The organism is Mesorhizobium sp. WSM4809 (assembly GCF_055811655.1).
This window is the reverse complement of record NZ_JBVVQW010000006.1, coordinates 121,162-343,388: the sequence shown is the minus strand read 5'-3', so window position 1 is coordinate 343,388 and position 222,227 is coordinate 121,162. Positions and strand designations below refer to the sequence as shown.

The window sequence follows — 222,227 nt, the reverse complement described above, 5'->3', positions numbered from 1 at the left end:
TCCGGACGAATATCTCGAAGGCCTCTCCGACAAGCTGCTGACGGCCAACGTCTCTCATCTGCCCGTCGTCACTCGCGAAGGCTCCTTGCTGGTCGGCTATGTCGGCTGGAAGGATTTGATGCGCGTGCGGTCCAGGAAACAGGCCGAGGAGCGCGAGCGTTCGACCTTGCTTGGCTTCGGCACCAGACGCAGGAAGAAGGAAGCGGCGGTCGAAGGCCTCTAGAAATCCGTTCCGCGCTTCGCCCACTCCAGGACATGGAGCCTCAACGCAGAGGACAGGTTGGTGTCGCGGGGCCTTGTCTCGTCGACTTCGGCAACAAGCGCGGCAAGCGTCAGCTTTCTGGTCGCCGCGATCGCGACGAGGTCGTCATAGAAGGGTTTTTCGAGCGAGTAGCTGGTGCGGTGACCGCGAATGGTCACAGAACGCTTTTCGACCGGGCTCATTGACGGTCGGGGTCGCCGGGCTTTTCACGACGATGCCCGGCAACGAATTTTTCGCTCTTGTCGGCGGCGATGCGGTCGCGTTCTTTTTCGGCCTTGGAGCGGCCGTGCAGCGCGCGATTCTGTTCGGCGGCGCGCAGCTTTTCGTCCCGCGCCTTCTGCTTGCGGGCCTGGCGGAGATTGACGATCTCGGCCATGCCGTCGGCCTATTTCTTGCGGAAGGCGTCGAGCGAAACCACTTCGGCGCCCTTGGTGGCGGCGTCCGCGGCAGCGGGCTTCTTCTCCGCCTCGGCGGCGGCCTTCTTCTCGGCCTTCGGCTTTTTCTCGGAGACGATGGTCAACGGCTCCGGAGTTGGCGCAGCCGGTTCCTCGGCTGCCGCGCCATCCGTCTTGACGTCGAATTCGAGCTCGAAATTGACCGAGGGATCATAGAAGCCGCGCACGGCCGAGAACGGGATTTCGAGTTTTTCCGGCACATCGGAAAAGGACAGGCCGACCTCGAAGCCGGTGTCGGTCACCTTCAGGTCCCAATACTGGAACTGGATGACGATGGTCATCTGCTCGGGATAGCGCTCGCGCAGCCGCGAAGACACGCGTACGCCCGGCGCGCCGGTCAGGAAGGTGATGAAGAAGTGGTGGTTGCCGGGGAGGCCGGTGCGCGCGACCTCGGCCAGGACCTTGCGCATGACGCCGCGCAACGCCTCCTGGGCCAGAATGTCGTAGCGGATGTGGTCGTCGGCCATGTGGCGGTCGGGTTCCGTTGAATCGTCCGCATAGCTGTAATCAAGCTTGAGGGCGGCGTAAACCGCATATAGATCACCCGCGCGCGGAAGCGAAGACTATTGCCAGCGATTTGATCGCTCAGGCGCTGGCGAGCGCGCTTTGCTTTTCGGACGATGCCGCGGACCGGCGCTTGCCGAAGGCGCGCAGGAAGGTGCGCACGCCATTGGTCGCGGATTGCAGCACCTCGTCCTCGCGCGGCGAGCCGCCAAGCATGAAGGTGGTCTGCAGTTCGGCATTGACGAGACCGAGGAACTGACGTGCCGCCACGTCGGGATCCTCGATCGTGAGATAGCCGCCATAGGCGAGGCGGGCGAAGCGGGCCGCGATTGCCGGCCATGTCCTGCCCGGACCCTGTTCGCGCCATTCGGCAAACAGTTCGGGATAGCGCTCGCCTTCGGTCTGGATCAGCTTGCGCAGGAATTTTCCGTCGCGGTTGCAGATGCAGTTCTGGTTCAGGCGCACGGCAAAGCCGATCAGGTCGGCTTCGAGATCCCCCGGCTGGTCGGGGAAGGTGGCAATGGTGGCGAAGATGCCGGCATTGCAGCGTTCGGTGAGGTCGCGGACCACAGCGACGAACAGTCTCTCCTTGTCGCCATGATGGTTGTAGATCGTCTGACGCGAAACGCCGGCTTCGGCCGCGATCAGATCGATGTTGGCGCCGGCGAAACCTTCGCGGCAAAACACGGTGGCGGCGGAGTCGACGATCGAGAGGCGCTTGGCCTCATGGCCGCGTGGCGGGAAAATGTCAGGAGAAACGTGCAGCTTCATAAAAAACTATATAGGGGTGATTGACGATTTAGACAAGAGTGTCTAAATTTGTGGACACAGGATAAAGAGATTTCGCGCGAGAGAGACGAATGGAATTCGCTCTTGAGGTGTCGGAATCTCACGGGATGGAACGTCCTAGGTTAGACGTCGCCTGCGGCGGCAACCAGATTTGAAAGAAGCCTTTATCATGAGTCCCAAATTCCTCCGCATCGCGGTCGTGCTCGGCTTGTTGTCCGCCATCGGCCCGTTCGCCATCGACATGTATCTGCCCGCGCTGCCGTCGATCGGCGCGGATCTGCATGCCAGCACCGCTGCCGTGCAGATGAGCCTGTTGATCTTCTTCCTGTCGATGGGTTTCGGCCAGATCGTCGTCGGGCCGATCTCCGACATGGTCGGCCGCAAGCTGCCGCTTTATGGCGGCCTTGCGCTGTTCATGGTTGGCGGCATCGGTTCGGCAATGGCGCCGACCATCGAATGGCTGATCGCTTTCCGTTTCCTGCAAGGGCTTGGCGCCAGCGCCGGCATGGCCGTTCCGCGCGCCATCGTGCGTGACCTGCACACCGGCAATGAGGCCGCCAAGCTGATGTCCTTGCTGATGCTGGTGTTCTCGGTGTCGCCTATCCTGGCGCCGCTGACCGGCAGCGTGATCATCGAGAGTTTCGGCTGGCGCGCCGTGTTCTGGACGGTGACGGGTGCGGCTCTGCTGGCCACCATCCTTCTGGCGACATCGCTCAAGGAGACGCGGCCGGTGGAAGACCGCGCCGGTTCCTCCTTCGGCACCGCGCTGTCGGCCTACCGCTTCCTGATGGGCGACCGCAATTTCCTTGGCCTGACGGCGATCGCCGGCTTCGGCATTGCCAGCTTCTTCGTCTATCTGTCGAGTTCGTCGTTCATCCTGATCGACCATTACGGGCTGTCGCCTTCGGTCTACAGCGTGTTCTTCTCGATCAACGCGGTCGCCTTCATCGGCATGTCGCAGATGACGGGGCTGCTGGCCGAGCGCTTCGGCCTGAGGCGCGTGGTGCGTGTCGCGGTGACCGGCTATGCGACGACGATGGTGGTGCTGTTGGCGGTGATGGCGACGGGGATCGATCGGCTCGACGTGATGGCGGCGCTGCTGTTCGTCGGCTACGGCTTCCTTGGCCTGATCATTCCGACCACCTCGGTGCTGGCCATGGAAGAGCATGGCGAGATCGCCGGCACGGCGTCGGCGCTGATGGGCACGCTGCATTTCGCCATCGGCGCACTCGCCATGGGTGTTGCCGGCGTGTTCTTCGACGGCACGCCGCTGCCGATGGTGGCCGGCATCACGCTCTGTGCGGTGATTTCCTTCACGCTGGCCAAGGTCACGCTCGGCCGCTCGCGCGAGGCCGTCGAGGCGCCGGCGGAATAAGCAACCAAAACAAATGAAAAAGGCCGGGGTTCATCCCGGCCTTTTTCACGCCAATCCTGTCTCGGCCAGCACGAAGCGCAGCCGCGCCTCGACGGGTGCCAGCGGCAACGGAATCATCTCATAGCCCAGTTCCGTGTAGATGCCGACCAGCGCATGGTGGGTACGCTCGGCCTCGTCGAGCGTCTGCTTGCGCTCTTCGTCCTGCGCGAAGATCTCCGGCCAAAGCGGGGCGACGAAGATGCGGGGGTTGTAGCGGAAACGCTTGGCGGCGGCGTTGATGTGTTCGGGTAGCGGCAGGCCGCTCAGCCTGAGGTAGCCAAGCGTGTCCGGAACGCCCCGATCGAAGAAAACAGGACGCCCGGTCTGTTCTTGCGCGATTTGATACGAGCGCATCTCCCATGACAGCATCAACTCCGCAAACAGCGCGCGATCGCGCCAGGGCAAAGCGGGTCCGCCTATATCGGACTGGTGGCGGATGATGCCGCGGCCGGCTTCGATCGAGGTGGCAAAGCCTGCCCGGCGCAGGGCTTCGATCAGGGTGGTCTTGCCGGAGCCGGGACCGCCGGTCAGCACGAAGAATCGATCGGAATCGTTTTGCATGTTTGTCCGTGGAGAGGTGGCACGCGGCAGGGCGGCTTCGCGGCCGAGGGCGTGCGAAGTTGGCCGGCGGGAGCTGCCGTTGTGCGTAACGCATGTTGAGGAGGAGGGGAGAAGTGGAGGTTTCTGTTGCCAGGTACCTCCGAACCCCGCCTAGAAGTGCGAACCTCTAGGGCTTGATTTGAAGCTATCGCACCGCTTACGCGGCGAGACGTGCTTCCGCATAGTTGTCATTTGCAACTACAGGTTTAGCCCGATGACGGTGGTACCATGCCGGGCAAAAGTACGATCTTTACACCTTCGTCGATCCTATTTCGCCCCCAGCAAAAACCGCTCTGTCATCAGCAGCGGCTTTTGGTGGAGGCGCCGGGTACCGCCCCCGGGTCCGAACGGCTTATTTCATCGCCCATTTATCGCCATAGTCGGTCAAGCCGACAAACCGAATATAGGGGGCCATCGCAAGAAATGGAAGGCCGCAATGGCACTTTGTCCCCCTGACAAAACCGCAAGTCCAAAGGGTTGACTTGGGCGCGGTCTCAACCGAAGCTTTGCCCCGGTGAGGAGTTACCGACCTAGCGCACATGTTGCAGCAGCGCGCCACAGCCCTCATCGATCGGATCCGTGGCGCCGACGAGGGGAATTTTGATGGCCGACTATCTTGCAGACGTGAAGAAATACGATGCCTCGGCGAGTGCCGACGTGGTCGACAAAATCGTGAAGCATCTTGGCATTGCGCTCCGGAACCGCGATTCCTCGCTGGTGTCCTGCACCGATCCGAAGGAGCTAGAGCGCGTCAAGGCTGGCTGGGTTGCGAAGAAGCTCGGCCTATCGGACGACAACAAGGCCGACGCTTCGATCGAGAAGGTCTGCAAGGCGATGGCCGCCGACAGTACCAAGAACCGGGTTACCTTCTACTATCTGGTTGCCAAGGACCTGGGTAAACTCGGCTCCCTCTGACGACCGCACGTCAATTTGCAGGGGCTGGCGCGGTCCATGCGTTAGCCCTGATGTTGTTGGGGACTGGCAGCCTTCGGGCAGGGCTTGCGCTGCTTTGTGGTGTTCGATTGCCTGTCCGTCAGCTATGATGGCTGGACAACCGAATCGAGCCGGAACCGATGCGCCAGTATCTCGACCTCCTGCAGCACGTACTGGACAACGGCGCCGATCGCGGCGACCGCACCGGCACCGGAACGCGCTCCGTCTTCGGCTACCAGATGCGTTTCGACCTGGCGCGCGGCTTTCCCGTCACCACGACCAAGAAGCTGCATCTCAAGTCGATCATCCATGAGCTTCTGTGGTTCCTGGCCGGCGACACCAACATCAAATACCTCACCGATAACGGCGTTTCGATCTGGGACGAATGGGCCGACGAGAATGGCGATCTCGGCCCGGTCTACGGCAAGCAATGGCGCTCCTGGCCGGATGGCCATGGCGGCTCGATCGACCAGATCGCGAATCTTCTCAAGGAGATACGCAAAAATCCTCAATCGCGGCGGCTGATCGTTTCGGCGTGGAATCCGGCCGAAGTGGAAGCGATGGCGCTGCCGCCCTGCCACTGCCTGTTCCAATTCTATGTTTCGGAAGGGCGGCTTTCCTGCCAACTCTACCAGCGTTCCGCCGATATCTTCCTTGGCGTGCCGTTCAACATCGCGTCCTATGCCCTGCTGACCTTGATGGTGGCGCAGGTCACCGGGCTGAAACCCGGCGATTTCGTCCACACGCTCGGTGATGCGCATCTCTACTCGAACCATTTCGAGCAAGCACGCGAACAACTGCGGCGCACGCCGAAGGTGCTGCCGACGATGTGGATCAATCCGGAGGTGAAGGATCTGTTCGCCTTCCGCTTCGAGGATTTCCGGCTGGAAAACTACGTCGCCGATGCGTCGATCAAGGCGCCGATCGCGGTCTAAGGCCGCAAATTTCAGTCGATGCCGACCATCACGTCCGAGGCCTTGACCACGGCATAGGCCTGCTTGCCCTTTTCGAGCTTGAGATCGGCGACGGCCTCGTTGGTGATCGAGGCGGTGACGATGGCGCCGCCACCGATGTCGATCCTGACATGCGAGGTGGTGGCTCCCTTGACGATCTCGGCGATCGTTCCCTTGAGGACGTTGCGGGCGCTGATCTTCATCGGAGTTTCCTTTCCAGGGTTTCTTTGCCGGTCTCACCATAACAATCGGTGTCGTACAGACGCTTTCATGGGGCGCCGGGCCTTCCCTTGTTATATTCATACGGATATATCGGTTAGCGGGCTTCGAGCCGGCCGGATTTCAAACCAGGGAGAGTCTTCCATGACGCGCATAGGTTTTGGATCGAGGGCGATCACCATTGGGGGTTTTGCGGCGATGTTGATGGCGGCGGTGCCGGCAGCACATGCGGAAGACAAGGTGGTGGTGTTTGCCGCGGCCAGCCTCAAGGATGCGCTCGACGCCGTGAACAAGGCCTGCGAGGCCGATGTCGGCGAGGCGGCGACCGTCTCTTATGCCGCGAGCTCGGCGCTGGCCAAACAGATCGAGGGCGGGGCGCCTGCCGACGTCTTCATCTCGGCCGACCTCGACTGGATGAAATATCTCTCCGACAAGAAGCTGACCAAGCCGGACACCGAAGTGAAGCTGCTCGGCAATGAGATCGTGCTGGTGGCGCCGAAGGACTCGGCGGTCGACACCAGGATCGAGAAGGGTTTTGACCTCGCCAAGCTGATCGGCGACGGCAAGCTCGCCATGGGCGATTTCAAGGCGGTGCCGGCCGGCAAATACGGCAAGGCCGCACTTGAATCGCTCGGCGTCTGGTCCTCGGTCGAGGGCAAGGTGGCGCAGGCCGAAAACGTGCGCGCGGCGCTGAAGCTGGTTTCGACGGGCGAAGCCGCCCTGGGCATTGTCTATGCCACCGACGCGCATGCCGAAAAGGGCGTCAAGGTGGTCGGCACCTTCCCGGAGGATTCGCATCCGCCGATCATCTATCCGGTTGCCCAGACCGCCGATTCGAAGGACAAGGATACGCGGGCTTTCCTGAAATGCCTGCAGTCGGCCAAGGCGGCCGTGCTGTTCAAGGATCAGGGATTTACCGTACTCGCGCCGAGCAACTGAGTTCCAAGGGGCACAATGAACTGGCTGCTGGACCTCACTCCCGACGAATGGAATGCGGTTCGGCTGTCCATCAAGGTGGCAATGGTGGCGATGCTCGCCAGCCTGCCGCCGGGCATCTTGATTGCGCTGCTGCTTGCCCGGGGACAGTTCTGGGGCAAGACCGTTCTCAACGGGCTGGTGCATCTGCCGCTGATCTTGCCGCCCGTGGTGACCGGCTACCTGCTGCTGCTGACCTTCGGCCGGCGCGGCCCGGCCGGCGCCTTCCTGGCCGAGCATTTCGGCATTGTCTTCTCCTTCCGCTGGACAGGTGCGGCGCTGGCCTGCGGCGTCATGGGCTTTCCCCTGATGGTGCGGGCGATCCGGCTGTCGATCGAGGCGGTGGACCGCAAGATGGAAGCGGCGGCGGGAACGCTCGGCGCCAATCCGCTCTGGGTGTTCGCCACCATCACGCTGCCCCTGATCCTGCCCGGGCTGATCGCCGGCGCCATCCTGGCCTTCGCCAAGGCGATGGGCGAGTTCGGCGCCACCATCACCTTCGTCTCCAACATTCCCAATGAGACGCAGACATTGCCGTCGGCGATCTACACCTTCACGCAGATGCCGGGTGGCGATGAAGGGGCGCTCCGCCTGACGCTGATCTCGATCGTCATCTCCATGGCAGCACTTGTGGCTTCGGAGGTGCTGGCGCGGCGTGTCGGCCGGCGACTGGACATCGAATGAGCGTTCTCGTCGACATCAGTCATCGGCTGGGTGGTTTCGCCATCGACGCCCGCTTCGAAAGCGCCGGGCGGCTGACGGCGCTGTTCGGCGCGTCTGGGTCGGGCAAGACGACACTGATCAACATGATTGCCGGGCTGATCCGGCCCGACAGGGGACGCATCGAGGTCGACGGCCGTGTGCTGGTCGATACCGGTGCCGGCATTTTCGTGCCGAAGCACAAGCGCCGCATCGGCATGGTGTTCCAGGACGCACGGCTGTTTCCGCATTTGAGCGTTTCCGGCAATCTTCGTTACGGCCGCTGGTTCACGCCGCCGGCGGAGCGCTACGCCGATATCGATGCCGTCGTCGACCTGCTCGGCATCGGGCCGCTCATGAACAGGCGGCCGGCAAAGCTCTCGGGCGGCGAGAAACAGCGCGTGGCGATCGGCCGGGCATTGCTTGCCAGCCCCAGACTGCTGCTCATGGACGAACCGCTGGCCTCGCTCGACGAAGCGCGCAAGGCCGAAATCCTGCCCTATGTCGAAAGGCTGCGCGACGAGACGAAAATCCCGATCGTCTATGTCAGTCATTCGGTCGCCGAAGTGGCGAGGCTGGCCAGCGATGTGGTGATGCTGGCGCAGGGCAATGTCGTTGCCAGCGGGCCGACCGAGGCGGTGATGCAAAGGCTCGACCTGTTGCCGGCGGAGGAGCGCGGCGAGGGCGGCGCCGTGCTGGACACCAGGGTGCTGCGTCACGACGAGACTTTCGGCATGACCGTGCTCGGCTCGGCCGCGGGCGAGCTCCGGGTGCCACAGCTGGCGATGAAGACAGGTACGCCGGTGCGCATCCGTATTCGCGCCCGCGATGTGATGATCGCCACCGAAAAGCCGACGGGTCTCAGCGCGCTCAACATCCTACCGGGGACCATTACCGCGATGAGCCCCGGCGAAGGGCCCGCGGTCGAGGTCGGTATCGACTGCAATGGCGCAACCGTGCTTGCCCGCATCACCGAACAGTCGCGGCAGGCGCTGAGGCTTCATCTTGGCGGCAAGGTTTTCGCGGTGATCAAGACGGTGAGCTTCGATCGGGCGAACACCGGTGCCGGCCTGCCCGCCGAGGCGGATGGATGATCCCGCTATGCCTTTTTGGAATAGCGGTTTCGCCAGGGAGCTTCTAGTATGGGGTTGGGTTGTGACCGCGGAGAGCAAAGATGCCGTCGCTGAGCTTGCGGATAAATCTCGATCCCGACGGGCGCGTCGGGCCGGGCAAGATCGAACTCCTGGAACAGATCGCCGCCTTCGGCTCCATCTCGGCCGCCGCTCGCGGCATGGAGATGTCCTATAAGCACGCCTGGGACCTGGTCGAGGACATGAACCGGGTGTTCGGCAAGCCGCTGGTGGCGGCACAGACCGGCGGCCGCAAGGGCGGCGGCGCACAGTTGACGGCGGTCGGCCTGGCAGTGGTCAGCCGCTTCCGCGCCATCGAGCGCGCAGCCTCGGCCGCGGCGGCGGCGCATATGGAGGCATTGCAGGCGGAGATTGATGCTGGGTGAGGGCAGTAGGGCAGTAGGGCAGTAGGGCAGTAGGGCCTAATCCTCTGCGCTTGGCTTGCGAAGCAGGTAAGTGTCCATGATCCAGCCCTTTTTCCGGCGCGCTTCTTCACGGGTTCTCTCGATCTCGGCGCCGACATCACTGAGACGGCCAGAGATGAGAATCTCGTCTTCCGTGCCGAGATAGGCGCCCCAGTGGATGACGACATCCTTGTCGACAAGCGTGTTGAAGGCGCATTTGCCGTCCAGCAGCACGACCGCGCTGCCGGCATTGTCCGGCATGCCTTCCTCGGTGAGGCGGCGGCCGGTGGTGATGAGGACGGAATCGCCGATGCGGTTCAGCGCCATCTTGTGGCTGGCGGCAAGCGCCTGGACAGCGGTGATGCCGGGGATCACCTCAAGCTCGAACGCCACATTTCCTCGCAGGCGCACGCGCTCGAGGATGCGTAACGCGCTGTCATAGAGCGAAGGATCGCCCCAGATCAGGAAGGCGCCGCAGCCGTCGCCTGCAATCTCATCGCGGATCAGGCCTTCGTAAATGGCGGCGATGGCTTCGTGCCAGTCATCGACGGTCGCGCGGTAGGAGGGCTCCGGCCCATCTTCTACTGGCATGTCGCGCACCGGCACGTCGAATTCGACGCGGCGCGACTTCGGATTGGTGACGAAGCGGTCGCATATCCGGCGGCGCAGTTCGGCTAGTTCATTTTTTTTCGCACCCTTGTCGGGAATGAACAGCACATCCGCCTGGTTCAGGCCTGATATGGCCTGGACGGTCATGTGGTCGGGATTGCCGGCGCCGATGCCGATGACGAGAAGCTTGCGCATGGGCGAACTCCTGCCCGATCGGAACCTGTTAGTCCAGACCGCGCTGGCGCGCGTCCGCGGATGCGGAAGGGCTTTGAACGCCACATTGAAACCGCTAGGGTCCTGCAAGCATTCTGGCCGAGGTTGTTTCCATGTTGCGATATATTCTGACCGCCGTGCTGGCCCTGTCGTCCGCGCCCGCCTTCGCCAATGATTCGGTTGCCGAACTTGGCACCGGCGGCCTGATCCTGTCGCGCAGCGACGCCGTGTCGATGCAAAGCGAGGACCTCTTCATCTCGCCGGAAAAGGTGACGGTCGACTATGTCTTCCATAACAACACCGACAAGGATGTCGACGCAATCGTCGCCTTCCCGATGCCCGAAATATCGGGCAATCCCGAAGAAATCCCGGCGATTCCCGAAAACCAGAGCGACAATTTCCTCGGCTTCGAGGTGACGATCGACGGTGTTGCCGTCAAGCCGCAGTTGGAGCAGAAGGTGTTTGCGCTCGGCATCGACATCAGCGCCGAGTTGAAGGCGCAAAACGTGCCGTTCTATCCATTCGGCGATGCGGCGAAGGCGGCGCTGGCCAAGCTGCCGCAAGCGGTTGTCGATGACTGGGTCAACCGCGGCATCATCATCGAGGACACCGGCAGCGACGGCACCGAGACCACCAAGGTCTACACGCCGTTCTGGCAACTGCGTTCGACCTACTGGTGGCGCTCGACCTTTCCGGCCAACAAGGACGTCCATGTTTCCCACCACTATAAGCCGAGCGTCGGCGGCACGTCTTCAGTCAGCTTCTTCTACGACGGCAAATTCCAGGGACAGTATGCGGCCTACAAGGCCCGCTATTGCATGGATGGCACATTCGAAAATGCGGTGCGCAAGGCTGCCAAGGACGACCCTGACGGCTACCCCAAATATTTCGAGAACCGCATCGCCTATATCCTGACCACCGGCGGCAACTGGGCCACTGGCACGATCGGCAAGTTCAAGCTGACGATCGACAAGGGCAATCCGAAAGCCCTGGTCTCGTTCTGCGGCGACAATGTCAAAAAGACCGGACCGACGACATTCGAGATGACGGCGGATGATTTATACCCCGAGCGCGACATCGACATCCTGATCCTCGAGCCAACGGACGGCAATTGATGCACGTCGCAATCTACGTTGCCATCGCCGAGAACGGCGTGATCGGGCGGGACGGCGGGCTCCCGTGGCGGCTCTCCACCGATCTCAAGCGCTTCAGAGCCGATACGATGGGCAAGCCCATCATCATGGGCCGCAAGACCTATGAGGGCATCGGCCGGCCGCTGCCGGGCAGGTTGAACATCGTCGTCACCCGCGACAAGACCTGGCGCGCCGAGGGCGTCGAGGCGGCACATTCGCTCGAGGCCGCGATCCAACTGGCGACGGAGCGCGGGCGCCGCATGGCCGATGTGGACGAGGTGTGCGTCATCGGCGGCGGCGAAATCTATGCTCAGGCCATGCTGCTGGCCGATCGCCTGCATGTCACCCATGTGCTGGCAGCGGTCGACGGCGACGCGTATTTCCCGCCGATCGATCCTGATTCCTGGCACATTGTCAGCTCGCACGACGTCCCAGCCGGGGAAAAGGACAGCCACCCGACGCGTTATTCGGTCTACGAGCGGCGTCGAGAGAGACATTGAATGAAAAAAGGGGCATTGAAGGAAGACAAAGGGTCGCGACCGGACAAATCGGACGAAGTCGGCAGCGCATCGCGTTGAAAGCGCCTCGTGGCGTCCCTATAGAAGAACAATACTGGATTTTGCGCCGTAATACCGGCGCTTGAGGGAATTCCAAGCGAAAGGACATTCATGCCCTGGAACGACAAAAGCGGCGGTGGCGGCGGCCCATGGGGTGGCGGCGGCAACAATCAAGGACCCTGGGGGCAGGGTCCAAAGGGACCCAGCGGGCCACAGGGCTCGCCTCCCGATCTCGAAGACATCATCCGCCGCGGCCAGGACCGGCTGCGGCGCGCTCTTCCGGGTGGCGGCGGCGCGAGCCCGGCTATCTTCGCGCTGATCGCGGCTGCACTTGTCGTGCTGTGGGCGTTCAAGGCGGTTTATACCGTGCAGCCCGACGAGGTCGCGGTCGAATTGCGCTTCGGCAAGCCGAAGACCGAACTGTCGCAGCCTGGCCTGCATTTCCATTGGTGGCCGCTCGAAACCGTCGAGACGGCCAAGATTTCCGAGCAGCTCGTCGATATCGGCGGCGGCGGCGCGACGAGTGGCAACACGTCCGGGCTGATGCTTACCGGCGACCAGAACATCGTCAACGTCCAGTTCTCGGTGGCCTATCAAGTCTCCGACCCGAGCGCGTATCTGTTCGATGTGTCCGATCCCGACGGTATGCTGCGGCAGGTAGCCGAAAGCGCCATGCGTGAAGCCGTCGGCCGCCGGCCGGCGCAGGACATCTTCCGCGACGACCGCCAGGGCATTGCCGCCTCGGTGCGTGAAATCATCCAGACGACGCTGGACGGCTACAAGGCCGGTCTCAACGTCAACGCCGTCTCGATTGAGGATGCGGCACCGCCACGCGAAGTGGCCGATGCGTTCGACGAAGTGCAGCGCGCCGAGCAGGACGAGGACAAGTTCGTCGAGCAGGCCAACCAGTACTCCAACCAGAAGCTCGGGCAGGCGCGCGGCGAGGCCGCACAGATCCGCGAAGACGCGGCCGCCTACAAGAACCGGGTCGTGCAGGAAGCCGAGGGTGAGGCGCAGCGCTTCATCTCGGTCTATGACGAATATGCCAAGGCGCCCGATGTAACGCGCAAGCGCCTCTACCTGGAAACCATGGAGAAGGTTCTGAAGGATTCGAGCAAGGTCATCGTCGAGCAGGGCAACGGGCAAGGGGTCGTTCCCTATCTGCCGCTGCCGGCATTGCAACCGAAAGCGCCGGCACCCGCTGCGCCCAGTGGCGTTACGGGAGGTAACCAGTGATGGCCAACCGTCTTCCCATCATCGTCGTCGCAGCAGCGGTTATCCTGTTCCTGCTCTATTCGTCGGTCTTCGTGGTCAATGCGCGCCAGCAGGCGCTGGTGCTCAGGTTCGGTGAGATCGTCGACGTCAAGAGCGAACCCGGCATCTACTTCAAGGCGCCGTTCTCGTTCTTCGACGCCGACACCGTGCAGCTGATCGAGAACCGGGTGCTGCGCTTCGACCTCGACAACATCCGCGTCCAGGTGTCAGGCGGCAAGTTCTATGAGGTCGACGCCTTCATCGCCTACCGCATCTCGGATCCGCGGGTCTTCCGCTCCACCGTGTCGGGTCAGATCGAACTGGCAGAAGCCCGGCTCAGGACGCGTCTCGACGCTGCCTTGCGCCGTGTCTACGGTCTGCGTGATTTCGAGGCCGCACTTTCCGAACAGCGCACCGTGATGATGCGCGAAGTCCGCGACCAGCTCAGGCCCGACGCCACATCGCTCGGCCTGCAGATCGAGGATGTCCGTATCCGCCGCACGGATCTCACGGCCGAAGTCTCGCAGCAGACCTTCGACCGCATGAAGGCGGAACGCCTGGCGGAAGCTGCGCGGCTGAGGGCGCGCGGCAATGAAGCGGCACAGCGCATCACCGCCCGCGCCGATCGCGAAGTGGTCGAGATCGTCGCCGAAGCGCAGAAAGAGTCGGAAATCCTGCGCGGCGAGGGCGAAGCCCAGCGCAGCGCCACCTTCGCGGGAGCCTATCAGCGCGATCCGGCCTTCTTCGACTTCTACCGGTCGATGAATGCCTATGGCACGGCGCTGGACAACACCGGAACGACGATGGTGCTGTCGCCGAACTCGGAGTTCTTCCGCTTCTTCCGCAATCCTGACGGCGGCGAGGGGCCGGCAAAGCCGGCTTCGCCTGCGCCAAACGCTCCGGCGACGGCACCCGCCGCGCCGGCGGCACAGCCCAGCACCGGCCAGTAGCGGCCGGTGCAGGATTTTCTTGCCGCCATGGGCCTGGTCCTTGTCATAGAGGGTCTGGTCTATGGCGGTTTTCCCGGCCTGGCCAGGAAACTTGCCACCGAAGTGCTGTCTCTGCCCGAGAACGCGCTGCGGATCGCCGGACTGGCGGCGATCGTGATCGGCGTGGGCATCGTCTGGCTGGTACGGGGCGCATGACGGCGGCGATGATTTATCCTCTGCCGATAGTCATAGCCGCAAACGTGCCGTATTTTTTGCCAACATGGCGTGACGCGGCGTTTTCGTCGAAGCGCTTTTCTTTTCAAGGATACCGGGAGGCTTCTCGATGACATCCAATACAATTCTGTGCGCGGCTCGGCGGACATTCATCGCCGGCGCGGCGGCACTTCTTGTCAGCGCAGTCGCTGTCCCGTCCTTCGTGACGCCGACATTTGCCGCCGATGGACCCGCTTCGGTCGCCGATCTGGCGCAAGGCCTGCTCGGCGCAGTGGTCAACATATCGACCTCGCAGACGGTCAAGGGCACCGAAGGCCCGGGCGCGGTGCCGATGCCGCAATTGCCCGAGGGGTCGCCCTTCCAGGATTTCTTCGACGATTTCTTCAAGAACCGCGGCGGTGACAAGGACAACGGCTCGCAGAAGGTGCAGTCGCTGGGCTCCGGCTTCGTCATCGATGCCGAGCAAGGCATCGTCGTCACCAACAACCATGTCATTGCCGATGCCGACGACATCGAGGTCAATTTCTCCGATGGTGTCACCTTGAAGGCGACGCTGGTCGGCACCGACACCAAGACCGATGTCGCCGTGCTCAAGGTCGATCCGAAAGGCCACAAGCTGACGGCGGTGAAGTTCGGCGATTCCACCAAGATGCGCGTCGGCGACTGGGTGATGGCGATCGGCAATCCGTTCGGCCTCGGCGGCACGGTCACGGTCGGCATCGTCTCTGCCCGCAACCGCGACATCAATTCCGGCCCCTATGATGACTTCATCCAGACCGATGCCGCGATCAACCGTGGCAATTCCGGCGGACCGCTGTTCAACAGCGCCGGCGAAGTCATCGGCATCAACACGGCGATCATTTCGCCTTCCGGCGGTTCGATCGGCATCGGCTTTTCCATCCCCGCCCAGCTCGCGTCCGGCGTCGTCGACCAGTTGCGCCAGTTCGGCGAGACGCGGCGCGGCTGGCTGGGCGTGCGCATCCAGCCGGTGACCGACGACATCGCCGAAAGCCTCGGCATGGCGACCGCCAGGGGCGCGCTGGTCGCCGGCGTGATCAAGGGCGGCCCGGTCGACAATGGCACCATCCAGGCGGGCGATGTCGTCATCAAGTTCGACGGCAAGGACATCCATGAGATGCGCGATCTGCCGCGCGTTGTCGCCGAAAGCCCGGTTGGCAAGGCGGTCGATGTGCTCATCGTGCGCAAGGGTGTCGAGCAGACCGTGAAAGTGACGCTCGGCCGGCTCGAGGATGGCGAGAAGCTCGCCAGCAGCGAGGAGGGCAGCAACACCGATCAGGACAAGGGCGACAAGGCTCCGGCCGTTTCCACTGCTTCGGTGCTCGGCATGACGGTCGGCGAACTGAACGACGAGACACGCAAGAAGTTCAGCATTGCGGCCGATGTTTCGGGCGTCGTCATCACCGACGTCACCAAGGACTCGGCAGCCGCCGAACGCGGCATCCAGCCCGGCGAGGTGATCACCGAGATCGCACAGGAATCGGTTGCCACGCCCAAGGATGTCATGGACCGCATCGGCGCCTTGAAGGAACAGGGGCGCAAGAATGCGCTGCTGATGCTGGCCTCGAAGACCGGCGAGCTCAGGTTCGTGACGATCCGGATGGACTGATATCCGGAAGATCCGGCGAAAAAATCCTCATCTTGAATGGAAAGGGCGGCTAGCGGGCCGCCCTTTTTCTTGCCTGCCAGTCTTGGCGCGACAGTCTGTACAGGACATGGCGCTTGAGCGCGGGATGGCTGTCGGGAATGCTGGGGTGGTCGAAATCGCCGGACGGATCCGCGCTCATGCCGAGGCGTTGCATGACGGCGGTGGAGCGGCGGTTGGCCGCGACGGCGAATGATACGATTTCATCGAGGCCAAGCGTCTCGAAGCCGTAGGCCAGCCACGCTTCGGCTGCCTCGGTGACATAGCCCTTGCCCCAGAACTCAGGTGCCAGCCGCCAGCCGATCTCGATGGTGCCGGCTGGCAGGGATGGCACATGATCGGTGTCGAGGAGACCGATGAAGCCGATGCATTCACCGGTGGCGGTGATCTCGGCGGCCGCAAAACCGTATCCGTCCTTCGTGGTCCAGGCCCTGAGCTCGTCCATCTTGGCATCCGCCTCGGCGCGGTCGCGGCGGAATGGAAAGAACTCCATGACCCGGTCGTCGGAGTTGATGCGGTGGAACAGGTCGCGGTCGCGATCTTCCCAGTTGCGCAGGATCAGGCGCTCGGTACGCATTGGTTTCATTGCATAAACTCCTCCTGCCTGTAGCCCTGCACATAGAGCAGCGCGGTCAGGTCGCCATGATCGATGCGGACCTTGGCCTGTGCCGCCACCGTCGGCTTGGCGTGGAGCGCGACACCGGTACCGGCAAGGCGGATCATGTCGAGATCATTGGCGCCGTCACCGACGGCGATGGCGTCGGCGGGCGTCAGACCAAGGCGCGCTGAAATTTCGATCAGCGCGTCGGCCTTGGCGGCGCGGCCGAGGATCGGTTCGCCGACCAGCCCGGTGAAGCGGCCGTCCTGCTCGAGCAGGCGATTGGCGCGGTTCTCCTGGAAACCGAGCATGGCGGCGATGCGCGTCGTGAAGACCTCGAAGCCGCCAGACACGAGTGCCGTCCAGGCGCCGTTGGCGCGCATGGTCCGGACCAGAACACGGCCGCCCGCTGCCAGCGTCAGGCGATTGGCGACGATGCGATCGACCACGGCGGCGTCGAGGCCCTTGAGCAACGCCACCCGTTCACGCAAAGCCGGTTCGAAGGCGATCTCACCATTCATGGATCGCGCGGTGATGGCCGCAACATGATCCTTGACGCCGATCTCGTCGGCCAGCTCGTCGATGCATTCCTGGTCGATCATGGTTGAATCCATGTCGGCGATCAGGATTTTCTTGCGGCGGGTTTCCGCCTGCTGGACGATCACGTCGACGGCCTCGCTGGCAAGTGCCGTGCGCAAGACGGCACTCGTGACGGCGTCGTCGGCTGCCTCAGGCAGGACGAGATCGCAGGCAATACCTTCGGCCAGCCAGACAACAGCGCTTGCGCCGACCGACCGTGAGGCCATATTCGCAAGCGACAGCGACAAAGCGCGCTCAGTGGGACGGGAAACAAGCGTGGCGATGAGCGGCATGAAACATTCCGGCGGGGAGGCGGGCGAGGGCCGCGTGAAGAACGCGATCCTGATAGCCGGGCCGACCGCCAGCGGCAAGTCGGCGCTTGCGCTCGATCTGGCCGAGCGCAGGGGTGGCGTGGTCGTCAACACCGATTCCATGCAGGGCTATTCGGTGCTCGACGTGCTGACCGCCCGGCCGGAGGCGGCCGACCTCGCCCGCGCACCGCATTATCTTTATGGCCATGTCCACCCGGCCACCGCCTATTCCACCGGCGCCTGGCTGCGCGACGTGATGAAGCTGATCGAGGACGGCACATTCTCCGAACGGCCAGTGATTTTTGTCGGCGGCACCGGGCTCTACTTTCGCGCGCTGGCCGAGGGCATTTCGGAAATGCCCGACATTCCGCAGCGGGTCCGCGACCGCTGGCGCTATGAGTTGAAGGAGCAGGGCGCCGTCAAGCTGCACAGCCTGCTGCTGCGCGAGGATTCGGCGGCGGCCATGATGCTCAAGCCAACCGACAGCCAGCGCGTCGTGCGGGCATTGGAGGTTCTCGATGCGTCTGGCCGTTCGATCCTGGAATGGCAGGCAGAACGCGGCCAGCCGCTCATCGACAGGGAAAGCGCACGTTTCTTCGTGATCGAGCCGGATCGGGCGGCGTTGGTCGCTCGGATCGACAAACGCTTCGACCAGATGCTGGACAAGGGCGCGCTGGACGAGGTCAAGCGGCTTGCAGCACTTGGCCTCGATCCCGAATTGCCGGCGATGAAAGCGATCGGCGTTCGCGAACTGCAGGCAGCGATGGCCGGAGAGATTGGCTTTCCCGAGGCAATCGAACGCGCCAAGATCGCGACCAGGCAATATTCCAAGCGGCAAACCACCTGGTTCAGGCATCAATTGGGGCCGGAATGGCTGAGATTGCGCCCCGGTGATGATCTGGAAACCACGATCTCAGCGCTTGCTTCCGATACAACCTGAAAAGGTTACATGCAAGGAAAGGTTCCCGTGGTGGTTGTCCAAATTAACCCTCCGTAAGCCCGCCCATGCCATAAGATCAGTGGGCACTTTTCCAACGGGGAGCAGATGCGTTTCCACAAGGCGGAATCAGCATTTTTCGTCTTTATATTCGTGATCCTGGCCGCCGGCCTGGTGACGCTGCATGCTTACGGACTTCTGCAATCCTTCGCCGACGAGTTGCATACGGCTTCGGGTCTGGACAAGGTCATCTATCTCAACAAGCTCTTGTTCGCGACCGGCGTGCTCCTGGCCACCGCGCTGTTCTTCGGCATCTTCTTCATCTATCCGCTGATCCGCAAACAGGCGATGGAGGAAGGCAAGCTACGCGCCATGACGGTCTCGCTCAGCGCGCGCTCGGAAACATTCGAGCATGCGGCGCTGACCGATGGCCTGACCGGCATGCAGAACCGGCGCTATTTCGATGATGCGCTGAAGGAGTATCTCGAGGAATTCCGGCGCATCGAAAAGCCCGTCGGGCTGATGATCCTCGATCTCGACCATTTCAAGCAGGTCAACGACACCCACGGCCATGACGTCGGCGACGAAGTGCTCAAGGCCGTCGCGAACTGTCTCAAGGACATGACGCGCTACCACGATGTGGTGGCGCGATTGGGCGGCGAGGAGTTCGCCGTGGTCACGCCCAACATGGACGCCGAGCTTCTGGGCAAGTTTGCCGAGCGCATCCGCAAGGCGATCGCCAACATGTCGGTGCTGTCGGGCAATGTCCGCCTCAAGATCACCACCAGCGTCGGGCTCGCCGTCTGGGACCGCAAGGAAACAGCGGAAGAGTTCTATCGCCGCGCCGACCGCCAGCTTTACGAGGCGAAGAGGCAGGGCCGTAACCGCGTCTGCGCCTGAAATCGCATCACTGAATTCGTGAGGCTGGCCGTCTGGCGCCGTTTTCTGCGCTTCCGGTGCTCACGGACTCAAACGTCCGCTCCGCTTCGGTTCTCGAAAACAGCACCACCCGACTCAGCCTGACGAATTCCCTGACGGGATTTATCCGAGCGGGCTGGGCAAGGGCGCAAGCTTGGCGCGGCTTCTCGGTCAGAAGGCAGAGGATTTGGCGCTGCTGACCTAATCGTTTTGCGGGCGCAGGCCGAAGGTTGCGGGCTTGAGGCCGTAGCGCATGTCGAAATCGTCGTCCGATGGCGCGCGTGCGGCGGGTGGCTTGCGGTAGTCGGGGTCGCCGGCCTGGCGGCCTGAATCGACGACCTCGGCGAAGGCCATCGCCTGCTGCGTTGATTTAGGCACGTTGCGCAGTCGTTCCACGATCGCCACCAGATCGACATCGTCGCCCGGCTTCGACGTGGCCTCTTCGCGTTTTGCGGTGCCGGGGAGCAGGTCGCTCAGCAGTTTTTCGAACTTCAGCCGCATGGTCGTTGCCACGCCTTCGCCGAAGGCGATGGCTTCGCGCTGGCCCATGGAGGACAGGAAGGCAAGCGTCGAGGCGGAAGAGTCGGCAATCGCGGAGCGGATGATCGCCTGGTCCTGCTCATTGGCAAGCCGCATGGCGAAGAAGGTCGAGCATTGCGAAAGGATGGTCGGGTCGAGCTCGCCCGGGCGCTGGGTGACGACGCCGAGATAGCAGCCATATTTGCGGCCTTCCTTGGCAATGCGCGACAGCGCGTGCCTTGTCGGCGCGAAGCCGAGGCGCGGATCGGCCGGCATATAGCGGTGCGCTTCTTCGCATAAAAACAGGAGCTGCAGCTTGCCCTCGCTCCACAGAGCGAGGTCGAAGGCCAGGCGCGCCAGCACCGAGCAGACCGAATTGACCACTTCCGACGGCATGCCGGCCATCTCGAAGCAGGTTACCGGGCGGCCATGATGCGGCACGCGGAAGATGTTGCCGATCGTCTCGTGGATGGTGTCCTCGATCAGGCGCGAGTTGAACATGAAGCGGTAGCGTGGATCGGCGGCCGCCGATTCGATGCGCGTCTTCAGCGATTTGAGTGTCGGGCGATCGGTCTTGCTTTCGAGCATGCCCATGCGCTCATCGATCTGCTTGAGCAGGTCGGCGATGCGGTAAGGCACCGGCGTATCGGCGGTCAACGCATCGCTGCCGCGCCTGATATAGGAGCCCGAATTCGGGTTGCGGTAGAGATTCTTGGCGGCCGGGATAAGGTCGCGCAAGGCGTCGATTTCTTCCGGCTCGGTCTCGCGGCCCCGGAACAGCACCTCGGCGAATTCCTCGAGCTTGAACATCCAGAACGGCAGATCCAAGGTTTTGGAATCGACCCTGACGCAGTATTCGGGCAGCGATGCAGCGAACTCGTTGTGCGGATCGAGGATCAAGATGCGCAGATCCGGCCGTGCCGCTATCGACTTGCGCAGCAGCAGCGAGACGGCGGTGGATTTGCCGACGCCGGTCGTGCCGACAATGGCGAAGTGACGCGCCAGCGTATCGTCGATGGCGATGTTGGCGGCGATCGTCTCGTCCTGCGCGAGCGTGCCGATCGTGATCGAATGACGCCCGGCGAGGTCATAGACCGCCTGCAGGTCGCGGGTGCGGATCCGATGCGCAACGGCGCCGATATGCGGATAGGTGGTGATGCCCCGATCGAAGACCGGTTTGGCGCCGGGCTCTGCTCCGTCACGGACTTCGCCGATCAGCTCGATGCTGACCTCGATGGCGTTCTGGCCCTCATTGCTCCAGGCGCGGTCCGACTTGCCGATTGCGTAGACCAGGCCGACGGTTCGCGTCGATCCGAGATTGATGGAAATCATCTTGCCGACCGTCCACAGGCCGGTCACCGCGCCGTCGGCGTCATTCGCATAGGCGCTGATGGTGGCGCGTGCGCCATCGCATTGCACGACATTGCCGAGGATGCGCTTGTCGTTCTGCTCTGCGTCGCGGCGCTCCTGCGATGTCGGTTCTCCAACGGAGGCTTCGCGTTCGACATACATGGACAGGCCAATCCCCATTTCCCTGGAGCATCGATCCTACCCGAATGGGGTTAAAGCCCGATGAGGTCGGATGGTGTAGAGAGCGTTAAGGGGCTCGTGAAAATTGTCGCAAGGCGGCTCTTCTCCGGCGTCTATTTTTCGCTATAATAGACATATGGATGATATAGCGAACGACATTTCCTCGACGATCGGCCGCAGGATACACGCCGAAAGAATCGTGCGCGACTGGTCCCTGGCCGAACTCGCGGAGCGTTCCGGCGTCTCGAAGGCGATGCTCAGCACGATCGAGCGTGGCAAGACCAGCCCGACGGCGGCGCTTCTGGTGCGCATCGCGTCGGCCTTCGGCATGACGCTGTCGACCTTGATCGCACGCGCGGAGCTGCAGGGCGGCGGGATATTGCGCGAGGCCGACCAGCCGGTGTGGCGCGATCCCGACACCGGCTATGTCAGGCGGCATCTTTCGCCGGCTGGCGATATGCCGCTGGAACTGATCAAGGTGCATCTGCCGGCGGGCGCCAAGGTCAGTTTTCCGGCCGCTTCATACGCCTTCATCAAGCAGCAGATATGGCTGATTTCCGGGCGGCTCGAATTCGTCGAAGGTGAGACAGTGCACAGGCTTGTATCAGGCGACTGCCTGGCGCTCGGGGCGCCGTCGGACTGCACCTTCCATGCCCTGGAGCCTGGCGCCGACTATCTCGTCGCGCTGGTCAGGGGCTGACACAATGGCAAGAAGACCAAAGCGCTCCCACAATGGGGGGCCGCCTCTCGATGAGTACAAGGGTCCGCCATGGGGCAAGGGCGATCCCTACATCTTCCTTGCCTGGCAGGCCGCCCATGCCAAGGCGTGGAAGGCGCCCAGCCACGAGGTGATGCTGCTGCGCATGGACAGAGCCGAGCGGCTTGGCCTGACCTATGAGGAGTACACGCTCGAGATCCTCGAGCGCGGGCGGCATCTCGGGCACGAAGACGCCGACCGCATCAGCGCCATCAAGGCGGCGCGAAAGCGACGCCGCGCGCACCGTCTGGACTGACAGCAATGCGCCCGCTTCTATTGCAATCACAGGATATCCTGCACATGAACTCGATCGAGATCGCACCCCTGAACCCGACTGCCGAGACGCAGGACATGTTGGCCGAATTGCTGGTCGCAACGGTGGCGACCGGCGGTTCGGTCAGCTTCATGCATCCGTTGGCGCCGCAGGCGGCAAGGACGTTCTGGGAGAAATCGCTGGCCGCGGCGGCAAGGGGCGAAAGAGCGGTGCTTGGCGCCTGGGACGGCAAAAACCTGGTCGGCACAGTGACCTTGCTGCTCGATTGTCCGCCCAACCAGCCGCACCGGGCCGAGATCGCCAAGCTGATGACATCAGTCGATTGCCGGGGCAGGGGTGTGGGAACGCGCCTGATGCGAGCCGCCGAGAGCCTCGCCGTTGAGAAGGGCCGCACGCTGCTGGTTCTGGACACGGCGACCGAGGAGGGCGCCTCAGGCCTCTATGAGCGGTTGGGCTTCACGCTGGCCGGAGAGATACCGGACTATGCCCTGAAGCCGCATGGCGGGCTGACCGGCACGTTGATCTACTGGAAGCGGATCGGGCCAATCTCATAACCAGTCATGCCGGCGCGGAGAGGCGCAGGAGCAGCCATTGGCGGAAATCCTGTTCGGCTCCGGTCAGGCGTGCTGTCGACGCCTTGGTCAGGAAATGCCCCGATGTGCTGGAAAGTTCATAGTCGGAAAGCCTGACCAGCGTCTTGCTGTCGAGCGCCGCATCGACCAGCGGCCGCGAGCCCAAGAGCACGCCGGCGCCGGCGCTCGCCGCCTCCATGGCGGTGACGAAACTATCGAAGCGGTGTGATCGTCTGGGATGGCCAGCCAGTCCAGCGGCGGCGAACCATTCCGCCCACATCTCGCGCGCGCCGGCGACCAGAAGCAGCGGCAGGGAAGGCCAGTCGTCGTCGCCGGCGAGCGCAGGTGCGGCCACCGGCACGAGCCGCTCGGCGGTCAGCCTGTCGGCTTCGCGTCCGGGGAAGGATCCGCTGCCGAAGCGGATGTCGAGCACCGAGCCCGGCAGATCGTAGTCGGCAGGGCGATGGATCGTCACCAGATCGAGTTGGATGCGCGGCAGTGCCTTGGCGAGATCTGGCAGCGCCGGAACCAGCATGAGCAAGGCAAAGGAGATCGGCGCCCGGATGGTCACGGTCTGGACGGCACGCGGCTCGAACAGTTCCGCGGTGCTGTTGCCGATGGTGGCGAAGGCCGACTGGATGTGAGGCAGGTAGGCTGCCCCCTCCGGCGACAGTGCAACGCCCCGCGCCAGCCGCGAAAACAAACGTGTCTTGAGCCGCTCCTCGAGAAACCGGATGTGCTGGCTGACGGCTGCCTGGGTGAGACCGAGCTCGGCTGCCGCCGCGGTGAAATTCGACAGCCGCGCCGCCGCCTCGAAACTGCGCAGCCAGTCCAGAGGCGGCACGGGTGTATTTGTACGAGCCATAAGTATTCTGCGGTCATTGGCTAAAAAATGATAATTTGAGTTATGCCTGTCGCGCGATCAACATGCAATCGAAACCCTGCGGATCAGGCTGCGGGGGACGCAACGAACAGGAACGGATCTCCATGCTCACCCACGCGCTGATCGGCGACGAAGGCAGAACAATCGACCTTGGCTGGCAGGACGGGTCGCGCAGCCGTTTTCATGCCATGTGGCTGCGCGACAATGCGCTGGACGACAAGACGCGCAGCGCCGGCAATGGTCAACGGCTCATCACCATTCTCGACATTCCCGCCAACACCAGGATCGGCGCCGCGTCGATCAAAGGCGGCGCCCTGGAAGTCAGCTTCGTGCCCGAGCAGAAGACGGTCAGCTTTCCCGCGGCATGGCTGAGCGCCAATGCCTATGATCGTGACGCAGGCCGCCAGCCGGGCTGGACAGGCGAGGCCACCGTGCGATGGACCAAGGCCTCGATGCAGAATTCGGTACCGCGCGCCGGCTATGTTGCGGCCAGCCGCGATCGTGCTGTGCTGGGGCAATGGCTGTCGGCGGTGAAAACCTATGGCTTCGCGGTGATGGACGATCTGCCGTCCGAATCCGGGGCGCTGTGCAAAGTGTCCGATCTGTTCGGCTACATCAGGGAGACCAATTACGGGCGCTGGTTCGAAGTGCGCGCCGAGGTCAATCCGAACAATCTCGCCTACACGAATCTCGGCCTCCAGGCGCACACCGACAACCCCTATCGCGACCCTGTGCCGACGCTGCAGATTCTGTCCTGCATCGAAAATACGGTTGAGGGCGGCGAGTCCAGTGTCGTCGATGGGTTTGCCGTCGCGGCTGCGCTGCAGGCTGAGAACCCGGAAGGCTTCCGGCTGCTGAGCTCATGCCCGGCGCGCTTCGAATATGCCGGCTCTTCCGGCGTGCGGCTGCAGGCGAAGCGGCCGATGATCGAGCTCGGGCCCGATGGCGAGCTGATTTGCATCCGCTTCAACAACCGCTCCCTGGCGCCGACGGTCGACGTGCCGTTCAGCGATATGGAAGCGTACTACGCCGCCTATCGCCGGTTTGCGGAACTGATCGAGAATCCATCCTTCGAGGTGACGTTCAAGCTCGAAGCGGGGCAGGCGTTCATCGTCGACAACACGCGCGTCATGCATGCCCGCAAAGCGTTTTCCGGTACCGGCAAGCGCTGGCTGCAGGGCTGTTACGCAGACAAGGACGGTCTGCTGTCGACGCTGGCCGCAATCGAGCATGGGTTCAAGGAGGCGGCGGAATGAGCGGCCAGGATTTGAACGCGGACACCATCGTCGAGTTCATCGCCGACATCTTCGAGCGCCGGGGTGCCGAATCCTATCTCGGCGAACCAGTCACCATGTCTGAGCACATGCTGCAGGGCGCCTGGTTCGCCGAAAAGGACGGTGCGCCCGACGAACTGGTGGCGGCGGCGCTGCTGCACGACATCGGCCATTACACCAGCGAGTTCGGCACCTATTCGCCCGAGGATGTCGAGGACAAGCATCATGACGAAGCCGGCGGCGAGGTGCTGGCGCCGTTCTTTCCGCCGGTCATCGTCGAATGCGTGAGGCTGCATGTCGCGGCCAAGCGCTATCTCTGCGCCACCGACCCGACCTATTTCGGCAGGCTTTCGCAGGCCTCAGTGCATACGCTGTCGCTGCAGGGCGGGCCGATGAGCGCCGATGAAGTGGCCGAGTTCCGCAAGAACCCGTTCCACGAGGAAGCGGTCCGGGTCCGCATCTGGGACGAGAGCGGCAAGATCGCCAACATGAAGACACGGGCGTTTCGCGATTACGTGCCGCTGCTGCAGCGGGTGGTGACGCAGTTCGCCGCGGGTAAGCCGGCGTAATTCCCTCGAAGGAAGGAGGCAGGGTGCAAGCCATGCCTCCTTCCGTTTTTTCTCCGCAGGAATGGCGCTCGCCTATCCCTTGTGGTGCACCTGCTGCAGCCCGTAGACCGGCGTCGCCAAGCCGGCCTGCCTGGCTTTCAACTGCAGCGCCAGGAACTGCGAATAGTGTCGTGACTGGTGCAGATTGCCGCCGTGGAACCACAGCGCCTCCTGTTGCGTCGGCTTCCACATGTTGCGCAACTCGCCTTCCCAGGGGCCGGGATCCTTGGTGGTGTTCGAGCCGAGGCCCCAGCATTTGCCGACCTTGTCGGCGGTTTCGCGGGATATCAGATCGGCGGCCCAGCCGTTCATCGAGCCGTAGCCCGTGGCATAGACGATGAGGTCCGCAGGCAGTTCCGACCCGTCGCCGAGCAGAACAGAGTGCTGCTTGATCTCTTCGACGTCGACGCCGCTCTTCAGCTTGATCGAGCCATCGATAACCAGCTGCGAGGCGCCAACATCGATGTAATAGCCAGAGCCGCGCCTGAGGTACTTCATGAACAGGCCGGACTCGTCGTCGCCCCAGTCGAGCATGAAACCCGCCTTTTCCAATCCCTTGTAGAACGCCGCATCGCGTTTCTTCATCTCGGCATAGGCCGGGATCTGGAACTCGTGCAGGATCTTGTAAGGCAGCGAAGCGAAGATGAGATCGGCCTTGGCGGTGGTGATGCCATTCTGCAGCGCCTGCTCCGAATAGAGCGAACCCAGTCCGATTTCCATCAACGTGTCGGACCTGGAGATATGGGTACTCGAGCGCTGCACCATGGTCACGTCGGCACCAGCTTCACAAAGTGCGGCAGCGATGTCATGGGCGGAATTGTTGGATCCGATGACAACGGCCTTTTTGCCGGCATAGGCGTCGGGACCCGGATGCTTCGACGAGTGGTGCTGGTCACCCTTGAAGGTTTCCATGCCCTTGAATTTCGGCAGATTGGCCTTGCCGGACTGTCCGGTCGCCAGCACCAGCTGCTTGGGCTTCAGCGTAATGTCCCTGCCGTCGCGGTGGACGACAACCGTCCATTCCTTGGTCTTGTCGTCATAGGAGGCGCTTTTGGCCTCGGTCGAGGACCAGTAATTCAGCTCCATCACCTTGGTGTACATTTCCAGCCAGTCGCCGATCTTGTCCTTGGGCGAGAAGACCGGCCAGTTCTTGGGGAAATCGATGTAGGGCAGATGGTCGTACCAGACCGGGTCATGCAGGCAGAGCGACTTGTAGCGCTTGCGCCAGCTGTCGCCGGCCCGCTCGTTTTTCTCGATGATGATCGTCGGCACGCCAAGCTGCCGCAGCCGCGCGCCGAGCGCGATGCCGCCCTGGCCGCCGCCGATGATGACCGTATAGGGCTGGGTCTTGAAGCCGAGCTCGGCGGCTTCCCTCTCGCGTTCTTCCTTCCATGTCGGACGGTTCTTGCCCGAGCCGTGCCTGGCGCCCATCGGCCGCGCAAAGCCTGCCGGCTCCTCGTGGCCTTTCAGTTCGGCCATGGTGGTCAGCAGCGTCCAGATCTTGCCGTTCTTCAGCCTGACATGGCCGAAGCCGCGTGCCACCTCCGTCTCGAAGCTGATCCAGCCCTCGATCAGTTCGCCGCTCTCGGTCGCGTCCTCGCCCTTGGCGATGGCGAAGTGCGACGGCCTGGTGTTCGACAATTGGCTTTTCAGCATGTCGCGGACCTGGTCGCGGCCTTCCATGGTCTTGATGTTCCAGGTGAAGGTAACGAGGTCGCGCCAGTAGCAATCCTCTTGAAAGCAATCGACCGCCTTCTCGATGTCATTGGCAGCCAGCGCGGCGCCGAATTGATCGAGCAGGTCAGACAGTTTCTTGCTAGGGGCCGTGTTCTTGCTAGAGGGCTTGTCGAGCATCAGGTTTCCTCCCGTGAAATCCAGATCGTCATGGTGGTGGCTCCGCCGGGCTTGCCGCCGGACGATCAAGTATCGTCAGAGATGGCGGCCCTCGTCACGCCCCACCATAGTTTCCAGCGATTTCAATGGTCTATCCTAGAAATGAGATCGCCAGGCGGTTTCGGAATCGCTCCGGCGCCGGAAACGAACGTTCCATTTGTGAATGCCGCGCCGGTCGCGCAAAATTGATGGTCAAATGCCGCAATGCGGTCACCGGGGCCGATGACAACCGATCGGTGAGAAGCCGGGAAGCGGTGGCGGGCAACAGGGCGGTTCCCGGGATTTTCTGGATGCGGAACTCTGGAGCCCGTTATGATCATCATACCTTTTATCCAAGCGTCTTCATGTCGCTCCCTTGGCCGGCGTGGACGCGCAGCAGCAATGGCCGCGGTCATGGCCTTGAGCGCGACCCTGACCGGCCCGCTGGTGCTGCCCGGAACGCAGGCGCATGCGGCGGAAATTGCCGTCACCGTCCGCGAAAGGCTTTCGAATTATGGCGGATGGCGAACCTCGGCCCGATTCGGCGATGTCTGGGTTCCCTCGGTCCGTACCGAATGGCGGCCGTACACCGAAGGCAGGTGGGTCTGGACCGACGATGGCTGGTACTGGCAGTCCACCGAGCCATTCGGCGATGTCGTCTATCACTATGGCCGCTGGGCGTATGATCCCGATTTCGGCTGGGTGTGGATCGCCGGCGATCAATGGGCGCCAGCCTGGGTGGTGTGGCGTCAGGGCGGCAATGATGTCGGCTGGGCTCCAGCGCCGCCCGACGTCGGTGTCGCCTTCGACGACGCCTGGTGGTGTTTCGTGCCTGTGGCGGCGATCGGCGCGGTCGATCTGGTCAGGGTGGTGCGGCCGGTGCAGGAGAACGTCGTCATCATGCGCAACACGACGATCATCAACCAGACGGTCGTGGTCAACAATGCACCGCGCGTGCGACTTGGCAATCAGGTCGTTGCAATCAATGCCGGACCCCGGCTGCAGCAACTCCCGAAGCCCGTCATCGAATCGATCAAGGCGGCAAAACTGGTTCCGCCTCGCAAAGGCGTGTTTGCCAGTGCACGGCTCGATGTTTCCAGGGGCGCCGAGATCAAGAGGCTTGCCGGCAATACAAAGGGGAACGGGCAAATCCTGGCGGGTCCCAAGACTGCGACCGGCGACAAGGCCAATTCCCTTGGCGCGGTGACTGCCAGCAATCCGGTGGTCGTGAAGCCGGTGAGCAAGCGGATGGTCGCCGGCAACGGCGCGAAGGCCGATGCGCTCAAGCTGCATGCCGACAGGACCACAGGCGACGGACGCATCGTTGTCAAATCGTCGCTCAACCGGGGGTCGCCCAAGCCGGTTTCGTCCAGGCCGGTTTCGGGGCAGCGTCTTGCACGCGGAGCCGGGCAACAAAAGCCGCATCAGCAAGCGTTGGCAATGCGCATGCCCCAGCACCATGCCCCGGCAAGGGTGGCACCCCACCATCCGCCAGCGAAGATGCAGGCCAGGAAGGCGTCCAAATGCGATCCACGCGTTTCCCGCTGCAAGGCGCCGGGCTGACACCGCAGTCGCGTCGGCACGCTGCGCGCGCCGGCGCGATTTTTCCCGTTGACAGGCCGCCTTTCCCGCCCTTAGTGTCCGCCACCATGAAAACGGCACTCATTCTCGTAGGAAAGCGCGTGGGCAAGGCGGTGTAACCGCCGGGCGAAAACCCCCCATGCGCAAGACACAGGCTCCCTCGGGGGCCTTTTTTATTGCCTGAAACACGACTAAACGACCAGCAAACGCCAAATGGCGACAGTACGGGACCAGACCGATGAGCAACGGACAGAACGAGCGGCGCGAGATGACAGGTGCCGAAATGGTGGTGCAGGCGCTGAAGGACAATGGCGTCAAGCATGTCTTCGGCTATCCCGGCGGCGCTGTCCTTCCGATCTATGACGAGATCTTCCAGCAGGACGATGTCGAGCACATACTGGTGCGCCACGAGCAGGGCGCCGGCCATGCGGCCGAAGGCTATGCGCGTTCGACCGGCAAGGCCGGCGTCATGCTGGTGACCTCCGGCCCCGGCGCCACCAATGCGGTGACGCCGCTGCAGGACGCGCTGATGGATTCGATCCCGCTGGTCTGCCTGACGGGGCAGGTGCCGACCTCGCTGATCGGCTCCGACGCTTTTCAGGAATGCGATACGGTCGGCATCACCCGCCCCTGCACCAAGCACAATTGGCTGGTGAAGGACGTCAACGAACTCGCCGCCACCATCCACGAGGCTTTCCATGTCGCGACCACCGGCCGTCCGGGTCCGGTCGTCGTCGATATTCCGAAGGACGTGCAGTTCGCCAGGGGATTCTACGTCCCGCCGCAGATAGCGCCGCGCACCAGCTACCAGCCTAAGGTCCAGGGCGACCTGGAAAAGGTCAAGGCGGCGGTCGAGCTGATGGCCAGCGCCAAGAAGCCGATCATCTATAGCGGCGGCGGCGTCATCAATTCCGGCCCGGAAGCGAGCCATCTGCTGCGCGAACTGGTCGATCTTACCGGTTTCCCGATTACCTCGACGCTGATGGGCCTCGGTGCCTATCCGGCATCGGGCAAGAACTGGATGGGCATGCTCGGCATGCACGGCACCTATGAAGCCAACATGGCCATGCATGATTGCGACGTGATGATCTGCATCGGCGCCCGTTTCGACGACCGCATCACCGGCCGGTTGACCGCGTTCTCGCCGAATTCGAAGAAGATCCACATCGACATCGATCCATCGTCGATCAATAAGAATGTCCACACCGAGGTGCCGATCATCGGCGATGTCGGCCGGGTGCTGGAGGATATGGTGCGGCTGTGGCGCGCGAGCGCCAAGGCCGACAAGAAGGCGCTCTACCCCTGGTGGGAGCAGATCGCCAAATGGCGTGCGCGCGACTCGCTCGCCTACAAGATGAACAACGACGTGATCATGCCGCAATACGCCATCGAGCGGCTCTACGAACTGACCAAGGGTATGGACACCTACATCACCACCGAGGTCGGCCAGCACCAGATGTGGGCGGCGCAGCACTATCATTTCGAGAAGCCGAACCGCTGGATGACGTCAGGCGGGCTGGGCACGATGGGCTACGGCCTGCCGGCGGCGCTCGGCGTGCAGATCGCGCATCCCGACGCGCTGGTCATCGACATTGCCGGCGACGCCTCCGTGCAGATGACGATGCAGGAGATGAGCGCTGCCGTGCAGCACGACGCGCCGATCAAGATCTTCATCCTGAACAACCAGTATATGGGCATGGTGCGGCAGTGGCAGCAGTTGCTGCACGGCAACCGGCTGTCGCATTCCTACACCGAGGCGATGCCCGACTTCGTCAAGCTGGCCGAGGCCTATGGCGGACACGGCATTCGCTGCGAGAAGCCGGACGAACTGGACGACGCGATCAAGGAGATGATCTCGGTCAGGAAGCCGGTGCTGTTCGACTGCCGCGTGGCGACGCTCGCCAACTGCTTCCCGATGATCCCATCGGGCAAGGCGCACAATGAGATGCTCTTGCCCGACGAGGCGACCGACGAGGCGGTGGCCAACGCCATCGACGCCAAGGGCAGGGAACTGGTGTAGCCGGCAGAACCAAGGCAGGGCTGTCGCGAGAAAGCCCTGCGCAAACAGAGAATTAGCTCAAGAGCTTGAAATCGAGATTCATGTCATGAACGCACAGCTACAACCGACCGGCTCCGCCTATTTCATCGCCAAGGAGACGGAGAAGCCGGAAAACCACACGCTTTCCGTGCTGGTCGACAATGAGCCGGGCGTGCTTGCCAGGGTCATCGGCCTGTTTTCCGGGCGTGGCTACAACATCGAGAGCCTGACCGTCTCCGAGACCGAGCATGAGAAGCATTTGTCGCGCATCACCATCGTGACGCGCGGCACGCCGCATGTGCTGGAGCAGATCAAGCACCAGCTCGAGCGCATCGTGCCGGTTCACCGCGTCGTCGACCTGACCGTGCGTTCGCATGAATCCGGCCAGGAGCGGCCGCTGGAGCGCGAACTGGCGCTGGTCAAAGTCGCCGGCACCGGCGAGGCCCGGGTCGAGGCGTTGCGGCTGGCCGATGCGTTCCGCGCCAGCGTCATCGACGCCAACACCGAGCATTTCATCTTCGAGATCACCGGCAAGGGCTCCAAGATCGACCAGTTCATCGCCATCATGAAACCGCTCGGCCTGGTTGAAATCTGCCGCACCGGCGTGGCGGCGTTGAACCGCGGCCCGCAGGCGATGTAGGACTTCGGCGGGGCTGGCGCCGAACGCGCCAGCCAGCTTCCATTGTGAGGCCATCCGTGGCCTTTGCGGGGTCGCCGGGAAGAGACAAGATGCTGACTTGTCAGGGAGGATATCCATGTCGCTCGACGCATTCCTTGCTCTGCTTGTCTACGCCTTCGTGACCTCGATCACGCCGGGGCCGAACAATCTCATGCTTCTGGCATCGGGCGTGAATTTCGGCCTCGTCAGAACCGTTCCGCACATGCTGGGCATCAGCATGGGTTTCCTCGTGCTGCTGCTTGCCGTCGGTCTTGGCCTCGGCGCTGTGTTGACGGCGTTTCCGGCGCTGCACACCGGATTGAAGATCGCAGGCGGTGCCTACCTGCTCTATCTTTCGTGGAAGATCGCCATGTCGCGCACGCTGACCGGCAAGGGCGAGACGAATGCGCGGCCCATGCGCTTCATCGAGGCGGCCGCATTCCAGTGGGTCAATCCCAAGGCGTGGGTGATGGCGATCACCGCCATGGCCGTCTATGCCAATGCCGAGCACCCGTTCCTGTCGGTGGTGTTGATCGCCGTGGCTTTCACCATCGTCAATTTGCCGAGCGTCTCGGTGTGGGCTGGGTTCGGCACCGCGTTGCGCGGTTTCCTGTCGGATCCGGTGCGGCTGAAATGGTTCAACATCGCCATGGGCGTACTGCTGGCGGCGACGCTTTGGCCGATGCTTAAATAGGCCGTGGGGCGCACCATCCGATCGTAGGGGGACGGGATTCGCACCCTCGGCGGAGCGTCCGGATCGGGAGCCTCCCCGTGTTGCACATCCATTGTGCAGTGCACATTAAATCTTCGTAATGCCGCCTTTTGGCCCTTTTCCGACAAAGGCGTGTCCTATCTATTCGGCGAAATCGCGGCAACGGGCCGCGTTGGAATAGAACCATCAGACCACGACGTGTCGGGTGGAGAGGGCCTGTGACCATGCGTGGAAAAGTCGTTCTTTCGTTGCTGGCCGTCGCCTGCCTGGGTGCGGCCGGGTGGCTCTATCTTTCGCCTGACGCGCTTGGCAGGGTCCAGCAGGTCATCGGCGCAAAGCAGGTTGCCGCGCCGGACAAACAGGCTGCGGCTTCGGACAAGAAGGCCGACAATGCCGGGCGCTCGGCCTCCATCCTCTCGGCCGTCGCCTCGACAGCCGATTTCCCGATCCGGCGTTATGCGATCGGCTTCGTCTCCTCTCCCGCCGTCGTCAACATCAACGCGCGGGTGTCCAGCCAGATCGTGTCCATCGACGTCAAGGACGGGCAGATGGTCAAGACCGGCGATCTGCTGTTTTCGCTCGATGATCGGGCACTGAAGGCGCAGCTGGCCAAGGATCAAGCGGCGCTGGCCAAGGATCAGGCGATGCTCGCCAGCTCGCAGTCCGATCTCCAGCGCGCCAAGGATCTGGTCGCCAAGCAGGCCGGCACGCAGCAGACCTACGACCAGGCCGTCGCCGGGCAGAAGGCTGCCGCAGCGACTGTCGATGCCGACAAGGCGACAATCGATGCCGACAATGTCCAGCTTGGCTTCGCCACGATCACGGCGCCGATTTCCGGCAGGCTGGGTGCTGTCAGCGTCGCCGTCGGCGATCTCGTCACCGTCAGCAATGGCAACAGCAGCACGGCGACCCCGCTGGTGACCATCACCCAGATGGACCCCCTGCAGGTCAACTTCAATCTTCCCGAGAGTAACCTGGCCCTGCTGCACAAGGCGCTCGCCAACCCGCAGCAGGGCGCGGTGACACTGACCAAGGATGGTGACCCGACGCCGATCGGCAAGGGTACGCTCGATTTCGTCGACTCCAGCGTCGACACCGCGTCGGGCACGATTGCCACGCGGGCAAGCATTCCCAATGCCGATCTTTCGCTATGGCCCGGCCAGTATGTGAATGTCGTGCTCGACGCCGGCATCCTGCCGCGGATGACATCGGTTCCCACGGTCGCGGTGCAGCCAAGCCAGAAGGGGCCGTTCGTCTATGTCGTCAAACCGGACAACACGGTCGAGATGCGGCCGGTGCAGGTGGCGCTGACCGAAGGCGACAACAGCGCCATCAGCCAGGGGCTGAAAAGCGGCGAGAAAGTTGTCACTGAGGGCCAGACGAGGCTGAAGGACGGCGCCGCGGTGCATGAGGGCAAGGCCACGGCGAATGCTGCTCCCAAGGTGGCCGAGGCGAGCAACGCCGGCGAGGCAGCCCAATGATCTCCGAATTCTGCATACGCAGGCCTGTCGCCACCCTTCTGATGTCGTTCGCCCTCGTGCTGGGCGGACTGTTCGCCTACAAGTTCCTGCCGGTGGCGGCACTGCCCAGCGCCGAATTCCCGGTGGTCAACGTCTCGGCTTCGCTGCCCGGCGCCTCGCCGGAAACCATGGCGACATCGGTGGCGACGCCGCTGATCAAGCAGTTCGCCACCATCGCCGGCATCGATTCCATTTCGACGACGAACTCGCTTGGCCAGACCTCGATCGCCATCCAGTTCGTGCTCAACCGCGACATCGACGCGGCAGCAGCCGACGTACAGGCGGCGATCGCGCGCACGCAGAAATCATTGCCGCCGCAGATGACGGCGCCGCCGAGCTATCGCAAGGTCAATCCGGCCGACGCGCCGATCCTTTTGATGTCGCTGGTCAGCGACACGGTTCCGCTGACCGATCTCGATGCTTTCGCGGAAAATGTCATCTCGCCGTCGCTGTCGACCATAGACGGCGTGGCGCAGGTCTCGATCTTCGGCCAACAGAAATACGCGGTGCGCATCCAGATCGACCCGACCGCGCTTGCCGCGCGCGGCATCTCGATCGATCAGCTGCAGGCGGCGGTCGCCTCGGCCAACAGCAACACGCCGCTCGGCGTGCTGCAGAACGACAAGCAGCAGCTTACCATCACCGCCAACACGCAGCTGACCGACGCCGCCGGCTTCTCCAACATCATCATCGCCACCAAAAACGGTCACCCCGTGCGGTTGGGCGAGGTGACCCGTGTGGTCGATTCGGTGCAGACGACGACCACGGCGAGCTGGTATGACGGTACGCGCGCGATCATCATGGCGGTGCAGCGCCAGCCCGACGCCAACACCGTCGACGTCGTCGACAAGGTCAAGGCCATGCTGCCGTCCTTCAAGGACCAGATGCCGGCCGCCGCCGACATCAAGCTGCTTAACGACCGCTCCAGTTCGATCCGTCAGGCCGTCGATGACGTCCAGTTCACGCTGCTGTTGACCATCGCGCTGGTGGTCATGGTGATCTTCGTGTTCCTGCGCCGGGTGACGGCGACCATCATCCCGGCCGTGGCGGTGCCGATCTCGCTGATCGCCACGCTCGGCGCGATGTTCCTGTTCGGCTTTTCCATCGACAACATATCGCTGATGGGCCTGACGCTGGCGGTCGGCCTCGTCGTCGACGATGCCATCGTGATGCTCGAAAACATCTTCCGCCATATGGAGGAGGACGGGCTGTCGGCCTTCGACGCATCGCTGAAGGGCGCGCGCGAAATCGGCTTCACCATCATTTCGATCTCGATCTCTCTGGTGGCGGTGTTCATCCCCGTGCTGCTGATGGGTGGCGTCATCGGGCGCATCTTCAACGAGTTCGCCGTCGTGGTGACGGTCGCCATCCTGGCGTCGATGTTCGTGTCGCTGACGCTGACGCCGATGCTGTGCTCGCGGCTGCTGTCGGTGACCAAAGCCGACCGCGACAAGCATGGCCCCGGCCACAAGCCGGACCTCGTCACCCGCGGCTACGACCGGGTCTTGAGTTTCTGCCTGCGGCACACCTTCCTGGTGTTTCTCGTCTTCGTCGGCACCGCGGCAGCGTCGGTGTGGCTGATCCAGACTTCGCCGAAGGGTTTCTTCCCGCAGGAGGACATCGGCCAGATATCGGTGACCACCATCGCACGTCAGGACATCTCTTTCGACGCCATGTCCAGGCTGCAAGGGCAGGTGGCCAGCGTCTTCTCGCATTCGCCCTATGTCGACCATGTGGCGTGGTCGGCGGGCAGCGGCAACAACGCGCTCAACCAGGGGCAGCTCTTCGTCCAGCTCAAGGGCAAGGACCAGCGTCCCGATATCGAGAAGGTGCAGTCGGATCTGCGCAAGCAACTGGCCGGCGTGGCGGGCATCGAGACCTACATGCAGCCGGTGCAGAATTTGAGGCTCGGGTCGCGCTCGTCGGCCAGCGCCTACCAGCTCGTGGTTCAGGGGCTCGATACCGGACTGACCGATATCTGGGCGCAGAAACTGAATGACGCGATGGCGGCCGACCATACGAACTTCACCGATGTCACCAGCGACCTGCAGAACAATGCGCTGCAGGCGACGCTGGTGGTGGATCGCGACAAGGCCGCCCAGCTCGGCATCGATACCGACACGCTGCGCTCCGCCCTCTATGGCGGGTTCGGCACCGATCAGGTTTCAACGATCTTCGGTTCGGCCGACAGCTACGAAGTCATCACCGAGCTCGATCCCAAGATCGAGTGGTCGCCCGAGCGGATGCTCGCCATCCAGATGAGGACGGCGAGCGGCAGTCTGGTCCCGCTCGGCGCCTTCGCCCGCGTCGACCGCACGGCGGGCGCCCTGACGGTCAACCAGCTCGGCCAGCTTCCGGCCGTGACCATCTCCTACAACCTTCCGCAGGGCGTGGCGCTGGGTGACAGCGTAACGCGCATCAACGCGCTCAAAGAGCAGATCGGCATGCCGACGGTGATCTCGACGACCTTTGCCGGCACGGCCAAGACCTTCCAGGATTCGCTGGCCAACCAGGGCCTTCTGGTCGGCGGCGCGATCCTGACCATCTATATCGTGCTCGGCATCCTGTATGAAAGCTTCATCCACCCGCTCACAATCCTCACCGGCCTGCCGTCGGCTGTTCTCGGGGCGGTTGTCGCCTTGCGCTTCGCCGGCATGGATCTGTCTGTCATCGCGGTGATCGGCATCCTGATGCTGATCGGCATCGTCAAGAAGAACGGCATCATGATGGTCGACGTCGCGCTCGAACTGCGACGAGAAGGCATGTCCGCCAAGGAGTCCATCCACAAGGCGTGCCTGATGCGGTTCAGGCCGATCATGATGACGACGCTGGCGGCACTGATGGGCACGTTCCCGATCGCGCTCGGCACCGGCGCCAGCGCCGAATTGCGCCAGCCGCTGGGCGTTGCCGTTGTCGGCGGCCTGCTGGCCTCGCAGGCCCTGACCCTGTTCGTGACGCCGGTGATCTATGTCTACATGGAGAATTTCTCGGGCTGGCTGGTCGGGCTCTGGTCGAAGCGCAAGGGCGAACCGGGGCCGGTCGAGGATGTCGACCAGCCCTCGCTGTTCAAGCCCAGGGAAGACATGCTGCCCGAACCTCAACGGGCGGCCGCCGAATAGAGGCGGCCGACGCCATATGCCGTTGGCCCAAGCCGTCGCGCTTGCAGCGGCATGATCGGGAACGTATTTTGCGGCCATGTCACACGATCATGACCACGACAACGAACTCGATCCGTTTGCCGCCCGCGTGCGCGCGCTGGAAACCATCCTGACACGCAAAGGGCTGATTGATCCGGCCGCGATCGACGTTATCGTCGATACTTACGAGACGAAAATCGGCCCGCGCAACGGCGCCAGAGTGGTGGCGAAAGCCTGGAGCGATCCAGCCTATGCCGACTGGCTGAAGCGCGACGCGACGGCGGCGATCGGCTCGCTGAGCTATACCGGCCGTCAAGGCGAGCACATGCAGGCGGTGTTCAACACGCAGGACACGCACAATCTCGTCGTCTGCACGCTGTGCTCTTGCTATCCGTGGTCGGTGCTCGGTCTGCCGCCGGTCTGGTACAAGGCGCCGCCCTATCGTTCACGCGCCGTCATCGATCCGCGCGGTGTGCTGGAGGAGTTCGGGCTGACGCTGCCGGCTGGGACAAAAATACGCGTCTGGGATTCGACCGCGGAGCTGCGCTATCTCGTCGTGCCGATGCGGCCCGAGGGCACCGAGGGCTGGAGCGAGGAGCGGCTGGCCGATCTGGTGAGCCGCGACGCAATGATCGGCACCGGCCTGGCGAGACAGCCGGCATGAACGGGCCGCAGGATCTTGGCGGACAGATGGGGTTCGGCCCGGTCGCGCCGGAAAAAGACGAGCCGTATTTTCATGCCGCATGGGAAAGGCGGGCGCTCGGCGTAACGCTGACTGCCGGCTCCATGGGCGCGTGGAACATCGACGAGAGCCGGCATGCACGGGAATCGCTGCATCCCGCCGACTACTATGCCTCCAGCTATTATCAAATCTGGATCAAGGCGCTGGAGGTGCTGCTCAAGCGCCATGGCTTCGTCAGCGAGCGCGACCTGGCAGCAGGTACGGCGGTCGATCCGGCGGCGGTGCCCAAAAGGGTGCTGAAGGCGGAAAACGTGCCTGATGTGCTGGCCAAGGGCGGGCCTTGCGACCGGCCGGTTGCCACGCCGGCGCGGTTCAAGGCTGGCGATCCCGTGCGGACCAAGAACTTCAACCCGACCGGCCACACACGGCTGCCACGCTATGCGCGCGACAAGCAGGGCGTCATCGAGGCCGTGCGTGATGGGTTCGTGTTCCCCGACAGCAACGCGCATGGGCACGGCGAAAACCCGCAATGGGTCTACACGGTGGTTTTCGAAGGCTCGGAAATCTGGGGCGAGGGCGCCGACCCGACGCTAAGCGTGTCGATCGACGCCTGGGAGAGCTATCTTGAGCCGGCGTGACTCGGAAATGGCCGATTTGCCGCCGGGCGTCGACGCCCCGGTGTTCGCCGAGCCGTGGCAGGCCGAAGCGTTCGCCATGACGGTGGCGCTGCACGACAAGGGCCTGTTCTCGTGGAGCGAGTGGGCGCAAGCGCTGTCGACCGAAGTGAAGAAACCCGGCGCGGCGGCCGACGGCCACGACTATTACGAACATTGGCTGGCGGCGCTGGAAAGCCTGCTTGCCTCGAAAGGGCTGACTGCCAAGTCGGACGTCGACGCGATGACCGAGGCCTGGGAGCGCGCCGCGCGCGCCACCCCACACGGCAAGCCGATCCTACTGGAGAACGATCCCCGCTCAACGGGGGGTCGTGCCTGGACAAAGTAGCTCTCGAGGTAGGCGTCCTGGCTGACAGCCGCCTCGCCGCTGCACGCTTCCTTGCTTGACCGCCAACGCAATGCGTCGCTGCTCATGGCCCGAGTACTTCAAATATCGACAGCAGCATCATATATTAGCAATGAAGAAATAGCTGGCGGGATAAAACCAAATGCTCGACGTTAAGTGGCTCGATGCACTGTCGCTCCCCGCACGTATCATGGGCGGGCTGTTTGTCTTCACTGCACTTGCTCTAGGCTGTAACAAATGGTGGATGCCGCTTCCCTTCGTCGAGGATTGGAAAGCGCTTTTCGTTCTTGGCCTGCTTCTGACCGGCTGTCTCTTCGGTGCTTCAATGATCGCGTCAGCGGCAGAGGCTTTCCGCAAAAGGCAGGCGCGGAATATGGCAACGAATAGGCGAGAGGCTATCAGAGCTGAACGCGAGAAGGCGGAAGCAGACGGTAAGGCCGAGATTCTGAAACGCCTTGAACATCTTGGGCGCAACGAGCTTCGTTATCTTGCCCAAGCGCTGCGAGACAATTCGCAATCGTTCACTGGTTGGGTCCACAGCGCCGACCTCTCCAACCTTCTGCACAAGGAACTTCTTACCACACCCGGTGGCACGCATCATCAGGACCACTACCCGTTCTGGATTCCAGACTTAGTTTGGCAAGCTCTGCTTGCTCGACGCGATGATTTCATTGCGAAGGATGACGAGGCGTCAGTGAAGGAGGAAGCTGCCAAGAGGAAGGGCAGGTTCTAGCCCCAACTGTGTCAGCCAGCGCAGAACCAATTCGGGATTGGCAGGCTGCATCAGATATGTTCCCTTTACGTTCCAGTGTGCGCCTGATAGTTTGTACCCACTGGAGGCGGGCGGCTGCGCCATCTTCGGCATTGGTGGTGGCGGCTGTCTTGTCTTTCCCTTGCGAATCCGGTCTCTCGCGCTGATGGAATTCTCTCCCCAACAGGACGACGCGCTGAAGGCGGTCGCCCAATGGCTGAAGACCGGCCAGCCGCAGCTGTTCCGGCTGTTCGGCTATGCCGGCACCGGCAAGACGACGCTGGCGCGCTATTTCGCCGAACATGTCGACGGCCAGGTGCAGTTCGCCGCCTTCACCGGCAAGGCGGCGCAGGTGCTGCGCTCCAAGGGCGCGGTCAATGCGCGTACCATCCATTCGCTGATCTATCGGCCGAAGGGCGAGGAATCGGTATCGGACGAGGTCACCGGCAAGACGTCGATGTCGCCGACCTTCTCGCTTAACCGCCAGAGCCCGATTACGCGGGCGAAACTGGTCGTCATCGACGAATGCTCGATGGTCGACGAGCAGCTCGGCCGCGACCTGATGAGTTTCGGCACGCCGATCCTGGTGCTGGGCGACCCCGGCCAGCTGCCGCCGATCTCGGGTGGCGGCTTCTTCACCGACCACGAGCCGGATTTTTTGCTGACCGAAATCCACCGGCAGGCGCGCGACAACCCGATCCTGCGGCTGGCGCTCGATGTGCGCGAGGGCCGTGAATTCATGCGTGGCGACTATGGCACGGCGCAGGTGATCGGCAAGGAAGACGTTACCCAGGAGCTGGTGCTGAAGGCGGACCAGGTGCTGGTCGGCACCAACCGCACGCGTCGCCGCTACAATCAGCGGCTGCGCGAGCTCAAGGGCTTCAACGCCGATTATCCGCAGGCCGGCGACAAGCTCGTCTGCCTGCGCAACGATCCGGCCAAGGGCCTGCTCAACGGCTCGCTGTGGAAGGTGATGACCTCGTCGCGCGAGACGGTGAAGCCCGGCATCAACCTTCTGGTGTCGCCGGAAGAGGACGATCCGGATCGCGGCGTCGCCAAGATCAAGCTGCTCAAGGCGGCGTTCGAGGATCCCGATGCCGACATCCCGTGGCAGCAGAAGAAGCGCTTCGACGATTTCGACTATGGCTACGCGCTGACCGTGCACAAGGCGCAGGGCTCGCAGTGGAACGAGATCGTGCTGTTCGATGAAAGCTGGGCCTTCAAGGAAACCCGCCAGCGATGGCTCTACACCGCCATCACGCGGGCGGCCGAGCGGCTGACGATCGTCAGGTAGGGGCGCCGGATGCTGTTGCTCCGATAGGCTGCGCGGCAAGCCATTGCCAGGCGGCGGCCTCGTCCTCCGCCTTGAAGTGCCTGATTTCAACGGGCGGGGAGGACGGCAGAAAGCGTTGTGCGTCCGCTATCCAGTCCGGTTCGCCGATGGTTGCGCAACGGCCGACATGTTTCAATGCATGGATCGCGCCCTGCTTCAGGGTCTCGTCCGCGATGTCGGCCCAGTCGACGCCATCGTGGTCGACGAGGCGCACCAGCACATCGATGCGCGGATGCAGGGCATAGGCTGCCTCCAGCAGCCCGAAAAGATTTTCACCGTCGGCCGCGGAAACGTGCCCGACGACATCGATGGCGAAAAGGTCGTCGCGGCTGGTCTCGATACGGCGAATTGCCGGAACCTCATCGAGAAAATTCATCGGCGCTTTCCTTTCCCGGCTCGTTCATCAGGCTTGGAACACCCGAAACCCCCAGTCTGTTCCCACCAAAGGCATTACTGTTCCCGTCAAAGGCATTATAGGTGGGCGCGTTGAATGATTTCCGAGGCCGCCCGCATGCCTGCAAAGCTCTCCGTCAACCTCAATGCCATCGCCATGCTGCGCAACCGCCGCGACCTGCCGTGGCCAAGCGTGACCGGCCTCGGCCGCATTGCGCTGGCGGCCGGGGCGCATGGGCTGACGGTGCATCCGCGTCCCGACGAGCGGCACACAAGACACTCCGATCTGCCTGAGATTCGGTTGCTGATCGACGACGAGTTTCCGCGCGCGGAATTCAACATCGAAGGCTATCCGACCGAGGATTTCCTGTTGCTTGTGGAAAAGCATCAGCCTGAGCAGGTGACTTTGGTGCCGGACGATCCGGCCCAGGCGACATCGGACCATGGCTGGAACTTCGCCACCCAGGCCGCGTTCCTTACACCGATCGTCAAACGCTTGAAAAAAGGGGGCTTTCGCGTGTCGCTGTTTTCCGATCCGGATCCCGATTGGGTGGCGGCCGCACGCGACACCGGTGCCGATCGCATCGAGCTCTATACTGGTCCATATGGCAGCTATCACACAGATTCCGCCAAAGCGGCCAAAGAGCTGGAAAGATTGGGAAAAACCGCTGACGCGGCGCTTGCCGCCGGGCTGCAGGTCAATGCCGGGCACGATCTCGTGGTCGGCAATCTGCCGGCGCTGGTCAAGCGCATTCCGGCATTGGCCGAAGTGTCGATCGGACATGGGTTGACAGCCGACGCGTTGGAGTATGGCATGGCCGGCACGGTGGGTCGGTTCCTCAAGGCCTGCGGATGGTAGCGATGGGCAGCCTGGCGCGGCAGGCATGGCAGCCATTACGCGACGGCACTTGATATTGCATCGCAGCAAGCGTAGAGCACCGCGCGCTTATCGGAGTGTCGTCCATGGCCCTTACCAACACTGGTAGTGAGGCAGAACCCGTCGAACAATCGAGCCATTCGGAAGTCGAACAGCACAGCACCAAGGTTCTGATGCTGGGCGCGCTCGGTGTCGTCTATGGGGATATCGGCACCAGCCCGATCTACGCCTTTCGCGAGGCGCTGGTGGCGTCCTCGGGCGGCAATGTCGCCCAGCGCGGCGATATTCTCGGCGTGTTGTCGCTGATCATCTGGTCGCTGACGATCATCGTCACCATCAAATACATCATGTTCGTGCTGCGCGCCGACAACCGCGGCGAGGGCGGCGTGCTGTCGCTGATGGCGCTGGCGCGCGGCAGTTTCCCCAAGCGTTCAGCATTGATGCTCGCTATCGGCATCGTGGGGGCATCGCTTTTCTTCGGCGACGCCGTCATCACGCCGGCGATTTCGGTGCTGTCGGCGGTCGAGGGCATGAATGTCGTCACGCCGACCTTCCAGCCCTACGTCGTGCCGCTGACATTGGTCATCCTTGCCATGGTGTTCGCGGTGCAGCGCTTTGGCACGGGCGGGGTGGGATTGGTGTTCGGTCCGGTGACCGCGGTATGGTTCCTGGCCATCGGCCTTTCCGGCCTCAACCACATCATCGCCGACCCGGAAATCCTGTGGGCGGTGAGTCCGCACTATATCGTCGCCTTCCTGATCAATTCGCCCGATGTCGCCTTCGTGACCATCGGCGCCATCTTTCTCGCCGTGACCGGCGCCGAAGCGCTCTATGCCGATCTCGGCCATTTCGGCCGCAAGCCGATCGTGCTGGCCTGGCTGGCGATCGTGTTTCCCTGCCTGCTGCTCAATTATGCCGGGCAGGGTGCCTTCGTGCTGGCCAAGAATGGCGTCGTCGGCCATCCGTTCTTCGAGATGAACGAAGGCTGGACGCTGATCCCGATGGTCGTGCTGGCGACCGCCGCCACCGTCATCGCCAGCCAGGCGGTGATATCAGGCGCGTTCTCGCTGACCAGGCAGGCGGTGCAGCTCAACATGCTGCCGCGGCTCGAAATCCTGCACACGTCGGAGAAACAGTCCGGCCAGATCTACATGCCGCGCGTCAATCTTCTGCTGGCGCTGGTGGTGATGATGCTGGTGGTCGGCTTCGGCGAGTCCAGCAGGCTGGCGTCGGCCTACGGTATTTCGGTGACCGGCAACATGCTGGTGACGACGGTGCTGCTCTATGTCGTCATGACGCGCATCTGGAAATGGCGGCTGTGGGTGGCAATCTCGCTTACGGCGCTGTTCGGCTTCATCGATGTCGGCTTCTTTGCTTCCAACATCGTCAAGGTGTTCGAGGGCGGCTGGGCCTCGCTGGCCGTGGCCTTCACCGTCGTGCTGGCCATGTGGACCTGGGTGCGCGGCAGCCGCTATCTGTTCGACAAGACCCGACGCAACGAGATCCCGCTGGATTTCCTCGCCGGCAATCTGTTGAAGAAGAAGCCTCAGCTGGTGTCAGGCACCGCCGTGTTCCTGACCAGCGATCCGCTCAGTGCGCCAACCGCACTGATGCACAGCCTGAAGCACTACAAGGTGCTGCATGAGCAGAACGTCATCCTTTCGGTGGTGACCGCGCCGCAGCCGGTGGTGCCCGACAGCGACCGGGTCAAGATGGAGACCGTCAACGAGCTGTTCATGCGCGTGACGCTGACCTTCGGCTACATGGAGCAGCCCAACATCCCGCGCGCGCTGGCGATCTGCCGCAAGCAGGGCTGGAAGTTCGACATCATGACGACCTCGTTCTTCCTCTCGCGGCGTTCGCTCAAGGCCTCGCCCAATTCCGGCATGCCGGTGTGGCAGGACCGGCTGTTCATCGGCCTGGCCCGTACGGCGGCCGACGCGACAGAATACTTTCAGATCCCGACCGGGCGCGTGGTCGAGATCGGCACGCAGGTGGCGATCTAGGCACCTGCCGGATCGGCGAATTGACTGTGCCGTCCGGCACAGTCCATGTCACTCCGCTTCAGCCGGCCAGCGCGGCCTTGTTTGCCTCGAGGAACTGCTTCAGCGTCTTCGACTTGCGGCCGGAAAGCGTCTCGACCGCGTCCGTCACCATGGCGATGCGGCCGGAACGCGTGTTGGCGTCGAACGACACAATGATGCGGGCAAAGTCCTCCGGAACGCCAGCGGCCTTCACACCTTCGGTCAAAGCTTCATCCGGAACCTGCACGACATCGAGCGGCTTGCCGGTGACCTCGCTTACCAGGGCGGCGATCTCGGCCGTCGTGTAGGCCTGCGGGCCGGTCAAGGTGTAGGTTTCGCTTTCGCTTGATGCGGCAACGAGGCCGGCGGCGATCGCTGCCGCCATGTCGTCGCGCGCACCGTGCGCCATGCGGCCGTCGCCGGCGGACGTGTACCATTTTCCCGAAGCGATCGCGTGCGGCAGGGACAAGAACAGGTTCTCCTGGTACCAGCCGTTGCGGAAGATCGTGTAGGGGATGCCGCTCGCTTTGATCGCCTGCTCGGTGCCGTAGTGATCATTGGCAAACAGCACCGGCGAAACCGGTTCCGGGTTGGGCATCGAGGTGTAGAGAAGGTGGGAAACACCGGCCTTCTTCGCGGCGGCAACCGCGTTCTGGTGCTGCCTCAGGCGCTTGCCGTGCAGCAGGTCGATCTCGCCGGTCGAGATGATCAGCACCCTGTCGGCGCCCTTGAAAGCAGCCTCCAACGATAGTGTGTCGTCGAAGTCAGCCGCCCTTGTGATCACGCCTCGCGCCGCCAACTCGGCGAGGTTTTCCGGATTGCGGGTGGCGGCGATGATCCGGCCCGCGGGGACCTTGAACATATCCAGCAGGTGGTTGATGACGCCGCGGCCGAGCTGGCCGGAAGCGCCGGTGACGAGAAGGGTTTGGGTCATGGAAGATCCTGACGTTGCGCCGCTAAGGCGGTTCGAGTGGCGGTCTCAAAAAGAGACCAGCACTAAAATAGGAATTGACCCAGAGCCGTAAAGAAGGCAGTTTTTCGGGAGGTAGGCACGCGCAGGGAACCAGCGGTGGACAGCAAGATCGTCAATCTGAGATCGAAGTTGGCGGTCTACAAGGCGGTCTCCGGCGGCGGCAACTTCTCCAATTGTCCGGTCCGCGGGGTCATACAGGGCGTGAGCGGCAAATGGAGCTCGCTGCTGATGATGGCTTTGGCCGAGCAGCCCTATCGCTTCGGCGAGTTGCGGCGGCTGGTGCCGGACATTTCACAGCGCATGCTGACGCAGACGCTCTACGATTTGCAGCGCGACGGCTATGTGCATCGCGAGGTGTTCCCGACCAAGCCGCCGAGCGTCGAATACAGCCTGACCGATCTCGGACAATCGATGTTCGGCGCCTTGCATCAGCTGATCCTGTGGGCCGAGCTCAATCATGATGCGGTGCGCGGCGCACGCGCCGATTTTGACGCCGCCCAGGGCTGACCAGCGGCGCAAAGCCGTTGGTGACGGCTTGATTTCGTCCCGCCGCTGAAGGATTGTCCCGGCCAATCCGGCTTTGGGGGCACTGGCATTTCCTATGATATCGCAATTGCAGGCGCCGGGCCGGCGGGACTGGCCGTGGCGCTCTATCTCAAGCGTGCCGGGCATCGGGTCACGGTCTTCGAGCGCTTCGATGAACCGAAGCCGGTCGGCTCCGGGCTGATCCTGCAGCCGACAGGGCTGACGGTGCTGGCCGATCTTGGCCTGCTCGACGACATACTGGCGCTGGGCAGCCGCATCGACCGCCTGCATGGCGCCGATGCTTCCACGGGCCGTACGGTGCTCGATGTCCGCTACGATGCGCAACGCGGTGGCCGCTTCGGGCTGGCGGTGCACCGGGCGGCTTTGTTCGGTGTGCTTTTCCGCGCCGCGCAGAGCGAGGCGATCGCCATCGAGACCGGCGTCGAGATCGAGGCTCTGGAGACCGGCGAACGGGCGACGCTGATCTGTGGCAACGGGCGAAGGGCAGGGCCATTCGATCTGGTCGTCGACGCCAGCGGTTCGCGCTCGAAACTGCGCCGCGAAAGCGCTCCAGGCGAGCCGCGGCCACTCACCTATGGCGCGTTCTGGGCCTCGCTCGGCTGGCGCGGCGATGGTTTTGACGTGCACGCGCTGCTGCAACGCTACGACAAAGCGAGCGTGATGATCGGCGTGCTGCCGATCGGCCGGCCGCAGCCGGGCGCTGAAAAGATGGCGGCCTTCTTCTGGAGCCTGAAGCCGTCGGATGCCGATGAGGTGCGCGTTCGCGGCCTGAACGCCTGGAAGGAGAGGGTGGTCCGGCTGTGGCCGCAGAGCGAGGCATACACCAGCCAGATCGACAGTTTCGACCAGCTCTCGCTGGCCCGCTACGGCCACCACACGATGAAGCTTCCGGCCGGTAGGCGAGTGGCCGTCATCGGCGACGCGGCGCATTCCACCAGTCCGCAACTCGGGCAAGGGGGCAACATGGCGCTGCTCGACGCGGCGGCGCTCAGCCATGCGCTGCTGCGGGCGTCAAACGTCGAGGCAGCACTGGAGGCCTATGCGAAGGCGCGGCGCTGGCATGTCCGCATCTTCCAGGCGCTGTCGCTGGCATTCACGCCGTTCTACCAGTCGGATTCGGTGGCGCTGCCCTTCATCCGCGACAGGCTGGTGGCGACGGTGGCAAAAATCCCGCCGGCGCCGCAGTTTCTCGCCTCAATGGTGGCGGGAACAGTGATCGACCCGTTCAAGCGAATTGGGCTGACGGAGGCGAAGTGGCTGGATCGTTTTGGCCAATGAGGCCTGAAAGGTGCGATCCCTTCGCTTGCAGGAAAGCATGCAGGCGCTGCGGATAGTCCGGCGCCACGGCTTGCCTGATCGACGGGCGCTCACTCAACGTTTTGCGCCAGGCTCGGACGAGCGGTTTGCCGTCCAGAATGCCGAAATCACCGATGCGGTCGAAGACATCGAGGTAGCGGAAGACCGGACCGTAAACGGCGTCGACCAGCGAAAAGTGCTTGCTGGCGAACCAGGGTCCGCCGGGCTCGTCCGCCAGCTCGGCTTCGAGGCGATCGAACATGGCGGACAGCGCGCTGGATTCGGCCAGGAAGCCAGCTTCGGTCGAGGCTGAATAGAACCGGCGGATGGCGTTGAGGGTTGCCGAACCGAACTCGATCCAGGCGCGATGACGGGCGCGGGCATAGGGGTCGGCAGGGTGGAGGGGATTGGCTTGCGTCTCTTCAAGGAATTCGAGGATGACGGCCGATTCGAAGATGACCGTTTCCTCGCCATTTCGCTGTACGCGCAGCAGCGGCACCTTGCCGAGCGGCGAGATCGCTTTGAACCAATCCGGTTTGTTGGCCAGGTCGATATCGATGCGCTCGAACGGCACGCCCTTTTCGGCCAGCGAAATCGCGGCGCGCTGCACATAGGGGCAGAGGTGATGGCTGACGAGGATGAGCTTGTGTGCCATGAGGTTTCCAAGGTTAATGCATTTGCATCTATATAGATGCACATGCATCGATCGTCAAGCTTGATGCAAATGCATCTACTGCCTATGCTTGGCCATGACCGAGAAAGCCACGCCTTCGCCAGAAGCCATCAAGGCCTGGGCTCGCCTGATGCGCGTTTCGCGCCAGCTGATGGAAAGCGCTGAAGAAGCGTTGAAGGCCGCCGGCCTGCCGCCGCTTGCCTGGTACGACGTGCTGCATGAGCTCGCTGAGGCGGGCGAGGGCGGGCTGCGGCCGTTCCAGCTCATCGAGCGCACTCTGTTCGCGCAATACAACATTTCGCGCCTGCTGGCCCGGCTCGAGGCCGATGGGCTCGTCGAGAAACTGACGGTGGCCGATGATGGTCGTGGCCAGACCATCCGCATCACCGCCAAGGGCCGCGAGACACGCCGCCAGATGTGGGCTGTCTACGGACGGTCGATCACCGAACTGGTTGGCGCCAAACTGTCGGCGGATGAATTGACCAGGGTCTCCGCACTGCTTGGACGATTGCGCCATCCGCCAGCCTCCGATTAGCGAGGCTTGTCGCGCGGCAACGCATCACTTGCAGATATTTTGCGCCCGCCCTCTTGCGCGCGGCCTCGGATTGCGCAATATGCCGAACCGTAACGTACGGTACGGCATATCGGAATGACCGGTGGCCCGACCTTTCGAGAGAAGAGCGTGTTGCACAGCGTGCCCGAGATCGACACCAGCGAAGCGCTGACAGAGCGACAGAAGGCCGTGCTCGACGCAGCGTTGCGGCTGCTGGTCGAAGAGGGCGATCAACTGACCATGACCGCCGTGGCGCGCCGCGCCAGCTGCTCCAAGGAAACGCTCTACAAATGGTTCGGCGACCGTGACGGGCTGCTGACGGCGACGGTGCAGTGGCAGGCCTCGAAAGTGCGGGTGGCGCCGGTTGACGGCAAGGGGCTCGATCTTGCCTCGCTGACCGCAAGCCTCGAACGCTTTGCCTCGGACTGGCTTAAGGTGATCTCCAGTGACACCTCGATTGCGCTCAACCGGGTGGCGGTCAGCCATGCCGGTTCGGGTAAGGACAATCTCGGCGCCGTGGTGCTTGAGAACGGCCGCTTCGCATTGGCCAAACGGTTGAAGCCGGTGCTTGAGGCCGGCCGACGGACCGGGCTTTTGGATTTTGCGGATGCCGAGACGGCGTTCCGCACCTTTTTCGGGCTGGTCGCCCGCGACGTGCAGAACCGTCTGCTGCTTGGCGACCGGCTGGAATTGACTGAGGCGGCGATCGGCGGCGATGCCGCGCGCGCGACGCAGCAGTTTCTCGCTCTTTTCGGAGCAAAAACCGGGCCGCAGGGCCTCTGATTCATAAAACGGGAAGGAAGACAAAATGCGCGTCTATTACGATCGTGATGCCGATCTCAATCTGATCAAGGGCAAGAAGGTCGCCATCATTGGCTATGGCAGCCAAGGCAGGGCGCACGCGCTCAACCTCAAGGATTCCGGCGCCAAGGAAATCGCCATCGGTCTCAAGGCCGGTTCGGCGACCGCCAAGAAGGTCGAAGCCGATGGGCTCAAGGTGATGAGCGTGGCCGACGCCGCCAAATGGGCCGACCTGATGATGATGGCAACGCCCGACGAGCTGCAGGCCGACATCTACAAGAACGAGATCGCGCCGAATATCCGCGATGGTGCCGCTATCGCCTTCGCGCACGGCCTCAACGTGCATTTCGGCCTGATCGAGCCAAAGTCGACGGTCGACGTCGTCATGATCGCGCCGAAGGGTCCCGGCCACACGGTGCGCGGCGAATACCAGAAGGGCGGCGGCGTGCCGTGCCTGGTCGCCGTCAACCAGGACGCCTCGGGCAATGCGCTCGACCTGGCCCTGTCCTACGCCTGCGGCGTCGGCGGCGGCCGTTCGGGCATCATCGAGACCAATTTCCGCGAGGAATGCGAGACCGACCTGTTCGGCGAGCAGGTCGTGCTGTGCGGCGGTCTGGTCGAGCTGATCCGGGCCGGTTTCGAGACGCTGGTGGAAGCCGGCTACGCGCCTGAGATGGCCTATTTCGAGTGCCTGCACGAGGTCAAGCTGATCGTCGACCTGATCTATGAAGGCGGCATCGCCAACATGAACTACTCGATCTCGAACACCGCCGAATGGGGCGAATATGTCTCGGGCCCGCGCATCATCACCGCCGAGACCAAGGCCGAGATGAAGCGCGTGCTGAAGGACATCCAGACGGGAAAATTCACCTCGGAGTGGATGCAGGAATACCGCGCCGGCATGTCCCGCTTCAAGGGCATCCGCCGCAACAATGACAGCCACCAGATCGAGGAAGTCGGCGCCAAGCTGCGCGCGATGATGCCCTGGATTTCCAAGAACAAGCTGGTCGACAAGGCCAAGAACTGAGCGAAATCCACAAGCGCTCGAAACAGCGGCTTCCAGAACAAAAAACGGCGCCAAGTGGCGCCGTTTTTTCATTCTGCCGGTCGGCTCAGCTACAGGTCAGCTCAATAGGGTGAGTAGCACTGCTGGCGCGGGCCGTTGTAGGGCTGGAAGGTGTTGTCGTAGGCCCGGTACGACCGGTAGCGGTTGTAGCACCATTGGACATGGGCGCTCGAAAGCCGTCCCGCGCGGTAGTAGCGGCGCGGCGCCGGCCGGTCATAGTAGTCGTAATTGTTGTACATGCTGCCGAGGCCAAGCCCCAGGCCAAGACCCAGGATCGCGGCACTCGCGCCATCATCGTAATAACGGCCGCCGCGATAGTGATGGCGACCATGGCGCCAACGCCAGTTGTCTCCACCATTCCAATTACCGCCGCCGCCGTGCCAGTGTCGACGGCCGCCGTCCCAATTGCCCGACCGGCGCCATCTCCAATCGTCGTTGTTGAACTGACGGTTGTTGCCGCCGGCCCAACTGTCGCGAACCGGCGTGACATTCGGCGCCGCCGTGCTGGTGGGTATCGACAGATCCGGCTGCATGATCGGTCCGGCGGCGGACGGTGCCGTGACGCCGGACAGGATACCGAGGGCTATCAGCCCCGATTTGACCGTGGAAGAAAAGAGCGAACTCATTGCACTCTCCAAGAGTTACAGGCCCCACGCCCACCCGAGGAATGGGGCAACAATGGATGTTTGCATCTGAACGGCGGATGAACGGAAAGGTTCCGACAACCATGACGCGAACGCGCCCAGGACCAATCGATCTCAGATGGTGGTTTTGCGCGCTTGTTTTCCGAAGCACTTGCGGGCAAAGGTCGTGGCATGTCGCTGCGCCTTGCCACCTTCAATGTCGAGAACCTGATGAACAGGTTCGATTTTTCCGGCTATCGCAACCAGCTCAACGAGGATCGAACGCTGGCGCTGTTCGATATCCAGAGCGAGGCGGAATACAGGATCCTGGAGCAGGCCCGCGCCATCGCCCAGTCCGACGACACGCGCCAACTGACGGCGCTGGCAATCGCTGCCACCCGGGCCGACATCATCTGCATGCAGGAGGTCGACAACATCGAAGCGCTGAAGGCCTTCGAATACGGCTATCTGTTCAAGATGGTGGGGCAGGGCTACCGGCAGAAATACACCACATCGGGCAATGATTCGCGCGGCATCGACGTTGCCGTGATGATGCGCAACGAGACCGCGCAGGGCCAGCCGATCGAATTCGTGCGCATGACCAGCCATGCCTATGTCACCTACGAGCAGTTCGGGCTGCACACGCCGGAACTCGAGGCACTGGGCAATCAGGCCAATGAGCGCATTTTCCGGCGCGACTGCCTGGAGATCGACGTCACCGTGGGCGGTGTGCCGCTGACGCTCTATCTCGTGCATTTCAAGTCGATGGGCTCGCCGCGCAACGGGCTCGACGGGCGCGAGGCGACGATGCCGGTGCGCATCGCGGAAGCGCAGGCCGTGCGCCGCATCATCGAGGAGCGCTTCGGTGGGGAGCATGCCGCCAACAAACGCTGGGCGATATGCGGCGACATGAATGATTATCGCCAGCGCGTGAAGGTGGCCGGCGATGCGATCGACGGCTATCGCTTCGAGGTGGTCGACGAAGCCCTGTCCTGCATCAACGTGCTGACGGCAGGCGGCTTTTGCGAAAACGTCGTCGAGCGGCGGCCGGAGATGAACCGCTGGAGTTTTTACCACACGCGCGGACCGGAAGAGCGGCATCTGTGCCAGCTCGACTACATCCTGTTGTCGAAGGGGCTCGCCGCCAGCAACGCAACGGCCGTTCCCGACATCATCCGCAACGGCCAGCCCTGGCGCACCATCTTTCCGCCGGGGCAGGAGGTCGAGCGGTTTCCGCGCGCCGGCTGGGACCGACCGAAGGCATCGGACCATTGCCCAGTGGCGATCACGCTGGACATGACCTGACGCATGAGTTTCGACCTTCCGCGCAACGTCATCCTGCCGGTCGACGACATCGACGTCCGGCTCGATCCCGGTCCGCACCCTTTCGCAAGGGACAATGCAGAGGCGATCGCCGAGAACTGGCAGCACGAAATCGCGGCCAATCCGGCGCTGTTCGACGGCATGGTGGTGCTGCTGTCGCAACTTGCCTACCGCGACAGCCGTCTCATCGGCCGCTGCCATGCGGTCAATTACTCGACGTTCATGCTGTGGCGGAAGCGGCGCGAGAATTCGGGCGTTGAGCATGCCTATGCCCATGCCATGCTGGTGGCCGGCGACAATGCGCTGGTGGCGATCCGCATGGGTCCTCACACAGTCAACGCCGGCCGCGTCTATTTCGCCGCCGGCTCGTTCGAGCCGATCGATTTTCGCGATGGGCTGGTCGACGTCGATTTCAACATGATCCGTGAGGTGCGCGAGGAAACCGGGCTCGACCTGTCAGGTGCGGAACGCGGCAAGCGCTACCATGCCATGTCGACCAGCAGCGGCACGGTGATCTTTCGCCGCTACCACGCGGCGGCGCCTGCCGACGAGATCGCCAGGCGCATCTCAGCCTTCGTCGCCACCGAGACCGAGCCGGAGATCGAGGGACCGGTGATCATCCGCCATGCCGCCGACCTGCCGGATGGGCTCTCGCCGCACATGAAGCCGCTGATCGAGTGGCATTTCGCAAACGGGAATTAAGGGCGCGTCTTGTTCTGCGCCGCGTTGCGATCGTTGCGGGCGGCGACGAGGAACAGGATGAAGCCGATGCCGAGCAAGCCGCCCATCGCCATACCCATGGTCTGGCCGACGACTGCCTGGAAGTCAGCGGTGACGCGATCGGGATTGGCCATGCCGAAGCGGGCGAGATACCACCAGATGCCTGCAAGACCTGCCTCGATGACCACCATCGCCAGGACCAGTCGCGCCTTCTTGCTCATCCCGCATTCCTCCACCCAGGTGAATTGCCCTAGCATAGCGAACGGCGCGGCGACAGCGGCGGGCAGGGTGGAAACACCGAAGACTGTGCAAAACCGGTTGGAGCGCTGGCGCGCTTCCGACCGGGTGCCTATTCGTGCCGCAGCGCGTCGATCGGGTCGAGCCTGGCGCCGCGCAGCGCAGGGAAGAAGCCGAACACCATGCCGATCAGGGCGGAAAAGCCGACGGCGAGCAGGATCACCGCCGGGCTCGGCGCGAACGGGATGGTCAGCGTCACCGCGGCGAGGCCGGCCAGCGCCAGCCCGATCAGGATGCCGATAATGCCGCCGAGCAGCGACAGCACCGTCGCCTCGACCAGGAACTGGATGAGGATGTGCTTTTCATGCGCCCCGATGGCCAGCCTGATGCCGATCTCGCGCGTGCGTTCGGTGACCGACACCAGCATGATGTTCATAATGCCGATGCCGCCGACCAGCAGGCTGACGCCTGCGACGGCGCCCAGCATGCCGGTCATGGTGGTTGTGGCGCTGGCCATGGCGTCGGCGATCTGGGTCATGTCGCGGATGGCGAAATCGCTCTCGCGATCGGGTGTGATGCGGCGCGCGTCTCGCAAGATGTCCTCGACGCGCGGCTGCAACTCGCTGGTCGGTGTGCGGTCGTCGGCGGCGATGTAGATGTTGTCGATGTCGCGGTTGCCGGCGATGCGGCGCTGATAGGCGTGCAGCGGCATCAGGACGACATTGTCCTGGTCCTGGCCGAAGCCGGTATAGCCCTTGGGTTCGAGCAGGCCGATGATCTTGCAGGAGGTGCGGTTGACGCGGATGATCTCGCCCTCGGGATCGCCGGCGCCGAAGAATTGCTGGCGCACGGTCTCGCCGATCAGGCACACGCCGGTGCCGGAACGGGTTTCGGAATCGCTGAACGGGCGGCCTGATACCAGCTTCCAGTCGCGCGCATCGAGATAGGCGCTGTCGGTGCCGGTGACGCCCGAGGTCAAGCTCTCGGTGCCGAAGATGACGCGGACCTGCTTTTGCGAAGCCGGCGAAATCGCGCGGGCACCGCTGAGATGCGCAACGAGTGCCGCCAGGTCCTTTTCGGCCAGCGGACGCACCACCTGGTCGAGCCCGCCCGGGCCGCCGGGGCCGGCCGGACGGCCGGAGCGGACGACCAGCAGATTGCTGCCGAGCTTGGAGATGTCGGCCTTGACCTTTTCGGTGGTGCCGGAGCCGATGGTGAGCATGGCAATGACGGCGGCAACGCCGATGACGATGCCGAGCAAGGTCAGGAACGAGCGCAGCACGTTGCGGCGGATCGAGCGGAGCGAGAGGCGGACGGTTTCCCAGATCATGGTGATGCCATTTCCAGCTTCGCGGTGTCAGAAGCGACGTGGCCGTCGAGGAAGCGGATGGTGCGTTCGGCATAGCCGGCGACGTCGGCCTCATGGGTGACCATGGCGATGGTCAGGCCAAGCTCGGTGTTGAGCCGGGTCAGCAGCTCCATGATCTCGTGCGTGCGGGCGGTGTCGAGATTGCCGGTCGGCTCGTCGGCGACGAGCAGGGTCGGGCGGGTGACGATGGCGCGCGCGATGGCCACGCGCTGCTGCTGGCCGCCGGACAGTTCGGCCGGCGTGTGGTGCTCGCGGCCGACAAGGCCGACCTCCGCCAACGCCTGCATGGCAAGGTCGCGGCGTTCGCGGGCGGCCACGCCGCGATAGATCAGAGGCAGTTCGACATTTTCGGCTGCCGTGGTGCGGGCCAGCAGATTGTAGCCCTGGAAGACGAAGCCGACATAGAGGTTGCGCAGCATGGCGCGGCGGTTGCGGTCGAGGCGGCCGGCGTCGATGCCCATGAAGGAATAGGTTCCGGCCGTCGGCGTGTCGAGGCAGCCGATGATGTTCATCGCCGTCGACTTGCCGGAGCCGGACGGCCCCATGATGGCGACGAATTCGCCACGCCGGATCGCAAGATCGACGCCGGCCAGCGCATGCACCTTGGCCTCGCCCTGGCCATAGCTCTTCCAGACCTTGTCGAAGGTGATGAGGGTCGCGCCCGCAGCCACGGTATCAGCTCCGCTGCTGCGACGCGGTGATGATCTGAGCGCCTTCGTCCAGGCCCGAAAGGATCTCGGTCAGTTCGCCGTCGGTGGAGCCGATCTTGACGTTGACCGGGTGCGGTCGCCCATTCTCCAGCACATAGAGCGTGCGCGAGCCATCGGCGGGCACTGTGGCGGCCTGGCGCTGGCGATTGCCGCCGGGGCGGCCCATGCGGCCGGTAAACAGGTCGCTCAGGCTCCAGCCGCGGGCGGCCTGCTGGACCGGGCGATAGCGGAAGGCGGTGGCCGGTACGGTGAGCACACCCTTGGCCTGCTTGGTGACGACCGACACCGTGGCGGTCATGCCGGGCCGCAGCAGCAGCTCGTTGTTGTCGACCTCGAGCCGCGCATTGTAGGTGACGACGCCGTCGGTGGTGACCGAGGCGTAGGAGATGTCGCGAATCTCGGCATCGAACGGCCGCTCGGGGAAGGCATCGACGGTGAAGCGGGCATGCTGGCCGGACTTGACCGCGCCGATGTCGGCCTCGTCGACCGCCGCCACCAATTCCATGTTTCTGAGATCGGCTGCGATGATGAACAGCACTGGCGCCTGCAGGGAGGAGGCGACCGTCTGGCCTGGATCGACCGAACGCGTCAGCACGATGCCGTCGATCGGCGCATAGATGGTACTCTTGGCAAGGTCGGTCTGCTGCGCCTTGAGGTCGGCCTGGGCAATGGCGAGGTTGGCCTGCGCACTGTCGAGCGCTGCCTTGGAACGGTCGCGCGTGGCGGTTGCTGCTTCAAGCGATTGGTCGGTCGCCATGCCACGCCTGGTCAGTTCGGCGGCGCGCACCAGCGCCTTCTCGTTTTCGGCCAGCGTAACCGTGGCGTCCTCGACATTGGCGGCGGCGGCCTTGGCCGAAGCTTCGGCGCGTTCGATCTGGACTTCGAGTTTCACCGTGTCGAGTGTCGCCAGCACGTCACCCTTCTTGACCTGCTGATTCTCCTCGGCTGAGACCGAGCGGATGATGCCGGACAGTTCGCTTGAAATGTCGACCTGGGTGAGCGGCTGCAGCGTGCCGGTCGCCGACACCGCGACGGTGAGGTCGGCCTTGGCAGCAGGCACGGTGGTGTAGTCGATCTTGGCCGGCGAGCCCGCATACCACTGATAGGCGCCAAGCCCGGCGGCGAGCACGATCAGCGCCAGCAGCGCATAGAGCCAGCCGCGCCGGCGCGACTTGCGCAGCCCCGTTCTGTCGAGCCCAAGCGCCGTCTCGATGGCGGAATCCGATTCCGTCTTTGGCAGATTGACAATCTGGTCCACGCTGGACCCCTATAATGCGCAATGTCCCTATCTGTGCACAGATCAGGCTTACTGGTTCAAATATCAAATTAAATTTCGCCCATGTTGGGATTGAGGCAGGAATGAAAACCCGGAATTACTTGCTTTACGATGTGTTTACGACCGAGCGACTGGCCGGCAATCCTTTGGCCGTCGTGCTGGACAGCAAGGGATTGGACGCGGCCGCGATGCAGGCCATCGCGCGTGAATTCAACCTGTCGGAATCGGTGTTCGTGCTGCCGCCGGACAATCCCAAACACAGAAACCGCATTCGCATCTTCACGCCCGACTATGAAATGCCGTTCGCCGGCCATCCGACGGTCGGCGCCGCGATCGCGCTGGCCGAACTGGCGCAAGAGGGCGGTGCCGGCATTTTCGTGCTGGAAGAAAACATCGGCCCTGTGCGTTGTGCCGTTAGCAAGCACGACGGAAACACTTTCGCCGAGTTCGACCTGGCGAAGCTGCCGGAGCCGCTGAAGCTGGAGGCCGATCCGGAGGCGATCGGTGCTGCCCTTGGGTTGACGCCGCATGAGATCGGCTTCGAGAATCACCGCGTCGCGTTCTGGTCGGCCGGCGTGCCCTACGTCACCATTCCCGTTGCCAATCTCGAGGCGGCGGGCCGAATCCGGCTGGACAACCAGGCCTGGTCGGAACTGGCGCCGCGCAAGAGTGAATGGGCCTTCGCCAGTCCCTATGTCTATTGCCGCGAGACGGTGAACCATGAAAGCGCCTTCCATGTCCGCATGATCGTGCCCGGCACGCCGTCCTACGAGGATCCGGCGACCGGCTCGGCGGCAGCGGCCTTTGCCGGCGCCATCATGCATTTCGACGCGCCGACCGACGGCATTTCGCAGCTGTGGATCGAGCAGGGGCTGGAGATGGGCCGGCCATCGCGCATCCGCCTCGAACTGACCGTGCAAGGCGGCAAACTGGCCTCGGCGCGCATTGGCGGCAACGCGGTCAAGGTGGCGGAAGGCAAGCTTTTCGTGTGATCGCGCTACGGTCGTCATCCTAGGGCGGAGCAAGGAGCGAAGCGACGCGGCGCAGACCCTGGGATCCATGCCGCGACCGTCGGGCTGAATACCGACGGTGCAGATTGAGCGCACCTCGTCTACTGTTTTCAGCTCGCTAGCAGGCACATGTTTTCTGCACCGTTGCGTTCTTCGGTTGGCGTCCCGGCATGGATCCCAGGGTCTTCGCGACGGAGCTTTGCTCCTGCTTCGCCCAGGGATGACGAACCCCAGGAGCGATTTGTCGGGAAATGATTCCGGCAGGGCTGGACAGGACCGATGGTGGCGGCTATATGCCCGCCAACGCCGGTTTTTGCCGGCCGAGTGGGTGCGTAGCTCAGTTGGTAGAGCAGCTGACTCTTAATCAGCGGGTCCACAGTTCAATCCTGTGCGCACCCACCAAATTCTTCAAAGACTTGGTGGAATGACCCTGAAAGCGAGACGCGTTTGACGCGTCTCGGGCAGGCTGTCTGACTGTGATTCTTTAACCGCGCTATCCGGATCTCGTTGCGATTCAGCCACGTTGAAAAATGCGGCTCAGAAACCGGCCGAATCGAAAAGCAAGGCTCTTTTCCCCGGCTGCAGCATCGCTGGCGCCAGTTCCGTCTTTTCCCCCGGAGAAATCGCTGATGAGCCACCAGAAGAAGACCAGGAAGACAACGAAAATGCCGGTGTCGATCGGGCCATGACTTGAATAGCTGCTGTGACGGAACACAACAGCGACCGCTCCGGCGATAAACACCGCAGCTGCGGCAGGATGAAATTTCTTCATCCGCAAAATCTATTTGAGAATCGCCGTTACGGGAAGATGCCTCCTTTGTCGTGACAACGGCATCTTTGTCGGCCGATACGGGGAATGGATAACTACTTCTCCGAAACGCCAGCCTCGGCAAAACTCGCCATCCTTGCATGGCACTCCAGCGCCGAGCGGACGATGTTGACGGCGAGGCAGGCGCCGGAGCCTTCACCGAGCCGCATGCCGAGATCGAGCAGCGGTGGCAGGCTAAGCGCTTCGAGCAGGCCGCGATGGCCCGATTCGGCCGAAACGTGCGCGGCGATTGTGTGGGCGAGGCCGGTCGGGTGCAGCTTTGCCAGCGGGGCCGCGGCGGCGGTGCAGACGAAGCCGTCGAGCAGTACGGGTATGCCGAGATGCCGGGCGGCGAGCGTCGCGCCGAAGATGGCGGCGAGTTCGCGGCCACCGAGTGCTGCAGCAATGCCCAGCGGATCGGCGAGGGTGGCCACGTGACGCTGCAAGCCGGCTTCGATGGCGACGACCTTGCGCTTCAGACCGGCGTCGTCAACGCCAGTGCCGCGCCCGGTCCATTTTTCCGCGCCGCCGCCGAACAGGGCTGCTGAGATGGCAGCCGCCGGCGTCGTGTTGCCGATGCCCATTTCGCCGAAGCAGATCAGGTCGAGATCCTTCGTCACGGCATCATAGCCGGCCGAGACCGCCTCCAGAAAGGCCTTCTCGTCCATTGCCGGCCCTTGTGTGAAATCGCCTGTCGGATGGTCGAGATCGAGCGGAATGACGTCGAGTTCGGCGCCGGCCATGCGGGCAAGCTGGTTGATGGCGGCACCGCCGCCGGCGAAATTCGCCACCATCTGCACGGTGACCTCGGAAGGATAGGCCGACACGCCTTGCGCGGTGACGCCATGGTTGCCGGCGAAGACGAAGACTTTTACGCGGTCGAGTTTTGGCATGTCGCGGCCCTGCCAGCGCGCCAGCCAGGCGGCGATCGTCTCCAGCCGGCCAAGGCTGCCTTGCGGCTTGGTCAGCGTGTCCTGGCGGCGGGCGACCGCATTGGCCGCGGCATCGCTGCCGGCCGGCAGGTCGAGGCAGGCGGCGCGCAATTCACTAAGGGATTTGAAGGGCATGGGGGCAAAGTCTCCGAAAAGGAATCAGGCCAAGAGAATCAGGCCAAAGGATCAGGAAAGCGCTACGGAAGCGACGAGCAGCACCGCGATCTCGCTTGCCTGCTGCAAGGCTCCGATCGTGTCGCCGGTCTGGCCATCGATCTGGTTGAGGCAAAGGGCGCGGAAAGCGGCAAACAGCAGGCCAAGCAGGATCAGCGCGAAGATGGCTCCGCCCAGTCCAAGCAGGAGCAGCGGGATCGCGCCGAGCACGGCGCCGGCGATGGCGGTTTCCTGCGAGACGGTGCCGGCATCGGCCGAGAGGCCATCGACCCGCGCTGAAGGCAAGAGATGCATGAAGGCGCCAAGCAGGCCGCGCGAGGCCGCGTGTGCGGCTATGAGGGCGAAGAGGGCCTGAGTGGGATCGACGAACTCCGACAGCGCGCTCCAGCGGATCAGCAGCGACAGGCCCAGCGCCGCGGCACCATATGTACCGATGCGGCTGTCGCGCATGATCTCGAGTTTGCGGCCGCGCGATTTGCCGCCGCCAAAGCCGTCGGAGACGTCGGATAGCCCGTCCTCATGCAGGCAGCCGGTGGTGAGCACGGTTGCCACGAGAGCAAGGGCCGCCGCTGGCCCCATGGCCAGGCCAAACCGTTCGGCCGTGGCAAAGACGATGGCGCCGATCAGGCCGACGACAAGTCCGGCAATGGGGGCTGCCCAGATCGCGGCGGCAAGGCTGCGGCCGCGAAAATCGAAGACGGGCAGCGGCAGACGGGTGAAGAAGACCAGGCATAGCGCGATGTCGTCGACAACCTGCCGCGGTGAAAGGGCCAGATTCCTGAACTTCATGCTCTAGCCTCTCGCAATCGCATGGAAGAAGGTGCCGCTGACATGGCCGCGCCGGTAGCCCGAGGCGCCGATCGGATTGCCCAGACCGTCGGCAAGGTCGGCCAAGGGGTCGTCATTGCCGGTAGAGGTCATCTGCGCATAGTGGAATTCGTGGCCGCGGATCAGCGCACCTTGTGAGCCCAGCGGGCAGTCGGCGCGCAACCGCGCCTCGCGGTAGCCGAGATTCATCTTGCGTTTGGCGAAGCTGGTGGAATGGCCGAGCAGGCCGAGCATCGCATGCGTGTCGCCCGATGCGTCCTCCAGCGCTTCGCCCAGCACCATGAAGCCACCGCACTCGCCATGGATGGGCTTTGTCGTGGCAAAACGCGCCATCCCGGCGCGGAAAGTCGCGGCGGCGGCGAGCTTGCCGGCGTGAAGCTCGGGATAGCCGCCGGGCACCCAGCAGACATTGCAAGCCTCGTCGGGCGCTTCATCGGCGAGCGGCGAGAACGGGACGATTTCGGCACCCGCCTTGCGCCAGTAGGCGGCGACATGCGGATAGAGGAAGGTGAAGGCGGCATCCTCGGCCAACGCGATCCGCTGGCCGGGCGGCGCCAGTGCGTCGGTGAAGCCGCCAGACGCCGGGGTGAAGGGTGTCGCCAGGGCCATGATCGCATCGAGGTCGAGCGATTTCTCCGCCATATCGGCCAGCCGGTCGAGATGCGCCATCAGGTCGTCATATTCGCCGGCCTGGACGAGGCCGAGATGGCGTTCGGGCAGGTTCAGAGTGGGATCGCGCAGGATGGCGCCGACGACCGGCAGGCCGATCGCCTCGATGGCGTCGCCCGACAGCCGGCGGTGCCGCTCGCTGCCCAACCGGTTGAGCACTACACCGGCCATGCGTACATCCGGATCGTAGGTGGCAAAACCCTTGGCGACGGCGGCCGCGGTGGTCGACTGGCCGGAAACGTCGAGCACCAGCAGCACCGGCAGGCCGTAGAGCCGCGCCAGGTCGGCCGCCGAACCGGTGCGGCCGGGCGAGGCCGGAATGCCGTCGAACAGGCCCATGGCGCTTTCGAGGATGACGAAATCGGTGTCGTCGGCGGCTTGCGCGGCGAGTGCGTTGAGCAGCGATGGCGGCATCGCCCAGCTGTCGAGATTGACGCCGGACAATCCCGTGGCGGCGGTGTGGAAGCCGGGGTCGATATAGTCGGGGCCGGATTTGGCGCCTCGCACCTTCAGCCCACGCCGGGTGAGCGCGCGTAAAATGCCGATGGTGACGCTGGTCTTGCCGGAGCCGGAGCGCGGCGCGCCGACGATGATGGCGCGGGCCGTCATGCTTGTCCCGCCAGTGCCGCGCGCATGGCAACGATGCCGCCGACGATGATCAGCGCCGGCGAGGCAAGACCGGCGGCCGCGGCTTCCTCGGCAATGGTGGCGAGCGTGGCGACGACGGTTCGTTCCTGCGGCGTGGTCGCCGCGACGATCACTGCCGCCGGTGTCGACGGCGCCAGCCCGCCATCGAGCAGTGCCGCCGCGATCAAAGGCAGGTTGGCCATGCCCATATAGACGACGACAGGCTGGCCGGTGCGGGCGATTGCCGCCCAATCGAGATCGTCATCGGTGCCGGCGGCGTGGCCGGTCGCCAGGATCACTGCCTTGTTGATGCCGCGCATGGTGGCCGGAATGCCGGTCGCGGCCAGAGCGCTGAGGCCCGAGGTCAGGCCTGGCAGCACGCGGAACGGGATGTTTTCATGCGCCAGCGCCAGGGCTTCTTCGCCGCCGCGGCCGAAAATATAGGGATCGCCGCCCTTCAGCCTGACGACGCGGCGGCCGTCGCGCGCCAGCCGCACCAAAAGGGCGGTGATGTCATCCTGTTTCATCGACGGTTTTCCGCCGCGCTTGCCGGCAAAGAAAAGCTCGGCATTTTCGGCGACGGCGACGACATCCGATGAGACCAGCGCGTCGTAGACCAGCGCATCCGCCTCGGCCAAAGCCGCCAGCACTTCGAGCGTCAGGCAACCGGGGTCGCCGGGGCCGGCGCCGGCCAGCCAGACATGGCCCGGCTCAAGCCGGCGCGGCTTGAAATTCAGCTGGGACAACGCCTTTTCGAGCGTAGTGTTTTTGGTGCTGCCGCTCACAATCCGTCCCGTCCGCGAAAACGCCGCTGATAGTGGGCGTCGTATAATGAACTCTCGCCAAAACCTTCCGCTGCCAGCGAGCGGCCGACGAAGATGATCGCCGTGCGCTCCATCGGATCAGCGGCCAGCAACGCCTCGATGGTCGCCAGCGTACCGGTCAGCACACGCTCGTCCGGCCAGGAGGCGCGGAAGACGACCGCCACCGGGCAATCGCCGCCATAGTGCGGTGTGAGTTCGGCAACGACGCGGTCGATGGCGTGGATGGCCAGATGAATCGCCAGCGTGGCGCCGGTGCGGCCGAAGCCGGCCAGCGTTTCGCCGGGCGGCATTTTTGACGCGCGCCCTGAGATGCGTGTCAGCACCAGGCTTTGCGCGACTTCGGGAATGGTCAGCTCACGGCGCAATGCGGCGGCGGCTGCGGCGAAGGAGGGGACGCCCGGCGTCAGCGTGTAGGGAATGCCATGCTTTTCCAGCCGGCGGATCTGCTCGGCGACAGCGCTCCACACCGACAGGTCGCCGGAATGCAGGCGGGCGACATCCTGGCCTGATTTATGCGCGTCGAGATAGGCGGCCTCGATCTCGTCGAGCGACATCGGCGCGGTGTCGATCAGTTTTGTCCCCGGCGCGCAGTGCTGCAGCAATTCGGGCGCGACGATCGAACCGGCATGCAGGCAGACCGGGCAGCTTGCCAGCAGCCTCGCGCCGCGCAGCGTGATGAGGTCGGCGGCACCCGGACCGGCGCCGATGAAATGGACGGTCATGGCGCATCTCCGCTGATGGCGATGGCGCAGGTGACCGGGCCGAGCACCGTGCGGGGGCCAAGCAGTCTGGCGCCGGCGCCGGCAACGGCGAGGGCGGACGTCTCGGAAACCGATGGCGTGCCGGCGAGTTCTTGCGAGAGGTCGGAATGGCTAAGCGTGTCCGAGGCGGCCTGAAGGGCTGCATCATCGACGATGATGACCGGAAGGTTCAGCGCGCGGCCAGCGGCGGCGATCGCTTCTTCATCCTTCTTGAACTCGGCAGTCGCCAGTGCCGAAAGCGCCGTCATCGTCAGGCCATGAGTCTCCAGCGCGGTTTCGATCGCGGCAAGCACGTCTTCGACGCTCACGCCTTTTCGGCTGCCGATGCCCGCGACCATCATGGCTTGACCCAGCTCCATTGGGTCACGGGCATGGCCGGCCGCCAGGCCTGCATCGCGCCGACCGGCGATGCGCGAGAGATGGCGATGCGGGTGAGATCGCCGCCGAGCTTGGTATGCTGGGCGAGGAGCAAGGCTTCCATCTCCAGCGTCACCGCATTTGCCACGAGACGGCCGCCCGGGCGCAGCGCCTTGATGGCAGCATTCAGCACGCCGGCATCGCTGCCGCCGCCGCCGATGAAGATCGCGTCCGGCGTGTCCAGCCTGGCAAGTGCCCTGGGCGCGCTGCCTTCCACCACGACAAGGCCGGGAACGCCGCAGACGGCCGCGTTGCGGCCAATGCGGGCGGCGCGGATCGGATCGGCCTCGATGGCAATGGTGCGCATCGAAGGGTGGGCCAGCATCCATTCGATGCCGATGGAACCGGAACCGGCGCCGATGTCCCACAGCAATTCGCCGCGCCGCGGCGCCAGCGCCGACAGGGTGATCGCGCGGATCTCGCGCTTGGTGATCTGGCCGTCATGGTCGAACAGATGATCGGCAAGGCCTGATGTGAGCGGCAGGACGCGCGCGTCCGGACCGGATTCAACTTCGACCGCCAGAACGTTGAGTGGATTGATGTTTTCGAGATCGAAGGCATCGGCGCGGATCGTGCGGTGGTCCTCGCTTGGCCCACCCAACGCCTCCAGGATCGTCAGCCGCGATGCGCCGAAGTCGAGTTCGGTGAGCAGGCGCGCTATTGCAGCGGGGGCTTCGGCATCCGAGGTCAGTGCCAAAATGCGCGCGCGTGGCTGCAGCAGCGGCCGGATCAGGTCGAGCGGCCGGCCGTGCAGCGAGACGGTCTCGATGTCCTGCAGCGCCCAGCCAAGGCGCGCGGCCGCCAGCGAAACGGCCGACGGTGCGGGGATGACATGCATCTCCTGTTGCTTGACCTTGCGCGCGAGGGTGGCGCCGACGCCGTGGAAGAACGGATCGCCTGAAGCGAGCACGCAGACGCGCCTGTCGGCAAGCGCCAGCACGTCAGCCATCTCGGCATCGAAAGGAACCGGCCAGGCGCGCGCCTCGCCCTTGGCGAAGGAAGCGACCAGCGCCAGGTGCCGCTTGCCGCCGAAGATGATCTCCGCCTCGGCAATCCGCTGCTTGGCCTCGTCGCCGAGACCAGCTAAACCGTCCTCGCCGATGCCGACGATTGTGAGCCATTTTGGGGTGAGCTTGGCACCGCGCGGACCTTCAGCAGGCATGATGACCCACCGTATTCTGATCCTCGGCGGCACCACCGAAGCCCGGCAACTGGCCGGAAAACTGGCGGCGCGCGCCTCGGTCACGCTGTCGCTGGCTGGCCGCACTGAAAGCCCGGTCGCGCAAGGCGTGCCGGTGCGAACGGGGGGCTTTGGCGGTGCCGATGGATTGGCCGATTATTTGCGGAAAGAGCCTATCGATCTGCTGATCGACGCGACGCACCCCTATGCGGCGCAGATCTCCGCCAATGCGGCGCAAGCCGCGCGCGTGGCCGGTGTGCCGATCCTTGCGCTGCGACGCCCCGGCTGGGAGCCTGTCGAAGGCGACCGCTGGACTGAGGTCATTACATCCGGCGATGCCGCGCGAGCGCTTGGACTGGCGCCGCGCCGTGTTTTCCTGGCGCTGGGCCGGCAAGAGGTCGCTGCTTTCGAAGCTGCGCCCCAGCATCATTATCTCGTCCGCAGCGTCGACGCGATCGAGCCCAAGCTTGCCGTGCCGGATGCGAGCTATCTTCTGGCCCGTGGCCCGTTTCGTGAGGCGGAGGAACGCGCGCTGCTCGAAAAGCAACGCATCGATGTCGTCGTGTCCAAGAACAGCGGCGGCGAAGCGACTTATGGCAAGATCGCCGCGGCGCGGGCGCTTGGCCTCGAGGTGGTCATGATCCAACGGCCAGTCTTGCCGGATGTTCCCGCGGCTGAAAGCGTTGAAGCGCTGACCGTGTTGGTCGATCATTTTGTCCGTCCCGTGGACGAGCGCGGCGTGTAGACCAGCGCCGGCTTCTCCGCGCGCTTGATGATGCGGGTCTCCGGCGAGCCGATGATGATGCAGGTCGCCATGTCGGCCTTCTCTGCCTCGACATCGGCCAGCAGGTAGACCTCGATGCGCTCATCCGGGCGGCCGGCGGCGCGGCCGAAAATCACCGGTGTGGTGCCGGGCAGGATCGCGGTGAGGCACTCGAAGGCGCGGCCGAGCTGCCAGGGGCGCGCCTTGCTGATCGGGTTATAGAGCGCGATGACGAAGCCGGCGCCGGCTGCCGCCAGCAGGCGCAGTTCGATCAGCTCCCATGGCTTCAGATTGTCGGACAGCGAGATGGCGCAGAAATCATGGCCGAGCGGCGCGCCGATGCGGGCGGCGACCGCCAGCATGGCGGTGATGCCGGGCACCACAGCGACATCGACCGCGCGCCATTCGGCCGGGCCGGCCTCGATCGCCTCGCAGACGGCCGCCGCCATGGCGAACACGCCGGGATCGCCACCGGAAACCACCGCGACGTCGTGGCCCTCGGCGGCTTTGATCAGTGCGTCCTTGGAGCGGGCGAGTTCCTCGCGATTGTCGGAAGCGACTCGGGTCTGTTCCGGGCGCAATTCCAGCCGGTCGAGATACGGTTTGTAGCCGTAAAAGAATTTCGCCTCGGCGACGGCGCGGCTGGCTTCCGGAGTGACTTGATCGGCATTGCCGGGCCCAAGGCCGATGACAGTGAGACGGCCGCTCATGCCTGCGCTCCCACGGCGCCGGGGCGGCCGGACCAGCCGGCGACCAGCACGATGGCGAAATAGGGCGCCTTGTCGTCCGTCTTGTCGGCCAGCTTCATCGACACGCTGCCGGCCATGGTACCGCGCTCGACATAGACGGCGCGCGACAGCTTGGCCGTAGCCTCCAGCGCCCGCCTGATCTTTGGCAGGTTGCGGCCGACCTTCATGATGACGGCGGCATCGGTGTCAGCCAGCCGGCGCGTCAGCTCGAACTCGCTCATCGTGCCGGGCAGCACCGTCAGCACATCGTCGCCCTGGACGATCGGAACACCAGTCTGCGACCAGCAGCCGGACATGGCGGTGACGCCGGGAATAACTTCGGTCGGGAAGCGATGGGCGAGGCGCACATGCAGATGCATGTAGGAGCCGTAGAAAAGCGGGTCGCCCTCGGACAGCACCGCAACCATCCTGCCTGCCTGAAGGTGCTCGGCGACCTTCTCGGCGGACTCCTCGTAGAAAGCCGTGATCTGCGAGCGGTAGTCGTCGTGATCCCTAGCGATTTCGGTGGTGACGGGATAGAGCAGCGGCAATTCCGTCATTTCAGGCCGGAACTGCGCTTCGACGATGGCGCGCGCATTGCTGTTGTTGCCGCGCTTGGCGAAATAGGCCACGACATCGGCTTCCGCCAAGGCCCGCGCGGCTTTCAGGGTCAGCAGTTCTGGGTCGCCGGGACCGGTGCCGACGCCGACGAGACGGCCTTTGGGAAGCGCGTTCACAGGCCCGGCCTCGCCAATGAATTGAGCGCTGCGGCGGTCATGGCGCTGCCGCCGAGACGGCCACGCACGATGGCAAAGGGAACGCCGTAGGAATTCTCGGCCAGCGCGTCCTTCGATTCGGCAGCACCGACGAAGCCGACCGGCATGCCGATGATGGCCGCAGGCTTCGGCGCGCCGTCGCGCAGTTTTTCCAATAGATAGAACAGCGCGGTCGGTGCATTGCCGATGGCAACCACCGAGCCCGCCATGCGCTCGCCCCACAAATCGATCGCGGCGGCCGAGCGGGTGTTGCCGATTTCCCTGGCGATGTCGTGCGTGCGCGGATCGCGCAAGGTGCAGATCACCTCGTTGCCGGCCGGCAGCCTGGCGCGGGTGACGCCATGCGAGACCATTTCCGCGTCGCAGAAAATTGGCGCGCCCGCCGCCAAAGCGGTGCGGGCCGCGGCAACCAAATCCGTGGAGAACACAAAATGACTTGAAGATTCGACCTGGCCGCAGGCATGGATCATGCGGATGGCGACATCGGCCTCGGCCTCGGAGAAGCGCGACAGATCGGCCTCGGCGCGGATAATGGCGAAGGAGCGCTCGTAGATCGCCGTGCCGTCATGGATGTAGTCGTAGGCGGCCATGCTCATTTCCGTTTTTCAGTTTGGGCCTGTCGGTAAGCCTCGGCGATACCGGCCGGCCCGAGCCTTGTCAGGCAAGCAGCGGCAGTCTCGCCTTGATATCGTGCGCTGCGGATCATTGCCGCGACGCGGCGGATGCCGCGCGCGGCGTCATAGCCCGGCCTGTAGCCCGCAGGAAGGGCCTTTGCCGTCGCGTTCACGACAAGTCCGGCTCCGTTTTCGCCGCCGACAATCGTCAGCGTCGCCAGGCCGGGGTGGGCGCAGCCTTTGGCACAGCCGGAAATGTGCAGGGTGAAGTCGAGGATGTCGGCGTTTTCAGTGGCAATCGTCTCGGCGATCTCGCGCGTGGCAATGCGGCCGGAGGCGCAGGCCGGCGTGCCGGGGCAAGCGGCTATGCGCGTGCGCGGGTCGGTGGGGGCGGTGACGAAGCCGAGGGCGGTGGCGGTGTGTTGGAGGGGTTGGTTGGCTGCCGGTAGCTGACCGAGGAAGAGCAGGGCGCGGCCGGGGGCTAGGCGGATTTCTGAGGTGCCGAGGGCGAGGGCGTGTTGGGCGAGAGCGATGATCTTCTCTGCTGGCATGCTGCCGTAGGGGAGGGCGATGCCGAGGGCGGTGGCGTCGCCGGCTAAGGGGAAAAGGCCGATAGGTTTACGCGAGGCGCCCCCCTCTGTCCTGCCGGACATCTCCCCCTCAGGGGGGGAGATCGGCAGCTTAGGCGCCGGCTTTTCCTTACCAACACCGGAGATTGGCGAAACCATCGGTGGCAGCGTAATCTCCCCCCTTGAGGGGGAGATGTCTGGCAGGACAGAGGGGGGCGCCTCGCGCAAACTTGTCGAGCATAGCCAACCCGCCAGAGACACCAACTGCCTCTCAGTCAAATCCCTCGCATGAGCCTCGCGGCTTTTTTCGGCAACCATTCTTAGGGCCGCGACGGTGATGTCGCACGCCGAGCCTTCATCGGCAGTGACAAGTGGCCTCCCATTCCACCCATCACCCGCGACAGACACCCGCCACCGAACTCCTGCATCGACCCGCACTGCAGCAAGCCGCACATCGGCCGTCACCGAATCCATCGTCAACTGCCCGCAGCCATCGACAATCACGGAAACCTTCGGCCCCAGCATTGGCGCTAATCCAGCCTCGTCAATCGCCGCCCTGATCCGTTCAGCCAGTGGCCGGGGATCGGCAATCTCCTGCGGATCAATGCCGGCCAGCGGGCCGGTCTCCACCGGCACGCCGGTGCGCACCGCGATATCAAGCGCATCGACCTCCGCCGCCAGCAGCATCGCGCTGTCCGTCGTCAGCCCACGTATCTGTAGACTGCCGCGCGCGGTGACTTCCATGATGCCATTGCCATGCCACAAGGCGGATTCGGCTAACCCGATCAAAAGCTTCGGCGACAATCCTCCAGAAGTCGGGCCTCCAGAAGATGGGCCTCCAGCAACCGGGTTGAGCCGCACCAAAAGCCCGTCGCCGGTTTGCATTGGCACCGACAAAGCCGGGCAGGCGCCGCGACGAGAGAAGGCGTTCATGCCGCCACCCCAAGCGCCTCGGCCTCGGCAATCATGGCCGTGAGATCGTCGTCGATGGAGTTGCGCAGGGGATGCCACAGGCCACGCCGTCGCGCCGACAGGAAGCGCTCGGCGATGACTTTGGCGGCGGCGGGGTTCTCGCGCAGGATGAAGGCGCGGACCATGGGATCGCCGAGATAGGCATCGTGCACTGCCTCGATCAGCGTGCCCGAAATGGCGTGCGTGGTTTCGGCGAAGCCGACCAGGCGGTCTACGGTTTCGGCAAATTCGGAGGCGCCACGCGGGCCGTGGCGCATCTGTCCCGATATGAAGCGTGGATTGACGGCGCGGGCGCGCACCACCCGCGATACGGCCTCACTGAGCGAACGCGGCTTGGGCTTTTGCGGGTCCGTGGTGTCGAGCACGATGACGTCGGCATTCCTGCCGAGCGCCGCAAGGGCGGCCGAAAAGCCGCCGATGAAAGCGACCTCGGCGGAGCCTTCGAGGATGTCGCGGCCGGGGTCGTCGCCGGTGTGGACGAGAAGATCGGCCTCGGCGATGCGGGTTTCGAAGACGCCGGGCACCGATACGCCTTCGCCCTTGGCACCGCCATAGGCATGCGAGGTGGCGTCGAGATAGGCGCGGCCGATTTCTTCGCGCGCCACCCAGTTACCGGAGGACAAGATATCCTCGACGCCGGCGCCGTATGTGCCGGGTGAGGTGCCGAAGATGCGCGGGCTGAGCTTGCCATCGGCACGGGTTTTGGCCGCGAGCGGGTTTTCCGAGTCCTCCTCGTCGCGGGCGGCCACCGCGTTGGCGGCGGCATCGATCAGTGCGATCTGGGTCGGGAACATGTCGCGGAACAGGCCCGAAATGCGCCAGGTGACATCGACGCGCGGCCTTCCGAGCGTGGCCGGCGGCAATACCTCGATGCCGGTGATGCGGCCGGTCGCCGAATCCCATTGCGGCCGGCAGCCCATCAGAGCCAATCCTTGCGCGATCTCCTCGCCGCCGGTGCGCAGTGAGGCCGAGCCCCACAGGTCGATGACCAGCGAGCGCGGCCAGTCGCCATGCGACTGCATGTAGCCGCGCACCACTTCCTCCGCCGCTGCCTTGCCCAGATCATAGGCGGTCGGCGTCGGCATGGTGCGTGGGTCCGAGGTGAACAGGTTGCGGCCGGTGGGCAGAACGTCCGAGCGACCCCGCGCGGGCGCGCCGGCCGGGCCGGCCTTGACGTGGCGGCCATCGAGCGCGGCGAGCAGCGCCGCTTTCTCGGCGTCAGCGCTTTGTCGCCGCATGGCGTCGGGCTCGTCGTCGGGCGCGCAGCCATAGATATGCAGCCCGTCCTTGATGGCGAAATCCTTGAGGTCGCAGAGCCAGGCGTCGATGCGGCGCAGCGCTTCGTCCGGAGCGTCGGTCCCGGCGACGCCCGCGTCGGAGGCGAGACCGGTCTTTTGTGCGGTGTCGACGATCAGTTTCGCCAGACGGTCGCGGCGGCGGCGGTCGAGCCCGTCGGCCTGGGCATATTCGTCGACCAGCCGCTCGAGCTTGTTCTGGTTTTCGTCAAGCCCGGCGCCGGTCAGCGGCGGTGGCAGATGGCCAAGGGTGACGGCGGCGATGCGGCGCTTGGCTTGCGCCGCTTCGCCTGGGTTGGAGACGATGAAGGGATAGATGACGGGCAAGGGACCCGTGACGATCTCGGGAAAGCAGTTTTCCGACAGAGCAACGGTTTTGCCCGGCAGCCATTCCAGCGTGCCGTGTGCACCGACATGCACCAGCGCATGGACGCGGAGCGACTTGCGCAGCCACAGGCCGAAGGCGATCAGCGCATGACGTGGGGGGAGCGTCGGATCGTGGTAGTCGGTGCGGCGGTCGGCGGAGCGGCCGCGATCCGGGGCGAGTGCTACGGTGATGTTGCCGAAGGTCGCGGCGCGGAAGGGGAAGCTTCGGCGCGAGGCGCCCCCCTCTGTCCTGCCGGACATCTCCCCCTCAAGGGGGGAGATTGGCAGTTTTGACGCTCCGCCCTCTCCTGCAACATTGGAGATTGGCGAAACCGGTAATGACAGCGCAATCTCCCCCCTTGAGGGGGAGATGTCCGGCAGGACAGAGGGGGGCGCCTCGCGCAGACCCGTCTCATCTTCCACCTTCCCCCAAGCGGCTTCGACTGCAGCAATTGCCGCAGTCGGCAATTCGGTCGAGAAGGCCATGTAATCCTGGAAGGCCAGCCCGTGCTCGCCCGTTTCCAACATACCCAGCAACTCACGCGGCGTCTCCGGAATCCCCTCAACCCCGTAGCCCTGATCCCGCAGGTCCTGCAGAATGGCCAGCACGCTGGACGGCACGTCGAGGCCGACGGCATAGCCGGTGCGGCCGGGGGCGCTGGGATAATCCGGCATCAGGATCGCCAGCTTGCGCTTGGCCCGGGGCGTCTCCCGCAACCGGATGAAGGCCGCGATGCGGTCAGCCACTTGCGCCACGCGATCCGGTTCCGGCCGGTTGGCGAAAGCGCGGTGGCCAAGTGCTGGATCGATCTCGCTCTCGCCCTTGAAGGAAATGGCGCCGGCCAGGATGCGGCCGTCGAGCTCGGGCAGCACGACATGCATGGCAAGGTCGGCGGGCGCCAGGCCGCGCTGGTTGTTCTCCCAGATGTCGCGGCGGGTGGTGGCGACGATGACCTGGAAGACCGGCACGCCGGCGCGGTCGAACAAGGTCTCATTGCCCGGTTCGGCACCGGACGCGAAAGCGGTAGCGGTGACGATGGCGGCGGGTTTCAGTGAGGCGAGTGCTGTTTCCACGAAGGCCAGGGATGCCGGGTCCTTGAGGCTGGAGACGAAGATTGGGACCGGGTTGATGCCGCGCTGTCGCAGAGCTTCAAAAAGTGCGTCGATTGGCGCGACATCGGCGGCCAGCAGCATCGAGCGGTAGAACAGGATAGGCACGACCTTTCCCTCCCCCTCGAGGGGAGGGTGGCCCGCAGGGCCGGGTGGGGTCGGTACGACCGGACGCGGCGTTTCTTTGAGTCGGCGCGCCTCGGAGAGGACCCCACCCCCGGCCTGCGGCCGGACCCTCCCCTCGAGGGGGAGGGGGACGACGCCGCGGCCGGGTTCGTAGTAGCCAGCTTTGGGCACGGCGACCGGTTCGACGAAAGGCGCATCCGACCCCGCCAGCCGCGCCAATCTCCGCACCAGCGCGCTCATATTCGCCGGGCCGCCCTCGCGGAAATAGTCGAGCAGGCCGTCCAACTCTTCGCGCGGCAACGTCGAGGCTTCGATCAGGCGCAGATCCTCGTCGCGGCATTCGCCGGGCAGCAGTGCCAGCTTTATGCCGCGTTCGCGGGCAGTCGAGGCGAGCTGGTCGCAGCCGTAGCGCCACCAGTCGTAGCCGCCGAGGATGCGCACCAGGATGATCTTGGCGTGGCGGGCGACGCTGTCGACCCAGAGGTCGACGGACATGGGATGGCGCAGGTCACGCAGGGCGGCCAGCCGCATCGAGGGCCGGCGGCCGGCATCGGCCTTCCAGGCGGCTGCCAGTCCGGCGAGATCGCTGTCGGTGAAGGACAGGGCCACGATATCCGCCGGCGTCTGCCGCAGATCGACCGGCTCGGCGAGGTCGTCGAGCGAGGCGGATGTCGTGGTGAGGATGTGCATCGCGACCCGTGTCCGAAATCAGCCGGCGAGTATACGCTCGATCGCCGGGCGGTTCAGCCCCTTCAGGCCGATGACGACGAGACGCGAGCGGCGGTCGTCCTGCGCGGTCCAGGCGCGGTCATAGTAATGATTGACGCGCGGCCCGACGGCCTGCAGCAAGAGCCGCATCGGCTTGCCGCCGACTTCGACGAAGCCTTTTACGCGCAGCACGTTCTCTTCTTCTGCGACGGTGGCGACGCGCTTTGCCAGCTCGTCCGGATTGGCGATCGAGGCAATGTCGACGATGAAGGTGTCGAAGTCGTCATGCTCGTGGTCGAACGCGCCGTCATGATGGGACTTGCGGTTCTCGATGTCGTCCTCGACGGCCAGACCGAGCCCGAGCAGCACCGAGGGATCGACCTTGCCATGCGACGTCGGCACGATCTTCACGGCGCGGGCGGAGTGTTCGTTGATGATGGCGTTGGCGCGGGCGGTGCCGGCTGCGTCCATCAGGTCGCTTTTCGACAGGATGATCAGGTCGGCGCAGGCGATCTGATCCTCGAACAGTTCTTCCACCGGGTCGTCGTGGTCGAGCGTCTCGTCCCCGGCGCGCTGCGCCTGCAGAGCATCCATGTCGTTGGCGACGCGGCCTTCGGCCAAGGCCGGCCCGTCGACCACGGCGATGACGCCGTCGACAGTCACCCGGCTTTTCACGCTCGGCCACTGAAAGGCCTGGACCAGCGGCTTGGGCAGCGCCAGGCCCGAAGTCTCGATCAGGATGTGGTCGACCCTCGGCGTCAGCGACAGGATCTTGTCAAGCGCCGGGACGAAATCATCGGCGACGGTGCAGCAGATGCAGCCATTGGCCAGTTCGACGATGTTTTCCTCCGGGCAGGTGTCGATGCCGCAGCCCTTCAGGATCTCGCCGTCGATGCCGATGTCGCCGAATTCGTTGACGATGATGGCTATGCGCTTGCCGCCGGCGTTTTCCAGGAGATGGCGGACCAGCGTCGTCTTGCCGGCGCCGAGGAAGCCGGTGACGACGGTGCAGGGAACGCGGGAGAGGTTCGCAGACGAATCTGGGGCAGTCATGGTCAGTCCTTCAGCAGGTCGAGGGGAGGGATGCGGGCAACGAGGCCGCGCTTCAGGCTATCGGGGCGGCCACGCCAGGGAATGAGACCGTCGGTCGAGGTGGCGAAAAGCTTGGCGCCCGTGACGAGGTCGGCGCCGCTGGTCTCGGTCAGGTCGCCAAAGACATAGCTCCAGCAGCCGTCGCGCAGGATGGCGGCGCTGAGGCGCCGCTTGCAATTGCCAAGGCATTCGACGCTGCGGATGCGGATGTCGTCGCCGGATGCGGCGCGGCGCGTATCCTCCGCCAGCAATTCGCCGGCGCGGGGATGAGCGTCGGAGCCGGTCTCATCGCGACAGGAGGCGCAGACGATGATGGTGACGCCGGCCAAGGCATCATCATGGCCGGACGAAATATCCGCTGTGCCAGCCGAAAAACTGCTGTCGTGGTCCAAAGATCGGGCTCCTTGCCCGGAAACCCGCCGGGCGATCGGATTCTAAAGTCGCAGACGGCAGGTCTCCTGGCTCGCGGGTCATCGCCTTGGGTAGCCGCCTTCCCGGGAACTCCCAGTGGCTTTCGGCCTTGGCTCTTCGCTTACAGTTGCGGGGACAGCCGCGGATTTGGGATTTTGCCCCGCACCGCATTCCCTCTTAGCTCTTGCCGTTGCGGGCAAGAGACCATCTGACCCGGATTTAGGCTTTTGCGGGCGGCGGTGTCAACGCGAGCTTACGACATGGCGATGTCGGCCAGCGCCGGACCCAAATCGCCGGCCGGGGTCACTTCCATGCGCTCAAGACCAAGCCAGCCCTGCATCTGCTTCAATTCCTCGAACAGTTCTGCAGCGGTTTCAGGCGGCGCACCCGGCTCGGCATAGGCCGCATGGACCCGCAGTATGCTGGCCGGACGGTCGGCCTTGAGGTCGACGCGTGCCACGATCCTGTCGCCGAGCAGGAACGGCAGGACATAATAGCCGTATTGCCGCTTGTCGGCAGGCGTGTAGATCTCGATGCGGTAATGGAAATCGAACAGCCGCTCGGTGCGCGATCGTTCGAAGACGACCGGATCGAAGGGCGCCAGCAGGGCGCGGGCCTCGACTTTGCGCGGCAGGCGGGCGTCCCGGTGAAGATAGGCCGGCTTGTCCCAGCCTTCGACACGCACCGGCAGCAATTCGCCTGTTTCGACGAGCTCCTCCAGCCGGCCCTTCATGTCCGCCGGCGAAAGCCGAAAATAATCGCGCAAATCGCCTGAAGTCGCCACGCCGTGGGCGCGGGCGGAAATGCGCAGCAATTCGCGGTGCGCGTCCTCAGGCGTCGGCACCGGCAGATCGAGGACCGCCTGCGGCAGCACGCGCTCGGGCAGATCATAGAAGCGCTCGAAACCGCGACGGTGCGCCGTGGTGATGCGTCCGGCCCAGAACAGCCATTCGAAGGCATGCTTGGCGTGGCTCCAGCCCCACCAGCCGCCCGAGCCTTTCTGGCCTTCGAGCGCGGAAGCGGCGATCGGGCCGCGCTCGGCGACCTGGCGGTAGATCTCCTCGATATAGGCGGCATGTTCGCGGCCCCATTTGGCGAGCCCCAGATACATTTCCTCGCCGCGCTCGGCGCGCTGCATGCGCCAGCGCATCAGCGGGTACGTCTCCACCGGCAGGAAGGAAGCCTCATGCGCCCAGTATTCGAAAACCGTGCGCTTGCGTGTCACCGCGGCATTGTCGAGCAGCGAGAACGGGTAGGGGCCAAGGCGCGAATAGAGTGGCATATAATGAGCGCGCACCACCGCGCTAACGGAATCGATCTGCAGCAGGCCGGTGCGGGAGAGGGTGCGGGCAAAATGCCGGCGGTCGGGCGTGCCGGTCGGGCGGGGATCGAGAAACCCCTGGGCGGCAAGCGCGATGCGACGGGCCGTGGGGAGCGAGATCTTTTCCTTCATGCAGGCATCACTTTGAAGTGTTTTGACCGAGGGTCGAATGGCTGATTCCAACCCATGCTAGCAGGGTTTTGGCGGCATCCATGTCAGGAGAGAAAAGTGGAGTAAAAAGCGAAGGAAATCAAACAGGAGCGGATCGGACCAGTTTGCCGCGATATGCCGTCCAGGTCGGTGTTTTGAACAAGGTTTGACTTGCTTCGCTGGAAGTGCTGCGCTAACCCTCGCCGCGTTGCAGCATAGGCCCTTAAAACGGTTCAGCGGTTAAACTGTCACGCTTCCGCATTAGGGTCCGGTGCTGTAATCAAAGTGGATTGCGCCAACGGAAAGCCGAGCATGAACGCACTCTTGAGCTCATACCTGCCCATCGTCCTGTTCATAGGCGTGGCGCTGGTTGTCGGCCTGGCGCTGCTGGCCGCGCCCTTCCTGGTGGCCTACCGCAATTCCGATCCCGAAAAGCTTTCCGCCTACGAGTGCGGTTTCAACTCGTTCGACGACGCGCGCATGAAGTTCGACATCCGTTTCTACCTGGTGTCGATCCTGTTCATCATCTTCGACCTGGAAGTGGCCTTCCTGTTTCCGTGGGCGGTGTCGTTTTCGAAGATCGGCATGCTCGGTTTCTGGTCGATGATGGTGTTTTTGGCGGTGCTGACCATCGGCTTTGCCTATGAATGGAAAAAAGGAGCGCTGGAATGGGATTGAACGACAGTTCAGGCACCCTCGTCGCGCCGAAGCCCAAGGGTATTATCGATCCCAACACCGGCAGGCCGGTGGGGGAGGACGATCCCTTCTTCCTTGAGATCAACAACGAGTTGGCCGACAAGGGCTTTCTGGTCACTTCGACCGAGGCGCTCATCACCTGGGCGCGCAGCGGGTCGCTGATGTTCATGACGTTCGGCCTCGCTTGCTGCGCGGTCGAGATGATCCACACCTCGATGCCGCGCTATGATTCGGAGCGGTTCGGCGTCGCGCCGCGCGCGTCCCCGCGCCAGTCCGACATCATGATCGTCGCCGGCACGCTGACCAACAAGATGGCGCCGGCGCTGCGCAAGGTCTACGACCAGATGCCGGAACCGCGCTACGTCATCTCGATGGGCTCCTGCGCCAATGGCGGCGGCTACTACCACTACTCCTATTCGGTGGTGCGCGGCTGCGACCGCATCGTGCCCGTCGATATCTATGTGCCCGGCTGCCCGCCGAGCGCCGAAGCGCTGCTCTACGGCATTCTTCTCTTGCAGAAGAAGATCCGCCGCACCGGCACGATCGAACGGTAAATCCATGACCGCATCCCTGAGCGAACTGTCGAACTATCTCGGCGAGAAGCTGATCGGCCGCGTGAACGAGGCTGATATCGCCTATGGCGAACTCACCATCCGCGTCGAGCCGCGCGATCTGGTAGAGGTCATGACCTTCCTGCGCGACGATGCGCGCTGCCAGTTCATCTCGATCATCGACGTCTGCGGCGCCGACTATCCGTCGCGGGCCAAGCGCTTCGACGTCGTCTACCATCTCCTGTCGCCGAAGCAGAATGTGCGCATCCGCATCAAGGTGCAGGCCGACGAGGAAACCATGGTGCCATCGATCACCGGCGTCTTTCCCGGTGCCGACTGGTTCGAGCGCGAGACCTATGATCTCTACGGCGTGCTGTTTTCGGGCCATCCCGATCTGCGCCGCCTGTTGACAGACTATGGTTTCGAAGGCCATCCGCTGCGCAAGGATTTCCCGCTGACCGGCTTCGTAGAGGTGCGCTACGACGATGAGGCCAAGCGCGTTATCTATGAGCCGGTCGAGCTCAAGCAGGAATTCCGCAATTTCGATTTTTTGTCCCCGTGGGAAGGTACGGATTACGTCCTGCCGGGTGACGAGAAGGCAAAGCAGTAAATGGCTGAAACCTCCGTCCGCAACTTCAACATCAATTTCGGCCCGCAACACCCTGCGGCGCACGGCGTTTTGCGCCTTGTGCTGGAGCTGGACGGCGAAGTCGTCGATCGCGTCGATCCGCATATCGGGCTCTTGCATCGCGGCACCGAAAAGCTGATCGAGGCCAAAACCTACCTGCAGGCGATTCCCTATCTCGACCGGCTCGACTATTGCGCGCCGATGAACCAGGAGCACGCCTTCGCGCTCGCCGCCGAGCGCCTGCTCGGCATCGAAGTGCCGAAGCGCGGCCAGCTGATCCGCGTTCTCTACTGCGAAATCGGCCGCATCATGTCGCACATCCTCAATGTGACGACGCAGGCGATGGACGTCGGCGCGCTGACGCCGCCGCTATGGGGCTTCGTCGAGCGCGAAAAGCTGATGGTGTTCTATGAGCGCGCCTCGGGTTCGCGCATGCATGCCGCCTATTTCCGTCCCGGCGGCGTCCACCAGGACCTGCCGCAGAAACTGGTCGAGGACATCGGCAAGTGGATCGACCCGTTCCTGAAGTCGATCGACGACCTCGATCAGCTGCTGACCGGCAACCGCATCTTCAAGCAGCGCAATGTCGACATCGGCATCGTCTCGCTGGCCGATGCCTGGGCCTGGGGTTTTTCGGGCGTGATGGTGCGCGGTTCGGGTGCTCCCTGGGACCTGCGCAAGTCGCAACCCTATGAATGCTATTCGGAAATGGATTTCGACATTCCGATCGGCAAGAACGGCGACTGCTTCGACCGGTACCTCGTGCGCATGGAAGAAATGCGCCAGTCTGCGAAGATCATGCGCCAGTGCGTCGATCTCCTGCTCGGCAAGGAAAGCACCGGGCCGGTGTCGAACCTCGACGGCAAGGTGGTGCCGCCCAAGCGCCAGGCGATGAAGCGCTCGATGGAAGCGCTGATCCATCACTTCAAGCTCTACACCGAGGGTTATCGCGTGCCGGCCGGCGAGGTTTACGCCGCGGTCGAGGCGCCGAAGGGCGAATTCGGCGTCTATCTGGTTTCCGACGGCTCCAACAAGCCCTACCGCTGCAAGCTGCGCGCGCCGGGTTTCGCACATCTGCAGGCGATGGATTTCCTCTGCCGCGGCCACATGCTGGCCGACGTCACCGCCGTTCTCGGCTCCCTCGACATCGTGTTTGGTGAGGTCGATCGCTAAATGTCAGTCCGCCGTCTCGCAGAAGCCAGCGTCCAGCCAGCATCCTTCGCCTTCAACCGGGCGAACGCGGCTGCGGCGAAGCAATGGATCAAGAAGTACCCGAAGGGCCGTGAGCAGTCGGCCATCATTCCCTTGCTGATGATAGCGCAGGAGCAGGAAGGCTGGGTGACGAAGGCGGCCATCGAGACGATTTCCGACATGCTCGGCATGCCGCGTATCCGCGGGCTCGAAGTCGCGACCTTCTACACGCAGTACCAGTTGAATCCGGTCGGCACGCGTGCGCATATCCAGGTCTGCGGCACCACGCCCTGCATGCTGCGCGGTTCGGAAGCGCTGATGGATGTCTGCCGCTCCAAAATCCATCACGACCAGTTCCACGCCAACGACAAGGGCACCTTGTCCTGGGAAGAGGTCGAATGCCTTGGCGCCTGCGTCAACGCGCCGATGGTCATGATCTTCAAGGACACGTTCGAGGATCTGACGCCGGAACGCCTGGCTGAAATCATCGATCTCTATGACGCCGGCAAGGGTGCTTCGGTGGAACCGGGGCCGCAGAACGGCCGCACCGGCTCCGAGCCGGCCTCCGGCCTCACCACGCTGAAGAGCGAAAAGGCGATCCTCAAGTCGACCCGCGAAAGGGAGGCCAGGGAGGCCGCCAAGGCCGCCAGGGCGGCGCCCGACGCGATCATCGCGGCGCCTGTGCCGGGGCCGGCCGCGGCCCCTGTCGCACCGTCCAACACCAGCAAGCCGAAGACCGACACCCCTGAAACCAGCCCGGCATTGAAGACGCCTTCAAAAACCAAGGTCGCGCCGGCGGTTGAAAAGGCGGCGAGCGTTGCCGCGCCGCTGCATTCGGCCGCCAACGCCAACAAGGCGGACTCCAAGGTCGAGCAGGTTTCCAAGCAGCGCAGCGGCCCGATAATCAAGGCCGAGCCGGCATCCGCCTTCAAGGCGCCGGAGGTCAAGGTACCGGCCGCCAAGACGGCCAAACCGTCGCTCGGGGACAAAAACCGTCCGGCCGGCATCGATAAACCGGCACAGGTCGACGACCTGAAGCTGATCTCCGGCGTCGGCCCCAAGATCGAGGGCATCCTGCATACGCTCGGCATTTTCACCTTCGCGCAGGTCGCGTCGTGGAAGAAGGCCGAACGCGAGTGGGTGGATGGCTATCTCTCTTTCCAGGGCCGCATCGATCGCGACGACTGGGTCAAGCAGGCCAAGGCGCTCGCCAAGGGTGGCGTCGCCGAATACATCCGCGTCTTCGGCAAGAAGCCGGTCTGAGGGACGAAAAATGCTTCAGGACAAAGACCGCATCTTCACCAATATCTACGGCCTGTTTGACAAGTCGTTGGCCGGCGCGATGGCGCGCGGCGCCTGGGACAACACGCCCGGCATCGTTGCCAAGGGGCGCGAGTGGATCGTCAACGAGATGAAGGCGTCGGGCCTGCGCGGCCGCGGCGGCGCCGGCTTCCCGACGGGCCTCAAATGGTCATTCATGCCCAAGCAGAGCGATGGCCGGCCGAGCTATCTCGTCATCAACGCCGACGAATCCGAGCCCGGCACCTGCAAGGACCGCGACATCCTGCGCAACGACCCGCACACGCTGGTCGAGGGCGCGCTGCTTGCCGGTTTCGCCATGGGCGCGATTGCCGCCTACATCTATGTGCGCGGCGAGTTCATCCGCGAGCGCGAGGCGCTGCAGCGCGCGATCGAGGAAGCCTATGAGGCCAAGCTGATCGGCAAGAACAACACCTCCGGCTATGATTTCGACATCTACATGCACCACGGCGCCGGCGCCTATATCTGCGGCGAGGAGACTGCACTCCTCGAAAGCCTCGAAGGCAAGAAGGGCCAGCCGCGGCTGAAGCCGCCATTCCCGGCCAATGTCGGCCTCTATGGCTGCCCGACCACGGTCAACAATGTCGAATCGATCGCGGTCGCGCCGACCATCCTGCGCCGCGGTGCGGCCTGGTTCTCGTCCTTCGGCCGGCCCAACAATGTCGGCACCAAGCTGTTTTGCATCTCCGGCCACGTCAACAATCCGTGCACGGTCGAAGAGGCGATGTCGATTCCGTTCCGCGAGCTCATCGAGACGCATTGCGGCGGCATTCGCGGCGGCTGGGACAATCTTTTGGCGGTCATACCGGGCGGCGCCTCGGTGCCGCTGGTGCCGGCCGAGCAGATCATCGACACGCCGATGGATTTCGACGCGCTGCGCGACCTCAAATCCGGCCTTGGAACCGCGGCTGTCATCGTCATGGACAAGTCGACCGATGTCGTGAAGGCGATCGCGCGGCTTTCCTACTTCTACAAGCACGAGAGCTGCGGCCAGTGCACGCCATGCCGCGAAGGCACCGGCTGGATGTGGCGGGTGATGGAACGGCTGGTGCGCGGCGAGGCGCAGAAGCGCGAGATCGATATGCTGCTCGACGTCACCAAGCAGATCGAAGGCCATACGATCTGCGCGCTTGGCGACGCGGCGGCCTGGCCGATCCAGGGCCTGATGCGGCATTTTCGCGGCGAAGTGGAGCGGCGCATCGACGAGTTTTCGCGCAATGCGCACCGGGCCGAGCCTGTGATGGTGGCGGCGGAATAGAAGAATGTTTACGCGGGCGAAAGTCCGCAGCGAAGGGCGGGGCGAACGAAGAAACGACCAGGAGAACTCTATGGCGCCGTATTCGAACCCGCTGATGCCCAATTTGGACCAGATCGAGAAGATGAACCAGGACTTGACCAGGATGATGCCGAAGGAGATGGCCAGCGCCGTCAACCTTTTCGTGCATCCTGTGGCGGGTGCGGCGGCGATGTCGGCGCTTGGCCTCGGGCTCGCCAATCATGCTTTCGGCGTCTGGCTGGGCGCGCTTTCAGGCGCGGCAGAAGCCTCGCAGCGGCTGCTGCAGCCGATCGTCGATGATTTCGAGGCGCGCGTCGCGCAGTTCGAAGATCCAAGTCCTTCCTCCACCAAGGCACGGGCGACGGCGAAAACCATGATCGCCGAGGCGCAGTCCTTCGCCCGGGAGGTCACCGATATTGCCGCCAAGGAAGCCGCCACTGCCGTGCCGGCCGCAAACGCCGCTCCGGCGACAAGCGGCGCCGGCGATGCGCTGATGCCCGATGATTTCAGGCAGCCCAACGCCATGGAGAAGCCGGCCATTCCGGCAGATCTCAAGGCCATCTCGGGCATCGGGCCGAAGCTGGAAAAGGTTCTCAACGGCCTCGGTATCTGGACGTATGCCCAGATCGCGGCATGGACGCCGCAAGAGGTTGCCTGGGTCGAGGACTATCTGTCGCTCGGCGGCCGCATCGGCCGCGACGATTGGAAAACCCAAGCGGCGGCGCTCGCCGTCAAGAAGTGAATGAAGTGCCCGACGTGGTCTCGACCGCGTCCGGAAAAAGAGATTGCGGGAACTCCGCAGGGGTTTGAGGCGAATGGCAAAGCTCAAGGTCGACGGGAAAGAGATCACTGTACCCGACCACTACACGCTGCTGCAGGCGGCGGAAGACGCTGGCGCGGAAGTGCCGCGCTTCTGCTTCCATGAGCGGCTCTCGATCGCCGGCAATTGCCGCATGTGCCTGATCGAGGTGAAGGGTGGGCCGCCCAAGCCGCAGGCCTCCTGCGCCATGAACGTGCGCGACCTGCGTCCCGGGCCGAATGGCGAGGCGCCGGAAATCTTCACCAACACGCCGATGGTCAAGAAGGCCAGGGAAGGCGTGATGGAATTCCTGCTGATCAACCATCCGCTGGATTGCCCGATCTGCGACCAGGGCGGCGAATGCGACCTGCAGGACCAGGCGATGGCGTTCGGCGTCGATTCCTCGCGCTATCACGAGAACAAGCGCGCGGTCGAAGACAAATATATCGGACCGCTGGTCAAGACGGTGATGAACCGCTGCATCCACTGCACGCGCTGCGTCCGCTTCACCACCGAAGTCGCCGGCATTTCGGAACTGGGCCTGATCGGCCGTGGTGAGGATGCCGAGATCACCACCTATCTCGAACAGGCGATGACGTCGGAGCTGCAGGGCAATGTCATCGACCTTTGCCCGGTCGGCGCGTTGACCTCGAAGCCATTCGCCTTCCAGGCGCGGCCGTGGGAGCTGACCAAGACCGAATCCATCGATGTGATGGATGCGGTCGGCTCGGCGATCCGTGTCGATAGCCGGGGCCGTGAAGTGATGCGCATCCTGCCGCGCGTCAACGAGGCGGTGAACGAGGAGTGGATCTCCGACAAGACCCGATTTATCTGGGACGGCCTGCGCACGCAGCGTCTCGACCGCCCCTATGTGCGCAAGGACGGCAGGTTGGTTGCCGCCAGCTGGGCCGAGGCCTTCGCCGCGATCAAGGACGCGGTATCGAAGACGGCGCCCGAAAAGATCGGCGCTATCGCGGGCGATCTCGCCGCCGTCGAGGAAACCTATGCGCTCAAGCTGCTGATGGCTTCGCTCGGCTCGAAGAATACCGATTGCCGCCAGGACGGCGCCGCACTCGACCCGGCGCTCGGCCGGGCGAGCTATATCTTCAACCCGACCATCGAAGGCATCGAACAGGCCGACGCGGTGCTGATCATCGGCGCCAACCCGCGCTATGAAGCTTCGGTGCTCAACGCCCGGATCCGCAAGCGCTGGCGGATCGGCAACCTGCCGGTCGCCGTCATCGGCGATGTCGGCGATACCCGCTACGACTACGAACAGCTGGGCGCCGGACCGGATTCGCTGAAGGATTTGGCCGACGGCAACGGCAAGTTCTTCCAGACGCTGAAGAAGGCGACGCATCCGCTGATCATCGTCGGCCAGGGTGCGCTGGCGCGTGCCGATGGCGCGGCCGTGCTCGGCCAGGCGGCCAAGCTCGCCGCCGCCGTGAATGCTGCACGCGCCGACTGGAACGGCTTTGCCGTGCTGCACAACGCGGCCGGCCGCGTCGGCGGCCTCGATCTCGGTTTCGTGCCGGGCGAGGGCGGCAGAAACGTCGCCGGCATGCTGGGCGAAATGGAGCTCTTGTTCCTGCTCGGCGCCGACGAGATCGACATGGCCAAGACCGGCGGCGCTTTCGTCGTCTATATCGGCACGCATGGCGACCAGGGCGCGCACCGCGCCAATGTCATCCTGCCGGCGGCCGCCTACACGGAAAAGTCGGCCACCTACGTCAACACCGAAGGCCGCGTGCAGCAGACCAACCGCGCCGGCTTCGCGCCGGGCGAAGCGCGCGAGGACTGGGCGATCCTGCGGGCGCTGTCGGATGTGCTGGGCAAGAAACTGCCGTTCGATTCGCTGCCGCAGCTGCGCGCCAAGCTCTATGGCGAATACCCGCATCTGGCCCGTATCGATCAGGTCGCGGCCGGCAATGCCGAGGACATCGCCGGGGTGGCGAAGCTCGGCGGGCGGCTGAACAAGGGCACCTTCACCTCGCCGGTGACGGATTTCTACCTGACCAACCCGATCGCGCGGGCATCGGCCGTGATGGCGGAATGCTCGGCGCTGGCCAAGAGCGGCTTCAAGCAGGCGGCGGAATAAGCATGGACACTTTCTTCTCCTTCTACGTGCTGCCGGCGCTGATCATTCTGCTGAAATCGGTCGTGCTGATCGTTATCCTGCTGATTTTCGTTGCTTACATCCTCTACGCCGACCGCAAGATCTGGGCGGCGGTTCAACTGCGCCGTGGCCCGAACGTCGTCGGCCCCTGGGGTACGCTGCAGGCCTTCGCCGATCTGCTGAAATTCGTCTTCAAGGAACCGGTCATCCCGTCAGGCGCCAACAAGGGCGTGTTCCTTTTGGCGCCGCTGGTGTCGGCCGTGCTGGCGATCTCGGCCTGGGCGGTCATCCCGGTCGATCAGGGCTGGGCGATCGCCAACGTCAATGTCGGCATCCTCTATGTTTTCGCCATCTCCTCGCTCGAGGTCTATGGCGTGATCATGGGCGGCTGGGCCTCCAACTCGAAATATCCGTTCCTCGGCGCGCTGCGTTCGGCGGCGCAGATGGTGTCCTACGAAGTCTCGATCGGCTTCGTCATCGTCACCGTTCTGCTCACCGCCGGCTCGCTCAACCTCACCGATATCGTTTTGTCGCAGCATGATGGAATTGGCACGCGGCTTGGCCTGCCCAACACCTTCCTCGACTGGAACTGGCTGGCGCTGTTCCCGATGTTCATCATCTTCTTCATCTCGGCGCTGGCCGAGACGAACCGGCCGCCCTTCGATCTGGTGGAAGCCGAATCGGAACTGGTCGCCGGCCACATGGTCGAATATTCGTCGACGCCGTTCCTTTTGTTCTTCCTCGGCGAGTATGTCGCCATCGTGCTGATGTGCGCGCTGGCCACCATCCTGTTCCTCGGCGGCTGGCTGCCTCCGTTCGACTTCGCGCCGTTCACCTGGGTGCCGGGCGTCATCTGGTTCGTGCTGAAAGTCTGCTTCGTGTTCTTCGGCATCTCCATGGTGAAGGCCTTCGTGCCGCGCTACCGCTACGACCAACTGATGCGGCTTGGCTGGAAAGTGTTCCTGCCGATCTCGCTGTTCATGGTGGTCGCCACCGCCGCCTTCCTCAAGATCACGGGATGGGCATGAGCACAGTTTTCCTTGGCCTGATCGGTGTGATTTGTGGATTGGCGGTTGCGACATTCGGCTACGTCGCTGTTTTGCCATTCGTGCTCAAAAGCCAGGAGAGGCTGCCGGCCGGATATGTGATGCCGATCTTGGGTTGGAATAAGAGCAAGATTGGTGAGATGACCACATTTGCATATCGCTATTTCATGCCGGTTTTTTGGTCCATCTTGGGGGCGATACTGGCAGTAACGACGTTTGGAGCACAACAATGAGCGCTCTTTCCCAAGCCGCCAAATCGCTGCTGCTGCAGGATTTCGTCAGCGCCTTCTTCCTGTCGATGCGCCAGTTCTTCGCGCCGAAGGAGACGATCAACTATCCGCACGAGAAGGGGCCGACCAGTCCGCGCTTCCGCGGCGAGCATGCGCTGCGCCGCTATCCCAATGGCGAGGAACGCTGCATCGCCTGCAAATTGTGTGAGGCGATCTGCCCGGCGCAAGCCATCACCATCGAGGCCGGCCCCCGCCGCAACGACGGCACGCGCCGCACGGTTCGCTACGACATCGACATGGTGAAGTGCATCTATTGCGGCTTCTGCCAGGAAGCCTGCCCGGTCGACGCCATCGTCGAGGGGCCGAATTTCGAATTCGCGACGGAGACGCGCGAGGAACTCTACTATGACAAGGACAAGCTGTTGGCGAATGGCGACCGGTGGGAGCGCGAACTGGCGCGCAACATCTCGCTGGACTCGCCCTACCGCTGATATTTGACGCATGGGACGGGCAGGGGCCTCGTCCAGAGGATGATCCCGAAAAGTTGCGGACTTTTCGGACCAGATCATGCTCCGGAATACAGAGTGGCCCATGTTTCTTTCGATCGGGCCTTTCAACCCGATCGGAACATGGGCTAGGACAACGCGGCTTTGGAACCGGAGGCGGAACCAGGCCAGAGACAACAAACAGGACGAGCGTCCTGTTCGTACAGGAACCCGGGGGATCCCCAATGTTGAGTGGACTAGAGGCGGCCTTTTTCTACCTCTTCGCCTTTGTCGCGGTGGCGTCGGCGTTCATGGTCATTTCGTCGCGCAACCCCGTGCATTCGGTGCTGTTCCTGATCCTGACCTTTTTCAACGCCGCCGGCCTGTTCATGCTGACCGGGGCCGAGTTCCTGGCGATGATCCTGCTCGTCGTCTATGTCGGCGCGGTGATGGTTCTGTTCCTGTTCGTCGTCATGATGCTCGATGTCGATTTCGCCGAACTGAAGAGCGGCGCCCTGCAATATGCGCCGATCGGCGCGCTGGTCGGGCTGATCCTGGCGGCGGAGCTGATCGTGGTTCTCGGCGGCTACACCTTCGCGCCGCAGCTCGCCTCGACGGTCTCCAAGCCCATTCCGGATCTCGCCACGCGAACAAACACGGCCGCACTCGGCGACATCCTCTATACCGACTACCTCTACTATTTCCAGATTTCGGGCCTCGTGCTGCTGGTCGCCATGATCGGCGCCATCGTGCTGACGCTGCGCCACAAGCCAGGCGTCAAACGGCAGTCGATCGCGGCCCAGGTCGGCCGCACGCCGGCGACCGGCATGGAAATCCGCAAGGTCAAGACAGGCGAAGGAATATGAGTTCAGGTCCACTGGTATACGGCGGCTTGGCGCTTTGGTCTGCTTGGACGGCGCTTTTCTCGTTCGAAGACGGTGTCTTGATGACGCTGCTTTTGCGGTTTGCTGCTGCGTTTGTCATCGCCCTTGGAGTTTTCGGGATGTTGTTCGGGTTCAAGGAGCAGTCCCTGTCCATGCTCAGTGGGCTCTATTTGCTATTCTTCGCCCTTCCGGTCGTTGGAGTGTCATTCATTTTCGGGGCTTTGAAAGACGCGATCGGAACCTTGCCTTACGTTGCTGCCCTGATAACGGCTAGCGCAGTGTTCGTAGTCACTTTCATGGTTCAGGCAGGAGTCGTAAAAGCATGACCGTCGGCATCGCGCATTATCTGACCGTATCGGCTGTTCTGTTCACGCTCGGCGTGTTCGGCATCTTCCTGAACCGCAAGAACGTCATCGTCATCCTGATGTCGGTCGAACTGATCCTGCTGGCGGTCAACATCAATTTCGTCGCCTTTTCGGCGGCACTGGGCGATCTGGTCGGCCAGGTGTTCGCGCTGTTCGTGCTGACGGTCGCGGCGGCCGAAGCCGCCATCGGACTTGCCATTCTCGTCGTCTTCTTCCGCAACCGCGGCTCGATCGCGGTCGAAGACGTGAACATGATGAAGGGTTGACGGAACCACCATGTATCAGGCCATCGTCTTCCTTCCCCTGCTCGGCTTCCTGATCGTCGGCCTGTTCGGCACGTCGCTCGGCGCCAAGGCGTCCGAATACATCACCTCGGGTTTCCTGGTGATCGCGGCCGTGCTGTCGTGGGTCGCTTTCTTCACCGTCGGTTTCGGCCATGGCGAGGTGTTCACCGTGCCGGTGATGCGCTGGATCCAGTCAGGCGGGCTGGAAGCGGCCTGGGCGCTCAGGATCGACACGCTGACGGTGGTGATGCTGGTGGTGGTCAACACCGTGTCGGCGCTGGTTCACATCTATTCGATCGGCTACATGCACCACGATCCGAACCGGCCGCGCTTCTTCGCCTATCTGTCGCTGTTCACCTTCGCCATGCTGATGCTGGTGACATCAGACAATCTGGTGCAGATGTTCTTCGGCTGGGAAGGGGTGGGCCTCGCCTCCTATCTGCTGATCGGCTTCTGGTACAAGAAGCCGTCGGCCAATGCCGCGGCAATCAAGGCCTTCGTCGTCAACCGCGTCGGCGATTTCGGCTTCGCGCTCGGCATTTTCGGCCTGTTCGTGCTGTTCGGCTCGGTCAATCTCGGCACCATCTTCGCCAATGCGGCAACGTTCATTCCGGCCGAAGGCGCCCCGCACGGCGCCGCGGTGCTGACCTTCCTCGGCTATGCGCTGGACAAGCAGGCGGCCATGACGATCGTCTGCCTGCTCCTGTTCATGGGCGCCATGGGCAAGTCGGCGCAAGTGCCGCTGCACACCTGGCTGCCGGATGCCATGGAAGGCCCGACACCGGTTTCCGCGCTGATCCATGCCGCGACCATGGTGACGGCCGGCGTGTTCATGCTGGCCCGTTTGTCGCCGCTGTTCGAACTGTCGCATTCGGCGCTGACTGTGGTGACCTTCATCGGTGCCTTCACGGCCTTCTTCGCGGCCACCGTCGGTCTCGTCCAGAACGACATCAAGCGCGTCATCGCTTACTCGACCTGCTCGCAGCTCGGCTACATGTTCGTGGCACTCGGCGTCGGCGCTTATGGCGCGGCGATCTTCCACCTGTTCACGCATGCCTTCTTCAAGGCGCTGCTGTTCCTCGGCTCGGGCTCGGTCATCCATGCCGTGTCCGACGAGCAGGACATGCGCAAGATGGGCGGCCTCAGGAAACTGATCCCGACCACCTACTGGATGATGGTGATCGGCACGCTGGCGCTGACCGGCGTCGGCGTTCCGGTGACGGTCATCGGCACCGCCGGCTTCTTCTCCAAGGACGCCATCATCGAGAGCGCCTTTGCCGGCCACAATTCGGTTGCCGGCATGGCCTTCGTGCTTTTGGTCATCGCCGCCTGCTTCACCTCCTTCTACTCCTGGCGGCTGATCTTCATGACCTTCCACGGCAAGCCGCGGGCGAGCCATGAGGTGATGCACCATGTCCATGAATCGCCGCCGGTGATGCTGGTGCCGCTGTTCATCCTGGCCGCGGGCGCGCTGTTTGCCGGCGTCATCTTCCACGGCGCCTTCATCGGCGAGGGCTATGCCGAGTTCTGGAAGGCATCGCTGTTCACACTGCCTGACAATCACATCCTGCACGACATCCACGAATTGCCGCTGTGGGTCGAACTGTCGCCCTTCATCGCCATGCTGATCGGCTTCGCGCTGGCCTGGAAATTCTACATCCGCTCGCCGGAAATGCCGGTCAACCTGGCCGCGCAGCATCGCGGGCTCTACGCCTTCCTGCTCAACAAGTGGTATTTCGACGAGCTCTACGACTTCCTGTTCGTGCGTCCGGCCAAGCGCCTCGGCCATTTCCTGTGGAAGACCGGTGACGGCACCATCATCGACGGCCTCGGCCCGGATGGCATTTCGGCGCGCGTCGTCGATGTCACCGACCGCATCGTCAAGCTGCAGACCGGCTATCTCTACCACTACGCCTTCGCCATGCTGATCGGCGTTGCCGCACTCGTCACCTGGATGATGCTCTGATGACCGCCTGGCCAATCCTCTCGCTGGTCACCTTCCTGCCGCTGGTTGGTGTGCTGCTTATCCTGTTCATCAATGACGACAGCGAAAATGCACGCGGCAACATCCGCGCCATCGCGCTGTTGACGACGATTTTCACATTCATCATCTCGCTGTTCATCTGGACCGGATTCGACAATTCGCAGTCCGGCTTCCAGTTCGTCGAGAAGGTCGCCTGGCTCGACTCCGGCATTTCCTACCATATGGGCGTCGACGGCATCTCGATGCTGTTCGTCATCTTGACGACGTTCCTGATGCCGCTCTGCATCCTGGCGTCGTGGGAATCGATCGAGAAGCGCGTGAAGGCCTACATGATCGCCTTCCTGCTGCTCGAAACGCTGATGATCGGCGTGTTCTGCGCGCTGGACATCGTGCTGTTCTACGTCTTCTTCGAAGCCGGCCTGATCCCGATGTTCATCATCATCGGCGTCTGGGGCGGCAAGCGGCGCGTCTACGCCTCGTTTAAGTTCTTCCTCTACACGCTCGCCGGCTCGGTGCTGATGCTGCTCGCCATCATGGCGATGTTCTTCCAGTCCGGCACAACCGACATCCCGACGCTGCTGACCCACAACTTCCCGGCCAACATGCAGACATGGCTATGGCTTGCTTTCTTCGCCTCCTTCGCGGTGAAGATGCCGATGTGGCCGGTGCACACCTGGCTGCCCGACGCGCACGTCGAGGCGCCGACGGCGGGCTCCGTCATCCTGGCCGGCATCCTGTTGAAGATGGGCGGGTACGGTTTCCTGCGCTTCTCCTTGCCGATGTTCCCGCTGGCGTCGGAAATGTTCGCGCCGCTGGTCTTCGCGCTGTCCGTCGTCGCCATCATCTACACCTCGCTGGTGGCGCTGATGCAGGAGGACATGAAGAAGCTGATCGCCTATTCGTCGGTTGCTCATATGGGCTTCGTCACCATGGGCATCTTCGCCATGAACCAGGAAGGCGTGCAGGGCGCGATCTTCCAGATGCTCAGCCACGGCCTCGTCTCCGGCGCGCTGTTCCTGTGCGTCGGCGTCATCTACGACCGCATGCACACACGTGAGATCGCGGCCTATGGCGGCCTGGTCAACAACATGCCGAAATACGCCACGGTGTTCCTGATCTTCACCATGGCCAATGTCGGCCTGCCCGGTACCAGCGGCTTCGTCGGCGAGTTCCTGACCATGCTCGGCGTGTTCCGGGTCAACACCTGGGTGGCGTTCTTCGCCGCCACCGGCGTCATCCTGTCGGCCGCCTACGCGCTCTGGCTCTACCGCCGGGTGATCTTCGGTGCGCTGACCAAGGACAGCCTGAAGGGCCTGCTCGACCTGTCGCTGCGCGAGAAGGTGATCATCTACCCGCTGGTCGTTCTGGTCATCTTCTTCGGCGTCTATCCCGCCCCGGTCTTCGACGCGACGGCCGAATCGGTCAAGTCGCTCGTCACCAATGTCACTGCATCCATCGGCGCCGCGCAGACCGCGGCGGCGAACTGACCAGAGGTTTTGCGAACCATGACGCCGGACCTTCTCTCCAGCCTGTCGCTCTCGACGCCAGAGCTGATCCTTGCCGTCGGCGCGCTGGCGCTGCTGATGGTCGGAGCCTATTCGCGCGCCAACACGGCCAACACGGTAACCGGCCTTGCGGTGGCCGTGCTGGCGATCGCAGGCGCCTGGCTGATCTTCCGGACCGGGCAGGGCAGCGCTTACGGCAATGCCTTCATCCAGGATTCCTTCGCCCGCTTCATGAAGGTGCTGGCGCTGGTCGGCTCGGCGGTGACGCTGGTGATGTCGATGCGCTTTGCCAAGGCTGAACGCTTCGACAAGTTCGAATATCCGGTGCTGATCCTGCTGTGCACGCTCGGCATGATGCTGATGATCTCCGCCAATGGCATGATCGGCCTCTATCTCGGCCTCGAACTGCAATCGCTGGCGATCTACGTGCTGTGCGCGATCAACCGCGACAATCTGCGTTCGACTGAGGCTGGCCTCAAATATTTCGTCCTCGGCGCGCTGTCCTCGGGCATGCTGCTCTATGGCATCAGCCTGGTCTACGGCTACACCGGCAACACCGGCTTCCAGGAGATCGCTTCTGCGCTCGGCAGCGGCGAGCGCCAGCTTGGCCTCGTTTTCGGCCTCGTCTTCGTGCTGGCCGGTCTGGCCTTCAAAATCTCGGCGGTGCCGTTCCACATGTGGACGCCAGATGTCTATGAGGGCGCGCCGACACCGGTGACGGCCTTTTTGGCGGCAGCACCCAAGATGGCGGCGATGGCGCTTATGGTGCGCGTCACCATGGGTGCGTTCAAGCCGATCGCCGCAGACTGGCAGCAGATCATCGTCTTCATCTCGATCGCCTCGATGGCGCTCGGCTCCTTCGCGGCAATCGGCCAGACCAACATCAAGCGGCTTATGGCCTATTCCTCGATCGGCCATATGGGCTACGCGCTGGTCGGCCTTGCCGCCAACAGCCAGGCCGGCGTGCGCGGCGTTGCCATCTACATGCTGATCTATCTGGTGATGACGCTCGGCACCTTCGCCTTCATCCTCGCCATGCGGCGCAAGGAAGGCAATGTCGAGCAGATCAGCGACCTGGCCGGCCTGTCGTCGACCAATCCTATCATGGCGACGATCCTGACCATCCTGATGTTCTCCCTGGCCGGCATTCCGCCGCTCGCCGGCTTCTGGGGGAAATGGTACGTCTTCCTCGCCGCCATCAACGCCAATCTCTATGCGCTGGCGATCATCGGCGTGCTGGCCTCGGTGGTGGGCGCCTATTACTACCTGCGCATCATCAAGATCATGTGGTTCGACGAACCGGTCGGCGGCTTCGTGCCGATGGCGACGGAATTGCGTGTCGTGCTCGGCGTCTCCGGCGCCTTCGTGCTGTTCTACGTGCTGATCGGCGGGCCGATCGGCACCTATGCCGAAGCCGCCGCCAAGACGTTTTTCTAGTCGGCATGGCATTTCGGCTGGCTCCAACCTCGGCGTCGGAAGGGTTCCGGCTCGAGGCGCATGAGAGCGTCGGCTCCACCAATGGGCTGGCACTGGACCACGCAAGGGCAGGCGACCCCGGCAGATTGTGGGTCGTTTCCAAGAAGCAGGAAAGCGGGCGTGGCCGGCGCGGCCGCGTCTGGGCGACCCCCGAAGGCAACCTCGCGGCGACGCTGCTCGTCATCACCAAGGCGGAGCTTCGCCTTGCCGCGACGCTGGGCTTCGTCGCCGGACTGGCGCTGGCCGATGCGCTCGACGCCGTGGTGCCGAAGGGCCGGATCGCTATCGGCCTCGACGGCGGCAGCGAAGGAAAGAACCGTTTCGAACTGAAATGGCCGAACGACGTGCTCGCCTCCGGCGCCAAGCTGGCCGGCATCCTGCTGGAATCGGCAATCCTGGAAGGCGGCCGTTTCGCGGTGGCGGTCGGCATCGGCGTCAATGTGGTGGCATACCCCGAGGATTTGCCCTATCCCGCAACATCACTCAGCGCGCTGGGCGCGGCATGCGATGCGGAAACGCTGTTCCTGGCGCTGTCGGATGCATGGAGCGAGAATGCCCGATTGTGGGACGAGGGGCGCGGACTTGCCGCCGTCAGGCGACGCTGGCTTGATCGTGCTGCGGGGCTCGGCGGCGAAGTTGCTGTCAGAATTGACGGTAATGTGGTGCGTGGGGTGTTTGAGACCATTGACGAGGACTGCCGTTTCGTGATCCGCGACGATAAAGGTTCGGTTCGGACGATCGCCGCCGGCGATGTGCATTTCGGCGCGGTCGCTTCGGCCAGGGCATAGGGCCGTTCATGCACGGTTCTAACTGTTTGTTTTTGCGCAACTCCGGTGGGAAAACCGTTACACACTTTTCCCGGAATTGCTTTTTAGGCTTGGCCTGAGGGCCAGGAAGGGAAAAATCATGGCGAAAGCGGAAAACGCCGAACTCGTCTTCGTGCCGCTCGGCGGCGTCGGCGAGATCGGCATGAACTTCGCTCTTTACGGCTACGGGCCGCCCAATGCGCGCGAATGGATCGTCATCGATGTCGGGGTGACCTTCCCCGATGCCAGCCTGCCGGGCGTCGACCTTGTGCTGCCCGACACGCGCTTCATCGAGGAGAACCTCGCCAATCTGCGCGGCATCATCATCACGCATGCGCATGAAGACCATTATGGCGCGCTGCTCGACACATGGCCGAAGCTGAAGGCGCCGGTCTGGATGACGCCGTTCAGCGCCGGCCTGCTGGAGGCCAAGCGGCAAGGCGAGCAGGGCGCGCCGAAAATACCGGTGACGATCTACCGGGCGGGCGAGAAATTCACCGTCGGCCCGTTCGAGATCGAAGCCATTCCGGTCGCGCACTCGATTCCCGAGCCGATGTCGCTGGCCATTACCTCGCCGGCAGGCACCGTCATCCATACCGGTGACTGGAAGATCGATCCGGAGCCGACGATCGGGCCGAAGACCGACGAGGCGCGTTTCCGCGCCTATGGCGACAAGGGCGTTCTGGCGCTGATCTGCGATTCGACCAATGCGCTGCGCGAAGGTGAGTCGCCTTCGGAAGTGGCTGTGGGCGAGGGCCTCAAGGGCGTCATCCAGGCTGCCAAGGGCCGTGTCGCCGTCACCACATTCTCCTCCAATGTCGGACGCATCGTCTCGATCGCCAAAGCGGCGCGCGATGCCGGACGCCAGTGCCTGGTGCTTGGCCGTTCGCTGAAGCGGGTCATCGATGTGGCCGGCGAACTCGGCTACATGGACGGTCTGCCGGAGTTCATCGCCGAGGAGGATTTTGGTTTCATCCCGCGCGAGAACCTGGTCATCATCTGCACCGGCAGCCAGGGCGAGCCGCTGGCCGCACTGGCCAAGCTGTCGCGCGAAGAGATGAAGTCGGTGTCACTGACGGCGGGCGACACGGTGGTGTTTTCCTCGCGTACCATTCCCGGCAACGAGAAGGCGATTCTCGAGATCAAGAACCGCCTCATCGACCTCGGCGTCAAGATCATAGAGGACGGCGATGCACTGGTGCATGTCTCCGGCCATCCGCGGCGCAGCGAATTGCGCAAGATGTATAAATGGGTGCGCCCGCAGATCGGCGTTCCCGTGCATGGCGAGGCGGCACATCTGGTGGCGCAGGGCTCGCTGATGTCGACATCGGGCATCGGCCAGGTGGCGCAGGTGCGCGACGGCGACATGCTCAGGCTTGCTCCCGGCCCAGCCACCATCATGGATCAGGTGCCGTTCGGCCGTATCTACAAGGATGGCAGACTGATCGGCACCGATCAGGCGATGGGCATCCGCGACCGGCGCAAGCTGTCCTTTGCCGGCCATGTGGCGGTCAATGTCGTCCTGGACGACAAATATGAGCTTGCCGGCGACCCCGACCTGGTCGCCATCGGCGTCGCCGAGGCCGACGGCCGTGGCGAGTCGCTGGAAGATCTGATGACCGATGCGGCAATCGGCGCGGTGGATTCCATCCCCCGTCAGCGCCGAAAAGACCTCGACTTGGTGCAGGAAGCAGTGCGGCGCGCCGTGCGCGGCGCCGCCAACGAAGCCTGGGGCAAGAAGCCGCTGGTGACTGTATTCGTCACAAGATGACGAAAGGGAGTACGGGAGTAGGGGAGTAGGAAGAGCAAACAGCTGACATATCTGTCTTTTCCCCTACTCCCGTATTCCCCTACTCCCCTACTTGGGAGTGCCAATGCTCGGACGTCTCAACCATGTCGCGCTTGCCGTGCCGGATCTGGCGGCCGCCGTCGCCGCCTATCGCAACACGCTGGGTGCCGAAGTGACGGCGCCGCAGGCGCTGCCGGAGCATGGGGTGACGGTGGTGTTCGTCAATGTCGGCAACACCAAGGTCGAACTTCTGGAGCCTTTGGACGAGGGGTCGCCGATCGCCGCCTTCCTGGAGAAGAACCCCTCTGGCGGCATGCATCACCTTTGCTATGAGGTCGACGACATCCTGGCCGCGCGCGATCAGCTCAAGGCCGCCGGCGCCCGCGTGCTGGGCGACGGCAGTCCGAAGATCGGCGCGCACGGCAAGCCGGTGCTGTTCCTGCACCCGAAGGATTTTTTCGGAACGCTGATCGAACTGGAGCAATCATGAGCTGGGTTTCGTTCACCGCCCTGTTTTTCGCGACCTGGTGGGTGGTGCTGTTCGCTGTGCTGCCGTTCAGCGTGAGGACGCAGGACGACGATCGTGACGTGACGCTCGGCACGGTTCCGAGCGCGCCGCGCGGACCTCACATGCTGCGCGCCGTGATCCGCACCACCATCGCCACCGCGATCCTGATGGGCATTTTCTATGGCCTGACGCATGGGCTTGGATACAGCCTCAACGACATCCCGCACATCGTGCCGGAATTCAGCCAAACCTTAGCCAAATAGCCGGCCCCGGCCCAAGAAGATTTGTCCGGCAAAGACGTTTTCATCCTTCGGAACAGCTTGGTTCCAGACAGGGATGCCGTGCCGTTTTGCGGCCGGACGAGCGCTGACGCTGGGTAAGGTGGTTTGGCAACGCGTTGCGCTAAGCAGATGATTGCACAAAAAAAATGCAAGGCACGAGGCCTTGCAATTTAAACGCGTCCGATCTGTTTCCGGTTTCCGGCGGCAGCGAGTAACCGCGCCTAGATCGCATCCTCCCAAGACTTTGACCGCGTAGGAGAGCAGATTTTTTTCTACCCTCTCGGTTATCGAGGTACATTAGCCTAAGGCGAATGAAAATGTCACGAAGAATTTTGCCTTGAAACGGGCATTCTCGTGCTGCACTGCACAATAGTGTGGCAGGCGTTGCTTGGCGAACGATCATCAAGGCGCGCGCGGTGACCGGAAGGCCTTGCAGCGCCGTGGGTCTTCTGGGCGGGCGAAGGACGGTGCGACGCTTCTGATCCCGGCTATCCCATGCTTTCTGAAAATCGATTGCCGCTTTTCGGGCCGAAGCGTCCGGGTTCCCATTCCGCCTTGAAATGGCTATGAAGCCGGGTCAAGCAAGCCAAAGTCGCGCCGATTCTGACGCGGCCCTCCTCACTCACGGACCTGTCCATGCGTTTGTCGCGCTATTTCCTGCCGATCCTCAAAGAAAACCCGCGCGAGGCCGAGATCGTCTCGCACCGGCTGATGCTGCGCGCCGGCATGATCCGCCAGCAGGGGCAGGGCAGTTTCTCATGGCTGCCGCTCGGCAAGCGGGTGCTGGACAAGGTCTGCCGCATCATCCGCGAGGAGCAGAATCGCGCCGGAGCGCTGGAAATCCTGATGCCGACCATCCAGTCGGCCGATCTGTGGCGCGAAAGCGGCCGCTATGACGACTATGGCAAGGAGATGCTGCGCATCAAGGACCGGCAGGACCGCGACATGCTCTACGGCCCGACCAATGAGGAAGTGGTCACCGAGATCGTCCGCGCCTATGTGAAGTCCTACAAGGACCTGCCGCTCAATCTCTACCACATCCAGTGGAAGTTCCGCGACGAAGTGCGGCCGCGCTTCGGCGTCATGCGTTCGCGCGAGTTCCTGATGAAGGACGCCTATTCCTTCGACCTCGACTTCGAGGGCGCCAGGGCGGCCTACAACAGGATGTTCGTGTCCTATCTCCGGACTTTTACGCGCATGGGGCTGCAGGCGATACCGATGCGGGCCGACACCGGGCCGATCGGCGGCGATCTCAGCCATGAATTCATCATCCTGGCCGACACCGGCGAGAGCCAGGTCTATTGCCACCGCGACTATCTTTCGCTCGATGTGCCCGGAGAGAAGACTGACTTCGCCAATGCCGCCGAGATCGGCGATATAGTCAAGACTTGGACGACACCCTACGCAGCCACCGACGAGATGCACGACGAGGCGGCGTGGGAGAAGATCGGCGAGAGCGACAAGGTTTCGGCGCGCGGCATCGAGGTAGGCCACATCTTCCATTTCGGCGACAAATATTCGAAGCCGATGGGCGCCAAGGTGACCGGGCCCGACGGCAAGGATCATTTCGTCTCCGGCGGCTCCTACGGCATCGGTCCGTCGCGGCTGGTCGCGGCGATCATCGAAGCCAGCCATGACGACAACGGCATCATCTGGCCGGAGGCGGTGGCTCCGTTCGACATCGGGCTGATCAACATGAAAGCGGGCGACGCCGAGTGCGACCGCGTCTGCGACGAATTGCATGCCGCTTTCGTCGCCGCCGGCAAGGACGTGCTCTACGACGACACCGACCAGAGGCCCGGCGGCAAGTTCGCCACCGCCGACCTGATCGGCCTGCCCTGGCAAGTGATCGTCGGGCCGCGTGGTGTCGCAGCCGGCGAGATCGAGATCAAGAATCGCAAGACCGGCGAGCGCGAGACGCTGCCGATCGCAGACGTGAAGAAGCGTTTCGGTGTCGCCGCATGAACGAGGCGGTGGCGGCAAGACCGGTCGGCGCCGGACCCTTTTCCATCTTCGAGCGCATGGTCGCCTGGCGCTATCTGCGTTCGCGGCGCAAGGAGACGGTGATCTCGGTGATCGCCTCGATCTCGTTTCTGGGCATCATGCTGGGCGTCGCCACGCTGATCGTGGTGATGGCGGTGATGAACGGTTTCAGGGCGGAGCTTTTGACGCGCATTCTCGGCGTCAACGGCCATCTGATCGTGCAGCCGCTCGATTCGCCGCTGGAGGACTATGCGCAGGTCGCCAGCCGCATCAACGGTGTAGCAGGCGTTAAATACGCCATCCCGCTGATTGATGGCCAGGTGCTTGCGCAAGGCAATGTCGGCGGCGGAACCGGAGCGCTGGTGCGCGGCATACGCGGCGAGGATCTGAGCAAGATCGCCATCGTTGCCAGCAACATCAAGCAGGGTTCGATCGCCGATTTCGACTCCGGCGAGGGCGTTGCCATCGGCAAGCGCATGGCCGAGAATCTCGGCCTGACGCTTGGCGATACCATCACCTTGATTTCGCCCGACGGCGACGTGACGCCGATCGGCACCACGCCGCGCATGAAGGGCTACAAGATCGCGGCGATCTTCGAAGTCGGCATGTCCGAATATGACACCTCCATCGTCTACATGCCGTTCTCGGAAGCGCAGCTCTATTTCAACATGGACGGGCGGGCGCAAACGATCGAGATCTATGTCGACAATCCAGACGATGTCGATGCGCTGAAACCGAAGGTGGAGGCGGCGGCGCAGCGGCCGATCGACATGATCGATTGGCGTCAGCGCAACGAGACCTTCTTCTCCGCGCTGCAGGTCGAGCGCAACGTCATGTTCATGATCCTGACGCTGATCGTGCTGGTGGCGGCGCTGAACATCATCTCCGGCCTGATCATGCTGGTGAAGGACAAGGGGCACGACATCGCCATCCTGCGCACCATGGGGGCGTCGCGCGGCGCCATCCTGCGCATCTTCCTGATGACGGGGGCAGCGATCGGCGTGACCGGCACGCTCGCCGGTGTGCTGCTCGGCGTGCTGATCTGCACCAACATCGAATCCATCCGCCAGTTCTTCTCATGGATGACCGGCAAGGTGCTGTTCAATCCGGAGCTTTATTTCCTCAGCCAGTTGCCGGCGAAGATGGATCCGCGCGAGACGACCTATGTCGTCCTGATGGCGCTCGGACTGTCCTTCCTGGCAACGGTGTTTCCGGCATGGCGCGCCGCGCGCCTCGATCCGGTCGAAGCCTTGAGGTACGAATAGTGGCCGAGGTCATTATCGAGCTGAAGAGCGTCGAGCGGCACTATGTCCAGGGGCCGCGCAAGCTCACCATCCTGAACGGTGCCGATTTCTCGCTGAAGCGCGGCGAGATGGTGGCGCTGGTGGCGCCGTCGGGCACCGGCAAGTCGACCCTGCTGCACACTGCCGGCTTGCTGGAGCGTCCCGGCGCCGGCGACGTCATCCTGGCCGGCCGTGCCTGCGGGCGGCTCTCCGATGACGAGCGCACGGCGATCCGCCGCAACGATGTCGGCTTCGTCTACCAGTTCCATCACCTGCTGCCGGAATTCTCGGCGCTGGAAAACATCATGATGCCGCAGCTCATCAAGGGGCTCAGCCGCAAGGACGCGGCCGAGCGCGCGGCGCAGCTGCTCGATTACATGCAGATCGGCAAGCGCGCGTCGCACCGGCCGTCCGAACTTTCCGGCGGCGAACAGCAGCGCGTTGCCATCGCGCGTGCGGTCGCCAATGCGCCGCTGGTGCTGCTGGCAGACGAGCCGACCGGCAATCTCGATCCGGTCACCGCGTCCTATGTGTTCGAGGCGCTGGCGGCGCTGGTCAAGCAATCGGGCCTCGCGGCGCTGATCGCCACCCACAATCACGAACTGGCATCGCGCATGGACCGGCGCGTCACCCTGGCCGACGGCAAAGTGGTGCCGCTTTAGTCTCTGATGTCGTCATCCTAGGGCGAAGCTCCGCGGAGCGGAGCGTAGACCCTAGGATCCATGCCGTTACTTTCGAGACAAATGCAGGGGTCGAGGATATGCGACCTCTATCAGAGCGATAATTCTGCACCGTAGCATCGCCCCTGGGTCACGGCATGGATCCTAGGGTCTGCGCGCGTCGCTCCGCTCCTTGCTCCGCCCTAGGATGACGATGCGATGGCTAATCGCATAAGGCTTCGGTCAGCCCACGTGGCACCGTCGCTCGCCCATCAACCTTTCCTTAACCCTGCCGATTTGATCGCCCGGAATTCCGGGCGCGGGCGGATCGTGCCCGTTGACTTTGAAACAAAATTAGAACAAAATGCGAACATATCAACAACAGGAGAGAGTTATGACCGATCTGGTTCAGGATGTCATCTCACTGGTTTGCATGAGCACGTTCCTTGTTTCCATGGCGATCTGGATCGGAGCCATGTGATTTGGCGGCGTTCGCCGCCGCGGGTCCTATGCGGTCGACGGCCGTTCCGCCGTTAAGCTTTTCTTGCCGCCGTAACGTTAGGGTACCTCGGCAAGACAGGGAGCAATGTCCAGGTGTCGCCCATCGTCACGGCCATTCTGGTGGCCAGCAATCTCGGGCTGATCTTTCTGTTGATGACCGTGCCGCTTGGTTTGCGCACGGTCCGTCTGACCCGTCTGGTGGCGATGGACCGTCAGCGCCTCTGGCAGGCGCTGTGGCCGCTCGGCAGCGATGCCGGCTGGTCCGGTGAGATCCTTTCCGCCGAGGCGCCGGACGGCGAGGGCGTGGCCCGCATGACGCTGTCGTGGGAAGGTCGCGACGGCAAGCCGATCGAACGCAGGTCGCGGTTTGAAGACGTCGTCGAAGGTATCAGCTTCTCGATGCGTGTCATCGAGGACACCGCGCTCGATGCTTCGTTCTGGAAGGACTTTTCCGAAACCGCCGAACTCGTTTCCGAGGGCAACGGCACGCGGGTGACGCTCAGCCAGACGGATCGCTATCGCGGCGTCGCCTTCCTGGTGTTCCGCTATTTCGCCCTGCGCCGCGAACTCTCCAAGCTGCAGCGCTGGGCGCGGACCGGGCAGTATCGCAAGGGCGGTTGGTTCGAGCATCCGCTCAGCCAGGTTGGCTTTGCCGGGCTTTCGGCGCTGATCCTGTGGCCATTCTTCGGCCTTCACTTCGGCGGTCTGGCACTGGCCGCGATCCTCACATCGGTGGTCGCCCTGCATGAGCTTGGCCATATGGCGGCGTTCCGGCTTATGGGCCACAACCGGGCACGGATGATCTTCATTCCGCTGCTCGGCGGCATCGCCATTGGCGGGCGGCCCTATGACAGCCGTTTCGAGGTGGCTTTCGTGGCGCTGATGGGCGCCGGCTTCTCCGCATTCCTGGTGCCGGTTGTGATCGCTGCCAGCACCTTGGCCGGCGCGGAAGGCCACCGGCTGGCGGCGGCCCTGCTGGCGACCCTGGCGGGCTTCGCCGCACTGTTCAACATCGCCAATCTGGTGCCGGTGTGGAAATTCGACGGCGGCCAGGTGCTGCGCCAGATCTGTCCGGGACCAGTCGGGCTGGCGCTGGCTTCCTTCTTCCTGCTCTCGGCTTTCCTGGCTGTCGGTTGGCAGGCCGGCTTTTCCTCCAACTTCCTGCTCGCGACGGGAGCGGTGTTTTCGATCCTCAGCCTGCTGACGATGAGCAGCGGGGTCAAGCCGCGTTACGAGCTGAAGCCGATCCGCACCATCGACCGGCTCGCCATGGCGGCGGCGTTGCTGGCAGTGTTCGCCATCCATGGCTATGGCGTATTGTGGGCCTCCGCCCAACTGATTTGAGCCGTACCGGATCCGGAAGAATCAGCCGGCCTTGCGCTCGGCTTCGACAGGCAAGACCGTGGCGGGACCGAACACATCCTCGAAGGCGGATTTCAGCGCCAGGTCAAGGTCGGCCATGGTCAGGGGAAGGCCGAGATCGACGAGGCTGGTGACGCCGTGGTCCTGCACGCCGCAAGGCACGATGCCGCTGAAATGGTCGAGGTCGGGCTCGACATTGATAGCGATGCCGTGAAAACTCACCCAACGCCGCAGCCGGATGCCTATGGCCGCGATCTTGTCCTCCGCCAGTGAGCCGTCCGGCAGGGCAGGGCGATCCGGCCGCACCACCCAGACGCCGACCCGGTCCTCGCGGCGCTCGCCATGCACGTTGAAGGCAGCGAGCGTGCCGATGATCCACTGTTCGAGCGCCGCGACGAAGGCGCGGACGTCCTCACGCCGCCGCTTCAGATCAAGCATGACATAGGCGACCCGCTGGCCCGGCCCATGATAGGTGTATTCGCCGCCGCGGCCGGCCGCAAATACCGGGAAGCGGCTGGCGTCGATCAGATCCTCGCCGCGAGCGCTGGTGCCGGCCGTGTAGAGCGGCGGGTGTTCGACCAGCCAGACCATTTCGCCGGCAGCGCCGCTGCGGATCGCCTCGGCGCGCGCCTCCATGAAGGCAAGTGCTTCGGGATAGGCGGTAAGGCCGGGCTCGATCAGCCATTCGACCGGTGCTGAACCGGGGAGCGGCAGGAACGACGTGGCGATCTGGCTGCGTTCGGGCATGGCGTATCGTCTTTTCGCTTATGCATGTCGCGTCCCAAAACCGCCTCGCACCTTTGGGTGACATCAACTTGCCTTCCATATGGCGATATCAGGCGCAAACGTCCAGTTCCGGCGCTGCGTTCGGACCCTGTGGAGCATTATGCCAATCGCCTGACATTATTGCTTGCCGTGCACTTGTTTCGCCGGAAACGATTTGCTACACGCCGCGAGCCGGTCGGTTCCGGCTCTACCACGTGCGGTCGTGGCGGAATTGGTAGACGCGCAGCGTTGAGGTCGCTGTGGGGCAACCCGTGGAAGTTCGAGTCTTCTCGACCGCACCATTTTCCTTCCCAGATCCCGATTGTGCAAGCTCCGCCCGCTGCGGGCCGGGCGCATTTCGTTTGATATTCCCGCGCTTTACGCCACTTTCTTTTTGAGCGTCGGATTCTCCCGAAACCGGTTTCCCCTTTGGGTCCGATGCTCTAGACCTGATTTGCACCTTTTCCGGGATTCTTGTGGCGGGAGGCGCTGGTGGAAGGCGAGCACGAACGGACGATTGGCGCCAGGGCCGCCGAGGAGCACCACGCCGACATCTATGGCGAGGACGGCGCCGTGCTTTCGTCCTTCCTGGCGCGGATTGGCGCGGCGATCGCCGACCGCGACACGCTGACCCTCAAGCATGAAGTCGACGACCTGCACCAGTCGGAACTCGGCGACCTGCTCGAGGCGCTGCATCCCGAACAGCGCCACGCGCTGGTCGAGCTCCTGGGCGCCGATTTCGACTTCTCCTCGCTGACCGAGGTCGACGAGGCGATCCGTATGGAGATCGTCGACAGTCTGCCCAATGCGCAGATCGCGCAGGCGGTACAGGAGCTCGATTCCGACGACGCCGTCTACATTCTCGAAGACCTCGAGAAGGAGGATCAGGACGAGATCCTGTCGCAGCTGCCGTTCACCGAGCGGATCAGGCTGCGCCGCTCGCTCGACTATCCCGAAGAGACGGCCGGCCGCCGCATGCAGACCGAGTTCGTCGCGGTGCCGCCGTTCTGGACGATCGGCCAGACCATCGACTACATGCGCGACGACCAGAATCTGCCCGAGCGCTTCAGCCAGATCTTCGTCATCGATCCGAGCTTCAAGCTGCTCGGCGCCATCGACCTCGACCAGATCCTGCGCACCAAGCGTTCGGTCAAGGTCGAGGAAGTGATGCACGAGACGCGGCACGCCATTCCGGCCACCATGGACCAGGAAGAGGCTGCACGGGAATTCGAGCAGTACGATCTTTTGTCGGCCGCAGTCGTCGACGAGAACGAACGGCTGGTTGGCGTTCTGACCATCGACGATGTTGTCGACGTCATACAGCAGGAGGCCGAAGAAGACTTGATGCGCATGGGCGGCGTCGGCGACGAGGAGCTTTCCGACAGCATCTTTTCGACCTCGCGCTCACGCGTTCCGTGGTTGCTGATCAACCTTCTGACCGCGTTCCTGGCGGCGTCGGTGATCAGCCTTTTCGACCGCACGATCGAACATATCGTCGCACTGGCGGTGCTGATGCCGATCGTCGCCGGCATGGGCGGCAATGCCGGCTCGCAAACCATGACCGTCACCGTGCGGGCGTTGGCGACCAGGGATCTCGACATCTACAATGCCGGCCGCATCATTCGCCGCGAGATGGGTGTCGGCTTCATCAACGGCATCGTCTTCGCCATCCTGATCGGCATCGTTGCGGCAGCCTGGTTCCGTGACCCCAACCTGGGCGGCATCATCGCGGCGGCGATGATCATCAACATGTTCGTGGCCGCCCTGGCCGGCATCCTGATCCCGCTGCTGCTCGATCGTTTCAAGGTCGATCCGGCGGTCGCTTCGGCAGTTTTTGTCACCACGGTTACCGACGTCGTCGGCTTCTTTGCATTTCTCGGCATTGCCACGTGGTGGTTCGGTGTGCCCTGAAGGCACGCCTTTTGGCTTAATTGACTTTTACGTAAATGCCGTGCGAGGCTTGCGCGGGGCGCCATGTCGATTCCGGCATGGCACGGGTTTTGGTTCGGGACATAAGGGTGACGCCGGCATGGCGATCGCCCCTTGGTTTCGGCGTGCGGGAGTGGCAATGCGAGAATATTATTCGATCACCGAGTTGACCCGCGAGTTCGACGTGTCGACGCGGACGCTTCGCTTTTACGAGGACGAAGGGCTGGTGCAGCCGGTGCGGCGTGGCCGCACGCGTCTGTTTCGCCCCTCCGACCGGCACCTCATCCGTCAGATCATGCGCGGCAAGAGGCTTGGCTTCTCGATCAACGAAATCCGCGAAATCATCCAGATGTACAAGGAGCCGCCCGGCGAAGTCGGCCAGCTCAACCTGATGATCAAGCGCATCGAGGAAAAGCGCGAGGATCTCCGGCAGAAGCGCCGCGATCTCGAGGAGACGCTGGCTGAACTCGACCAGGCCGAGGAATCTTGTGTGGAGCGGCTGGTTGAGCTTGGCGTGAATACCTGAGCGGACTGGATTCTGTCGCGCGTTAGCGTTCGGAATTAGCGGAGACGTCTATTCCTTCGTCATCCTAGGGCGGAGCAAGGAGCGTAGCGACGCGGCGCAGACCCTAGGATCCATGCCATGACTGCAATGCACCGCGACGGCGCAGAACTTTGCTCCGCTGCACTCCTCGACCGAGGTCACGGCATGGATCCTAGGGTCTCCGCGACGGAGCTGCGCTCCTGCTTCGCCCTAGGATGACGAAGTTCGCTAATCGCCGAAGTGTGCACCTGTCAAAACCTCTCCGCGATGGAAACCAGGGGCGCCAGCTCAGATCCAGCGGCGCACGCGTTTGGCGTAGTCGCGGTACTTCTTGCCGAATTTTGCCGCCAGCACCTTTTCCTCGCCTTCGATCGCCATTTTTTGCGTGACATAGGCGGCGATGAACGCGAGCGGCAGGAACCACACGATGCCCGAGACAAAGGCGACCCCGATCAACAGCAGGGTGTTGGCCAGATACATCGGATTGCGGGTGATGCCGAAGGGACCCGTGGTGACCAGGTGATCGGGCACAGCGTTCGGGTTCAGCGTGGTCTTGGCGCGGACCATGGTGCGGATCGCGGTGACCCAGAGCGCGGCGACGGCAAACAGCGCCACCCAGCCGGTGGCGAAAAGAATATCGCCCAGGAGGTCACCGATCCAGGGCAGGGGATAGAGCAGGCCCAGCGCGATGCTGATGGCGATGGCGGCGGTGTAGATCAGCGGCGGCCACGGTATGAGCCCCGGCTTAGGCTGGTTCTCGGTCATTTGACCCCTTCCTCCATCAACTTGCTGTCGGTCTTGGCGGTACACATGCCGGCGAGATCGGACAGATGCGTCTTCCATTCCGCAGTCTGGTCGTTGTTGTAGAGCCGATCAAGCGTTGCCTCGCCCTCGAGCGTATCGAGCATGCAGACACAGTAGCTCGTACAGAACTCGGTGTCGCGCGACTGCTCGCAGGACAGCTGGCAGGTTTTGAGGAAATTCACCTGCGGGGTTTCGACCTGTGCCGGCATGATCTGCGAGAACAGCCACATGCAGCCGATCAGCAATGGCTGGTGGATCAGGTAGAACGCCAGACTGTGCCGGCCGATGAAGACCAGCGGGTTGGCCAAGCGACCGGGCGCCAGATTGGCAAGCCGGGCAAGCAGGCCGGCACCGGCGGCGAGTTTCGTCACCGCGATGCCCGCAAGCACGGCGCCGAACCACGGAAACAGCGGAACGTAGTCGTTGGAGCGCGGATTGTTCGCCGACAGGCCTACCCACCACAGCCATGGGTGATCGAACGCCTCGAGGCGCAGATAGACAGGCGCCGCGATGACGAGCGCGGCGACGACAAGCGTCAGCAGTGCCGGCAGCCGCAGAAAGGCGAGGCCGAGTAGGCTGGCCAGCGCGATCTCGTGCAAGATGCCGAAGAAGATGAATCCATCCGGCGTGGCGATACGGGTGACGACCGATATCGCGATCGCGGCTCCCGCGACCATGGCGAACCGCTTCCAGAAGCCGTTCCAGCGGATTTGTCGGCCATGGGCGAGGTACAGGCTGACGCCGACCAGGAACAGGAAGGTCGAGGCGATGCAGCGCGCGTAGATCTTCCACCAGCCGAAGGCGGTCAGGCCGGGATCGGTGTAGCCGAAGAACTCCAGATCCCAGGTGAAATGGTAGCTCGCCATGGCGATCAGCGCGATGCCGCGCACGATGTCGATAGCGACGATGCGCTTTGGTCGATCCGGAACGGGTGCGGTCGGCGTTTGGATGCTCATGGTCTCGCATTCTGATTCAGCCCCGCTGGAGGACTATCACGGTTGCCCTGGACAAAAGAAGACCGGCAACTCTGCCGACAACCCGGGTCAGCCGCGGCATTGGGCCAGTGCAGGGAAGCCTTTGGCCGGCTTCGCTTTTGCCGGATGCGCGTCGGTTTCCTCTTATTGGCGCTGGGATCGCCAAGTCAGATTTGACCCGGTGAATCTGCTTCGGGGAAAGCAATGTCCACCCATGTGCGCCATCCGATCTGGCTGCCGGCTCTCAAGGCCGCGGACGCGCGCACCTTCGCGTCGCTCTATGCGGTCGAATCCTTCGCCCGCGCCACGGTGTCGAGCGTCATCCCGATCCAGGCCTACGAGATCCTGCACAACGAGCAGATCGTGTCGATGCTCTACACCGTGGTGGCGATGCTCGGGCTGTCGGTGACATTGTTCATGCCGATGCTGATCCGCCGTTTTGCCCGGCGCTGGGTCTACACATCAGGCGCCTGCCTGCTGGCCGTCGGCTCGCTGTTCTTCGTTACCGACACGCTTGCCGGGCAACTGGCCGGCATGCTGTGCCGGGTGATGGGCGCCAGCGCGCTGTCGATCACGCTCAACCTCTACATCATGGACCACATCCGCAAGACCGACTTCATGCAGGCCGAATCGCTGCGCATGGCGTGGTCGATGCTGGCCTGGACTGGTGGGCCGACGCTCGGCATCTTCCTCTACACGCGCTTCGGCATCTATGCCGCGCACGGTACGGTCGCGGTGTTCGCGTTTGCCCTGCTGGCGCTGTTCTGGACCTACCGCCTCGGCGACAACCAGTCTATTCGTCCGGGCAAGACACGGCCAGTCAATCCGCTCGCCAATATCGGCCGCTTCGTCGCGCAGCCCAGGCTCAGGCTGGCCTGGCTGATCGCTTTCGGGCGCTCCTGTTTCTGGACGACGTTCTTCGTCTATGGGCCGCTGTTCATGGTCATCACAGGCGAGGGCAAGCTGGCCGGCGGCCTGCTGGTTTCGGCCGGCAACGCGCTGTTGTTCATGGCGATTTTCTGGGGCAAGGCAGGAAAGCGCTTTGGTGGCCGCGGGACCATGACGTTTGCCTATTTCGCCATGTCGGCCGCGCTTTTGGCGGCGGGCTTCGTCGGCGAAACCGTGCCGCTGCTTACCGGCGCCTTCCTGCTCTGCGGTGCCTTCTTCACCATTGCGCTCGACGCCCTCGGCTCGACCGCCTTCATGCGCTCGGTGCGCTCCTATGAAAGATCTCAGATGGCAGCGGTCTACCGCACCTATCTCGACTTTTCCGAGTTGACGCCGCCGCTGGTCTATTCGGTGGCGCTGGCCGTCTTCGGCCTGGGCTCGGTGTTCGTCACGCTCGGTCTGCTGGCGGCGGTCTGCGGCTTTGTGACGTGGCGCTATCTGCCGAAATCACTTTGACCTTCATGGCGCATTCGCAATGGTCACCGGCGGAATTTGGTTTGCCGGAAGCAAGGATTCTGCCTATAGTCACCGGTGTCGCCGGTTCCATTTTGGAGCCAAGAGGGAATGCGGTGAGGGCGAATTTTGCCCAATGCCGTGGCTGCCCCCGCAACTGTGTGCGGTAGTCCTCTCCATATGCCACTGAAGATTTTCTTCGGGAAGGTGGGGAAGGACGCTGATCCGTGAGCCAGGAGACCTGCCGGCGACAGGAAACTGACTTCGATGCCCTCGGGTGGAGGGCGAAAGGACAAGACATGACTACCGCTTCCGTCTCCCTCGGCGCCTCCGTCTCCTCGCAGTCGCGCCTCATGCAGCTCGCGCTTGCCGCGTTGCTCGGCATTTTCGTGATGGGCTTTGTCGGCTTCTCGCATATCGATGCGGTCCACAATGCGGCTCACGACTATCGCCATTCGATGGCGTTTCCCTGCCACTGACGAGGGGCTGACATCATGAACCTGTTTCGCAACGTTGTGTTCATCGCGGCGATCGCAGGGCTCGTGGCCGGCGTCGTCCTCGCCTGCCTGCAGGCCTACGCCACCGTGCCGCTGATCCTGAAGGCGGAAGTCTACGAACAGGCGGGCGGCGGGCATCACCATGACCATGCCGCTCCGGCCGCAACGGATAGCAATGCCATGAGCACAACTGCACCGGCGGGAGATGCCATGAGCTCTGCTGCCCCGGCGGCGGAAGCCGCTCCGGCAGACGAAGGCTGGGCGCCGGCAGAGGGTTTCGAGCGTTTCGCCTTCAGCGTGCTTGCCAACATTGTCACCGGCATCGGCTTCGCCTTGATCCTGGTCGCGGTCTCCGAATTCGCCGGCGGCATCGGTGGCTGGCGCCAGGGCGTGTTCTGGGGCCTGGCCGGCTTCGCCGTGTTCACGCTGGCGCCTGGCCTCGGCCTGCCGCCGGAACTGCCGGCCATGCCGGCCGCCGATCTCACCCAGCGGCAGATCTGGTGGTGGGCAACGGTGGCGGCAACCGCCGCCGGTCTCGGCCTGATCGCGTTCCGCAAGTCGCTGCCGCTGGCGATCCTTGCCGTCCTGCTGATCGTCGCGCCGCATATTGTCGGTGCGCCGCAGCCCGGCAGTTACGAGACGGCGATTCCGGAAGGGCTGCATCACCAGTTCGTGGTGGCGGTGACCGTGACCAATCTGGTGTTCTGGCTGGTGCTCGGCGCGGTCGTCGGTGTGGTGCGTGGCCGCTTCACCGGCACCGCGACCAGCCTGCGCGACAGCTTTGCCTGATCGCAAGACACTGACCTTCCTCATCGGCGGTGCGCGCTCCGGCAAGAGCGCGCACGCCGAAATTTTGGCGACCGCCTTGCCGCCTCCCTGGATCTATGTCGCCACGGCGCAAGCCTATGATGACGAGATGCATGAACGCATCGCGTTGCACCGATCGCGGCGCGGCGAAGGCTGGACGACCATCGACGCACCGCTCGATCTCGCCGGTACGCTTGCCGCCTTGCCGGAGGATCGGCCGGTGCTTGTCGACTGCCTGACGCTGTGGCTGACCAACCACATGCTGGCTGAACACGATTTCGAGCTGGAATGCCGGCGATTGGCGGAGGTGCTGTCGCGGCCGCGCGGGCCATGGTTCGTGGTATCCAATGAAGTCGGCCAAGGTATCGTGCCGGACAATGCACTGGCGCGCCGGTTTCGCGATGCCGCCGGCCGGCTCAACCAGCAGGTCGCCGCCGTCGCCGACATGGTGCTGCTGATGGTGGCGGGGCTGCCGCTCAAGGTGAAATGACATGACCGACATCGACGATAAGGACGAAGAACGCCACCGCGCCAAGATGGCCAAGCGCAAGGCGGTGCAGGATGCCGAGGTGGCGAGCAAGACGGTCGAGAAGGGATTGCTGATCGTCAACACCGGTCCCGGCAAGGGCAAGACCACGGCTGCCTTCGGCCTGGCGCTGCGGATGCTCGGCTACGGCAAGCGCGTCGGCGTCGTCCAGTTCATCAAGGGCAAGTGGCACACCGGCGAGAAGGACGCCTTCGCCGCCTTCGGCGACCGCGTCGTCTGGCACGCGATGGGCGAGGGGTTCACCTGGGAAACGCAGGACCTGAAGCGCGACATCACCGCCGCCGAAGCCGCCTGGGCCAAGGTGCTCGAACTGATGGCCGATCCGTCGATCAGCCTGCTGGTGCTCGACGAACTGAACATTGCGCTGCGCTACGATTATCTCGACCTGGACAAAGTGGTTGTGGCGTTGAAGGCGCGGCGTGAGGGCCTGCATGTCGTGGTCACCGGCCGCAACGCCAAGCCGGCGCTGATTGAGGCCGCCGACCTCGTCACCGAAATGGGCGTGACCAAGCACCATTTTTCCGCAGGCGTGAAAGCGCAGCAGGGGATCGAGTTCTGAGCGTTTCTTACCCTCCCCACAAGGGGGAGGGTGAAGTAGATCACGCCACGATGACCATGACCGCGACCAACCCAAACAGCGCGATCAGCAGATAGTCGGCGACGCGATAGAGTTTCAGCGCTCGCCTTATGTCGACGCTGTCGGCCTCGCGCCGCCCACCTTCGCCCATGAAGACGTCGTCCACGAGCACGCCGCCGTAGCTGCGCGGCCCGGCGAGCGCCAGGCCGAGCGCACCGGCCATCGCCGCTTCCGGCCAGCCGGCATTGGGTGAGCGGTGTTTTTTCGCGTCGCGCCACACCGCATGCCAGGCATTTTTCGCATCAGCGCCTTTGACGAAGAACGCCGCCAGCACGATCAGCAGCGCCGTCAGCCGCGACGCCGGCAGATTGATCCAGTCGTCGAAGCGCGCCGCCGCCCAGCCGAAGGCCTCGTGGCGCGGGGTGCGGTGGCCGATCATCGAATCGGCGGTGTTGGCGGCCTTGTAGGCGGCGCCGCCGGCCAGGCCGCCGACGCCGGTCCAGAAGGCGGGGGCGACGATGCCGTCGGAGAAATTCTCAGCCAGGCTCTCGATCGCGGCGCGGCAGACGCCGGCCCTGTCGAGCGTTTCAGGGTCGCGGCCGACGATTCGCGAAACGGCAAGGCGGGCCAGAGCGAGGCCACCGGTGTCGAGCGCGTCCGCCACAGCCTCGACATGCTCATAGAGGCTCTTCTGCGACAGAAGCGACGTTGCCAGAAGGGCAGTGATGACCAGGCCCATGGGAACGAACCAGAACAGGATCTGCACGCCCAGGCCAATTATCGCCGGCACCAGCACGATGACCAGCAGCGCCTGGACACCACGCTTGCGACGCAGCGCGTCGGGATCAGTGGCGCGGTTGAGCCTGCGGTCGAGAAAGGATATCAGCCTGCCGAACCACGTCACCGGATGGCCGATGGCGCGAAACAGCCAGTCGGGGTAACCGAGGGCGAATTCGACGGCCAATGACAGGAAAGCGATCAGGACTGACATGAAGCTTCTTAATGGGGCGGTTGTGGACCATGGTGGAAGTCTTGGCCGCGCGAGGGCGCTTTTCCCCAACGCCCTGCTGCCATTCGTCGACCTCTCGACCGGTATCAATCCGCACTCCTACCCGCTTTTCGACCTGCCCGCCACCTCGCTGTCGCGGTTGCCGGAAGCCGCGCGCACGCGTGAGCTGACAGAGATCGCTGCCAGTGCCTATGGGGCGCCGTCGCCGGCCAACATCGTGGCGGCACCGGGCACGCAGATCCTGTTGCCGCGCGTCGCCTCGCTGATTACCCCCGGAAGGACGCTGGTGCTGGGTCCGACCTACGCCGAACATGCCCGCGCAGCAGTGATCGCCGGGCACGCGGTGACCGAGGTCGGCGATTTCGCTGACCTGGCGGACGCCGACCTTGCCATCATGGTCAATCCGAATAATCCGGATGGACGTGTCATCGAGCGCGACCGGTTGCTGGCTCTGGCTGCCGGATTGCGCGCCAAGGGCGGGCTGCTGGTTGTCGACGAGGCGTTCATGGATGTTGGGCCGCGCGAGCATAGCCTCTGCGGCGATGTCGGCCAGGGCGGCGTCGTCGTGCTGCGCTCGTTCGGCAAGTTCTTTGGTCTAGCCGGCCTGCGGCTCGGTTTTGCACTTTCCGATGCTGTGACGGTCGAACGGCTGGAAACACAATTCGGGCCATGGGCCGTTGCCGGCCCGGCGCTGGAATACGGCATTCGCGCGCTTGCCGACATCGACTGGCAGGACGCGATGCGGACGGCGCTGGCTGATGAATCGGCGCGCCTCGATGCGCTGTTCGGCCGCTTCGGTATTCCCGTTATGGGCGGCACCACGCTGTTCCGGTTTCTTCGCCTGCCGCATGCCGCCGATTTGTTTGCCGCGCTTGGCGAGCGCGGCATCCTGCTTCGCCATTTTGCCGATCGGCCTGACGTTCTGCGCGCCGGCCTGCCGGGGAGTGAGGAGGAATGGCAGCGGCTCGAGACCGTTCTTGCCGAATGGGCGTCGCGGCACGAGCATCAATCGAAGGGTTCGAAACAATGATCCATGTCTGCTCGCTGGCAAAGATCGAGGAAACGGTGGCCAGGAGCGGCGCCGACTGCATGCTGTCGCTGCTTGCCGCCGGAACGGCGGTGGTCCGGCCGGCCTCGATATCGAAAGAAAATCATCTGCATCTGGTCATGCATGACATCGCGGCGGCGCAGGACGGCATGACCATGCCGGGCGAGGAGCATGTCCGCAACCTGCTCGATTTCGCGCGCCGCTGGGACCGGGCAAGGCCGATGCTCGTGCATTGCTATGCCGGCATCAGCCGCTCGACGGCTTCGGCCTATATCATCGCGGCCGCATTGGCGCCGAAACGCGACGAGGCCGAATTGGCGCGGACGCTGCGGGCGCTGTCGCCCTCGGCAACACCCAATCCGCGACTGATCGCGGTGGCCGATGCGCTGCTTGATCGCAACGGCCGCATGATCGAGGCGATCGAATCGATCGGCCGCGGTGCGGATGCCTTTGAAGGCACGCCCTTCGCGCTGAGGATCGACGGGTAACTCCCCGAAGCCTTCCCACCTTCGTCATCCACGGGCGGAGCAGGAGCGAAGCTCCGTCGCGGAGACCCGAGGATCCATGCCGCGACATCAGCCGTAGAGTGCAACCGAGCAGAATTCTGCACCGTAGCAGCGCTTCGGAGTCCCGGCATGGATCCTGGGGTCTGCGCCGCGTCGCTTCGCTCCTTGCTTCGCCCCAGGATGACGAAGAAAAAAGGCTTCGGCTATTCTCAGAAGGGCACGATGTGCCATCTGACGGTCAGAGCATCTGTACCGAGCAACTATGCTACGTCAACCAGTCCGCGAGCTTCGCCTTGCTCACATCCCGCAGCAGGCTGATGAACCCGTCGGCCTGATATTCTGCCGTCAGCCGGCCCTTCTCCGCCGTCGCGATGCTGGCATCGCCGACGACGCCATTCGGGTTGAGATCGCCAGCGATCCAGGCAAAGGCGTGGGTGCCGGTGTGGCGCAGGAGCGAAAATTCGTTTTCGGCTTTGGCGACATTGGAAACGAAATTGTCGGCCTTGGCCATGTCGACGAGGTCCGGCCGGAAATGCAGCATCAGCGAGGTCTCGACATCGCCGCCATGGATGCCGTGGCGGTCCTCCAGTTCGGTGTACATGCCGGCCGGGCGGCCGAACCGTTGCCAGCTGGTTTTTACCGCCAGCATCTTTTCGCGCACGCGCAATTCGCGCGTGACGATGCCCATGATCTCCTCGTTGCCGCCATGCGAATTGACGACGATCAGCTTGCGCACACCGGCGCGCGCGATCGACAGGCCAAGCTCGGTCCAGGCTTCGATCAGCGTCGTTGCCGGCAGTGTGAGGGTGCCCGGCGCGTGAAGATGCTCGTTCGACTTGCCCACCGCCTGGACCGGCAGGATGCGGATGTCGAGATCGTCGGGCAGGCGCGAAATAACCGTGTCGAGCATGCCGTTCATGATCGAGGTGTCGGTTGAAACCGGCAGATGCGGGCCATGCTGCTCGATCGCCGCCACCGGCAGCACGGCGATCGTCGCCTCCGGATCGATCGAAGCATATTCGGTGGTCCGGTAGTCGCCCCACCACACGCGTTTTTTCGCAACGGTCATGTCATGCCTCTTCAATGGTCAGGCAGACCTAGCGCGGGACGGGCGGCCTGTCGATCACCCCGCCGCTAGGGCCTCGATTTCGACCTTGAATTCGGGCCGGGCAAAGCCGGAAACGATCATCAGCGTCGAGGCCGGCGCGGGGCTGGAAAACAGCCGGTCGCGGACATCCATATAGGGCCGCAGATGCGCGCGGTCGGTGACATAAGCATTGATGCGCACGATATCCCTGAGACCCAGGCCGGCTTCGCCGAGAATCGCCGCGATGTTTTGAAAGCAGAGCTCGGCCTGCGCACCGGCGTCTTCGGGGATCTGGTCGTCAGCGGTGATGGCGACCTGGCCCGAGCACAGCACCAGCCGCTTGCCGGGCGGCACCTCGACGCCGTGGCTGTAGCGGGCAAAGGGCGGCTTGATCGACTTCGGGGTGAGGAATTTGAACATGGCAATCTCCGGTTTGGCCATAGCCTAAGGCTTGATCCATTGCACCTTCAAGATGGCGGTGCATGTTGCCCGAGCGATTGTGGACAGGCGTTCAAAAAATAGGCACGATGCCTTCCGTACAGCATGACCCGTCCGCCTTTGGCATAGCAATGCCGTTCAAGCGGGCGGTCCCGGCGCGTGACGCCGGTGGCATGTGTCTTGCTTCTTGAATCTTTGGTGTCGAGCCTGGCGCGTGGCGCGCCGGAGCAAACAAAGGGTGGTGTCGATGTACGGAAAACAGAAGATCTCGGTGGCGGTTGTGGCCTTGCTTGCAGCCAGCACGCTGGGTGCGGCTGCGAATGAAAAAGTCACCTTCGGCACCAACTGGTTGGCCGAGCCGGAACATGGCGGATATTATCAGTCCGTGGCGGACGGCACCTACGCTGCCTGCGGCCTCGACGTCACCATCATGCAGGGCGGTCCGCAGGTCAGCGGCCGGCCGATGCTGCTGGCCGGCAAGATCGATTTCTACATGGGCGGTAATCTGCTGTCGGCCTTCGATGCCGTCCAGCAAGGCATTCCGATGCGCGTGGTGGCGGCGGATTTCCAGAAGGACCCGCAGGTCATCATGTCCCACCCCGGCGAGGGGCTCGACAAATGGGAGGACCTGAAGAGCGCCGACCAGTACATATTGGGCGACGAGGGCGTGCAGACCTTCTTCCAGTGGATGGTCATCGAACTCGGCTTCGACGCCTCCAAGCGCGCGCCCTACACCTACAACACCGCTCCTTTCCTCGCCAACAAGAAGTCGATCCAGCAGGGCTACGTCACCTCCGAGCCTTTCGCGGTCAAGAAGGAAGGCGGCTTCGTGCCGAACCAGTTCCTGCTTGCCGACTATGGCTGGGACACCTACTCGACGACGATTGAGGTGATGCAGGACACGATCGACAAGAAGCCGGAGGTGGTCCAGTGCTTCGTCGATGGCTCCGCCAAGGGCTGGTACAAATATCTCTACGGCGACAACAAGGCCGCCAACGACATGATCAAGAAAGACAATCCCGACATGAGCGACGAGCAGATCGCGTTCTCGATCGAGCAGATGAAGAAGTTCGGCCTGGCCGATTCCGGCGACACCGAGAAGCTCGGCATCGGCGCCATGACCGACGAGCGGATCAAGAGTTTCTACGACAAGATGGTCAAGGCCAAGGTCACACCCGACGGCATCGACATCAAGAAGGCCTACACGCTAACCTTCATCAACAAAGGCGTCGGGCTCGAGCTGAAGAAATAGACCGGTCCCGGCATGATAAGGGAAAAGGTGGCGCCAGCGCCGGCCTCGGATGTTGCATCGACATTGCTGGCGCTGAGGGGCGTCGGCAAGGTCTTCTCCAACGGCGTGCCGGCGCTCAGCGATGTCAATCTGACGATCCGGGAAGGCGATTTCCTCAGCCTGCTCGGGCCGTCGGGGTGCGGCAAGTCGACTGCATTGCGGCTGATCGCCGGCCTGTCGACGCCGACCTCCGGCGTGCTCGACTGGCGCGGCGGCGGCTCCCTTGATCGTTCGAACATCGGTTTCGTCTTCCAGGAGCCGACGCTGCTGCCTTGGGCCAATGTCTTCGACAATGTCTGGCTGCCGCTTCGGCTGAAAGGCATCAGCCGAGCCAAGGCCGCGCCAGCGGTCACTGAAATGCTGGCGCGGGTTCACCTGACCGGTTTCGAAGACGCGGTGCCGCGCGAACTGTCCGGCGGCATGAAGATGCGCGTCTCGATCGCACGCGCCATGGTGACCAAACCGCGCGTGCTGCTGATGGACGAGCCGTTCGCCGCACTCGACGAGATCACCCGCTTCAAGCTCAACAACGATCTCCTGGAACTGTGGCAGGACGAACGCTTCACCGTCGTCTTCGTCACCCACAGCGTCTTTGAAAGCGTGTTCCTCTCCAACCGCGTCGTCGTCATGGCGGCGCGGCCGGGCAGGGTGTTCGACGAACTCGCCATCGAGGCCTCCTATCCGCGCGACGAGGCGTTTCGCACCTCGCCCCACTATGCGGCCCTCTGCCGGCAGGCCTCCGACGTGCTGGTCAAGGCCATTAATTCAACAGCAGGCGCGCATCATGACGGCCATTGACGAGCACGTGCTCGAACTCGACCCCGAGGAAGCGCGCCGCGTGCGCCAGGAGCGGTTCGAACGGATCGGCCGCTGGGTGCTGCCGCTGGCGATCATGATCCTGGCGATCTGGCTGTGGGATCGCATCTGCGTCTGGAACGAGATTCCGCAGTACATCCTGCCGCGCCCGGGCGTGGTGCTGTGGACGCTCTATAGCGATGCCGGCCTGCTGTTTTCCTCGCTGCTGGTCACCTTGCGCATCACGTTCCTCAGCCTGGCTCTGGCCGTCATCGGCGGGGTCGGGCTGGCGGTGCTGTTTGCGCAATCGAAATGGGTGGAGATGTCGTTCTTCCCCTTCGCCATCGTGCTGCAGGTGACGCCGATCGTGGCGATCTTTCCGCTGATCAACATCTATGTGAACGACCAGACGACCAAGCTTCTGCTGTGCGCCTGGATCGTCGCCTTCTTTCCGATCCTGTCCAACACCACGCTTGGCCTCAACTCCGTCGACCGCAATCTGCGCGACATGTTCAAGCTCAACGGCGCGACGCGCTGGCAGCAACTGCGCTATCTCAGGCTACCGGCGGCGATGCCCTATTTCCTCGGCGGGCTGAAGATCGCCGGAGGCCTGTCGCTGATCGGCGCCGTGGTGGCCGAGTTCGTCGCCGGCACCACCGGCCAGTCGTCCGGCCTCGCCTCGCGCATCATCGAGGCCGGCTACCGGCTCAACGCGCCGCGGCTGTTCGCGGCGCTGTTCCTGATCTCGCTGACCGGCATTTTGATCTTCCTCGTGCTGTCGCTGATTTCGCATCTCATTTTGCGACGCTGGCACGAAAGCGCACTGAAGCAGGAGCGCTAGGATGACTGAAAGGTTGGCGCGAAGCGCCCCCCTCTGTCCTGCCGGGCATCTCCCCCTCAAGGGGGGAGATTGGCTGTTGTCACGACCTTCGCCAATCTCCAACGTTGAAAAAAAAGAGCCGGCGCGGACGCTGCCAATCTTCCCCCTTGAGGGGGAGAGGTCCGGCAGGACAGAGGGGGGCAGGCCTTGATACCAGCCTCCGGCTCTTATCAGCTCGCTAACGTCCGTGTTCATCAATCACTGACGTCGGGCCTTACTGCAACTTACGATAATAACGGTTTCGCGCTGGCCGACATTGCCGTCGCCGACGGCAAGGTCTCCAGCATTGCAGCGCATGACCGATCGAAAGCGCCTGCCGATGCGATCGACCTCGCCGGCCGTATAATCCTGCCATGCTTCGTCGACTGCCACACGCATATCGACAAGGGCCATATCTGGCCGCGAAAGCCCAATCCTGACGGCACGTTCTTGGGCGCGTTGAATGCCGCCGGTGCCGATCGCGTGGCACGCTGGAGGGCCGAGGATTTGGCACGGCGGATGGATTTTTCACTGCGCTGCGCCTACGCGCATGGCACCAGGGCGCTGCGCACCCACATCGACAGCGTCGCGCCGCAGGAGGAAATCTCCTGGCCAGTGTTCGAGACGATGCGCGAGGAATGGCGCGGCCGTATCGAATTGCAGGGCGCCTGTTTGCTCGGCATCGAAGGCGTGCGTGACAAAAAGTGGTTCGACAGGCTGGCAAAGAGGGTTGCCGCGGCGAAGGGCGTGCTCGGTGTCGTCACCTATATGGTGCCGGACCTCGAAGAACTGCTCGACCATGTCTTCGCGCAAGCCATCAAGCATGGCCTCGATCTCGATTTCCATGCCGACGAGACCGACGATATCTCCGCCATATCGCTGAAGAAGATCGCCGAAGCCGCTCTCTGGAGCGGTTTCGAAGGCAACATCCTCGTCGGCCATTGCTGCTCGCTCGCGCGCCAGCCGGACCTCGATGTGCTCGATACGCTGGACAAAGTGGCGAAGGCCGGGCTCGCCGTCGTCTCGCTGCCGATGTGCAATCTCTATCTGCAGGACCGGCGCGGCGACCAAACCACGCCGCGCTGGCGCGGTGTGACGCTGCTGCACGAGATGAAGGCGAGGGGCATTCCGGTGGCAGTCGCTTCCGACAACACGCGTGATCCCTTCTACGCCTATGGCGATCTCGACATGCTGGAGGTCTACCGCATGGCGACGCGCATCCTGCATTTGGACCATCCGGTCGCCGACTGGCCGCAAGCGGTCACCGCGACGCCGGCCAAGGTGATGCGGCTTGATGGCTTCGGCACGCTTGCCGCCGGCGGCGATGCCGATTTCATCGTGTTCAAAGGCCGAAGCTGGACGGAATTGCTCTCGCGACCCGAATCAGATCGCATCGTGGTGCGCGGCGGCAAGGCGATCGACCGGCAATTGCCCGACTATGCCGAACTCGACGAACTGATGGTGGGATAATGGACGTTTCGGCGCTCAAACGCGATCTTGACGGGCTCAAGGTCGACGACAACCCGGCCATCGTCCAGCAGAAGAGCCGTGACTTCTACTGGTACAGCCCGGTGCTGAAGCAGCAACTGGACCATGTCACCGGCGATCTGATCGTGACGCCAAGGAACGAGGCCGAACTGATCCGCGTGCTTGCCGCCTGTCACCGCCATGGCGTGCCGGTGACGCCGCGCGGCAGCGGCACCGGCAATTACGGCCAGGCGATGCCGCTCTCCGGCGGGGTCGTGCTCAACCTTGCCGAGATGAACGAGATCAAGTCGATCGCGCCAGGTCGCGTTGTGAGCGGACCGGGGGCCATCCTGGCCGATATCGACAAGGCAACGCGGGCGCATTCCGGGCAGGAACTGCGGCTGTCGCCGTCCACCTACAACACCGCTTCGATCGGCGGCTTCATCGCCGGCGGTTCGGGCGGCGTCGGTTCGATCAATTTCGGCGGCCTGCGCGATTTCGGCAATGTGCTGCGCCTGCGTGTGGTGACCATGGAGGCCGAACCGAAAGCGCTCGAACTCACCGGCGAGGATCTGCACAAGGTCACCCACGCCTATGGCACCAACGGCATCATATCGGAGGTCGAGATGCCGCTGACCGCGGCCTATGAATGGATCGATGTCATCGTCGGCTTCGACGCTTTCATGGATGTCGCCCGGTATGGCAATGCGCTGGCCTGCCAGGACGGTATCCTGACCAAGCTGATCACGCCGATAGCCGCACCCGTGCCGCAACTCTATTTCAAGCGGCATCAAAAGTTCCTGAAACAGGGGCAAAGCATTTGCGTCGTCATGGTGGCGCGGCACGGGCTGGACGCTTTCCTGGCCTTCACCCGCCGTGCCGGTGGCGAGGTGATCTACAATGCGGCCACGGCGACGCCGGACGAGAAAAAGGGCCTGCCGCCGGCCTATGAATTGGCCTGGAACCACACCACGCTGAGAGCGCTGCGCGTCGACCCTTCGATCACCTATCTGCAGTCGCTCTACCCCTTTCCCAACCAGCTGGCGCTGGTCGAGAAGATGGATGCGATGTTTCCCGGCGAGGTTTTTTCGCATCTGGAATTCGTACGGCTGGACGGCAACATCACCTGCTTCGGCCTGCCGCTGGTCAAGTTCACCACCGAAGCACGGCTCGACGAGATCGTGCGTCTGCATGAGGAGAATGGCTGCCCGATCTTCAACCCGCATCGCTACACGCTGGAAGAGGGCGGCATGAAGCAGACCGACGCGGTGCAGCTCGCTTTCAAGCGCGAGACCGATCCGCAAGGGCTCCTCAACCCCGGCAAGATGATCGCCTGGGAGAACCCGGACTATGATTATCGTTCGGGCCGGACATTCCTTTTCAAGGGGCTGCAGAGGGCAAGCTGATGACCAGCGTGTGGCGCTGCACCCCCCTCTGGCCTGCCGGCCATCTCCCCCTCAAGGGGGGAGATCAGATTGCCGCGCTGCTTTCGCTAACTATCAACGTCGCAGATAGGCAGCAACGCGGAAACCGCCAATCTCCCCCCTTGAGGGGGAGATGCCCGGCAGGGCAGAGGGGGGTGCCTCGCGCTGACCTGCAGGATGTCCTCCGATGAACATCCTCGTCCTTTACGCCCATCCGGTCGAGACCAGCTTCAATGCCGGCCTGCACCGCATGATCGTAGAGCGGCTGACAGCGGCGGGCCATGCGGTGGACGACTGCGATCTCTATGCCGAAGCGTTCGATCCGCGGATGACGCGCGATGAACGGCTGAACTATCATAACCAGCGCGGCGCCGCTGACGCTGCCGCGCCTTATGTCGAACGCCTGCTGCGCGCCGATGCGCTGGTGCTTTCCTATCCGGTCTGGAACTACGGCTTTCCAGCGATCCTGAAAGGCTTTTTCGATCGCGTCTTCCTGCCCGGCGTGTCGTTCAAATTGGTCGACGGCAAGGCGCAGCCGTCGCTGCACAACATACGCAAGGTTGCCGCGGTGACCACCTATGGCGGCAGCCGGTTCCGCGCCATGCTGATGGGCGATCCGCCACGCAAGCTGATCAAGCGCATGCTGCGCGCCACCGTAAAACCGGGCGCGCCTGTGAGCTACCTCGCGCACTACGCGATGAACCTGTCTACCGACCAAACGCGCAAGGCTTTCACGACCAAGGTCGCGGCCAGCATGGACGCCTTCTGATGCGTGCGCTGGTGGTCTACTGCCATCCGGTGCCGGACAGCTTCTGTGCAGCAATTCGCGACACTGCCATCGACGTGCTGATGCGACGAGGCTGGGAGGTGCGGCTGCTCGACCTCTACGCCGAGAAATTCGATCCGGTGATGGGCTGCGACGAGCGGCGCTCCTACAACGACCAGTCGCCGCAGGACCCGGCACTGAAGCCGCATTTCGAACTGCTCAACTGGGCCGAGGCGATCCTGTTCGTCTATCCGACATGGTGGTACGGACTGCCGGCGATGCTGAAGGGCTGGCTCGACCGGGTGTGGGCGACGGACGTCGCCTTCAAGCTGCCGGCCGGCAAGGGGCGGATCAAGTCGCTGATGACGCATGTGACCAAGGTCGGCGTCATCACAACCTGCGGCGCGCCGACCTGGTGGAGCGTCGTCGTCGGCCAGCCGGGACGCAAGACCCTGCTGCGCGGCATGCGGGCGCTGTGCGCGACGCGCTGCCGGACGTTTTTCCTGGCGCACTATTTGATGGATGCCTCGACGCCGGCAACGCGGGCGGCGTTTCTGGCGAAGGTGCGGGCGAAGTTGGAGCGGTTTTAGGGAATTAGCGTCCTTCTCCCCGTTTACGGGGAGAAGATGCCGGCAGGCAGATGAGGGGCAGCACGAACATTGCAGAGGTTGGCGCCGCCCCTCATCCGGCCCTTCGGGCCACCTTCTCCCCGTAAACGGGGCGAAGGAAGAGGGGTGCTACATCCTTGTCCGTTCTGACTTCGGATCATACATCGGCTTCAGCGACGCTTCCGCCGCAAAGCGCTCGCCGGCGATCTCGATCTCGTAGGTTGAGGCCAGTACATCCGCCTCGCTCTCGCCCTTGCAAGGCACATAGCCCAGCCCAACGGCGCCGCCGAGATGATGGCCGTAATTGCCAGATGTGATCGGGCCGACGATCTTGCCGTCGCGCAAGATCGCTTCGTTGTGGAAGAGCAGGGGCTCTGGATCCTTCAGGCGGAACTGGACGAGCCGGCGTGACAGGCCGGCTTCCTTCTTGCGCAGCACGGCATCGCGGCCGATGAAGTCGCCCTTGGCGGTCCTCACCGCGAAGCCAAGGCCAGCTTCCAGCACATTGTCCTCGTCGGTGATGTCGTGGCCGAAATGCCTGAAGGCCTTTTCGATGCGGCAGGAATCCAGCGTGTGCAGGCCGCAGAGTTTCAGGCCGACATCCGCACCTGCCTCCTCGATCGACTCGAAGACATGGGCCGCCTGGTCGGTCGAGACATAGAGTTCCCAGCCGAGTTCGCCGACATAGGTGACGCGGTGGGCGCGGGCCAGGCCCATGCCGATCTCGATTTCCTGGAACGTGCCGAACGGATTTTTATCATTGGAAAAATCGTTGGGGCTGACTTTCTGGATCAGCTTTCTCGCGTCCGGGCCCATCAGGCAGAGCACGCTTTCGGCCGCCGTCACGTCGGTGATGACGACGAACTCGTCGGCGACGTGCTTGCGCAGCCAAGCCAGGTCGCGCTGCAGCGTGGCGCCGGGGACGACGAGGAAGAAAGCCGTTTCCGACAGCCGCGAAACCGTCAGGTCGCTCTCGATGCCGCCGCGCTGGTTGAGCATCTGGGTGTAGACGATCTTGCCCGGCGCGACGTCCATGTCGTTGGCGCACAATCTTTGCAGGAAAGCGCAGGCGTCGCGGCCCTCGACACGGATCTTCCCGAACGAGGTCATGTCGAACAGACCGACGCCATTCCTGACCGCGAGGTGTTCTTCGCGCTGGTTGTCGAACCAGTTCTGGCGCTTCCAGGAATAGCGGTATTCGCGCTCCTGGCCCTCGCGGGCGAACCAGTTGGCGCGCTCCCAGCCGGCGACTTCGCCGAAAACGGCGCCGCGCGCCTTCAGATGCTCGTGCAGCGGCGAACGCCTGACATTCCTCGAGGTCGCCATCTGGCGGTAGGGGAAATGGTCGGCATAGAGCAGGCCGAGCGTTTCGGAGACGCGCTCCTTGAGGTAGCGGCGGTTCTTCTGGAACGGCTGTGCGCGGCGGATGTCGACTTCCCACAGGTCGAAGGGGGCTTCGCCATCGTTGATCCACTGCGCCAGCGCCATGCCGGCGCCTCCGGATGAGACGATGCCGATCGAATTGTAGCCGGTCGCCATCCAGTAGCCGGCCAGTTCCGGCGCCTCGCCGAGATAGTAGCGGTCGTCGGGCGTAAAACTCTCAGGACCATTGAAGAAGGTGTGGATGCCGGCGGTCGCCAGCATCGGCATGCGGTTGACGCCCATTTCGAGGATCGGCTCGAAATGCTCCATGTCCTCAGGCAGTTGGTCGAAGCAGAAATCCTCGCTTATGCCGTCCATGCCCCACGGCTTGGCCACCGGCTCGAAGGCGCCCAGCATCATCTTGCCGGCGTCTTCCTTGTAGTAGGCGCACTCATCGGGCACGCGCAGCACCGGCAGACGGGTGAGGCCGGGGATCGGTTCGGTGACGAGGTAAAAATGCTCGCAGGCGTGCAGCGGTATGGTGACGCCGTTCTGCGCTCCCAGTTCGCGGGCCCACATGCCGGCGCAGTTGACGACGATGTCGGCCTCGATCGTGCCTTGCTCTTCGCCTTGCGCCCAGGACACGCCGGTGACGCGGCCGGCCTTGCTGTGGACCTTGGTGACCTTGACATTCTCGACGATGGTGGCGCCGCGCTGGCGCGCGCCCTTGGCCAGGGCCATGGCGATATTGGCGGGGTCGCACTGGCCGTCGAGCGGCAGATGCACGGCGCCGACGACATCGGAAACATTGAGATGCGGGTACATCTCGCTGACTTCCCTGGGCGAAATCTCGCGGACATCGACATCGAAGGCACGCGCCAGCGATGCTTGCCTGTAGATCTCGTGCTTGCGCTCCTCGGTCACCGCCACGGTGATCGAACCGACCTGGCGCATGCCGGTGCCGACCTCGGTCTCGGCTTCCAGCTTGACGTAGAGGTCGGCGGAATATTTCGCCAGCCGCGTCATGTTCTGCGAGCCGCGCAGCTGGCCGATCAGGCCGGCGGCATGCCATGTCGTGCCCGACGTCAGCTGTTTGCGTTCGAGAAGCACGATATCGGTCCAGCCAAGCTTGGCCAGGTGATAGGCGACCGAACAGCCGGAAACGCCGCCGCCGATGATGACCGCCCTTGCTTTGGCGGGAACTGCCTTGGCGGTCATGCTGCCTCGCGACGGTAGCTGGAAGCAAAGCGGCGCAGACGGAGTGCAGCTTCCTGCAGCACCGGTTCGGGCTGGCAGAGACTGATGCGAATGTGGCCGGCGGCCGCCTCGCCGAAGCTGGAGCCGGGCATGACGCCGACCTTTTCCTTGTCGAGCAGGGCCCAGGCGAATTTCTCATCGTCCGGTTCGACGGCCGAGATGTCGAGCATGACATACATGCCGCCCTCCGAACCGCGCACGGTCACGTCGTTCATGCCCCGCACGGCGTCGAGCAAGACGGTGCGGCGTGCCGCGTAACGTTCGGCGATCTCTTTGACGCCGTAACGGTTCTCCAGCGCCTCGGAACAGGCGATCGAGATGAAGGCCGGCAGGCCGTAGGTCGTCACCAGATTGAGATTGATCATGAGCGTGATCATCTCCTCCGGTCCCGTCAGCCAGCCCATGCGCCAGCCGGTCATGCCGTGGCTTTTGGACATCGAATTGATGACCAGCGTACGCTCGGCCATCCCTGGCAGCGAGCGCGGCGAGACGTGCTCGCCGCCGCCGAGCGTCCAGTAGACTTCGTCCGACAGCAGCCAGAGATCGTGCTCCCGGCAGACTTCTGCCAACTGCTCCAGCCGCTCGCGCGAATAGACAGCACCGGTCGGATTGTTCGGCGTGTTGATCAGGATGGCGCGCGTGTTCGGCCGGATTGCCGCGCGGATCATGTCGGCACGTGGCTGGAAGCCATCCTCGGCCGGTGTCTCGACGACTGTGAAGTCAGCGCCCGCGGCGCTGAACGTGTTGGGATAGGTGGCGTAGTAGGGCGCCACGACGATGGCGTGGTCGCCCTGGTCGAGCACGCCCTGCACAGCGGCGTAGAGTGCGGCCTGTCCGCCCGGCGTGGCGATCACCTGATCCGGCGACGTCTCGACCCCGGTGCAGGCGCTCGAGGCCGCCGCCATCGCCTTGCGCAGGCGCGGCAGGCCGGGAAGCGGGGTGTAGTGATGATTGCTGCCGCGAACCGCGGTCACACAGGCTTCGATCGTCTGCGAAGGCGTGTCGAAATCATGGTCACCGACCGACAGCATGATGATGTCTTCGCCGGCCTCCTTGCGCGTCCAGGCGGCGAAATGGACTTCCCAGCCGTCCTTGCCCGAAGGCACGATGCCGGAAATGCGCGATGATGGTCTAGGCATGCAAAACTCCCGAAATTTCGTAGCCGGCCTGTTCGAGCCGGTCGCGCAGAGCGGCGATGTGCGGTGGTCCGACTTCGCAGCAGCCGCCAACGATGCTTGCCCCAGCCTCGACCCAGCCGATCGCCTGGTCGGCATAGGCATCCGGGCCAAGGTCGTGACGAGCGTGCAGCACATCGACGGTGCCGCCGTGCTTGAGTGCTTCGGTTGACGTGAAGCCATTGGCGTAGGCGCCGACCGGGCCGCCGAGGTCGATCAGTTCAGGCAAAGCCGCGGCGATTGCTTCCGGCCGGCAGCAATTGACCAGCCGCGCGGCGACTGCCAGGCCGTCGAGCGCGCTTGCCGCGGTGGCTATTGCTTCGCCGCTGCGCAGCCGCGGCTTGCCGTGGTCGGCCAGCGTCCACGACACCCATACCGGCTTGCCGCTTTCCGATGCCGCGGTGACCGCCGCGCGGGCTTCGTCCGCCGACGCCATGGTTTCACACAGGAACAGGTCGACGCCATCGGCCTGCTCGGCAACGATGCGGCGGTAAATATCGAGCGTGGCCTCGAAGGAAATGGTCAGTGCCGGTGCATAGCTGCCGAAAAGCGGCGATAGGCAGCCGGCGATGGCTGCATCGCCGGCCTCGTCGCGGGCCTGCCTGGCCAATTCGATGCCGCGCTTCTGCAACGGCTTGAAAAGGTCTTCCGCACCTTCACGCGCCAGGCGTTCGGGCGTTGCCGAATAAGTGTTGATGGTGATGACGCGAGCGCCGGCGCGAATGAATTCCGCGTGCAGGTCGCGCACCAGATCAGGTTCGTCGATCAGCACCCTGGCCGACCATAGCGGCGTCGGCTCGGATTTGCTGCGGCGGACCAGTTCCTGGCCCATGCCGCCATCGGTGAGGATGATTTTCTTCATGCGCGCAGCCTTTCGTTCTTCGGATCCCACAGCGGTTCATCCTTCTGCACGATCGCCTGAAAGCGGTCACCGAAGATTTCGACCTCGACTGATGTGCCTGGCTCGGCCAGATCGGCGCGCAGCATGCCGAGCGCGATCGACTTGTCGACCCGGTGGCCCCAACCGCCGGACGTCGTCTCGCCGACGATCTTGCCGTCATGCCACAGCGTCGACACCGAAGGGGCGTCGCAGTCGCCCGGGTTCTCTATAACCAGCGTGACGAAGCGCTTCTTCACGCCTTGCTGCTTTTCGTTCTGGAGTGCAGCCTTGCCACGGAAATCGGGCTTGTCCCATTTGACGAAGCGCTCCAGCCCCCCCTGCAGGATCGAATAGTCGGTCGACAGGTCGCCCTTCCAGGTGCGGTAGCCTTTTTCAAGCCTGAGCGAATCCAACGCATACATGCCGAATGGCTTCAGCCCATGCTGCTGGCCTGCCGCGCAGACGGCGTCGAAGATGGCGGCGGTGTCGTCCACCCTGGTGTGGATTTCCCAGCCGAGTTCGCCGGCGAAGGAGACGCGCACAAGCTTCGCCCAGCGGCCGGCGATCTTGGTTTCCTGATGCGTCAGCCATGGCAGAGTGAGGTCGGCTTCGCAGACATCAGTGAGGATTTTTCGCGAGTTCGGGCCGGCCAGGATCTGGGTCGAGAATTCCTCGGTCCGGTCGATCAGCCTGAACGGCGCATCCTTGGGCATGCGCGACTTCAGCCATTCGAAATCATGCCACTGCGCGACCGCCGCGGTGATCAGCGTCATCAGGTTGTCGTCGTGGCGAACCACGGACATTTCGGTGACGATGCGGCCCTTGTCGTCGGCGAAATAGACGAGACCGAGGCGGCCGGGCTTCGGCACCAGGCCGGTGACCTGCAGGCTCAGCCATTCGGCGGCACCGGGACCGTCGAGGTTGAAGCGCGAGAAGCCCGGCAGGTCCAAAATGCCGGCGGCGTCGCGCACGGCCAGGCACTCCTCGCGCACGCGATGATGCCACGGTCCGTCGCGGCGGAAGGTCAGCGTGGCTTCCTCGGAAATGTCATCGCCGTCTTGTGCGTACCAGGTGGCACGCTCCCAGCCATTGTAGGCGTCGAAGCGGCCGCCGAGCGCCTTGATGCGATCGTGGATCGGCGACAGCTTGCGGTCGCGGCCTTCCGGCCAGGCATGGCGCGGGAACTGGATCGCGTATTCGTTGCCGTAGATCTCCATGCCCTTGGCGAGGCAGTAGTCCGGCGCCGAGGCAAAGGAGGTGAAGCGGCGCGGGTCGCACGACCACATATCCCATTCGGTCTGGCCCTCTGTCACCCATTCGGCCAGCACCTTGCCGGCGCCGCCACCCTGGGCAATGCCGAAGGTGAAGACGCAGGCCTCGAAGGCGTTGGGAACGCCGGGCATCGGGCCGATCAGCGGGTTGCCGTCCGGCGTGTAGGGGATAGGCCCGTTGATCACCTTGGACAGGCCGGCGGTGCCAAGGATCGGCACGCGGGCGACGGCATCGGCCAGATAATGTTCCAGCCGGTCGAGGTCGTCGGGGAACAATTGAAAGGAAAAATCCTCCGGCATCGGGTCGTTGTGGGTGGCCCAATGCGCGCGGCAATTGCGCTCATAGGGACCGAGATTCATGCCGTTCTTCTCCTGACGCAGATAGTAGGAGGTGTCGACGTCGCGCAGCAGCGGCAGTTTCTTGCCCTGTTCCTTCGACCATGCCGCCAGCTCGGGGATCTCCTCGAACAAAATGTACTGATGGCTCATCACCATCATCGGCACGTCGCGGCCGAACATCCGGCCGACTTCGGCGGCGCGGTAGCCGGCGGCATTGACGACGATCTCGCAGCGGATCTCACCTTGCGCCGTCTCGACCACCCACTCGTCGTTCTCGCGGCGCACGCCTGTGACCGGGCAGAAGCGGATGATCTTCGCGCCCATGTCGCGCGCGCCCTTGGCCAGCGCCTGGGTGAGCTGCGCCGGATCGATGTCGCCGTCGCTCGGGTCGTAGAGCGCGCCTTTCAAATCATGCGTCTCGATGAAGGGATAGCGGCGCTGGATCTCGTCGACGCCGACGATGTCGATGTCCATACCCTGGTAGCGGCCCATGCCCTTGGCGCGCTGAAATTCCTGCATGCGCTCTTTCGTGTGGGCAAGGCGCAGCGAGCCGGTGACGTGATAGTTCATGGGATAGTCGACTGCGTCGGCCAGCCCGCGATAAAGCTCGGTCGAATAGCGCTGCATGTTCATCAGCGACCAGGACGAGGAGAAAGTCGGCACGTTGCCGGCGGCATGCCAGGTCGAGCCCGAAGTCAGCTCGTTCTTTTCCAAGAGCACGCAGTCGGTCCAGCCCGCCTTGGCGAGATGGTAGAGCGCGGAAGTGCCGACGGCACCGCCTCCGATGATCACCACGCGCGCCGTGCTCGGCAAACCCGCCATGTTCTTCTCCAAACTTGAACTCAATAGACGGGTGGTGAAACCACCCAGATGACAATTGCAGGCTCCGCGCCCGGATTGCGCCAGCGGTAAGGCTTGCCTTCAAAGCGAAAGGAGTCGCCTTCGCCAAGCCGATGCCAGACACCTCCGATCTCGATGTCGAACAGCCCGGAGGCGACGTATCCAGCTTCCTCGGTCGGCCGCTGCGCCTCGGCCTTCAGTTCCGCGCCCGGCGCGAAGACCGAACGCACCATCTCGAAGCTACCGCCGAGATCGGGCGACAGAAGCTCCTCCACCAGGCCGGATTCGCTTGTGCCAAGCGTGCGGCGCCTGCCAGCGCGCACGACCACGCCGCGCTCGCTTTCGACAGGTACGTCATGGCTGAAGAACAGGCTGATCGGCACGCCGAACAGTTCGGCGAAGGCTCGGAGGTCACCGAGCGATGGCGTCGACAGACCGCGCTCGACCTGGCTGACCCAGCCGACCGAACGGCCAAGCTTCGAGCCGATCTCGGCGAGTGTCAGCGCGCGCGCCTTGCGCAGGGCCCTGATATCGCCGGCCAGCACGCGTTCGTCAGGTACCTGCAATGTTCTAGCGGTAGTCGAAGGCAAAGCACTCACTTTATGAAAAAATCTGGCCAAATTTCATGAGAAGTCAAGCTCATGAAAAAATCAAGTAGATTTTCACGGATGCACAAGATTTGCTTGCGCGATTTTGACGGTTCATGCAAAGGCTCCGCCGAGAGCGGCGAGTGGGGACGTCCGATCGAGACAAAGGGTAAGGGACGGCCCATGCTGGAAAATAACCCCCGAATTCCGGGCGATGCCGAGATTGTCGACGAGGCGATCCTGTCGCGCCGTTCGGTGCGCGCATTCCTGCCCGACATGGTCGACGACGAAACCATCCGCGCCATTCTGTCGGTTGCGGCGCGTGCCCCATCCGGCACCAACATGCAGCCATGGAAGGTCTATGTCACCAAGGGCGAGAGCAAGCAGCGGATATCAGACGCCATTCTCAATTCCGGCATTCGCGCTGAAAAAGCTGATTGGGACGAGTACCGGTATTATCCCACGCAGTTCTTCGAGCCGTATCTGACCCGCCGCCGCGCCAACGGTTTCGGCCTCTATGGCGCGCTCGGGATCGGTCGTCGCGAGGTCGACAAGATGCGCGCCCAGCACGACCGCAACTTCGTCTTCTTCGACGCCCCGGTCGGCATGATCTTCACCATCGACCGCCGCCTCAACCAGGGCTCATGGATCGACTACGGCATGTTCCTGCAGAACATCATGGTCGCAGCAAGAGGCAGGGGTCTGCACACCTGTCCGCAGGCGGCCTTCGCGCCCTATCACCGGCAGATCAGGCCGGTGCTCGACATTCCGGACGAAGAGATCGTCGTCTGCGGCATGGCGGTTGGTTACGAAGATACGTCAAAACCTGAGAACGCCTTCCGCACCGACCGCGTGCCGCTTGAAGAGTGGGTCACGTTCAGCGAATAAGCCAGCCAGCCTCATTCGGTGTTCATCTGTGCGCCGTGGCCACTGACATGGGCACCGTCCTGTGGCGTCAGCTTGAGGTAGGCAAGCAGCGCGCAGAGCGTGATGATGCCCTCGATGACGAACAGGATTCGGAAATCGTTGGCGACGGCTGCACCGCCGCCGGCCAGAAATGACAATGCCGCCGCAGCCAGGCCGACGCTGATCGCCACCGCTAGCTGCCATAATATGTAATAGAGCGCGCTGAAGCGGGCGAGCTGCTCGGGCGCGATGTCGGAATAGGCGAGATTGCCGGTCGAGGCCCATTGCGCGGAGCGGAAGACGCCGAAGACGAAGATGTAGGTCAGCACGATCCACACCGGCGTGGTCGCCTGCATCAAGGCGAAGCCGGCGACCATGGCGGCAACGATGGGCGTGTTGTAGACCAGCACGCGGCGAAAGCCGAAACGGTTGAGGACGCGCGGCATGAAGAAGCGCATGGCCACGGAGCCGACCGCGGCGACGAAGGTCAGCGATCCCGCCTGCACCGCGCTCATGCCGAAGCCGAGCTGGAACATCAAGGGCAGCAGGAACACCACCGAGCTGAGGCCGATCGTGTCCAGCCCGCCGCCGGTGAGGAACGAAATGCGGAAGGTACGGATGCGCAACAGCTTGAGATCGAGCAGCGGATTGCGCACGCGCAGGCAGTAGAACGAGGCGATGGTCAGGATGGCCAGCGCCAGCGCCAGTTCTGCGGCGATGATGCCGCCCGCGGCATCCTTGGCAGCAAGCGAATCCATGCCGAAGACGAGCAGCACCATGCCGCTGCCGACCAGCAGGAAGCCCGGAAAATCGAACGGCGTGCGCACGGGCTTGGTCATCGTCGGAAACAGCGAGGCGGCAAGAATTGCCGCCGCCAGCGCGAACGGCACGTTGATGAAGAAGATCCAGCGCCAGGAAATGTAGGTGGTCAGCGCGCCCCCGACGAGCGGACCGACCAACGGTCCGGACTGGCCGGCCAGCGAGATGTACATGTTGATCTTCAGCGTTCGGCTGCGCGGAAAGGTCGACAGGATGACGACTTGGCCGAGTGTGCCCATCAAGGCGCCGCCGAAGCCTTGCAGCGCACGCGCACCAACCAGCGTCCAGATGTTGTCGGACAGTCCGCAGAGCGCCGACGAGGCGGCGAACACCAGCAAGGCAAAACAGTAGACATTGCGCAGTCCGAAGCGGTCGGCGGCCCAGCCGCCAAGCGGCATCGAGATGATCAGGCTGGCGACATAGACGGTAATCAAGAGGCCGAGCTGGCTGGGCGGACGGCCGAGGCTTTCGCTGATGCCCGGCAGCGCGGTCACCACGACATTCTGGTCGAGGCTGGTCATGAACACGCCGCAGGCAACCGTCAGCGGCAGCAGGAGCAGGGCTCTGGCCGGCACATCGGCGCGATCCGTGGCGCCGGCGGATAGTTCTGCGGTCATGGAGATGTTCGAACCAAACGAATGTGCCGACTCTTGAAGAAGGGATTTCATATCCCTCGGGCCGGTTGGGCGGCCACGTTTTCGCACCATGGGCGCCGGCGGCCCGATTCTCGAGCGGCAGAAGCGGCTGGCGTTGATGCCAGATGTGGGCAACGCGGCCATCCGGCCGCGCCGCCTACTGCACCTCGTAGCCGACTTCCTCGCTGGCATGGCAGAGCGCCTTCCAGAAAGAGCGTGCGAACGAGCGGAAGACATAGATGTCGAACTGGTCGGCACTGGTCCGCTGGATCTGGGCGAAGATGTCGTGATGGGTGGTCGAACGGCCGGCGCCGACCGGAAAGGCCGGCAGCGCGAAGTCGATGGCGAAGAATTTCGCCAGCACCCATTCGGCCTTCGGCCCGGCAATGCGGATGGCGGTGCGGCCGTGCGAGAGGTCGGTCACGGTGCCAATGGCGGGGGTCACCACTTTGGCAAAGGCCGCAGCCAGGCCTTCGGCTTCATCGGCAACGGTGAACTTTCCCGGCGCGAAGCCGAACACCGATTTCACGCCGTCGCTCAAGCCGCCGCCGGCGCCATCGGGCAGGGCAAGCCCGGTGACGGTGCGGATGGCTGCTATCAGCTTCTTCTCCTCGCCGGGCCACGCGGCGAGCTGCACGATCGAGCCCGGCCTTGTCTCGGTCAGGATGATCTCGACGCCGTGCTCGAAATTGCCGTGCGAGCCGACATGGAATTCAGGCTCAAGCGGCGACAAGGGTTCGGGTGATTGGCGCTCAACCATGCATGCGGCTCCCGTCCGGATCGAAGAAGTGGTTGGAGACGATCTCGACCGGTCCAAACCGGTTGCGCAAGGGATCGGAGACATGAGCGCGCGTGCCCTGCCGTGCCTTGCCGCCCTTGACCAGCGCCAGCGCGATATGCCTGCCGAGCGCCGGTGAATAGCAGCAGGCGGTGATGTGACCGATCGAGCCGTGCGGATTGGCCTCGTCAACCTCCTCGACGATGTGCGCGCCGCCATTGAACGGTAGGTTGTCGAGGGCGATCAGGCCGACCAGTTCCAGGCGGTCCGACGCGATCAGGCCTTCGCGGTCCATCATCGCCGAGCCGATGAACGGCTTCTTCTTCGACAGCATCCAGTCGAGATGCAGGTCGCGCGCCGTGGTGCGGCCGTCGATCTCGGCGCCGGTGACATGGCCTTTTTCGATGCGCATGGTGCCCAGCGCCTCGAGCCCGTAGGTGACCAGCCCGAACGGTTTGCCGGCCTCGACAAGCGCTTCCCAGACATGGGTGCCGTGGCCGGCGCCGGAATAGACTTCGAACGCCATTTCGCCGGAGAAGGACAGCCGGCAGATCATCACCGGCACGCCTGCTATCTCGCCGCGCACGAGGCCCATGAAGGGCAAGGTGGCATTGTCGACTGCGGTGCCGGTGACACAAGAGGCGAGGATCTGCCTGGCCTTCGGCCCGCCGATCGCGGCCCCCGCCCATTCGTCGGTCACCGAGGTGACGTGGACTTTCAGCTCCGGCCAGATCACGTCGAGGAAATATTCCAGATGCTGCATCACCTTGCCGGCATTGGCGGTGGTGGTGGTCATCAGGAAGTCCTGCTCGCCGAGCCGCCAGGTGGTGCCGTCGTCGAAAGCAAGGCCGTCCTCGCGCAGCATCAGACCGTAGCGGGCCTTGCCGACGGCCAGCGTCGAAAACATGTTGGTGTAGACGCGGTCGAGGAATGCGGCGGCGTCGGGGCCCTGCACGGCAATCTTGCCCAATGTCGAGACATCGACGATCCCTGCGCTTTCGCGTGTCGCCTTGGCTTCGCGCACATAGGCCTGCTCGACCGTTTCGCCTGCATGGCCGTAGATCATCGGGCGATACCAGAGGCCCGCTGAATACATGGTCGCGCCGTTGGCCAGATGCCAATCATGCATCGGGGTCAATCGTTCGGGCTTGAGATCGCCAAAACGTTCCGCCGCCAGCGAGCCGATCGACACCGGCGCGAAGGGCGGCCGGAAGCGCGTCGTGCCGACCTCGGGGATGGGCTTGCCCAGCGCTTCGGCCATGATGGCAAGGCCGGGCACGTTGGAGCTCTTGCCCTGGTCGGTCGCCATGCCGAGCGTGGTGTAGCGTTTCAGATGCTCGACCGAGACAAAGCCTTCCCGGTGCGCCAGCCGCACGTCCTCTGCCGTCACGTCGTGCTGGAAGTCGACAAAGCTCTTGCCCTTGGCCCTGATCTCGAACACCGGCGCGGGATCAGGATCGCCGGGCACGGCTTCCACCACCGGCAATACAGAAGGCGCGCTGGGGCCACCGGCTGCGGCAAGGCCTGCGGCGCGGCCTTCGGCGATGGCTTCGGCGGTGGAGAAACTGCCGGTGAAGGCGCCGGCGCCGATCCAGCTCTGTGTCGGCTTCGGCGGCAGGAAGGCCTGCCGCGCGGCATTCCATTCCGCCTTGGCGCCGGCCTGGCTGGCCAGATGGATGGTCGGCGACCAGCCGCCCGACATCAGCAGGCAATCGGCATGGATGCTGCGTGCATCGCCGATGAGCGTGCCGTTGGCCATATCGAAGCGTTGCAGTTTGAGGCCGGACAGCGCCTTTCCGCCTTCGGTGGCGACGACGGCATGGCCAGCGAAGATCTCGGCCTCGGCTTCCGCGGCCAGCTTGCGCATCTCCGGCGAAAGTTCCGGCCTAACATCGGCGATGGCGACGACCGCGGCACCGGCCTTCTTCAAGGCGACGGCCGCCCGATAGGCGCTGTCATTGTTGGTGAACAGCGCTATCCGCTCGCCCGGCAGCACGCCGAATTCGTTGGCATAGCGCTCGGCTGCATGCGCCAGCATCACGCCTGGCCGGTCATTGCCGGGGAACACGAGCGGCCGCTCGAACGCACCGGTGGCCAGGACCACGGATTTGGCACGGATCGCCCAATAGCGATGGCGCGGCTCGCCCTTGCCTGGTTGATCCTTGTGGTCGCTGACCCGTTCGAGCGCGGCAAGCGTGTTGTTGTCGTAATAACCCCACACCGTGGTGCGCGGTAGAAGCCGGACATTGTCGCGGCCTGCGAGCTGGGCGACCGCGCGCCGCGCCCAGTCGGCGGCAGGCGCGCCATCGATGCTTTCCCCGGACCAGTTGGCCGAACCGCCGAAAAGCGGCTCGAGATCGGCCAGCATGACGCGCGCTCCCTGATCGGCGGCGGTCCTGGCGGCCATCAGGCCGGCCGGCCCCGAGCCGACCACCAGCACGTCGCAAAAGGCGTTCATGCGCTCGTAGCGGGCCGGGTCCTTCGCCGTTCCGGCGCTGCCGAGACCGGCGGCGCGGCGGATGAAGTGTTCGCAGAACATCCAGAAGCGTGTGCCTTTGAGCGGCCCAAACACCGGTCCCATGAAGGTCTTGTAGTAGAAGCCGGCCGACAGGATGTTGCCGCCGAGCTGGTTGACGGCGTTGATGTCCCAGGCAAGCGAGGGAAAGCGGTTCTGGCTGATGGCAACCAGGCCGTCATGGATCTCGACCATGGTCGCCGGAATGTTGGGTTCACGAACCTCGCCCTTCAGCACCGTCACCAGCGCGTTGGGTTCCTCGACGCCGGCTGTGAGCAGGCCGCGCGGGCGGTGGTATTTGAACGAACGTCCGTAAAGCGTGACGCCCTTGGCCAGCAGGGCCGACGCCAGCGTGTCGCCGGCATGGCCGGTGTAGGCCGTGCCGTCGAAGGTGAAGCGGATGGTTTTCAGCCGGTCGATGCGGCCGCCGGTATCGGCGCGGCGCGGGCTCATGCCTTGTCCTCCGCCTTGCGGCGCGCGGCGGAGCCATGATCGCCGCGCCCTTGATGATCACCGCGCACGAAGGCAACGCTGGAAATCTCATGCGTCAGCGTGTTGCGCACGACGCGCAGATGCGCGCGGCAGCCGCCGGAATGCTGCCAAATCTCGTTGTGATCCCCGGCCGGGTTCAGCCTGTCATAGACATAGGCATTCCACGCCTCGAAATTCTGAGAGGCAGGATCGGGACGCTCGCGGTTGCCGTCACCCTGATAGGTGAACTCGATGACGTCGCGCGGACCGCAATAGGGGCAAGTGATCAACATTGAACTCTACCTAATGCCTAATGCAGCCGGGGGTTTGCACCCTGGCCCTTGTCGTCGATCACCAGGCCGCGGTGGAAGCGGTCGAGGGTGAAGGGGGCGTTGAGATCGTGCGGCTGGTCCTTGGCGATGGTCCAGGCGAAGCACCAGCCGGAAGCCGGCGTCGCCTTGAAGCCGCCATAGCACCAGCCGCAGTTGAGATACATGCCGGGCAGGGGGCCGGTGGTGATGATCGGCGAGCCGTCCATCGACATGTCGCAGACGCCGCCCCAGGAGCGCAGCATGCGCACGCGCGCAAGGCCCGGAAACAGCGCCAGCATTTCGCTCATCACCTCGTCGACGACAGGCAGATTGCCGCGCTGGGCGTAGCTGTTGTAGCCGTCGATGTCGCCGCCATAGATGAGGCCGCCCTTGTCCGACTGCGACATGTAGAAATGGCCCATGCCGAAGGTGACGACGGTATCGATGAAGGGTTTCAGCGATTCCGTCACGAAGGCCTGCAGCACATGGCTCTCGATCGGCATCGTCTCGATGCCGGCCATCTGCATGACCCGTCCGGTGCTGCCGGCGACCGCCACGGCCACCTTCCTGGCGCGGATGTCGCCGCGCGACGTGGTGACGCCTGATATACGGTCGCCATCGCGCAGAAAGCCGGTGACCTCGCAATTCTCGATGACGTCGACGCCACGCCGGTCGGCGCCACGCGCATAGCCCCAGGCCACCGCATCGTGGCGGGCGGTGCCGGCGCGGCGCTGCATCAAGCCGCCGACCACCGGGAAGCGCGCGCTTTCGGAGACATCGAGCGCCGGGATCAGACGTTTGATCTCAGCTTTCGTCATCAGTTCGGCGTCGACGCCGAGATGGCGCATGGCGTTGCCGCGCCTTGCATAGTCGTCGAACTGGGCCGGCGTGTGCGCTAGGTTCAGGCAGCCGCGCTGCGAGAACATGACGTTGTAGTTGAGCTCATGCGAGAGGTTCTCCCACAGCTTCATCGAGTGTTCGTAGAAGCGGGTGTTGGCCGGCAGCAGGTAGTTCGAGCGCACCGCCGTGGTGTTGCGGCCGACATTGCCGGAACCGAGCCAGCCCTTTTCCACAACGGCGACATTGGTGATGCCGTGTTCCTTGGCAAGATAATAGGCGGTCGCCAGCCCATGACCGCCGCCACCGATGATGATGACGTCATAGGACGCCTTCGGGTCAGGCTTGCGCCATGCCGGCTTCCAATCCTTGTTTCCCTTGAGCGCGTTCGCGAGCAGCGAAAAGGCCGAGTACTCTGCCATTGATGTCATCCGGTTCGGGCGATGCGGCAGACTATAGAGCAGGCCGCACCCGCAAAGCCAATATTGCGCCATCGCCTTTCGACTGGCCGACGCTTGAGATGGATCGATGGGGGTGAGTGATTTGTTGGCGCCAATGATCGGATGGGCTCGCTATACGACGGCTTGCCCCATGATAGGGCCGTCTTTATCAAGGGCAGGCTTTTCAAATTGCCTTTGCCGCAGATGAGTCGCCAACAAATCATGCTTTTCCGATTGCTTCGTCTCATTTTGCTCCTCGCGCTTGTCGTTTCGGCGCCGATGTCGTTCGACGCGGCTGCACAAGGGCTCGGCCAGGCGCCCGCCGGACTGGTCGCCGACCAGCAGAAGATCATCCAGGACCTGACGACCAAGACCGACAATTTCGAGAAGCAGATCCAGCAGGACGCCGAGGAGGATAGCAGCCTTGTCGATATCCGCCTGCAGCTCGAGGAGTTGTCTCGGCAATCGCTGAACAGCGCACTGGCCTTCCGCACGCGTCTTGGCGAGATCAACAGCCGTCTTGAGCAGCTTGGCGCGGCACCTGCGGCGGGCCAGCCGCCGGAGCCCGACATCGTCAGCGGCGAACGCCAGGCGCTGGTGTCGGAAAAGGCCGAGATCAATGCGGTCATCTCGCAGGCCCAGGCCCTGTCGATCCGCATCAGCGGGCTGATCGATAAGATCGGCAATATGCGCAGCGAGTTGTTCCGCAACCTTTTGACCAAACGCTACGTGCTGTCGGATGCGCTGAGCCCGCAGGTGTTCTCCGACGCCCAGGACGAATACACCAATCTGTACAAGGCGGTGTCTTCCTGGCTGAGCTTCGCTTTCAAGTTCAAGTTCCAGGCCATCCTCGCAGCGACCTTCGTGGCGCTCGGGCTGGCGCTGGTGCTGCTGGTCGGCGGCAGGCGGCTGTTCGGGAGGGTGTTCGAAGCCGATCCCTCCAATGAAGACCCGTCCTATCTCAGCCGCTTATCGGTGGCTTTCTGGTCAACCTTGCTGCCAACGCTGGCGGTTGCCGCCTTTCTGGGATCGACGATTTTCTTCTTCAATTATTACAATGTGTTGCGCGGTGATATTGGCCTGTTCCTCAATGCATTGGCGACCGCCATCGGCGTGGTGTTCTGCGTCAACCGGCTGACCAATGCGGCGCTGGAGCCGCGGCTGCCGAACTGGCGCCTTATCCCGGTTGAAACGGGGCCGGCGCGCTGGCTGGTGCGCCTGACCACCGCCATGGCCGTGGTCATCAGCGTCAACACCTTCCTGTCGGTGATCAACGACAAAATGGGCTCGCCGCTGTCATTGACCATTGCCCGCAGTTTCGGCGCAACCATCATCGTCGGCGTCATCCTGATCCTGATGGCGATGCTGAGGCCATTCAAGGCGCGTGATGGAAGTTGGCGGCCGTGGCCGGCATGGCTGCGCTATACGGCGCTTGCACTCGGTCTTTTCACCATCGTCGCGGCGCTGCTTGGTTACATCGGCCTCGCTCTGTTCGTTTCGCTGCAGGTCGTCGTTACCGGCACCGCGCTGATCACCGCCTATATCGGTTTCCTGTCGGCACAGGCGATCGGCGAGGAGGGTGCTTTCGCCAACACGACCGTCGGGCGCTGGCTGTCGGCCAAATCCAGCTACGAGGATACGGCCCTCGACCAGCTAGGCCTTGTCGTCAGCGTTGCCATCAATGTGATGATCGTGCTGGTGTTCCTGCCGCTGATCCTGCTGATGTGGGGTTTCCAGCTGGGCGATATCCAGGCTTGGGCCTACAAGCTCGCAACCGGGATCAACATCGGGTCGGTGACCATTTCGGTGACCGGCATCCTCTCCGGCATCGTCGTCTTCATCATAGGCTATTTCCTGACGCGCTGGTTCCAGGGCTGGCTCGACGGTTCGGTGATGGCGCGTGGCAAGGTCGATACCGGCGTGCGCAACTCGATCAGGCTGGCGGTCGGCTATGCCGGCGTCGCGCTCGCGGCACTGGTCGGGATCTCGGCGGCGGGCATAGACCTGTCCAGCCTGGCGCTGGTCGCCGGCGCTCTTTCCCTCGGTATCGGCTTTGGCCTGCAGAACGTGGTGTCCAATTTCGTTTCCGGCCTGATCCTGTTGGCCGAGCGACCATTCAAGGTGGGCGACTGGATCGTTGCCGGCGATGTCAGCGGCACAGTCAAGAAGATCAGCGTGCGCGCCACCGAGATCGAAACCTTCCAGCGGCAATCGGTGATCCTGCCCAATTCGAACCTGATCAACAACGCCGTCGGCAACTGGACGCACCGCAACAAGCTCGGCCGCGTCGACATCAAGGTCGGCGTCGCTTACGGCAGCGACGTCAAGCAGGTTCATGCCGTCCTGCTGGAGATCGCCCGCAGCCACCCGATGGTGCTGAAGAACCCCGAACCCTTCGTGCTGTTTTCCAATTTCGGCCCTGCCGCCCTGGAATTCGAGATCCGCGTGTTCCTGGCCGATGTGATGAATGGCAACATCGCGCAGAACGACATCCGTTTTGCCGTCCTCGAAAAATTCAGCAGCGAACACATCGAGATGCCCTCGACGCCGCGCGCCGTGGTCGAGGCCCATAAGCCCAAGGCGTGGCCGACAGACGACGACAAGATCGAGGCCGACTTCGCCGAACAGGAGCAGATAAAGGCCGAAGCCGAGGCGGAGAAGAAGCGGCTGGTCAAGTCCCGCAAAACCAAGAAGCCAGATCCGGACTAAGCTGGGACTCCGTCGACCTTGATCCTGCCGGAACCGATTGCGGCATGAATGCGGCATTCAGTTGCGGTTCAGCTTCCATCTCCTATAAGCTCCCATGCAAAGGCGAAATTGCCTTGCGAAATGCAACAGAGGCGGTGGGAACACCGATATTGCACCATGTGGAAGTCTCTCGTCGCTGCCGTCGCCCTGGTCGCCGCCATCGGCTCGGTCCATGCCGCAAGCGCGGTCAACAAGGACGCCGAGACCCGCACGCTGGTCGTGACCGAGGGCGGCAGCAAGACCGACCTCGCGCTGGCTGGTGGCGAAACGGTTGAGTTCTGCCCGAATGGCTGTTTCGTCACCTTGCCGAACGGCGACCTCGAAGCTCTGACCGGTTCGGAAACCATCGAAATCTCGGGCGGCGTCGCCCGAATCAAGTAATTCCGGTTGCATATCTTGAGGGCCGGGCATTTGCTCGGCCTTTTATTGTTTCCGGTAGCAGTTGCTTAACAATGACGCCGGAAATACCGTCACGGCAGCCGTCTGCAACCGGGCGTTTTAACGTTCGCTACGCCATCGCCCGCTATACCAGCCTCAAGACGCCGGAAAGCGGCGCGCAACTCTACGCGGGCAGGGCAGAACGGACATGGATGCGCGGTCGGACAGGAACGCAATACCGCTTGCGGTCGATCTCGACGGCACGCTGATCGCGACCGATCTGTTGTGGGAAGGGCTGTTCATCCTTCTCAAGAAGAACCCGCTCTATATCTTCCTGGTACCGTTCTGGATCGCCGGCGGGCCGGCGCGGCTGAAGCAGGCAATCGCGCAACGCATCGACATCGATCCGGCATCGCTGCCCTATCGCGAAGTGCTGCTTTGCCGCCTCCGGACCGAACACGCCGAGGGCCGCAAGATCGTGCTGGCAACCGGTACGCCGCGCAAGTTCGCCGACGCCATCGCGGCCCATCTCGGCATTTTCGACCAGGTGCTGGCCACCGATGGTCTCGCCAATCTCACCTCGGGCAGGAAGCGCGCTTCGCTGATCGCAGCCTATGGCGATGGCGGTTTCGACTATGCCGGCAACAGCCGTCACGATCTCCAGGTCTTCGATGCAGCGCGCAACGCCATCGTCGTCGCGCCCGACCGCCATGCCGCGCGCTGGCAGGCAGCGCATGGCGCCGAGACGATGCCGGCGCCGAAGCCGACTTTGCGGACCATCGTCAAGATGCTGCGTGTCCATCAGTGGCTGAAGAATTCGCTGATCGCAGTGCCGATGGTGCTCTCGCATGAATATTTCAACACCGACATGATCTGGCAATGCCTGCTGGCATTCGTCTCGTTCAGTGCGGTGGCGTCGGCCATCTATATCCTCAACGATTTCTTCGACCTCGCGCTCGATCGCAAACACCTCACCAAGCGCAACAGGCCGTTCGCCAGCGGTGCGCTGTCGATCCCGTTCGGACTTGGCGCAATCGCGGTGCTTCTGGCGATCGGCATCGGCACCGGGCTGTTCCTGTCGCCCGAATTCATGGCTGTGCTCGGCGGCTATATGGTCGTCACGACGGCCTATTCGCTGTCGTTCAAGCGCATGCTGCTGGTCGATGTGCTGACACTCGCCGGCCTCTACACGATCCGCGTCCTGGCCGGTGCGGCGGCGACCGGCGTCGACGTCTCGTTCTGGCTACTGGCCTTCTCTATCTTCTTCTTCCTGTCGCTGGCGCTGGTGAAGCGCTTCGTCGAACTGCGCACCACCGCCATTCCGCCTGGCGAGCGCATTGCCGGCCGCGGCTATCGCACCGAAGACCAGGAGATCGTCGCCCAGGCCGGCATGGCTTCGGCCTTCTCCTCGGCGCTGGTGCTGGCGCTCTACATGGACAGTGTCGCGGTGCGCGAGCTCTATCCGCATCCATGGCTGATCTGGCCGCTGGCACCGATCGTGCTTTATCTCACCATGCGCGTCTGGATCCTGGCGCGCCGCAACGAGATGCATGACGATCCGGTCGTCTTCATCATCCGCGACTGGCGCAGCCAGATCGTTGTGCTGATCGGTGCAGTGATGCTGGTCATCGGGGGCTGGTAGGCATGGCCACTGAGCGGTTCCCGAGCTTTGGCCTTGCTACGCCGCCGGCGCCGCGCGCCATCGGTGCCGACGAGGCTATCTCGCTGCTGAAGGGCGGTCAGGCCAAGCCAGCGTCACTGCTTGCCTATGGCAATGGCCGCTCCTACGGCGATTCCTGCCAGAACGCGGCCGGCGCGGTCGTCGACATGCGCTCGCTGAACCGGATTCGTGCCTTCAACGCCGAAACCGGTGTTCTCGAGGCGGATGCCGGCGTGCTGTTGTCCGACATCATCGCCCACGCTGCCCCACACGGCTTCTTCCCGGCGGTTGTGCCCGGCACCCAATTCGTCACGCTGGGTGGCGCCATCGCAAACGACGTGCATGGCAAGAACCATCATCGGCGCGGGACATTCGGCTGCCATGTCGAGAGCTTCACGCTGCTCAGGTCCGACGGAAAGACCCACCGCTGCTCGGCATCGGACAATGCGCGGCTGTTTGCGGCAACGATCGGCGGCATGGGGCTGACCGGCCTCATCCTGTCGGCCTCGATCCGGCTGATGCGGGTGCATTCGCTCGACATCGTCGAAAAGGCGACCCCGTTTCGCGATCTCTACGAATTCTTCGGTTTGGCCGAGGCGGCCGATCAAGCCAATGAATATGCGGTCGCCTGGATCGACCAGTTGGCCGATGGCCGCAACAGCGGTCGCGGCCTGCTGTTCACTGGTAATCACGCCGAGCACGGCTCGCATGCCGCCTCGCGCGCCGGTGGCAATTTCTCGGTGCCGGTCCAGCCGCCATTCAATGTGCTCAACCGGCCGTTCCTGACCGCCTTCAACGCTGCCTACAGGTGGAGGAAGAGCCGGGCAACGGTGCCGCGCCAGGCCGGATATCAGGGCTTCTTCTTCCCGCTCGACGGCGTGCGCGACTGGAACCGGCTTTATGGGCCGAAAGGGCTTTTCCAGCACCAGAGCGTGGTGCCGGAAGAGACGGCGCGCGAGGCCGTGCCGGCATTGCTGGCGGCTGCAAGGCAAGCAGGGCAGGGCTCGTTCCTCACCGTGCTGAAGCGCTTTGGCTCCATCCGCTCGCCGGCACTGCTGTCGTTCCCGCGCCCTGGCTACACGCTGACGCTGGATTTCCCCAACAGGGGTGCCGCGACACTGACATTGCTGCGGGAACTCGACCGCATCACGGTCGAGGCCGGCGGCGCGGTCAATCCATACAAGGACGCCCGCATGGCCGCCGAGATATTCGCCTCGTCCTTTCCCGAATGGCAGCGGCTGGAAGCGCTCCGCGACCACGCCTTCATGTCTGACTTCTGGGCGCGCACCGCGAAGAGGTTGGATGCGCGACGAGGCTCGGTCGAGGCGGCCGAATAGATAAAACTCGAATAATTCCTGGTTAATTGATGCTTAATAACGCGATTTACTCAAAATATTGTTGGGACTTCACCAAATGTTTGCGGGTTTGTAATAGCAAGCGTGAAGGGGTGGCTTGGAACACATGAAATACATCGTCTTCATTCTCTTTACAGTCATGACCAATGCCGCCGCGCAGCTGATGCTGAAGCAAGGCATGATGTCGCTCGGGCCGATCTCGTTCGAGGGCGTCAATCCGCTCGTCAAGTTGCTGCAGATCGTTTTCAGCCCCTGGGTGTTCCTTGGCCTGTGTACCTTCGTCATCTCGATGGCATCGCATCTCTATGTGCTGTCCAAGGTCGAGCTCTCCTTCGCCTATCCGTTCCTCAGCCTCGCCTATGTTGCCGTCGCCATCTTCGCTTATTTCGTCTTCCGCGAGGACCTCAATGGCTGGCGCATCGCCGGCATCGCCTTCATCTGCGTCGGCACGGTGCTGATCGCCCAAAGTGGCCGGGATTTGGGCGAGCGAGGGCATGAAGACCAGACGGCTTCCATCACGCCTGACAAGATCCAAGCAAACGAGACTGTTCGATGAGACATGTGATTTTCGGCGGCGACGGTTTCGTCGGCCGCCATCTCGCCCCGAAACTTGTGGCCGATGGTGAAGAGGTCGTCGTCGCCGATATCGTCAAAAGCGACCTGCCGCATTACCGCACTGTCCGCTTTGTCCAGTGCGACGTCACCGATCCTGCATCGGTCGCGGCGGTTGGGCTGAAGGCCGACGACATGGTCTATAATCTGTCGGCCAAGATGCTGTCGCCGATCCAGGTGCGCGCCAAGCGGCACGATTTCTTCTTCCCGGTGAATTTTCATGGGACCGAGCACATCATGCAGGCCATGGACAGAGCCGGTGCGTCAAAACTCGTCCACTACACGACCGACATGATCTACGGCCACACGGTCACGCAGCCGATGACCGAGGAGCACCCGGTGGCGCCGCTGGGCGAATATGGCTGGTCGAAGCAGAAGACAGAGGAGCTTGCCGCCGAATGGCGCAAGCGCGGCATGTCGATCTCGCTGTTTCGCCCGCGACTGATCATCGGCCCCGGCCGGCTCGGCATTCTGGAGAAACTGTTCAAGCTGATCGACTGGAATTTTCCGGTGCCGATGATCGGTTCGGGCAGGAACCCCTATCAGTTCATCTCGGTGTTCGACTGTGCCGAGGCCGCGCGCGCGGCCTGGAAGGCCGGTGTGCCTAATGAGGCCTATAATCTGGGTTCGCTCAACCCGCCGCCGGTCAAGAAATTGCTCGGCGATCTGATCAGGCATGCCGGCTCGAAATCGATCCTGATCCCGACACCGGGCTGGGCGGTCAAGCGCACGCTGGACCTGCTCGACCTCTTGAACATGCCGATCATGGACCCGGAACAGTATCTGATCGCCGACGAGGACTGCGTGCTCGACGTGTCCAAGGCCGGGCGTCAGCTCGGCTGGGTGCCGCAATATCGCGACGAGGACATGCTGATCGCCGCCTACAGCGAGTACCGCGCAAAGAAAGCCGGTCACGCCGTCGCCACCAAACATGTGCCCGCCGAATAGCGGCTCGCAAAACAGCTTTCGTTGCGCTCGATCCTGGTCGTGCGTGCAGACAGGAGATTGAAATGACCGTCATGGCCAAGCCCGAACAGACCAATTTGCGCACCATGGTCAGCGCGCCGTCGCTGTCGCCCGCCACCATCGCCAAGCCCGATTTGATCAGCGTCGAGCAGGCCAAGGCGATGGACGTTGCCCGCATGACCGACCTGTTCAAGGCGCATCTCAACCCCGGCCAGCTGCACTTCATGAAGCTGCTCGGCTTCCACAAGATCAAGATCGAGCGTGCCGAAGGTATGTTCTACATCGACCAGAACGGCCGCAAGATCCTCGACTTCTTCGGCGGCTTCGGTTCGCTGGCCTTTGGCCACAATCATCCGCGCATCCTGGAAGCACGCAAGAAATTCCAGGAAGAGAAGCGCCAGGAAATCGCCATCGCCTTCATGTCGCAATATGCGGCAGCGCTTGCGCACAACATCGCCAAATGCTCGCCCGGCGATCTCGACATGGTATTTTTGGGCTCGTCCGGTTCGGAAGCGATGGAAGCGGCGGTGAAGCTCGCCGAGCGCGCGGCCGGTCCGAAGCGGCCGAAGATCGTCTATGCCGAGAATTCCTTCCACGGCAAGACCAAAGGCGTGCTGGGCATCACCGACGGGCAGCTTTACCGCGCGGACTTCAAGGTGGCCGAAAACACGGTCCGCATCCCGTTTGCCGACATCGAGGCGGTCGAGCGCCTGTTCCGCTCCGATCCGGAGGTCGGGGTCATCGTGCTTGAAACCATCCAGGGCGGTGGCGGCATCATTCAGGCGCCGGCCGAATATTGGCAGAAGCTGCGCGCACTGTGCGACCAGTATGGCGTGTTGTGGGTCGCCGACGAAGTGCAGTGCGGCTATGGCCGGTCAGGCCGCTTCTATGCTTTCGAGCATTACGGCGTCATTCCCGATGTGACGGCGCTGGCCAAATCGCTTGGCGCGGGCAAGGCCGCGGTCGGCGCGATGATCGCGCGGCGCGAGGTTTATATGAAGGCCTATGGCACGCCGAAAACGGCGATGATCCATGCCATGGCGACCTTCGGCGGCATGGGCGAGGCCTGCGTCACCTCGATCGAGGGGCTCAACGTGCTCTACGACGAGGGGCTGATCGACAATGCCGCCGTCACCGGCGACTATTTGCTGCAGCGCCTGCAGGCGCTCAGGGAAAAGTACCCGAAGATCATCAAGGAGGTGCGCGGCAAGGGTTTTATGATCGGCCTGGAGTTCCACGACTTCTCGCAGACCTTGCCGATGGTGCTGCGGCCGATCGTCAGCGTGCTCGACGACAAGCTGAAGGGTTCGCTGTCGGGCTTCATCGGGGCGCTGCTGCTGCGCGACTACGATGTGCTGGTCGCCTTCACCGAATACAACCGCAACGTCATCCGGCTCGAGCCGCCGCTGATCTGCCAGCGCGAGCATGTCGACCGCTTCGTCGATGCCTTCGACAGCCTGCTGTCGCGCGGCATCGTGGGAATCGTGAAGGATTTCGTCAAAAGCCAGGTCCGTTAAGCGCTCGCTGGATACAACGATGCTGACCAAGTCGCCCGCTCCACAAAACCCAGTCGACCGGCTCACCGAGCCCGTTCTGACGTGGGGCGAGGGGACTTATGCGCGGCTGGCAGCACCGATCGGCGCGGCGGCTTTCGCGCTTTACATTCTTTTTACAGCGTTCACCGCCTGGGTGATGCCAGACGCCAACTGGGACATGCTGCCCTATCTCGCTATATCGGAGGAAAGCACCTATCCCGATGCCCAGGCGCTGCATGACTATGCCTACAGCACTGTCAAATCAGGCGTGTCCGCAGGCGACTATAAGGCGCTGACCGACGATGGCGGCGGCTTCCGCAGCCACATGGCGCAGAATGCGGCCGACTTCCATTCCCTGCTTGGCATGTACCGGATCAAGTTCCTCTATGCCGAGATACTGTCGACGATGAGCGCGGTGATGTCGCCGGTCGAGGCGATGCGCCTGGTCTCAGTGTTCTCGGTTCTGCTGTTCGGCGCGATCGCCCTGATGTGGCTGCGCTCCGAGGGGGCACTGGCCTTGGCGCCTGTGGTCGGCGCGGTGCTGATCATGGCCGATTTCGGCGATGCGGCGCGCGCCTCGACGCCGGATCTGCTCACGTCGACGCTGTTGCTGGGTGGACTTTACGCCTATGTCCGCGGCCGCGAGGTGGCGACCGCGATCCTGCTCTTCCTCGCCTTCATGGTGCGCCCGGACATTATTGTTTTCCTTTCTGTTTTTGCCGTGCTGCTGGTTGCGTTCCGGCAGAAGGCGTGGGGCGCGCTGGCCGGCTTCGCCGCTTCCTTCGTCGCCTATTTCGCCATTTCGCACTGGGCGCATCATCCAGGCTGGTGGCCGCATTTGTGGTTCTCCAGCATTGAGCAGCATTACAATATGGACGGGTTCGAACCGCCATTCTCGGTCACCGCCTATCTCAGGGCGTTTGCCGCCTCGCTGCTGCGCGCCGTCAGCCTGAACAGCTGGGCCGGCGTGTCGGTGCTGGCACTGGCCGGCTGGTTTGCCGCCGCCCGCGCCGGCTTCCGCCTCGACCGCCGCGCCGGCATTCTGTTTGCGGCACTGGTGCTCGGCGCGCTGGCGAAGTTCACCGTCTTTCCGATCCACGACACGCGCATCTATTTCCCGCATCTGATCCCGCCATTCCTGCTGCTGGCGACGCCGTTCATGGCGCTGTGGGCAGCCGCGGCTCGTGGCCAGAATCGCGCGCCCTTGCCAATCATTCCCGGAGACAAGCCATGAGTTCGCTATCCAGCCTGGCGCGCGTTGCCCTGTCGCTTGGTCTTCCAAGTGGTGTTCTCGATCGCGGGCCGTCGCTGCGCGGCACGAAGTTCCTGGCCAGGGCGGCGCTGAAGGCGCGATTTGGTGGGGCAGGGCGACCGTTCCAGATGGTCAATGTCGGTGCCTGCGACGGTGCGCTGTTCGACGATGTGACGCCGTGGCTGCACCGCATAGCTGGCGCACGCGCGATGCTGGTCGAGCCGATCCCGTACAATCAGAAACGACTGCGCGCCAACTACCCCGACACCAGCCGGTTCATCATCGAGCCGGTGGCGGTGACGAAGACAAAGGGCACGATCACCGTCCACACTTTCGATGCCGCCGCACTCGAGGCCGGCGCGCTGCCGATCGAGTTCATCGGCTGCTCGTCGGTCACCGACACCAATCTGATGTCGGGCAAGAATGCCTGGGGCGAGGCCGACACCAACTTCAACAAGTTCGCGCCGCATCTCAGGGACATCGAGGTGCCATCCGAGACCTTGCAGACGCTGCTCGACCGCAACGGCATCACCCATATCGACGCCTTTCTCGTCGATTGCGAGGGCGCCGACTGGATCGTCTTCGAACAGCTCGACCTCAAGCGCTACCGTCCCGGCATGATCAAGGTCGAGGTCGGCGCGCTGCCGGCTGCCGAGATCGGCCAGGTTGTGGTCAAGCTGAAGACAGCAGGTTATCAGGTCGGCTTCCAGGCCGAAGACGTCTGGGCGTTTGCTTGAGTTAGCGTCCACCTCGAAAAGCGAACCGTCCAAGGCGCCCGACAGGAAGCATTCTGCCGTCTGGTCGCTCGGCTTTTTGCCAATGTCGCAAACAGGCTTCAATCGTGCTGCTGCTCCGCCTTATAGTCCGCACGCTTTATCACTTTGGAGTCGCGGGCAATGGCAGAGTTTCCGAAAAAGGCGAAGGTCGTCATCGTCGGCCTGGGCGGTATCGTCGGCGCATCGATCGCCCATCACCTGATCGAACGCGGCTGGGATGACATTGTCGGCATCGACAAATCGGGCATCCCGACCGACATCGGCTCGACGGCGCACGCCTCCGACTTCTGCTACACGACCAGCCACGATTTCCTGTCGTGCTGGACGACGCTCTACTCCATCGATTTCTACGAGAAGATGGGCCACTACGCGCGCATCGGCGGCCTTGAGGTCGCGCGCGTCGGCGACGACGGCCGCATGGAGGAGATCAAGCGCAAGATCGCCTCGGCCAAGGCGTTTGGCACGCGCGCCCGCCTGATCGAGCCGGCCGAGATCAAGGAGAAATTTCCACTCATCGAAGAAGCGATTGTCCAGGGTGGCCTTTGGGATCCCGATGCCGGTCTGGTCATCCCGCGCTCGCAGACGGTCGCCGGCAAGCTGGTCGATCAGGCGGAAGCGTCCGGCAAGCTCAAATCCTTCGCCAACACGTCGGCTCGGTCGCTTGTCGTCAAGGACGGCCGCATATCAGGCGTGGTGACGGACCGCGGCACCATTGAGGCCGACTATGTCGTCGTCTGCGCCGGGATCTGGGGCCGGCTGATTGCGGAAATGGTGGGCGAAGACCTGCCGGTCATGCCGATCGACCATCCGCTGACCTTCTTCGGCCCCTACAACGAGTTCGCCGGCACGGGCAAGGAGATCGGCTGGCCGCTGCTGCGCGACCAGGGCAATTCGGCCTATATGCGCGACACCGGCGATCCCAAGACCGCCGAGGGCGGGCAGATCGAGTGGGGTTACTACGAAGAGACCAATCCGCGCCTTTGCCATCCGCGCGACCTGCTTGAGAAGGATCAGGCGCGGCTTTCGCCCTCACAGCGCGACCTAGACATGGAGCAGATCCTGGCACCGCTCGAACGCGCCATGGAACTGACGCCGATCCTCGGCGAACTCGGCTATAACGAGAGCCATTCCTTCAACGGGCTTCTCCAGGTGACGGCTGATGGCGGCCCGTCCATGGGCGAAAGCCAGAAGGTGCGGGGCCTTTGGTATGCCGTCGCCATCTGGGTCAAGGACGGTCCCGGCATGGGCAAGCTGATCGCCGACTGGATGACCGACGGCCGCACCGCGATCGATCACCATGCCATCGACTATGCACGGTTCTATCCGCACCAGACCAAGGAGCAATTCATCTGGGATCGCTGCACCGAGACCGCGATGAAGGTCTACAATCCGGCGGTGCATCCGCGCGAGCCGTTCTCCAAGGCCCGCAATATCAGGCGCTCGCCGTTCTGGGAGCGCGAGAAGGAACTTGGCGGTTATTTCATGGAGCTCGGCGGCTGGGAGCGCGCCCACGGCTATGCCGCCAACGAGCACCTTTTGGAGAAATACGGCAACCGCGTGCCGGTGCGCGAGAATGAGTGGGACAACCGCCATTTCTGGCGCGTCTCCAATGCCGAACATCTCGCGATGAGCGAGGATTGCGGCATCGTCAACCTGTCGCATTTCGCCATGTATGACATCGAAGGTCCCGACCATGTCGCGCTGCTGGAATGGCTGTGCGCGGCCAAGATCGGCGGCGACAACAACATCGGCAAGGGCATCTACACCCACTTCCTCGACGAGGAAGGCATGGTGCGGGCCGACTTTACCGTCATCCGCATGGCTGACCGCTGTCGTTTGATCGACGGCGCGGACGCCGGTCCGCGCGACTTCCAGTACATGCGCCGCACGGCACAGGACAAAGGCTTCGACGTTACTATCACCGACGTGACCGAGAAATACGTCACTATCGGCATCTGGGGGCCGAACGCCCGGGCGACCTTGCAGAAGGTGGTCGAAAATCCGGACGGGCTCTCTGTTGAGAACTTCCCATTCGCGGCAATCAAGCCGGTCCGGATCGGCGGCAAGGATGTCACCGCTTTCCGCATCTCCTATGTCGGCGAGCAGGGCTGGGAGCTGCATATACGCTACGAGGACGGCCTGGCCGTCTGGGACGCCTTGCGCTCGACCGGCGTGATGCCCTTCGGCGTTGAGACCTATGCCAACACGCGCCGCATGGAGAAGAGTCTGCGCCTGCAGAACGCCGACCTTTTGACCGAGTACAATCTGCTCGAAGCGGACCTCGCTCGTCCAAAGGTCAAGGAGAACGATTTCTGCGGCAAGGCCAAGCATGTCGAATACCGCGCTCGCGAGCACCAGCCGGCCATGCTGTGCACGCTGGTGATGACCGAGAATGTCGATGCAAAGGGCGTGGCCCGCTATCCGGTCGGCACGATGCCGGTGATGGACCCGAAGACCGGCGAAACGCTGGTAGACGAACTCGGCCGGCGGTCTTTCACCACCTCGATGGCCTATGGTCCGACCATTGGCAAGAATATCGGTCTTGCCTATCTGCCGTGGGCGTACGCCCAAGAAGGCCGCAAGCTCACGATCGAGTATTTCGGCGAGACCTATCCGGTCGAAGTGGCTGCTGTCGGCTACAAGCCGCTCTACGATCCGGAGAATTTGAAGCCGCGCAGTTGATTGCAGGCAGGCGCAAAGGGCATGAAGGCAAAAGCCTGGCCATCGGCCGGGCTTTTCTCTTTTTAAGCCGACGGTTTTCGCTTACCCTTGCGGAATGTCTGCTTTTGCCTGTGCTAGACATTTGCTTTCGGGCTGTGCCGCGTTCGCGCTGACGCTTTGGTTGGCGCCGGCGTCCCTTGCTGACGAGCCCGTCGATGTCGAGCTGGTGCTGGCCGTCGATGTATCGCTGTCGATGTCACCGGAAGAGCTCGAGATCCAGCGTCATGGCTACGCAGCGGCGCTGACGCACGACAATGTGCTGCAAGCCATTGCCGATGGGGCCTATGGCAAGATCGCCGTTACCTACGTCGAATGGGCCGGCACCACCTGGCAGCGCGTCATCGTGCCGTGGACGGTGATCGCCAGCCGCACCGACGCCGAGCGCGTGGTCGCGCAGTTGTCGGCGCAGCCGCCCAATAGCGCGCGGCGCACCTCGATCTCCGGAGCGCTGGAGTTCGGCAACGACCTGTTCGCCGAAAGCGGCTACCGGGGCACGAAGCGGGTCATCGACATTTCGGGCGACGGCCCCAACAACCAGGGTGCGCCGGTCAATCTGACCCGCGACGGGCTGATCAAGCAAGGCATCGTCATCAATGGCCTGCCGCTGATGACGCGAGGCGGTTTTTCCGGCGCCTACGACGTCAGCAATCTCGATCGCTACTACAGCGACTGCGTCATTGGTGGTCCCGGAGCCTTCATGATCCCGGTCAATGACTGGACGCAGTTTCCCGAAGCCATTCGCCGCAAGCTGGTGCTGGAACTCGCCGGTCCGGCCTCGCCGCAATGGGCGGCGGAAGAAGCCGCGCATCCGCCGGTGATATTAGCGCAGGAGAGGTCCACCACCGACTGTCTGGTCGGTGAGAAAATGTGGCGAAACCGCAGTTGGATGTTCGACAGCCGCTAAAGCTCTTCTCCGTTGAGCGTGATCTTTGGCCGAACCGGCTCCCATTCTTGCCCCGCTGCCTACCTGTTCGGGCTTACGCTCCAGGCTTGCCTCCGCTACCGAAGCAGTGGCAAACTGGGCGGGCCGCGTGATCCAGCCAGGAGCGCGGCCAAACCGAGGAAACACCGATGAGACGTCTTGCCATCCTGACCGCAGTCGCGTCTGTGCTTTATGCCGACGTCGCCAGCGCCCAATACAACCAGGCTGCCTGCATCATGTTCGAGAACGGGAATTTTCGCGGGCGGTCCATCGGCATGGGTGCCGAGGATTCCGTAAATTTTCGTGGCGGCCAGTTTTGGAATGACCGTGTGTCGTCGGTGATCGTTCGCCGCGGCTGCACGCTCGTGGCCTATGAGGATTCTCGGATGGGCGGCCGCTCGATCGAGATCACGCGCAGGATCCGCAATTTGGGCGGCAGTGACTGGAACGACCGTATCTCCTCGGCGGAATGCACCTGCGACGACTACTGAGGTTCAGGCGGCGGAGCGCAGACCGATTACGTGTGCCTCAAAGGTTCCGTAAATCCTTTACAAGCACATAGAGGTGTAGCGGGTCGGTTGGGGATTGAATGAAACCATAACGCTCGTAAAAGGCGCGGGCGTTGTGATCCTTGGCATGTACGGTCACCGCGCGGATGCCTGCAATGTCAGCCGCCTGCAGGCTGCGCAGGATGGCATCGCGCAGCATTCCGCCGCCAACGCCTTTGCCCTGCCAGTTCAGGCTGACCGCGAGACGCGCCAGCAGCATTATCGGAACCGGATGGCGCGCAAGGCCTTTCGTCAACCGCTCGGGCGCACCATCATAGGCGACTTCACCAACCACGAGCGTATAGAAGCCGACCACATCTTCGCCGGAGAGACCAATATAGGTTTGCGAAGCATTTGCTTGCTGGTTTTGAAGTGCGTACCTGGCGAGAAACCTGTTGAGCGGCAGTTCGCCGCAATCGAACACATCCACCAGATGCGTGCGAGCCAGTTTCTCGATACGAAACCGGCTCACGCTGGATCGCGGCCGGAAAAGATGCTCGGTTCACTCAGCAGGCGCTTCAGGCGCGGAAGATCTCGCGTGGGGGCATCCAGCGCCGCCATGAACGCAGCCCATTTTTCTGCGTCGAGGGAGAAGCTGTGTCGGTCCGCCAGTGTTTCCTCGGCGCGCCCAAGTGCACTTTCAAGGACAAAATCACTCAGCGAACGGCGTTCAACGGCGGCTGCGGTCGCGAGCGTCCGCTTTGCTTCGACGGTAAGACGCAAGTCCAGTTTTTCGGATCGAGTCGTTCTCGTGGTCATGTGACACCTTTCGACATAAGGATATCACATTTTGCCAGACAATGTCATGACAATTCTCTAAGGGATATCGGATCAGGCCGCCAGCAGCTGCTTGCGGTCGACGCGCTCCTGTTGCGGCGAGCGGGCGTAGAGTTCTCGGTAGCATTTGGAGAAATGCGAGGCCGAGACGAAGCCGCAGGCGACCGCCACCTCGACCACCGGCATCGACGACTGGATCAGCAGATGTCGGGCGCGGTCGAGCCGGATTTCCAGATAATAGCGGGCGGGGGAGCGGCCCATCTCGGTGCGGAACAGCCGTTCGATCTGGCGGCGCGACAGGTCGACATGGTCGGCGATCTCGATCAGTGACAGCGGCTCCGACAGATTGCCCTCCATCAGTTCGATGATGGTCAGCACTTTCGAGTTCTGGACGCCGAGGCGGGCGCGAAGTGGCAGGCGCTGGCGGTCGGTTGGGCTGCGCACGCGGTCGGTCAGCACCTGCTCGCAGACGCGGTTGACGAGGTTCTCGTCAAAGTCGTCGCCGATCAGCTTCAGCATCATGTCGAGTGCGGCGGTGCCACCGGCGCAGGTGTAGATGTTCTGGTCGATCTCGAAGAGGTCGGCAAAGACGTTGGCCTTCGGGAACGCTTCGGAAAAGCCCGGCAGGTTCTCCCAGTGGATGGCGCAGCGCTTGTTGGACAGAAGCCCGGCGGCGGCGAGGATATGCGCGCCGGTGCACAGGCCGCCGACGGCGACGCCGCGATTGTATTCCTCGCGCAGCCAGGCGAAGGCGGACTTGTTCTGATAGCGCTCGACATTGATGCCGCTGCAGACGATGGCCATGTTCGGCCGGTCGGGGCCTGCCATCTTCTTGCGCTCGTCCTCGAGCGAGGTGTTGACCGCGCATTCGACCCCGTTCGAGGCGCGCACCGGCTTGCCGTCGATGCTGGCGAGGCGCCAGCGATAGGCCTCGTAGCCGAGCATGCGATTGGCCGAGCGCAGCGGGTCGAGCGCGGTTGCAAAAGCGATCATGGTGAAATCGGGAATAAGGAAGAATACAAACGATCGCTTGATCGGATGCTTTACGGCGTTCAAGGGAACCTCACACAGCCACGGCGCGAACAGGATGTCGCGAATAGCATAGCGACATCAGGAAAAACCATGTCTGTCAATGGCTACGCCGCTACGACAAGATTAAATTTGCGACATGGGTCGCAAATGGGCAATCGGCGTGCAGCGAGCCCTGGAAGTGACGTGAACTGTTCAAGCAACGGGCAACGTACAGTCTGCGCGCAAAACAAAAACGCCGCCTTGGCTGGAGCCAGGCGGCGTTACAGTTTTAAAGCAGCGGCAGGGATGCGCTGCCCCTAAAAATCTTCAGGCGACGAAGCCGAGGCGCGCCGCATTCATGGCGCCGGTCTGGCCGGGCATAGTGTTGGCGAGACGCTGACGCTCGAGAGCGGTGGTCAGGTTCATTTCGCGGCGGGCAAAGAGGCGTGCAAAAAGCTTCATAATCATCTCCATTTGTTGCTCAGACGGGTCGCCTTCGCTTGATGGAGTGGGGCAGCTCGTTTGCTGGCGCCGATATAGGCTTGTGTAAGCAGAAACTAAATCGCAAAAGCGAAGCGCTTGATATGGAATGCGACATCGGTTGCGACAGATTTGGGCAAGGTGCCCAAAATTTACGATTATTTACAAGGGATTAATTGAAAAGAGGGCTGCTATGCGGCTTTCTCATATGCGTCATGCGCTGGAAACATGGCTCTAAAAATTCATTTGAGTGCAAATAAAATAGAGAAGGCCTGCCGGGCGGTTTGCGCGGCAGGCCTTCAGCACATGGTACACACGATCTACTTTGCTCCAGCCCAGGATCCGACGCCGTTGCGAGTACCGGTCTTGGTATCGGAAGCTTCAGGCCAGCCGATGTCCTTCTGCAGTTCGATCGGCAGGGAGCGGATAGCGCGTTCAGTCTGGTAGCGGGCGCGCGCCGCGCTGAATTCGGTCGCGATGCGACCAAGGGACGACAGGATAGACATCTCTTTCTCCTTTGGGTTGGCGAGTGCCAGACAGCGAGTTGGCTACTGCGGGTTTGTTTCAACTTCATTTCGTGTCGAATGCAGGTCTGTGTCGAGGTCGTTTCATGGCTGCTTGTGGCAGCTACTGCTTCGATGGAGTTGACTATCCTCCCAATCTGATGTTCAATCAAACGAAATGGAATGATGTTTTGTATCAGAAAAATTGAAGGTCGGTTGCCATGAACGCCCCGCTCAATCATCCGCTGCCGCTGCTCGATCTCGATGTTTTGCGCACGTTCGTGGCGATTGCCGAGACCGGCAGCTTCACCACCGCCGCCAATGCCGTGTTCCGCACGCCGTCAGCCGTTTCCATGCAGATCAAGAAGCTCGAGGACATTCTCGGCCGCTCCGTGTTCGCGCGCGACGCTCGCTCGGTGTCGCTGACGACGGACGGCGAGATGCTGCTCGGCTATGCCCGCCGGCTGCTGTCCATCAATCGCGAGGTGGTGTCGAAGTTCATCATTCCCGAGATTGTCGGTGTGGTGCGGCTTGGCTCGCCGGACGATTACGGTGAGCGCGTGCTGCCGCATGTGTTGAAGCGTTTCGCGCAGTCGCATCCGTCGATCGCCGTCGACGTCACCATCGACCAGAGCAGCAATCTGCGCCGGCGCATGGACGACCGGGCGCTCGACATCACGCTGCTGACCAATTCCTACAAGACCAGCGCGCTCGGCGCCGAGGTGCTGCTGACCGAGCCGATCGTCTGGGCCGGTGCCAAGGGCGGCTGCGCGCATCTGCGCGAGCCGCTGCCGGTATCGCTGTGGGAAGAGGGCTGCGCCTGGCGTGCCGGCGCGCTCGACGCGCTTGGCCGCGAGGGCCGCAACTACCGCATCGCCTATATGAGCGCACACACGGCCGGCCAGCGCGCCGCGATCATGTCCGATCTCGCCGTGGCGCCATTGCCGAAGTCGTTCCTCGGCAATGACATGGTCGAACTCTGCCCGAAGGACGGCATGCCCGACATCGGGACCTACAATCTGGCAATGGTGGTGGCGCCGGATGCCAGTGCCCCGGTCAAGGCCGTTGCCGACCACATCCGCGCGACTTTCGAAGTCTTCCGGGAAACCGGCAAGTTCTGACCGGCTGGTAGGACGATAGTATAAAGCTACTCCGCCGCTTCGGCGGGGCGCTGTTCAGGCCTTACTCTCGTATCGTGCACGATCTGGCTCTCCCCGAGAAAGGCGACGATGCGCTCGCGGGCGCGCCGGGCTTCCGGCATGTCAATCAGCGGCCAGACGTGGAACATGCCTTCCTCATAGACAAGATCGATTTCAACGCCGGCTGCGCGGGCTTTTTCGGCGAAGATCAGATTGTCGGGAGTCAAAAGATCGCGCGAGCCGGTCAAAAGCAGCGTTCTTGGCAGCACGGACAAATCTCCATAGACCGGGCTGATGTGCCAGTCGCTGGGATCGATGCCGGCACTGTACAGGCGAATCGCCTCCCTTCCGCCAGCTATGCCCAGCCAAGGGTCGTTGCGTTCCGCCTCGAACACTGCGGGGTTGGTGAGCGACACGTCGAGACCCGGCGAAATGAGCACATGCCGCGACGGCAGGGGCAGTCCTTCTTCGGCGACCATCATGGTCAGCACCACAGCCATATTGCCGCCGGCGGAATCGCCCATGAAGACGATGTCTTCGGCTTCCGTCTCGGCGAGCATCTGCCGGTAGACATCGCCAACCATTCCGAACATGGCATGGAAATCGTGTTCGGGAGCGATTGGATAGATCGGCACCGTGATCCCGTAGCCCAGCCGATCCGCCATCTCGGCGATCAGGTGCCAATGATAGGGTGTGATTTCAAAGACATAGGCACCGCCGTGCAAGTAGAGAATCCGCTTCTGCTCGCCGGTCCTGGGTGCGATTTCGTAGACGGGGAAGCCATCGACCGTATGCATCTCGATGTCGAGACGCTGATGCAACGAGGCGGGCGGGCGGTGGTTCTCGGTCTTGCGCGCGGCCGCGATCCAGCGCTGCAAATTTTCCGGACTGGCAAATGCCTGCTTGCGGCTGTGCCGCAGGACGAAAGACACGACATGGCTTTTCAAACTTGGCATGCGAATACACGAACTTCGGCAAAGCCGACTAAGAGAACCCCCACTATCTTCGAAGATCGTGCCGTGGCCGAAAATGTCAAGATTTGCGCCGTATCTACACGGTGGTGTGATCCGCGCCGCGGTGCTCAGCGACGTGGTAGAAGTGCGGCACGCAGCCGGTTGCTGGTGGTCGCCGGGGACATGCGAGATCCCCGACGCATGCCGAGCAATTTGCATTTGTCGGCGAAGGTCATCAGCGCGCGGCGCTCCAGATCGTGTTGATAAGTGCGGCCTTTTCGCTGGATCGCGGCGATACCGGCCAGCCGATATCCTTCTGGATTTCGGGCGGCAGGCTGTTCAACAGGCGTCGCGCCTTGCTGCGGTCGTGAGCATTCTTGATGGCCGTGCCATAGCGGCCGAGGCTTTCGAGCATTGACATCGTTGTCTCCTCTGGAGCGTTGCGGCGGCTGGAAAGATATCTCCAGCCTGCCATTCGATGCCGGTTGAATGCGCCTGCCATGTATCTGGCGAATTTCACGAAAACAGCTTTTTGGTTTCCGGATCAGGCGATCCGGAAACATTTGCATTCAAATGAGTTTGGAAAGGCCGTGACCTGGGCGCGGCCGCTTATTCCCGTCCACGCCTGGCGGCGTGGCCTTCGCGCGAACGCCGTCGCGGAGCGGCGTCGCCGGCAACGCCGTCCTCGCTGACCGTCTTGCGCGGCGGCAGTTTTACCGCCGCCGACAGTTTCGGGAACGGATCGACCTTGTTGGGCAGCGCCATGGCGTAGACGAAATGCTCCTGGAATTTGGGCTCCAGCGCCGTCTCGATCTTCTCGATCTTGCTGACCGTGTCCTCGATCTCGCGGCGATAGCCGCGGTTGAGCAGCGCCATGCGCGCACCGGCACCGGCAGCGTTGCCGACTGCCGAAACCTTGTCGAGATCGCAATCTGGGATCAGACCCAGCACCATGGCGTATTTCGGATCAATGAAGGAGCCGAAAGCGCCGGCGAAATGGATGCGGTCGACATGCTCGGTGTTCTGCTTTTCCATCAACAGCTTGGTGCCGGCATAAAGCGCTGCCTTGGCAAGCTGAATGGCGCGCACATCGGTCTGGGTGATGGTGATCTTCGGCCCATCTTCCGTCAATGCGGCAGAGCCTTCCTTCAGCACGTAGGAGAAGGTGCGGCCGTTGGCGGTGACGCGCGGCGAACGGGCCGAAAGCCCGCCGTCGATGACGCCGTCCTCGGAAATGATGCCGGCGAGATACATCTCCGCCACCACTTCGATGATGCCGGAACCGCAGATGCCGGTGACGCCGGTTGCCTGGACGCTTTCCAGGAAGCCCGGCTCGTCGGACCACAGCTCAGAGCCGATGACGCGGTATTTTGGTTCCAGTGTATCGGGATCGATGCGCACACGCTCGATGGCGCCCGGTGCTGCGCGCTGGCCGCCGGAGATTTCGGCACCCTCGAAGGCAGGGCCTGTGGGCGAGGAGGCCGCAACCACACGCTGGCGATTGCCGAGTACGATCTCGGCATTGGTACCGACATCGACGATCAGCATCATCTCGTCCTGGCGATGCGGGCCTTCCGACAGCGTCACCGCCGCCGCGTCCGCTCCGACATGGCCGGCGATGCAAGGCAGCATGTAGAGCCTGGCGCCCTGGTTGAGCTTCAGGCCGATGTCGGATGCCTTGATGTGCACAGCGCCCGAAACGGCCAGCGCAAAGGGCGCGCCGCCAAGCTCGGTCGGATCGATGCCGAGGAACAGATGGTGCATGATCGGATTGCCGACGAAGACGCTGTCCAGGATGTCGTTGCGCTGGACATTGCCTTCGGCGCAGACCTTGTCGACCAGCCCGGAGATTGCCTCACGCACGGCGACCGTCATGCCTTCGCGGCCGTCAGGATTCATCATCACATAGGAGACGCGGCTCATCAGATCCTCGCCGAAGCGGATCTGCGGGTTCGAGGTGCCGGAGGAGGCGGCGACGCGGCCCGACAGCAGCGACACCAGATGCATGGCGATGGTGGTCGAGCCGATGTCGCAGGCGAGACCGTAGGCCTCGTTCTTGAGGCCGGGCCAAAGTGCTACGACGCGCGCGGTCTCCGAATCGGCATCCTTGTAGATGGCGGCGGTCGCGGTCCAGTTGCCCTTGCGCAGGATACCTTGCACCTGCGGCAGCAGATAAAAATCGAAATCAAGGCTTTTTAGGCCCCAATCGTGCATCAGCGCGATCTTCAGCCGGTCGAGATCGCCAAGCGGCTTGTGCATGTCGGGTTCTTCGATCTCGACATAGCACATGCGGATCGCTGAATCGCGGGCGATCACCCTGGTGTCGGCATCCTTGCGGATGGTCTGCGCGTTGATGACCGTGTCCTGCGGCACGTCGATGACGAGGTCGCCGAGAATCTGCGCCGAGCAGGAGAGGCGGCGTCGTTCGGGCAGGCCACGGACGCGCTCATAGCGCTCTTCCTTGGCGCCCTTGGGCGTGATGTGGTCGTTGGAGGAGGTGATCTTGTGCTTGGCGAAATTGCCTTCCTGCACTTCGATCTGGCAGCGTCCGCAAGTGGCGCGTCCGCCGCAGACGCTTTCTACGTAGACGCCGAGCTGGCGCGCGGCATCGAGCACCGGCGTGCCGACAGGAAAACGCCCGCGCTTGCCGGACGGCATGAACAGCACGAGCGGGTCGGTGATGTTGGCAGGTGAGTTCATGTTTTCATTACTCGACGAAGCCGGCACTGGGAAAAGATTTCACATATGCGAGGCTTGCCAGAAAAGAGGCGATGAGCGGCAAGGGGTACCACCGCAGCCAAAATATGGAGAAATTGTCTAACCTCTGCTGGTCCAACATCCTTGTGGGAATTGTGCTCAGCAATAGCGGCGCGACAATCAGTGCAACCATTATTATGCACGTCGCGTAGATACACAGATCAAAATATCGCAGGTACTCATGACTCTTATATCCGAAGGCGTAAGAGCCAACCAGAAGCATGAATACGCAACAAAAAGCTACGCGCAGACCTATCTTCCAGTCCGGTATTCCAAGTCTTTTTCGCTCTTGGTCTGTCAAGAAAACTTTGTCCTTGCGCGCTTATCCTCGGCCCATCCGGGCTTCACGGCCGCCACGGCGGCGGCCGCCATTGCCGGCGCCGTCGCCCGGCGCATTGACTTGCGTCGGGGCGGCAACGGCCTGGCCGCCTTCGGCCGGCTTGTAATCCTTATAGGTGCGGATCCAGTTGGTGCAGTTCTCGTCGGTGCCGTTCAGCACATTCGCGCCGCGCACGGCTTCCATTTCCTGCGGGCGCACCGGGTTCATGATGGCCGAGGTCATGCCGGCGCCGATAACCATCGGAATGAAGGCAGCGTTGATGCCATGGCGATGCGGCAGGCCGAACGAGATGTTGGACAGGCCACAGGTGGTGTTGACCTTGAGCTCTTCACGCAGGCGGCGCAGCAGCGCGAAGACCTGGCGGCCGGCATCGCCCAGCGCGCCGATCGGCATCACCAGCGGGTCGACGACGACGTCATGCGCCGGAATGCCGAAATCGGCGCAGCGCTCGACGATCTTCTTGGCGACGGCGAAACGCACGTCCGGATCCATTGAAATACCGGTCTCGTCGTTGGAGATGGCGACGACCGGCACGTTGTACTTCTTGACCAGCGGCAGGATGGCTTCGAGCTTTTCTTCCTCACCGGTGACGGAGTTGACCAGCGGACGGCCCTTGGCAACCTTGAGTGCGGCTTCGATCGCGGCGGTGACGGAACTGTCGATCGACAGCGGCAGGTCGACCAGCCCTTGCACGATCTCCAGCGTCTGCACCAAAAGGCCGGGTTCGGTCTCGTTCGGGTTGACAGATGTAACGCCGGCGTTGACGTCGAGCATGGTGGCGCCGCACGCTGCCTGCTCCAATGCGTCCCTGATGACGGTCTCGAAATTGCCCGCGATCATCTCGGCGGCCAGCTTCTTGCGGCCGGTCGGGTTGATGCGTTCACCGATCACGCAGAACGGCTGGTCGAAGCCGATGATGATTTCTCGTCTCGCCGAGGCGACGATGGTACGGGTCATGGAATTCTCTCCGCCGTGATATAAAGATTTCTTTATATCGTTATCTGGTTTCGTTCAAGCGAATGGGTGGCCGTCCGCGCCGTCAATGCGCGGTCTTCACCATGTCCACCTGCGTTTCGGTAATGTCGTCGTGCAAGATGCTGTCGAGCCGGTCGGCGACGAGCTGATCGTCGCGGCGGATCTCACGTTTCCACGGCTGGCGGCCCTTCAGCACGCCCGATTCATCGACGATCTCGGCGACATATTCCTCCTGCCGGTAGGCCATCACATGGACGCCGGAAACGCCTGATATTTCCTTCACCTCGTTGATGATGTCGATGCAGAGTTGCTTGCCTTCCTTTTTCTGGTCCTGGGCGCCTTCCAGCCGCTTGATGACAGACTCGGGAATATGGATGCCCGGCACGTTCGAGCGGATCCACTTGGCCGTTTTGGCCGAGGCCAGCGGCCCGACGCCAACCAGGATGAAGCACTTTTCGGTGTAGCCGAGGTCGCGCACCTTTTGCATGTAGCTGCGGAACATCGGCACGTCGAAGCAATACTGGCTCTGCACGAATTGCGCGCCGGCGGCGATCTTCTTGCCCAGCCGATGCGGCCGGAAGTCGATCGGTGGCGCGAATGGGTTGATCGCGGCTCCGAGGAAAAGCTGCGGTGGCGTCGTCAGCTTGCGGCCGGACAGGAACTTGCCATTGTCGCGCATGATGCGGCAGGTTTCCAGGAGCGACATGCAGTCGAGGTCGAACACCGGCTTGGCGCCGGGCTGGTCGCCGGCCTGCACGCCATCGCCGGTGAGGCAAAGCATGTTGGCGACGCCCATTGCCGCCCCGCCCAGCACGTCGCCCTGGATGGCGATGCGGTTCTTGTCGCGGCAGGCGATCTGCATGATCGGCGCATAGCCCATGCGGGTCAAAAGCGCGCAAATGCCGACCGACGACATGTGGCAATTGGCGCCGGATGCATCGACGGCGTTGATGGCATCGACCCAGCCGTCGAAGATCTTGGCGCGGTTATAGACGTCTTCCGGATCGGCGCTGTCGGGCGGGTTGAGCTCGGTGGTGACGGCGAACTCGCCGCGCCGCAGGACGCGCTCCAGCCGGCCGCGCGAAGTGTGGCCGGGCAGTGGCTCGAGCGGCAGATGGATGCCGGCCGGGTTCTCGTCGATCTGGCGTCCGATCATGCCGGTGCCCCGGTGTTTGCCGTCTCATTTTTGGCGGCAGCGGCCGCTTCGCGTGCGGTGGCCGCCTGTGCGGTCACCCGCAGCCAGGCCGATGTTTCGCGCAGCGACTGGTCGACCGGCTTCTGCACGGTCAGGATCCTGTCGCCGTGCACCATGTTCTGCGAGCCTTCCCAGGCTTTGACCCAGACGCAGGGCATATCGGGCTCGACCTCGCAATTGCCGTTGGCGCGGACGCCGCCGCAAGGACCGTTGCGCAATTGCTTGGGGCAGTTCATCGGGCACGACATGCCTGTCGAGGACAATATGCACTGGCCGCACATGCGGCAGTCGAACATGAAGCCCTTGACGCGCTTCTCGACGAATTTGATCGGCCCTTCGACGCGGCCGTAACCTATGCCCTTCCACAAGGGATGGAGGAGCAGGAACATGTCGGCGAATTTGGCGTAGAACCATTCGAGTAATCGCGAGTGCCGCACAGACCATAATCTGACCGCAAAGGAACGCTGCACGCGCCGCTGCGGCGATACGTCGGCCGGCTTGTAGTCGGATTTCGGCGCTGCCTTTTTGACCAGAGTGGCCTGGGTAACCGGCTGGACAACCCTTTGGCCATCCTTGGCAGGAATGGTTTCAGACATTTTCTTTGCCGCCTGCCTTGACCAGGGCGACCAGCCGCTCGCGGTCGTATTTCGTGTCGATATCGTTGAATGCCTTCTCGACCTCGGCTTCGAGGTCATCGCCGACCGGGACGGGATCGGCCTTGCGCCATTCGGCCAGATAATCGTCGGTGCCGCCGGCGCCAGTGCGCATCGCGCACATGTCGATCGCTTCGGTGAAGCGCAGCGGCAGCTCGCGCTTGGCGTTCTGCCGGCCCTTCTTGACGATGATTTGGGCTGGGATGTCGCGCCAGTAGACGACGATCAGATCGGCCATGAATTCTCACTCCTCGTTCTGCGAGCATTGCCGGAAGCGCAGTGGGGCCGCTTGTTATGGGACGACGCGCGCGCATTCAAAAGCGACGCATTTGGATGTCGTAAAATGAAAGGTGTGATTATTCGTTTCCGGCGTCTGCCGGCGCCCGGTATGACGCGTCGGAAAAGCCGGCGCACGGCATGCGGATCCGGACGAGGAACGCGTTACCAGATGCCGGTTCTCAGGCCAGTCCAGACGTAGAACCAGATCGTCGGGTGATACCATTGCTGTGATGACAGGCCGGGGTCGACGGTGGTGATTTTTCCGGCCAGAACATCGCTGACCGCCTCGACGCAGATGTCGCGCGAGAACGCGGCCTGGCGCAACGCATAGCTGGAGATGGTGTCGCCGCGTTTCGGTTGACCGCGCACCTGTTTCAGCACGGCGCCCGTATCGACGCCGGCATCGACCAGATGCACGGTGGTGCCGAAATTCTGCGGGTCGCCTGACGTCAACGCCCAGTAGCCACCGTTCATGCCGCGGTATTTCGGCGTGATGCCGGCGTGATAGTTGAGCACCGGGCAAGGCATCCGGGCAAGCATGTCCTTCGACAACAGCCTGCAGCCATTAAGCAGGACAACGCCAGGCTGGATCTTCTTGATCGCTTCGAGGCATTCCGGCCCGTTGGCTGAGGCGACATGGATGATTTCCTGATCCCGCCGCGGCTCGACCTCGAGCTTTCCCTCGGCAATCAGCCGGGCGGCATGGCTGGCGAGAAGCCGTTTGCCCAGTCTGCTGAGCACCATCGTGCCAAGTTGGCCGATGGCGGAGATCCAGCCCTGGCGGCGAGCCCGGCCGCGAAGCAATTGCTTTTTGGATTCAGGCGTTTCGAGGATGACGCTGACAGGGCCGACGCGGTCGGTGATCGCGTTGACGATAGCCCAGACATGCTGGCCGCCTCCGGTGACGACCACGATCCGCGTGCTGGATTCTGATGCTGCCATGGATCTTGCCCCCTCCAAGCAACCCGTTCTTGATAATGGTCGGGATGCTAGGGCGTCCGGGTTAATCCTTGGTGATCAGCCTTCGATACACAGTCAGCGCTTGAATTCGATGATATCGAGCTTCGATTCGTAGTAGGGCGCCGGAAATTCGATGCGCCATTCCTTGGCGCTGTTGCGGAAGGCGTAGCCGACCTGGTCGGTCTGCGGGCCGCTGCCATAGGGCTTTGCCGGATCATCGTTGACATAGAAGGAGCCGAGATAGATCGCGCGTTTCTCGCCATCATCGAAGAAGCGGCCCTTGGTGCGCTGCGAGCCGCTGATCTTTTCCAGCCGCCAGCCGGAACCGTCGTCGGTCACCTTGCACTTGAACCAGCCATAGATGACGAGCGGCAAAGACCCGCCGGCCTTGATGGTGCGGCACCGCCAATTGCCGGTCAGGTCCTTGTCGGAAAAGGCCACCAGCGGTTTTGCCAGCAAGGCGTCGAGTTGCTTGACCTCGGCCGCGTCTCCGGCTTTCGCCTCGGCAAGCGCCGCCTTGCGCGTCTCGCCATAATTGTCGAGCCGCTTCTTGTCGGCCGGGGTGATGAGTTTTTGTACGTCGCCATCGGCATGAGCGGGCAGGGCGAAACAGAGGAGGCCGAGTACGGCTATCAAGCGGCGAGGGGTCATCGGTGCGTTTCCACGTTCGAATGGCTGGAGGGCCTGTTGCCTTGTGGCGCACAACTTACCCGTTCTCGGCGGCCTGTCACCCAGGGTTGGAGCATAGCGGGGTCAGGAATTGCTTCAGGCGTGTGCAGCCGCCTGCGCCATTCCGGCCGTCAGGTCGCCATAGCCGGTTGCGCGGCGTTCATAGACGAGACCAAGCATTCTGGCTGCCTTTTCGGCGACCTTGTCGAGTTCCGGATCATTGGTCTGGGCCAGATAGATCAGCTTCTCGTAGTTGCCGAAATAGTCCTTGATCAACTCCGGGTGCTTGTCGAGGCCGAGCGGTTTCATGAAGAAGGCGTCGAACTGCCGGCAGAGGAAGTCGGTCATGTAGAAGGACATCATGTCGTCGTCGGCGACTTTCGCATAGGCCTCCATGCCTTGATAGAAGGCAAAGCAGTGCGGGCCCGCCATGCGCTCGACGCCGTGCTTCTCGCAGATGCGGTCGAGCAGGCCGCCGGTGCCGCAGTCGGCATAGCCGACGAAGATGTTGCTGTAGCCTTCGGCCTTGGCCTTTTCGATTGCCTTGTCCATGGCCGGGGCGATGCGGTCCGGATAGAAATGGAATTCTGCCGAGAGGCAGGTCAGGTCGAGGTGATCCAGTCCGAGCTGTTCCTTGACGGCCAGAATTTCGCGCGCAATCATCCCACAGGCGATAACGAGCAGCCTGTCGTCTTGATTCGGTTTCGTTTTTTGCGTCTTGGCCATGGAACCCGTCGAGCCGGCCTTCGTTGCTGTAGCGCTAATTTATCTATTGAGGGAGACACCGTCCATGAAACTGCTACGCATCACGCCAATTGCCATCTTGACCTGCGCCCTGGCCCTCACGGCTTGTGCGAACACCGTCCGAGGCGTCGGCAAGGACGTCAAATCAACCGCCAATGCGGTCGAGGACACCGTCAACAATCCCTGATCCGCACCCGGCCTTCTTCATCTGGGAACAAAAAAGCCGCGCTGCAAGGCGCGGCTTCCTGTTGTCCGGCCGAAATGACCAATCAGGCCGAAGCGCGCACATTGTGCTTGCGCTTCATGAAGTCCTTGGCGGTCTCGACCGCCACTGCCGCGTCGCGGCAATAGGCATCGGCGCCGACGGCCTTGCCGAATTCCTCGTTCAGCGGCGCGCCGCCGACCAGCACGACATAATCGTCGCGGATGCCCTTTTCCTTCATCGTGTCGATGACGACCTTCATATAGGGCATGGTCGTGGTCAGCAGTGCCGACATGCCGATGATGTCGGGCTGGTGCTGTTCGATCGCATCGAGATATTTCTCGACCGCATTGTTGATGCCGAGATCGATGACGTCGAAACCAGCACCTTCCATCATCATGCCGACGAGGTTCTTGCCGATGTCGTGGATGTCGCCCTTGACGGTGCCGATGACCATCTTGCCCTGCTTCGGCGCGCCGGTGGCGGCGAGCAGCGGACGCAGGATGAACATGCCGGCCTTCATCGCATTGGCCGACAGCAGCACTTCGGGAACGAACAGGATGCCGTCGCGAAAATCCTCGCCGACGATGCGCATGCCTTCGACCAGCGCTTCCGTCAGCACCTTGTAGGGCACCCAGCCGCGCTCGAGCAGGATGTTGGTGCCTTCCTCGATCTCTTCCTTCAGCCCGTCATAGAGATCGTCGTGCATCTGCTGCACCAACTCGTCGTCGGAAAGTTCGGAAAGGATGATCTCGTCGTCGGACATTTGTATCGAGCTCCTGCCGGCATCGCGACCATGTCGCAAGGCACACATCTTCGCGTTCATACCTAACCCGCTGAGGGCATGTATCCATAGCTGATTTGCGACTTCCCGCAAAAGGAAAGCGACCGTAACTCTCTTGGAATTCTTGTCGATTTTGCGACAGGCGTTGGCGCTGGCGGGCCGTTTCGAATAGGGTGCATGGCTACGATCTGGCAAGAAGCGGCGAGGCAGCCGCTATGGATTCCAGACAAGAACAGTTTCAGGGAAGAACCACCATGAGCGAACACGCGGCAGTCGATCAGGAAGCGTCAAACGCGCGACGTGGGCGTGGCGCCAGTGGCGGGGCAGCAGCCCGGCGGGCAGCACGTTCGGGCGGTGGCCCGGGTACGCAGCTCACCTACATCAAACGCAAGATCAACGTTTACGAGGTGCTGGACGAGGAAGGCCTGGCGCTGATCGAGACGAACACCGACACGGTGCTCGAGGAAATCGGCATCATCTTCCGTGATGACGCGGAAGCGCTGCAACTGTGGAAAGAGGCCGGCGCCGACGTCAAGGGCGAGCGCGTGCACTTTCCGAAGGGTCTGTGCCGTTCGCTGCTCAAGACCGCGCCGTCCGTCTACACCCAACATGCGCGCAATTCCGAGCGTTCGGTGCAGATCGGCGGCAATGCCACCGTCTTTGCGCCAGTCTACGGTCCGCCCTTCGTGCGTGACCTCGATGGCGTCAGGCGTTATGCGACGATCGAGGATTTCCAGAATTTCGTGAAGCTCGCCTATATGGCGCCGTCGATCCACCATTCGGGCGGCACGGTGTGCGAGCCCGTCGACGTGCCGGTCAACAAGCGCCATCTCGACATGATCTACAGCCACATCAAATATTCCGACAAGCCGTTCATGGGTTCGGTGACCGCGCCGGAGCGCGCCGAAGACACCGTCGCCATGGCCAAGATCGTGTTCGGCGACGATTTCGTCGAGAACAACACGGTGCTGACCAGCCTGATCAACGCCAACTCGCCGATGGTGTTCGACGAGACCATGCTCGGCGCTTTGAAAGTCTATGCGCGCCACAACCAGGCTTGCATCGTTACGCCGTTCATCCTTGCCGGCGCGATGAGCCCGGTGACGGTGGCCGGCACGCTGACGCAGGTCCTGGCCGAAGTGCTGGCCGGCGCCTCGTTCACGCAGCTGATCCGGCCGGGCGCGCCGGTGCTGTTCGGCACCTTCGCTTCGTCGATCTCGATGCAGTCGGGCGCGCCGACCTTCGGCACGCCGGAGCCGTCGCTGGTGTCTTATGGCGCCGCACAGCTGGCGCGCCGTCTCGGCCTGCCGTTCCGCACCGGCGGCTCGCTCTGCGCGTCGAAGGTTCCGGATGCTCAGGCGGCCTATGAAAGCGCCAACACGCTGAACTCGACCATCCTGGCCGGCACCAATTTCGTGCTGCATTCGGCCGGTTGGCTCGAGGGCGGGTTGGCGTCCTGCTACGAGAAATTCATGATGGACATCGACCAGCTCGGCATGACGCAGAAATTCTCAGAGGGCGTCGATCTGTCGGAAAACGGCCAGGCGATGGACGCCATCCGCCAGGTCGGCCCCGGCAGCCACTATCTCGGCTGCGACCACACCCAGGCCAATTTCCAGACCGCCTTCTACCGCTCCAACATCGCCGACAACAATTCCTACGAGCAGTGGCTGGCCGAAGGCGAGAAGACAGCGCCGCAGCGCGCCAACGAGCTTGCCCGCCGCTGGCTGGAAAGCTACGAGGCGCCGCATCTCGATCCGAGCATCGACGAAGCGTTGAAGGACTTCATCGCCAAGAAGAAGGGGTCGATGCCCGACGCGTTCACTTGAAAGGAGCCCGAATCAGGCGGGGCTAAAGTCGCCAACATCATCCACAAGGAAGTCTGGCGGAGCGCGTTCTCCGATCCGGTCAAGAAGGGATGACTGCCGCGGGGCGCCGGGTTGAGGACATCGCGACCGTGCTTTCGGCCAATGGCCTAATCCTGCGCGGCGGCTTCAAGTGCGGAGCGAGCGAAACCCCGTTTGCCGACCTCTCAGGTGCTCCCGTCAAATCCGTCTTGCTGGTCGGGCAGGCGGGTGCAGCGCCTTGGCCGCATTTCCTGCGCTGGTTCGACAAGCAATCGCAGACCATCGCCAATCCGCTCGATACGTGGTCGCGCGAAGTGATCGGCGCCGTGGCCGAGGTATTCGGCGCACGGGCGATTTCTCCGTCGGACAAGCCCTATCTGCCGTTCCAGCAATGGGCGATGCGGGCGGAGGGACTGAAGCCGTCGCCGCTCGGCATCCTCATGCATCCGCAATACGGGCTATGGCATGCCTATCGCGGTGCGCTGCTGTTCGATGACGAGATCGCGCTACCGGCGGTTCGCGAGGTGATCCACCTTTGCGATAGCTGCGTCGAGAAACCCTGCCTGAAATCCTGCCCGGTCGACGCCTATTCCGCGCAAGGGTTCGCTTATCAGCCCTGCCTGGCGCATGTGCGGGGAGCGAATGGCGAACCCTGCCGCAGCGGCGGCTGCCTTGACCGCTATGCGTGCCCTTATGGCACGGAGTATCGCTATCCGCCGGAGGTTCAGGCCTTCCACATGGCGAGCTTCGCACGAGCCGCCAGCTGATCCATTCCCATTGCGTGGTGCTCGTTCGCTTCGAGGAGCATCTTGACGACAGCTAGAAGCAAGCCTATTCATCAAGTCATCTGATGACTTGATGAATAGGCCCATGCAACCCGCCACCAGAACCAATCTCACCGACAGCGCCACCAGCAGCCTGCGTGCCGAGATCGTCAGCGGCCGCTGGGGCGTCGGCGATCGTATTCCCAATGAGGCAGCCCTGACCGACCTTCTGTCGGTCAGCCGCGGCACAGTGCGCGAGGCGGTGCGGGTGCTGGTCTCGCAGGGATTGCTGGATACGCGCCAGGGGTCGGGCACATATGTTCGCTCTGCCGTCGATACCTCTGCCGCGCTCGACCGGGTCAAGCGCAGCGGCCTGCGCGATCAGTGGGAGGGGCGTGCAGCGCTGGACCTCGAGGCCGCACGGCTCGCTGCCTTGCGCCACACGCCAGCCGATCTCGAGCGGATGCGGCAACTGCTTGCCGAACGCGGCACCGTCGCGGACGGCGGAAGCGATGCCTTCATCCGGCGCGATCTCGCTTTCCACAAATCCGTCGTCGCGGCGTCCGGCAACAGGGCGATGATGGAGCTCTACGACTTCTTCACCGCTGCCATCACCGAGACCATCCATGCCACCATCGACGGCGATCTGCCCGAACCGGACCACCAGGCGCATGCGGCAATCGTCGACGCCATTGCCGCGAGCGATCCAGAGCGCGCGGTTGCCGCCGTCCGCGCCTTTATGGCGCCGGTGCTTGCCCAACTTGAAAGACTGCTTTCGCAATGAACCAGAGTTTTCGTCAGCCTGACCCGAAGGCCGAGGTCATGGAGGGTCTGGAACTCATCGACGCGGAAGTCGACAGCCTTCCCGTACCGCAGCCGCCTGAACTGCGCAGCCGTGCCGCGCGCATCGTGCTTGGCGCGAGCCTTGTGCTGATCGCCTTCAGTCTGCGGCCGCTGTTTTCGAGCCTGTCGGTGCTGTTGCCCGAGGTGATGCAGGCAACCGGGCTGTCGACGACGGGCGCCAGCCTGCTGACGACGCTGCCCGTCCTGTGCCTCGGCCTGTTCGCGCCCTTCGCGCCAAGGCTTGCGCAGCGCTATGGAGCCGAGCGCACCTTGCTCGGGGCGCTCGCCTTGCTGGTGCTGGGAACCGGCCTGCGCTGGTTCGGTACGGTTCCCCTGCTGTTTGTCGCGACCTTCCTGGCCGGCGGCGCCATTGCCATCGGCAATGTGCTGCTGCCAGGCCTGGTGAAGCGCGATTTCGCCGACAGGGCCGCCGTCATGACCGGGCTCTACACCATGGCGCTCTGCGCCGGTTCGGCTGCCGCCGCGGGCTTCACGCTGCCGATCGAGCATTTGGTCACCGGTTCATGGTCCGGAGCACTTGCTGCCTGGTCGGTGCCGACCCTGATTGTGTTGCTGATCTGGATTCCGCAGGCGCTGGGCAGCCGGCGGCAAGTGAGCCATCAAGGCTTTCGCGTCGTCGGGCTTTGGCGCGATCGCCTGGCCTGGCAGGTGACGCTGTTCATGGGGCTGCAGTCGGCGCTTGCCTATTGCATCTTCGGCTGGCTGGCGCCGATCCTGCGCGAGCGTGGCTTCGATGCGGCCACCGCTGGCGCCATGGTTTCGGTGTCAGTGATGGCGCAGGTCATCACCTGCCTCGCCGTGCCATCCTTTGCGATGCGGCTGAAGGACCAGCGCGGCATCAATGTGGCGCTCGTCGCCACCGCGGTGGTCGCGCTGCTCGGCATTCTCTTTGCGCCGACCTCGACGATGCTGTTCTGGGCGGTCCTGCAAGGCATCGGGCAGGGGGGCCTTATCGCGGCTGCCATGAGCTTGATCGTGCTGCGTTCGCCGGATTCGCATATCGCCGCGCATCTTTCAGGCATGGCGCAAGGCGTCGGCTATGTGCTGGCGGCCTTCGGCCCGTTGCTGGTGGGCCTGATCCGCGACTGGACCGGCAGTTTTTCGGGGACGGCGTTCCTGTTCGTCGCGCTCGGGCTTGGCGTAGCCATCATGGGGCTCGGTGCCGGCCGTGCGCTGCATGTCGGCGCGCGGACCGTGCGCGAGGGCGAGCAATAGCGTCCGCAATCCTGCACGAAATGTTGACTGCCACGCCCCGGGAATGCCTTGCCGTATGGCCTTGCGCGGATATGTATCGCGCATCAGTCGAACGGAGCGGGCGATGACGAAACACGACCTTCAGATCAAGACCAGGGATGGTGTTGCCAATGCCGGGCTTTTCCACTCGGCAAACGCATCTCCTGCCAAGGCCGGCGTCATTCTCTATCAGGACGCCTTCGGTCCGCGGCCGGCGCTCGACGGTATGGCCGAGCGGCTCGCGAATGAAGGCTATGCGGTGCTGGTGCCCGACCTATTCTACCGCAATGCGCCCTACGGGCCGTTCGACGCCAAGACCGCCTTCGCCGAGGAAAAGACCAAAATCCCGCTGATGGCGCTGGTCACCGGCACGACGCAGGACATGACCATCAGCGACAGCGGTGCGTTCCTCGATGCGCTTGCTGCCGAGGGCATCACCGGGCCGATCGGCACGGTGGGATATTGCATGGGTGGCGGCCGGGCGTTGAACGCCGCCGCTAACTATCCCGACAGGATAAGGGCGGCCGCAAGCTTCCATGGCGGCAATCTCGCCAGCGACGCCGCCGACAGCCCGCATCGCAAGGCAGCCTCGATCAAGGCGCGTGTCTATGTCGGCACATCCGGCGTCGACAGGAGTTTCCCGCCGGAACAGTCGGCGCGGCTGGCCGAGGCACTCAGGGTTGCGGAAGTCGATCATGTCATCGAGAACTATGCCGGGATGGCGCATGGCTGGTGCGTGCCCGATCATAGCGTTTTCAACGCCGCGGGTGCCGAACGCCATTGGAAGCGGCTGACGACGTTGTTCGCAGAGACGCTGATTTAAGGCAGGAGTCACTGCGCACTGATCGCACACAGGTCGACTCTGAGCAGGACGCTACGCGTCTTTGAACCAGAACGGCAGCCGATGCGGCGAAGAGTGAGCGATGCTTGCCCTTTCGACGGCGGCAGATGACTGTTCACCTTGCCGCCGCCGGATCAGGCTGCGCCTAGGCGTTTGCCTTGCGATAGGCTGCTACGACAAGCCAAATTGCGGAAAGCAGAAAGTAAAACGCGCCGAACCCGGCATAAGGGGCGATGTCCAGAATCGTCGGCGCAGCCGTGCCGAGGGATCGGCTGATCATGAAGCCGCCGGCGAGGGCCGACTGCGCACCACTCAGGATCATCGGCCATTGTGCGCCATGGTAGCGCCAACGCCTTGCTCCCGTATTCAGCTGCAGCAGACCCGAGAGGATCGCCCAAACCCCAAACACGGCCAGAACGGCATACATGCTGTTGTTAACCGCCACGATGACGGCGAGCGCCGTTATCGTGCTGACCACGACATTCAATGCCTGGGACGAGTTGGCCTTCAGGCCGCCATTTACCCTGGCGTCGACCAGATTGGCGAGGGCGTCCGATGCGGGGTAGATCACGAGCAGAAGCGCGGTGGGACCGGGTTGCCCGTTGAATAGGACGGCGGCAGCAACCCAGGCGATAGAAAATATGGCGCGTGCGAAATAATAGGATCGTAGCCATCCGGACCGGGTGAAAGATTGGTTTTGCATCGGCAGATTCCTTGTTGCGGTCTACCTATTAGTAGGTAGACAAAACCCCTAAGTCAACCCAATGTCCGGAACACCTCCCTGTGACAATCGGGAACGATGCAACCTTGACAGTTCGCCTACCAGAAGGTAGGCGGCGATATGAAATCAATGGCTTCGACTTCAGAAAAGATTCTCGATGTCGCGCAGTCTCTCATCGTCGCGGGAGGCTACAACGGGTTCAGCTATGCCGATATCTCGGCTGCCATCGGCATCAGGAAGGCGAGTATCCACCACCATTTTCCGACGAAGGCCGAGCTGGTTTCGGTGCTGGTGGATCGTTACAGGCGGCAGGCCGAAGTGGGTTTGGAGTCTCTCCGGGGAGAACTCTCAAGCCCTGCTGAACAACTGCAGTCCTATCTGAACTATTGGCAGACATGCATTCGCGATGCCTCGCCGTCGTTCTGCGTCTGCGCGATGCTCGCCGGCGAGATGCAGATGCTGCCGGAAGAGGTGGCGTCACGCGTTCGTGCCCATTTCCAAAATCTCGCGGGATGGCTTACGTCGGTGCTGCGGGCTGGAATGGAGCAGGACTTGTTCCGCTTGAACAACCGGCCGGAGGAGGAGGCCCAGATGTTGATGGCATCGGTTCACGGGGCAATGCTGTCCGCGAGGGCTTTCAGCGATCCCGGGCTGTTCACCATAATCGTCACCCCCCAGATCACCAGGCTGCTGGGACGGGATAGCTAGAAAACTATCGGGCCAAAGTGATACCAGGCAGCGCAAGTGGCGCGCCCCAAATGAGTGGGTCGAGCGAGAACGAATAGCCTGATGCAATCTTATGATGTCGTGATCATCGGCGCGGGTGCCGCCGGAATGATGTGCGCCGTGGAGGCGGCCAAGCGCGGCCGTTCGGTGCTGATCCTCGATCATGCGGCGGCGCCTGGCGAGAAGATCCGCATCTCCGGCGGCGGCCGGTGCAATTTCACCAACATCCATGCCAGCCCGAAGAATTTTCTGTCGGGCAATCCGCATTTCTGCATTTCGGCGCTCAGTCGCTACGCGCAGCGCGATTTCATCGCCCTCGTCGAACGACACCGCATTGCCTATCACGAAAAGACGCTTGGGCAGCTGTTCTGCGATGGCTCCGCACGCCAGATCATCGGCATGCTGGTCTCGGAAATGCAGGGCAGGGGCGTGGAGCTGGCGCTCTCGGCCAGCGTTGAGGATGTCCGCAAAACCGTGGAGGGGTTTGCGCTCACCCTCTCCACAGGCTTGGTTACTTGCCAGTCGCTGGTCGTGGCCTGCGGCGGCAAGTCGATCCCCAAGATGGGTGCGACCGGCTTCGGCTATGAGCTTGCCGAACGGTTCGGCCTTGCCATCGTCGAAACGCGACCGGCGCTGGTGCCGCTGACGTTCGACGCAAACACGCTCGAGCGGCTAGCGCCGCTGGCAGGCAATGCGGTCGACGCGGAAGTCGCCTGCGGCAAGACGCGGTTCTCCGAAGCGATGCTGTTCACGCATCGCGGCGTCAGCGGGCCATCCATCCTGCAGATCTCGTCCTATTGGCGCGAGGGCGATGAAATCCGCATCGCCATGCTGCCGGGAGTTGACGTGGCGGACCTCATTCGGGTGGCCAAGCGAAGCAATGGGCGGCAAGCGGCACAGACGGTGCTGGCAAATCATCTGCCGAAGCGGCTTGCGCAGTCGATCGCCGAGCGCACCGGGATCGACGGCAACCTTGCTGATCTTTCCGACGCCCAGATGAAAACCATAGCTGCCGCAGTCAATGACTGGCGCATCAAGCCTGCCGGCTCAGAGGGCTACCGGACCGCCGAAGTGACGCTGGGTGGGGTCGACACCAACGGGCTGGACCAGAAGACGATGCAGGCGAAATCCGTGCCGGGCCTGTTCTTCATCGGCGAAGTCGTCGATGTCACGGGTTGGCTGGGTGGCTATAATTTCCAGTGGGCATGGTCGTCGGGCTGGGTGGCAGGCCAGGCGGCCTAGACTTGCGTCCGTGGCTTCGCCCCGGCAGCCGCTTTCTTCTTCTTTTTGGCGTGGTTGTAATCGATGGCCGCACGGACGAGCTCTTTTAAAGCGCCCTCATTGAGCCTGTCGCCCTCGAACATGTCGATTGCCCGCCACACCTTGCCGCCAAAACCATTGTTGAACAGATTGTCGGGGTCCGGCAGGCTGGCGCCATGGGAAAAGGTCAGCTTCACCTTGTCCTTGTGGGCGTTGCCGACCACGATGTTCCCGTCGAGGCACCATACCGGGCTGCCCATCCACTTCCACTCCTCGACGATGTCCGGGTCGGCTGCAAGGATGGTCTTGCGGATGCCGCCGAGCGTATCGCCGCGCCAATCGGTGAGGCCGGCGATCAGTTGGTCGATCTGTTCGGATGGGTTCATTGGGTGTCTCCTGTGCCTCGACGCGTTTCAACCGTCGCCCGTTACCAGCGCGCCAGCTGGGTGATCTGAATGAGGTTGCCGCAGCTGTCGTTCAACTGGGCGATGGTCGAGCCGGTCACCTCGGTCGGCGGTTTGATAAACGCGCCACCCTTCGCCTTGATGCGCTCGTAGTCGCCCTTGACGTCGTCGGTGAAGAACATGACCGCGGGCTGGCCCTGCTGGAAGATGGCTTCCTGATAGGCCTTGGCGGCCGGGTTGTCGTTGAGCGCGAGTTGCAGCTCGGTTCCATCAGGCTCTTCAGCCGAGGCCACGGTCAGCCAGCGATAAGGCCCGTTGCTGAAATCGGCCTTTTTGGTGAAGCCCAGCACGTCGGTGTAGAAGCGCAGTGCGTTTTCCTGGTTGTCCACATACACGCTGGTCAGCTTGATCTTCATGGCTCTTTTTCCTCTGTCATAATCGGTCATTACGGGATCCAGCCGGGCAGGGCCGCGGCCTGCTTGATCCATTCCACCATCCTCGCCTCATCGAACGGATCGTCTTCGCGGATGTCGATCCAGCGCACATCCTTGCTCTTGGCCGTGCCGCCAGGCGGAATCGGCCGCAACGACGTGCCGCTGAAGAAGGTCACCTTCAAATAGTGGTTGAAGACATGGAAACTCACGAACCAGCCCTGGCCCTCGACGCCGTAGAAGGGCGAGTTCCATCGCACGGCCTTGCGCACGTCGGGCACGTTGTGTTCGACGAGCGCGTCGAGCCGCTCGCCGAGGCGCCGCTTCCAGCCCGGCATTGCAGCGATGTAGGCCTGCACCGGAGCGTCGCCGTCGCCCTTGGCGATTTGCGGGTTGCCGCCCGAGAGCAGGACCGGTGCGGCTTTGGTCGACTGACCCTGCGTCTTGGTCATTCTACCCACTCCTATCCGCCGGCACGCTGCGCGCCGCGGCCCTGGCGGCATAGGGCAGCACGAACATGTACAGGCCGCTGAACAGCAGCAGGAAGAGCGGCAGGAGCGGCGAATAGACTACCCAGGCGGGAGGCTGGCCGAATGCCATGGTGACAAAATTGGCGACGACGGTCAGCGTAAAAATGATCGACAGCCAGCGATGAATTTGCCGAACCCACTTGTTCCTGTCCAATAGCTCCTCCTGTCAAAACAAGCCGAAGCGGACCCGTGATCCGCATGTCGGCGGGTTTCAATCTATCCGCGCCAGGACCTGACCCAGATTTGTAAAGTACTGCCGCCACCCACTCGTCGCGCCCCGATACGCCTGCTCCTGATCCGGCCGGAAGCCGGACTGTTCCATACGCAACCGGGTTCCCGTGCTGGTCGGCATGAGAGTCCAGGTGACGACACTCTCGAGGCCATAGGCCTGCCACGTGTAGGATAGTGTCTTGTTCAATTCGACGGCTGTTACCTGACAGTCGACAACGATGCTCACGTCAGGCTGCGGTTCCTTTCGCAGATTGAAACGGTGGTCCACGACTGGCTTGAAGTCGTTCTTCATCAGCCATTCCTCGATCAGATGCGGTTGGGTCAGCGCGCGCCAGATTTTTTCCGGCGGATAGGGGATCTCACGTTCGACGACGACGGAGCGCATTTCGGTCGCGATGTTGGTCATTGGTCCATTCTTTTGAGCAAATTTTCGAGGTCGTCGAACCGGCTCTGCCAGAACGCATTCATCTGGTTCGTCCAGTCGGTCAGCGGGGAAAGTGCTGCGATCTGGGCGCTATAATGGGTCTGCCGTCCTTGATGGCGGTCGCGCACCAGCCCGGCCTGCCTGAGTACGCCGAGATGCTTCGACACCGCAGGTTGAGAGACCCCCGACTGAGCCGTCAGGGCGCCGACCGTCTGCTCGCCTTGCCGGCACAGGCGCTCGAAGATCGCACGACGCGTCGGATCGGAGAGTGTTCTGAAGAGGACATCGTGAGCGTTGTTCATTTTGGATCGATAACCCGGTGGCTATTGATTGACGTATAACCGCCGAGATATGGATGTGTCAAGCGGGGTGCCGGCGGTCACGATCCGGCGGTTTCCAAAAAAATCTTTCCATTGCCCCAAGGATTAGCCATTAGCCTTCGTCCAACAGGCAAATGATGGCGATGATGCTGGATGAAAGCGAAGCCTCCGACGCCGAACTGATCGGGCGGGCGAAGGGCGGAGACAGGGGAGCCTTCAGCACATTGCTGGAAAGGCACTATGACTTCGTCTATCGCGCTGCCTATCGCTGGTGCGGCAGGAAGGCCGATGCCGAGGACATAGCCCAGGAAGTCTGCGTCAGGCTGGGCAAGGCGATCCGCGGCTATCGCGGCGGCGGGGCCTTCACCACATGGCTCTATTCCGTGACCCTGAACGCCGCGCGCGACATGATGCGCAAATCCGCCCGCGAGACAGTCAAGACAGAGGCCTATGGCGTCCATGCACTGATCTCAGGCGAGGCGTCGGTCGAACCGGAAGATCCGGCCGAAGCGCTGTGGACGGCGGTGCGGCAACTGCCGGACAAGCAGCGCGACGCCGTGCTTTTGGTCTATGGCGAAGGATTGAGCCACGCGGCCGCCGCCGAGGCGATGGCGATCTCGGAGACGACGGTTTCCTGGCACATCCATGAAGCGAAGAAACGGCTGAAGACGCTGATGCGCGCGGCCGGGGAAGTGTGACCATGGTCGACGACAACGAACTCAACAGACTGCGCGATATCGCAGCACCGGCGCCCGCCAAGGATGCCAAGGCACGTGCCTTCGAGGCCGCCCTGCGCGCCTATGATCAGGAAAATATTTCTGCTGTCACCCAAGGATCGATTGGCGGGCTTCGTCTCACAGAGCGAGCACAAAAGCTCTGGAGCGAGATCATGCAAAAGAAACTCATTGCCACGCCGGCCCTTGCCGGGCTCGTCGCCCTGCCGATCGCCGGATACGCCACCTTCCATCTGCTGAGGGAACAGCCGCCCAAATTCGGCGGCGACGAGAAAATCACCGAGACGCTGGCCGATAAGCCGGCGACGGTGAAGCCGACGACCGCCGAACCGAAGCCGGCTCGCGGCGAGTTGGAGAAGGACAAGAAGGCAGACGCGGATGTGGAAAGCCGCGGCGCCACCGATGCGCTTGTGGCGCCGGCCTCGCCGCAGAAATCCGAATCGACCGTTGCTTCCGGCGCGGCACAACAAAATGCGCTGGAGCGCGGTGTGCTGGCCGAGCCTGCGCCGCCGGCACCGACAGGTGAATTCGCGCTGGATGGCGCTGCAAGTGTACCCAGCACCTCGCGAGCCCGCATGCCGGCCGAATCCAAGCTGATGGCGCCGCAGCAGCCGTCGATCTTGCCGGCCGACCAGATGCAGCCGCAACCGGAAAACCGCGACCGCATCGAGGATTTCAAGACCAATCCGGTGCATGCGGCACTCGAGGATCCGGTCTCGACCTTCTCGATCGACGTCGACACGGCCTCCTATTCCTTCGTGCGCGGCTCGCTGAAGCAGGGCACCCTGCCGCAGGCCGATACTGTTCGCGTCGAGGAGATGATCAACTACTTCCCCTATGACTGGAAGGGTCCGGAGTCGGCCTCGACACCATTCAACTCGACCGTCAGCGTCATGCCGACGCCGTGGAACACGCAGACCAAGCTGATGCATGTCGCCATCAAGGGTTTTGACGTCAAGCCGACCGAGCAGCCGAAGGCCAATCTGGTCTTCCTGATCGATGTCTCGGGCTCGATGGACGAGCCGGACAAGCTGCCGCTGCTCAAATCGGCATTTCGCCTGCTGGTCAGCAAGCTGAAGGCCGACGACACTATCTCGATCGTGACCTATGCCGGTGACGCCGGCACAGTGCTGGAGCCGACCAAGGCGTCCGAAAAGGACAAGATCCTCAGCGCCATCGACAATCTGACGCCCGGTGGCAGCACGGCCGGCGAGGCGGGCATCAAGGAAGCCTACAGGCTGGCGCAAAAATCCTTCGTCAAGGACGGCGTCAACCGCGTGATGCTTGCTACCGACGGCGACTTCAATGTCGGCCAGACCGATGACGACGACCTCAAGCGGCTGATCGAAAGCGAGCGCAAGACCGGCGTTTTCCTGTCGGTGTTCGGCTTCGGCCGCGGCAATCTGAACGACCAGATGATGCAAACCATTGCCCAGAACGGCAACGGCACCGCCGCCTATATCGATACGCTGGCCGAGGCTGAAAAGGTGCTGGTCGAGGATGCCTCGTCGACGCTGTTCACCATCGCCAAGGACGTGAAGATCCAGGTCGAGTTCAACCCGAACAAGGTCTCGGAATATCGCCTGATCGGCTACGAGACCCGCGCCTTGAACCGCGAGGATTTCAACAATGACCGCGTCGATGCCGGCGATATCGGTTCAGGCCACTCGGTCACCGCGATCTACGAGATCACGCCCAAGGGCAGTGGTGGCGAGCAGATCGACCAACTGCGTTATGGCCAGGCGTCGGTGGACAATGGCGGCGTCGCCAATGCGGACGAATATGCCTTCGTCAAGATCCGCTATAAGCTGCCGAATGAAGACGTCTCGAAACTGATCACCACGCCGGTGACCTCGGCCAACGAGATTTCGTCCTTCGACCAGGCCAGCACCGATCAGCGCTTCTCCGTCGCGGTTGCCGCCTTCGGCCAGAAGCTGCGCGACGAGGATGCGACCGCGAAGTTCGGCTACGACAAGATTATGGAGATCGCCACTGCCGCTCGAGGAGCCGACCCGTTTGGGTACAGGGCCGAGTTCCTCTCGCTTGTGCGCCTTACCTCTGCGCTGGGCGGTAACCGGTAAGTGATGATGACGGCCGGTTTCTTTCAGATGGGATCGTTCTGATACGGGGGAACCGACCGCGGGCGGGTGAGGCAGGCCGGCGAGGGAAACCTTGCCGGCCTTTTTTCGCGGATTTTATGGGTCGTTAAATTGCGCGGCAATTCCGGTACCGGATGGCAACCCCCTCCTTGTTACGCAGGACAGGTGTACTGGGCTTGAGGGAGCCGAAATTGCAGATCAGGACTATCGCCAACTCGATACCCCCGGCGCCAGACGCCTCGGCGGTTTCATCGGCCCCATCATCGGAATCCAGGCGTATCAGTGACGATGTCGCACAGGCGCGCCACACCGCCCTGTCGGCGCTGACCAACGACCGCTTCCGCATCATGCTGGAACAGATCACCGACCCCAGCGCTTCGGGCGCGCTGATGACGATGCGCGGCGACAATGTGGTCGACTTCAAGTCGGCGCAGTCGAGCTACGCCGACAACAGCGAATAACCGAAATCGATGAGGTCAGGCCCGGCTGCGGCGGCGCTCGCGGCGGGCTTCGCTGGTCTCGGCGGTGTTTTCCGTCGCGACCTTGTTGCGCATCGGACCAATGCGCTCGACGATCGCCGCAACCGTTGGACGATCCGACTTGGTGTGCGCGTCGAGCGCCTTGCGCATGGCGGCAAGGTGCTGGAACGAGGTGCCGCAGCAGCCGCCGATAATCTTGGCGCCGCCATCGACGGCGAGGCGCACATAATCGGCCATCAGTTCTGGCGTGCCGGAATAATGGATTTCGGTGCCGCGGAATTCGGGAATGCCGCAATTGCCCTTGACGATCACCGTCGCCTCCGGCTTCGCCTCGGTCATGTCGAGCAGCGAGGCCAGGATGTCGGACGCGCCAACGCCGCAATTGGCGCCAACGCCGAGCGGCGCCTGCGACAGCCCGTCGGTGACGCCGTGAATATCCCTGGGCAGCAGGCCCATCATGGTGCGGCCGGCGGTGTCGAAGGAACCGGTGTAGGTGTAGGGCAGGCCAACGCGGATGGCAGCCTCGGCGGCGGCGCGAATCTCGTCTGGAGCCGACATCGTCTCGATCCAGGCGACTTCGGCGCCGCCTTCCTTGAGGCCTTCGATCTGCTCGGCGAAGGCGTCGACCGCCTCGTCATAGGTCATGGCGCCCAGCGGCACCAGCAATTCGCCGGTCGGGCCGACCGAGCCGGCGACGATGACCTTGCGGCCGGCCCTGCCGGCGACCGCACGCGCAAGCTCAGCGGCGCGTTTGTTCAACGCGTGCACGCGATCCTGCGCATGGTGCAGCTTCAAGCGGTGACGGGTGCCGCCGAACGAGTTGGTGAGGATGATGTCGGCGCCGGCATCGACGAAATTCTGATGCAGGCTGGTGATGGTGTCGGGCGCCGTCTCGTTGAGCAGCTCTGGCGCCTCGCCCGCCTCCAGCCCCATGGCGAACAGGTTTGTGCCGGTGGCGCCATCGGCTAGCAGCACGCCCTTTTCAGCCAGCAGCGTATCGATCGGGTTGGTGGTCGTCATCGGATTGGCTTTCATGTTTCGAATTCGAATAAGGATATAAAGAAGTCTTTATGTGTAGTCAATGATTTTGCCGCGACCGCTCGGCCAGATGGAGCCCTTTCCTCACGATCCGGGGGTGATCTCGACGTGGATCTCGGTGCAGATGCCGCCATTGGTCGGGTGATGGTCGACCGAGCAGGCGGTGACCACCAGCAGGAGGTCCTGTTCGGCGCGCAACGTCACATAGCCGCCCGGCGGGTTGATCGACGCGGAAACCACCAGCCGACCGTCGGGTTCCGGCAAGGAGTTCTGAAAGAGATCGACCGGATCGGGGGCGAAAGGCAGCGATATGCCCTCTGTGGCCAGCGCCTGCATCAGATTGTCCCGGCAGTTCGGATGATTGGGAAATCCGGCGCGCTCATAAAGCGCGCTGTCGCAAGCGGGGTAAAGCATGTCGTGCGGACCCGGCGAGCCATCTTCGACCAGCGTCAGCATCGGCTTGGCGGCGGCACTGAAGAAACTGTCGCCGATTGCGGGAAAAAGCCGCTCGGTGATGTCACGGGTCTGCGAGGTGCTCAGCCAGTCAAGCGCCGGGTCGGTGCTGAAAGCCCAGAGATCGGAAACCTGCTGTCCTTTGGGATCGATGATGCGGATGAGGTCGCCTCGTGAGACGCGGATGGCGCGGCCCGACTGGGGTGGAACGACGATGCGGCGCGGATCGGGCATGAGCTGTCCTTCAAAAATGGAAATGGCGTGGCCGGGACGAGGCTCCACCAGAGGACCATGATTGCCAGAGATCAGACAGTGCCTGTTGGGAACGACATGCCGGCCAGCCTGTGCGCGAAGCCGGACGCCTCGTGCGCGTTGATGTCGGCGGCGCGGATCAAATTGTCAAAATGCTGGATCAGCGTCTGGATCGGCTGGGTGGCGTTGAGCACCAGATACATGTCGCCGACATAAATGGCGGCGCGATAGGGACCGAAGATGGTGTAGGGGATGGAATAGCGAATCCGCCCGTCATAGAGAAACAGCCGGAAGGTGGGGTAGAGGTCGTCGAGCAGCGTCGCCATGTGCAGCAATTGGGCGCGGCGGTCGGCTTCCGGGAAACGATCCCAGACACCCAGGCCGCGGGCGAAAATCTCCAGCGTATGGCGAGGCATGCAGACTTCCATGTCGGTTTCCGGCCGCCTGTTGTAGTCGATGCGGTATTGCGTTTCGCCGGCCTGGGCGAGGCGGCTCTTGTTGGTGATGCCGGCTTCGTAGTCGACCAATGCTTCGGTGCGCAGAAGGTCGGGAATGCCGGCCGGTACGTAGCGGATCTTGGTGCCGGCCGCCTCGGCATGCCATTTGGCCAGCAGCGTGCGGTCGAAGCCGTCCGGTGCCTCCTCGATCTCCAGGCTCTCGCGGATTTCGCCGGTGAGGCCCTCGTCCTGGCTGAGGCCGAGAAGCCAATCGAGCGACACCTTGAACTCGGCGGCGATGTTGAGCAGCGTTTCCGCTCGGGGCAGACGCGTCGAGGCGCCCGACAGCAGCTGCGACAGCGCCGAACGGTCGATGCCGACCGCAGTCGCGAAGGCCGACTGGTTCAGGTCGGAGCGTGTCAAGAGTGTTTTCAGGCGCTCGCGGAAGATCGTCGACAGGTCGCGCTTGTCCATGTCCGTGCTCCACCTCGATTGAGGAAAAATTTGCGCCGAATCGCTTCCGAGCGCACCTCAGGCGTAAATGAATCCATAAGCCTGTTTACAATGTGTAACAAGTGCGGTCAAAAATGCGCAATCGCAACAGTTTGTGTACTTTGTCTCGTTGAGTGGAATCACTTCTCCTGACACAATGTTGTCAGGAGCCAATTGGGGCTCCGGCGACTGAGGGGCAGTGGTCGATAGCATGACGAGCAAGAGCATCAGGCGACACAGCGCACCGGCCATAGAGTGGCCGACCGTGGTACTCGCCTTCTTCTGCTACGCAACTTGGCTCGCCACCGGTTTCCTGCTCTGGCCATCCTACCCCGTCCTGGCGCTCGCCATCCTGGCTTTGACCGCCGCATTGCAATCGTCGATCATGCACGAAGTGCTGCACGGGCATCCGACACGCAACGCGCGGGTCAATGAAGCCTTCGTGTTCCTGCCGATCGGTCTGGTCTGGCCATTCCGCCGCTTCAGGACCATTCATCTGCGCCACCACGCCGACGAGCGGCTGACGGACCCGCTGGACGATCCGGAAAGCTATTATCAGGCGCTCTGGCAGCACGACGAACTGCCGCCGACGATGAAATTCCTGCTCAAGATCAACAACACCATGGCCGGCCGCTTCGTGCTTGGCCCGTGGCTGTCCTGCGTCGGCTTCTTCATCGACGATGCCAAGCAGGTGATCGCCGGTGACAAGGCGATCCGCAAGGCCTGGCTGCTGCATGCGATCGGCCTTGCCGTCGTGATGCCGATCGTGCAGTTCGGCTTCGGCATCCCGCTGTGGCTTTACATTCTGGTGCCGGTCTGGCTCGGCCAGTCGCTGATCTCGATCCGTACTTTCGCCGAGCATCAATGGTCGGAACATCCGGAAGGCCGCACGGTCATCGTCGAGCGCTCGCCGCTGTCGTTCCTGTTCCTCAACAACAATTTGCACTTCGTCCATCACAAGACCCCGACCGTGGCCTGGTACAAGCTGCCCAAGCTGTTTCGCGACCGCCGTGAGGAATGGCTGCGGATGAACAATGGCTATGCCTATCCCAACTATTTCGCGCTGATCAAAGCCTATGCGTTCAAGGCGAAGGAGCCGATCGTGCACCCGGTGCTGCGGCGTCAAGCCGAGCCGGGCAGGGCCTTCAAGCCGCGCATCAGGGCGCGCAGCATCAGCGGACTCGGCAGTGCGCCGGTTCCCGCGGAGCCGCCGAAGGAATAATTCCGGTCTACCCGGAATCCGTGTCGGCCAATTCTGATTGGGCGCCGCGTTTTTGCGATCATTTTTCCAGACATGATGATTTGATATCGGCATGAGTGAATTGGTTGCGGCGTTGCCGATGTATGACTGGCCCGAAATGCGCGGCGAGGTCGACGCGCAATGGATGCTGTTGCGCGACGTGTTTCGGCAAAAGGGTATCGACGCACCGCAAACCATCGTGCGGCGCAATGGAGACCTGCCGCCGGTGCCGGGCGGTATTCGTGATGCTGCCGGTGCATTGATCGCACCCGACCCAGTGACATTGCCGCCGGACGAACTCGATTTTCACAGACTGTGGCTGCACCCGGCGCTGCTGTTCGCGCAGACCTGCTGGGGGCCGATGGAACTCGGCCTGTCCAGGCATGTGCAGGTGGTTGCCCAGCCAAGCTACGACGCCTACGAAGGCGGGCAGGGCGAGCTCTATTCCAGCGCCATCGTCATGCTGGCGGATGGCGCGCCGTCGGTTGCCTCGCCCAATGACGGCAGCCCGCTGATCCCACTAGATCGGATCCGCGGCAAGCGCTTCACCTTCAACAGCCTCGATTCGATGTCGGGGTTCCTCGGTTTGACGCGCGACCTGGAGGCGATGGGCGAGAGCCTTGACCTCTTTGCCTCGCGCAGCGAAAGCGGTGGGCACCGTTCCTCGATCGTCGCAATTGCAGAGGGCAAGGCCGATATAGCGGCCATCGACTGCAAGAGCTGGGCACTGGCGCAGCGTTTCGAGCCGGCGGCGAAAAGGGTGGCGGTCGTTGGCTGGACCGGACGGCGCAAAGGCCTGCCCTACATCACCGCCGCAGGGACACCGGAAAAGACGGTTGGGGCGTTGCGCGAGGCCATTGCCGGGCTAGCCGAGCAGTCTCTTATCCAACGGGTAGGTTGAGAGCTGTTCGTTGCCCGTCTCGGTGATCAGTATCTGTTCCTCGATCTTGACGCCTTCGCGCCCGCCAAGCCTGCCGATATAGCTTTCCACGCACAGCACCATGCCCGGTTCCAGCACGCCGTCCGGAGTGTCCGATGTCCAGTCGCTGGCATGCGGCAAGGTCGGGTATTCATCGGCCAGGCCGACGCCGTGATAGAGCACGCCGTAGCGCGTCGGGAAGCAGTCGCCGGGCGGCACCGCCGAGCGTTCGACGAGGTCGCGAAACGAGATGCCTGGCTGCATCAGTGCCGTGTTGTGCCCGATCTGGTCGGCAGCGATGCGGAACAGGTCGCGCTGTTCGCTGGTCGGCTTTCCATCGCCGCACAGCCATGTGCGCGACAGGTCGGCGCAGAAGCCGTAGGGGCCGATCAGGTCGGTGTCGAAGGCGACGAGATCGCCAGCCTCGATCTTGCGCGACGAGCATTCCTGGAACCACGGATTGGTGCGCGGGCCTGACGTCAGCAGTCGCGTCTCGATCCATTCGCCGCCGCGCGCGATGTTGCCGCGGTGCAGTTCCGCCCACAATTCGTTTTCGGAAGTCCCCGGCTTCAGCGCTTGTTCCATCTCGCCCATCGCCGCCTCGCAGGCGACGATCGCGCGGCGCATGGCGAGGATCTCGTCGGGTGATTTGATCAGCCGCGCGTTCTCCATCAACGCTTCGCCATTGCCGATGGAAATGCCGAGGCGAGCCAGCTCCTCGACGCCTTCCGGATTGATATGGTCGACGGCGATGCGGCTGTTGCCGCCGCCATGCTCTTTCACCAGATCGGCTATTCCTGCGGCCCAGCGGCGGACCTTTTGCTCGGTCAACTCACCGCCATAGAGATACATCCACGACACTGCCGGTCGCACTTCGTCGACGACGCCGGAATGATCGGACAAATGCTCGCAGGAGAAATAGTCGAACAGCACCACCGGCCCCTCCGCGGCGACAAAGCAATGCCGCGTCGGGTTGTGCGCCACCCATAGCTGCATGTTGGTGCTGTCTGTGGCGTAGCGGATGTTGACGGGATCGTAGAGCACGGCGCCGGCATAGCCGCGGCGCCTCAGCTCGGCGCGGATGCGCTCCAGCCGGTATTGGCGCATCGCCGCCAGATCGGGCGCGGCAATGCCCGCCGCGGCCCATTCAGCCTCGGCCTGCGCACCGTAGCCCAGCACATGCTGGTTGAGCGAAGCCGCCTTCTGGCGGGAGGCGTCGCGCAAGGCTTCGATCGAGTCGGCTTCGAACGGCATGATCTTGCGATGCCGGCCAAAGCTGCCCTTCGGCCCCGCGTTGTCCATGGTCGAAACTCAGGTCCGCATCTTCTCGCCGCTCGGATCGAAGGGCGCTTCGACATTGATGCGGGCCGGGCGCCGGTGACCGAGGATCTCGATCTCGAACAGCCCGGCACTTTCGTCCTCGGCAAGCGCTGCGGGGACGTAGCCCTGCGCCATCGACTTCTGCACATAATGCGCATAGCCGCCTGACGTGACCCAGCCGACCACGCGCCAGTCACCGTCGACGATACCCCGCACGGCGGAAGCGCCTTCGGTAGCCTTGGAGCCACGTATTTCCTTGCCGCCCTCGTCGAAGCGGGGCGCGCCATAACCATGCGGCTTTTCAACCGTGCCATAGTCCTTGCTGACCTTGGCCCAGATCGGCTCATCGCCCATGACATCGGCGTCGGTGGCATCGACGATGAAGGAGACGCGGCGCAGCTTTGGCCCCTCGGCCTGTTCCTTGGCAGCGGCCTCGCGGCCGATGAAGTCGTTCTTCTCGAGCTTGATGAAGCGGTCCATCGCGCCTTCGAACGGTCCATAGATCGGCCGCAACTCGCGGAACCAGGTCGGAAAATTCTTTTCGAGGCGCATGGAGAGCAGCGCGCGCATGCCGAAATCGACAAGGCCGAATTCCTCGCCTGCGTTTTTGATCGCTTTGTAAACCAGGCGCTCGTAGGCCGGTGCCATCCAGATTTCATAGCCGAGGTCGCCGGTGTAGGTGATGCGGTTGACCATGCAAGGCGCCCCGCCAACCGCCATCTCGCGGAAATCCATGAAGCGGAAGGCTTTTGTCGAGACATCGACATCGACCAATTTCTGCAGCAAGTCACGTGACTTCGGCCCTGCGATCGACAGGCCGACCAGCGTCTGGTCGAAGCGGTGGATGCGCACCGTTCCGTCCTTCGGTAGATGCTTCTCGAACCAGCGCATGTGGTATTTCTGCGCCGCCGAGGAACCCCAGATCATGAAGCGGTCTTCTGCCGCCTTGGCGATGGTGAAGTCGCCAATCAGCTTGCTGAATTCGTTGAGCATCGGCGTCAGCACGATGCGGCGGGTCTTCGGCATGCGGTTGGTCATCAGCCGGTTGAGGAAATCCTCGGCTGCGGGTCCCGAGACTTCGTATTTGGCAAAATTGGCGATCTCGGTGACACCGACACGCTCACGCGTGGCGCGCACTTCCTCGCCGATCGGCCCAAAATCGTTGGAGCGGTGGAAGGAGACGATATCCCTGGGTTCCTTGCCTTCAGGTGCGAACCAGAGCGGCGTCTCAAGTCCCCAGCTGTCGCCCATGACGGCATTGTTGGCCAGCATCGTGTCGTAGAGCGGTGTCGTCTGCGCCGGGCGTGCTGCCGGGAGTTCCTCATTGGGGAAGCGGATGGAGAAGCGGCGCGAATAGTTTTCGCGCACCTTGGCGTTGGTGTAGCGCAGGCCGGCCCATTCGCCGAAGCGGGTGACATCCATGCCCCAGACGTCGAAGCCGGGGTCGCCGTGCACCATCCAGTTCGACAGTGCGAGGCCGACGCCGCCGCCCTGGCTGAAGCCGGCCATGACGGCGCAGGCGCACCAAAAATTGGTCAGGCCCTGCACCGGGCCGACCAGCGGGTTGCCGTCGAGAGCGAAGGTGAAGGGGCCGTTGATGATCTGCTTGATGCCGGCTTTCTCGATGCCGGGGAAATGCTTGAAGCCAATTTCCAGCGACGGCGCGATGCGATCGAGGTCCGGCGGCAACAATTCATGGCCGAAATCCCACGGCGTGTTGACCGGCGACCACGGCTTGCAGGCTTTTTCATAGGTGCCGAGCAGGATGCCGTTGCGCTCCTGGCGGGTGTAGATCTCGCCCTTGAAGTCGAGCACGCCGATCATCTCGCGGCCCGTCGACTTGTTGAATTCCTCGACCTCCGGCATCGGCTCGGTCAGCAGATACATGTGCTCCATGGCCAGCACCGGCAGTTCGACGCCGACCATGCGGCCGATCTCGCGCGCCCACAGGCCGCCGCAATTGACGACATGCTCGGCCTTCACCGTGCCTTGTTCGGTGACGACGTTCCAGGTGCCGTCGACCTCCTGTGTCAGTTCCACGACGCGGTTGCGCAGCACGATCTCGGCGCCGAGTTTTTTCGCCGCCTTGGAGTAGGCGATGGTGGTGCCGGACGGGTCGAGATGGCCTTCGACCGGGTCCCACATGGCGCCGACGAAATTGGTCTCGTCCATCAGCGGGAACATCGCCTTGGCCTCGGAGGGGGTGATCAGCTCGGTGTCCATGCCGAGATAGCGGCCCTTGGCATGGGCAAGGCGCAGGAAGTCCATGCGCTCGGGCGTGTCGGCCATCATCACGCCGCCGGTCAAATGCAGCGAGCAGGACTGGCCGGATATCTCCTCGATCTCCTTGTAGAGCTGCACCGTATAGGCCTGCAGCTTGGCGACGTTGGGGTCGCCGTTCAGCGTGTGGAAGCCGCCCGCCGCGTGCCAGGACGAGCCGGAGGTGAGCTCCGAGCGCTCGATCAGCATGATGTCGGTCCAGCCGGCCTTGGCCAGGTGGTAGAGAACCGAGCAGCCGACGACGCCGCCGCCGATGACAACCGCTTTTACGTGAGATTTCATCAAGATAGGTCCGTTTTTGCGTAAACTGAATCAGATGGGGTGGTCGGCGGGGAGCCGATCAAAAATCGGTCGGCGCGCCGCCTTCGGACCGGCGCTTGGCGACGAAGGCGTTGAGTTCCTCGCGGATGGCCGGGTCCATGTAAGGCTCCTCATAGGACGCCAGCCGCTCCTTCCAGACCTTGTTGGCCTTTTCGAGCGCCGTCGGCGAGCCGGCTTCCGCCCAGGTCTCGTAATTGCGCCAGTCGGACAGGATCGGCGAGTAGAAGGCGGTCTTGTAGCGGTCCTGCGTGTGCTGGGTGCCGAAGAAATGGCCGCCGGGACCGACCGACTGGATGGCGTCGAAGCCGAGTGCCTCGTCGGAAAGATCGAGTGGGGTCAGGAATTCGGCCACCATCTGCAGCAGGTCGATGTCCAAAATGGTCTTCTCGTAGGAGCAGCGCAGGCCGCCTTCGAGCCAGCCGGCGGCATGCATCATCAGATTGCCGCCGCCCTGGATGGCGCCCCACAGCGAGAACACGCTTTCATAAGCCGCCTGCGCGTCGACCGTGTTGGCGGCGCAGGTGTTGGAGGTGCGGTAGGGAATGTTGTAGCGGCGGGCAAGCTGGCCGCCGACGAGCTGCGCCTTCATGTATTCCGGCGTGCCGAACGCCGGCGAACCGGACTTCATGTCGACATTGGAGGTGAAGCCGCCATAGCCGACGGGTGCGCCCTTGCGCACCATCTGGGCGAAGGCGATGCCGGCAAGCGCCTCGGCGTTCTGCTGCACCAGTGCGCCGGCGATGGTGACAGGCGCCATGGCGCCCGACAGGGTGAACGGCGTCACGACGACGACCTGGCCCTTGCTCGACATCTGGATGATGCCTTCCATCATCGGCACGTCGAGCTTGAGCGGCGAATTCGTGTTGATGATGGTGAAGACGGACGGCTCTTCCAGCATCTGCTCGTGGCTGATGCCGCGCGCGATCCTGGCGATCTCGATGCCGTCGACATTGCGTTCCTTGCCGAGCGAATAGATGTGGAACACCTTGTCGGTGAGCACGCTGAGATCGCGGATGCATTCGAGGTGGCGGACGGACGGATGGATATCGGTCGGCTCGACCGGGTAGCCGCCCGTGCAGTTCAGGATGTTGTGCATCTGCGCGAGCTTTAAGAAATTGCGGTAGTCCTGCTGGTTGCCGGGCCGGCGGCCGCGATCGATGTCGGAGCAATTGGGCGCCGACGCCATCATCGAGATGATCACATTGTTGCCGCCAAAGCGCACATTGTGCGCTGGATTGCGGGCATGGATGGTGAACTCCGACGGGCAGTGCGACACCAGTTCGAGGATCATGTCGCTGTCGAAACGCACCCGCTCGCTGCCGTCGCGCACATCGGCGCCATGCGCCTTCATGATGCTGCGGGCCTCGTCATGCAGCACGTCGACGCCGATTTCCCTGAGCACGCGCAGGGAGGCGAGGTGGATCGATTCCAGCTCGTCGTCGGAGACCAGCCTAGTCGGCGTCAGCGGGTTTTTCAGCTGGCGGAAAGCCGGCTGCTCGAACGCGGCCGAGCCGCCGGCGCGCTTTCCGGCGCGGCCGCCGCGACGGGCGCGGTCGGTGGCCAATGCCGGTTCTGAGGGTTGTAGGGCGGCGGTCATGAATGGTCCTCGTAGGATGCGATAGCGGGCGGCATAATGGACCGGCGGCTGTCCAGCCATTGCGGAGGCGGCGACCACTAGGGCGAGGGAAGCGACATGCCGGAACGGCAGTTGCGCGGCCACGACATCGGCCTGATCCCGCCGCCTCGTTGGCGCAAGCGGATTTCGCCGGGCGGCCCTTCCTTTGCCTGGATCGAACCGATAGCTACTCGGGCTTGCCGGCCGGATGGCCAGCAATTCACATGGATGGCAGCATGGTTGCGACCGGCTCGAACGAAGGCGAAGCAGGAACGCAGTGGGCAGCGCTTGCCGGCGTCACCGCGGCACTTGCGATGTTCGGCGCGGCGCAGGGGTTGAGTTCGCCGCTGTTCACGCTGCTGATGCAGAAACAAGGCATGTCGCCAGCGCTGATCGGCTTGTCGGCGGCGATGATGCCGCTCGGGCTGATCCTTTCGGCTTCTTTCGTGCCCGCGGCTGTGCGGCTTGTCGGTGCACGCAATCTGGCGGTCGGCTGCTCGCTGATCGGCGCGCTCTGCTTCCTGGGTATCGGCTATCTGCAGGACTGGGTGGCCTGGTTCGTCATCCGCTTCATCATCGGCGTCGTCATCAACCCGCTCTACATCCTCGGCGAGGTGTGGGCACTGTCGCTGGCGCCGCCATCGCGGCGCGGCAGGGTGATGGGCGTGTTCAACACGCTGATGGGCGCCGGCTACGCCGCCGGACCATTCGCGCTGACCCTGCTCGGTACGTCGGGCTGGGCGCCCTTCATGGTCGGCGTCGCCGGTTTCGCGCTCTGCGCGGTGATCCTGCACGCGGTCTCGTCTAAGCTGACCGGGTTCGAGGATGACGACCAGCCTGCCAGCGGCCTTGTCGGCTTTGCCAAGGTGGCGCCTGCGCTGCTGCTTGCCGTGCTTGTCTCGGCGGCGGTTCAGCAGAGCACTTATGCGCTGGTCCCGGTCTTCGGCGCCAGCTATGGCCTGGCGGAAGCCGTTCTGGCCTCGCTGGTGATGGCGCTTTCCCTCGGCAACATCCTGCTGCAGATACCACTCGGCCTTCTGGCGGAGCGTTTTGGCGGCCGCGCCATGATCATCGTCTGCGCGCTGGCAACAACCGTTTGCGCGCTTTTGCTGCCTTTGCTGATCACAACGCCGTTGATCTGGGTCGTGCTGCTGGTGATGGGCGCGGTCGGTTACGGCGTCTACACCATGGCATTGGTCGAACTCGGCAGCCGGTTCAAGGGCTCTGTGCTGGTCGCCGGCAACGCTGCCTTTGCACTGATGTGGGGCGTCGGTGGCATCGTCGGCCCACCCGGTGCCGGCGTGCTCATGCAAGGCATCGGCCCGCTCGGGCTGCCGGTCGTGATCGCCGGCCTCGACGCGGTGCTGGTGATGTTCGCGCTGTATCGGTCGTCCGTGCGCCGAGCTTCCTGACGAGCTCAACCTCCTGACCGGCCCAACTTCCTGACAGGCCCAACTTCCTGACAGGCCCAACTTCCTGACAGGCCCAACCTCCTGACAGGCATTGTCTGGAGCAAGCGGTTTTCGCCTGCCAGGGGCTTACCACCGTTGCTCAATCGCTAATCCTGCAGCCTCGATAGCGGTGCGCACAATGAATTTGGTTGAATCGAACGAGGACGAGACGATGCAATGGGCGGCGATCACCGGTGTGATCGCGACCGTCTCGGTGTTCGCCATCGCGCAAGGGTTGTCCTATCCGCTGCTGAGCTTCATCCTGCAGCGCCAGGGCGTTTCGCCGGCGATGATCGGCCTGTCGGCGGCCATGACGCCGATTGGTTTCATCCTGTCGTCGCCATTGATCCCGGCGCTGGCCCGCCGGTTCGGGGCAGGGCGCACAGCGCTTACCTGTGCGGCGCTTTCGGCTGTCGTGCTGGCGCTGATCGGCTGGACGCAGAATGTCTATCTGTGGTTTCCCCTGCGCTTCCTGATCGGTGTGGTGACCAACCCGCTCTATGTGCTGAGCGAGATCTGGGTCATCGCGCTGGCGCCGCCGGCGCGGCGAGGGCGCGTCATGGGTGTCTATTCGACGATCATCTCGGCCGGTTTCGCGGCCGGGCCGCTATGCCTGCTTGCAGTCGGCACCGAGGGCTGGCCGCCCTTCCTCGTCGGCATCTCCGCCTTCGTGCTGTGCGGCATCTGCCTGGGCTTGGTGCTGCCGCGCTTGCCCAGGGTCGACGAGACCGGGCATCAGATTTCCGTCCTGGGTTTCATGCCGCTGGCGTGGCTGCTTTTGTTTGCCGTCATAGTCGCCGCCGGCTTCGAACAGGGCGCGCTGGCGTTGCTGCCTGTCTATGGCACCCATCACGGCATCACCGAGACCCGCATGTCGGCGCTGCTGTCGGCGATGATTGCAGGCAATATCGCCATGCAGGTGCCGCTCGGCCTTTTGGCAGAAAGGCTTTCCGCGCGCCTGGTGCGGCTTGCCTGCGTCGCGATCACGGTGCTCGGCTGCGTCCTGCTTCCGCTTCTCATCGAGTCGCCGCTGATCTGGCCGATGATCTTTGTCTGGGGCGCGGTTTCCTACGGCATTTACACGATGTCCATCATCGAGCTCGGCGAACGCTTCACCGGTTCCGCACTGGTTGCCGGCAATGCGGCCTTTTCCTTGATGTGGGGCGTCGGCGGCATCGCCGTGCCGCCGCTGGCGGGCGGCGCCATGGATGTTATGGGCGCGAGAGGTCTGCCGATCACGCTTGGCTTGATGTGCCTGGCGCTGGCTATTGCTAGCCTCGCTGGTGGGCGGAAAGCCTCAATTGTGCGCTGAGCATAGTTAATATCGATACGGCCTATCGGCGTTGGCTTTTTCAAAGCAACGCGTTTATCGGAGACCTGATGACCAAGCCTGCCACCCAGACGCCGAATTCCACCCCCTCGACCAACGATCCCTTCCTCTGGCTGGAGGACAGGACAGCCAAACAGTCATTGGACTGGGTACATCGCCAGAACGAGGTCACGGTTGGCGAATTGCAGGGCGATCCGTCCTATCAGGCGTCGTTCCAGACCGCGCTCGACCTGATGACGGCCGAGGACAACATCGCGGTCGGCGCGGCAAAAGCCGGCCATGTCTACAATTTCTGGCAGGACAAGACCAATGTGCTCGGCCTCTGGCGCCGCACGACCGTCGCTTCCTACAAGACCGAGAAGCCCGACTGGGAAACGATCATCGACTTCGACCAGCTTGCGGCGAAGGAGGGGATAAAATGGGTTTTTGGCGGCGCAAGCCGACTCTATCCGGACTTCAACCGTTGCCTGGTGAGTATGTCGCCGGATGGCGGCGACGCCAGCGAGATGCGCGAATTCGACATCGCGACCAAGTCCTTTGTCGAGGGCGGGTTTCGTGCGCCCGCTTCCAAGTCGGGCTTCAGCTGGCTGGACAAGGACACCGTCATCGTTTCGGCCGCTTTCGACGAGGCCGACAAGACCGAGTCCGGCTATCCGCGAGTCATAAAACTGTGGAAGCGCGGTACCAACCTGGAAGACGCGACGCCGTTCTTCGAGGCGCAGAAAGAGGATCTCGCCGTTGGTGCCGCTGTCGAGTACGACGGTGACAGACGCTATCTGGTCCTGGCTCGAACGCTGAATTTCTTCGCTTCGCACATCTTCCTTCGGCTGCCTTCCGGCGAAAACAAACAGCTGCCGCTACCGGACGACATGACCGATACGGCAATATTCAGGGATCAGCTCGTGTTCGGCGTGCGCAGTCCATGGACGGCGCCCGACGGCACGGTTTGCAAGCCCGACGGCCTCTATTCGCTGGATCTGGCGCACTGGGTCGAGACCGGCGCGCTCGGATCTGTCGAAACCTTGTTCGAGCCGGCATATCGCGTGTCCATCGCCGGCATGGCCCGCACGCAGGACCGGCTGTTCATCAGCCTGATGGACAATGTGCGCGGCAAGGTCGTCGTCTGCGAGCGCAAGGATGGCAACTGGTCGCTGAAACCGGTGGCGCTGCCCGAAAATGGCAATGTCGGCATCAGCCATGCCGAGCAGTTCGGCTCGAGCGTGTCCTTTTCCTTCACCGATTTCCTGACCCCGAGTTCGATCATCTGGTCTGACGACAATGGCGAGACGCTCGCTACCGTGAAGTCGCAGCCGGCGCGTTTCGATGCCTCGCCGCTCATCTCGGAACAGTTCGAGGCGCGCTCCAAGGACGGCACGATGATCCCTTATTTTGTCGTCAGGCGGCGCGATCAGAAGGGGCCGGTGCCGACGCTGCTTTACGGCTATGGCGGTTTCGAAGTGCCGCTGCTGCCCGGCTATGCCGGCGTGCGCGGGAGGCTATGGCTGGAAAAGGGCAATGCCTATGTGCAGGCCTGCATCCGCGGCGGCGGCGAGTTCGGCCCGGCCTGGCATCAAGCGGCGCTCAAGGGCAATCGCCAAAACGGATTCGATGATTTCGCAGCGGTCGCGCAGGACGTCGTCAAGCGCGGCATCGCGACAGCAAGCTCACTCGGCATCCAGGGTGGTTCGAATGGCGGCTTGCTGACCGGCGTTTCCTTGACGCAGCATCCCGAGCTATTCGGCGCCGTCATCATCGAGGTGCCGCTGCTCGACATGCTGCGTTACGCCGAATTGCCGCTTGGCGCCTCGTGGATCGCCGAATATGGCGATCCGTCGAAACCCGAAGACGCGAAGTGGCTTTCAGCCTACTCGCCCTACCAGCATGTCGACGCCGCTGCCGCCTATCCGCCTGTGCTCCTGACCACATCGACCGCTGACGATCGGGTCCATCCCGGCCATGCGCGCAAGATGGCCGCCCGCCTGCAGGAAGCCGGCCATGCCAGGACGCTGTTCTTCGAGGAGACCGAGGGTGGTCATGGCGGGCGTGGCGACCGCCGGCCGCAGGCGGCGCAGACGGCGATGAAATATGTCTTCCTGCAGAGGGCGCTGACAGCCAAGGCCTAGACTCATTCCGTTATGGTCCAAGCAAAGGGTGGTTCTCCTCGACGAGCCTTTGCTCTAAGGTGCCAGCCATGGCTCTCGTCAGGATGTTGGTTGGCGCATTTGAGGCTCGCGCATTGCGGGTCGCGGTGACGCCGTCACCGCGTACGCTGCGCGCCGAGCTTTTGCGGCTGTGCGCCCGCATCGGCTATTCGCCACCGCTCTGCCTCTGAAGCATTCGCCCCGGCTTGCCGGATAGAATCCAGAGGGAAGATCAGACATGACCTATCAGAATTATTCGCTGAAGCAGCTTCAGCAGATCGACGCCGCGCATCATCTGCATCCGTTCACCGACCATAAGGAAATGCGCGGGGCCGGGTCGCGCATCATCACCCATGCCAATGGCCCTTTCATCTACGATTCCGAGGGGGCTGAAATCCTCGATGGCATGGCCGGGCTGTGGTGCGTCAACATCGGCTATGGCCGTGACGAGCTGGCCGAGGCCGCCTATGCCCAGATGAAGGAACTGCCTTATTACAACTCCTTCTTCAAATGCTCGACGCCGACGCCGGTGCTGCTGTCCAAGAAGTTGGCGGAGATCGCGCCGAAGCACGTCAACCAGGTGTTCTATGGTTCGTCGGGCTCGGAGGCCAATGACACGGCACTGCGTCTCGTGCGCCACTATTGGGTGCTGGAAGGCCAGCCGGAGAAGAACCGCATCATCTCGCGCAAGATGGCCTATCACGGCTCGACCGTTGCCGGCACCTCGCTCGGCGGCATGGATGGTATGCACAAGCAGCTCAACGGTGCGGTGCCCAACATCGTCCATGTTATGATGCCCTACGCCTATGAACTGGCGCTGCCGGGAGAGAGCGACCATGATTTCGGCCTGCGCGCGGCCGGGGCTGTCGAGGAGGCGATCCTCGAAGCCGGCGCCGACAAGGTTGCCGCCTTTATCGGCGAGCCGGTCATGGGGGCCGGTGGCGTGAAGATACCGCCGGCGAGCTACTGGCCGGAAGTGCAGCGCATCTGCCGCAAATACGATGTCCTGCTGATGCTGGACGAGGTCATCACCGGCTATGGCCGCACCGGCGAGTGGTTCGCTGCCCAGACGCTCGGTATCGAGCCCGATACGATCACCACCGCCAAGGCTCTGACCTCGGGCTATCAACCGCTGTCGGCATTGCTGGTCGGCGACCGCATCGCCTCGACGCTGGTCGAGAAGGGCGGCGAGTTCAATCACGGCTACACCTATTCCGGCCACCCGGTGGCCTGCGCCGTGGCGCTGAAGAACCTCGAGATCATCGAACGCGAAGGGCTGGTCGACCGCGTCCGGAACGACACCGGCCCTTATTTCGCCAAGGCCTTGCAGGAGCGCATTGCCGGACATGATCTGGTCGGCGAGGTGCGTTCGATCGGACTGATGGGCGCAATCGAGATCGTCAAGGACAAGGCGACCAAGGAGCGGTTCCTGCCGGCTGGAAGTGCGGCGGTAACCGTGCGCGATCATGCCATCGCGCACGGCATGATGCTGCGCGCTACCGGTGACACGATGATCCTGTCGCCGCCGTTGATCTGGACCCGTGATACGATCGATATGGCCTGCGATCGCATCTCGAAGGCGTTGGATCTGGCGCAAGCCGACCTGCGCAAGCGGTAGAATAGAACCCTCGACCGGGCGTTCTAGGAGCGCCCGGCCTCGAGAACATGCTGTGACTAGGAAACGATTCTACCTCTAGAGCGTAAGGTGTGGGGCTGCGGCTGATTCGGCCGCGACAAGGGGTTTTGTTTCCATGAGAAAGACCGGCAAGAGCCGACGGACGCAAGAAGCGGCCATCATCGGCGGCGACCTGATGCTGGCGCCGCTGGTGGCGATGATGCGGCTGCCGTTGATGGCCATGGATGGCGGGAGCAGCCAGCCTTGGAGCACGGAGACCGCGCGTGCGGTAAACGAGAAGACCGCCGCTATGGCCGAAGGCGTGTTTGCGGCGCAAATGTCCTTCCTGCAATCGGCATCGCGGTTTTGGCCGGAAATCTTTTCCGGCCGCACGCCGTCGCTGTTCAACGGGGTCGCGACGGAGCGCTCGATCAGCGCCGCGCTGAAGCCGGCAAGCCGTGCCGTGAAAGCGAATTTTCGCCGGCTGTCCAACAAGACCTGACAGAAGTTGCAGAACTTTGATTTTGCGCATTGACGGGCTCATGCGCTAGAATCAGTCGGTACGTCACCGATGGGGGACACGATGGCCGGACAACCGCTCAACCAGCCGGCTGAAATTCCAGCCGAACTCGACCGCTGGAACTGGGGCGCTTTCTTCCTCAACTGGATCTGGGGCATCGGCAACAGCACTTTCATCGCGTTACTGGCGCTGATCCCTGTCGTCAACATCATCATGATCATCGTGCTGGGCGCACGCGGCAGCCGCTGGGCCTGGCAGAACCGCGCCTGGCGCGACGCGGAACAGTTTCGCAAGACGCAACGCAACTGGGCAATCGCCGGCCTTGCCGTCTGGGTGGTCGGGATTGGCGGCTGCGCGACGGTGGTCGGCAGCATTCCCTACGTCCTGAAAGGCAGCGATGCCTACCACATGACGATGGACAGGCTTCGCGCCGACGACCGCGTCAAGGCGGCGTTGGGTGATGATTTGACCGACAGTTTCTGGGTCGGCGGCCATCTCAACGTCAATGCAAATGGGGCCGGCGATGCCCAGTTCGGCATTCCGGTCCACGGCGCCAACGGCAAGGGCACGGCCTATTCGACCGCTGTCCGGACAGCCGGCACATGGAGCCTGCGCCTGCTGGTGGTCAGGGTCGAGGGAACCGATGCGCCGATCGTGCTGATCAACGAAGATCATGTCCCGATCCCGAATGCTGCAATCGGAATATAGCGGGGCAAAACGCAAAAAAGCAGCCTAAACGCGGGCGCGAAGGCTGACAGTTCGGCCGGCTTTGTGGCCCAACAAGCGGGTGACCACTGCTGCGTTCCAGACAAGGAAATATGCTGAAAAGCCGGATGCTGTCTGACAGTATGCGCATGCGTTCATGTGGACCGGTGGCAATTTCATACAAGGGCACGCGCATATGGTGAGTTCCTTTCGTGCGGTCGTGGTTGGTGGCGGCTGTGTGGGTGCCGGCATTCTCTACGGCCTGGCAAAGCGCGGCTGGACCGATGTGGCATTGCTGGAGCGAACGCAGCTTACGGCCGGGTCGACATGGCATGCCGCGGGGCTCATCCCTTCTTACGCGCGCAGCCGCAATGTCGGCCGCATGATCGCCAGGTCGATCGAAATCTATGAGGGGCTGGAGGCGGAGACGGGCCAGAACGTCGGCTGGCACAAATGCGGCCAGCTGCGCATTGCCAACACGCGCGACAGGCTGGACGAGTACAGAAGCTACATGGACGTCGCCGAGGTCCAGGGTGTGCGGGCCCGGATCGTATCGCCCACGGAAGCGCGAGAAATCTGGCCGCTGCTCGACAACAACAGCATGCTGGGTGCCCTTTATCATCCCGATGACGGCCACATCGCACCCGCCGATGTCACCCAGGCCATGGCCAAGGGTGCACGCGACCTTGGCGCGAAGATCCATCTCGATACCGAGGTTGTGGGCTTCGAACGCATGCCGAGCGGCGAGTGGAGGGTCAAGACCTCACGCGGCGAGATCGTCTGTGAACATGTCATCCTTGCAACAGGCAATTACGCCCGCCAGACCGGCGCCATGCTTGGCCTGGACATTCCCGCGATCCCGATCCTGCATCAGTACTGGATCACCGAGGCGGTTCCCGAAATTGTGGAACGCAAGCGGCTTGGTCTTCCGGAAATGCCGATCCTCAGGGACGAGGGTTACGAGGGCTATCTGCGCGAAGAAGGCGACGGGCTGATGTTCGGTCCCTATGAGCGCACCGAGCAGCTCAAGCTGTTCGCTGAAAACGGCGTCCCGGAATGGTTCGGCGCCGATCTGCTCGATGAGGATTTCGATGCCGTGTCCTGGAACTGGGAACGCGCGACCGAACTGGTCCCCGCGCTCGGACGCGCCGGCATCAAGCGGAATGTGCGAGGACCTTTCCAGATGACGGCCGATGAACTGCCGCTGATGGGGCAGGCGTGGGGCCTGGAGAATGTCTGGCTCGCCGAAGGGGTGCCGGGAGGCATCCTTTGGGGTGGTGCGATTGGCTATTACCTCTCCGAACGGATCGTGGAGGGTGGCAACAGCATCGACACGGCGGAGCTGGATCCCCGTCGGTTCGGCCACTATGCAAACAAAAACTGGACCCGGGCAAAGGTCCGGGAAGCCTGGGGCACCCACGCCGCACAGCACTATCCTGGCCAGGACATGCCGGCGGCGCGACCGCAGAAAACGGCCCCGTCCTATGATCACCTAAGCCAGCTCGGCGCGGTGTGGGATGTGTTGAACGGCTGGGAGATGCCGAGCTGGTTTGCGCCTGCCGGTGTCGAAGCGCGCAATGTCTACAGCTGGCGCTGGACCCCCAAAGGGAACCACGTCGCCGCGGAGGTTCAGGCTGTCCGCCAGGCCGCTGGGCTGGTCGAGATGACTCCCATGACCAAGTTCGAGGTCGGCGGGCCGGGCGCCAAGGACTGGCTCGACGGAATCCTGGCCAACAGACTGCCGCGTTCCGGTCGTGTCGGTCTTGCCCATCACCTGACGCCAGCCGGCGGCGTGCAGGCCGAGTATGTGGTGGCGCGGCTGCACAGCGACCTGTTCTATCTCATATCGACGCCGCGCGCAGAGCGCTGGAACCTTGACGATCTCAGCCGGCTGTTGCCGAAAGACGGCAGCGTGCATCTGCGCAACGTCACGGAGGATCGCGGCAGCTTCACGGTGGTTGGGCCGAAGGCGCGCGACATATTGCAGCCGCTGACGGAGATCGACCTCTCCAATGAAGCCTTTCCATGGTTCAGCGTGCAGTCCGGCACCGTCGGCATGGCCAGCGACGTACGGCTCCTGCGCGTCAACTATTCGGGCGAACTGGGATGGGAACTCTATCATCCTCTCTGCTATCAGCGGCATTTGCTGGATGCGCTCCTGGCATCGGGAGAGGCACACGGGCTGAGGCTGGCCGGACTTCAAGCGCTGGAATCGCTTCGTCTCGATAAATCCTACCGCGCCATGTATCGCGACATGAACCCCGAATTGTCAGCCTGGGAAAGCGGCCTCGACCGATTCATCAGCCTCGACAAAGGGGACTTCATCGGCCGCGCCGCACTGGTCGCAAAACAGAAGCAGGTGACACGCCGGATCGCCACGCTGTCGATCGATACCGAAGGTGCGAGCGCGTTCGCCTTCGAGGGCGTCTACCGCGAAGGCGAGCTCGTCGGCCACATCACCTCGGCGGGCTACTCCTACACTTTCGGTCACGACATCGCACTTGCGCTGTTGCCCCTGGCACTTGTGTCGCCCGGCACCGAACTCGAGGTGTCCATCCTCGGCGAGCGCCGCGCGGCCAAGGTGATCGCCGACTCGCCCTATGATCCGGAAGGCGCCCGCGGGCGCATGTGAGGCATCCCGGAGTACAGTTCCGGGTTATCGATGTCTCAAAACGTGCTGCAGGGCAAAATGCAAAAACCGCGCTCCATCAGGAACGCGGCTTTGCCAGATACGCATGGCGCTTCGCTACGCAAACACTTTGCGAAACTTATGGCACTTGTCGAAACTTACGGGCTCCGGTACGCGAGACCTGATCCGGAGCACCGGGCGGATGAGATATGTCCGCCTCGCAGTCCGTTTTATAGGGACATCGTTACCGCGGAGTTATCGAGAGCTTAAGCAAATCTAAATTTGCACTTTTTTACCCAAGGAAACCGGAAAAATCCGGCAAATCCGGGGGTTACGCTGGGTTACCCCTGAGAAAATTAATTATGCCGGAGAAATCGACCCCGCCATGTCCCTGGGCGTTGAACAAGGCATAGAGCTGGGCTGCTTCGGCGCCAAGCGGCGTTACAGCACCCGCACCTTGTGCGGCTTCCTGGGACAATTTCAGGTCTTTCAGCATCAGCGCCGCTGCAAATCCTGGGTTGTAGTCCCTGTTTGCGGGCGAAGTCGGCACCGGCCCGGGCACCGGGCAGTAGGTGGTCAAGGACCAGCACTGGCCGGACGAGGTCGAGGCGACGTCGAACAGCGCCTGGTGTGACAGGCCGAGCTTTTCCGCCAGCACGAAGGCTTCGGCGACACCGATCATCGAAATGCCGAGGATCATGTTGTTGCAGATCTTTGCCGCCTGGCCGGCGCCATCGCCGCCGCAATGGACGATGCGACCGGCCATCGGCTTCAGGATCGGCTCGGCAGTTGCAAAGGCGTCATCGGAGCCTCCGGCCATGAAGGTCAGCGTGCCGGCCGCGGCACCGCCAGTGCCGCCCGAGACCGGTGCATCGATCGACGACAGCCCGTGCTTCCTGGCGACGGCATGGGCCTTGCGGGCTGACTCGACGTCGATGGTCGAGGAATCGATGAATAGTGCGCCCTTTTTCGCCTTGGGCGCTATGTCCTCATAGACCGACAGCACATGCTTGCCCGCAGGCAACATGGTGATCACCACGTCGGCATCCTTCACCGCGGCCAAGGCATTCGCCATGATCGTCACGCCTTGTTCTTTGGCGACGTTGAGGTTCTCCGGCACAAGGTCGAAACCATTCACCGCATGCCCCGCCTTGACCAGGTTGGCGGCCATCGGATTGCCCATGTTCCCTAGGCCGATGAAGGCGATCGTCATAGTGGTGCTCCGTGATTTGGGCTAACAGTAGGCAGTAGGCAGTAGGCAGTAGGCAGTAGGCAGTAGGCAGTAGGCAGTAGGCAGTAGGCAGTAGGGGTCTATTCGGGTGCAAGTTTGAAAATAAGCTGGCGAAGCATTTTGCCGATGCCCTCCGTGGATGTCAGCAACTGACTAGCTTGATCATGCGTGGCAAGGCCAATGCGTTCAGCGATCTGGAGGTGTGTCTCGAATTCCTTCAGCGAGCCTTGGGCAATCCTCAGAAATTGCTGATAGGAACCTCTGTTGTCTCGGCCATAACCTTCGGCGATGTTTGCAGGAATAGAGGTTGCTGAACGGCGGATTTGGCTGGTCAACCCATACAATTCCTCTTTTGGCCATGCCTTGGTCAAAGAATAGGTGGCGACAGCCAGATCCATCCCCTGCTGCCACACGATAAGATCCTTGTAGGAATTGATCTTGCCGGTCATCTCACTGCCTACTGCCTACTGCCTACTGCCTTCCAATTAATGCTCGCGCGATGATGACGCGCATGATCTCGTTGGTGCCTTCGAGGATCTGGTGCACGCGCAGGTCCCGCACCAGCTTCTCGATGCCGTAGTCGTGCAGGTAGCCATAGCCGCCGAGCAGCTGCAGTGCGTCGTTGGCGACATTGAAGCCGGTATCGGTGACGAGGCGCTTGGCCATCGCCGACCATTTGCCGGCGTCCGGCGCCTTGCGGTCGAGCTTCGCGGCGGCGGCATAGAGGAAAATACGCGCCGCCTGCAGTTCGGTCTCCATGTCGGCCAGCCTGAACTGCAGCGCCTGGAACTGGTTGATCTTCGAGCCGAAGGCCTTGCGCTCGGCGGTGTAGGAAAGCGCCTTGTCGAGCGCCGACTGCGCGCCGCCCAGCGAACAAGCGGCGATGTTCAGACGGCCGCCGTCGAGCCCGGCCATGGCGATGCCGAAACCCGCACCTTCGCCGGACAAAAGGTTCTCCGCCGGCACCTTGCAATCCTCGAAGATGACCTGGCGGGTCGACTGCATATGCCAGCCCATCTTGTGCTCGTTGGCGCCGAAGGAAAGGCCTGGCGCATCTCTGGGCACGACGATGGTGGAAATGCCTTTCGGGCCGTCCGCGCCGGTGCGCACCATGACGGCATAGACATCGCTGTCGCCGGCGCCGGAGATGAACTGTTTGGTGCCGTTGAGGACATAGTCGCCGCCGCTCTTGACCGCGCGCGTTTTCAGCGCCGCGGCATCGGAGCCGGAGCCTGGCTCGGTCAGGCAGTAGCTGGCCAGCCATTCCATCGAGGTGAGCTTCGGCAGGAAGCGCTGGCGCTGCTCGTCATTGCCGAAACGGTCGATCATCGACGCCACCATATTGTGGATGGAGATGAACGACGAAAAAGCCGGATCTGCGTGCGACAGCGCCTCGAAAATCAGCACGGCGTCGAGCCGGCCAAGTGCCGAGCCACCGACATCGTCCCTGATATAGATGCCGCCAAGGCCGAGCGGGCCGGTCTCGCGGATCACATCGGCCGGGAAATGCTTGTTACGGTCCCAGTCGAGCGCATTTGGCGCGACACGGTCTGCGGCGAAGGCCTGCGCCATCTCCTGGATGGCGCGCTGCTCCTCGTTAAGTTCGAACTGGCTGGTGCTCGCATCGACCGCGGCGTCCATGGCGTGCTCCCTAATCTTCGACCTGTTGGCCTGTCGTTTTTGGCTTTGCGCGCGCACCAATCTAGACCAATGATGCCGCCGCGCAACCCGACGCTCTGCGGAGCGGCTGTGCACCAATGCATGCCCGGAGCAAGATGTGACGACAAAATTCGATGAACTGCTGGGCCGGTTCCGCGCATACCTTTCCTCCGTGGATCACGCCTTGGTGCGCGATGCCGTGGCGCGCATTGGCTGGGACATGCCGGCTCGCACGCTGGAGCCGCATCCGCTCAACTGCCTGCGTCATCTTGATCGCGCCGCAGAGTTGGCGCCGTCGGATGCCAAGCCGCTGGTGCAACTGCTTGCTGAACGGCGCAACGATCTCCGCTGGGGGCAGACCTACAGCGAGGCGGATTTCGGAAAAGAGTTCATCGATAAATACGGCTGGCTGGAAGTGTTCGGCACCCGAGGCCACTTCGTCAATGACGCTGTCGCCGCCGGCGTGCTGATCCTTGGGCCTGATATCGTCTATCCCGACCACCATCACATTGCCGAGGAAATCTACATTCCGCTGACCGGCGGTACCGAATGGCGCATGGGCGAGAGCGGCTTTTGCATGCGCACGGCCGGCGAGGTCGTCCACCACGCGTCCAACGTCAATCACGCCATGCGCACCGGCCAAGACCCATTGCTGGCGCTGTACATCTGGCGCGGCGGGCCGCTGGCGCAGAAATCCGATATCACCGGAACCTTGGCGCAGGGCAGGGACTGATGGCCAGAGCGATCATGCTGCAAGGCACGGGTTCCGACGTCGGCAAGACGGTGCTGGTCGCCGGCCTCTGCCGCGCGGCAAAGAAGCGTGGGTTGAAGGTGCGGCCGTTCAAGCCGCAGAACATGTCGAACAACGCCGCCGTTGCCGATATTCCCGACGACAAAGCTGGCGGCGGCGAGATCGGCCGCGCGCAATGGCTGCAGGCGATCGCTTGCGGCGTGGCACCCTCGGTCCACATGAACCCGGTGCTGCTGAAGCCGCAGACCGATGTCGGCGCACAGGTCATCGTGCAGGGCAAAATGTTCGGAGAAGCGCGGGCGCGTGATTACCAGGCGATGAAGGGCCAGTTGATGGACGCCGTTCTGGACTCCTGGGGCAAGGTCGGCGAGGGCGCCGATCTCGTCATCGTCGAGGGCGCGGGTTCGCCGGCCGAGATCAACCTGCGCAGCCGCGACATCGCCAATATGGGCTTTGCCACGCGCGCCGACGTGCCGGTGGTGCTGGTCGGCGACATCGATCGCGGCGGCGTCATCGCTTCGGTCGCCGGCACGCATCTGATCCTGCCGGAGGAGGACCGGCGCATGATCGTCGGCTATCTCATCAACAAGTTCCGCGGCGACATTTCGCTGTTCGACGATGGGCTGAAGTCGATCGAGACATTCACGGGTTGGCGATGTTTCGGCGTGGTGCCGTGGCTGAAGGCGGCGGCGCGCCTGCCTTCGGAGGATTCGGTGGTGCTGGAGCGGTTGGCGTCCGGCGAGGCACGCGCGCTGAAGGTGGCGGTGCCGATGCTTGGCCGCATCGCCAATTTCGACGATCTCGACCCGCTCAAGGCCGAACCGCAGGTCGAGGTGGTGTTCGTGCCGCCGGGAAAGCCTCTGCCGGCCGATGCCGGGCTGGTGGTCCTTCCGGGCTCCAAGTCGACAATCGGCGATCTGCTGAAATTCCGCGAGAACGGCTGGGATCGCGACTTGCTGGCCCATCGCAAGCGCGGCGGCCATGTCGTTGGTATCTGCGGCGGCTTCCAGATGCTCGGCCGCACAGTGCGCGACCCTGACGGCATCGAAGGCAGCGTCATCGAAGCCGAAGGGCTCGGCCTGCTCGACGTCGAAACGGTGATGGAACCGGAAAAGACGGTGCGCAACGTCAGCGCCCGTTCGGTGCCGTTCGACTTGCCGCTCGAAGGCTACGAAATCCACCTCGGCCGCACCATCGGACCGGATACGCTGCGGCCTTCCGCTGTCATCAATGGTGTCGAGGACGGGGCGGTGTCGGCCGACGGCAAGGTGATCGGCACCTATATGCACGGCCTGTTTGGCGCCGACGGCTTTCGCGGGAGATTCCTCGAAAGCCTCGGCATCAAAGGCGGCGGCATCGACTACCGGGCCGAGGTCGAGCGGGCGCTGGACGAGGTCGCAGCCGAGCTGGAGACCCATCTCGACTGCGACGCGATCTTTGCGCTGGCTCGGTAATTCGCAGAGCGCCCGAGGTTGGCTCAGGCCTTTTCGCCCGCCTTCGGCCAGTAGGTGCCGAAGGACCAGACGTTGCCTTCCGGGTCGCGGCAGATGAACTCGCGGCTGCCATAGTCGCGGTTGGTCAATTCCTGGATGATCGTGGCGCCGGCGTTCCTGGCCTTGGCATAGGCGGCATCGGCATCGTCGACGGCAATGTAGATCGACTTGCCGCCGCCTGAGCCGGGTTCGCCGACCATCTTGCCGTAGTCGTCGTCGCGCACCGAGCCCAGCATGATCAGCGAGGAGCCGAAGACCAGTTCGGCATGGTGTACGACATCGCCTTCGCCATAGCGGGCACGGACGCTGAAGCCGAAAGCCTCGCCCAGCCAGTCGATCATTCTTGCCGCGTTCTTGTAGCGCAAAGCGGGGTAGATGCGGGGCGCTTCAGTGGTGGTTGGCATGGGAACCTCCTTCGCTTGGGTTGCTCGATAAGCCACCCTGCTCGAAGGCCGTTCCAGGGTCTTGAAGAAATGTTACCTGACAGAGAGCGCGGTCGGCGTTTCGCCGGCGAGGTCGCGAAACTCGCGCACCAGATGCGCCTGGTCGGCATAGCCGCAATCGGCGGCGATGCCGGCCCAGTCGACGGTCGGTTGTCTCGACAGGCCGAGCGCCCGGTTGAAGCGGACGATGCGCGACAGCGTCTTGGGGCCGATGCCGATGGCGTTGGAAAAACTGCCGGCGAGATGCTTGCGGCTCCAGCCCAGCCTTTCGGCGATCGATCCAATGCGGGTCCGGCCGCCGGATGCGATGATGCGGTCATAGGCCCAGGCGATTTCAAGCGGCGTCTCGGCGGCATTCTCGAGACGGGCGGTGACGAAGGCTTCGGCCATGTCGAAACGCGTCGTCCAGTCCGGCGCGTTGCCAAGCTTTTCACGCAGCGCCAAGCCTTGCGCGCCAAGCACGTCGTCGAGGACGACCATGCTGTCGGCCAGTTCGCTCATCGGCAGGCGGAAGAAACGGCGTGCGCCAAGCGGCGTGAAGTTGACCTGGACGCAGCAGGCGCCGCCGAAGGATTCGATCACCACCGGTCCGGCAAAGAGGCCGGCGGCGAAACTGGCGAAGCGGTCATTGTCGCCGGGCGCCTTGCCGAGGCCGATAGCGAAGGGTTCAGCGAAGTTGATGACCAGCGGCACGGTGAGGGACGCGTATTCGACGTTGCGCATATGGCCGGGCGTCATTTCGCGATAGCCGCAAATGTCCGACACAATGCCCTGAAGTCGAGGATCGGGCAGGCGCCGGCGCATCTCGAACCGCCCGGCGACGGACCGGTCCTGCTCTTGCTGGGGTTGCATCTCGACTGGCATCGGCCATCCTTGCGCCACGTCAAATCTAGCAGACCCGGGGCCGGAATCAAAAGCGCCCCGCGTTTTGCCCGGCGCTCCTCGTCCCCCCTTCAAGGGAAATGGTCAGGCGCCGCGCATCAAGCAGCCGCCGGCAAGCACGATGAAAGCAATAAGAACAATCCACACCGATGCGAGTGGAATGAACGCAAGAACGCCAAGCGCGGCGAGTGCGCCGATGATGGCGATAACAACGGAAATGATAAAAACGATCTGCGTAGGTGCGCTAAGATTCATGTGTGGCTCCTCCTACATGATTCGAACAGCGGCATTCTATCAGGGCGCGTGATCACACACCAATCAGGGCGCGCAGCGGGTTCGCCGGGTCGGCCAGCAGCTTCACAGCAAGCGCCAGGCACACGATCACCAGCAGCGGCTTGATCAGTTTCGCGCCGATGCGCATGGCCAGGCTGGCGCCGACGCGGGCGCCGATGAACTGGGCAACGCCCATCATCAGGCCGATCTTCCAGTAGACGACGCCGAAGGCCGCGAAGACGATGAAGCCGCCGATGTTGGAGGCGAAGTTGAGCAGCTTGGTATGCGCCGTCGCCTTGAGCACGCCATAGCCGGCAAGCGCCACGAAGGCCAGCATGTAGAAGGAGCCTGCGCCCGGTCCAAACAGGCCATCGTAGAAGCCGATCGCGGGTACCAGGATCAGTCCGAATAGGAAGGGCGACAGCCGCTCGGCGCGATCGATGTCGTTCATGTTGGGCTTGAACGCGAAGTAGAGCGCGATGGCGATCAGCACGATGGGCAGGGCAGCCCGCAGAATGTCACCCGGCACGATCGTCGCCAGCAAGGCGCCGATGGCGCTTCCGACAAGGGCCAGAAGCGCCGACGGCAATTGCCGGCGGAGGTCCACATGACCCTTCGATGCGTAGTGGATGGTCGCCGAGCCCGAGCCGAACATGCCTTGCAGTTTGTTGGTGGCGAGCGCCTGGACCGGCGTGAAGCCGGCAAGCAGCAGCGCCGGCACGGTGATCAGCCCGCCGCCGCCGGCGATCGAATCGACAAAGCCCGCGGCAAAGGCGGCGAAGGCGAGCATGGCGACGGTCTGGATGCTAAGGTCGATCATCTGATGTATGGCGGTGTCCGGCCGGCTGAAATATCGGGCGTTCGACCACGGCCGCCCTGTTTGCGCAAGGTCGATTCCGCGCTACCTCTATCCAAGCGCATCGCGCTTGGATTTATATTTGTGTGGTTAACCCGGAAAGAGGCTCCTGATGGCATTCGCATTGCTGGACCAGATACGTCAGATATTCGACGGCGACCCGGGTGTGCGCAAGGTGGCGGACGATCCGGTCCTGTCGGCGGAACTGCTGATGTTGTTTCGCATGATCCTGGCCGACGGGTCTGTCAGCGAGAGCGAGATGGTTGTCTTCCGGCGCATCTGCAAGGACGCCTTCGGCATTGCGGAAAGCAGTATCGACAGCGTCATCGAATATCTCAACGAGTTCGGCTACGAGACCAACGGCTCGCAGGCGATTGCACTGTTCCGCGACCTCGATGTCGAGCGGCGCCGGCAATTGGCCAAACATATGGCGGAGATCGCCAAGGCGGATTCGCAACTTGCCGAGAGCGAGATGCGCCTTCTGCGCCGCACGCTCGACCTGCTCGACATCAGCCCGGTCGATGTGGTGAAGCCGCAGGAGTGATTGGACGCCTTCTCTCCTGATCAGCCTTGCTCTCGCAGCCGCGTCGCGATCGCCCGGTGCAAATCAGGGGCGGCGGTGACAAGCGCCTTGGCCGCCTCGGATTGCGGGTGGTCGAGCACCGCGTTCGTCTTGCCGCGCTCGACGATCTTGCCGTCATGCATGACCAGCACCTCGTCCGTAATGGCGCGGGCGACGGTCAGGTCATGGGTGATGAAGAGATAGGCGATGCCGAGCTTCTGGTTGAGCTCGGCGAACAAATCAAGGATCTGGGCGCGGATCGAGACGTCGAGCGCCGAGACCGGCTCGTCGGCGACGACCAGCTTGGGGCGGGTGATGATGGCGCGGGCGATCGACAGGCGCTGGCGCTGGCCGCCGGAAAATTCATGCGGGTATTTGTCCATGTCGCTGATGCCGAGGCCGACTTCGTGCAGCGCATGCGCCACCATTTCGCGGCGCTCGGTGCGCGTCGGCTTCTTCTCCAGCACATGCAGGGGTTCGGCGACCAGTTTTTCGACCTTCTGACGCGGGTCGAAGGATCCGTAGGGATCCTGGAAAACGACCTGCATGTCACGGCGAGCCGGCTTCAGCTCGGCTTCGCTCTTGCCGGTGACGGTCTCGCCGCGAAACCGGATCGTACCCGAGCTTGGCCGATCCAGCGCCAGGATCATGCGGGCGAGGGTTGACTTGCCGCAGCCGGATCTGCCGACCAGCGCCACTGACTGACCCGGCGCCATCGACAGCGAGACATCGTCGACGGCGCGGATGCCAGGCGCGCGTTTGAACAATGAGGTGCGCCGTCCGGGATAGTCGCGTGTCACGCTTTCGACCTGAAGCAAAGGTCGGCTCGTCTCGATGTCATGCAGCCTGGCGCGCGCCGGCACATGCATCGAGGCCTGCGCCAGCTGGCGCGTGTAGGGATGGAGCTGTTCGGACAGCGTGCGCGCAGTGTCGCCGGCTTCCATAACCTCGCCGCGGCGCAGGATAGTGATGCGGTCCGCCATCTCGGTCACCACGGCGAGGTCGTGCGAGATCAGGAGCAGGCCCATGCGGCTCTCGGCGACGAGGTCGCGCAAGAGGTCGAGGATCTGCGCCTGCAGCACCACGTCGAGCGCCGTCGTCGGCTCGTCGGCGACCAGCAGCTTCGGCTTCAGCGCGCAGGCGATGGCGATGACGACGCGCTGGCGCTGGCCGCCGGACAGTTCATGAGGATAGCGCGACATAGGGAATTTCGCCGAGGGCAAGCCGACGCGGTCGAGCATTTTTCGCGCCCGGTCTTCGGCCTCGGCGCGGCTGGCCTTGGTGTGCCAGCGTATGCCTTCGGCAACCTGTTCGCCGATGGTCTTGACCGGATTGAGCGCCGTCATCGGCTCCTGGAAGACCATGCCGATGTCGTCGCCGCGCAGCGCGCACATTTGATCCTCGCTCGCCGTGAGGATGTCGATGCCGTCGAATGTGACGCGTCCGGTGGCCCGCGCGGCATGGGGCAGAAGCTGCATCACCGTCAGCGCAGTCATCGACTTGCCCGAACCGGATTCGCCGACCAGGCCCATCACCTCGCCGGGCGCGACGGAAAGCTCCATACTTTTAAGGATCTGCGTGTCACCGATGGTCAGCGACAGGTTCTCGATGTCGAGCAGGCTCATCGCTGCCGCCGCGATTTCGGATCGAGGATGTCGGCGATGCCGTCGCCCAGGAGGTTCAGCCCCAGCACGGCGACAACGATGGCCATGCCCGGAAAGATCGCCATCCATGGCGCCACCACCATGCGGGTCTGCGCGTCGAACAGCATGCGGCCCCAGCTCGGCATTGGCGGTTGCGTGCCCAGGCCCAGATAGGAAAGCCCGGCCTCGGCCAGGATGCCCAGCGCGAACTGGATGGTGCCTTGCACCAGGAGCAGCGTGGCGATGTTGGGCAGCACATGTTCGATTGTGATTTGCGCGCTGCTCTTGCCGGCGGCGCGTGCGGCGAGAATGAACTCGCGCGGCCAGATCGCCAGCGCGCCGGCCCGGGCGACACGGGCAAAGACCGGGATGTTGAAGATGCCGATGGCGATGATGGCGTTGATCGCGCCCGGCCCGAAGATGGCGGTGATCATGATCGCCGACAGCAAAGCCGGGAAGGCGAAGACGAGGTCGTTCAGCCGCATCAGTGCCTCGTCGACGAGGCCGCCGCGTGCCGCCGCAAAGGCGCCGAGCGGCACGCCGACCCCCATGCCGATGCCGACCGCGACCAGCGCCACGGCAATCGAATTGCGGGCGCCGACCATGACCATCGACAGAATGTCGCGGCCGAAATGGTCGGTGCCGAACCAGTGCGCCAGCGAGGGTGCCTGCGTCTTGTCCGATATCACCAGTTTGGTGACGTCGTAGGGCGTCCAGGCATATGAGACTACAGCCATTGCCAGGATCATGAGGGTAATGACGAAACCGGCCACGAAGGCGGTATTCCTGAATGCCTTGCCCAGGATGCTGCCGAACGTCTCCTCTGGGATGTCGATGTGCAGTGTCATTGCCGGCTTCTCAGGCGCGGATCGACCACCGCATAGGAAAGGTCGACGAGGAGGTTGACGGCGATGACGGCCGCGACCAGCAGCATGACGACGCTTTCGACCACGATCAGATCGCGCTGCGTGATGGCCTGGAACACCAGCCGGCCGAGGCCGGGCAGATAAAACACATTCTCGATGATGATGGTGCCGGCAAGCAGGAAGGCGAATTGCAGGCCCAGAATGGTCAACACCGGGATCATGGCGTTGCGCAGTGCATGCCGCCACAAGACTGCGCGATAGGGCAGGCCCTTGGCGCGGGCGGTGCGGATATAGTCCTCGTTGAGGACCTCGATCAGCGCCGAGCGGGTAACGCGCGCCAGGATCGCGGCTTGCGGCAAGGCAAGTGCGACCGCCGGCAGCAGCAGCGATTTCAAGGCTGGCCAGATGCCGGCACTCCAGCCGGGAAAGCCACCGGCCGGGACCAGCCGCAGCCAGACGGCGAAGACATAGATCAGCATCAGTGCGAACCAGAAATTGGGCACGGCGACGCCAAGCTGTGCGGCGCCCATCGAAATCGTGTCACCGGCGCGTCCACGCCGGCTGGCGGAAAACAGGCCAACGGGAATCGCGATGATGGTGGAGAGCGCAAGCGCAATCAGCGCCAGCGGCAGCGAGACGGCAAGCCGCTCGCGCACCAGGTCGATGACCGGCACCGAATAGGTGTAGGAGCGGCCGAAATCGAGGCTGAGCAGGCCGCCGGCCCATTGCAGGTAGCGCAAGGCCAGCGGGGCGTTGAGGCCCATCTGGTTGCGCAGCAGCTCGACCTGATCGGCACTGGCGTTCAGGCCCAGCATTAGCCGCGCCGGATCGCCGGGCAGGATCTCCAGGACGGCGAACACCACCATGGAAGCCAGCACCAGCGTGGCGAGCGCGACGGCGAAGCGTTTTAGGAGGTAGGCGGTCATGGAAGGTGGGGGATCACTCGCTCCACTTCACCTTGGTCAAATCATTGGCCTGGATCGGGGCGTTTTCCCACAGGCCTTGCAGCTTGGCGTCCCAGACGCCGACCTTGGGCAGTTCGTAGAGGAAGCCGACCACGGCATCGTCCGCCAGGATCTTCTGTGCCTGCCCCAGCAATTCCTTGCGCTTGGCTTCGTCGGAGGTGACGCCGAGATCGGCAATCACCTTGTCGAAGGCCGGGTTGTCGTAGTTGAAGTAATAGTCCTTGCGCGAATAGATATCGATGTCGTTGGGCTCGGTGTGGGAGACGATGGTCAGGTCGTAATCCTTCTTGGTGAACACCTGATCCAGCCACTGCGCCCATTCGACCGGGATGATCTCCAGATCGATGCCGACGTCGCGAAGTTGTGAGGCTATGATTTCGCCACCGAGGCGGGCATAGGCGGGCGGCGGCAGTTTCAGCGTCGCCTTGAAGCCGTTTTCGAGGCCTGCCTCTTTCAGCAATTCCTTGGCCTTGGCGACATCATGCTGGTAGCGGCCGGTGAGGTCGACATAATCCTTGCTGGCCGGCGACATGTGCGAGCCGATCGGCTGGCCGAGGCCGGCCGAGGCGCCGTCGATGATCGCCTTGCGATCGAGCGCGTAGGAGATCGCCTGCCTCACCTGCAACTTGTCGAAAGGAGGCTTCTTGTTGTTGATCGACAGGATGGTCTCACCCTCGGTCGAGCCGATCACCACCTTGAAGCGCGGATCGTCCTTGACCTGCGCGAGGCTGTCGGCATCGAAGAACGGGAAAGCCTGGATGTCGCCGGAAAGCAGGGCCGGCACATAGGCCGCGGCATCGGGCACGATGCGGAATTCGGCCTTGTCGAGGGACGCCGGCGTGCCCCAGTAATTGTCCGATTTGACCAGCGTGATCGACGATCCCTTGGCCCAGCTCTGGAACTTGAACGGGCCGGTGCCGATCGGTTTCTCCTTGTTGGTCTCTGCCGATTCCGGCGCCACGATCACCGCGTCACCCCAGCCCATATTGTAGAGGAAGGATCCCTGCGGGTTCTTCAGCGTCACTTTGACGGTCGCCGGATCGACGACGTCTATCGTATCGATGGCCGCGAATAGGCCCTTTTGCGCGTTGACCGAATTTTCGGCGCGGGCTCGATCGAGCGAGAATTTCACGTCGCCGGCATCGAAGTCGGTGCCGTCATGGAATTTCACGCCGGTGTGCAGCTTGAAGGTGTAGACCTTTCCATCATCGGAAATGGTCCAGCTTTCGGCCAGATCCGGCAGCACCTCGCCATTGGGCCCGATGCGTGTCAGGCCCTCGAACACATTGGCATATAGAACCTCGTCGATTGCCGCGGCGGCACCTGCGGTCGGATCGAGATGCGGGGGTTCGAGCGGAATGCCGATGACCAGGTCGGTCCGCGCGGCAAACGCGGAAGCGCCGGCGGCCAGCGACAGCACCGCGGCCGCCAGGATGGTTTTCCACAGTTTCATCGTGCGACTCCCCATGCGTTTCAGACACGTGCTCGAACCCGGGCGATAGAAGCGTGATTTCGCCGCGGAGTAAATTGCGTTTCGTTCTGCCCGTTGGCGTGGCCGGGAATGTTTTGTCCTGGCCACCGCATCGGCAGGTCGAAGCTTGTCGCGGTGCGCCTTACCCCGCGGCTGTGCCGCGCAGCAGCACGTTGAGCCCTATCGCCATCACCTTGGCCGATTCTACCATGTCCGATATCCCGACCCATTCGTCCGGCCGGTGGGCGAGGTCGAGAATGCCCGGCCCATAGGCGATGCAATCATAGATATGGCCGATGCGCGCAATGTGCTTCTGGTCGTAGGTGCCGGGCGAGATGACGTAGTCGGGTTCGCGGTCGAAGATCGCCATGATGCCTTGCGCAACCGCTTTGACCACCGGGGCGTCGCGCTCGGTCATCAGCGGCAGCACTTCCATCAGGTCGCGGATTTCGTAGTCGAATTTTGTCCGCTCGCGCTTTAGCCGGTCGAGAATACCGGTCACTTCGCCTTTGACGGTGTCGAGATCTTCCTCCAGCAGGAAACGACGGTCGATGGTCAGCCGGCAGGAGTCGGGCACGTTGGGCGACGGCAGGCCGGGCCGGAAGTCCTCGGTCTGGCCGCCATGGATCGAATTGATGTTCATGGTCGAGCGTTTTGCCCCTTCGGGCACGACCGGCATGCGCGTCATCTTACGGTCAAGCGCAGGGAACAGCTCGTCCTCGAAAGCCCTCAGCACGGCGCCCATGTGGCGCACCGCATTGTCGCCGAGAAACGGCATCGAGCCGTGCGCGATCTCGCCCTTGGTCTCGATCTCCGCCCACCAGACGCCGCGATGCCCGAGGCAGATGCGGTCCTTGTTGAGCGGCTCGGGAATGATGACGTGGTCGACCCTGGGTTTTGAGAAATAGCCGAGTCTGGCCAGATGGGCGACGCCGCCGAAGCCGCCGGACTCCTCGTCGACGGTGCCGGATATTTCGATGACGCCGGGAAAGTCGGGGAAGACTTCCAGGAAGGCTTCGGCTGCGATGATCGAGGCGGCCAGTCCGCCCTTCATGTCGCAGGCGCCGCGACCATAGACCTTGCCGTCTTTGACGACGCCGGCAAAAGGATCGACGGTCCAGCCGTCGCCGGCTTCGACCACGTCGATATGCGAGTTGAAGTGGACGCAGGCGCCTGACGATCTTCCGTCGAAACGGGCAACGACATTGACGCGCGGGTAGCGGTCGGTGTCGCCGGGCGTGCCTTCGGCGCGGATGAATTCGGTCTCGAAACCACTCTTCTTCAGCCGCGCGCCGAGATATTCGGCGCATGGCCGATAGGCCTCGCCGGGTGGATTGATGGTCGGAAAACGGATCAGCTCAGTGGTCAGCGCGACGACATCGTCGCGCCTGTCATCGATTGCCCGGAGGAGTCGCTCGTTCATGCCCAGAGTTGAGCAGCGATCTCGGCGGTTTTGCAAGCCCGTTGGTGATCGAGCCTGTGCGGCGTGTCGTTGCGGCAACTATTGCGGGAAATCGTTCAAATTCGCTGCTTTGGATTGGCGAATTGGTCAAGGTGTGTGTGTTAGCCCGTTCATCTGCCATTAAAAAGATGAGAGACAATTTGAGGGCAGGCAGGTTAGGGGCAATCAAAGGGGTTTGATCGCATGAAAAAGACAGTTCTCATGGCAGCCGTGTTTGTTGCGATGCTGTTCGGTGCTTCGGGGCAGGGCTGGGCAGCCAGCCTCGTTGCAAATATTGACGTGTCTTCGCAGACGATGACCGTCAGATATGGCGCGTCGGTTTACCGGTGGAGCGTCTCCACCGCGCGCAAAGGTTACATTACGCCGCGCGGCAGCTATCGGCCGCAACGGACGGCGCGGATGTGGTATTCGCGCAAATACGACATGTCGCCAATGCCTCATTCGGTGTTCTTCCGCGGCGGCTATGCCATTCACGGCACCGGCGCGGTGAGGCAGCTCGGGCGCCCGGCATCGCATGGCTGTGTGCGCTTGCACCCGACCAATGCCGCCGCCTTCTATGCGATGGTTCGGCAAGCCGGTTTCGGCAATACGCGCATTGTCGTCACCAACTGAAGAGATTCAGGTTCGCTGTTGTCGGCTGGCGCAGGGCTAACACCCTCGCCAGCAGTTCTGTTTAAGCGTTCGGGACCGCTTTTGCCTGCGAGGGCCGCTTTCGACGCCCGCCGCTGATCTCCCACCTTTTGTGGAACCACATCCACTGGCCGGGATCTTCTCGCACCCAGCGTTCGACGACATCGTTGAGACGCTGGGTGGTGGCGTGGACATCGACGCTGCCGTCAGCCGTGCGCGGCAATGTCAGCTTGTCCTCGATTTCGAGCCGGAAGCGGTTGCCTGGCAGCCTGATGCAGCGAGCCGGATAGACGTCGCAGTCATAGTGACGGGCAAGGGTGGCCAGCACCCGATTGCTCTGGCACGGACGGCCGAAGAATGTCGTCTCCAGTCCGTTGGAGAATTTCTGGTCGACAAGGATGCCGATGTTGCCGCCGTTCTCCAGGACCCCGGCCAAGGCGAATGAGGCACCGGCCATCGATGGCAGCAACGAGCCCATGGTCGAGCGGCGCGTCGAGAGGATGTAGTCGGCAAGATAAGGATTGTTGGGTGGGCGAAACAGCGCCGTGATGTTCATGCCGAAGGTCGCCGCCGCCACCGGCAGAAGTTCGAAATTGCCGAGATGGCCGGTAAAGACGATGTGCGGCTTCACTTCGCTGGCGATTTCGAGGAAGTGGTCCGCTCCTTTGACCTCGATGCGGCCGGGCTTGATCGCTGTAGGGTCATAGTCGAAGAGGGCGTCGAGAAAGATGTATTCCGCGGCAAGACGGGCCATGTTGCCCCACATGTCGGAGGCGATCGCCTGGATCTCGGCTTCGCCCTTTTCCGGATAGGCCTTGCGCAGATTGTCGACGGCGACCTGATGGCGTCCCACCCGGGGGCCGACCATGCGTGCGGCGCGGTCGGCGAAATTCAACGCACTGTCGGCCGGCAGCAGGCGCAGGACCGAGATGATCATCATTGCGGCGCGCGCCACCAGCCAGTAATTGAGCTGGCGCAGTTGCCTGCCGTAGCGAAATTTTAGATCCCGGCGGAACTTCTTGAACACAGAGGTCAAGGCTCTAGCCGACGCGCAGGATGATCTTGCCGAAAACGTCGCGGCCTTCCATGCGCTTCAGCGCGGCGTCGATACCGTCGAAGCCGACTTCGGTGTCGATGACGGGTGCGACCTGTCCCGCCGCCATTTTCTGCATGGCGTTGGCCATGTTTTCCATGCGGCAGCCAAACGAGCCAAGCAGTTTCAATTGCTGCTGGAACAGCTGCATGAGGTTGATCTGCGTCGACACGCCGGAAGTCGAACCGCAGGTCACCAGGCGGCCGCCACGCTTCAGGCACAGCATCGAGGCGGCAAAAGTGTCGGCGCCGACATGTTCGAAGACGACATCGACGCCCTTCTTCTTGGTCAGCTTGCGCACGACGCCCTCGAAACGGTCGTCGCGGTAGTTGATGACATGGTCGGCGCCGAGCGCCTTGGCTTTGTCGATCTTGTCGTTGGAGCCGACCGTGGTGATGATGGTGCAGCCCATCCGTTTGGCCAGCTGGATGGCTGCCGAGCCGATGCCGGATCCGCCGGCATGGATAAGGATCGTCTCGCCGGGCTGTAGCCTGGCGTTGTCGAACAGCATGTGCTCGACCGTGCCGAAGGTGACGGGCGCGACCGCCGCGCCGATGTCGGTCACGCCGGGCGGGGCAGGGACCAGCAGGCGAGCCGGCAGGTTGATCTTCTCTTGCGCGAAACCGTCGAGATGGAAACCGTGCACACCCGAAACATGTTCACAGAGGTTGTCGTGGCCTTCGCGGCAGGCTCGGCAGAGGCCGCAGGTGCGCGCGCCGTAGATCGATACCAATTGTCCGGGCAGCAGGCTGGAAACGCCGGAGCCTACCGCCTCGACCTCGCCCGAGGCTTCGGCGCCGACGACCAGCGGCAGCTTGCGCTTGGCGAAGGCCATGCCGCGCCAGCCCCAGACGTCGATATGGTTCAGCGCCACCGCCTTGATGCGCAGCGTGACTTCGCCAAGTGCCGGCGGTGGGGGAGGCGGCAGGTCCACCGTTTCAAGACGGCGGTCCTCGATAAGTTGCAATGCGCGCATTGGGCCTGTCGGTTTCGGTCTGGCTGAAAAAGGTCGCTTAGACCGGTTCCCGCGCCATGACAAGGCAAGTGTTCTGGCCGCCGAAGCCGAAGGAGTTCGACAGCACGGTGCGGACCTCGGCATTGCGCTTCTTGTTCGGCACCACGTCGAGCACGATCGCGGGGTCGGGATTGTCATAGTTGATGGTCGGTGGAATGACGCTTTCGCGCATCGTCATCAGTGAGAACGCCGCCTCGACGGCGCCCGCCGCCGACAGCGTGTGGCCGATCATCGATTTGTTCGACGAGACCGGCATCGAGCCGATCCGCTCGCCGAACACCGTCGACAGCGACAGATGCTCCATCTTGTCGTTTTCCGGCGTCGAGGTGCCGTGGGCGTTAACGTAGTCGATCTCGTCCTGGCTCAAGCCGGCATCGGCTAGCACAGCACGAACCGCCGCGATCGCCGGCGAAGCGTCCGGCTTCGAGCGGGTGCGGTGGAAATCGTCCGCCTTTTCGCCGCAGCCGCGCAGGATGCCAAGAATCGTGGCGCCGCGCGCGAGTGCGGTTTCCAGTGATTCCAGCACCAGCGCGCCCGAACCCTCGGCGAGGACAAAGCCGTCGCGGTCCTTGGAGAAAGGTTTTGACGCCTTTTCGGGAATGTCGTTGTGGGTCGACAGCGCTGACAGCAGCGAAAAGCGGATCAGCGCCTCGGCGGTCGCCGAACCGTCGGCGCCGATCGACAGCGCGCGGTCGCATTCGCCGCGGCGGATCGCCTCGACGCCGAGCTGGATGGCGGTGGCGCCGGAAGCGCAGGCGGTCGACAGCGTGATCGGCAGCCCGCGGGTGCCGAAACGGTCGGCAAGCCGGCCGGCGATCGAGCCGAACTGCGTGGTCTCGAAAAAGTCGAGTTCTTTCAATCCGCGCGCCACCCGCAGCAGCCGTTCGCCGCCGGAGTCCAAATCATTGGAATTGTAGAGCGCGAAGCGGTCGTGCCAGTCGAGTTCGACCGGCGGTGAAGCGAGGAAGAGAGGACCACCAAAATCACCGGAATCGAGGCCGGACTCGGCCACGGCCTCACGCGCGGCGGTTTCCGCCAGTTCATAGGTGAGATGGCTGGAGCCCTTCGAGCTCGACGGCAGGAAGTCGACCATGCCGGAGATGCGGGTGTTGAGATGATCGACCGGAAAACGGGTAATCGGGTGGATGCCCGACTTGCCCGAGGTCAGCGCCGCCCAATTATCGGCCTTGCCGACGCCAAGCGAGGTCACCACGCCGATGCCGGTGACGGCAACGATCGGCCTGCCCATATGATCGTTCAGATTGGCCATGCGGTAGCCCTCGATCGTTTATCGTTGCGGCATGGATCGTGGACCACCGCCTCAGGCGGCGTTGACGAGCGCCATGCCCTCGAATTGGTGATAGCCGATCGCCGTTGCAAGGACGGTTGCGGGAACCCCTTCGAACGGCTTCTCGGCTGCGGCATCAAAAACAGGGTAGGCGGCCTTGCGATCGACGGCCAGCGCCGCCAGTGCCACAGCGAAGGGAAACTGTGCTTCCTTCATGTGTCCGGTCAGCGTCGAGAAACCGCGCGCGGCAATCGCCGGATTGGCATCGAGCGCGGCTTTCTCGGCGATGGTTGCCCTATGGGCGCCCGACGCGCCCGACATGGCCAGCAATTTGCCGTTCGGCATTGCAGCCTGCTTGAGCAGGGCGGCGATCTGGGCGTCGAGTTCTCCCCGTGGGCGCCTGGCGCGGCCGGAGACGACCGGCCCAAGCTCGGCATAGATCTTGCGGCCGCGGCTCATCGCGTGTTCGCGCTGCTCCAGCACCAGGAAGGCACCGCCGGATCCAGTCACGACGCCGCCGCCCTCAGCGCCCTGTCTTTGCCAGACCGGCCTCCACGGGCCGCGATGCAGATAGCCGGCGAGTTCATAGCCGAGCAGCATGTCGGAATGTTCGGTCTGGAAGGCGCCGCCGACCAGGATGTGCGTCGACTGGCCGGAGCGGATGCGCGCGGCTGCTGTCTCGACGGCGGCGACGCCGGCACCTTCCTCGCCCATGAAGGTTCTGGATGAACCGGTCACCTTGTGGACGATGGAGATGTTGCCGGCGAGCAGATTGGAAAGCTGCGCCAGGAACAGTGTCGGCCGCAATTCGGTGGTCAATTTCTCGTTGATCAGCACATCGCGGTCGTTGCGGCTTTGCGAAGCGGCGAGAATGGCGGCATCGACCGCCTCGTCGCGTTCGCCGCCGCCCGCGGCCACGACCATGTCCATGGTCGTGCAGAGTTCGTCATTGCCCTTGATGCCGGCGTCGTCCAGCGCCAGGCCTGCGGCATAGGTGCCGAGCCTCTGCCAGGTTTCCATCTGGCGCTGATCGCCACGTTTGGCGATCTGCAGGTTCCAGTCGATCTCCGGCAATGGATGAACGGTATAGGGTGCAAAGCGCGCCGCTTCGAGCACCGGTTCCAGGCCCGGCTGCGCGAGCTTCTGCCAATGGGCGTCCGGACCTTCCCCCAGCGAGGAGACAAGGCCGATACCAGTGATGACGACGTCGCGGGGGCTGCTCATGGGCGGCTTTGTGGGTCAGGCGGCAGAGCGCGTCAAGATCGCGCGCTCAACCGATGTCAGGCGGTTTTGGCGGCAACCAGCGCGTCGATCTTGGCGCACAGGTTCTTCATGACGAAGTAATCGTCGGTCGAAGCCTTGCCGTCATTGACCTCCTGGGTCCACTTTTCCAGCGGCACCTTGATGCCGAATTCCTTGTCGATGGCGAAGACGATGTCGAGGAAATCGAGGCTGTCGATGCCGAGGTCGTCGATCGTATGGCTCTCGGGCGTGATGGTGTCGATATCGATCTCGCTGGTGTCGGCAATGATCTTGGCGACTTTGTCGAACGTGGTGGACAAGGGCTTTTCCTTCGGTTGCGGGCGGAATCTGTCCGCATCTTGTTTGGGCGCTGTCTAATCGGTTTTTCCCGGCAGGAAAAGGCCTGATGCGCCGGGCGCAGATGGGTAGGGCATCCAGGAAACGCAAGAAGGGGCCCCCGGTTTACCCGCGGGCCGTGGGTTTGAGGGCCGGGCGGCGTTGTTTGGGTGGAGGGCGGTTTTTGAAAAACCGCCCCCCCGTGGGGGGCCGGCCTCAGCAGTGGCGGGGCGGGGCCCCGTAGGTGA

The 222,227-nt window shown here is 63.2% G+C and carries 221 protein-coding genes, 2 tRNA genes, 1 other RNA gene and 2 riboswitches (1 of these 226 running past the window's edge); of the genes, 125 read left to right on the top strand and 99 right to left on the bottom strand.

Annotated elements, in window-relative coordinates; all coding sequences use genetic code 11:
- Window positions 1–223: the final stretch of a chloride channel protein gene (locus AC0L24_RS18270; RefSeq protein WP_127810027.1), read on the top strand. Its footprint begins 1,580 nt before the window's first position; only the last 223 of its 1,803 coding nucleotides appear in the window; its start codon lies beyond the left edge, outside the window; it ends in the stop codon at window positions 221–223.
- Here the strand turns inward: AC0L24_RS18270 and AC0L24_RS18265 are convergent.
- The 4 genes from AC0L24_RS18265 to AC0L24_RS18250 form a co-directional block, all read right to left on the bottom strand.
- Window positions 220–444 carry a ribbon-helix-helix domain-containing protein gene (locus tag AC0L24_RS18265; RefSeq protein ID WP_127328907.1) on the bottom strand — a complete coding sequence of 75 codons (225 nt, stop codon included), beginning with the start codon at window positions 442–444 and terminating at the stop codon, window positions 220–222. The two genes, AC0L24_RS18270 and AC0L24_RS18265, sit on opposite strands and share 4 nt — an antisense overlap.
- Window positions 441–638: a DUF4169 family protein gene (locus AC0L24_RS18260; RefSeq protein WP_127396239.1), complete on the bottom strand. Its 198-nt coding sequence runs from the start codon at window positions 636–638 to the stop codon at window positions 441–443. The genes AC0L24_RS18265 and AC0L24_RS18260 overlap by 4 nt, the downstream gene beginning before the upstream one ends.
- 9 nt (window positions 639–647) lie before the next feature.
- Window positions 648–1,184 carry an SspB family protein gene (locus tag AC0L24_RS18255; protein WP_027160604.1) on the bottom strand — a complete coding sequence of 179 codons (537 nt, stop codon included), beginning with the start codon at window positions 1,182–1,184 and terminating at the stop codon, window positions 648–650.
- Between the two features lie 118 nt (window positions 1,185–1,302).
- Window positions 1,303–1,992, bottom strand: coding sequence for a TetR/AcrR family transcriptional regulator (locus AC0L24_RS18250; RefSeq protein ID WP_127396238.1), 690 nt, complete (start codon window positions 1,990–1,992; stop codon window positions 1,303–1,305).
- Window positions 1,993–2,179: 187 nt separating this feature from the next.
- Here AC0L24_RS18250 and AC0L24_RS18245 point away from each other — a divergent pair, with 187 nt between their 5' ends.
- Complete coding sequence (locus AC0L24_RS18245) at window positions 2,180–3,385, top strand: multidrug effflux MFS transporter (protein ID WP_292700802.1); 1,206 nt, start codon at window positions 2,180–2,182, stop codon at window positions 3,383–3,385.
- 45 nt (window positions 3,386–3,430) lie between these two features.
- On the opposite strand, the gene AC0L24_RS18240 is transcribed toward AC0L24_RS18245, so the two are convergent.
- Window positions 3,431–3,985, bottom strand: a complete 555-nt coding sequence (locus AC0L24_RS18240) for an AAA family ATPase (protein ID WP_127810029.1) — start codon at window positions 3,983–3,985, stop codon at window positions 3,431–3,433.
- A 112-nt stretch (window positions 3,986–4,097) separates the two neighbouring features.
- Window positions 4,098–4,457, bottom strand: a transfer-messenger RNA (tmRNA) gene (gene ssrA / locus AC0L24_RS18235).
- Between the two features lie 170 nt (window positions 4,458–4,627).
- Here ssrA and AC0L24_RS18230 point away from each other — a divergent pair.
- Window positions 4,628–4,939: a DUF2853 family protein gene (locus AC0L24_RS18230; protein ID WP_473564022.1), complete on the top strand. Its 312-nt coding sequence runs from the start codon at window positions 4,628–4,630 to the stop codon at window positions 4,937–4,939.
- 158 nt (window positions 4,940–5,097) lie between these two features.
- Window positions 5,098–5,892 (top strand): thymidylate synthase, encoded by a 795-nt coding sequence (locus AC0L24_RS18225; RefSeq protein ID WP_027160597.1) that lies wholly within the window; start codon window positions 5,098–5,100, stop codon window positions 5,890–5,892.
- An 11-nt stretch (window positions 5,893–5,903) separates the two neighbouring features.
- On the opposite strand, the gene AC0L24_RS18220 is transcribed toward AC0L24_RS18225, so the two are convergent.
- Complete coding sequence (locus tag AC0L24_RS18220) at window positions 5,904–6,113, bottom strand: TOBE domain-containing protein (protein WP_024501417.1); 210 nt, start codon at window positions 6,111–6,113, stop codon at window positions 5,904–5,906.
- 160 nt (window positions 6,114–6,273) lie between these two features.
- Here AC0L24_RS18220 and modA point away from each other — a divergent pair, with 160 nt between their 5' ends.
- The 4 genes from modA (at window position 6,274) to AC0L24_RS18200 (ending at window position 9,319) form a co-directional block, all read left to right on the top strand.
- A complete protein-coding gene (modA, locus tag AC0L24_RS18215; protein ID WP_127810030.1) occupies window positions 6,274–7,068 on the top strand; it encodes a molybdate ABC transporter substrate-binding protein in 795 nt (264 codons plus the stop codon).
- Window positions 7,069–7,083: 15 nt separating this feature from the next.
- Entirely contained in the window at window positions 7,084–7,788 is a 705-nt protein-coding gene (gene modB, locus AC0L24_RS18210; protein ID WP_127810031.1) for a molybdate ABC transporter permease subunit, read from the top strand.
- Complete coding sequence (gene modC, locus AC0L24_RS18205) at window positions 7,785–8,897, top strand: molybdenum ABC transporter ATP-binding protein (RefSeq protein WP_127810032.1); 1,113 nt, start codon at window positions 7,785–7,787, stop codon at window positions 8,895–8,897. The genes modB and modC overlap by 4 nt, the downstream gene beginning before the upstream one ends.
- Window positions 8,898–8,977: 80 nt before the next feature.
- Window positions 8,978–9,319 carry a winged helix-turn-helix domain-containing protein gene (locus AC0L24_RS18200; RefSeq protein WP_127271788.1) on the top strand — a complete coding sequence of 114 codons (342 nt, stop codon included), beginning with the start codon at window positions 8,978–8,980 and terminating at the stop codon, window positions 9,317–9,319.
- A gap of 36 nt (window positions 9,320–9,355) precedes the next feature.
- On the opposite strand, the gene cobF is transcribed toward AC0L24_RS18200, so the two are convergent.
- A complete protein-coding gene (gene cobF, locus AC0L24_RS18195) occupies window positions 9,356–10,141 on the bottom strand; it encodes a precorrin-6A synthase (deacetylating) (RefSeq protein WP_127810033.1) in 786 nt (261 codons plus the stop codon).
- Window positions 10,142–10,272: 131 nt separating this feature from the next.
- Here cobF and AC0L24_RS18190 point away from each other — a divergent pair, with 131 nt between their 5' ends.
- The 6 genes from AC0L24_RS18190 to AC0L24_RS18165 all read left to right on the top strand — a co-directional run bounded on the left by AC0L24_RS18190 (window position 10,273) and on the right by AC0L24_RS18165 (window position 15,893).
- Window positions 10,273–11,274, top strand: coding sequence for a DUF4424 domain-containing protein (locus tag AC0L24_RS18190; RefSeq protein WP_127398801.1), 1,002 nt, complete (start codon window positions 10,273–10,275; stop codon window positions 11,272–11,274).
- Window positions 11,274–11,792 carry a dihydrofolate reductase gene (locus AC0L24_RS18185; RefSeq protein WP_127810034.1) on the top strand — a complete coding sequence of 173 codons (519 nt, stop codon included), beginning with the start codon at window positions 11,274–11,276 and terminating at the stop codon, window positions 11,790–11,792. The genes AC0L24_RS18190 and AC0L24_RS18185 overlap by 1 nt, the downstream gene beginning before the upstream one ends.
- A 168-nt stretch (window positions 11,793–11,960) precedes the next feature.
- A complete protein-coding gene (gene hflK, locus AC0L24_RS18180; RefSeq protein WP_023813074.1) occupies window positions 11,961–13,085 on the top strand; it encodes an FtsH protease activity modulator HflK in 1,125 nt (374 codons plus the stop codon).
- On the top strand, window positions 13,085–14,053 hold the full coding sequence (gene hflC / locus AC0L24_RS18175; RefSeq protein WP_127322842.1) for a protease modulator HflC: 969 nt from the start codon (window positions 13,085–13,087) through the stop codon (window positions 14,051–14,053). The genes hflK and hflC overlap by 1 nt, the downstream gene beginning before the upstream one ends.
- A gap of 6 nt (window positions 14,054–14,059) precedes the next feature.
- Complete coding sequence (locus tag AC0L24_RS18170; protein ID WP_023813072.1) at window positions 14,060–14,248, top strand: DUF2065 domain-containing protein; 189 nt, start codon at window positions 14,060–14,062, stop codon at window positions 14,246–14,248.
- Between the two features lie 127 nt (window positions 14,249–14,375).
- Window positions 14,376–15,893 (top strand): DegQ family serine endoprotease, encoded by a 1,518-nt coding sequence (locus AC0L24_RS18165; RefSeq protein ID WP_127271780.1) that lies wholly within the window; start codon window positions 14,376–14,378, stop codon window positions 15,891–15,893.
- Window positions 15,894–15,942: 49 nt separating this feature from the next.
- Here the strand turns inward: AC0L24_RS18165 and AC0L24_RS18160 are convergent, their stop codons facing one another.
- Together AC0L24_RS18160 and serB are read right to left on the bottom strand one after the other, a co-directional pair.
- On the bottom strand, window positions 15,943–16,515 hold the full coding sequence (locus AC0L24_RS18160; RefSeq protein ID WP_128289207.1) for a GNAT family N-acetyltransferase: 573 nt from the start codon (window positions 16,513–16,515) through the stop codon (window positions 15,943–15,945).
- On the bottom strand, window positions 16,512–17,399 hold the full coding sequence (gene serB, locus AC0L24_RS18155) for a phosphoserine phosphatase SerB (RefSeq protein ID WP_127810037.1): 888 nt from the start codon (window positions 17,397–17,399) through the stop codon (window positions 16,512–16,514). Before serB ends, AC0L24_RS18160 begins: the two co-directional genes overlap by 4 nt.
- Between serB and miaA the strand changes: the two genes are divergently transcribed.
- Window positions 17,389–18,357 (top strand): tRNA (adenosine(37)-N6)-dimethylallyltransferase MiaA, encoded by a 969-nt coding sequence (miaA, locus tag AC0L24_RS18150; RefSeq protein ID WP_473564021.1) that lies wholly within the window; start codon window positions 17,389–17,391, stop codon window positions 18,355–18,357. The two genes, serB and miaA, sit on opposite strands and share 11 nt — an antisense overlap.
- Window positions 18,358–18,462: 105 nt before the next feature.
- A complete protein-coding gene (locus AC0L24_RS18145; RefSeq protein WP_127271965.1) occupies window positions 18,463–19,254 on the top strand; it encodes a GGDEF domain-containing protein in 792 nt (263 codons plus the stop codon).
- 219 nt (window positions 19,255–19,473) lie between these two features.
- Here the strand turns inward: AC0L24_RS18145 and AC0L24_RS18140 are convergent, their stop codons facing one another.
- The gene (locus AC0L24_RS18140; protein WP_473564020.1) at window positions 19,474–21,303 is read right to left on the bottom strand and encodes an ATP-binding protein; all 1,830 of its coding nucleotides are present in this window, start codon (window positions 21,301–21,303) and stop codon (window positions 19,474–19,476) included.
- A gap of 154 nt (window positions 21,304–21,457) precedes the next feature.
- Between AC0L24_RS18140 and AC0L24_RS18135 the strand changes: the two genes are divergently transcribed.
- Genes AC0L24_RS18135 through AC0L24_RS18125 form a run of 3 tightly spaced genes read left to right on the top strand, consistent with a single transcriptional unit; the run spans window position 21,458 to window position 22,906 of the window.
- On the top strand, window positions 21,458–22,021 hold the full coding sequence (locus AC0L24_RS18135) for an XRE family transcriptional regulator (RefSeq protein ID WP_127395416.1): 564 nt from the start codon (window positions 21,458–21,460) through the stop codon (window positions 22,019–22,021).
- 4 nt (window positions 22,022–22,025) lie between these two features.
- Window positions 22,026–22,334: a hypothetical protein gene (locus AC0L24_RS18130; RefSeq protein ID WP_127268618.1), complete on the top strand. Its 309-nt coding sequence runs from the start codon at window positions 22,026–22,028 to the stop codon at window positions 22,332–22,334.
- Between the two features lie 44 nt (window positions 22,335–22,378).
- Complete coding sequence (locus AC0L24_RS18125; protein ID WP_127810040.1) at window positions 22,379–22,906, top strand: GNAT family N-acetyltransferase; 528 nt, start codon at window positions 22,379–22,381, stop codon at window positions 22,904–22,906.
- Window positions 22,907–22,910: 4 nt separating this feature from the next.
- Here the strand turns inward: AC0L24_RS18125 and AC0L24_RS18120 are convergent, their stop codons facing one another.
- Window positions 22,911–23,789: a LysR family transcriptional regulator gene (locus AC0L24_RS18120; protein ID WP_127810041.1), complete on the bottom strand. Its 879-nt coding sequence runs from the start codon at window positions 23,787–23,789 to the stop codon at window positions 22,911–22,913.
- Between the two features lie 122 nt (window positions 23,790–23,911).
- Between AC0L24_RS18120 and tmpA the strand changes: the two genes are divergently transcribed.
- Entirely contained in the window at window positions 23,912–25,063 is a 1,152-nt protein-coding gene (tmpA, locus tag AC0L24_RS18115; RefSeq protein WP_127395419.1) for a 2-trimethylaminoethylphosphonate dioxygenase, read from the top strand.
- Window positions 25,060–25,650: a (R)-1-hydroxy-2-trimethylaminoethylphosphonate oxygenase gene (gene tmpB / locus AC0L24_RS18110; RefSeq protein ID WP_127395420.1), complete on the top strand. Its 591-nt coding sequence runs from the start codon at window positions 25,060–25,062 to the stop codon at window positions 25,648–25,650. The genes tmpA and tmpB overlap by 4 nt, the downstream gene beginning before the upstream one ends.
- A 72-nt stretch (window positions 25,651–25,722) precedes the next feature.
- Here the strand turns inward: tmpB and AC0L24_RS18105 are convergent, their stop codons facing one another.
- Window positions 25,723–27,543 carry an NAD(P)-binding domain-containing protein gene (locus AC0L24_RS18105; protein WP_473564019.1) on the bottom strand — a complete coding sequence of 607 codons (1,821 nt, stop codon included), beginning with the start codon at window positions 27,541–27,543 and terminating at the stop codon, window positions 25,723–25,725.
- 420 nt (window positions 27,544–27,963) lie between these two features.
- On the opposite strand from AC0L24_RS18105, the gene AC0L24_RS18100 reads away from it, so the two are divergent.
- The 11 genes from AC0L24_RS18100 (at window position 27,964) to AC0L24_RS18050 (ending at window position 40,954) form a co-directional block, all read left to right on the top strand.
- Window positions 27,964–29,124, top strand: a complete 1,161-nt coding sequence (locus AC0L24_RS18100) for a DUF6600 domain-containing protein (RefSeq protein ID WP_128289202.1) — start codon at window positions 27,964–27,966, stop codon at window positions 29,122–29,124.
- Window positions 29,125–29,380: 256 nt separating this feature from the next.
- The gene (locus AC0L24_RS18095) at window positions 29,381–31,162 is read left to right on the top strand and encodes an acetolactate synthase 3 large subunit (protein WP_127272402.1); all 1,782 of its coding nucleotides are present in this window, start codon (window positions 29,381–29,383) and stop codon (window positions 31,160–31,162) included.
- 85 nt (window positions 31,163–31,247) lie between these two features.
- Window positions 31,248–31,820 (top strand): acetolactate synthase small subunit, encoded by a 573-nt coding sequence (ilvN, locus tag AC0L24_RS18090; RefSeq protein WP_023757090.1) that lies wholly within the window; start codon window positions 31,248–31,250, stop codon window positions 31,818–31,820.
- 115 nt (window positions 31,821–31,935) lie between these two features.
- Window positions 31,936–32,532, top strand: coding sequence for a LysE family translocator (locus tag AC0L24_RS18085; protein ID WP_128289201.1), 597 nt, complete (start codon window positions 31,936–31,938; stop codon window positions 32,530–32,532).
- Window positions 32,533–32,774: 242 nt separating this feature from the next.
- Window positions 32,775–34,031, top strand: a complete 1,257-nt coding sequence (locus AC0L24_RS18080) for an efflux RND transporter periplasmic adaptor subunit (RefSeq protein WP_473564053.1) — start codon at window positions 32,775–32,777, stop codon at window positions 34,029–34,031.
- On the top strand, window positions 34,028–37,189 hold the full coding sequence (locus tag AC0L24_RS18075; RefSeq protein ID WP_473564018.1) for an efflux RND transporter permease subunit: 3,162 nt from the start codon (window positions 34,028–34,030) through the stop codon (window positions 37,187–37,189). Before AC0L24_RS18080 ends, AC0L24_RS18075 begins: the two co-directional genes overlap by 4 nt.
- 76 nt (window positions 37,190–37,265) lie before the next feature.
- Window positions 37,266–37,871 carry a nitrile hydratase subunit alpha gene (gene nthA / locus AC0L24_RS18070; RefSeq protein ID WP_473564017.1) on the top strand — a complete coding sequence of 202 codons (606 nt, stop codon included), beginning with the start codon at window positions 37,266–37,268 and terminating at the stop codon, window positions 37,869–37,871.
- Entirely contained in the window at window positions 37,868–38,527 is a 660-nt protein-coding gene (gene nthB / locus AC0L24_RS18065; protein WP_473564016.1) for a nitrile hydratase subunit beta, read from the top strand. Before nthA ends, nthB begins: the two co-directional genes overlap by 4 nt.
- A 7-nt stretch (window positions 38,528–38,534) precedes the next feature.
- Window positions 38,535–38,891 carry a nitrile hydratase accessory protein gene (locus AC0L24_RS18060; RefSeq protein WP_473564052.1) on the top strand — a complete coding sequence of 119 codons (357 nt, stop codon included), beginning with the start codon at window positions 38,535–38,537 and terminating at the stop codon, window positions 38,889–38,891.
- Window positions 38,892–39,051: 160 nt separating this feature from the next.
- Window positions 39,052–39,642 (top strand): hypothetical protein, encoded by a 591-nt coding sequence (locus AC0L24_RS18055; protein ID WP_473564015.1) that lies wholly within the window; start codon window positions 39,052–39,054, stop codon window positions 39,640–39,642.
- A gap of 184 nt (window positions 39,643–39,826) precedes the next feature.
- Window positions 39,827–40,954, top strand: coding sequence for an ATP-dependent DNA helicase (locus tag AC0L24_RS18050; RefSeq protein WP_027034850.1), 1,128 nt, complete (start codon window positions 39,827–39,829; stop codon window positions 40,952–40,954).
- Here AC0L24_RS18050 and AC0L24_RS18045 read toward each other — a convergent pair.
- Window positions 40,947–41,369, bottom strand: a complete 423-nt coding sequence (locus tag AC0L24_RS18045; protein WP_127271116.1) for a SpoIIAA family protein — start codon at window positions 41,367–41,369, stop codon at window positions 40,947–40,949. The two genes, AC0L24_RS18050 and AC0L24_RS18045, sit on opposite strands and share 8 nt — an antisense overlap.
- A 135-nt stretch (window positions 41,370–41,504) precedes the next feature.
- On the opposite strand from AC0L24_RS18045, the gene AC0L24_RS18040 reads away from it, so the two are divergent.
- Together AC0L24_RS18040 and AC0L24_RS18035 are read left to right on the top strand one after the other, a co-directional pair.
- Window positions 41,505–42,245 (top strand): pyridoxine 5'-phosphate synthase, encoded by a 741-nt coding sequence (locus AC0L24_RS18040; RefSeq protein WP_127396477.1) that lies wholly within the window; start codon window positions 41,505–41,507, stop codon window positions 42,243–42,245.
- Between the two features lie 104 nt (window positions 42,246–42,349).
- Complete coding sequence (locus AC0L24_RS18035; protein ID WP_127272417.1) at window positions 42,350–44,269, top strand: potassium transporter Kup; 1,920 nt, start codon at window positions 42,350–42,352, stop codon at window positions 44,267–44,269.
- 58 nt (window positions 44,270–44,327) lie between these two features.
- Here AC0L24_RS18035 and AC0L24_RS18030 read toward each other — a convergent pair whose 3' ends face one another.
- A complete protein-coding gene (locus AC0L24_RS18030) occupies window positions 44,328–45,221 on the bottom strand; it encodes an SDR family oxidoreductase (RefSeq protein WP_128362813.1) in 894 nt (297 codons plus the stop codon).
- A gap of 135 nt (window positions 45,222–45,356) precedes the next feature.
- Between AC0L24_RS18030 and AC0L24_RS18025 the strand changes: the two genes are divergently transcribed.
- Together AC0L24_RS18025 and AC0L24_RS18020 are read left to right on the top strand one after the other, a co-directional pair.
- Window positions 45,357–45,767, top strand: coding sequence for a winged helix-turn-helix transcriptional regulator (locus AC0L24_RS18025; RefSeq protein WP_128362812.1), 411 nt, complete (start codon window positions 45,357–45,359; stop codon window positions 45,765–45,767).
- A gap of 135 nt (window positions 45,768–45,902) precedes the next feature.
- Window positions 45,903–47,084: an FAD-dependent oxidoreductase gene (locus AC0L24_RS18020; RefSeq protein ID WP_473564014.1), complete on the top strand. Its 1,182-nt coding sequence runs from the start codon at window positions 45,903–45,905 to the stop codon at window positions 47,082–47,084.
- Here AC0L24_RS18020 and AC0L24_RS18015 read toward each other — a convergent pair.
- Window positions 47,032–47,757, bottom strand: coding sequence for a glutathione S-transferase family protein (locus AC0L24_RS18015; RefSeq protein WP_127810050.1), 726 nt, complete (start codon window positions 47,755–47,757; stop codon window positions 47,032–47,034). The two genes, AC0L24_RS18020 and AC0L24_RS18015, sit on opposite strands and share 53 nt — an antisense overlap.
- 94 nt (window positions 47,758–47,851) lie before the next feature.
- Between AC0L24_RS18015 and AC0L24_RS18010 the strand changes: the two genes are divergently transcribed.
- From AC0L24_RS18010 to ilvC, 3 genes are all read left to right on the top strand, one after another.
- Window positions 47,852–48,310, top strand: coding sequence for a MarR family winged helix-turn-helix transcriptional regulator (locus AC0L24_RS18010; RefSeq protein WP_127398663.1), 459 nt, complete (start codon window positions 47,852–47,854; stop codon window positions 48,308–48,310).
- Window positions 48,311–48,457: 147 nt separating this feature from the next.
- Entirely contained in the window at window positions 48,458–49,111 is a 654-nt protein-coding gene (locus AC0L24_RS18005) for a TetR/AcrR family transcriptional regulator (RefSeq protein WP_473564013.1), read from the top strand.
- A 25-nt stretch (window positions 49,112–49,136) separates the two neighbouring features.
- The gene (ilvC, locus tag AC0L24_RS18000; RefSeq protein ID WP_013531065.1) at window positions 49,137–50,156 is read left to right on the top strand and encodes a ketol-acid reductoisomerase; all 1,020 of its coding nucleotides are present in this window, start codon (window positions 49,137–49,139) and stop codon (window positions 50,154–50,156) included.
- Window positions 50,157–50,257: 101 nt separating this feature from the next.
- Here the strand turns inward: ilvC and AC0L24_RS17995 are convergent, their stop codons facing one another.
- The gene (locus AC0L24_RS17995) at window positions 50,258–50,821 is read right to left on the bottom strand and encodes a BA14K family protein (RefSeq protein WP_127810052.1); all 564 of its coding nucleotides are present in this window, start codon (window positions 50,819–50,821) and stop codon (window positions 50,258–50,260) included.
- Window positions 50,822–51,010: 189 nt separating this feature from the next.
- Between AC0L24_RS17995 and AC0L24_RS17990 the strand changes: the two genes are divergently transcribed.
- A complete protein-coding gene (locus tag AC0L24_RS17990) occupies window positions 51,011–52,123 on the top strand; it encodes an endonuclease/exonuclease/phosphatase family protein (protein WP_127810053.1) in 1,113 nt (370 codons plus the stop codon).
- A 3-nt stretch (window positions 52,124–52,126) separates the two neighbouring features.
- Window positions 52,127–52,843, top strand: coding sequence for a hypothetical protein (locus AC0L24_RS17985; protein WP_128362810.1), 717 nt, complete (start codon window positions 52,127–52,129; stop codon window positions 52,841–52,843).
- Here the strand turns inward: AC0L24_RS17985 and AC0L24_RS17980 are convergent.
- From AC0L24_RS17980 to AC0L24_RS17965, 4 genes are all read right to left on the bottom strand, one after another.
- Complete coding sequence (locus tag AC0L24_RS17980; protein WP_127328948.1) at window positions 52,840–53,082, bottom strand: hypothetical protein; 243 nt, start codon at window positions 53,080–53,082, stop codon at window positions 52,840–52,842. The genes AC0L24_RS17985 and AC0L24_RS17980 overlap by 4 nt on opposite strands.
- A 128-nt stretch (window positions 53,083–53,210) precedes the next feature.
- Window positions 53,211–54,428 (bottom strand): ABC transporter permease, encoded by a 1,218-nt coding sequence (locus AC0L24_RS17975; RefSeq protein ID WP_127810055.1) that lies wholly within the window; start codon window positions 54,426–54,428, stop codon window positions 53,211–53,213.
- On the bottom strand, window positions 54,425–55,138 hold the full coding sequence (locus tag AC0L24_RS17970; RefSeq protein WP_127810056.1) for an ABC transporter ATP-binding protein: 714 nt from the start codon (window positions 55,136–55,138) through the stop codon (window positions 54,425–54,427). Before AC0L24_RS17970 ends, AC0L24_RS17975 begins: the two co-directional genes overlap by 4 nt.
- 4 nt (window positions 55,139–55,142) lie before the next feature.
- Window positions 55,143–56,435: an efflux RND transporter periplasmic adaptor subunit gene (locus tag AC0L24_RS17965; RefSeq protein WP_127810057.1), complete on the bottom strand. Its 1,293-nt coding sequence runs from the start codon at window positions 56,433–56,435 to the stop codon at window positions 55,143–55,145.
- 101 nt (window positions 56,436–56,536) lie between these two features.
- On the opposite strand from AC0L24_RS17965, the gene AC0L24_RS17960 reads away from it, so the two are divergent.
- Together AC0L24_RS17960 and AC0L24_RS17955 are read left to right on the top strand one after the other, a co-directional pair.
- Window positions 56,537–57,445, top strand: a complete 909-nt coding sequence (locus AC0L24_RS17960) for a PhzF family phenazine biosynthesis protein (RefSeq protein ID WP_127810058.1) — start codon at window positions 56,537–56,539, stop codon at window positions 57,443–57,445.
- A gap of 344 nt (window positions 57,446–57,789) precedes the next feature.
- Window positions 57,790–57,865 (top strand) — tRNA-Lys (locus tag AC0L24_RS17955).
- A gap of 112 nt (window positions 57,866–57,977) precedes the next feature.
- Here the strand turns inward: AC0L24_RS17955 and AC0L24_RS17950 are convergent.
- The 8 genes from AC0L24_RS17950 to cbiE all read right to left on the bottom strand — a co-directional run bounded on the left by AC0L24_RS17950 (window position 57,978) and on the right by cbiE (window position 64,665).
- A complete protein-coding gene (locus tag AC0L24_RS17950) occupies window positions 57,978–58,235 on the bottom strand; it encodes a hypothetical protein (protein ID WP_127810059.1) in 258 nt (85 codons plus the stop codon).
- A gap of 92 nt (window positions 58,236–58,327) precedes the next feature.
- Window positions 58,328–59,338 (bottom strand): nicotinate-nucleotide--dimethylbenzimidazole phosphoribosyltransferase, encoded by a 1,011-nt coding sequence (cobT, locus tag AC0L24_RS17945; RefSeq protein WP_127810060.1) that lies wholly within the window; start codon window positions 59,336–59,338, stop codon window positions 58,328–58,330.
- A 51-nt stretch (window positions 59,339–59,389) separates the two neighbouring features.
- The gene (gene cobS, locus AC0L24_RS17940) at window positions 59,390–60,166 is read right to left on the bottom strand and encodes an adenosylcobinamide-GDP ribazoletransferase (protein ID WP_127399295.1); all 777 of its coding nucleotides are present in this window, start codon (window positions 60,164–60,166) and stop codon (window positions 59,390–59,392) included.
- 3 nt (window positions 60,167–60,169) lie between these two features.
- Window positions 60,170–61,483, bottom strand: coding sequence for a cobyrinate a,c-diamide synthase (locus AC0L24_RS17935; RefSeq protein ID WP_127810061.1), 1,314 nt, complete (start codon window positions 61,481–61,483; stop codon window positions 60,170–60,172).
- Window positions 61,480–62,286 (bottom strand): uroporphyrinogen-III C-methyltransferase, encoded by an 807-nt coding sequence (cobA, locus tag AC0L24_RS17930; RefSeq protein ID WP_127810062.1) that lies wholly within the window; start codon window positions 62,284–62,286, stop codon window positions 61,480–61,482. The genes AC0L24_RS17935 and cobA overlap by 4 nt, the downstream gene beginning before the upstream one ends.
- Complete coding sequence (cobM, locus tag AC0L24_RS17925) at window positions 62,283–63,047, bottom strand: precorrin-4 C(11)-methyltransferase (protein ID WP_127810063.1); 765 nt, start codon at window positions 63,045–63,047, stop codon at window positions 62,283–62,285. The genes cobA and cobM overlap by 4 nt, the downstream gene beginning before the upstream one ends.
- Window positions 63,044–63,427, bottom strand: coding sequence for a cobalamin biosynthesis protein (locus AC0L24_RS17920; RefSeq protein WP_127810064.1), 384 nt, complete (start codon window positions 63,425–63,427; stop codon window positions 63,044–63,046). The genes cobM and AC0L24_RS17920 overlap by 4 nt, the downstream gene beginning before the upstream one ends.
- Window positions 63,424–64,665, bottom strand: coding sequence for a precorrin-6y C5,15-methyltransferase (decarboxylating) subunit CbiE (cbiE, locus tag AC0L24_RS17915; protein WP_127810065.1), 1,242 nt, complete (start codon window positions 64,663–64,665; stop codon window positions 63,424–63,426). Before cbiE ends, AC0L24_RS17920 begins: the two co-directional genes overlap by 4 nt.
- Window position 64,666: 1 nt before the next feature.
- Between cbiE and AC0L24_RS17910 the strand changes: the two genes are divergently transcribed.
- A complete protein-coding gene (locus AC0L24_RS17910; RefSeq protein WP_127270798.1) occupies window positions 64,667–65,428 on the top strand; it encodes a cobalt-precorrin-6A reductase in 762 nt (253 codons plus the stop codon).
- On the opposite strand, the gene AC0L24_RS17905 is transcribed toward AC0L24_RS17910, so the two are convergent.
- From AC0L24_RS17905 to AC0L24_RS17870, 8 genes are all read right to left on the bottom strand, one after another.
- Window positions 65,392–66,156 (bottom strand): precorrin-3B C(17)-methyltransferase, encoded by a 765-nt coding sequence (locus AC0L24_RS17905; protein WP_127271898.1) that lies wholly within the window; start codon window positions 66,154–66,156, stop codon window positions 65,392–65,394. The two genes, AC0L24_RS17910 and AC0L24_RS17905, sit on opposite strands and share 37 nt — an antisense overlap.
- Entirely contained in the window at window positions 66,153–66,911 is a 759-nt protein-coding gene (locus tag AC0L24_RS17900) for a precorrin-2 C(20)-methyltransferase (RefSeq protein WP_127810066.1), read from the bottom strand. Before AC0L24_RS17900 ends, AC0L24_RS17905 begins: the two co-directional genes overlap by 4 nt.
- Window positions 66,908–67,540, bottom strand: a complete 633-nt coding sequence (locus AC0L24_RS17895) for a precorrin-8X methylmutase (protein WP_127271902.1) — start codon at window positions 67,538–67,540, stop codon at window positions 66,908–66,910. The genes AC0L24_RS17900 and AC0L24_RS17895 overlap by 4 nt, the downstream gene beginning before the upstream one ends.
- Before the next feature lie 2 nt (window positions 67,541–67,542).
- Window positions 67,543–69,066 carry a precorrin-3B synthase gene (gene cobG / locus AC0L24_RS17890; protein WP_127810067.1) on the bottom strand — a complete coding sequence of 508 codons (1,524 nt, stop codon included), beginning with the start codon at window positions 69,064–69,066 and terminating at the stop codon, window positions 67,543–67,545.
- Entirely contained in the window at window positions 69,063–72,692 is a 3,630-nt protein-coding gene (locus AC0L24_RS17885; RefSeq protein WP_127810068.1) for a cobaltochelatase subunit CobN, read from the bottom strand. Before AC0L24_RS17885 ends, cobG begins: the two co-directional genes overlap by 4 nt.
- An 18-nt stretch (window positions 72,693–72,710) precedes the next feature.
- Complete coding sequence (gene cobW, locus AC0L24_RS17880) at window positions 72,711–73,763, bottom strand: cobalamin biosynthesis protein CobW (protein WP_127810069.1); 1,053 nt, start codon at window positions 73,761–73,763, stop codon at window positions 72,711–72,713.
- Between the two features lie 2 nt (window positions 73,764–73,765).
- On the bottom strand, window positions 73,766–74,194 hold the full coding sequence (locus AC0L24_RS17875) for a DUF1636 family protein (RefSeq protein ID WP_127322371.1): 429 nt from the start codon (window positions 74,192–74,194) through the stop codon (window positions 73,766–73,768).
- A 39-nt stretch (window positions 74,195–74,233) separates the two neighbouring features.
- Window positions 74,234–74,437: riboswitch (cobalamin riboswitch) on the bottom strand.
- 29 nt (window positions 74,438–74,466) lie between these two features.
- Entirely contained in the window at window positions 74,467–75,666 is a 1,200-nt protein-coding gene (locus tag AC0L24_RS17870; RefSeq protein ID WP_127810070.1) for a winged helix-turn-helix domain-containing protein, read from the bottom strand.
- 330 nt (window positions 75,667–75,996) lie between these two features.
- Here AC0L24_RS17870 and AC0L24_RS17865 point away from each other — a divergent pair, with 330 nt between their 5' ends.
- The 25 genes from AC0L24_RS17865 (at window position 75,997) to AC0L24_RS17745 (ending at window position 101,674) form a co-directional block, all read left to right on the top strand.
- Entirely contained in the window at window positions 75,997–76,362 is a 366-nt protein-coding gene (locus tag AC0L24_RS17865; RefSeq protein WP_473564012.1) for an NADH-quinone oxidoreductase subunit A, read from the top strand.
- Window positions 76,353–76,934, top strand: a complete 582-nt coding sequence (locus AC0L24_RS17860; protein ID WP_013531090.1) for a NuoB/complex I 20 kDa subunit family protein — start codon at window positions 76,353–76,355, stop codon at window positions 76,932–76,934. The genes AC0L24_RS17865 and AC0L24_RS17860 overlap by 10 nt, the downstream gene beginning before the upstream one ends.
- Window positions 76,935–76,938: 4 nt before the next feature.
- A complete protein-coding gene (locus AC0L24_RS17855) occupies window positions 76,939–77,541 on the top strand; it encodes an NADH-quinone oxidoreductase subunit C (RefSeq protein ID WP_127382173.1) in 603 nt (200 codons plus the stop codon).
- Window positions 77,542–78,732 carry an NADH-quinone oxidoreductase subunit D gene (locus AC0L24_RS17850; RefSeq protein WP_023812387.1) on the top strand — a complete coding sequence of 397 codons (1,191 nt, stop codon included), beginning with the start codon at window positions 77,542–77,544 and terminating at the stop codon, window positions 78,730–78,732.
- Window positions 78,733–80,013 carry an NADH-quinone oxidoreductase subunit E gene (locus tag AC0L24_RS17845; RefSeq protein WP_127397204.1) on the top strand — a complete coding sequence of 427 codons (1,281 nt, stop codon included), beginning with the start codon at window positions 78,733–78,735 and terminating at the stop codon, window positions 80,011–80,013. It abuts the gene before it with no gap.
- A gap of 10 nt (window positions 80,014–80,023) precedes the next feature.
- A complete protein-coding gene (gene nuoF, locus AC0L24_RS17840) occupies window positions 80,024–81,328 on the top strand; it encodes an NADH-quinone oxidoreductase subunit NuoF (protein WP_127268495.1) in 1,305 nt (434 codons plus the stop codon).
- A gap of 70 nt (window positions 81,329–81,398) precedes the next feature.
- On the top strand, window positions 81,399–82,088 hold the full coding sequence (locus tag AC0L24_RS17835; protein ID WP_473564011.1) for an NADH-ubiquinone dehydrogenase: 690 nt from the start codon (window positions 81,399–81,401) through the stop codon (window positions 82,086–82,088).
- 73 nt (window positions 82,089–82,161) lie between these two features.
- On the top strand, window positions 82,162–84,243 hold the full coding sequence (gene nuoG, locus AC0L24_RS17830) for an NADH-quinone oxidoreductase subunit NuoG (protein ID WP_292337628.1): 2,082 nt from the start codon (window positions 82,162–82,164) through the stop codon (window positions 84,241–84,243).
- Between the two features lie 2 nt (window positions 84,244–84,245).
- A complete protein-coding gene (gene nuoH, locus AC0L24_RS17825) occupies window positions 84,246–85,289 on the top strand; it encodes an NADH-quinone oxidoreductase subunit NuoH (protein ID WP_127810073.1) in 1,044 nt (347 codons plus the stop codon).
- A complete protein-coding gene (locus AC0L24_RS17820; RefSeq protein WP_127810074.1) occupies window positions 85,286–85,540 on the top strand; it encodes a hypothetical protein in 255 nt (84 codons plus the stop codon). The genes nuoH and AC0L24_RS17820 overlap by 4 nt, the downstream gene beginning before the upstream one ends.
- A complete protein-coding gene (gene nuoI, locus AC0L24_RS17815; protein ID WP_023812382.1) occupies window positions 85,537–86,028 on the top strand; it encodes an NADH-quinone oxidoreductase subunit NuoI in 492 nt (163 codons plus the stop codon). The genes AC0L24_RS17820 and nuoI overlap by 4 nt, the downstream gene beginning before the upstream one ends.
- Window positions 86,029–86,267: 239 nt before the next feature.
- Entirely contained in the window at window positions 86,268–86,888 is a 621-nt protein-coding gene (locus AC0L24_RS17810; protein ID WP_027034807.1) for an NADH-quinone oxidoreductase subunit J, read from the top strand.
- Entirely contained in the window at window positions 86,885–87,232 is a 348-nt protein-coding gene (locus AC0L24_RS17805) for a hypothetical protein (RefSeq protein ID WP_127810075.1), read from the top strand. Before AC0L24_RS17810 ends, AC0L24_RS17805 begins: the two co-directional genes overlap by 4 nt.
- Window positions 87,229–87,537: an NADH-quinone oxidoreductase subunit NuoK gene (nuoK, locus tag AC0L24_RS17800; protein ID WP_127810076.1), complete on the top strand. Its 309-nt coding sequence runs from the start codon at window positions 87,229–87,231 to the stop codon at window positions 87,535–87,537. The genes AC0L24_RS17805 and nuoK overlap by 4 nt, the downstream gene beginning before the upstream one ends.
- Window positions 87,538–87,547: 10 nt before the next feature.
- The gene (nuoL, locus tag AC0L24_RS17795; protein WP_127810077.1) at window positions 87,548–89,521 is read left to right on the top strand and encodes an NADH-quinone oxidoreductase subunit L; all 1,974 of its coding nucleotides are present in this window, start codon (window positions 87,548–87,550) and stop codon (window positions 89,519–89,521) included.
- Window positions 89,521–91,026, top strand: coding sequence for an NADH-quinone oxidoreductase subunit M (locus AC0L24_RS17790; RefSeq protein ID WP_127810078.1), 1,506 nt, complete (start codon window positions 89,521–89,523; stop codon window positions 91,024–91,026). The genes nuoL and AC0L24_RS17790 overlap by 1 nt, the downstream gene beginning before the upstream one ends.
- A gap of 18 nt (window positions 91,027–91,044) precedes the next feature.
- The gene (gene nuoN, locus AC0L24_RS17785) at window positions 91,045–92,481 is read left to right on the top strand and encodes an NADH-quinone oxidoreductase subunit NuoN (protein ID WP_127810079.1); all 1,437 of its coding nucleotides are present in this window, start codon (window positions 91,045–91,047) and stop codon (window positions 92,479–92,481) included.
- Between the two features lie 5 nt (window positions 92,482–92,486).
- Window positions 92,487–93,308 carry a biotin--[acetyl-CoA-carboxylase] ligase gene (locus AC0L24_RS17780; RefSeq protein ID WP_127810080.1) on the top strand — a complete coding sequence of 274 codons (822 nt, stop codon included), beginning with the start codon at window positions 92,487–92,489 and terminating at the stop codon, window positions 93,306–93,308.
- Window positions 93,309–93,426: 118 nt separating this feature from the next.
- Entirely contained in the window at window positions 93,427–95,097 is a 1,671-nt protein-coding gene (locus AC0L24_RS17775; RefSeq protein ID WP_473564010.1) for a ribonuclease J, read from the top strand.
- A gap of 103 nt (window positions 95,098–95,200) precedes the next feature.
- Window positions 95,201–95,605: a methylmalonyl-CoA epimerase gene (mce, locus tag AC0L24_RS17770; protein ID WP_473564009.1), complete on the top strand. Its 405-nt coding sequence runs from the start codon at window positions 95,201–95,203 to the stop codon at window positions 95,603–95,605.
- Window positions 95,602–95,886, top strand: a complete 285-nt coding sequence (locus tag AC0L24_RS17765; protein WP_127267197.1) for a DUF1467 family protein — start codon at window positions 95,602–95,604, stop codon at window positions 95,884–95,886. The genes mce and AC0L24_RS17765 overlap by 4 nt, the downstream gene beginning before the upstream one ends.
- A gap of 654 nt (window positions 95,887–96,540) precedes the next feature.
- On the top strand, window positions 96,541–97,869 hold the full coding sequence (gene proS / locus AC0L24_RS17760) for a proline--tRNA ligase (RefSeq protein ID WP_127272306.1): 1,329 nt from the start codon (window positions 96,541–96,543) through the stop codon (window positions 97,867–97,869).
- Window positions 97,866–99,152 carry a lipoprotein-releasing ABC transporter permease subunit gene (locus AC0L24_RS17755; RefSeq protein WP_128289021.1) on the top strand — a complete coding sequence of 429 codons (1,287 nt, stop codon included), beginning with the start codon at window positions 97,866–97,868 and terminating at the stop codon, window positions 99,150–99,152. Before proS ends, AC0L24_RS17755 begins: the two co-directional genes overlap by 4 nt.
- The gene (locus AC0L24_RS17750; protein WP_473564051.1) at window positions 99,149–99,832 is read left to right on the top strand and encodes an ABC transporter ATP-binding protein; all 684 of its coding nucleotides are present in this window, start codon (window positions 99,149–99,151) and stop codon (window positions 99,830–99,832) included. The genes AC0L24_RS17755 and AC0L24_RS17750 overlap by 4 nt, the downstream gene beginning before the upstream one ends.
- Before the next feature lie 591 nt (window positions 99,833–100,423).
- Window positions 100,424–101,674, top strand: coding sequence for a site-2 protease family protein (locus AC0L24_RS17745; protein WP_292337631.1), 1,251 nt, complete (start codon window positions 100,424–100,426; stop codon window positions 101,672–101,674).
- Between the two features lie 21 nt (window positions 101,675–101,695).
- Here the strand turns inward: AC0L24_RS17745 and lipB are convergent, their stop codons facing one another.
- Window positions 101,696–102,439 carry a lipoyl(octanoyl) transferase LipB gene (gene lipB / locus AC0L24_RS17740; RefSeq protein ID WP_127810086.1) on the bottom strand — a complete coding sequence of 248 codons (744 nt, stop codon included), beginning with the start codon at window positions 102,437–102,439 and terminating at the stop codon, window positions 101,696–101,698.
- Window positions 102,440–102,674: 235 nt separating this feature from the next.
- On the opposite strand from lipB, the gene AC0L24_RS17735 reads away from it, so the two are divergent.
- From AC0L24_RS17735 to AC0L24_RS17725, 3 genes are all read left to right on the top strand, one after another.
- Window positions 102,675–102,759: transfer RNA gene (locus tag AC0L24_RS17735), tRNA-Leu, on the top strand.
- A 190-nt stretch (window positions 102,760–102,949) separates the two neighbouring features.
- Window positions 102,950–104,368, top strand: a complete 1,419-nt coding sequence (gene mgtE, locus AC0L24_RS17730) for a magnesium transporter (protein WP_127382185.1) — start codon at window positions 102,950–102,952, stop codon at window positions 104,366–104,368.
- A gap of 157 nt (window positions 104,369–104,525) precedes the next feature.
- On the top strand, window positions 104,526–104,912 hold the full coding sequence (locus tag AC0L24_RS17725) for a MerR family transcriptional regulator (RefSeq protein WP_023685221.1): 387 nt from the start codon (window positions 104,526–104,528) through the stop codon (window positions 104,910–104,912).
- A gap of 306 nt (window positions 104,913–105,218) precedes the next feature.
- Here AC0L24_RS17725 and AC0L24_RS17720 read toward each other — a convergent pair whose 3' ends face one another.
- Together AC0L24_RS17720 and AC0L24_RS17715 are read right to left on the bottom strand one after the other, a co-directional pair.
- Window positions 105,219–105,695 carry a methyltransferase family protein gene (locus tag AC0L24_RS17720; protein WP_127398844.1) on the bottom strand — a complete coding sequence of 159 codons (477 nt, stop codon included), beginning with the start codon at window positions 105,693–105,695 and terminating at the stop codon, window positions 105,219–105,221.
- The gene (locus AC0L24_RS17715) at window positions 105,692–106,690 is read right to left on the bottom strand and encodes a heparan-alpha-glucosaminide N-acetyltransferase (protein ID WP_292680089.1); all 999 of its coding nucleotides are present in this window, start codon (window positions 106,688–106,690) and stop codon (window positions 105,692–105,694) included. The genes AC0L24_RS17720 and AC0L24_RS17715 overlap by 4 nt, the downstream gene beginning before the upstream one ends.
- 222 nt (window positions 106,691–106,912) lie before the next feature.
- On the opposite strand from AC0L24_RS17715, the gene AC0L24_RS17710 reads away from it, so the two are divergent.
- The 5 genes from AC0L24_RS17710 to cobO all read left to right on the top strand — a co-directional run bounded on the left by AC0L24_RS17710 (window position 106,913) and on the right by cobO (window position 110,519).
- Window positions 106,913–108,112: an MFS transporter gene (locus AC0L24_RS17710; protein ID WP_128364077.1), complete on the top strand. Its 1,200-nt coding sequence runs from the start codon at window positions 106,913–106,915 to the stop codon at window positions 108,110–108,112.
- 65 nt (window positions 108,113–108,177) lie between these two features.
- A riboswitch (cobalamin riboswitch) is annotated at window positions 108,178–108,372 on the top strand.
- A 36-nt stretch (window positions 108,373–108,408) separates the two neighbouring features.
- The gene (locus AC0L24_RS17705) at window positions 108,409–108,588 is read left to right on the top strand and encodes a CbtB domain-containing protein (protein ID WP_127322049.1); all 180 of its coding nucleotides are present in this window, start codon (window positions 108,409–108,411) and stop codon (window positions 108,586–108,588) included.
- A gap of 15 nt (window positions 108,589–108,603) precedes the next feature.
- A complete protein-coding gene (locus AC0L24_RS17700) occupies window positions 108,604–109,395 on the top strand; it encodes a CbtA family protein (protein WP_128364076.1) in 792 nt (263 codons plus the stop codon).
- Entirely contained in the window at window positions 109,388–109,903 is a 516-nt protein-coding gene (gene cobU, locus AC0L24_RS17695; RefSeq protein WP_292134854.1) for a bifunctional adenosylcobinamide kinase/adenosylcobinamide-phosphate guanylyltransferase, read from the top strand. The genes AC0L24_RS17700 and cobU overlap by 8 nt, the downstream gene beginning before the upstream one ends.
- A gap of 1 nt (window position 109,904) precedes the next feature.
- Window positions 109,905–110,519 (top strand): cob(I)yrinic acid a,c-diamide adenosyltransferase, encoded by a 615-nt coding sequence (gene cobO / locus AC0L24_RS17690; protein ID WP_127810139.1) that lies wholly within the window; start codon window positions 109,905–109,907, stop codon window positions 110,517–110,519.
- 40 nt (window positions 110,520–110,559) lie between these two features.
- On the opposite strand, the gene cbiB is transcribed toward cobO, so the two are convergent.
- Window positions 110,560–111,528, bottom strand: a complete 969-nt coding sequence (cbiB, locus tag AC0L24_RS17685) for an adenosylcobinamide-phosphate synthase CbiB (RefSeq protein ID WP_127271548.1) — start codon at window positions 111,526–111,528, stop codon at window positions 110,560–110,562.
- On the opposite strand from cbiB, the gene cobD reads away from it, so the two are divergent.
- Together cobD and AC0L24_RS17675 are read left to right on the top strand one after the other, a co-directional pair.
- The gene (gene cobD / locus AC0L24_RS17680) at window positions 111,527–112,576 is read left to right on the top strand and encodes a threonine-phosphate decarboxylase CobD (RefSeq protein WP_127810140.1); all 1,050 of its coding nucleotides are present in this window, start codon (window positions 111,527–111,529) and stop codon (window positions 112,574–112,576) included. The two genes, cbiB and cobD, sit on opposite strands and share 2 nt — an antisense overlap.
- Window positions 112,573–113,082, top strand: coding sequence for a tyrosine phosphatase family protein (locus AC0L24_RS17675; RefSeq protein WP_127810141.1), 510 nt, complete (start codon window positions 112,573–112,575; stop codon window positions 113,080–113,082). The genes cobD and AC0L24_RS17675 overlap by 4 nt, the downstream gene beginning before the upstream one ends.
- Window positions 113,083–113,365: 283 nt before the next feature.
- On the opposite strand, the gene AC0L24_RS17670 is transcribed toward AC0L24_RS17675, so the two are convergent.
- Both AC0L24_RS17670 and AC0L24_RS17665 read right to left on the bottom strand, forming a co-directional pair.
- Window positions 113,366–114,169, bottom strand: a complete 804-nt coding sequence (locus tag AC0L24_RS17670) for a creatininase family protein (RefSeq protein WP_127810142.1) — start codon at window positions 114,167–114,169, stop codon at window positions 113,366–113,368.
- 54 nt (window positions 114,170–114,223) lie between these two features.
- Entirely contained in the window at window positions 114,224–114,607 is a 384-nt protein-coding gene (locus AC0L24_RS17665; RefSeq protein WP_127416023.1) for a RidA family protein, read from the bottom strand.
- A 265-nt stretch (window positions 114,608–114,872) separates the two neighbouring features.
- On the opposite strand from AC0L24_RS17665, the gene AC0L24_RS17660 reads away from it, so the two are divergent.
- The 7 genes from AC0L24_RS17660 (at window position 114,873) to AC0L24_RS17630 (ending at window position 121,817) form a co-directional block, all read left to right on the top strand.
- On the top strand, window positions 114,873–115,877 hold the full coding sequence (locus tag AC0L24_RS17660; RefSeq protein ID WP_127810143.1) for an ABC transporter substrate-binding protein: 1,005 nt from the start codon (window positions 114,873–114,875) through the stop codon (window positions 115,875–115,877).
- A 12-nt stretch (window positions 115,878–115,889) separates the two neighbouring features.
- Window positions 115,890–116,714: an ABC transporter ATP-binding protein gene (locus AC0L24_RS17655; protein WP_127810144.1), complete on the top strand. Its 825-nt coding sequence runs from the start codon at window positions 115,890–115,892 to the stop codon at window positions 116,712–116,714.
- Window positions 116,701–117,552, top strand: coding sequence for an ABC transporter permease (locus tag AC0L24_RS17650; protein ID WP_127397312.1), 852 nt, complete (start codon window positions 116,701–116,703; stop codon window positions 117,550–117,552). Before AC0L24_RS17655 ends, AC0L24_RS17650 begins: the two co-directional genes overlap by 14 nt.
- A 186-nt stretch (window positions 117,553–117,738) precedes the next feature.
- The gene (locus tag AC0L24_RS17645; protein WP_127810146.1) at window positions 117,739–119,040 is read left to right on the top strand and encodes a cytosine deaminase; all 1,302 of its coding nucleotides are present in this window, start codon (window positions 117,739–117,741) and stop codon (window positions 119,038–119,040) included.
- Window positions 119,040–120,443: an FAD-binding oxidoreductase gene (locus AC0L24_RS17640; RefSeq protein WP_292680109.1), complete on the top strand. Its 1,404-nt coding sequence runs from the start codon at window positions 119,040–119,042 to the stop codon at window positions 120,441–120,443. The genes AC0L24_RS17645 and AC0L24_RS17640 overlap by 1 nt, the downstream gene beginning before the upstream one ends.
- 205 nt (window positions 120,444–120,648) lie before the next feature.
- Window positions 120,649–121,230, top strand: a complete 582-nt coding sequence (locus AC0L24_RS17635; RefSeq protein ID WP_164895588.1) for an NAD(P)H-dependent oxidoreductase — start codon at window positions 120,649–120,651, stop codon at window positions 121,228–121,230.
- Entirely contained in the window at window positions 121,230–121,817 is a 588-nt protein-coding gene (locus AC0L24_RS17630; RefSeq protein WP_127810149.1) for an NAD(P)H-dependent oxidoreductase, read from the top strand. The genes AC0L24_RS17635 and AC0L24_RS17630 overlap by 1 nt, the downstream gene beginning before the upstream one ends.
- Window positions 121,818–121,964: 147 nt before the next feature.
- On the opposite strand, the gene AC0L24_RS17625 is transcribed toward AC0L24_RS17630, so the two are convergent.
- The 5 genes from AC0L24_RS17625 to AC0L24_RS17605 are packed head-to-tail and all read right to left on the bottom strand — an operon-like array spanning window position 121,965 to window position 129,525.
- The gene (locus AC0L24_RS17625; RefSeq protein ID WP_127810150.1) at window positions 121,965–124,415 is read right to left on the bottom strand and encodes a GcvT family protein; all 2,451 of its coding nucleotides are present in this window, start codon (window positions 124,413–124,415) and stop codon (window positions 121,965–121,967) included.
- Complete coding sequence (locus AC0L24_RS17620; protein ID WP_027034771.1) at window positions 124,412–125,593, bottom strand: pyridoxal phosphate-dependent aminotransferase; 1,182 nt, start codon at window positions 125,591–125,593, stop codon at window positions 124,412–124,414. The genes AC0L24_RS17625 and AC0L24_RS17620 overlap by 4 nt, the downstream gene beginning before the upstream one ends.
- Window positions 125,586–126,491, bottom strand: coding sequence for a homocysteine S-methyltransferase family protein (locus tag AC0L24_RS17615; RefSeq protein WP_127399248.1), 906 nt, complete (start codon window positions 126,489–126,491; stop codon window positions 125,586–125,588). The genes AC0L24_RS17620 and AC0L24_RS17615 overlap by 8 nt, the downstream gene beginning before the upstream one ends.
- Complete coding sequence (locus AC0L24_RS17610; RefSeq protein WP_127810152.1) at window positions 126,488–128,941, bottom strand: GcvT family protein; 2,454 nt, start codon at window positions 128,939–128,941, stop codon at window positions 126,488–126,490. Before AC0L24_RS17610 ends, AC0L24_RS17615 begins: the two co-directional genes overlap by 4 nt.
- 20 nt (window positions 128,942–128,961) lie before the next feature.
- Window positions 128,962–129,525, bottom strand: coding sequence for a helix-turn-helix domain-containing protein (locus AC0L24_RS17605; RefSeq protein WP_127810153.1), 564 nt, complete (start codon window positions 129,523–129,525; stop codon window positions 128,962–128,964).
- A 204-nt stretch (window positions 129,526–129,729) separates the two neighbouring features.
- Between AC0L24_RS17605 and AC0L24_RS17600 the strand changes: the two genes are divergently transcribed.
- Window positions 129,730–130,434, top strand: coding sequence for a nitroreductase (locus tag AC0L24_RS17600; RefSeq protein ID WP_164873834.1), 705 nt, complete (start codon window positions 129,730–129,732; stop codon window positions 130,432–130,434).
- An 11-nt stretch (window positions 130,435–130,445) separates the two neighbouring features.
- Here AC0L24_RS17600 and AC0L24_RS17595 read toward each other — a convergent pair whose 3' ends face one another.
- The 5 genes from AC0L24_RS17595 to AC0L24_RS17575 form a co-directional block, all read right to left on the bottom strand.
- On the bottom strand, window positions 130,446–131,888 hold the full coding sequence (locus tag AC0L24_RS17595; protein ID WP_127810154.1) for an MFS transporter: 1,443 nt from the start codon (window positions 131,886–131,888) through the stop codon (window positions 130,446–130,448).
- Window positions 131,889–132,063: 175 nt separating this feature from the next.
- Window positions 132,064–132,666: a sarcosine oxidase subunit gamma gene (locus AC0L24_RS17590; protein ID WP_127398087.1), complete on the bottom strand. Its 603-nt coding sequence runs from the start codon at window positions 132,664–132,666 to the stop codon at window positions 132,064–132,066.
- Window positions 132,659–135,652 (bottom strand): sarcosine oxidase subunit alpha, encoded by a 2,994-nt coding sequence (locus AC0L24_RS17585; RefSeq protein WP_128287888.1) that lies wholly within the window; start codon window positions 135,650–135,652, stop codon window positions 132,659–132,661. Before AC0L24_RS17585 ends, AC0L24_RS17590 begins: the two co-directional genes overlap by 8 nt.
- On the bottom strand, window positions 135,649–135,963 hold the full coding sequence (locus tag AC0L24_RS17580; RefSeq protein WP_127381894.1) for a sarcosine oxidase subunit delta: 315 nt from the start codon (window positions 135,961–135,963) through the stop codon (window positions 135,649–135,651). Before AC0L24_RS17580 ends, AC0L24_RS17585 begins: the two co-directional genes overlap by 4 nt.
- 17 nt (window positions 135,964–135,980) lie before the next feature.
- On the bottom strand, window positions 135,981–137,240 hold the full coding sequence (locus tag AC0L24_RS17575) for a sarcosine oxidase subunit beta (protein WP_127810156.1): 1,260 nt from the start codon (window positions 137,238–137,240) through the stop codon (window positions 135,981–135,983).
- Window positions 137,241–137,480: 240 nt separating this feature from the next.
- Here AC0L24_RS17575 and AC0L24_RS17570 point away from each other — a divergent pair, with 240 nt between their 5' ends.
- From AC0L24_RS17570 to AC0L24_RS17515, 12 genes are all read left to right on the top strand, one after another.
- Window positions 137,481–139,967, top strand: a complete 2,487-nt coding sequence (locus AC0L24_RS17570) for a mechanosensitive ion channel family protein (protein WP_127810157.1) — start codon at window positions 137,481–137,483, stop codon at window positions 139,965–139,967.
- 156 nt (window positions 139,968–140,123) lie between these two features.
- Window positions 140,124–140,387, top strand: coding sequence for a hypothetical protein (locus AC0L24_RS17565; protein ID WP_164748978.1), 264 nt, complete (start codon window positions 140,124–140,126; stop codon window positions 140,385–140,387).
- Window positions 140,388–140,592: 205 nt separating this feature from the next.
- The gene (locus AC0L24_RS17560; RefSeq protein ID WP_127330329.1) at window positions 140,593–142,026 is read left to right on the top strand and encodes a UbiA family prenyltransferase; all 1,434 of its coding nucleotides are present in this window, start codon (window positions 140,593–140,595) and stop codon (window positions 142,024–142,026) included.
- Between the two features lie 2 nt (window positions 142,027–142,028).
- Window positions 142,029–143,381, top strand: coding sequence for an FAD-binding oxidoreductase (locus AC0L24_RS17555; RefSeq protein WP_127810158.1), 1,353 nt, complete (start codon window positions 142,029–142,031; stop codon window positions 143,379–143,381).
- 124 nt (window positions 143,382–143,505) lie between these two features.
- Window positions 143,506–143,955, top strand: coding sequence for an EamA family transporter (locus AC0L24_RS17550; protein ID WP_127397099.1), 450 nt, complete (start codon window positions 143,506–143,508; stop codon window positions 143,953–143,955).
- Window positions 143,952–144,959, top strand: a complete 1,008-nt coding sequence (locus AC0L24_RS17545) for an NAD-dependent epimerase/dehydratase family protein (protein WP_127810159.1) — start codon at window positions 143,952–143,954, stop codon at window positions 144,957–144,959. The genes AC0L24_RS17550 and AC0L24_RS17545 overlap by 4 nt, the downstream gene beginning before the upstream one ends.
- 104 nt (window positions 144,960–145,063) lie before the next feature.
- Window positions 145,064–146,494, top strand: coding sequence for an aspartate aminotransferase family protein (locus AC0L24_RS17540; protein ID WP_236383382.1), 1,431 nt, complete (start codon window positions 145,064–145,066; stop codon window positions 146,492–146,494).
- A gap of 19 nt (window positions 146,495–146,513) precedes the next feature.
- On the top strand, window positions 146,514–147,746 hold the full coding sequence (locus tag AC0L24_RS17535; protein WP_473564008.1) for a hypothetical protein: 1,233 nt from the start codon (window positions 146,514–146,516) through the stop codon (window positions 147,744–147,746).
- Complete coding sequence (locus tag AC0L24_RS17530) at window positions 147,743–148,501, top strand: FkbM family methyltransferase (protein WP_127330317.1); 759 nt, start codon at window positions 147,743–147,745, stop codon at window positions 148,499–148,501. The genes AC0L24_RS17535 and AC0L24_RS17530 overlap by 4 nt, the downstream gene beginning before the upstream one ends.
- 159 nt (window positions 148,502–148,660) lie before the next feature.
- Window positions 148,661–151,222, top strand: coding sequence for a GcvT family protein (locus AC0L24_RS17525; protein ID WP_473564007.1), 2,562 nt, complete (start codon window positions 148,661–148,663; stop codon window positions 151,220–151,222).
- A gap of 94 nt (window positions 151,223–151,316) precedes the next feature.
- Window positions 151,317–152,165 (top strand): DUF1194 domain-containing protein, encoded by an 849-nt coding sequence (locus AC0L24_RS17520; protein ID WP_127810162.1) that lies wholly within the window; start codon window positions 151,317–151,319, stop codon window positions 152,163–152,165.
- Between the two features lie 167 nt (window positions 152,166–152,332).
- Window positions 152,333–152,674, top strand: a complete 342-nt coding sequence (locus AC0L24_RS17515) for a peptidase inhibitor family I36 protein (RefSeq protein ID WP_023812325.1) — start codon at window positions 152,333–152,335, stop codon at window positions 152,672–152,674.
- A 37-nt stretch (window positions 152,675–152,711) separates the two neighbouring features.
- Here AC0L24_RS17515 and AC0L24_RS17510 read toward each other — a convergent pair whose 3' ends face one another.
- The 5 genes from AC0L24_RS17510 to AC0L24_RS17490 form a co-directional block, all read right to left on the bottom strand.
- Window positions 152,712–153,203: a GNAT family N-acetyltransferase gene (locus AC0L24_RS17510; protein WP_127317913.1), complete on the bottom strand. Its 492-nt coding sequence runs from the start codon at window positions 153,201–153,203 to the stop codon at window positions 152,712–152,714.
- Window positions 153,200–153,490: a type II toxin-antitoxin system TacA family antitoxin gene (locus AC0L24_RS17505; RefSeq protein ID WP_027034749.1), complete on the bottom strand. Its 291-nt coding sequence runs from the start codon at window positions 153,488–153,490 to the stop codon at window positions 153,200–153,202. Before AC0L24_RS17505 ends, AC0L24_RS17510 begins: the two co-directional genes overlap by 4 nt.
- 72 nt (window positions 153,491–153,562) lie before the next feature.
- Window positions 153,563–154,501, bottom strand: coding sequence for a GlxA family transcriptional regulator (locus AC0L24_RS17500; RefSeq protein ID WP_348625597.1), 939 nt, complete (start codon window positions 154,499–154,501; stop codon window positions 153,563–153,565).
- Between the two features lie 345 nt (window positions 154,502–154,846).
- Window positions 154,847–154,981, bottom strand: coding sequence for a hypothetical protein (locus AC0L24_RS17495; protein ID WP_013531161.1), 135 nt, complete (start codon window positions 154,979–154,981; stop codon window positions 154,847–154,849).
- A 338-nt stretch (window positions 154,982–155,319) separates the two neighbouring features.
- Window positions 155,320–155,505, bottom strand: a complete 186-nt coding sequence (locus tag AC0L24_RS17490) for a hypothetical protein (RefSeq protein ID WP_032930657.1) — start codon at window positions 155,503–155,505, stop codon at window positions 155,320–155,322.
- A 218-nt stretch (window positions 155,506–155,723) separates the two neighbouring features.
- Here AC0L24_RS17490 and AC0L24_RS17485 point away from each other — a divergent pair, with 218 nt between their 5' ends.
- Entirely contained in the window at window positions 155,724–156,623 is a 900-nt protein-coding gene (locus AC0L24_RS17485) for a LysR substrate-binding domain-containing protein (protein ID WP_013531163.1), read from the top strand.
- 26 nt (window positions 156,624–156,649) lie between these two features.
- Here AC0L24_RS17485 and AC0L24_RS17480 read toward each other — a convergent pair whose 3' ends face one another.
- The 10 genes from AC0L24_RS17480 to AC0L24_RS17435 all read right to left on the bottom strand — a co-directional run bounded on the left by AC0L24_RS17480 (window position 156,650) and on the right by AC0L24_RS17435 (window position 166,148).
- Window positions 156,650–157,597, bottom strand: coding sequence for an alpha/beta hydrolase (locus tag AC0L24_RS17480; RefSeq protein WP_127811385.1), 948 nt, complete (start codon window positions 157,595–157,597; stop codon window positions 156,650–156,652).
- Window positions 157,598–157,829: 232 nt separating this feature from the next.
- Window positions 157,830–158,015: a hypothetical protein gene (locus tag AC0L24_RS17475; RefSeq protein WP_127258513.1), complete on the bottom strand. Its 186-nt coding sequence runs from the start codon at window positions 158,013–158,015 to the stop codon at window positions 157,830–157,832.
- A gap of 188 nt (window positions 158,016–158,203) precedes the next feature.
- Entirely contained in the window at window positions 158,204–160,294 is a 2,091-nt protein-coding gene (locus tag AC0L24_RS17470) for an ASKHA domain-containing protein (RefSeq protein ID WP_127810163.1), read from the bottom strand.
- A 379-nt stretch (window positions 160,295–160,673) separates the two neighbouring features.
- Window positions 160,674–161,648, bottom strand: coding sequence for a methyltetrahydrofolate cobalamin methyltransferase (locus tag AC0L24_RS17465; RefSeq protein WP_473564006.1), 975 nt, complete (start codon window positions 161,646–161,648; stop codon window positions 160,674–160,676).
- Between the two features lie 82 nt (window positions 161,649–161,730).
- The gene (locus AC0L24_RS17460) at window positions 161,731–162,822 is read right to left on the bottom strand and encodes a methylenetetrahydrofolate reductase (protein WP_127810164.1); all 1,092 of its coding nucleotides are present in this window, start codon (window positions 162,820–162,822) and stop codon (window positions 161,731–161,733) included.
- Complete coding sequence (locus AC0L24_RS17455; protein WP_127810165.1) at window positions 162,819–163,457, bottom strand: methylenetetrahydrofolate reductase C-terminal domain-containing protein; 639 nt, start codon at window positions 163,455–163,457, stop codon at window positions 162,819–162,821. The genes AC0L24_RS17460 and AC0L24_RS17455 overlap by 4 nt, the downstream gene beginning before the upstream one ends.
- Window positions 163,450–163,752: a virulence factor gene (locus tag AC0L24_RS17450; protein WP_023812316.1), complete on the bottom strand. Its 303-nt coding sequence runs from the start codon at window positions 163,750–163,752 to the stop codon at window positions 163,450–163,452. The genes AC0L24_RS17455 and AC0L24_RS17450 overlap by 8 nt, the downstream gene beginning before the upstream one ends.
- Before the next feature lie 203 nt (window positions 163,753–163,955).
- Window positions 163,956–164,735, bottom strand: coding sequence for a formyl transferase (locus tag AC0L24_RS17445; RefSeq protein WP_127810166.1), 780 nt, complete (start codon window positions 164,733–164,735; stop codon window positions 163,956–163,958).
- Window positions 164,736–164,828: 93 nt separating this feature from the next.
- On the bottom strand, window positions 164,829–165,404 hold the full coding sequence (locus AC0L24_RS17440; protein ID WP_127810167.1) for a DUF4893 domain-containing protein: 576 nt from the start codon (window positions 165,402–165,404) through the stop codon (window positions 164,829–164,831).
- A 114-nt stretch (window positions 165,405–165,518) separates the two neighbouring features.
- A complete protein-coding gene (locus AC0L24_RS17435; RefSeq protein ID WP_127810168.1) occupies window positions 165,519–166,148 on the bottom strand; it encodes a DUF1638 domain-containing protein in 630 nt (209 codons plus the stop codon).
- A gap of 64 nt (window positions 166,149–166,212) precedes the next feature.
- Between AC0L24_RS17435 and AC0L24_RS17430 the strand changes: the two genes are divergently transcribed.
- The gene (locus AC0L24_RS17430) at window positions 166,213–166,353 is read left to right on the top strand and encodes an entericidin A/B family lipoprotein (RefSeq protein WP_023812312.1); all 141 of its coding nucleotides are present in this window, start codon (window positions 166,213–166,215) and stop codon (window positions 166,351–166,353) included.
- A gap of 82 nt (window positions 166,354–166,435) precedes the next feature.
- Here AC0L24_RS17430 and AC0L24_RS17425 read toward each other — a convergent pair whose 3' ends face one another.
- Window positions 166,436–167,134 (bottom strand): corrinoid protein, encoded by a 699-nt coding sequence (locus tag AC0L24_RS17425; protein WP_027029468.1) that lies wholly within the window; start codon window positions 167,132–167,134, stop codon window positions 166,436–166,438.
- Window positions 167,135–167,406: 272 nt separating this feature from the next.
- On the opposite strand from AC0L24_RS17425, the gene AC0L24_RS17420 reads away from it, so the two are divergent.
- From AC0L24_RS17420 to AC0L24_RS17400, 5 genes are all read left to right on the top strand, one after another.
- Window positions 167,407–168,981, top strand: coding sequence for a trimethylamine methyltransferase family protein (locus AC0L24_RS17420; RefSeq protein ID WP_127810170.1), 1,575 nt, complete (start codon window positions 167,407–167,409; stop codon window positions 168,979–168,981).
- Window positions 168,982–169,070: 89 nt separating this feature from the next.
- Window positions 169,071–169,766 (top strand): hypothetical protein, encoded by a 696-nt coding sequence (locus AC0L24_RS17415; RefSeq protein ID WP_473564005.1) that lies wholly within the window; start codon window positions 169,071–169,073, stop codon window positions 169,764–169,766.
- 103 nt (window positions 169,767–169,869) lie between these two features.
- A complete protein-coding gene (locus AC0L24_RS17410) occupies window positions 169,870–170,547 on the top strand; it encodes a FadR/GntR family transcriptional regulator (protein ID WP_292656327.1) in 678 nt (225 codons plus the stop codon).
- Window positions 170,544–171,842 (top strand): CynX/NimT family MFS transporter, encoded by a 1,299-nt coding sequence (locus AC0L24_RS17405; protein WP_473564004.1) that lies wholly within the window; start codon window positions 170,544–170,546, stop codon window positions 171,840–171,842. The genes AC0L24_RS17410 and AC0L24_RS17405 overlap by 4 nt, the downstream gene beginning before the upstream one ends.
- A 103-nt stretch (window positions 171,843–171,945) precedes the next feature.
- Window positions 171,946–172,683, top strand: coding sequence for a dienelactone hydrolase family protein (locus AC0L24_RS17400; RefSeq protein WP_127398942.1), 738 nt, complete (start codon window positions 171,946–171,948; stop codon window positions 172,681–172,683).
- Between the two features lie 163 nt (window positions 172,684–172,846).
- Here the strand turns inward: AC0L24_RS17400 and AC0L24_RS17395 are convergent, their stop codons facing one another.
- Window positions 172,847–173,404, bottom strand: coding sequence for a DUF308 domain-containing protein (locus tag AC0L24_RS17395; protein WP_127398941.1), 558 nt, complete (start codon window positions 173,402–173,404; stop codon window positions 172,847–172,849).
- A gap of 138 nt (window positions 173,405–173,542) precedes the next feature.
- Here AC0L24_RS17395 and AC0L24_RS17390 point away from each other — a divergent pair, with 138 nt between their 5' ends.
- Both AC0L24_RS17390 and AC0L24_RS17385 read left to right on the top strand, forming a co-directional pair.
- Window positions 173,543–174,130, top strand: coding sequence for a TetR/AcrR family transcriptional regulator (locus AC0L24_RS17390; protein ID WP_473564003.1), 588 nt, complete (start codon window positions 173,543–173,545; stop codon window positions 174,128–174,130).
- An 81-nt stretch (window positions 174,131–174,211) separates the two neighbouring features.
- On the top strand, window positions 174,212–175,390 hold the full coding sequence (locus AC0L24_RS17385) for a BaiN/RdsA family NAD(P)/FAD-dependent oxidoreductase (RefSeq protein ID WP_473564002.1): 1,179 nt from the start codon (window positions 174,212–174,214) through the stop codon (window positions 175,388–175,390).
- On the opposite strand, the gene AC0L24_RS17380 is transcribed toward AC0L24_RS17385, so the two are convergent.
- From AC0L24_RS17380 to AC0L24_RS17355, 6 genes are read right to left on the bottom strand one after another with little or no spacing between them, the layout of a single operon-like run.
- Window positions 175,387–175,794, bottom strand: a complete 408-nt coding sequence (locus AC0L24_RS17380) for a DUF1801 domain-containing protein (RefSeq protein WP_127317941.1) — start codon at window positions 175,792–175,794, stop codon at window positions 175,387–175,389. The two genes, AC0L24_RS17385 and AC0L24_RS17380, sit on opposite strands and share 4 nt — an antisense overlap.
- Window positions 175,795–175,835: 41 nt before the next feature.
- Entirely contained in the window at window positions 175,836–176,228 is a 393-nt protein-coding gene (locus tag AC0L24_RS17375; protein ID WP_292336587.1) for a VOC family protein, read from the bottom strand.
- A gap of 29 nt (window positions 176,229–176,257) precedes the next feature.
- The gene (locus AC0L24_RS17370; protein WP_292701615.1) at window positions 176,258–176,695 is read right to left on the bottom strand and encodes a DUF1801 domain-containing protein; all 438 of its coding nucleotides are present in this window, start codon (window positions 176,693–176,695) and stop codon (window positions 176,258–176,260) included.
- Window position 176,696: 1 nt separating this feature from the next.
- Complete coding sequence (locus AC0L24_RS17365) at window positions 176,697–176,927, bottom strand: hypothetical protein (RefSeq protein WP_292701613.1); 231 nt, start codon at window positions 176,925–176,927, stop codon at window positions 176,697–176,699.
- A 57-nt stretch (window positions 176,928–176,984) separates the two neighbouring features.
- Complete coding sequence (locus tag AC0L24_RS17360; RefSeq protein ID WP_292701610.1) at window positions 176,985–177,410, bottom strand: SRPBCC family protein; 426 nt, start codon at window positions 177,408–177,410, stop codon at window positions 176,985–176,987.
- Window positions 177,407–177,730, bottom strand: coding sequence for an ArsR/SmtB family transcription factor (locus AC0L24_RS17355; RefSeq protein WP_292336583.1), 324 nt, complete (start codon window positions 177,728–177,730; stop codon window positions 177,407–177,409). The genes AC0L24_RS17360 and AC0L24_RS17355 overlap by 4 nt, the downstream gene beginning before the upstream one ends.
- Before the next feature lie 155 nt (window positions 177,731–177,885).
- On the opposite strand from AC0L24_RS17355, the gene AC0L24_RS17350 reads away from it, so the two are divergent.
- From AC0L24_RS17350 to AC0L24_RS17340, 3 genes are all read left to right on the top strand, one after another.
- Complete coding sequence (locus AC0L24_RS17350) at window positions 177,886–178,446, top strand: RNA polymerase sigma factor (protein ID WP_127810181.1); 561 nt, start codon at window positions 177,886–177,888, stop codon at window positions 178,444–178,446.
- A gap of 2 nt (window positions 178,447–178,448) precedes the next feature.
- A complete protein-coding gene (locus tag AC0L24_RS17345; protein ID WP_128287860.1) occupies window positions 178,449–180,563 on the top strand; it encodes a vWA domain-containing protein in 2,115 nt (704 codons plus the stop codon).
- 209 nt (window positions 180,564–180,772) lie between these two features.
- Window positions 180,773–181,042 (top strand): hypothetical protein, encoded by a 270-nt coding sequence (locus AC0L24_RS17340; protein ID WP_023812294.1) that lies wholly within the window; start codon window positions 180,773–180,775, stop codon window positions 181,040–181,042.
- Between the two features lie 15 nt (window positions 181,043–181,057).
- Here AC0L24_RS17340 and bmt read toward each other — a convergent pair whose 3' ends face one another.
- The 3 genes from bmt to AC0L24_RS17325 form a co-directional block, all read right to left on the bottom strand.
- On the bottom strand, window positions 181,058–182,080 hold the full coding sequence (gene bmt, locus AC0L24_RS17335) for a betaine--homocysteine S-methyltransferase (RefSeq protein ID WP_473564050.1): 1,023 nt from the start codon (window positions 182,078–182,080) through the stop codon (window positions 181,058–181,060).
- A 102-nt stretch (window positions 182,081–182,182) separates the two neighbouring features.
- Window positions 182,183–182,785 carry a DUF1989 domain-containing protein gene (locus AC0L24_RS17330; protein WP_127810184.1) on the bottom strand — a complete coding sequence of 201 codons (603 nt, stop codon included), beginning with the start codon at window positions 182,783–182,785 and terminating at the stop codon, window positions 182,183–182,185.
- A gap of 71 nt (window positions 182,786–182,856) precedes the next feature.
- A complete protein-coding gene (locus AC0L24_RS17325) occupies window positions 182,857–183,714 on the bottom strand; it encodes a helix-turn-helix domain-containing protein (RefSeq protein ID WP_127267834.1) in 858 nt (285 codons plus the stop codon).
- A 229-nt stretch (window positions 183,715–183,943) separates the two neighbouring features.
- Here AC0L24_RS17325 and AC0L24_RS17320 point away from each other — a divergent pair, with 229 nt between their 5' ends.
- A complete protein-coding gene (locus AC0L24_RS17320) occupies window positions 183,944–184,954 on the top strand; it encodes a fatty acid desaturase (protein WP_473564001.1) in 1,011 nt (336 codons plus the stop codon).
- Between the two features lie 91 nt (window positions 184,955–185,045).
- The gene (locus AC0L24_RS17315) at window positions 185,046–185,873 is read left to right on the top strand and encodes a phosphate/phosphite/phosphonate ABC transporter substrate-binding protein (protein WP_128364326.1); all 828 of its coding nucleotides are present in this window, start codon (window positions 185,046–185,048) and stop codon (window positions 185,871–185,873) included.
- Here AC0L24_RS17315 and AC0L24_RS17310 read toward each other — a convergent pair.
- From AC0L24_RS17310 to AC0L24_RS17300, 3 genes are read right to left on the bottom strand one after another with little or no spacing between them, the layout of a single operon-like run.
- Window positions 185,838–187,193, bottom strand: a complete 1,356-nt coding sequence (locus tag AC0L24_RS17310) for a M24 family metallopeptidase (RefSeq protein WP_128364325.1) — start codon at window positions 187,191–187,193, stop codon at window positions 185,838–185,840. The genes AC0L24_RS17315 and AC0L24_RS17310 overlap by 36 nt on opposite strands.
- A gap of 9 nt (window positions 187,194–187,202) precedes the next feature.
- Window positions 187,203–189,773 carry a GcvT family protein gene (locus tag AC0L24_RS17305; protein ID WP_473564000.1) on the bottom strand — a complete coding sequence of 857 codons (2,571 nt, stop codon included), beginning with the start codon at window positions 189,771–189,773 and terminating at the stop codon, window positions 187,203–187,205.
- A 58-nt stretch (window positions 189,774–189,831) separates the two neighbouring features.
- The gene (locus tag AC0L24_RS17300) at window positions 189,832–191,409 is read right to left on the bottom strand and encodes a trimethylamine methyltransferase family protein (RefSeq protein ID WP_127810210.1); all 1,578 of its coding nucleotides are present in this window, start codon (window positions 191,407–191,409) and stop codon (window positions 189,832–189,834) included.
- Between the two features lie 254 nt (window positions 191,410–191,663).
- Here AC0L24_RS17300 and AC0L24_RS17295 point away from each other — a divergent pair, with 254 nt between their 5' ends.
- From AC0L24_RS17295 to AC0L24_RS17260, 8 genes are all read left to right on the top strand, one after another.
- Entirely contained in the window at window positions 191,664–192,839 is a 1,176-nt protein-coding gene (locus AC0L24_RS17295) for an MFS transporter (RefSeq protein WP_127268230.1), read from the top strand.
- Window positions 192,840–193,017: 178 nt separating this feature from the next.
- Window positions 193,018–194,190, top strand: coding sequence for an MFS transporter (locus tag AC0L24_RS17290; protein ID WP_127810211.1), 1,173 nt, complete (start codon window positions 193,018–193,020; stop codon window positions 194,188–194,190).
- Between the two features lie 68 nt (window positions 194,191–194,258).
- Window positions 194,259–196,331 carry a prolyl oligopeptidase family serine peptidase gene (locus AC0L24_RS17285; RefSeq protein ID WP_473563999.1) on the top strand — a complete coding sequence of 691 codons (2,073 nt, stop codon included), beginning with the start codon at window positions 194,259–194,261 and terminating at the stop codon, window positions 196,329–196,331.
- Between the two features lie 68 nt (window positions 196,332–196,399).
- Window positions 196,400–196,540 carry a capsid protein gene (locus tag AC0L24_RS17280; protein ID WP_127268233.1) on the top strand — a complete coding sequence of 47 codons (141 nt, stop codon included), beginning with the start codon at window positions 196,400–196,402 and terminating at the stop codon, window positions 196,538–196,540.
- 47 nt (window positions 196,541–196,587) lie between these two features.
- Window positions 196,588–197,967, top strand: coding sequence for an aspartate aminotransferase family protein (locus AC0L24_RS17275; protein WP_127268234.1), 1,380 nt, complete (start codon window positions 196,588–196,590; stop codon window positions 197,965–197,967).
- A 133-nt stretch (window positions 197,968–198,100) separates the two neighbouring features.
- Window positions 198,101–198,466 (top strand): hypothetical protein, encoded by a 366-nt coding sequence (locus AC0L24_RS17270; RefSeq protein ID WP_127330251.1) that lies wholly within the window; start codon window positions 198,101–198,103, stop codon window positions 198,464–198,466.
- An 81-nt stretch (window positions 198,467–198,547) separates the two neighbouring features.
- The gene (locus AC0L24_RS17265; protein ID WP_127810213.1) at window positions 198,548–199,192 is read left to right on the top strand and encodes a cytochrome c oxidase assembly factor Coa1 family protein; all 645 of its coding nucleotides are present in this window, start codon (window positions 198,548–198,550) and stop codon (window positions 199,190–199,192) included.
- A gap of 193 nt (window positions 199,193–199,385) precedes the next feature.
- Complete coding sequence (locus tag AC0L24_RS17260; RefSeq protein ID WP_473563998.1) at window positions 199,386–201,821, top strand: GcvT family protein; 2,436 nt, start codon at window positions 199,386–199,388, stop codon at window positions 201,819–201,821.
- A 328-nt stretch (window positions 201,822–202,149) separates the two neighbouring features.
- Here AC0L24_RS17260 and mmsB read toward each other — a convergent pair whose 3' ends face one another.
- The 3 genes from mmsB to AC0L24_RS17245 form a co-directional block, all read right to left on the bottom strand.
- Window positions 202,150–203,031, bottom strand: a complete 882-nt coding sequence (gene mmsB / locus AC0L24_RS17255) for a 3-hydroxyisobutyrate dehydrogenase (protein WP_127810215.1) — start codon at window positions 203,029–203,031, stop codon at window positions 202,150–202,152.
- Between the two features lie 98 nt (window positions 203,032–203,129).
- Window positions 203,130–203,498: a four helix bundle protein gene (locus tag AC0L24_RS17250; RefSeq protein WP_127271453.1), complete on the bottom strand. Its 369-nt coding sequence runs from the start codon at window positions 203,496–203,498 to the stop codon at window positions 203,130–203,132.
- A 22-nt stretch (window positions 203,499–203,520) separates the two neighbouring features.
- Window positions 203,521–204,690, bottom strand: coding sequence for an isobutyryl-CoA dehydrogenase (locus AC0L24_RS17245; protein ID WP_127810216.1), 1,170 nt, complete (start codon window positions 204,688–204,690; stop codon window positions 203,521–203,523).
- Window positions 204,691–204,826: 136 nt separating this feature from the next.
- Here AC0L24_RS17245 and AC0L24_RS17240 point away from each other — a divergent pair, with 136 nt between their 5' ends.
- A complete protein-coding gene (locus AC0L24_RS17240) occupies window positions 204,827–205,441 on the top strand; it encodes a dimethylsulfonioproprionate lyase family protein (protein WP_127810217.1) in 615 nt (204 codons plus the stop codon).
- Window positions 205,441–206,913: a cobyric acid synthase gene (locus tag AC0L24_RS17235; protein WP_127810218.1), complete on the top strand. Its 1,473-nt coding sequence runs from the start codon at window positions 205,441–205,443 to the stop codon at window positions 206,911–206,913. Before AC0L24_RS17240 ends, AC0L24_RS17235 begins: the two co-directional genes overlap by 1 nt.
- 23 nt (window positions 206,914–206,936) lie before the next feature.
- Here the strand turns inward: AC0L24_RS17235 and AC0L24_RS17230 are convergent, their stop codons facing one another.
- The 4 genes from AC0L24_RS17230 to AC0L24_RS17215 all read right to left on the bottom strand — a co-directional run bounded on the left by AC0L24_RS17230 (window position 206,937) and on the right by AC0L24_RS17215 (window position 209,370).
- On the bottom strand, window positions 206,937–207,356 hold the full coding sequence (locus AC0L24_RS17230; RefSeq protein ID WP_127810219.1) for a VOC family protein: 420 nt from the start codon (window positions 207,354–207,356) through the stop codon (window positions 206,937–206,939).
- A 72-nt stretch (window positions 207,357–207,428) separates the two neighbouring features.
- The gene (locus AC0L24_RS17225) at window positions 207,429–208,259 is read right to left on the bottom strand and encodes a helix-turn-helix domain-containing protein (RefSeq protein WP_127810220.1); all 831 of its coding nucleotides are present in this window, start codon (window positions 208,257–208,259) and stop codon (window positions 207,429–207,431) included.
- A 102-nt stretch (window positions 208,260–208,361) separates the two neighbouring features.
- Window positions 208,362–208,532, bottom strand: coding sequence for a hypothetical protein (locus AC0L24_RS17220; RefSeq protein WP_127268806.1), 171 nt, complete (start codon window positions 208,530–208,532; stop codon window positions 208,362–208,364).
- A gap of 52 nt (window positions 208,533–208,584) precedes the next feature.
- The gene (locus AC0L24_RS17215; protein ID WP_127268807.1) at window positions 208,585–209,370 is read right to left on the bottom strand and encodes a TSUP family transporter; all 786 of its coding nucleotides are present in this window, start codon (window positions 209,368–209,370) and stop codon (window positions 208,585–208,587) included.
- A gap of 148 nt (window positions 209,371–209,518) precedes the next feature.
- Here AC0L24_RS17215 and AC0L24_RS17210 point away from each other — a divergent pair, with 148 nt between their 5' ends.
- Window positions 209,519–209,950: a TerB family tellurite resistance protein gene (locus AC0L24_RS17210; protein WP_127268808.1), complete on the top strand. Its 432-nt coding sequence runs from the start codon at window positions 209,519–209,521 to the stop codon at window positions 209,948–209,950.
- A 20-nt stretch (window positions 209,951–209,970) separates the two neighbouring features.
- Here AC0L24_RS17210 and AC0L24_RS17205 read toward each other — a convergent pair whose 3' ends face one another.
- The 5 genes from AC0L24_RS17205 to AC0L24_RS17185 all read right to left on the bottom strand — a co-directional run bounded on the left by AC0L24_RS17205 (window position 209,971) and on the right by AC0L24_RS17185 (window position 216,336).
- Window positions 209,971–211,593 carry an ABC transporter ATP-binding protein gene (locus AC0L24_RS17205; protein WP_127810222.1) on the bottom strand — a complete coding sequence of 541 codons (1,623 nt, stop codon included), beginning with the start codon at window positions 211,591–211,593 and terminating at the stop codon, window positions 209,971–209,973.
- Window positions 211,590–212,459 carry an ABC transporter permease gene (locus tag AC0L24_RS17200; protein WP_127810223.1) on the bottom strand — a complete coding sequence of 290 codons (870 nt, stop codon included), beginning with the start codon at window positions 212,457–212,459 and terminating at the stop codon, window positions 211,590–211,592. Before AC0L24_RS17200 ends, AC0L24_RS17205 begins: the two co-directional genes overlap by 4 nt.
- Window positions 212,456–213,403 carry an ABC transporter permease gene (locus tag AC0L24_RS17195; protein ID WP_127269831.1) on the bottom strand — a complete coding sequence of 316 codons (948 nt, stop codon included), beginning with the start codon at window positions 213,401–213,403 and terminating at the stop codon, window positions 212,456–212,458. The genes AC0L24_RS17200 and AC0L24_RS17195 overlap by 4 nt, the downstream gene beginning before the upstream one ends.
- Window positions 213,404–213,416: 13 nt before the next feature.
- The gene (locus AC0L24_RS17190; RefSeq protein ID WP_127810224.1) at window positions 213,417–214,895 is read right to left on the bottom strand and encodes an ABC transporter substrate-binding protein; all 1,479 of its coding nucleotides are present in this window, start codon (window positions 214,893–214,895) and stop codon (window positions 213,417–213,419) included.
- A 160-nt stretch (window positions 214,896–215,055) separates the two neighbouring features.
- Entirely contained in the window at window positions 215,056–216,336 is a 1,281-nt protein-coding gene (locus tag AC0L24_RS17185; protein WP_127810225.1) for an acetylornithine deacetylase/succinyl-diaminopimelate desuccinylase family protein, read from the bottom strand.
- Window positions 216,337–216,558: 222 nt separating this feature from the next.
- Here AC0L24_RS17185 and AC0L24_RS17180 point away from each other — a divergent pair, with 222 nt between their 5' ends.
- Window positions 216,559–216,987 (top strand): L,D-transpeptidase, encoded by a 429-nt coding sequence (locus AC0L24_RS17180; RefSeq protein ID WP_023812266.1) that lies wholly within the window; start codon window positions 216,559–216,561, stop codon window positions 216,985–216,987.
- A 61-nt stretch (window positions 216,988–217,048) separates the two neighbouring features.
- On the opposite strand, the gene AC0L24_RS17175 is transcribed toward AC0L24_RS17180, so the two are convergent.
- Genes AC0L24_RS17175 through AC0L24_RS17155 form a run of 5 tightly spaced genes read right to left on the bottom strand, consistent with a single transcriptional unit; the run spans window position 217,049 to window position 221,963 of the window.
- Entirely contained in the window at window positions 217,049–218,032 is a 984-nt protein-coding gene (locus AC0L24_RS17175) for a lipid A biosynthesis lauroyl acyltransferase (RefSeq protein WP_164873981.1), read from the bottom strand.
- A 13-nt stretch (window positions 218,033–218,045) separates the two neighbouring features.
- Window positions 218,046–219,074 carry a zinc-binding dehydrogenase gene (locus AC0L24_RS17170; protein ID WP_127398721.1) on the bottom strand — a complete coding sequence of 343 codons (1,029 nt, stop codon included), beginning with the start codon at window positions 219,072–219,074 and terminating at the stop codon, window positions 218,046–218,048.
- A 37-nt stretch (window positions 219,075–219,111) separates the two neighbouring features.
- Window positions 219,112–220,383: a beta-ketoacyl-ACP synthase gene (locus tag AC0L24_RS17165; RefSeq protein ID WP_027039033.1), complete on the bottom strand. Its 1,272-nt coding sequence runs from the start codon at window positions 220,381–220,383 to the stop codon at window positions 219,112–219,114.
- 51 nt (window positions 220,384–220,434) lie between these two features.
- On the bottom strand, window positions 220,435–221,625 hold the full coding sequence (locus AC0L24_RS17160) for a beta-ketoacyl-ACP synthase (RefSeq protein WP_473563997.1): 1,191 nt from the start codon (window positions 221,623–221,625) through the stop codon (window positions 220,435–220,437).
- 56 nt (window positions 221,626–221,681) lie between these two features.
- Window positions 221,682–221,963, bottom strand: a complete 282-nt coding sequence (locus tag AC0L24_RS17155) for an acyl carrier protein (protein WP_010909964.1) — start codon at window positions 221,961–221,963, stop codon at window positions 221,682–221,684.
- Window positions 221,964–222,227: the final 264 nt, after the last annotated feature.

Excerpts from the sequence above, each read along its gene's own strand:
- AC0L24_RS18265 (WP_127328907.1), bottom strand. The coding sequence starts at position 444 with ATGAGCCCGGTCGAAAAGCGTTCTGTGACCATTCGCGGTCACCGCACC.
- AC0L24_RS18260 (WP_127396239.1), bottom strand. The coding sequence starts at position 638 with ATGGCCGAGATCGTCAATCTCCGCCAGGCCCGCAAGCAGAAGGCGCGG.
- AC0L24_RS18255 (WP_027160604.1), bottom strand. The coding sequence starts at position 1,184 with ATGGCCGACGACCACATCCGCTACGACATTCTGGCCCAGGAGGCGTTG.
- AC0L24_RS18250 (WP_127396238.1), bottom strand. The coding sequence starts at position 1,992 with ATGAAGCTGCACGTTTCTCCTGACATTTTCCCGCCACGCGGCCATGAG.
- AC0L24_RS18245 (WP_292700802.1), top strand. The coding sequence starts at position 2,180 with ATGAGTCCCAAATTCCTCCGCATCGCGGTCGTGCTCGGCTTGTTGTCC.
- AC0L24_RS18240 (WP_127810029.1), bottom strand. The coding sequence starts at position 3,985 with ATGCAAAACGATTCCGATCGATTCTTCGTGCTGACCGGCGGTCCCGGC.
- AC0L24_RS18230 (WP_473564022.1), top strand. The coding sequence starts at position 4,628 with ATGGCCGACTATCTTGCAGACGTGAAGAAATACGATGCCTCGGCGAGT.
- AC0L24_RS18225 (WP_027160597.1), top strand. The coding sequence starts at position 5,098 with ATGCGCCAGTATCTCGACCTCCTGCAGCACGTACTGGACAACGGCGCC.
- AC0L24_RS18220 (WP_024501417.1), bottom strand. The coding sequence starts at position 6,113 with ATGAAGATCAGCGCCCGCAACGTCCTCAAGGGAACGATCGCCGAGATC.
- modA (WP_127810030.1), top strand. The coding sequence starts at position 6,274 with ATGACGCGCATAGGTTTTGGATCGAGGGCGATCACCATTGGGGGTTTT.
- modB (WP_127810031.1), top strand. The coding sequence starts at position 7,084 with ATGAACTGGCTGCTGGACCTCACTCCCGACGAATGGAATGCGGTTCGG.
- modC (WP_127810032.1), top strand. The coding sequence starts at position 7,785 with ATGAGCGTTCTCGTCGACATCAGTCATCGGCTGGGTGGTTTCGCCATC.
- AC0L24_RS18200 (WP_127271788.1), top strand. The coding sequence starts at position 8,978 with ATGCCGTCGCTGAGCTTGCGGATAAATCTCGATCCCGACGGGCGCGTC.
- cobF (WP_127810033.1), bottom strand. The coding sequence starts at position 10,141 with ATGCGCAAGCTTCTCGTCATCGGCATCGGCGCCGGCAATCCCGACCAC.
- AC0L24_RS18190 (WP_127398801.1), top strand. The coding sequence starts at position 10,273 with ATGTTGCGATATATTCTGACCGCCGTGCTGGCCCTGTCGTCCGCGCCC.
- AC0L24_RS18185 (WP_127810034.1), top strand. The coding sequence starts at position 11,274 with ATGCACGTCGCAATCTACGTTGCCATCGCCGAGAACGGCGTGATCGGG.
- hflK (WP_023813074.1), top strand. The coding sequence starts at position 11,961 with ATGCCCTGGAACGACAAAAGCGGCGGTGGCGGCGGCCCATGGGGTGGC.
- hflC (WP_127322842.1), top strand. The coding sequence starts at position 13,085 with ATGGCCAACCGTCTTCCCATCATCGTCGTCGCAGCAGCGGTTATCCTG.
- AC0L24_RS18165 (WP_127271780.1), top strand. The coding sequence starts at position 14,376 with ATGACATCCAATACAATTCTGTGCGCGGCTCGGCGGACATTCATCGCC.
- AC0L24_RS18160 (WP_128289207.1), bottom strand. The coding sequence starts at position 16,515 with ATGAAACCAATGCGTACCGAGCGCCTGATCCTGCGCAACTGGGAAGAT.
- miaA (WP_473564021.1), top strand. The coding sequence starts at position 17,389 with ATGAGCGGCATGAAACATTCCGGCGGGGAGGCGGGCGAGGGCCGCGTG.
- serB (WP_127810037.1), bottom strand. The coding sequence starts at position 17,399 with ATGCCGCTCATCGCCACGCTTGTTTCCCGTCCCACTGAGCGCGCTTTG.
- AC0L24_RS18145 (WP_127271965.1), top strand. The coding sequence starts at position 18,463 with ATGCGTTTCCACAAGGCGGAATCAGCATTTTTCGTCTTTATATTCGTG.
- AC0L24_RS18140 (WP_473564020.1), bottom strand. The coding sequence starts at position 21,303 with ATGTATGTCGAACGCGAAGCCTCCGTTGGAGAACCGACATCGCAGGAG.
- AC0L24_RS18135 (WP_127395416.1), top strand. The coding sequence starts at position 21,458 with ATGGATGATATAGCGAACGACATTTCCTCGACGATCGGCCGCAGGATA.
- AC0L24_RS18130 (WP_127268618.1), top strand. The coding sequence starts at position 22,026 with ATGGCAAGAAGACCAAAGCGCTCCCACAATGGGGGGCCGCCTCTCGAT.
- AC0L24_RS18125 (WP_127810040.1), top strand. The coding sequence starts at position 22,379 with ATGAACTCGATCGAGATCGCACCCCTGAACCCGACTGCCGAGACGCAG.
- AC0L24_RS18120 (WP_127810041.1), bottom strand. The coding sequence starts at position 23,789 with ATGGCTCGTACAAATACACCCGTGCCGCCTCTGGACTGGCTGCGCAGT.
- tmpA (WP_127395419.1), top strand. The coding sequence starts at position 23,912 with ATGCTCACCCACGCGCTGATCGGCGACGAAGGCAGAACAATCGACCTT.
- tmpB (WP_127395420.1), top strand. The coding sequence starts at position 25,060 with ATGAGCGGCCAGGATTTGAACGCGGACACCATCGTCGAGTTCATCGCC.
- AC0L24_RS18105 (WP_473564019.1), bottom strand. The coding sequence starts at position 27,543 with ATGCTCGACAAGCCCTCTAGCAAGAACACGGCCCCTAGCAAGAAACTG.
- AC0L24_RS18100 (WP_128289202.1), top strand. The coding sequence starts at position 27,964 with ATGGCCGCGGTCATGGCCTTGAGCGCGACCCTGACCGGCCCGCTGGTG.
- AC0L24_RS18095 (WP_127272402.1), top strand. The coding sequence starts at position 29,381 with ATGAGCAACGGACAGAACGAGCGGCGCGAGATGACAGGTGCCGAAATG.
- ilvN (WP_023757090.1), top strand. The coding sequence starts at position 31,248 with ATGAACGCACAGCTACAACCGACCGGCTCCGCCTATTTCATCGCCAAG.
- AC0L24_RS18085 (WP_128289201.1), top strand. The coding sequence starts at position 31,936 with ATGTCGCTCGACGCATTCCTTGCTCTGCTTGTCTACGCCTTCGTGACC.
- AC0L24_RS18080 (WP_473564053.1), top strand. The coding sequence starts at position 32,775 with ATGCGTGGAAAAGTCGTTCTTTCGTTGCTGGCCGTCGCCTGCCTGGGT.
- AC0L24_RS18075 (WP_473564018.1), top strand. The coding sequence starts at position 34,028 with ATGATCTCCGAATTCTGCATACGCAGGCCTGTCGCCACCCTTCTGATG.
- nthA (WP_473564017.1), top strand. The coding sequence starts at position 37,266 with ATGTCACACGATCATGACCACGACAACGAACTCGATCCGTTTGCCGCC.
- nthB (WP_473564016.1), top strand. The coding sequence starts at position 37,868 with ATGAACGGGCCGCAGGATCTTGGCGGACAGATGGGGTTCGGCCCGGTC.
- AC0L24_RS18060 (WP_473564052.1), top strand. The coding sequence starts at position 38,535 with ATGGCCGATTTGCCGCCGGGCGTCGACGCCCCGGTGTTCGCCGAGCCG.
- AC0L24_RS18055 (WP_473564015.1), top strand. The coding sequence starts at position 39,052 with ATGCTCGACGTTAAGTGGCTCGATGCACTGTCGCTCCCCGCACGTATC.
- AC0L24_RS18050 (WP_027034850.1), top strand. The coding sequence starts at position 39,827 with ATGGAATTCTCTCCCCAACAGGACGACGCGCTGAAGGCGGTCGCCCAA.
- AC0L24_RS18045 (WP_127271116.1), bottom strand. The coding sequence starts at position 41,369 with ATGAATTTTCTCGATGAGGTTCCGGCAATTCGCCGTATCGAGACCAGC.
- AC0L24_RS18040 (WP_127396477.1), top strand. The coding sequence starts at position 41,505 with ATGCCTGCAAAGCTCTCCGTCAACCTCAATGCCATCGCCATGCTGCGC.
- AC0L24_RS18035 (WP_127272417.1), top strand. The coding sequence starts at position 42,350 with ATGGCCCTTACCAACACTGGTAGTGAGGCAGAACCCGTCGAACAATCG.
- AC0L24_RS18030 (WP_128362813.1), bottom strand. The coding sequence starts at position 45,221 with ATGACCCAAACCCTTCTCGTCACCGGCGCTTCCGGCCAGCTCGGCCGC.
- AC0L24_RS18015 (WP_127810050.1), bottom strand. The coding sequence starts at position 47,757 with ATGGCACACAAGCTCATCCTCGTCAGCCATCACCTCTGCCCCTATGTG.
- AC0L24_RS18010 (WP_127398663.1), top strand. The coding sequence starts at position 47,852 with ATGACCGAGAAAGCCACGCCTTCGCCAGAAGCCATCAAGGCCTGGGCT.
- ilvC (WP_013531065.1), top strand. The coding sequence starts at position 49,137 with ATGCGCGTCTATTACGATCGTGATGCCGATCTCAATCTGATCAAGGGC.
- AC0L24_RS17995 (WP_127810052.1), bottom strand. The coding sequence starts at position 50,821 with ATGAGTTCGCTCTTTTCTTCCACGGTCAAATCGGGGCTGATAGCCCTC.
- AC0L24_RS17990 (WP_127810053.1), top strand. The coding sequence starts at position 51,011 with ATGTCGCTGCGCCTTGCCACCTTCAATGTCGAGAACCTGATGAACAGG.
- AC0L24_RS17985 (WP_128362810.1), top strand. The coding sequence starts at position 52,127 with ATGAGTTTCGACCTTCCGCGCAACGTCATCCTGCCGGTCGACGACATC.
- AC0L24_RS17980 (WP_127328948.1), bottom strand. The coding sequence starts at position 53,082 with ATGAGCAAGAAGGCGCGACTGGTCCTGGCGATGGTGGTCATCGAGGCA.
- AC0L24_RS17975 (WP_127810055.1), bottom strand. The coding sequence starts at position 54,428 with ATGATCTGGGAAACCGTCCGCCTCTCGCTCCGCTCGATCCGCCGCAAC.
- AC0L24_RS17960 (WP_127810058.1), top strand. The coding sequence starts at position 56,537 with ATGAAAACCCGGAATTACTTGCTTTACGATGTGTTTACGACCGAGCGA.
- AC0L24_RS17950 (WP_127810059.1), bottom strand. The coding sequence starts at position 58,235 with ATGAAGAAATTTCATCCTGCCGCAGCTGCGGTGTTTATCGCCGGAGCG.
- cobT (WP_127810060.1), bottom strand. The coding sequence starts at position 59,338 with ATGCCCTTCAAATCCCTTAGTGAATTGCGCGCCGCCTGCCTCGACCTG.
- cobS (WP_127399295.1), bottom strand. The coding sequence starts at position 60,166 with ATGAAGTTCAGGAATCTGGCCCTTTCACCGCGGCAGGTTGTCGACGAC.
- AC0L24_RS17935 (WP_127810061.1), bottom strand. The coding sequence starts at position 61,483 with ATGACGGCCCGCGCCATCATCGTCGGCGCGCCGCGCTCCGGCTCCGGC.
- cobM (WP_127810063.1), bottom strand. The coding sequence starts at position 63,047 with ATGACCGTCCATTTCATCGGCGCCGGTCCGGGTGCCGCCGACCTCATC.
- AC0L24_RS17920 (WP_127810064.1), bottom strand. The coding sequence starts at position 63,427 with ATGATGGTCGCGGGCATCGGCAGCCGAAAAGGCGTGAGCGTCGAAGAC.
- cbiE (WP_127810065.1), bottom strand. The coding sequence starts at position 64,665 with ATGCCTGCTGAAGGTCCGCGCGGTGCCAAGCTCACCCCAAAATGGCTC.
- AC0L24_RS17910 (WP_127270798.1), top strand. The coding sequence starts at position 64,667 with ATGACCCACCGTATTCTGATCCTCGGCGGCACCACCGAAGCCCGGCAA.
- AC0L24_RS17905 (WP_127271898.1), bottom strand. The coding sequence starts at position 66,156 with ATGAGCGGCCGTCTCACTGTCATCGGCCTTGGGCCCGGCAATGCCGAT.
- AC0L24_RS17895 (WP_127271902.1), bottom strand. The coding sequence starts at position 67,540 with ATGGCCGCCTACGACTACATCCATGACGGCACGGCGATCTACGAGCGC.
- cobG (WP_127810067.1), bottom strand. The coding sequence starts at position 69,066 with ATGAACGCCTTCTCTCGTCGCGGCGCCTGCCCGGCTTTGTCGGTGCCA.
- AC0L24_RS17885 (WP_127810068.1), bottom strand. The coding sequence starts at position 72,692 with ATGCACATCCTCACCACGACATCCGCCTCGCTCGACGACCTCGCCGAG.
- cobW (WP_127810069.1), bottom strand. The coding sequence starts at position 73,763 with ATGACTGCCCCAGATTCGTCTGCGAACCTCTCCCGCGTTCCCTGCACC.
- AC0L24_RS17870 (WP_127810070.1), bottom strand. The coding sequence starts at position 75,666 with ATGAAGGAAAAGATCTCGCTCCCCACGGCCCGTCGCATCGCGCTTGCC.
- AC0L24_RS17865 (WP_473564012.1), top strand. The coding sequence starts at position 75,997 with ATGAACGCACTCTTGAGCTCATACCTGCCCATCGTCCTGTTCATAGGC.
- AC0L24_RS17860 (WP_013531090.1), top strand. The coding sequence starts at position 76,353 with ATGGGATTGAACGACAGTTCAGGCACCCTCGTCGCGCCGAAGCCCAAG.
- AC0L24_RS17855 (WP_127382173.1), top strand. The coding sequence starts at position 76,939 with ATGACCGCATCCCTGAGCGAACTGTCGAACTATCTCGGCGAGAAGCTG.
- AC0L24_RS17850 (WP_023812387.1), top strand. The coding sequence starts at position 77,542 with ATGGCTGAAACCTCCGTCCGCAACTTCAACATCAATTTCGGCCCGCAA.
- AC0L24_RS17845 (WP_127397204.1), top strand. The coding sequence starts at position 78,733 with ATGTCAGTCCGCCGTCTCGCAGAAGCCAGCGTCCAGCCAGCATCCTTC.
- nuoF (WP_127268495.1), top strand. The coding sequence starts at position 80,024 with ATGCTTCAGGACAAAGACCGCATCTTCACCAATATCTACGGCCTGTTT.
- AC0L24_RS17835 (WP_473564011.1), top strand. The coding sequence starts at position 81,399 with ATGGCGCCGTATTCGAACCCGCTGATGCCCAATTTGGACCAGATCGAG.
- nuoG (WP_292337628.1), top strand. The coding sequence starts at position 82,162 with ATGGCAAAGCTCAAGGTCGACGGGAAAGAGATCACTGTACCCGACCAC.
- nuoH (WP_127810073.1), top strand. The coding sequence starts at position 84,246 with ATGGACACTTTCTTCTCCTTCTACGTGCTGCCGGCGCTGATCATTCTG.
- AC0L24_RS17820 (WP_127810074.1), top strand. The coding sequence starts at position 85,286 with ATGAGCACAGTTTTCCTTGGCCTGATCGGTGTGATTTGTGGATTGGCG.
- nuoI (WP_023812382.1), top strand. The coding sequence starts at position 85,537 with ATGAGCGCTCTTTCCCAAGCCGCCAAATCGCTGCTGCTGCAGGATTTC.
- AC0L24_RS17810 (WP_027034807.1), top strand. The coding sequence starts at position 86,268 with ATGTTGAGTGGACTAGAGGCGGCCTTTTTCTACCTCTTCGCCTTTGTC.
- AC0L24_RS17805 (WP_127810075.1), top strand. The coding sequence starts at position 86,885 with ATGAGTTCAGGTCCACTGGTATACGGCGGCTTGGCGCTTTGGTCTGCT.
- nuoK (WP_127810076.1), top strand. The coding sequence starts at position 87,229 with ATGACCGTCGGCATCGCGCATTATCTGACCGTATCGGCTGTTCTGTTC.
- nuoL (WP_127810077.1), top strand. The coding sequence starts at position 87,548 with ATGTATCAGGCCATCGTCTTCCTTCCCCTGCTCGGCTTCCTGATCGTC.
- AC0L24_RS17790 (WP_127810078.1), top strand. The coding sequence starts at position 89,521 with ATGACCGCCTGGCCAATCCTCTCGCTGGTCACCTTCCTGCCGCTGGTT.
- nuoN (WP_127810079.1), top strand. The coding sequence starts at position 91,045 with ATGACGCCGGACCTTCTCTCCAGCCTGTCGCTCTCGACGCCAGAGCTG.
- AC0L24_RS17780 (WP_127810080.1), top strand. The coding sequence starts at position 92,487 with ATGGCATTTCGGCTGGCTCCAACCTCGGCGTCGGAAGGGTTCCGGCTC.
- AC0L24_RS17775 (WP_473564010.1), top strand. The coding sequence starts at position 93,427 with ATGGCGAAAGCGGAAAACGCCGAACTCGTCTTCGTGCCGCTCGGCGGC.
- mce (WP_473564009.1), top strand. The coding sequence starts at position 95,201 with ATGCTCGGACGTCTCAACCATGTCGCGCTTGCCGTGCCGGATCTGGCG.
- AC0L24_RS17765 (WP_127267197.1), top strand. The coding sequence starts at position 95,602 with ATGAGCTGGGTTTCGTTCACCGCCCTGTTTTTCGCGACCTGGTGGGTG.
- proS (WP_127272306.1), top strand. The coding sequence starts at position 96,541 with ATGCGTTTGTCGCGCTATTTCCTGCCGATCCTCAAAGAAAACCCGCGC.
- AC0L24_RS17755 (WP_128289021.1), top strand. The coding sequence starts at position 97,866 with ATGAACGAGGCGGTGGCGGCAAGACCGGTCGGCGCCGGACCCTTTTCC.
- lipB (WP_127810086.1), bottom strand. The coding sequence starts at position 102,439 with ATGCCCGAACGCAGCCAGATCGCCACGTCGTTCCTGCCGCTCCCCGGT.
- AC0L24_RS17725 (WP_023685221.1), top strand. The coding sequence starts at position 104,526 with ATGCGAGAATATTATTCGATCACCGAGTTGACCCGCGAGTTCGACGTG.
- AC0L24_RS17720 (WP_127398844.1), bottom strand. The coding sequence starts at position 105,695 with ATGACCGAGAACCAGCCTAAGCCGGGGCTCATACCGTGGCCGCCGCTG.
- AC0L24_RS17715 (WP_292680089.1), bottom strand. The coding sequence starts at position 106,690 with ATGAGCATCCAAACGCCGACCGCACCCGTTCCGGATCGACCAAAGCGC.
- AC0L24_RS17710 (WP_128364077.1), top strand. The coding sequence starts at position 106,913 with ATGTCCACCCATGTGCGCCATCCGATCTGGCTGCCGGCTCTCAAGGCC.
- AC0L24_RS17705 (WP_127322049.1), top strand. The coding sequence starts at position 108,409 with ATGACTACCGCTTCCGTCTCCCTCGGCGCCTCCGTCTCCTCGCAGTCG.
- AC0L24_RS17700 (WP_128364076.1), top strand. The coding sequence starts at position 108,604 with ATGAACCTGTTTCGCAACGTTGTGTTCATCGCGGCGATCGCAGGGCTC.
- cobO (WP_127810139.1), top strand. The coding sequence starts at position 109,905 with ATGACCGACATCGACGATAAGGACGAAGAACGCCACCGCGCCAAGATG.
- cobD (WP_127810140.1), top strand. The coding sequence starts at position 111,527 with ATGAAGCTTCTTAATGGGGCGGTTGTGGACCATGGTGGAAGTCTTGGC.
- cbiB (WP_127271548.1), bottom strand. The coding sequence starts at position 111,528 with ATGTCAGTCCTGATCGCTTTCCTGTCATTGGCCGTCGAATTCGCCCTC.
- AC0L24_RS17675 (WP_127810141.1), top strand. The coding sequence starts at position 112,573 with ATGATCCATGTCTGCTCGCTGGCAAAGATCGAGGAAACGGTGGCCAGG.
- AC0L24_RS17670 (WP_127810142.1), bottom strand. The coding sequence starts at position 114,169 with ATGACCGTTGCGAAAAAACGCGTGTGGTGGGGCGACTACCGGACCACC.
- AC0L24_RS17665 (WP_127416023.1), bottom strand. The coding sequence starts at position 114,607 with ATGTTCAAATTCCTCACCCCGAAGTCGATCAAGCCGCCCTTTGCCCGC.
- AC0L24_RS17660 (WP_127810143.1), top strand. The coding sequence starts at position 114,873 with ATGTACGGAAAACAGAAGATCTCGGTGGCGGTTGTGGCCTTGCTTGCA.
- AC0L24_RS17655 (WP_127810144.1), top strand. The coding sequence starts at position 115,890 with ATGATAAGGGAAAAGGTGGCGCCAGCGCCGGCCTCGGATGTTGCATCG.
- AC0L24_RS17650 (WP_127397312.1), top strand. The coding sequence starts at position 116,701 with ATGACGGCCATTGACGAGCACGTGCTCGAACTCGACCCCGAGGAAGCG.
- AC0L24_RS17640 (WP_292680109.1), top strand. The coding sequence starts at position 119,040 with ATGGACGTTTCGGCGCTCAAACGCGATCTTGACGGGCTCAAGGTCGAC.
- AC0L24_RS17635 (WP_164895588.1), top strand. The coding sequence starts at position 120,649 with ATGAACATCCTCGTCCTTTACGCCCATCCGGTCGAGACCAGCTTCAAT.
- AC0L24_RS17630 (WP_127810149.1), top strand. The coding sequence starts at position 121,230 with ATGCGTGCGCTGGTGGTCTACTGCCATCCGGTGCCGGACAGCTTCTGT.
- AC0L24_RS17625 (WP_127810150.1), bottom strand. The coding sequence starts at position 124,415 with ATGACCGCCAAGGCAGTTCCCGCCAAAGCAAGGGCGGTCATCATCGGC.
- AC0L24_RS17620 (WP_027034771.1), bottom strand. The coding sequence starts at position 125,593 with ATGCCTAGACCATCATCGCGCATTTCCGGCATCGTGCCTTCGGGCAAG.
- AC0L24_RS17615 (WP_127399248.1), bottom strand. The coding sequence starts at position 126,491 with ATGAAGAAAATCATCCTCACCGATGGCGGCATGGGCCAGGAACTGGTC.
- AC0L24_RS17610 (WP_127810152.1), bottom strand. The coding sequence starts at position 128,941 with ATGGCGGGTTTGCCGAGCACGGCGCGCGTGGTGATCATCGGAGGCGGT.
- AC0L24_RS17600 (WP_164873834.1), top strand. The coding sequence starts at position 129,730 with ATGCTGGAAAATAACCCCCGAATTCCGGGCGATGCCGAGATTGTCGAC.
- AC0L24_RS17595 (WP_127810154.1), bottom strand. The coding sequence starts at position 131,888 with ATGACCGCAGAACTATCCGCCGGCGCCACGGATCGCGCCGATGTGCCG.
- AC0L24_RS17590 (WP_127398087.1), bottom strand. The coding sequence starts at position 132,666 with ATGGTTGAGCGCCAATCACCCGAACCCTTGTCGCCGCTTGAGCCTGAA.
- AC0L24_RS17585 (WP_128287888.1), bottom strand. The coding sequence starts at position 135,652 with ATGAGCCCGCGCCGCGCCGATACCGGCGGCCGCATCGACCGGCTGAAA.
- AC0L24_RS17580 (WP_127381894.1), bottom strand. The coding sequence starts at position 135,963 with ATGTTGATCACTTGCCCCTATTGCGGTCCGCGCGACGTCATCGAGTTC.
- AC0L24_RS17575 (WP_127810156.1), bottom strand. The coding sequence starts at position 137,240 with ATGGCAGAGTACTCGGCCTTTTCGCTGCTCGCGAACGCGCTCAAGGGA.
- AC0L24_RS17570 (WP_127810157.1), top strand. The coding sequence starts at position 137,481 with ATGCTTTTCCGATTGCTTCGTCTCATTTTGCTCCTCGCGCTTGTCGTT.
- AC0L24_RS17565 (WP_164748978.1), top strand. The coding sequence starts at position 140,124 with ATGTGGAAGTCTCTCGTCGCTGCCGTCGCCCTGGTCGCCGCCATCGGC.
- AC0L24_RS17560 (WP_127330329.1), top strand. The coding sequence starts at position 140,593 with ATGGATGCGCGGTCGGACAGGAACGCAATACCGCTTGCGGTCGATCTC.
- AC0L24_RS17555 (WP_127810158.1), top strand. The coding sequence starts at position 142,029 with ATGGCCACTGAGCGGTTCCCGAGCTTTGGCCTTGCTACGCCGCCGGCG.
- AC0L24_RS17550 (WP_127397099.1), top strand. The coding sequence starts at position 143,506 with ATGAAATACATCGTCTTCATTCTCTTTACAGTCATGACCAATGCCGCC.
- AC0L24_RS17545 (WP_127810159.1), top strand. The coding sequence starts at position 143,952 with ATGAGACATGTGATTTTCGGCGGCGACGGTTTCGTCGGCCGCCATCTC.
- AC0L24_RS17540 (WP_236383382.1), top strand. The coding sequence starts at position 145,064 with ATGGTCAGCGCGCCGTCGCTGTCGCCCGCCACCATCGCCAAGCCCGAT.
- AC0L24_RS17535 (WP_473564008.1), top strand. The coding sequence starts at position 146,514 with ATGCTGACCAAGTCGCCCGCTCCACAAAACCCAGTCGACCGGCTCACC.
- AC0L24_RS17530 (WP_127330317.1), top strand. The coding sequence starts at position 147,743 with ATGAGTTCGCTATCCAGCCTGGCGCGCGTTGCCCTGTCGCTTGGTCTT.
- AC0L24_RS17525 (WP_473564007.1), top strand. The coding sequence starts at position 148,661 with ATGGCAGAGTTTCCGAAAAAGGCGAAGGTCGTCATCGTCGGCCTGGGC.
- AC0L24_RS17520 (WP_127810162.1), top strand. The coding sequence starts at position 151,317 with ATGTCTGCTTTTGCCTGTGCTAGACATTTGCTTTCGGGCTGTGCCGCG.
- AC0L24_RS17515 (WP_023812325.1), top strand. The coding sequence starts at position 152,333 with ATGAGACGTCTTGCCATCCTGACCGCAGTCGCGTCTGTGCTTTATGCC.
- AC0L24_RS17505 (WP_027034749.1), bottom strand. The coding sequence starts at position 153,490 with ATGACCACGAGAACGACTCGATCCGAAAAACTGGACTTGCGTCTTACC.
- AC0L24_RS17500 (WP_348625597.1), bottom strand. The coding sequence starts at position 154,501 with ATGATCGCTTTTGCAACCGCGCTCGACCCGCTGCGCTCGGCCAATCGC.
- AC0L24_RS17495 (WP_013531161.1), bottom strand. The coding sequence starts at position 154,981 with ATGAAGCTTTTTGCACGCCTCTTTGCCCGCCGCGAAATGAACCTGACC.
- AC0L24_RS17490 (WP_032930657.1), bottom strand. The coding sequence starts at position 155,505 with ATGTCTATCCTGTCGTCCCTTGGTCGCATCGCGACCGAATTCAGCGCG.
- AC0L24_RS17485 (WP_013531163.1), top strand. The coding sequence starts at position 155,724 with ATGAACGCCCCGCTCAATCATCCGCTGCCGCTGCTCGATCTCGATGTT.
- AC0L24_RS17480 (WP_127811385.1), bottom strand. The coding sequence starts at position 157,597 with ATGCCAAGTTTGAAAAGCCATGTCGTGTCTTTCGTCCTGCGGCACAGC.
- AC0L24_RS17475 (WP_127258513.1), bottom strand. The coding sequence starts at position 158,015 with ATGTCAATGCTCGAAAGCCTCGGCCGCTATGGCACGGCCATCAAGAAT.
- AC0L24_RS17470 (WP_127810163.1), bottom strand. The coding sequence starts at position 160,294 with ATGAACTCACCTGCCAACATCACCGACCCGCTCGTGCTGTTCATGCCG.
- AC0L24_RS17465 (WP_473564006.1), bottom strand. The coding sequence starts at position 161,648 with ATGACCCGTACCATCGTCGCCTCGGCGAGACGAGAAATCATCATCGGC.
- AC0L24_RS17460 (WP_127810164.1), bottom strand. The coding sequence starts at position 162,822 with ATGATCGGACGCCAGATCGACGAGAACCCGGCCGGCATCCATCTGCCG.
- AC0L24_RS17455 (WP_127810165.1), bottom strand. The coding sequence starts at position 163,457 with ATGTCTGAAACCATTCCTGCCAAGGATGGCCAAAGGGTTGTCCAGCCG.
- AC0L24_RS17450 (WP_023812316.1), bottom strand. The coding sequence starts at position 163,752 with ATGGCCGATCTGATCGTCGTCTACTGGCGCGACATCCCAGCCCAAATC.
- AC0L24_RS17445 (WP_127810166.1), bottom strand. The coding sequence starts at position 164,735 with ATGGCAGCATCAGAATCCAGCACGCGGATCGTGGTCGTCACCGGAGGC.
- AC0L24_RS17440 (WP_127810167.1), bottom strand. The coding sequence starts at position 165,404 with ATGACCCCTCGCCGCTTGATAGCCGTACTCGGCCTCCTCTGTTTCGCC.
- AC0L24_RS17435 (WP_127810168.1), bottom strand. The coding sequence starts at position 166,148 with ATGGCCAAGACGCAAAAAACGAAACCGAATCAAGACGACAGGCTGCTC.
- AC0L24_RS17430 (WP_023812312.1), top strand. The coding sequence starts at position 166,213 with ATGAAACTGCTACGCATCACGCCAATTGCCATCTTGACCTGCGCCCTG.
- AC0L24_RS17425 (WP_027029468.1), bottom strand. The coding sequence starts at position 167,134 with ATGTCCGACGACGAGATCATCCTTTCCGAACTTTCCGACGACGAGTTG.
- AC0L24_RS17420 (WP_127810170.1), top strand. The coding sequence starts at position 167,407 with ATGAGCGAACACGCGGCAGTCGATCAGGAAGCGTCAAACGCGCGACGT.
- AC0L24_RS17415 (WP_473564005.1), top strand. The coding sequence starts at position 169,071 with ATGACTGCCGCGGGGCGCCGGGTTGAGGACATCGCGACCGTGCTTTCG.
- AC0L24_RS17410 (WP_292656327.1), top strand. The coding sequence starts at position 169,870 with ATGCAACCCGCCACCAGAACCAATCTCACCGACAGCGCCACCAGCAGC.
- AC0L24_RS17405 (WP_473564004.1), top strand. The coding sequence starts at position 170,544 with ATGAACCAGAGTTTTCGTCAGCCTGACCCGAAGGCCGAGGTCATGGAG.
- AC0L24_RS17400 (WP_127398942.1), top strand. The coding sequence starts at position 171,946 with ATGACGAAACACGACCTTCAGATCAAGACCAGGGATGGTGTTGCCAAT.
- AC0L24_RS17395 (WP_127398941.1), bottom strand. The coding sequence starts at position 173,404 with ATGCAAAACCAATCTTTCACCCGGTCCGGATGGCTACGATCCTATTAT.
- AC0L24_RS17390 (WP_473564003.1), top strand. The coding sequence starts at position 173,543 with ATGAAATCAATGGCTTCGACTTCAGAAAAGATTCTCGATGTCGCGCAG.
- AC0L24_RS17385 (WP_473564002.1), top strand. The coding sequence starts at position 174,212 with ATGCAATCTTATGATGTCGTGATCATCGGCGCGGGTGCCGCCGGAATG.
- AC0L24_RS17380 (WP_127317941.1), bottom strand. The coding sequence starts at position 175,794 with ATGAACCCATCCGAACAGATCGACCAACTGATCGCCGGCCTCACCGAT.
- AC0L24_RS17375 (WP_292336587.1), bottom strand. The coding sequence starts at position 176,228 with ATGAAGATCAAGCTGACCAGCGTGTATGTGGACAACCAGGAAAACGCA.
- AC0L24_RS17370 (WP_292701615.1), bottom strand. The coding sequence starts at position 176,695 with ATGACCAAGACGCAGGGTCAGTCGACCAAAGCCGCACCGGTCCTGCTC.
- AC0L24_RS17360 (WP_292701610.1), bottom strand. The coding sequence starts at position 177,410 with ATGACCAACATCGCGACCGAAATGCGCTCCGTCGTCGTCGAACGTGAG.
- AC0L24_RS17355 (WP_292336583.1), bottom strand. The coding sequence starts at position 177,730 with ATGAACAACGCTCACGATGTCCTCTTCAGAACACTCTCCGATCCGACG.
- AC0L24_RS17350 (WP_127810181.1), top strand. The coding sequence starts at position 177,886 with ATGGCGATGATGCTGGATGAAAGCGAAGCCTCCGACGCCGAACTGATC.
- AC0L24_RS17345 (WP_128287860.1), top strand. The coding sequence starts at position 178,449 with ATGGTCGACGACAACGAACTCAACAGACTGCGCGATATCGCAGCACCG.
- bmt (WP_473564050.1), bottom strand. The coding sequence starts at position 182,080 with ATGACGACCACCAACCCGATCGATACGCTGCTGGCTGAAAAGGGCGTG.
- AC0L24_RS17330 (WP_127810184.1), bottom strand. The coding sequence starts at position 182,785 with ATGCCCGATCCGCGCCGCATCGTCGTTCCACCCCAGTCGGGCCGCGCC.
- AC0L24_RS17325 (WP_127267834.1), bottom strand. The coding sequence starts at position 183,714 with ATGGACAAGCGCGACCTGTCGACGATCTTCCGCGAGCGCCTGAAAACA.
- AC0L24_RS17320 (WP_473564001.1), top strand. The coding sequence starts at position 183,944 with ATGACGAGCAAGAGCATCAGGCGACACAGCGCACCGGCCATAGAGTGG.
- AC0L24_RS17315 (WP_128364326.1), top strand. The coding sequence starts at position 185,046 with ATGAGTGAATTGGTTGCGGCGTTGCCGATGTATGACTGGCCCGAAATG.
- AC0L24_RS17310 (WP_128364325.1), bottom strand. The coding sequence starts at position 187,193 with ATGGACAACGCGGGGCCGAAGGGCAGCTTTGGCCGGCATCGCAAGATC.
- AC0L24_RS17305 (WP_473564000.1), bottom strand. The coding sequence starts at position 189,773 with ATGAAATCTCACGTAAAAGCGGTTGTCATCGGCGGCGGCGTCGTCGGC.
- AC0L24_RS17300 (WP_127810210.1), bottom strand. The coding sequence starts at position 191,409 with ATGACCGCCGCCCTACAACCCTCAGAACCGGCATTGGCCACCGACCGC.
- AC0L24_RS17295 (WP_127268230.1), top strand. The coding sequence starts at position 191,664 with ATGGTTGCGACCGGCTCGAACGAAGGCGAAGCAGGAACGCAGTGGGCA.
- AC0L24_RS17290 (WP_127810211.1), top strand. The coding sequence starts at position 193,018 with ATGAATTTGGTTGAATCGAACGAGGACGAGACGATGCAATGGGCGGCG.
- AC0L24_RS17285 (WP_473563999.1), top strand. The coding sequence starts at position 194,259 with ATGACCAAGCCTGCCACCCAGACGCCGAATTCCACCCCCTCGACCAAC.
- AC0L24_RS17280 (WP_127268233.1), top strand. The coding sequence starts at position 196,400 with ATGGCTCTCGTCAGGATGTTGGTTGGCGCATTTGAGGCTCGCGCATTG.
- AC0L24_RS17275 (WP_127268234.1), top strand. The coding sequence starts at position 196,588 with ATGACCTATCAGAATTATTCGCTGAAGCAGCTTCAGCAGATCGACGCC.
- AC0L24_RS17270 (WP_127330251.1), top strand. The coding sequence starts at position 198,101 with ATGAGAAAGACCGGCAAGAGCCGACGGACGCAAGAAGCGGCCATCATC.
- AC0L24_RS17265 (WP_127810213.1), top strand. The coding sequence starts at position 198,548 with ATGGCCGGACAACCGCTCAACCAGCCGGCTGAAATTCCAGCCGAACTC.
- AC0L24_RS17260 (WP_473563998.1), top strand. The coding sequence starts at position 199,386 with ATGGTGAGTTCCTTTCGTGCGGTCGTGGTTGGTGGCGGCTGTGTGGGT.
- mmsB (WP_127810215.1), bottom strand. The coding sequence starts at position 203,031 with ATGACGATCGCCTTCATCGGCCTAGGGAACATGGGCAATCCGATGGCC.
- AC0L24_RS17250 (WP_127271453.1), bottom strand. The coding sequence starts at position 203,498 with ATGACCGGCAAGATCAATTCCTACAAGGATCTTATCGTGTGGCAGCAG.
- AC0L24_RS17245 (WP_127810216.1), bottom strand. The coding sequence starts at position 204,690 with ATGGACGCCGCGGTCGATGCGAGCACCAGCCAGTTCGAACTTAACGAG.
- AC0L24_RS17235 (WP_127810218.1), top strand. The coding sequence starts at position 205,441 with ATGGCCAGAGCGATCATGCTGCAAGGCACGGGTTCCGACGTCGGCAAG.
- AC0L24_RS17230 (WP_127810219.1), bottom strand. The coding sequence starts at position 207,356 with ATGCCAACCACCACTGAAGCGCCCCGCATCTACCCCGCTTTGCGCTAC.
- AC0L24_RS17225 (WP_127810220.1), bottom strand. The coding sequence starts at position 208,259 with ATGCCAGTCGAGATGCAACCCCAGCAAGAGCAGGACCGGTCCGTCGCC.
- AC0L24_RS17220 (WP_127268806.1), bottom strand. The coding sequence starts at position 208,532 with ATGAATCTTAGCGCACCTACGCAGATCGTTTTTATCATTTCCGTTGTT.
- AC0L24_RS17215 (WP_127268807.1), bottom strand. The coding sequence starts at position 209,370 with ATGATCGACCTTAGCATCCAGACCGTCGCCATGCTCGCCTTCGCCGCC.
- AC0L24_RS17210 (WP_127268808.1), top strand. The coding sequence starts at position 209,519 with ATGGCATTCGCATTGCTGGACCAGATACGTCAGATATTCGACGGCGAC.
- AC0L24_RS17205 (WP_127810222.1), bottom strand. The coding sequence starts at position 211,593 with ATGAGCCTGCTCGACATCGAGAACCTGTCGCTGACCATCGGTGACACG.
- AC0L24_RS17200 (WP_127810223.1), bottom strand. The coding sequence starts at position 212,459 with ATGACACTGCACATCGACATCCCAGAGGAGACGTTCGGCAGCATCCTG.
- AC0L24_RS17195 (WP_127269831.1), bottom strand. The coding sequence starts at position 213,403 with ATGACCGCCTACCTCCTAAAACGCTTCGCCGTCGCGCTCGCCACGCTG.
- AC0L24_RS17190 (WP_127810224.1), bottom strand. The coding sequence starts at position 214,895 with ATGAAACTGTGGAAAACCATCCTGGCGGCCGCGGTGCTGTCGCTGGCC.
- AC0L24_RS17185 (WP_127810225.1), bottom strand. The coding sequence starts at position 216,336 with ATGAACGAGCGACTCCTCCGGGCAATCGATGACAGGCGCGACGATGTC.
- AC0L24_RS17180 (WP_023812266.1), top strand. The coding sequence starts at position 216,559 with ATGAAAAAGACAGTTCTCATGGCAGCCGTGTTTGTTGCGATGCTGTTC.
- AC0L24_RS17170 (WP_127398721.1), bottom strand. The coding sequence starts at position 219,074 with ATGCGCGCATTGCAACTTATCGAGGACCGCCGTCTTGAAACGGTGGAC.
- AC0L24_RS17165 (WP_027039033.1), bottom strand. The coding sequence starts at position 220,383 with ATGGCCAATCTGAACGATCATATGGGCAGGCCGATCGTTGCCGTCACC.
- AC0L24_RS17160 (WP_473563997.1), bottom strand. The coding sequence starts at position 221,625 with ATGAGCAGCCCCCGCGACGTCGTCATCACTGGTATCGGCCTTGTCTCC.